This is a genomic window from Polyangium sp. 15x6, from assembly GCF_029960785.1.
Lineage (GTDB): Bacteria > Myxococcota_A > Polyangia > Polyangiales > Polyangiaceae > Polyangium.
Genome location: NZ_JASBQE010000002.1, coordinates 171412 through 354465 on the forward strand (window position 1 = coordinate 171412; position 183054 = coordinate 354465).

A 183054-nucleotide genomic window follows, 5' to 3' on the forward strand; every position below is an offset into this window, starting at 1 on the left:
ATTGAGCGTCGACCCGCTGGAGAACGTCGTCGTCGACCCACTGGAAAACGTTGCTGCGCCGGCGAAGGTCGTGGTGGAGCCCGACGAATGCGTGCAAGCGGCGCCGCTCTGGTAGGTATGGTTGGAGAGGTTCGCGTGGGTGAGCGAGGCCCCGCCCTCGACCAACGCGCCCGCCCCCGGACGCAGATCGAGCACTCCGGACTCGATGATCAGGCCGGAGTTGCACGTCACCGAGTCATTGTGCGTGACAGGGTCGTTCGTCGTGAGCGTCCCGTTCGTGGTGACGGCACCGTTCGTCGTGACCGTGTTGTTCGTCGTGAGCGCCCCCGTGACCGTGGTCGCGCCGTTCAGGACCGCGGCACCATTGATCGTCAGGGCTCCGAGCGTTGTCGCTCCAGCGACCGAGAGGGTCCCGCCGAAGCTTACCGGGCTCGTTGCGTCCGTGGTGAGGCTCGCGCCCGAGAGGAGGTTGATCGAGTTGCCGGCGCCGGAGATGTTGAGCGACCCGCCCGAGATCGTGAGAAATCCGCCGGTCGCGATCGTGATCCCGCCGCCGCCCTGAAAGGTGATCGACCCCTCGACCGTGTCGCCCGTCTTGTCGACCGCGTTCGCATGGTCGATGTCGAGCGCGTTCATCTGCGCTGACGTGAGCTTTTCGTTGACGGACCAGTTGCCTGGCTTGATTCGCGTGAAGCTCATACTGCCTCAGATGTCGAAGCGCTGATTGTCGAGGTTGAAGTCCTCGTCCAAGTAAAATCCGGCACCGTTCACGCCGTCTCTAACCCAATCGAATGCGACCCACGCGGCGAAAAGGTTGTCCGCGTCCTCGTAGATTCGGCCTGCCGTCGCGTAGAACTCCTCCTCGCTCATCGAATCGGGCTTCGCGAGGAGGATGGCGACGTAGGCGACCGTCGAGTAGTACGGCGACAGTTGAGGATCGATCGTGTCGCCGTCGAGGAGAACGATCCCGCCATCGATGGTGCCGCCCCCAGGACAGTAGGCCGTGGCCTCCAAAGGACTTGTGAAAACAAGTCCTTGGTAGACATCGCCGAGAATCGTCGTGAGGTAGTCGTTGACGACCTGATAATTGCCGCCCTTGCCGATGAGGGAGAGCTTCGCGGCGACCCTTCGACGACGGTCTTGCAGGTCATCGAATCGGCTTGGCGTGATGCCGAGGATTGCCTCCCACCTCGGCAAAAAGTCGGTCATCTTCTCGGGAAGCCATTGGTTCGCGAGCTTCTGCGTCGCGCCGAATAGCTCCCACAGGACGCGGGCCGTCGCGTGGTTCTCGACCCACTTGACCGTCCCTTTGATGACGGCGAGGCTCGTCCCCTCGGCTTCCGCAACCGCGTTCTGTATGGCCTCCAGGTCGGTCTGGGACGCCGCCCCGAACTTCATCGGGAACGGGTTGAAGCCGCCGAGACCGGCCATCAGTAGACCCTCGTGAGGATATTCGAGCCCGCGAAATCAGACGCGGCCCCCGCGGCGTCGAAGAGGTACGCATCGACGATGTTCGGCGCGACCTTCACCACCTGGACGGTCCCGAACGTCGAGGAAAGCATGCAGCCGGTGCCGTAGCGGAAGTTCCAGTATTGGGTTTGCGCGAGGAAGTCCGTGACGCTCGCGCTGAACGTCATCCTCCAATGCCCCGTCGCCTGCTTGGAGAACGTCGGGTAGTAGGACGAGGAGTTCCCGACCACGCTGTCGAACGTGACGACCGTGCCGTCGGTCCCGTCGTTCGTCCAGATGACGACCGCGCGAGCGCAAATGCGGGTCATGGCTGCAACGTCGGCCCGAACCTGATTGCTGGCGAGTGCCGGGAGGTCCGTCGTCGGGTCGACGACCTCCGTGTAGTCCTGGAGGACGCCGCCGAATGTCGACAGATCATCGATTGCGGGGAGGGTCATGCATCCTCACTGCGGGTAAAACGCGAGCTGCCCAGGAACGGCGATGAACGGGGCGAGCTGATACCCGGGGTTGACCGGCACGGTTGCGGGCGACGTGAGGAAGCCGGCGTCGAAGACCTCTTCCCCCGACTCGTAGAGCGCCCTCAAGAAGTACGAGTCGACCTGAGACGGCCACGAAAATTCCTTCTGCGGTTTGCGGTACGCCCGCGGAAGCAGGCCGGGAATCGTGGTCTTCTCCGCGGGACCCATCGACGAGAAGGCGCTCAGCACGGCCGCGACATAGACATCCATGCGCTCCGCATCTGGGAAGACCCAGTCGCCGACCTGAATCGAGGTGTTCGTCGCGTCGTTGAGGAAGAAACCCGTGTCGACCACGACGCGATAGGGAGAGCCACCGCCAAACACCTGCGTGATCTTTGCCCTGTAGAATTTGAAATTCGCTGGGCTCACGTAGCAAATCTGCTGACCCACGATCGGAGCCGCGTCCGCCGCGACGAAGAAATCGACGGATGAGTTGGTCGCCGTCACGGGGGCGGGGCCGCCGCTCTTCGTGGGCCACGGCGTACCGTCGAGCCATCCCCCACCGGGGCCCGGCGGCGACGCCTTGCGGCTCGAAGGCAGCGAGAGCGTAAACGCGACGCTCACGACGTAGGAATCGGCCGAGGTGACGACGATGTCCGCGTATTCGGGATGCGCGCCGATGACGGCCGGCTTCACGGCCGTCTCGACAACGTCGCTCGGAACAGTCCGGCTCTTGTTCGTTGCCGTCGGCGCTCCCACGACAACGACGTGCATCGTGCTCGGCCCGTAGACGGCCGGGTACGTGAAGCCCTTCTGGACGAACGTGGACGAGTTCTCGGCCGTCAGGTTGACCTGGGACCAATTGCCGCCGCCGGGCGGGTTTCGGTAGTAGTCGAGCAGGCGCGCCCGAAGGCCCTCGATGGTCTCCTGGTCGACGCCGCCGAGAAGGCCCCCAGACGCCACGAGAGCGACGGCAGACACGAAGGGAGGGGCAGAGGACCACCGGAGGGTCGTCCCCTCGGGAAGGTTCGTCCTCGCGCCCGTGTCGACGGCCCTGATGGGGACCAGCTCCCCCGAGGCGTACGCGCCGCCTACGAGGACCTCGTAGCTGAGCCCGGCCGGGTCGAGGAGCTGCGCCCCTCCGGGGATGGCCACGGGGACCGTCACCGACGTCTGGAGGACCAAAAAGCCTTGCGACGGACCGGCTGGCCGGAGGTCCAACCCCACAATCTTCGCGAGGCGGATGAGGTCATCGTCGAGCGCGCTGTCCGGGAGCTGGGCATTCGCTTTGATGCTGACGAGGTTGTAGATCTCCTCGCCGAAGGCTCCGAGCGCGTCCCCGCGGATGTAGTCGAGCGACCCCTCGGAAACGTTGGGGTTCGCGATCCCGAGGTTGATGAGCCCGTTCTTGACCGTCCGCGTGTAGTCCCCGCGGATTTGCTCGCGGGTCTTGACGACAAACTCTTTGGGGTCAGCCATTCGGGCTAAACCTCGTGGTGTTCGTCTCGCCGTTGGTCAGGTTCTTCCACACGACGAGGATCGAGATGGCTGTGACCTTCACGCGCTCGACGTCGATTCGCTCGACGGAGATGAGGCGACGGAGCACGAGGTCTTTCAGAGCCTCGTTCACGGCGTCGCGGACCTTCTGCGCCGTCGTCTCGGAGATGACGCGGAACTTGAACGCAAAGCCCAGGTTCTTGACGACCGAGCTACCCCGGAGCGTGCGGAGCGCGAGATAGACTTGCTGCGCCACCGACTCCATCCCGCGGTGCATCCCCGTCTGGGGGTCGCGAACGAGGTCACCGGTCACCGTGTCAATGGCTGCGGCGTTCTGCTGGACTCGCTGGTCGTCGAGGTAGAGCTGGCCGGCGCTCGAATTCAGGCCGTACGCCTCCCCGACCCCTGCTCCCGTGCTTCCAGCAGAGCAGGCGCCGAGTCCGAGGTAAGGCATTGCGTCAGAGTCCGGGGCAGGTAGGGGTCGGCGGAGCGATGGTCGGCAGCGACGGCAGCCCCGGGACGGGAATCGTCACCGGAGGAACCGAGAAGCTCAGGGACGGCAACCCGGGGAGCCCCATAGAGGTTGTTGGCACCGCGAGGTCGAAACCAGCCAGACCGGGCACGCTCGGAATCGGGATGCTCACCGGGGGAACCGAGAAGCTCGGGGAAGGCAGCCCAGGGATTCCTATAGGTGATGTGGACACCCCAATCGCGAAACCCAGCGGAAGCGAGTATCCCGGGACGGGGATGGTCACCGGCGGAAGCGAAAATGCCGGGAAATCGCACGCGCCCATGGTGTTCAGGTCGCCGCGAAGACGCTCGTGGACGGGACCTGAGCCACGTTTCCCGAGAGGCTTGCGACGGCCGTGAGGGCAGCCGTCAGCGTGGCGAGCGTGGGCCCTGGAATGGTGACGACGCCCGTGCCGAGAGCCCCGGCCAGGGCCGCAAATGCCGCCTGGTAGGCCGCGAGGAGAGCGACGAGCTGCGTGGCGAGAGCGACGGGGTTCGTCGCGTTCGCCCCGATGGAGACGTTCGCCGCGTTGAGGGCCAGGCTTTGGCCGATGAGCGTGGTGTTACCCGACGCGCCGAGCTGAAGGTCGGAGTTCGAGACGAGCTTGATGCCGTCGCTGTCGATGCTCACCGCTCCGTGCTGCCCCGCGGAGACGATGATCTTCCCCTCGCTCGAAATCTGGATCAGCACGGGGGCACCGCTCGACGTGTTCCCCTGCTGGACGAGGATGGTCGTCGTGGCCGTCTCGCCGTTGTCCTTGAGCAGGATTCGGCTCGTCCCCTGCCCTTCGGGACCCGCGGCGTAAACGCACGTCTCGCCGTTCGCCAGCGTGCCGTAGATGTTCGTGACCCGGAGGTCACGCGAGGCGTAGCAGACGTCGCGGTCCGCCTCTTCCAGGGAGAGCACCTGGCAGGCCGGCTTGCCGGGCTCGGCCCGGCTTGGAATCGAGGCAAAGCCAACGTGCTGCCACCATTCGGCGTTGTCGCACGTCACCTCGCCGTTGACCGAATCGCCGAGCTGCACGGAGAGGGCACCGTTCGTGGGATTGCGTGCGGCTCCGAGGACGTCGCCCCCGACGTCGCCGTAGCTCGCGAGGCTCTTTGCAGGCATGTCACACCCCGAGCTGTAGCGTGTACGGTTTGATGAGCTTGAGCTGCGTCAGCGTCCCCTCGGACCTGGACTTGATGAACGTCCGCTCGACACACCAGAGGGGCTCGTGGATCCCCAGGTAGTCGTCGTCGACGTCCACGAGGACATTCATCGCCCACGGGTATCGGCCGTCGTACGTGTGACCCATGACCGTGTAGGTCGCGACGAGGTAATCCTTCTGCTTCATCGCGAGCTGCCTGCGGCAGAAAGCCGCGAGCTGGTCGATGGTCTTCGACTCGTCGTCCTTGACGAACATCGGCTTCTGCGTGAAAACCGAGACGATGCGGTCCTCCTTCGGGACAAGCTCTTGCCGAATCGGCAGGACCCGCACGCCGGGATACCGCGCGATGATGTTCGCGGCCGATTTCACCGGCTGCCCCGCCGAGTTGACGGCGACGAGTTCGTTCACCGCGATGACCTTGAGCTTCGTCTTCCCAAGGTCGGCCCCGCTCGAATGGCCCACCGCGACGATGCACGAGGGCTGAATCTCCGCGTTGATGGTCGACTCGCCATCGATGACGTTGTTCGCGGCCCCGCCGAACTGCCGGATGACCTTGTGAATCGGGGACGTCGAGAAGTCCGGGGCGTCGACGATGACGCCGCTCCCATCGGCCGCTGCCCAACAGTGCAGGCCGAGCCGCGAGAGAATCCGGTCGATGAGCTGATACGCTCCCTCGCCAATCCTGGGCTTCAGTTGGTCGAGCGGTAGCGTCTTGAGATCGGGCCGGTTCCGCGAGATCACCTGCGTCACCGTGCTCGTGCTGAACTGAACCTCGGCGCTCTTGCCGTCCGAGGAGACAACGCGGCTCGTCGCCTCCTTGACGGTGAACGTCTGCGTTTGGGCCTTGCCCCGGCCCTTGGGGTATCCGGTGACGATGTTGTAGTTCTTGTCGTCGCCGACGTAGATCGTCGAGATGCCGAACTGCCCCAAGATGCTGTAGAGGAAATCAGCGACCGTCTGGTTGCTCGTGATCTTGATCTTCGGGTCGATGCTCGCCGAGACGACGGGCCCGAGGATGTCACGCCCGCTGATCTGGTACGTCGTGCCGCCGCCCCGGTTCTGAGACTTCCGGACGCGCTCGATGTACCCGGTACTCTGGAGGCGATCGTTGATGGCGATCTCGATCTTGGCGCCTGCGATGAATATCTGGTTGTAGAGCGTGGGGTCGTTCGTCGAGAGGGTGAAATCGAATGCCGCCGTCGGGGAGACGAAATCCTCCCGAATCGTGCATTTGTCCCACGTCTTGATCTCGAAGGACAGGCCCTCGACCCGAAGGACCGCGGTGTCCAGTTCGGATTGACCGTCACGCAAAGCCATGGGTCACGACCTCGGGTAATACTTGACGAGCGTGTAGGCGGGGATCACGGGACGCGCGCGTGGCAATGTGGGGTTCAGCTCCAGCAGCTCGGCCACCGTGTTCTTGAGCTGGATCGAGAGCGCGACGAGCATCGCCGGCCTCTCCAAGATGTACGTGGCGACGTCCCTGTTCGTGTTCGCGAGGAGCTTCGAGCGAATCTCACGAAGAGACGTCGCGAGGTTCTGGCAGTTCTGCCAGATGCGGGCAGCTCCGGCCCCGAGCGGCCCGAGGTTCGTCGTCGTCCCCGTCGTCGCGTCGGTCACGACGACGCTCGACGCTCGGTTGATGCTGTTCGAGAGCCTTTGGAGCTTCCCGATCCCAGCGTCGATCTTCGCGATGGCCCGCTGCCCCTGGAGGGTCGTGGAATCGACGACGGCCGTGAGGCTGTCGACGAGCTCGCTGAAGCTCTGCTCCTCGTCCTGGGGCGCGAAGACCTCGGGAGAGGGCGAGAGCGTCCCGAGCTGCGCGTCGAGGTCAGCGGCCGTAGCCTTCGCGAACGACCTCTCCGACGGCGTGAACGCTGGCGTCTCGGCGTCATCGTTCGTCTCCACAAACGACATGTCGACGAAGACGCCGCCCCGGATCTCCGGGTCGAGCACGACGTCCCACGTGGCCGGCTTGCAGCGGACAGGCCCGTAGATGGGATGCACGAGCGTCCCCGTGGTGCGGTCCATCCATGCATCGCGGATGCGCAAGAACGTCGCGGGGAAGAGGTCGTCCCACGTCTCGTTCTTGCCCCTCGCAATGGTCCCCGCGATGAAGACGCCGCGAACCTTGTAGACGAAGGGAGCGCGGCCCGTGCCTTCGACGAACGCACCGTCCCTGTCCGCTCGCTTGTGCTGGGGTGCGTCTTGCTGTCCGCTCTCCTGAATGCTCGCGATGGGGAACGGGATATCCCGCCACGAGCACTCCTGGAGGGTCGAAAGGATATCGCTCATGTCACCTCTCCGTCAGCGGCTTGTTCCGCGCGACGTCGACGCCAGCTTCGGCCAGTTTCTCGAACACGATTCCAAGCGTCTTTCCCTTGGCCGATAGCTGGTCCATCTGATCGCTCAGCGCCTTGAGCTTCGGGTCTGTCGGGGCCTGGCCCTGTGCTGGAGCCGCAGCATTCGCAGGGGTGGCGAGCGTGGAGAGCACGGGGAAAGGGACCCCCGGGGCCGCGGTGGGAATCTCGGCCTTGGCCTGCTCCGCCTTCTTCGGCTCCTCGACGGGCTTGCCGGAAAGTGACATCCCAGGCTGGAAGGGAATCGCCGCTTCCGAAGCCTTCTTCTCTTCGTTGAGCTTCGACTGCGGGGTGAACTCGAATTGGCCCGTCTCGAAGTTCATGCGATACTCGCCGCGAGCCTGCCCCGTCGAGTCCGTGTCGACGTCCGTCTCGTCGCCGAAGAGGCCGGCGAGGAAGTTCGCGAGCTTGACCATGACCTTCGCCAGGGTCACGAGCGCATCGCCGAATTGAGGCGCGATCTCCGTGAATTTAGACACGAACTTGTCGACCTCGGGCATGATGACGAGGAGACGGTCCTTCAGCTTGGCAATCGTGGCGTTCCACTTCTCGCCCGACGTCTGGAGAACCTTGCGTTCGTTCTCGCGTTCGGACTCGATGCTCGTCCGCGCCTTCATGAACGAACGGATGAGGTCTTCGACTGCCTTGGCGCCTTCGGCCCCGCCGCCCTTCTCGTTCAAGGTCGGTAGGTACGCCTTGACGAGCTTCGAGGCCGGGTCGGAGAGGCCGAGGGCTCCTATCTTCTTCGCGTCGCCCTTCGTCTCTTTCAGAATGCCGGCGATGAGGCTCCCGACGTCCCCAATCTGACCCTCGGCATTGAGGTACTTCTTCGAGCCGACCATCTTCTGGCTCGACACCTCGTTGATGAGGTTGCCGATGCCGGTCGCGAGTTCGTCCGTCGAGCCGAAGCCCTTCCTTGCCGTCTGGAGGAGCGCGCCCATGCTCGCCATCCGGACGTCGGTGTTGCCTGCCAGGAAGGCGGCAGGGGCCGTCAAACGGCCGCCCAGGCGTGCGGCTTCCTTGAGGGGGACGGAGCCCTTGTCGCCCTGCGCGAGCTGCGTGAGGAGCAGGTTGTTGATGTCCGCCGTCGTGGCGTTGGGGTCGAAGTTCTTGAGAGTCGCGGCGAACTCCGCCAGCTCCTCCGTGTTCGCCCCACGGGCCTTGGCCAGCGTGCCGATGGTGTCGAGAACCTCGAAGGCTTGCTTGGGGTCGCCCGTGAGGTCGATGAACTTCTCCGCCGCGCCGAGGAGCTGGTCGGACGCCATGTTGTGCTTCAGGGCCGCCGCTCGGGTCTTGTCCTGAATGTCCTTGGCGCTGATCGCCCCGCCGCTCGCGTTCGAGATTTGCTGCGACTTCGTCTCCAGCTCGAACGCGGGCTTGATGACGTCCGAGATGAGAAAGCCACCGAATTGCTTGAGCGCATCCGTCGCGAGGTCGAGCCCGCTCTTGAAGAGGCCGATGGCAGCGCCGACGAGCCCCGCCTTCGCCGCGAGACTCCCGAGGTTCCCTCCGAGCCCTCCCGTACCCCCGGAGCCGAGGAACGAACCACCGCCGGACGCCTGGCTGACCGTTGGTCCTGATGTAGCGCGCCGGGTGTCCTGTCGCCCGAGGGTCCGATTGAGTTCTTGCTCCTTCGCCAGGTAGGACTTGAGGAGCTTCTCTCGCTCGGCGAACTCGGCACGAACGGCCTTGATTCGCCCCTTGAACAGGTTCCCGCCCGATTTGCCCGCCACCTGGTCGAGGCGGACCATGGCTTCCGTGACGTCACGGAGGGCCGCTTTGACCTCATCGACACCCTTGTGTCGAAGGGCAATCGTAATCGGGTCCACGGGCTACTCTCCCCTGTTCAAACGGTCGTGATGCCGTTTTCGGGCTGCGTACCAGGCGAGGAGTTGGCCTTCCGTGAGGCGTGCAATTGGGAGGCCATATACACGAGCAGGGTCGTCAGTTGCACCGACGACAGCAAATCTAAAGGGTAGGCGTTCCCTCCCTCGGCGAGCATTTCAACCCACGCGTCCATCTCCTCCTGGGACATGTTCGACACGATGGGGCCCAGCTCGCTCTGAACCCTCATGTAATGGTTCATGAGGACGGCGACCTCGTCGGTCGTCAGCCGTTGTCCGATGGCCTCCCGCGACGGGAAGAACGCCTTCTCCACGTCGTCGACCTTGCGACAGGCGCGGAAGAGAATTTCGGTCGAGGCTCGCGAGCTGAAGAGGTTCGCGTACCCTTCCGACTTCTCGTTGACCATGGGGATTTCCCCCACGTTGTCCTTGAAGGTCTTCCGGACGTACTTCTCCGCCGAGATGTTCGCGGCCGTCACCTCTTCCTGCGTCAGGACGACCATGGCGATATCCCCGAGAGACTCGCCATCCTCATTGAACCGAGGGAAAGGAACGACCCGATGCGGCCGAGGGAGGGCCGTGATTTGCTCCCACAGATCGTACGGCTTGATGTCCTTGGGAGGCATGCCCATTGAAGTCTCACCCCTTCTACGCAAAAGGGCCGGACAGGTAGACCATTGCCCACCCATCCGGCCCTCGGTTGGCCCTCACGGGCCGGCTGTCACTGCCAGTCGGACGGGCCGCCGCGGAAGTTGAACTCCAGCTTGGCCTCGGAATCGACTGCGTGTGAGAAGTTGTCGTCGATGATCGAGCCCTTCACCGTCAGCGTTCGACCCGCTGCGAAGATCGTCACCTCGACGATGTCCAGCAGGTTGATGTACTGGCCGGGATTCAGCTCGAAGTCGGCGCTGGGGACTGCGTTCGAGACCGTGATTTCGGTCATGGGGCTGCCGGGGCTCTCGCCCGCATACCCCTTGGCGACCGTCTTCACGGGCTGGGAGCCCGACGTGCGCTTGATGGTGACGCTCGCCTCTTCCGAGAGGACCGACGAGTTCACGTACACGACGGCCTTCGTGTATTGTTGAAGGTTTGCCATGGTCTACTCGCCTTTCCTCACGCCACCTGGTCGACGCGGAATGCCACCTGGTCGAGGATGTCGACCGGCTGAAGCGGGATCTTCGCGCTCATTCGCGTCTTGTTCGCGCTGTCCCGGAGAACGAGCGTCTGCGACTTGATGGTCGAGACGTTCTGGAGGAGGTCATCCTCCCCGTAATCGTCGCTCAGGCGATCGACGAGCGCCTTGACGATGCGCGGCGTGGCCACGTTCGGGCCCGGCGTGGGCTCGTTCTTCTTCGGGTCGTCGCCGATGATCTTGCCGCGGAGCTGGGTCGCCGCCTTCGCGATGAGGTCGTCGGCGAATCTGTCGCAGATCGTGACCTTGTGCGAATCACGGATGCGGTAGTCGACGATCGAGCCGTTCTTGTACCGAGTCGTGACCCTCTTGACGAGGTACGTCTTCCCGCTCGTCCTGACCCCGATGGGCGTCACGCCGGCATTGAGGGCCGCGTATACCTGCGAGCGGGTCGGAGCCGTGCCCGATAGCGGCGCCTTGATGCGCCACTGGTCCGAATCGGCGTCGCCGTAGAAATCGAAGTTGAGCCTCGGCGGGAAGGGCGCCTCCTCCAGGGCGTAGACGGCCGCGTTGTGGGCGGAAAGCTCGCAGGGCGGCATGTCGCTGTTCTGGAGCCAGACCATTTCGGCCCGGGCCCCGTTCAGCGCGTCCACGATGGTGATGGTGTTCGCCAGCGTATCGACGGACGCCGCGACCATCCGCTGGCGAATCCCGTTCACCGGGAGCGCCTGCGTGTTGATTTGCGTCAGGAGCGCAGAGAGCTGGGTCGAGTCGCTCGCAGCCGGGGCGATGTAGTAGAACCGGCGGGCCACGATGGTCGTGAGGACCGTCGAGATGTCGTCCGAGACCGTGCCACCCGTGACGAGGGTCGAGGTCGTCGGAGTGACGCCGACACCCGAGCCGGAAAACGGGATGACCTTCGCGAAGTACCGCACAAAATTCGCGCGGAGCCCCTTCTGCTTCGAGGTCAAGGTGATGACGCCCGCGAGGTTCGAGGCCGTGACGGGCCAGTGGGTCTTCGCGTTGATTTGCGTCACCGCCGACGTGGCGATGGTCGTGGCGCTGTCCCCAGTCACGAACCCGACGTCTACGAACTCGTCGGCAATGAAGATGCGGAGCGTCCCCGCCGACGTGGCCGGACCCGTGACCGTGATGGTCCCCGTCGCGGCCGTGGCGGAATCACCCTCGGCGACGGCGATGACGTAGAGGGGCGTCGTCGTGTTGACCTGGAGGAAGCGCCGAACTTGACGGTGAAGCTCGGAGCCCGCGCCGAAGAGCGTGATGGCATCCTGCTCGGAGGTCATCGAGACGGCGGTATCGGGACCGTAGAGCGTGTTGGTCGAGCCCGCGCCCGTGGAGAGAAGGTTGCCGATGAGCAGGGCGTAGTATTGCCCCGTGCCGAGAGACGCCTCGCCCTGGGCGAAAGCCACCTCGACATACTCGCCGGGGACCGGGTCGTTCGCGGCCAAACCCGTGAGGACGATGTCTGCCATTTGTTTCTACTCCCAAGGAAGGTAAGCGAAGCGAATCAGGAAGCCTTGCCGGGCCTCTCGTCCTCTGCCGGTTCGAGATTGCCCGCCTGAAGCTCTTGCAGGTATTCGAGGCGGTACGGGACCTCGATGGCTTGCTCCGTCGGCACCCACCCGCCGTTCGGCCCCGCCTTCGGGTCGTGACGCCGTCCGATGAACCGGAGAACGCCTTGCTCGATGGCCTCGTAATCGGGCACGAGGACCGCGCCCACCGCCTTCACCTTGAGCTTCTTCACGTCAAATCCTCTTGGAACTCCGCAACGGGGAGTTCTTCGGCCGGCGTGCCGTTCGCGACGTCGACCTCTCCGTCGAGCCGCTCGAACACGAGCAATCCGGGGTTGAGCTGTTCGCGCTCTTCGACCTGGAACGTCATCTCCAAGGTCGGAAACACGAGGTCGGTGCGCGGGTTGACCAGATGGCCGAATTGGTAGGAGTCCGGCGCAATCGAGGCGATTCCGCCATCCCCAACGACGAGCGCGCCGTCCTGGTAGCTCGGGTCGTACCCCTGCTGGGTCCGGTCATTGAGGACCCTCAAGACGGCCCATTGGAACGGCGCCATCGAGAGCATCTGGGCCGCCGTGAGGGTCGGGAGCGCGTAGAGGAGCTTCCACTCCGTCTTCAGGCGATACCAGGCGACCGTCTTGTCCCGGATGTCCCCGCGGACCCTGTAGAGCGCGAGCAACGGGAACCGGTACTGCGCCTCTTGGAGGTAGAGCGCGGGGTCGTACGTGACCGCCTCGGCGACGAGCTTCCCCGCGAGGTCCGAGAGCCCGATTTGCGCCACGAGCGCGTCCCAGTACGCCCCCAGATGGAGGTTCAGGACTGCCCGGAAGTAATCGAGGGCCGTGGCGAGCGCAGGGTCGAGAACGGTCTTGGCCGGCAGGACGGGCGACGCGGGAACCGGGAACGATACCGCGCCAACCTTGAATTGGTCGTAGTCGGCCATCTATAGGGTATGCGGTACAGCGAATCGCGAAAACACGCGGTTCACCGCCACAGCCGTCGAAGGGAGCGAGCGACGACGCTCACCGACTTCTGCATGTACTCCCCAGCGGGTGCCATGAAGGGACGTGCTGCCGCAGGACCGACACGACGACGGAAGACGGTCTCGCCGTTGATGACGAACCGTAGGGCCTTGCCCTTGGCCACGACGGGCCCGCGGCCGTGCTCGACCCAATGGGCGTACTCTGCACCGGCCACGAGGGAGACTTTCGGCCCCGTTCGCTCGACGTCGATGCTCTTCTCCAGAGCGCCACTCTTCCGCGGGACGAGGCGCTTTGCCTCCATCGCGCCGAGCTTGGCGAGGTCCTCCAGGCCGTCGGCCACGGCATCGTCGAGCCCGTTGATGATGCGGTCGAGGTCGGCGATGGCGTCCTTGGCGTCGACCGTGATCATGGGTCGCGCGTCGAGGTCTTCCGGACCGTGAAGTAGTAGGACCAGTTGCGGTCCGTCTCCTGCGCGATCTTCTTGAACCAGGCGCCATCCTCGATTCCGGGGCCCGTAATCCGGTAGTAGACCGAGCGTGGGGTCGTCACCACGGGAGGATTGAAATCCTCGACCATGAGACCGCCGACGATGAAGGGCGGAAAGGCGCCGGTGAAGCTCGGCGTGAAGGGGCCGACGCGGTAGTCGATGTCCTCCCACGTGCCGCCGCTCGCGACGACGTCCTCCTGCTTGACGCGTCGAACCTTCACGGGCCGCCCCTGAATCTCCAGGGGGTAGTCGGTCACCGTCTTGGTCCCGTCGCCGACCGTGTCTCCCGACCAGTCGACGATGCGCATCACGACGTCGTATCGTCGAAATCCGAGGTCGGCGAGAAGCACCCGCGCGCCCTCGAAGATGGGCTTGCAATCGTCGACCAGGCTCATGGGCTCACATGTTCATGAGGAAGCCGAAGCCGTTCGACATCCCGTTCGTCTGCGACCATTGGTCGCCCACGTACCCACCCTTGCCGAACACGTTGCTCGCGATGGGCACCCCCATGAAGCTCGACAGGGCGGAGACGAGCATGCGGCCGTAGTCCGAGACGCTGTTGAGCGACGAGCTGCTGTACGTGCCCTCCCCGCTCGAATCACCGAACTCGATACGGTCGTCCGCGCTCTCCACGGCTTTGAGGCCCGCGTTCTGGAGCGCCTTGTCGATTTGCGCCGGGTCACCAGCATTCGCGCCCATCACGTTCGCGAGGAGCGACAGGAGCAGCTCGACCTTGGCTTGGGATTCGGGCCGTCCGCCGACAACCTCGATGGCGTTTTCGAGCCTCGGGTTCGCGTATCGGTAGACGTCCGGATACCCGAGGTAGAACCGGATGTCCGTCTTCTGAGCTTCGCTGAACGCCATGGGACCTCAAGAAGGGGGACGAGAGAGCCGCCGGGGGAGGAGCGGCTCTCTCGTCCCGAGGGAATCAGGGGGAGACGAGCTCGATGGCCTCGGAGACGAACGCTGCCGCGAAGTGCGCGTTCAGCTTCGTCTTGATGGCGTTCGCGAGGGTTTGCGTGGAGGCAAGGTCCGTCGCGTCCGCGGTCGCCACCGTGTTCGTCGAGTCGGCCACGGGGTGGCTCGACGTCATGGCGCAGTGCAGGTTGTACTTCGCCTTGAGATCGTTCACCGCCGTGATGCACGACGCGAGGTCCGTCGGCGTGGGGGCCGTCAGGGCGTTCGTGGAATCGGCAGCCATGTGCGCCCCCACTCCCGACGTCGCGGAGCAGGCAGAGGCGATGTGCGCCGTGTAGGCCGCCTGAAGTGCCGTGATCAGAGCGATCGACGTTGCGAGGTTGGTCGCGTTCGCCGTCGAGACGGCCGTGGACGCCGAAGCGTGGAAGACGAGCCCGGCCCGAAGGCGGAGCATGTCGAGGCGCAGCTTGTTGAGCTGCGAGACGACCGCGTCCGCCTTGAGCCCCGTCAGTTTTCGGACAGTGGCCATGGCTCTTCCTCGCTATCAGGCGATGTCGACGTTCTTGCGGACGCCACACGCGTTCGGACGACGAACGGCGAGCTGCACGTACGTCTTCATCTGCGCCTTGTCGGAGTCGCCGGTCTTGGCCAGCATCTCCATGCGGAGGCCGAGCGGGATGTCCTCGAACCCGTCGCTCATCCCCATGTCCATGACCTCGTCGTTCATGCCGAGGACGGGCGCCGCGAGGGGCAGGTATTCGATCTCGACGAACTCGGAGTTCACGTAGAAGATCGTCGACTCCGTCGCGTCCTTGTCCTCGATGAAGACGCACCCGTCGAACTTGATGGCGCCGACGCCGCCTTCGAGCTGGACTTGCCCCTTCGCCGTGACGACGCGGTCCGTCGAGTACATGTAGAACTTCTGCGGGTCGAAGAGCGACCCGAGCTTGTTCAGCACGAAGGGCGAGCAGAATGCCACGTCGGGACGCGAGCCGCTGTTCGTGTAGATGGTCGCGAGGTCCGTGCGAATCTGGTCGAACGTGAGCGCCGTGGCGGAGCCGGGGTCGGCCACGTAGGGCTGCCAGTATTCGTTGCCGGAGACCGTGCGGTCGATGGTCGCGTACGTGTTGTTCGTGAGGCCGATGGCCTGACCGAGCCCGACGAACTTGTTCGCCGCGTTGCCCGAGTAAAGCTCCTGGTTCATGAGGTCGGCGAGGGCCATCACGCCGTTCATCATGTTCCGGCGCCACAGGTCGATGTTGCCCGCGGGCGTGCGGCTCGTACGAGAGGCCGCCTGGGCAAGGCCCGAGACGTGGAAGTTCGAGCGGTACTGACCCCACGTGAGGATGGCCTGGTCCTGCCCGTCGGAGCCGAAGTTCGAAGCGTCCGCGCCCTCGGCGAAGGACTCGGCCAGAGCGCCGGACTTCTCCGCTGCCCACGCCACGTTCTTCCCCTCGCCCGGGACGGCGCGAAGGGTCGAAAGCAGGACAGACCGGCGGTTGATCTGTCGAACGATGTCGCCCTTGAAGTTCTGCGCGAGAATCAGCAGGGCAAGGGTCTGCGTCACGTCTGCCATTGCGACGTCCTTTCAGTCGAAAGCTAAGAAAGCGTTGGGAGGCTCAGAGACGGAGGCCGAGCTTCGTCAGCATCATCTCCGTCTTGGCCAGGGGGTCGATTTCGCCGGATTCGCTCGACGTGCGAGCCGGGGCCTTTACCCCGTAGTTCGGCTTCTTGGCCGCATTGCTGCGGGGGTTCGGAGGCGGGGCGAACATCGACCCCTCTCGCGACTTGAGCCACTCGGACAGACCCTCATCGAGGTCCATTTCCCCGTCCTCGTGGAGGAACGCGACGGAGCCGTCCCGCTTGAGCGAGATGCGGCCGTCGTGCTTCAGAACCTTGAGGACCGTATCGAGAGCCTCGGGCCGGACCTTGTCGGCGAGCTTGGCCTTGAGTTCGGCGTACGCTTCCTTCTCCCGCGCCTTCTGCTTCTCGCTCTTGAGCTGGTCCTTGAGGGCGGACAGCTCCTTGCGGAGATCGTCGTCGGGCTTGGGGTCGGATTCGTCGGCCTTCTTGGGCGCGCTCTGCTGGAGTCCTGCGAGCTTCTCGGCGAGGGACGTCTCGATGGTCTCGGAGAGCTTGCCGAGGTGGCGCTTCAGATGGGCGCTCACCGCGGAGTTCACGAGGTTCGCGAGCTTCTTGTCGTCCGCCGAGGGCTCGTTGCCCTGGGTGCTATCCGCCGAGGTATCGGTCTCGGGTCCGTTCGCCATGGTCAAACCTCCGCATCATCGAACGGCGTGTTCGATGGGGATGTGCGGCTCTTCGAGCCGTTGTCCTGCTCGTCCTCCGGCCCTTGATTGGGCTCGGGCGCAGCAGGGGAGTTTTTCTCGTCGGGCGCTGACTCGATTTCCCGCCGGATGTCGTCCTTGGTCTTCTGCTGGACGTCCATCGGGAGAAGGGCCTCGGCGACCCGGTAATTGAGTTCCTTGTGGAACGTCGGGGAGGGAATCCCAAGGGCCTTCGCCGCCTGGGCATTGGCCACCAAGGTCGTCGCGTCGACGACGTTGAATTGGGACATGCCCTCGATGCTGAACTTGGTATCGACGTCCCCGCGGGCGTCGGAGAGAAGCTCGAACGTCCTCTCGATGGCCTCTTTCACGAGGGTCGCGTACCCACGCAGGCAAATCTCTTGAGCCGAGCTGTCGGCCATCTTCGATAGGCCCGAGCGACCAAGCGCCGACGCGTTGTTGTCGACGCTCATCGCCATCTGCTGCGAGACCCGATAAATCTCGTCCTTCTGCGAGGAGATTTCGTCGCGGAGGACGGTCATCGAGGAGCCGGCAGGTTCGGCGAACTCGAACGAGTCGTCCTGCCCAAGCAGGATGCCGAAGCCCGCGCCAAGCTGGGGCGGGTGCTGGGCGTCCTTCAGCTTGAAGACGCCCATCGCGTACGCGCTTCGCCGCAACGACCACCCAAGGGCCGCGGACAAGCGAAAGTGCTCGACCTGTGCATCGGCCGCCCTGTCGAGGAGCCACAAGCCCTCCGGCATTCGCAGAGAGAGAATCGGCACCCTCGGGAAGCCGTGAGGGTACGACGCGACGAGAGGGACCTCCGTGTCCCCCTTGGGGCGCTTCTTGGGGTCGTAGCGCAGCTCGTAGACCTCGACGCCCTCCGCGTCGTAGATGGTCCACGTGTCGATGCAGAGCGTCTCCGCGGCCGGCGACGGGCGGAAGAACCGATGGGAGAACGTCTTGACCCACGCGTAGTCGCCCGTCGTGGGGTCGCACTCCCAATCGTGGACCGCATCGGCATCGACGGGACACAGGCGAGCCCGGTCGAGCCCGCGAGCGACCCACTCGTCACGCGTGACGGGCTCGGGGCCTCCGTCCATCGGGAACTCCGCGACCCAGTACGAGACGCCCTTCACGAGCGCCTGCGTGAACCGGCTCTTGAAGAACGTCGTGAGGTCGGTCCCCTGGGTGTCGATATCCTCCTTGAGGAGCGCGTAGTAGTCGTCGAGTTCGACTTGCTCTTCGCCTCGCGTCGCCCGGATGGCGTAGGGAGCGGAAAAGAGCTGGCTCGCGTAGAAATCGATGATGGGCCCGACGTAGCTCCGGTAGCTCGCGTCCCGCTGCCGAATCGCGTAGACCTGGGGAGTCTCGTATTCGTTCTTGGGGAGGAACACCCCAATCAGGTCGCGAAATAGACGTCCCCCCTGGTAGAGCGCCTGGTACTTCCGGAACAGCTCCACATCGCAGAGGGGATGCCTCTGCTGTAGGATTTTCAGCAGCACGTCTATAGGGGTTGCTGTAGGTCAGTCGCGAAACGCCGCGGAATGACGCTTAGAAATTGATGACGCCGCGGGCCGACTGGCCCATCAAGAGGTCGTGGCAGGCCCAGACGAACGCGTCGAGACGGTCGGGAGACACAGGGTCATCGGGGGTCCACGTCGTGAGCTGCTTTTCGAGCTTCGCGAACTCGCCGACGAACTTCACGCGCCCCTTCTGCGTCATGGCCGAGATGGGCATCGCGCGCTGGGCCTTGTCCTTCTGCGCGTGCAGGTCCTTGAGCTTCGGGTTCTTGCCCGTGTCTTGAGCGACCCTGCGAATGATCGTTCGGACGAGTTCCCCGCCGAAGTTGGCCTCGTACACGAGCGTCGCCCCGTACTTGGCGGATGCATCGATGGCAATACGAGCCCACTCATCGGGAGACGCTCGCTTGGAGAGGTCCTCCAGGATGTAGACGTTCGAGTCGAGCCCGAGGCCGGCGACGATGATGCCGCACTCGCAAGCCGAGTCCCTGGCCGAGCCGCTGGGGTCGACCGCAACCACGACCTTGGCGAGAGGTATGTTCGCCGTGGCGGTAGCGACGACCGTCTGGCTGGGGTTCGCCTTGACCAGTCCTTTGATTCGGTTGTCGGCGACCCATCGGAACTTGAAGAGCGCGCCGGAGTCGTCGAGCCGAAGCTTGCCATTTAGCTCCTGCTCGCCAAGGTCCGTGTCCTCGTAGATGCTCGCGAGCGTGTCGAGCGTCCCGGGGGCGAGGTTCGCGGCGTTCTCCCGCGAGGTGCCGAACGTGACGACGGTCCGCTCGTTCTCCAGGAGGTTGATCTTCAGAAGGCTCGTCTTGGGGGTCGTCGTGAATATGGCTTGGGGGTTCGACCCGAGACGATGACCGGGGACGAAGAGGAGCCAGACGTCTTCGAGATACTTGAACGCGGCGACCTCATCGAGCCACGCAAAGTCGTGCTGCGGGCCGCGGAGCCGCTCGGGCTCCTCCCCCGTGTACAGGTGGGCCTCGGCCACAACCTTGCTGCCCTTCTCGAAGTAGACGACGCTGTCGTTCCGCACGAAGCGTGGCTGAATGGCGCTTTGAGGAGGGAAGATCGACAGGAGGCCGCTCTCCCCTCGGAGCATCGTCTGAATGACGTCCCGGTACGTCGGCGCTATCAGGGCGATGCGCTTCGAGAGGCCGCTCTCGACGCGGAAGCGAACGTACTCCGCCGCCGTGCGGGTCTTCCCGAACCCACGGCCGGCGAGGAGGGCCCAGTATTTCCAGCCCAGGGCATGGGGGATGATGCGGTTCGGGGGCGGGAGCTGGTTCGGGCGGGCCCAGAGGCGCCACAGGTACGGGAGGGCGAGCTTCTCGTCGGGGGAGAGGCTTGCGTAGAAGCGGCGTAGCTTCGTCCTGTCCTTCTTGAGCGTGTCGATTTTGGAGACGCCCGGCGGCTGCCAGACGTGGTCAGGGACGAAGTAGTCGCTCAAGCCGTGGGGTCGGGGGACGAATCCTTGTCCTTCTCGTCGGGCGTATCGAGTTCGAGCTTTGCTTCGAGGTCCGTCATCAACTGGGCGAACTTCTCACCGTCCGGAGACGCTGCGATGGCAGCCGCCTTGACGAGGATCTTGGTCGCCTCGCTCTGGAGCATGGAGAGCCACCGCCACGTGCGGAGCTTGTCGCGCTCGAAGTCGGGGATCTTGTTCCACACCTTCGCCCGCTCAGACCGATACCAGTCGATGTCTCGGGCGAGCTTGCGGAGTTCACGCGCGTAGATCGAGCCGAGTTCTTCTTCCCTCTCGACGGGCGCACCTTGAAGACGCTCGATGTGCTGTTCGAGCGTCCCACGCTCGATGTAACAGCCGGCGTCCACGAGGTATTGTCGGACCTCCTCGAACGGGAGGTTCTTTTCGAGGACCATGTCCGACACGACAGGGAGGAGACTGTCGGGGATGCGCGTGTCTTTTCGGGGTCTACCGCGGGGCATGGGGGTCGTCTTTCAGACGGGCGGGATTGCCGGTGGGGAGTTGGGGGATTTGCGGTCCTCGTAGTAGGCGAGGAACAGGGCCGTCCCAGCCGGGACCTCATCGTCGGCGGGGATGGCGCGGATCATGAGGGTTTCGATCTGCCCCGCTGCGATGAGCTTGTAGACGCCCGCGAAGCATCCGAGGATTGCCCCGACGCCCGGGCGCCACTTGGTCTCATCGAAGCTCACCGACGCGGTTTCGCCGACGTCCGGTTGCGTGAAACCACCCGTCGTGATGGCGATCTGCGTCGAACCAGGCGGGATGCGGATCATCGCCAGAGCAGGTAGAAGTCGCTCAAATTCGACGTTTCGAGCACCGTGGTGATCGCGCAGTCAGGCCAGTAGTAGCCGGGGGATACGTCGTACGTGACGGTCGTCCCGAGAGGCTGAACGATGGCGATGCTCGTTCCGGCATTGATGAAGAATCCGCATGCCGGATAGCCGTAGCCGGGGATCTCCGCGAGGCAGTCGATGCCGCCCGATGGCACCTCGAAGTAGCGCTTGCTGCCCCGAATAGGAGCCGTGATGACGGGTGAGTTCGGCGTGGTGGACACGCTGACGGGCCAGGCAAGCTCCCCCGGCTCTCCCTGGTCGACGGTACCGCCGCCCCCGCCTCCCTCGACGGCGACCTTGAGGACGCCCTCCTCCGTGCATTGCGGACTCCGCCACTGCCCATCGATCATGGCGGGGTAGGACGACTTGTACTGAACCTGCATGTCGGGCTCCCTATGAAGGATTGGGGAGCCCGAATCGCGAAAACCGCCGAAATCAGGCGACGGCTCTCTCCAGGCGAGCGAGCCGGGACTCTAGCTGGTGAATCCTGGCCTTGAGGGCGCGAATCTCCTCACTGTAAGGCTCCGCGGCGATGTCCGGTAGGACGAGCGCGAGCGCATGGGGGTCGTAGTACCACTTCTTGCGCCCGACCTTGTGCAGGATTTGCACCCCATGCTCGTCCTGCAACCGCTTCAAGAAGATGCGGATGCGATCACGTGCCTTGTGGTTGTACTTGCCGTCCTCGTCCTGCTTCTCCGTCCCCGCAGGGGCAAGCTCCCACAGCTCAGCCAACCGAAGCTGATTCACCGGACCCCTCCTGCTCGATGTACCTGCAGAGCGTGGCGGCGTATCTCTCGTGCACCTCTCCGCGGACGCGCTCGATGACCTTGTGATGCGTTCCGATGTATCTGTGGAGCTGGTCGAGGTTCTGCGTCGGAAGCAGGGGCGCGCTCTTCGCGAAGGGGATGGCCCCGATGCCCGACCCGAAGAGCCCTTCGAGGCTCTTGTCGTACTGCCTCTCCCGGAAGAACGCGTCGAGGAAGAGCCTGTCCTGGGGCGGGAGCCGGACGAACCTCGCGTGAATCTTCCGGGCCTTGCTCGTGGCCCGGAAGATTTGGTCCTGCGTGCGCTTGCGGTCGAGAGCCGCGACGAGCTGGTCCTCCGCGGACCACCACTCGTCGATGGGGGCCTTCCGGTTCTTGGGCGTCTCGGGGCCTCCAGCGCCCATCATGTGCCCGATGAAGGCGCCGAAGTTCGAGGAGATGCCCATCTCGCTCTCGGCCTGCCCATACAGCCAGACCAGATCCTCATGGGCGGCGCGCAGCTCCTTCGGGACGTCGGGCGTCAGAGGTCGTGTCTGGTACGGTAGGCTCACTTCACCCTCCCCTCTTCCCTTGCCTGTGCCGCGAGATACCGGATGTACGCCATCCCCTTTGGCGTCGGTGCCTTCTGGCCGCCGACCCACAGCCGCACGGTGCATTCGTCGGGCGTCAGCTCCTCCCCGTCGTGCTCCAGGAGATGGGCACGGAGCATCATGCCGTCGATCTGATGCTCCCTCGCGAGGTTGTACGCTTCGACGGACGCGTCCTCCCCCGTGACGAAGGGGAGCGCGAACGGGAGCAGGAACCAGTTGTGTTCGAGGATTCGACGCCGGATCGACGGGTGCATCCGCTTCGTGGCGCCCGTGACTCGCCACATGGTCGGCGGGAACCCTGGCGCGAACTTGGCGAGGAACACCGCCTCGGGACGCCTCGCCTTGGCGACGGCGAATTTCCTGACCTGGTAATCCCCCTCCATCGTCTGGGGGAACGGGTCGTCGATATGAGCGGGGGCCTTGCTGGCAGACTTCATGTGCTCTTTACGTAGAGCACATAATAGCAACGTTATCGCAGCTTTGCGGCGATTGAGCGGGCCTTTTTGCGGCTGGCGTGCAGTTTTTGGCGTACCCGGTTCGCATTCGAGTCCATCTCTCGCGGTTCTTCCCCTGCCGCACGCTGGAGGAGCATGTCGAAATGCGTGGGACGCATCCGCCTATCGAGTCGTCGAAGGTAGTCCCGGGCTTCCAGCCAGGGAGAAGGGTCGACCCCAGCAAGCTCCTCGACGTCACGATGCACGAAGAGGGCAGCGTCCCGTTTGGCCTCGCGGGCGAACCAGTAGGCCCGTCTAGCAGCGACGAGCTTCACCCATGCTCGAAGATGCCCGCGACCCTCCTGGCCGGGAGGGGCACGGATGCGCCCCTCGGCAAACGCTCGCAAGAGGGCGAGGATGACTTCCTGTCCGAGATCGTCCGCGAAATCACGGGGTACCCCAAGAAGACAAAGCACGACCTTGGCCGCACGCAGGAGCGCCGGCAATTGCCGCTCTATCTCTTTGGGGAGCCCGGCCTTATCGCCGGGCGGGCTCACGTCATCCGCCTTTGGGTGTGGATGTTCGAGAGCGTTCGGGGTAGATCGTTCATCGGCTGATGCTCCGGTTCCAAGGGGTTGTCGGCCTTCCGCCCGGAGAGGGCCTAAGCTCTCCGGGCGGTTTTCGTTTGTCCCCGCGTGTGACGAGGACGAACCGGCCAGACTGGATGGGATCACCGTCCGATCGTCAAGAGTCTTGTTTCCGACCCTCAAAAGTCTTGTCTCCGACCCCCAAGAACGGCAGGATTCACCTCGGAGCGGTCGAGATGGCCAGGGAGTAGCTGGTCATGACGATTCGCAAGGCAAACCGACGGGGACAACCCGTCCTGATCGTTGACATTCACTACCGGCGCAAAGACGGCTCCCAAGGCCGCTACCGAAAGGACGCTCATGTCCAGACGATGGCGGGCGCGAGAGCCGAAGAAAGACGTCTCCTCGCGCTCATAGCGACCTATGGCGAGCCCACCGAGCCCCGTGTCGAGGTCGTCGTGGCACCAGCCCCAGCCATCACCTTCGAGGAGGCCGTGGGCCTGTTCCGCAGCGGCAAGGCCGTCACAAGGCTCAAGCCGAGTACGAGGAAGGGCTACGAGGAGATCCTGGAGACGCGCCTCCTCCCACGGTTCGGCGAGACGCCCATCGACAAGCTGACAGGGTCGGACGTCGAAGGGCTCGACGCCGTGCTCGTGGACGAGGGGTGCTCCCCCTCGCGACGGCGGAACGTGCTCATCGTCATCCGCTCGGTCCTACGGGCCGCTGTGGAGGCCAAGAAGCTCTCCGCCCTGCCCGACCTTCCCCCGCTCCCCAAGACGGGCAAGAAGGTTCTCCGCTGCCTCACGGCGGAGCAGGTCGAGGCCATCCTCGGCAAGGCCAAGGGCGGGGGCCGCGTGGCTCTTGCCCTGGCAGCCTACGCGGGGCTCCGAGCCGGCGAGGTTCGCGCCCTCCGATGGGAGGACGTCGACCTCGACGGCGGCTTCCTCGTCGTCCGCTTCTCGCACTCGAAGGGTGAAGTCTCGACCCCGAAGTCGGGACACCAGAGAGAGGTCCCACTGGCCGCGAGGCTGGCGGAGCTGCTGCGAGAGGTCAGAGGCGAGGGCCTGGGGCTCGTGACCGTCTCCTCCCGCAAGGAGGCGTGGGGCGAGTGGGGCCTCACGCAGCTCTTCAAGAGGGCCGCCAAGAAGGTCGGCATCGTGGGCTTCCGCTTCCACGACCTCCGGCACTTCTTCGTCACCGAGTTGTTCCGGCGAGGCGGGTCGGCTCCGGCCGTCCAAGCCCTCGCGGGACACGAGCACTTGTCAACGACCTCGCGGTACGCCCACGTCGCGCGGGCCGACCTCCGGGCAACCGTCGGTCTCCTCGCTCGGTCACGGTAACAGTTCGGTAACAAGCTCTTGACAAGCGCAAAAAACCCGCAAATTCAGCCGAAAACGCCTCGTACCTCCACGGGCTTTTAACCCGTAGGTCCAGGGTTCGAGTCCCTGTCGACCCACCACCAATTCCTCAACGATCCCGCTTCGTAAGGGCCCTCCTAGGAGGGCCCTTCGTCCATCTCCCCCATGCCGTCGCCAGGGCCCTCGCGGGCCTCGCGTAGGCAACAGGTGACAAACGGACGACGGCCGTCATCACGAAGCCTGACGAGCCTGAGCGCTCCCCTTTCCCCCTGACCATCGGTCCTGCACAGCGTCGCGCTCGTCGAGGAGAGCGAGCTCGATGCCGTCGTCGAGCGGATGGCCCACATGAGCGCCGACAAACCCGCGCGAATGTACGAGCGGGTGTCCGCCTCCAGGAACCTGCCCATGGAGAAGCCTCGTCCGCGCAGGAGCCACTGTCCGTAGCCAACGGTTTGTCCGCTCTTGCGGTTTGGCGCGGAACATGCGACCACGGTCGCGATGTCCTCCGTGCGTCCGCCTCCCCCGCGGACGAACGACGCCGCGAAGGGCATCCGGCATCGCTCTTGGTTCCCGCACCGCGCTGGGCCGAAGCTTCGCGAGAAGGACTGCAATGAGTGAGTATCAGTATTATGAATTTCAAGCCATCGACAGGTCTCTCACCGAAAAGGAGATGGCCGAGCTCCGTTCGTACTCGACGCGCGCCAGCATCACGCCGACGAGCTTCGTCAACCATTACGAGTGGGGCAACTTCAAGGGCGACGAGGACGCGTGGATGTTCCGCTATTTCGACGCGTTCCTGTATCTCGCGAACTGGGGCACGCACGTGTTCAAAGTACGCCTGCCTTCGCAGTTCCTCGACCTCGCCGATGTGCGTCCGTATTGCTCGAGAAACAGCCTGACGGCGCGCAAGAGCAAAGACCAGATCGTCCTCACCTTCACCTCGCAGGACGACGAGGGAGAAGATTGGGACAGCGGCGAGGGTATTCTATCTTCTCTCATCACGATTCGCGCGGAGCTCGCCCGCGGCGATCGGAGGGCGCTCTACCTCGGCTGGCTGCTCGCCGTGCAAGCCGACGAGCTCGACGACGACGAGCCGGAGCCGCCCGCGCCGCCAGGGCTTGGGCAGCTCAGCGCTTCGCTCGAGGCGTTGGTCGAGTTCCTGCGTATCGACCCGGATCTGCTTCGTGCTGCCGCGGAACCGAGCCTGACGGCCCCGCAACGGCGAACCATCGGCGAGATTCGCCGCATCGCCGAGAGGCACGCCGCGGAGCGAAGGCAGAACGCCGAACGAAAAGCGGCTGCCGAGGCGCTCCGAAAGCAGCGACAAGCGGCACGCAGGCGGGCGAAGCATCTGGATGCGCTCGTCGGCAAGGAAAAGAAGCTCTGGTTGGAGGTCGAGACGCTCGTCGCTGGCAAGAACTACGTTGCAGCGGTGGAGGTCCTCGTGGACCTGCGTGATCTTGCCGCAAGATCGGGAGCGGGCAACTTCGAAACGTTGCTGCAGTCTTTTCGGAACCGGCATGCGCGCAAGGCAATACTCATGGCTCGGATCTCCAAGGCCGGCCTGTAGAGCGTGGTTCTTCGGCTCCCTGCCTGCGTGCGACGAGGGTTCCTCGGTTCGCCCGTTGTGGCAGCATCATTCGCTACGCAGCGTCCTGGTGGTCTTGTATTTCTGGCTTCCCAGGACGGAGCGGTACGCTGCATGCATGAACCCAAACGAACTCCTACTTTGGCAGGTACGAGTATCCGACGCGTGAGCCACGAGGCTCGGAAGCCAGAACTTCTCTCCCGCCGTATGTTCGGGTATCCTCCCTCGGCCCCGTGTCCTCCTCTCCCTTCCTCCGAATCCCCTCCTCGTCCTGGCTCGCGAGCAACCCCCTCGCCTTCGCGGTCCCCGACCTCTACCCGGTGAGCCGCGGCCATACCCTCGTCATCCCGCGCCGGCTCATTGCAACCTGGTTCGAGGCGACCGCCGAGGAACGCGTGGCCATCTTCGACCTCGTCGACGACGTCAAGCGCAAGCTCGACGCGGAGCTACATCCGGATGGTTACAACATCGGCATCAATGCGGGCGAGGCCGCAGGCCAGACCGTCATGCACCTGCACGTGCACGTCATTCCGCGGTATCGCGGCGACATCGACGATCCACGTGGCGGTGTGCGGCACGTCATCCCGGGCAAAGGCAACTATCTCGAAAACCGGCCACCTCCCCTCGCCGAGGGCGGCAAGGTCGATCCTTTTCTGTTGCACCTCGACCCCCTCTTTCGCCGCGCGACCGACATCGCCATTCTCGCTGCCTTCGTCCAGCAAAGCGGCGTCAGCCTGCTTCAGGCCCACGTCGCTGGCGCACTCTCTCGCGGCGCACGCGTCCGCGTCGTCACGGGCGATTACCTCAACATCACCCAGAGCGAGGCCCTGGCGAAGCTCCGCGACTGGATGGATGCCTGGGAGGCGCGCATCGCTCCCGATGGCTCGTCCCCCGGGGCCTTCGAGGCTCGTGTCGTCGAGACGGCACGCCTCCCCGAGGGGGTCCGGTCCTTCCACCCCAAGTCCTGGCGATTCGAGGGACCCGATTTCGGAACGGCGTTCGTCGGCTCGAGCAATCTCTCGCACGCCGCGCTGCACACCGGTGTCGAGTGGAACCTTCGCGTGGACCGCCATCGCGATCGAGCGGCATATCAAGCGATCCTCGATGCCTACGAGCGATGGTGGACAGCGGCCGTTCCGCTCACGGCCGATTGGATTGCGGACTATACGCGGCGCGCCCGAGAGGCGCCCGTCGTCGCATTACCTCCCGGCGAGGAAGACGACGAGTCGAAGGCGCCGCCGCTCGAGCCGCATCCCGTCCAGCGGGAAGCCCTGGCGGCCCTCGCGCAATCGCGTGCCGAGGGGCGCAATCGTGCGCTTTGTGTCCTCGCCACGGGCCTCGGCAAGACGTGGCTCGCGGCGTTCGATGTCACGGCTTTTGCCGAAAAACACGGCAACCGCCCCCGCGTCCTTCTTCTCGCCCATCGAGAAGAGCTGCTCCTGCAAGCCGCTGCCACATTTCGTCGGCAGCTGCGGGACGCGCGGGTGCGTTTCGGGTGGTTCGTCGGTGACCGGAGCGACCTCGGAGGCGACATCCTCTTCGCCTCGGTGCAGAAGCTCTCTCGCCCCGAGCATCTCGCGCGCCTCACGCCCGACGCTTTCGACTACGTGATCGTCGACGAGGTCCACCACGGCACGGCCCCCAGCTACCGCAGCATCATCGACCGGCTGAACCCCCGCTTTCTCCTCGGACTCACGGCCACCCCGGAGCGAGCCGACGGCGCCGACGTGGCGGGGCTCTTCGACGACCACGTCGCCTACCAGGCGGATCTCGGTATCGGTATCCAGAGAAAGCTCCTCGTGCCCTTCACCTACTTCGGGTTGAAGGACGACACGGATTACGAAAACGTTCCCTTCCGCAATCGCCGCTTCGCTCCCGAAGCTCTGGAGCAGGCCATCGACACGGATGCTCGACTCCAGCGGATGTTCCGCGCCTGGCAGGAGCATCCGGGCCAGCGCACGCTCGTCTTCTGCGGATCCATTCGCCACGCCGATCATGCCAGCGGGTTCCTCACGAAGCAGGGCATTCGCGCGGCAGCTGTGCATTCGGGCCCGACCTCGGCTGCGCGCGACAGCGCCATTGCAGCGCTGGTCGACGGGACGCTCGATGCGCTCTGCACCGTGGATCTCTTCAACGAAGGTATCGACATTCCGACCATCGATCGCGTCGTGATGCTCCGCCCGACGGAGTCACCCGTCGTGTTCCTCCAGCAGCTCGGTCGCGGGCTCCGGTTCGCAGACGGGAAAACGCGCCTCGTCGTCCTGGATTTCGTGGGCAATCACCGCGTCTTCCTGGAGCGCGTGCGTACGCTGCTCTCCCTCGGCCCCGAGCCCACGAGCCTGCGTGACTTCCTGGAGAGCAACCAGGCCGCGAGAATGGCGCCCGGGTGTACCATCGACCTCGAGCTCGAGGCCAAGGATCTGCTTGCGAAACTGCTCCCGCCGCAGGGTGGGAGCCCCGCGGAGCAGGCGTACCGCGATCTTCGCGAGGTCCGCGGAGAAAGGCCGCTCGCGGGCGAGCTCTACCGCATGGGCTACAGCCTCAAGAGGCTGCGCGACGCCCACGGGGGCTTTTTTGATTTCGTGGCCGCCATGGGCGACCTCGACGAGATGGAGAAACGTGTCCTCGACGTGGCTGGCGAGTTTCTCCGCGAGCTCGAGATCACCGCCATGAGCAAGTGTTACAAGATGGTGACCCTGGAGGCATTGCTCGAAGCCGACGCGCTTCGAGACGGCCTCCCCGTCTTCGACCTCGCGCAAAGAAGCCACGCCATCATGGCACGGTCCCCGGAGCTTCTGCGTGACCTTTCGGGCGTGGCGGATTTTCCCGACGTGCATGCTCCGGACGTGCACCGGTTCGCCACGTACTGGCGGATCAACCCGATCGCCGCATGGACGAGCGGGCCAGGGAAGCGATTCTTCGCGCAGGAAGGTGATCGCTTCGTCTCGCGCATCCCCTGCCCTCCCGGCGGCGAAAAGTCGCTTTCGTCGATGGTGCGTGAGCTCGTCGACTACCGGCTCGCGATGTACCGCGCGAGGCAAACCGAAAACGTCGCCGGCGTGTCGTTCTCGGCGAAGGTCCTCTGGAACAAGCGGGACCCCATTCTGAAATTGCCGACGCACAAAGATCGAGAGGAGCTCCCTCGTGGCGAAACGACCGTGCGCCTCCCGGACGGCACCCTGTGGCTCTTCCGCTTCATGAAGGAGTATTGCAACGTCGCCCGTCCCGTGGGTTCGCACGGCAACGAGCTGCCCGATCTCCTGCGGCGCTGGTTCGGCCTCGCGGCGGGGCGACCCGGCACGAACTTCCGCGTTCGTTTCTCTCGTTCTCCCAGTGGACTCTGGGTCGAGCCGGACGAGCCACGCGCCGAAACCGATACCGTTCGGGGCCTCCTCCTCACGTTCCCGACCCTCCGCGCAGCCGCAGGATCGACGCGGGATCCAATCGCGCTCGCGCCGGAAGGAGAGCAGGTCCGGCTGCCGACGAAGGCGCGTGGGGAAGGATTGTTCGCCGTGCGCGCAACCGGTGATTCCATGAATGGCGGCAAGGAGCCCATCCGAGACGGGGATTGGCTCGTGATGCGATTCGCACGGAGCGCGTCCCGCAACGCCATCGAGGGCAAAATCGCACTGGTCGAGGTGCCGGATTCTCATCTCGGCGCGAGTTATCTGGTCAAGCGCATCGTCCGGGATGGCAAGCGGTGGATCTTGCGCTCGGAGAACCCGGCACACGCTTCGATCGAAGCGGCGGCGGAGATCGTGCCCATTGCCACGCTCGTGGAGGTGGTGAAGCCCGAGGCGATCGGACCCGAGGTCGGCGCGAACATCGAGGCCCCAAAGCTCGCGGAAGCGTTCGGCCTCCCGGAGCCCCCGCGAACCGGTCGGGTCGACGGGCATCTCTTCCTGCTCGTCGAAGAGAAAGGCAGGCTCGTGGCGCCCGACCGGATCCGATTCCCCGGCATCGAGCCGCGGCCCGGCGAAACGGCGTTCGTGCTGACGCGAGCGGACGGCACCCAGCCATGGCGTCATGCAGGCGTGGCACGGTTCGTCGAAGACGATGGGGCATGGGCGTGTGGGGGAATCGATCATCCGACGTTTCGCGCGCTCGGGGAAGGTCGTGAGGCTTCTCGTACGCTACCTCGATCCATCGAGGATCGGGCCCGTCGTCTCGTCGAAGCTCTGCTCCGCGAGAAGGGATCCGGATCCATCGTCGAGCGGGACGGGAAGCGACTCCGGCTCGTGGGGCCTGCAAAACGCGGCGGCGTGCGTATCGACGGCGGGCCCGGTGGATTCGAGGAGCGAACCGTCTCGCTCACGGATATCGGCTGGGTGCTCGTCGCGCTCTCCGAGGTGAACGAGGATCCGCGCCTGCTACAGGAGGAGCTCGTTCACCACGTACGATATCTGGAAGGCACACCGAAGGGCTCAACGCGTTACATCGATACGGGCTGGGCCATGCTGCTCGTGAAAGAAGCGTTCGCCGCGAAAGCGTAATCTCTCGAGCGTCTCGGGCCAACAAGCACATGATGCTGCCACGCTGGCACTCACCATGACCGGCCCTGACAACATGGCGCCCGCCTCCTCCCTCGGCTCCCTTCCTCCTTGCTGAAATACGCCGCCTTGGCATCCCATCCCCCGCGGCACGGCGGTTGCAACCACCGAGCGCATGATTGCCAAGGCCCCCGATCGTGTCGATCAGCTCCAGGGCGTCCTCCTCGGCGCCGCCGTGGGTGATTCGCTCGGTTTGCCGCGGGAGGGCCTATCGCCCCAGCGGGCAGCACGAATGTATGGCTCTCGCCCGCTCGAGCACCGATTCCTGCTCGGCCGCGGCATGGCCAGCGACGACACGGAGCATGCATGTTTGACCGCGCAGGCGCTCCTCGCGGCGCCCGGGGAAGAGGACCGCTTCGCGCGAGCGCTCGCGTGGCGCCTGCGGGGCTGGCTCGCCGCAATGCCAGCCGCCGTCGGGTGGGCGACGCTCCGCTCCATCGTCAAATTGTGGCTCGGCTTCTCGCCTCACGCGAGCGGAGTCTTTTCGGCGGGTAATGGCCCCGCGATGCGCGCGCCCGTGATCGGAGCATGCCTCGCGGATGACCACGAGCGAATCGAAAGAATGATACGTGCATCGACGCGAATGACCCATACGGATCCGCGAGCCGAAGAGGGGGCGCTTGCCATCGCCCTGGCAGCGGCTCACGGCGTGCGAGGTGGACCCCTCGGCGTCTCGCCCGGCGCCCTCCTCGACGAAATCGGGCAGCGTACGCGAGGCGAAGAGCTCCGGCGAGCGCTCGATCAAGTCGGCGAGCACCTCGCGCGCGGCACGACGGCTGCCGAATTCGCGCGAGCTCTCGGTTTTACGCGAGGCGTGAGCGGCTACATGCTCCACACGGTCCCCGCGGCGCTCTTCTGCTGGCTCTCGAGCCCCGGTGACGTCGAGCGCTCCGTGGAGGAGGTGATTCTGCTCGGCGGCGACGCGGATAGCACGGGCGCCATCGTGGGAGCGCTCTCCGGGGCCACGGCCGGAGCGAGCGCGATTCCGATCGCGTGGCTCGAGGGGCTCACGGATTTTCCTCGCTCGACGGCGTGGATGATGCAGCTCGGCGCGCGGCTCGCAGAGAGCTTCGGCGCGACGCGAACCGAAGGAGCGGGCCCCGGTCCGCTACCGCTGTTCTGGCCGGCAATCCCGATCCGGAACATGCTTTTTCTAGCCGTGGCGCTCGCGCACGGATTCCGGCGGATGCTGCCGCCTTATTGAACCCGCGCCCTGGCAGGGATACGCGCGTAGCCCTGAGCCTCTGATGGTCCTGAGCATGGGGTACAGACCGGCTACCTGGGTAACAGGGTAGACCGGGAGCCTGGGTGACAGTTAGTTGCCCCACGGTCGACAGGTCTGACGAGACCTGGGCATGCCCTGGAGGGAGAGCCGTGTCGTGGATGAGCGCATGCGCTTCATCGTGGCCGTCGCCGATGGTGACGAGTCGTTTACAGAGCTTTGTCGACGCTTCGAGATCAGCCGAAAGACTGGGTACAAGTGGGTCGAGCGATATGAGCAGTTCGGGCCCGCAGGGCTTGAGGACAAACTGTGCAACCGGGGCTTCGATCACGGACTCCACGCGTTCGATCTCGAACTCCACGCCTTCGATCTCGAACTCCACGCCTTCGATCACGGACTCCACGCCTTCGATCTCGAACTCCACGCCTTCGATCTCGAACTCCACGCCTTCGATCTCGAACTCCACGCCTTCGATCTCGAACTCCACGCCTTCGATCTCGAACTCCACGCATTCGATCACGGACACCCGCGCCTTCGATCTCGGACTCCACGCGTTCGATCTCGAACTCCACGCCTTCGATCACGGACTCCACGCCTTCGATCACGGACTCCGCGCCTTCGATCACGGACTCCACGCGTTCGATCTCGAACTCCGCGCGTTCGATCTCGAACTCCGCGCCTTCGATCACGGACACCTGCGCCTTCGATCACGGACACCCGCGCCTTCGATCACGGACACCCGCGCCTTCGATCTCGAGGAGCGCGCCCTGCGTGCTCCCGGCGTGGGGCCACATGGTTGTTCTCTCCGAGCGCCAGATCCTCTAGGCTGAAATCTTACACACTTTGGGAGGCGCCATGGTCATCCCGCTCGATCTGGTCCGCGCTGTACGTGAACATCGCCTCGTCCCCTTCGTGGGCGCGGGCGTGAGCTCAGGTGTCAAGCGAGGCCTCTTCCCCACGTGGGGCAAGCTCCTCGAGATGATGGCCGCCGAGCTCGAAGCGCAGGCGAACCACGCCGAGGGCCAGGAAGTCCGCCGCCTCATGAAAGCCGAGGACTACCTCGGCGCGGCGGAGCGCGGGCTGCGGCATCTCAAAGCCTATCGCTTCAACCGCTTCTTGCGCGGCGTCTTTCGCAAGCGGCGGCCTGCCGACCTCGATCTCTCCGTCGTCGAGGCGCTCTGGAGCCTGCGTCCGCCCCTCGTGATCACCACGAACTACGACGACGTCCTGCGCTGGGCCGGTCCCGCGGACGCGGAGATGCTGGGGAACGACCAGGAAGACGAGCTCGCGCTGCTCCCGGAGGCGAGCGCCGAGTGGCCTTTCGTCTGGCATCTGCACGGGACCATCCAGCGCCTCTCGACGCTGATCCTCGCGGGATCGGATTACAAGTCCCTCTATGGCGGCGACGGGGAGCGCGCCCGGAGGTACGAGGCCGCGCTCTTCCAGCTCAACGCGCAGCTCGCCAATCGCCCCTTCCTGTACGTGGGCTTCAGCCTGAGCGACCCTTACGTGCTCCAGCAGATCGCCGACGTCCTCAAGATCTCGAAAGGCAAGGGAGCGCCGAGCTTCGCGCTCATGAAGAAGGGCCAAGGCGACGCGTCCGCGCTCTGGTTCAACTACAACATCCAGCTCATCGAATACGAGGATCATGGCCCGCCGCTCGCGGCGATGCTCCGGGAGATCAGCCGCCTTTCGTTCGACGCGCAGGCCACTTCGGCGTCGCTCGTCGCCGAGGGCACGACGAAGCTCGCTCGGGAATCGGCGCCGTTCGTCCCACGTCCTCAGCTCGAGGCCGAGATCACCCGCGCGCTCCGCGGCAGTCGCAGGCTCCTTTTGCTCGCGCCTCGCAAGGGAGGGGCACGGACGCTCGCGCGCACGATTGCCGAAAAGGAGTTCGGGGAACGCGTGACGTGGCTCCTGCCGCCCAACGTCCCGAGCTGCACCGAAGCCGAGTATTTCGCGAGCTTGTCGGGTGATCCCTCGGTGAACGGCTTCCTCAAGCTCGAGCAATGGCTCTCGGAGCGCGCGCGGGCGCTCGGCGGGGAGCACCTCGTCGTGGTGCGGCACGACGGGGGGCCGATCGAGCATTTGATGACCCTCGGCAATGCGCTGCGTCGACTCGTGGAGAACCCGGGGCGCGGCGTGGGGGCCGCGCGATTCTACGTCCTCGTCGCGGGAGAATCCGCCTGCGCATCGCTACGGCTGGACACGGCGACGCTCTCGCTCTTTTCGGGCGCGCCCTCGCGGCACGTGCCGCCGCTCTCCGTGGACGAGGTGCGCGCGCTGCTCGGACAACGTGGCGTGGACGTGGGGTTCGCGGAGGGCGTGCACGCGGCGACGGGGGGTTTGCCCGGGCTCGTGCAGGAGGCGCTCGGGGGGGAAGGGTCGCTCGAGCGCGAGGCGCTGACGCAGAGGCTCGCGCGGAGCCCGTCGGTGCGCGGCATTTTGCGTACGCGGCTCGCGGAGGATGACCGGGCGAACCGGAGCCCGGCGCGGCATGCGCGCACGGTCCTGCAAAACCTGCTCGCGGACAAGGGGGCGCGCAGGCTCGACGATACGGACGACGATTTGAAGTATCCGGAGGTGCGCCTCTATTACGACGGGCTCGTGGTGAGCGCGGAGGGCAGCGGAGAGACGGTCTTCCGGTGCGAGGCGGTGCGGATCGCGGCGGAGCGGACATTCACGCTGGAGCAGGGGGCCGTGTGAGGCGGTGGGGGGCAGCGCTCGCGATGTGCGCGGCCACGACATGGGGCCACGCGGCGCGGGCGGAGAAGGCGGCCGACGACGCACAGGAGCTCGTGCCCGGCGGCGAGCCGGCGTCGGTGCTCGAGGGGGTGGATTGGCTGCCCTTCTGGAGCAACAGTGTCGTCGCTTGGAGCCCGGACGGGCGCATGCTGGCGACGGCGCAGGGATTCGACGTCCACACGATCCGTCTGTGGGACCTCGCGACCGGACGAGAAGTGAGGCGCTGGAGCGTGCAGGGCAGCGGCGCCGTCGAGCGGCTGGAATGGAGGCCCGACGGTCACACCCTCGTCCTGACGTCGGCCAAGGGGAATGCGATCGCCTGGGACAAGGACACGGGCATGAGCTCGGAAATCGAGGTCCCGGCCCCCAACGTCGCGGCCGCCGAACGCTTGAAAGACGTCCGCGTCGACGTATCCCTCGATGGGAAGAAGACGACGACCCTCCAGGTGATCGCGTTCGACGGAGGCAACCTGTACGCGACGGAGGCTCTGGAGGACAAGACCCTCATCGTCGGCCATGACGACAACGTCGTCCTTCGTTCGATTCCCTCGGTGGGCCAACCCGTTCAGTTCGATCCGACGGGCCGTACGATCCTCATTGGCACCACGATCTGGGACATCCCTTCGGGTTCGGTCCAGACCCGGCTGCGCACGAGGCCGCTCGGCGCGGAGCTCGCGTTCCTCGGAAATGGCGATCGCCTCGCCGTGGGTCAATCCGATGGGACGGTATGGCTCTGGGACATGGACCGGGGCATTCCGACCCGCATCCTCCCCGGGGATGGGTATCAGGTCTTCGACATCGAGGATCTCACGCGGTTCGCCAAATGCTCCACGTGCATCGCCGTGAGTTATTACAACGGGGTCATCCGCGTCCTCGACACCACGACGGGCCGTGATGTCTTCGAGCCGGTTCGCGGGGATGGGACGTCGCGGCTGCACTTCGAGCCGCGCTCCATGGAGCTCGTGGCGGAGAATGGGTACCAGGTGAATGTATGGGCCCCTGGCGCAGCTCCCTCCACGATCGACATGGGCCAGGGTTTCCCGGTGTTCCTCGCCTCTGCGTTGTCCCCACGCGCGCCGGTCCTCGCGGTCAGGCAGGCGGAATCGGGACACATCACGCTCTGGGGTATCTCCTCGCGCCAGAAAAAGACGACGCTCCTCACGGAAAACTCCGGCTCGGCGCTGGCCTGGAGCCCTGACGGCCGTACGCTCGAGGTCGGCTACGCCGGGATCTCCCGCATCGAGCGGTGGGACGCGGAGGCGGGCCAGAAGCTCTCGACGCTCGAAACGGACGCGCCCGTCGTGGCGCTTGCATTCCACGCAGATGGCCGGCTCCTCGCGGGAGGTTGCCAGAACGGAGCCATCGAAGTCTGGTCCGCCGCTCCGGGCCCCACGGTATGGAAGGAGCAAGTCCATCGGGCCGCCATCCATTCGATGGCATTCCACCCGACCAAGCACCTCCTTGCGTCGTCCGGGGATGGCCTTGTCGCCGCACACGACGTGAGCACCGCTCGGTCCGAGAAGCGTATTTTCCTTGGCGGCCCGACCGGGTGGGTCGGCGTGGACGAACGGGGCCTGGTGCATCGCCGCGATCCCGGCGGATTCGTTCAGCGGCTGGACAAGGACGGCACCTTGCACCCCGTCTTGCCTCCCATGACGGCCCCTTCTTCCCTGAGCATCAGCCAATGGCAGGTCAAAGGCGAGCCCGGGGACGGCCCCGATGCGATCGGAGAGAAGAGCAGCGCGACCAGCGTCCTCGAGGTCGTCGTCGAGAACAACGGCGCAGGCCCTGCGTACTGGGTGACACTCGAAATGGTGGACACGCGCAAGGGCCTCATGCTGCTCGATCCGCCGACGATCCCGCGCCTCGAGCCGAGGACGTCGGCGACGCTGCACGCGAGAATGTCCTGGAGCGCCCCGAATGCAGGCGAGACGCCATCGGCGCCGATTCGCTTCCACATCAAGGACGCCCTCGGCACGTCCCTGCCCTTCTCGACGAACGTCAATGTTCGCGCACCGCGCCTCGTGTACGAGGCCCTCGACGTTTCCGGCGACACGGTCCGATTCACCTTGTCGAACGAGGGGAACCAGATAAGCGGTCCGCTCACCATCGAAGCGTCCTTCATCGACGGCCAAAGAAAGGAATCCGCGCAGCGCCCGGGGGTCCCGAGCATCCCTGGTGGAGACTCGGTCGAGATCAGCTTCGCCATTCCCACGGGCATGGGGCGAGACCAGCCTTTCACCCTCGAGCTCTCGGCGAAAACCGACGTGGCGAGCCACTGGCCCCGTCATCCCCGGCGCACATGGTCGAGCCGATTCGACAATCTCCGCCCTTCCCTCCCCATCGCCCTTTACGGCGCCATCGGCCTCGGCGCCCTCCTCCTCGCCGCCGCGGTCATGTACGCCCGCATCTACAAGAATCCGCTCGTCGTCCGGGCGACCCTGGAGCCCATGTCTCTCCAGCGGTATCCCCTTGGCGAGATCGCGAACGTCGACCGCGCGCTCTTGCGCGCCAAGCGCCGCGACCCCGCGCTGACCGCCGCGGGCATCTCCAAGGAGCGCTGGAGAAACGCGATGTTGGCCGCCCAATCCGGGGACGGCGCGCTCGCGGGCTTCTCCGACGCCGTGGGCGCGGTCCTCGGTGATTGCCTCGACGATCTTCCCGAAAACGTCTCCGCGCGGACCCTCAAGCTCCCGCCGCTCGTCCTACGTTTCGCCCAGGAGACGGCGCTCGTCGCGATCACGGGCGGCGATCTCGAAGAAGGCGCCACACGCAAGCTCGCGGCGGCCGTACATCAGGGCGGTCGCGGCCCACGGCAAGCGCTCGCGCTCGATTTCACGAAATCGCAACGCATGGCCGACGCCCTGCGCGAGCTGCCCGGCGTGCGGTTCGTCGTGCTCTCCGCGGATCGATTGCGCGACCTCCTCCTCGCCGAGCGCCCGAGCGCCGTCCTCGAACAATCGCTCCGCGAGCAGCTCGAGGTCGCCGACCTCTCGCCCTACCAGACCGCGTCCGGCGTCGAGCAAGACGCGCTCTTCTTCGGGCGCGAGCGCGAGATCCGCACCATCGCCGATCGGTCGCTCCGGAACTTCATCCTCGTCGGCGCGCGGCAGATGGGCAAATCCGCCCTCCTCCAGGCGCTGAACCGCCGCCTCAAGGCGCGCGAGGACGTCGACGTCCATTACATCACGCTCGCGGGCAGTGATCTCGTCCATCACATTCGCGACCACTTCGATCCAGGCGTCGAGCCCATCGAGGCGACTCCCAGCGCCTTCGCCAAGGTCGCAGCGGGCACGAAGGACAGGCCGCGCCTCTTCCTGCTCGACGAGGCCGACCAGTTCGTCGCAGAGGACACGCGACGTGATCACGCCATCACGCAGGTCATGCGCAAACTCGCGCAGGACGGCCTCGCCCATTTCGTCCTCGCGGGCTTCTGGGATCTCTACGCGGCCACCTGGCTCGACGCCAAGCACCCGCTGCTCAACTTCGCCGAGCTCATCCGCCTCGGCCCGCTCGACGACACCGCGGCGACCGATCTCGCGACGAAGCCCATGGCCTCGCTGGGCCTCCGCTGGGACAGCCCCGAGACGGTCGCCTCGCTCGTGCGTGGCGCGGGCTATCGAGCGAACCTCATCGTGCTCGCGTGCAAGGCGCTGATCGAGTCCCTCGACGTATCGACACGCGTGCTCACGGCCGAGCGGCTCGCGGGCGTCGTGCGGAGCAACAAGGATTTACGCGAGCAGCTCCGGGTCCTGCGCAAGAACATCTACGCGCCGCTGCATCGAGCCATCGTGTACCAGGCACTCCTCCTCGAGGAGCCGACGCGCGACGGGCTCCTCGCGGCGCTGCGGGAGCGTGGCTTCGAGGTATCACGCGTCTCCTTCGATCAGGCCCTCGAACTCCTGGAGCTCGCTTACGTCATCGTGGTGGATCCGGAAGGGAGGGTTGATTTTCCCGTGCCCTGGGTCCGCGCGCAGCTCGTACGCGACGGGCGCCCCGAGGACCTGCTCGAGGAGGAGATGGAGGAGCATCGGAAGCTCGGGTAGCGCGCCGCTCCCGAAGGACCTGCGGGCGAATCACACGCCGCGGAGCAGGCGTCGCGCGGCCCGGGGCCGAGCTCTCCCCTGTTCGCGTTCTGCTTTCTCGTCTCGATGGGCAGAAGAAGGCGCCATCCGCGACGACGGCGAACACCTCTGTTCGCATTTTTCCGTCTCGGTTGACCGGCCGAACGGGTTCCGCTCATCCTCTGCGCGCCGAGAGAAGACCACCGTAACGTAAGGAGATGCCGAGCATGGAATCGAAGAGCCGGATGATCGCTTTTTTCCCCGCAGCCCTGGCGCTTGCACTGACTGGTTTCGTGGTTGGCTGTAGCAAGTCGGAGCCGGCTTCGGGTTCGGGGGCGCCCACCGCGTCCGCGGCCGGCGCGTCGGCTCCGGCGAGCAACGCCTGCGACGTCGCTGCCTTCGAGAAGGAGCAAGACGAGAAGGGCCGCCAGAGCCACACGCCGAGGAAGCTCTCCGGCTGCAAGTTCGAGTCGTATACCCCGGGCACCAAGACGGCGAGGTTCGCGGGCAATGGCAAGATGAAGCTGTCCTGCGTGAACATCCCCAAGCCGGAGATGGAGGTCGGCGACCTCGCGGACATCGAAGGCAAAGAGGACAGCGCCGGTTTCGTCACCCTCTACAACTGTGTCGTGACGAAGAAGTGACGTACCGCCGAAGGCCGCGCAGCGCCCGGAGGACCGAGGCGCCACGCGGCCTTCTCGATGGGGGGATGCGCAGGGGCGGGTCGGCGGATCCCCGGCAAGCACGCCGCTCGGCGCGTGGTAATGTCGCGGCATGAAGATCGCCGTCCTCGGGCCTGGTGGAATCGGCAGCACGTTCGCATTCGAGCTCGCGCGGGCGGGGCACGAGGTGACCGTGGTCGCGCGTGGCAAGCGCCTCGAACAGCTGCAACGGGACCAGGCCATCGTGACCGTGTCGGGGGAGCGCGCCGCGGTTCGCGTCAGCGCGGCGCTCGACACGACGACGGAATGGGATCTGGTGCTCGTGACGGTCCTCGTCTCGCAGGTGGACGCGGTGCTGCCCGCGCTCGCGGCAAGCGCGGCGAAAACCGTGATGTTCATGTTCAATACCTTCGAGCCGCTCGGCCGTCTCCGCGATGCCGTCGGCTCGTCACGTTTCGCATTTGGCTTCCCGGCGATCCTGGCGACCCTCGACGAGGGCAAGCTCAGTTCCGAGATCGTCACGCGAGGCCTCCTGACCACGGTGACGGATGCGGCCTGGGCCAAGGTATTCACGGACGCCGGCATTCCCGCCGTCGTCCACGCGGACATGGAGAGCTGGCTGCGGACCCACGCGGCCCTGGTCGTGCCCGTGATGATCGCCAGCGTCACGGCGCACGCGCGCGGCGCAGGCGTGTCGTGGAGCGAAGCGACGCGCCTGGCGCGCGCCATGGACGAGGGGTTTCACCTGGTACGCCTGCTCGGGAACACGCTCACGCCAGCCCCCGTGGCCATGGTGAGCCGCTTGCCGATCCCCGTGCTCGCCTCGTTGTTATGGACGATCAGCAGGCTCGACCCGGTCCGCAAAACGGGCGCCGCAGGCTACGGCGAGCCACGCACGCTGATCGACGCGATGGCCGCCGCAGCCCCCGGTGAGATACCCGCGCTGCTCGCGATCCGGCCCTGAGCACGCCGGCCGACATCCGTGCTTCCCGCTTGACGCGGCCGCGACTCCGATCCTTCCATCCCGCGATGGAACGACCTGCAGGTTCACGCAAACTCGCGATCGCTGGATGGGTGCTCTCGGGGCTCGTCGCGCTCTTCATGGGCGGCGTCAGCGCGGCTGGCAAATTCATCCAGCCACCGCCGCCGGCCGTCCTCGAAGGGGCGCAGCATCTCGGGCTCCCCATCGAAAAGTACCCGGCCATCGGCATCGTCGAGGTCGCCTGCGTGATCCTGTTCCTGATCCCGCGCACGGCGTTCGTCGGGGCCATCCTCGTCGCGGCCTACCTCGGCGGGGCCACCGCGATCCACGTCCGCGTCAGCGATCCGTGGGTCCTCCCGCCCCTCTTCGGCGTGCTCGCGTGGGTGGGCTACGGCCTGCGTCGGCCCGACGTCATTCGCACCGCATTCGCGGCGCCTGCGAAAACATCCAATTGAAGGAGCGTGCGAGGCGGCACGGGGAATGCGCCGCCTCGCGCCGTGGGGGGAGCGCTACTGGCTTCCGGGCAGATTCACGTCGTCTTCGTCCGCCTGCAAGAGGCCACGACGTCCGCCGGCGAAGAGGACGTCGTCGCCGTCGACGAGCAGGTTGGGCTGCGGCTCCGGCCAGTATTCGGAGAACGTGCCTTGCGGGATGTAGAAGAAGCTCAGCGCCTTCAGGTGATTGGGCTTGGCGGCCACGGTGAGCACGCCGCCGGGGACGTTGAAGAAGAGATTGTCCCCTTGGGCTCCGTCGAGCTCCATCCATGATTGAATGAGGGATTGCGCGCGCACGTTGTACCCGCGCACGCCGGAGCCCGGAGCCGGCTTCAAGAGCGCGACCTTGATCCTCGCGTCCCACGGCTGCCCCAGGGGCATCGGCCAATAAGGCTTCCAGACGAGGCCGTGCGTCACGGTGGGCCGGCCGTCCTCGTCCGCGACGACGGAATGCACCGCGCGGCCGGGGAATCGCTGATAATTCTTCAGCTCGGCGAGGCCGTCGTCGAGCTCCACCCGGGCCACGGCCGACTCCAGGAACGCGTCGCCCCAGACCGGATCGCGCGTGATGAGTTCGTCATCGTCGACCCCGACGACCTGCCCGGGCACGTTGATCTTCGATACGACCGGCTGCCCCGGCTGCCCGAGGTCGATCTTCTCGACGAAATATCTCGCGTGCGGCCGGGGATCGCCCGGCTTCGTGGCCGGCGTCTTCGTCGTGATGTAGAGGTTCTCGCCGTCCGAGAACCTGCCGACGTATTCTTCGTCGGCTCCGAACGTGATGGTCGGACGCACCGCGGGATGCGCCGGATCCGAGAGATCGAGCACACCGACGCGGGCATTCCGCAACTCGCGATACGCGGTCCCCTGCTCGCAGTAGCCGTTGATGTACGGCTGCGCCGTCTCGAAATCGGCGAGCACGCAGGTGGGGTCGGCGCCGACGTGGTCGGTGCATTGCGCGAAGCCACCGTCGCAGGCGAATTGACCCGTGCCGAGGGGCGCCTGGCAATGCATGCGGCCCGTCAAGTAAGTGCAGCCCTCCTCGCCGTAACAATCCGTGTACTGGTCGATCGGGTAATACCAGCAACTATCGACGTCGCCGACGGTCGTGTACGTCGCGTCAGGGGGGATGGCCACGAAGCTGAGCGACGCGTGCGTCGCGTAAATGCCCGGCTCCCAGTTCCCGGGGAAAGGCAGCCCGGTGGCCACGAAATCGCCCAGCGACTTCGGGTGCAGCGGATTGGAAAGGTCGATGGTGGTGATCGTGTACTCTTGCCAGTTCGAGATCCGCACCGCGGTCAAGAGATGGCCGACCTTGTAATAATACGCGTTCGGCGGCACCTCGATACTCGCGAGCGTCTTCGCGTATTGCGCGTCTCCCGATCGGGAGATGACCTCGACACGCGCCTTCACGGTGGGCTTCGACCAGTAGGTCGTGTCCTCCGGGTTCTGCACGCGCACCCGGTAATTGCCATAGCGGTAGATGCCGACGTAATTCGGCGCGAGGAAGAGATGCCCACGCGTCGTGGGGTTGTCGACGTCGCTGCGGTCGTACAGGCCGAACTCGGTCGCGGTCAGGCCCGCGGCGCCGGTGCCCGAGGTCGGGAACCCGCGGAGCATGCGGCTGTTCAGCGGGAGGAGCCCGCGTCGCGTGACCGTGCTGCCCGAGAACGTGAAGAGCTGCACGCCGGCGGTATAGGGGACGTTGCCCCAGTCGCCGCTGTTATACGCCACGAGCGCGAGCCCCGTCTCGGTCTCGCCGCTCGGCGCCTGCACGTTCACCGCGTTCTCGAGCACGGCGAACGCGCGCGTATTGGCTGCGAGCTCCGCTTCCCCCTGCCAGTTGGTGGTGGCCGGCTCCACGGCGGCGCGCGCGAGCAGCGGATTGGAGCTATTCGTGTCGTAGAGGCTGACCGCGACATGGTAATACCAATTGCCGGTCCGACCGGCGCTGACCAGGCGGCTGCCCCCGAAGACCGAGCGGAAATGGTCCTCCAGGCCTGGCTGGGACGACGCCCCGAGCGCCGCCACGTGCCCCGCCGCGTCGACGGAGAACGCGTGAAGGGTGCCATTCTCCCCGAGCGTGGTCGAGATGTACGCCTTGTCGTCGGTGAAGAACGCGCCGTGAATGGCCTGGCCGGGCGCGAAGTCCGTCTGCTCGATCAGCGTGGGGTTTCCCGGCCCCGAAGCGTTCCACGTCTGCAGGTGCACGCCCTGCGTCTCGCTGTCGAATTGCGGCCCTGAAAACACGCGGAGCATCGAGCCGCGCAGATCCACCTGGGCCTCGTTGAGAAGCATATCCGGCGTGACGACCTTGCCGCGCAAACTCAGCGTGCCGCCCGACCCGATGTCGATGATGCTGACGTGATTCGTCGGATCGTGGAAGACCCTCGCGTTGTGCACCGCGACGAGCGCGCCGCTCTGGAGCGCGAGGCCCCGCAGGTAACCGGGGAAGCCGACGGTGCTCGTGAGGGAGAGCCCGTTGCTCGTCAGAGCGAATCGCTTGATGTAGGTCTGGTGTCGCCCCTCGGAGTACCCGGTCCCCGGAACGGGGAACCAGCCGTACTCGGTGGTGCCCACGTAGAGCACGCCCCCATTCGCGCCGCTCTCGAAGCGGCTGGCCCTGACGTTGCCCGAGAGCGTGGTCCGCGAGAGGACCTCGGGGTGCTCCCGATCGCTGATGTCGACCTCCAGAATGGCCGCGTTCGTGCTGCCCTGCATGGCGATTCGCGCCGGATCGGGTCGATAATCGTGCCCGCCGTCCAGGAGCACGAGCGCGCGATCGCCGCTCACGTGCATCTCGACCACGCTCCCCGCAATCGGCAGGCGACCCACGATGCGCGGGTCGTCCGGGTCGTGCACGTCGATGACTTGCAGGCCGCGCCAGCGGTTCAGGGCGAGCACGTACCCGTCGCCGAGCACCTCGTAGATGTCGCCCTGCGCGTTCGTCGTGCTCGGCGCATCGAGCGCACCCGCGCCCTTTGCCGCGAAGTCCTGCTCCTCTTCCTCTTCTTCCTCCTCTTCTTCCTCTTCGCCCCACGGCCAGACGTATGGAAGCGGCTCGCCGGAAAGGAAGGACGTCGGCCCCTGGATCGCCTCCGTGGCCTCGGCCGTCTCCGTTTCTTCCGAAGGTTTCTGCGTGCTGGTCGTGCATCCCTGCCCGACCAGAAGAAGCAGCGCGGCCGAATACCGCGCAACGCGCGCGACTCGGCCGTCTTGCGTGAAGGTCCTCATGTTCGTGGTCTCCTGTCTCCGCCCATCCCATGGAATGAAGGGGCGATGGACCCACCATGACATCGACATCACGGAGAGCTGTCAACACGCACCACTCGGAGAGCAAGTCTCCGCCACCTCCGCCGGCGAGGTCGGCAATCGGAGCCGTTCCGACCATCCGGTGTCCCTGAAAAAGCATTACCTCGAACGGACCCGTTGACCCATTTCCGCCCTTCGTACTAGGATTTCGTTCCGCGTGCCAACCACACCCGCGGGATCCATTGCGGTTCAAACGAAAAGCCGCGTCGATCCCGGCGAGAATCCGCCCGATTCCACAGCAGCGCTGCCGCTCGCACGCGCGCCCGAGCGCAGCCCCAAGGAACACGATGCGACGCAACAGGATCTTTTCCTTGTCGTTCGCCCTCGTCCTCGCCACCTCCACCGCCGCCGCTGCGGTGAAGGAACCGGACGGGAGCACGGTGCCCAAGGCCTCCGCCGACCCGATACAGCTCAGCACCTTCTTCGCGAACCAGGGCGAGCCGATCGACTGGCAAGTGGATGCCGCCGCCACGCCCAACACCTTCTCGCCGCTGTGTGGCTTCACGGCCACCTTCATGCTGCACGGGGCCGATTGCCCCCTGGATTTCGCCTGGTACAACGAGACCGGTCTGCCGCCCACCGCGGCCGACCTCCACGTCATCATTCCGGGCGGCGCCCCCGTGGGGACGTCGTTCAGCGGCACGGACATCAAGAACGATCCGGGCTACAAGGGCGGCCTCGTCGGGTTCGCCCTGGTGGGCAATCCGAACCAGTTCTGCACCCAGACCCATTATTCCAATCCAGCCTGGAACCAGGTCTGCACCGGCTGCAATCCGGCGGCGCCCTGGATCACGGCGCTGATCTACCCCTCGAAGAAGGCGGCCAACGCCTTCTACATCGGCTTCGAGGACGGCTCGACCAGCGCGTTCTCCTTCAACAACGACGGCGATTTCAATGACGCCGTCTACTTCGTCACCGGCGTCACCTGCGCGGGCGGTGGGCAACCCTGCGACACCGGCAAGCCCGGTATCTGCGCCTCGGGCATCACCCAGTGCACGGCGGCGGGCACGACTTGCCAGGAGCTCTCGCCGGCCGTGCCGGAGAAGTGCAACGGGTTCGATGACGATTGCAACGGCACGGCGGACGAGGGCGACCTCTGCCAGGATGGCTACGTCTGCGACAAGGGCACCTGCGTGGAGGCATGCTCCGGCGGCGAGTTCGATTGTACGACCGGCCTCGTGTGCAACAGCGGCGGGTTTTGCGTCGAGCCGGCCTGCAAGGAGGTGACCTGTCCGGCAGGCAAGGTATGCGTCGGCGGCATCTGCAAGGGGCCCTGCGACGGCGTCGTTTGCCCGTACGCCCAGGTCTGCCGCGTGGGCACGTGCGTCGATCCGTGCGCGGGGGTGACCTGTGGCGACAATCAGGTCTGCGACGCCGGTGTTTGCGTGGCCAAATGCGAGTGCCTGCCCTGCGTCGCGGGGAAGGCGTGCGACATCGATAGCGGCCTCTGCCTCGATCCGACGTGCCTCGGCGTGATCTGCGCCGAGGGCGCGCATTGCGAGGCCGGCGCCTGCGTCGATAGCTGCATGGGCACGAACTGCCCCGCTGGCCAGGCGTGCCAGCTTGGTCAATGCAAGGAGGTGCAGGGAGGCGTCGGGGGTGCGGGGGGCTCGACCGGCGCGAGCTTCGAGGTCGGCGGCGGCCCAGGCCACGGCGGCAGCGGGGGCACCAGCGCGACGGGAGGCGGCACGGGCGCCACGGGCCAGGGCGGCAGCGGCGACAGCGGCAGCAAGAGCAACTGCGGCTGCCGCATGGTGGGGGACGTCGGCGGCCGTGAGATCGCATTCGCGGGTATCGCCCTGGTCCTCGCGGCGGCGAGGCGGCGGACGGCGAGGAAAGGAGACCGGTCATGCTGACGCAATGGAAGATGGCCTCGGGTTTGGTGATGGCGGCGGCGCTCGGCGGCTGCGCGGCAGGCGTGGCGCGTGATGGCGGAGAGGGCGGCGCAGGTGATGAGCTGCCGAGCTGCCTCACGGTCACATGCGACGAGCACGCGACCTGCGCCGACGCGGATGCCGGGCCGGTCTGCACCTGCAACGAGGGATTCACGGGCGACGGCGAGACGTGCACCGACATCGACGAGTGCACGAACGGCAGCGCCACGTGCGATTCCCATGCGGCGTGCGAGAACACGCCTGGCGCGTACACGTGCACGTGCAAAACCGGCTATTTCGGTGACGGCAAGACGTGCATCGAGCTCGATGAGTGCCAGCAGGCCGCGTCATGTGATCCCAACGCCAACTGCCAGAACACGAACGGGTCGTATACCTGCACCTGCAAGCCCGGGTTTTCAGGCGACGGCAAGACGTGCACCGACATCGACGAGTGCCAGCTCGGAATGACGGCGTGCGACCCGCACGCCACGTGCACGAACATCCCAGGCGGGTATGCATGCAAGTGCGACCCGGGCTATGTCGGCAATGGCAAGACGTGCACGCACGCCGACGAGTGCGTGGATGGCGGGGGGTGCGACCCGAACGCCACGTGCGAGAACACGCCTGACGCGCATACGTGCACGTGCAACGAGGGCTACACGGGGGATGGCGTCACCTGCGACGACATCGACGAGTGCCAGCTCGGCATGACGGACTGCGACGTGAACGCGGACTGCCAGAACACGCCCGGCGCGTACAGCTGCGCGTGCAAGAGCGGCTATGTCGGCAATGGCCTCACGTGCACGCCCGTCGGCATGGGCGCCCCGGGAGAGGTGGCGATCGAGGCCGGCGCCGGGCTGACCGCGTCGACCGCGGTCACCTTGTATCTCCTGCCGCCTGGCAATCATCTCGACAACCCCGGCGCCGAGGCCGGGGACCTCTCGGAATGGCAGATCCTGGCGGACGGAGGCAGCGGCTGGGCGAGCACCACGAGCGCGTACCTGTTCGGTCAGAGCGCATTCATCACGTCGTACTCGCTTTGCAAGCGCAGCCAGGTCCTGGATCTGACGATGCTCGGCTTCTCGCAGGCGGATCTCGACGCGGCGCCTCCCATCACCGTCGGGGAATGGTTCCAGGGCTTTGGGCCGAACTACGGTGACTCCTACTATTTCAAGGTGGAGCTCCGGGCGGCCGATGACACGGTCCTCGCCTCCTTCAATCCGGGCGGGACGATGTCCACCGCGAGTAACGCCTGGCAGAGCGTGGCGCAGACGTTCACCGGCTACGGGCCGGGGCTCCGCTACGTGTACGTGGAAGACGGAGGGCACGACACGGAGTTCTGGCTCGGCCAGTACGGCGCGGTGATGGACGGCGCCAGCGTGGTGGTGGGCGACGTGCAGGTGCGCTTCTCGAATGACAACATGAACTGGAGCGCGTGGCAGGCATTCACCCCCACCGCGACCTGGATGCTCGAACCCGGCAGCGGCACGAAGACCGTTTACGTCGAATTCGCGGACGCGAAAGGCACGGTCTGGCCCCCGGTGAGCGACACGATCATGCTGCAGTAGGGCTCGTCTCGCTTCGCTGGGGCTTTGCCCCAGACCCCACCAGGGGCTGTCCGCCCCTGGACCCGGACCAGCGCAAGCGCTGGACTCGGGGTCGATGAACTACGCTCCGCGCAGTTCATCGAACGAGCCGAATCAAGACCGGCGATCGATAGTAGCGCTGCTGGTTCAGTGTGAAACGCTCCTCCACGGTCTTGCCACCGGCCTGCTGGAAAAACTGCGCGAAGCGCAGTTTTTCCACCTGAGGTCCAGGGCTTGCCCTGGTTCGGGTCGAGGGGCGAACAGCCCCCGCGGGGCCCGGGGCAGCGCCCCGGCGAAGCGGTCCCAGATGACAGTGTGGAGACGCGGGAATTCGAGCCTGGTCGTCCTCGCTCGACGAGATCGAGATGATCACATGGGGGACGTCGTGCGGCGCAACCCGCTCGACAGCGCCGCGGCTGTAGACGAAGATCTCCACGTGGAACGTGATATCCCGCCGCCCCGCCGGAAACCAGCCATGAAAACGTCGCGGCTGTCCCTCCTCGTCGTCCTGGGACTCGCGAGTTGCGCGGCCCCGCCCGTGGATCCGCCCGTCGACGCGCCCTCGAACCTGGCCTCTTCATGCCCGACGAACGAGATCACGTTCACGCAGGAGACGGGATGCATGAACGACGGCTCGGTCGAATTTTGCTTGCCGGCGGGCCATGAGGCGCTCGTCGCGCGGGTCCGGGAGATCGCGCCGACGATCGAGGCGGGTTCGTCGCGCGGCCGCGCGGGGTGCAATGTGCCGGCCGAGACGCTGTATTTCTTCCCGACGGGCGAGGCCGAGTGCGCGGCGCGCCATGGGGCGCTCGTGGATGCAGCGTGGGACAAGATCTGCCGGATCGCGGCGCTGCCGGAGGTCCGGAAGATCGTGCCGACGTGGTACGAGTGAGGCGGCGGCGCGGACGTGCCACCCGAGGCCCACCTGGTTGCGGTTCTCCGGTTGGTTCCCCGGTTTCCACTCAGGCGCGCTCACGCTCGCTCGACAGCCGCTTCACGTCATTGAGGTCGGCCAGCAGGGCCCAGGCGTGGAATCGTGGCAGCGAGCACCGCGGAACGTTCGGCAACCACGGCGAAGGTCTGCGCTCATTTCGACGAACGTACGCGCGATCGGGGCGGACGAGCCTAGCCGATAGTTCGGTCCCTCCACGCGGCGTTCTGATAGGCTCCCCGGACGCTTGCTTCGGAGGGAGATCGTGAGGAGAGCCTCTGCCGTTCCTATGGCGTTGGTCTGGTTGTGCGCCGGCGCGTACGCGTGCTCCGAGGTCGACGTGGAGCCTCCCACGTCGTCCTCCACCAGCTCGAACTCGTCCGCCAGTGGAAGCAGCAGCAGCGGCGCCGGTGGCAGCGGCGGCAGTGGCGGCGCGCCATGCATCCCCGTCGACGATCACGACCCGTGCACCGATGACCTCTGCGATATGGGCGGCCCCGTGCACCAGCCGAAGGCCGACGGCACCGCGTGCGTCATCGCCGGCGGCTGTATCGTCGGCGGCACCTGCCAGGCGGGTACCTGCATCGGAGGCAGCCCGATCACCTGCGACATGGGCCAAACGTGCGTCGCCGGCGCCTGCGTCGGTCCCCTGTGCGCCGGGACGATCGGGCTCCCAGGCATACCCTACATCCCGGTGGGCGACATGCCATCGGCCATTGCATCGGCAGATCTCGATGGCGACGGGCGATTGGACCTCATCGTCGCGAACGAGCTCGACGGTACCGTGAGCGTGCTCGAAAACATCGGGAACGGCAAATTCGCCCCTCCCGTCGACCTCCCGAGCGGCCCGAGCCCCTCCGCGGTCGTCGCGGCCGATCTGGACGGCGACGGCAAACTCGACCTCGCCGTCGCGAACCGCGACGGCAACACCGTGAGCGTGCTCGAAAACCTCGGGGGCGGCGCCTTCGCCCCGCCGCTCACGCACGCCGCGGGCCTGAGTCCGAGCGGGGTCGCCGTGGCGGACCTCGACGACGACGGCATGCCCGATCTCGCCGTCTCGAACAGCGACAGCAGCAGCGTGGGTGTCCTCTTGAATCTGGGCGGCGGCGCCTTCGCGCCCATGATGGCGTACAGCGTGATGGGGTACCCGAGCTCGGTCGCGGTCGCAGATCTCGACAGCGACGGCAAACCCGATCTCGCCGTCGCGTCGCGCTACGTCCTCGCGGGCGGCAACGTGAGCGTGCTCCGCAACCAGGGCGGCGGCTCTTTCGGCGCGGCGGTCGAGCAATACACGGGCGTCGGGCCTACGTCGGTCGTCGCCGCGGACCTCGACGACGACGGCCGGCTCGACCTCGCCATCGGCAATGCCGACACCGGCTGGAGCAGCAACCTGAGCGTGCTCGAGAACGAGGGCAACGGCACCTTCGCCTCGCCGACCGTGTACCCCACGCTCGATTTTGTCCACGAGGTGGCAGCGGCAGACCTCGACGGCGACGGGAAGATCGATCTCGCCGCTGCGATCGGAGACGCCAGCGCGGGCGTGTTCATGAACCAGGGCAACGGCACCTTCGCCGCACCCGTCCGCTACGGCACGGGCAGGGTCCCGGAAGCGGTCGCGGTCGGGGACCTCGACGGCGACGGCAAGCCTGATCTCGCCGTCGCGAGCGCCCTGAGCGACAGCGTGAGCGTGCTGCGGAACCAGGGAGGCGGTGTGTTCGGCCGGCGGTACCCCGTGGGCAACCTCCCCACCGCGATCGCGGTGGCGGATCTGAACGGCGATGCCCTGCCCGATCTCGCCGTCACGCGCGACACCGGCAGCGGCGTCGGCGTCCTGTTTCATCAGGCCGACGGGAGTTACGCCGAGCCCGTCGATTACGCCACGATCGAAAAGCCCCACGCCATCGTCGCCGCGGACCTGAACGACGACGGCGCGCCCGATCTCGCTGTCGGGAGCTACGGCGCCGGCGGCGTCGACGTGCTGCTGAACGACGGGAATGGCGCCCTTGTGCCCCCGATCAACCACCCGGTGGGCGAGGGTGTGAGGTCAATCGTCGCCGCGGACCTCGACGGCGACGGCAAACGCGATCTCGTCGTCGCCACCCAGTTCAGCAAGAAGGTGAGCGTGCTCCTCAACCAGGGGAACGGCGCCTTCGCCGCTGCCGTCGACCACGACACGGGCATGGTCCCGGTCTCGGTCGCGGCGGCGGACGTGAGCGGCGACGGCAAACCCGATCTCGCGGTCGCGAATGCGGTCGGCGACGTGAGCGTGTTCTTCAACCGGGGCGACGGCACGTTCCACCCCCCTGTCCACCACGCCGCGGGAGGGGACCCGGTCTCGGTGGTCCTCGCGGATCTGAATGGCGACGGCAAGCTCGATCTCGCGGTCTTGAACTACAGCGTGGCCATCGCGAGCGTGCACTTCAACGAGGGGAACGGATCCTTCGCACCCGCCGCCGAATACGCGACGGACGTGACCGCGCACTCGCTCGCCGCAGCCGACCTGAATGGCGACGGCATGCCCGAGCTGCTCTATACCCACGGCGAAGGCGTCGGCGTGCTCGTCAACGATGGCAGCGGTGGCTTCGCCCCTCCCGTCACGTACGGCGCAGGCATCACGCCCGGCGCTCTCGAGGTCGCGGACATGAACGACGATGGTAAGCCGGACGTCGTCGTTCTCAATGCCCACAGCGACGACGTGAGCGTGCTTCTCGGCGCCTGCATCCCGTGAACGATCCTCAGCTGAGCACGGGTCTCATGTCGAAGCCGCTGCGCTGGGGCGTTGCCCCAGGCCCCACCAGGGGTTGTCCACCCCTGGACCCGGACCAGCGCAAGCGCTGGACCCGGGGTCGATGAACTGCGCGATGCGCAGTTCATCGAACGGGACGAGGTGAGACCGGCGAGCGCCCCTGCCCATCAAGACAGCCGCACTGACCTTTCGATAGGCAACGCGGTCCCACCGGTCCGTTGGAAGAACTGCGCGGAGCGCAGTTCTTCCACCCTCGGTCCAGGCCGTGCCTGGTCCGGGTCGAGGGGCGGATAGCCCCCGCGGGGTCCGGGGCAGAGCCCCGGCGAGCGCGCGGTCAGCGGTATGGCCCCCGCTGCTTGATTTCCATCGCGGCCACTGCCTCGGCCATGCACTCGCGGACGTGGGCGTCACGCGCGCCGTGGGCGAGGCGTCTCAGTGCAGGCAGCGCCGCCGCCGCCCCGTGCTGCTGGAGCGCCAGTGCGGCTGCGCATTGCACGTTGGGATCTGCGTCGTCGAGTGCGGCGATCAGCGCGTCGAGGGTCGCCTGGCCGAGAGGGGTGAGCTTGCCCAGCGCTTCCGCGGCCTGCCAGCGGGCGCGACCATTTCGGCGATCGCCGAGTTCGTCGAGCAGCACCGCGACCACCTCGCGCGAGCCGATGCCGAGATCGCCGAGCGCCAGAATGGCCATCGGGAAGACGAAATCGTACGGGGCGCGTCGCTTCTGGCGCTGGCGGATCGTCTTCATGAGCACCGGCAAGGCCGCTGGATCGCCGATCTTGCCCAGCGCCCAAATGGCGGCCTCGGTGCGCTTCTCCGCCTCCGTGAAAGCGTCGGCTTCGGTCACGGCTTCGATCAGCGCCGGCACCGCCGCCTCGGCGCCCTGACCGACGCGGCCCAGCGCGCGAGCAACGGAGCTGAACGGGTACGCTTCGGCGGCCTCGCAACGTTGCAGCAATGCGAGCAACACCGGCACGGCGGGCGCGGCATCGGGGCCGAACGGCTCGAGCGCGTGGAGGACGGCATAGATCCTATCGCTGCGGACATCGTGCCGTGCGAGGTGCGTGGCGAGCACCGGCACGACGCGGTCTGGCCATGCGCCGAGTATCCCGAGGGCGTTGACAGCCGCGAGCTGCGACGCCGTGTCGTGCGGGGGCCGATCCTTGGCGCGTCGGATGAGGAGGCGCACGTAACGCACTGCGCGCGCGGTATCGATCGCGTGCAGGGCCCAAAGCGCGCGGGCCGCGAGCATCCCGTCGGGAGCGACGGCCGCCCGGCGGAGCGCTGGCACGGCGGCCGACGCCGCGGGGCCGATCTTTCCCAGTGCATCGGCGGCGTAGACGCGCACTGCGGTGTGGTCCAGCAAATCGACCAGCACGGGGACGATCCGGTCGGCGTCCGAACCCCAGTCGCGCAGCGCTTCGACCACGGTCGCCAGCCGCTCGTCGTTTGCGTGAGGCCCGCGCGCATATTGGGCTGCCGCCCCCAGCAGCACGGAGAGCCCGTCCGGGCACGCACGCAACCCGTTCACCAGCGTGACCACCGGCGAAATCAGGATGTCGTCATCGGGTCTGATATCCTCGAGGAACGCGAGCCATTTCTGTGCGCACGGAGAGGGCGGCGGTTCGAGCGTGAGCACCGGGGTGATCGTACGACGGTTCTATCTTCGTGACCACGAGTACCGCACACCGCGACGATGGCTTCGAGTAGGTCGAGGGCCGTTGCACAGGGTCGTGACCCGCGTGGACGCGACCGGAAGGCGCGCTAACACGACCTCGGAGGCGCGCCCACGCGATTCGGAGAGGCATCGACACGACAAAAAGTCGCGTGCACACGACCTCGGAGGCGCCTGCACGCGACCTGGAGACCTGTCCACACGACAAAAGGTCGCCTGCACACGCTCCAAAGGCGTGAGCTAACAAACGGGAGGCCCGTGGACGCGACCCGAAGGCGTGTCGACGCGACAAAAAGTCGTGTGCACACGACCCCGAAGGTGTGCGCGAGCAACCCAAAGGCGCGTGCGCACAACCCGGAGCTTCCTTGATGGGACGTGTTCCGGTACGGTCGGGCTGGATCGGGAGAGGGTGACGATGGGGAGCAAGGGGTTCGAGATGGCGCGGATACTATGCCGCCGGGCAGCGGAGAGCGGGCGGGACAGCCTCGAGCTGCGTCACCTGGAGCTGACCGAACTGCCCTCGGAGATCCTCGGGTGCTCGTCTCTTCGCTTCCTGGCCCTGTCCGACAACAGACTGACCACGTTTCCCCCAGAGATCTATTCCCTCGTCGGACTGGAACGCCTCGATCTGAGCAACAACCCCCTCCGCGAGCTCCCCGATGCGATCACGGCGTTGCAGAACCTGCTGCGGCTCAACATCGAGTACACGTGCATCTCGACCCTCCCCCAATCCCTGCGAGACCTTCGCCGGCTCACGACTCTCCGGGTCGGCAGTGGTATGCTGCAAGATCTGTCAGTCGTGCAGAAGCTGGAACAGTTGCGGGTGTTCGGGTGCCTGGGACTCGCGACGGGCGCCACGTTGCCCGATCTGCAAGCCTTGGAATCCCTCGAAGATCTATCTCTGAATGACGTCGAATTGGCAAGGATTCCGCCGTGGGTGTTCCGGCTCCAGCGTCTCATCGCCCTCCGGCTCACTCGCAACGACTTGCGCGTGGTGCCCCCGGCCATCGCGGCCCTCGTAAACCTGAGGGAACTGGAGCTACAACGTAACGATCTCGACGATCTCCCCGTGGAAATCGGATCACTTCCGAGCTTGGCGGAGATGCGCGTCGACGGCTGCCCCCTCTCCCGCCTCCCCCCGGAGATCGTGACGCAGGGCTCGAACGCCATCCTTGCCTACCTGCGCGATCAGGCTCGAAGCGGCACCCGCCAATGGATCTCCAAGCTCCTCGTCGTCGGCCAGGGCGGCGTCGGAAAGACCTCCCTCCTGCGCGCCCTCCGTGACGAGATCTTCGACCCGAACGAATTGACGACCCACGGCATCGCCGTACGCCCGCTGAAGATCGTGCACCCGACCGAGGACGGCGTGACCATGGATCTTTCCGCGTGGGATTTCGGCGGCCAGGAGATCTACCACGCCACGCACCAGTTCTTTCTCACCAATCGCTCCCTCTTCCTCCTCGTCTGGAACGCCCGCCACGGCCACGAGCAGGGCCGGCTCTATTACTGGCTCGATACGATTCACGCCCGCGCCCCCGAGTCTCCCATTCTCATCATCGCCACCCACATCGACGAGCGCTCCGCCGATCTGCCCCTCGCCGACATCCGCAAGCGATACCCGCAGATCGTCAGCCATCACGTCGTCAGCAACAAGACAGCCGATGGCATCGAAGACCTGCGTGAAGCCATCCGCGCCGAGGCGGCCAAGCTCCCCTTGATGGGCGAACGCTGGCCGAAGACGTGGCTCGACGCGGCGAACGCCATCCGCGCCCGCGCAAAGACGGAGACCCACATCACCCCGCAAAAACTCTGGGCGACGATGAAGCAGAGCGGCGTGGCCGACGACCGCCACAAAATCCTCGCCACCTGGCTGCACGAGCTCGGCGACATCCTTTTCTTTCAGGACAAGCGCGAGCTCGACGACATCGTCCTGCTCGATCCCCAGTGGGCCACGAAGGCCATCAGCCGCGTCCTCGAATGCGAAGAGGTCATCGAGCATCGCGGCGTCTTCACCCGCGCGCAGATGAACGAGATCTGGTCCGACGTCGATTCGTATCTGCGGACTCATCTCCTTCGCCTGATGGAGGAGTTCGACCTCTCCTACCGGACGATGGACGACAACGACGTCAGCATCGTCGTCGAGCGCCTCTCCCACGACGCGCCGGCCGACTTGCTGCCCCGCTTCGACGCCCTCCGCGAGCAGCGCGAGATCAGGATGCTCTTCCAGCTCGACGGGAGCTTGCCGGCTGGGATCCCAACCTGGTTCATCGCGCGGGAGCACCGGTTCACCACGCGCACCCATTATCGCCACGGCGCGCTCTTCACGGACGACACGAAGCAGCACCTCGCCTTGATCCAGGCGTTCCCCGAGCAACGTAATCTCCTGCTCACCGTCCGGGGGCCGCGCCCGGACGCGTTTTTCACGTTGCTGCGCGACGGCCTGGAGTTCACGCTGGCGCGTTTCCGGGGCCTTAAGATCGAGCGATTCATCCCCTGCCCCGGGCACGATGGATTGCCCTGCACCCACGAGTTCAAGTTCGAGCAACTCCAGAAAGCCCTCGAAAAGAAACGCTCGCACATTCAATGCCCCGTGGCCTTTGGGGGCGACGTCGAAAGCCCGGACGTGGACATCCGCGAGATGCTCTTCGGCCTGACCGCCTCGACGGTCGACGACGTACAACGCAAGCTGGAGGTGATCAGCGCAAAGCAGGACGAGCACCTGATACACATCCGCGCCCTGACCGAGATCGTCCAACGCGAATTCCTTCGGGTATTCCAGGCCATGCAGCGCCACGAGGAGACGCATTGCCCCTCGCTCTTCGTGCTCCGGCCCGATCAGGGCGAGGCCTGGAAGCAAAGACTCCTCGGGCAGACCGTGGAGTTGCACCTCGTCTGCGAGGCGCCCGGGGAAGCGCACCTGACGGATGATACCGGGCGATACAAGACGCAGTTCTCGCCGACGTGGCTCGGGACCATCGCGCCTCACGTCGAGAAGGTGAGCTCGGTCCTGAAATACGCGGCACCGCTCATCGGTGCAGCCGCTGGATTCGCCCCTGAGCCCTACCAGAAGATGTTCGCGAACGACATCAAGCTCATGCAGGAGCTCGTGAAGAAGCTCCCGGAGATCGAGGGCGAGGAAGACGACTCCCTCTCGCTCCGCGATCGCCACGGGGAAGAGAGCCTGGAGCGGGCCTCTGGCGCGACCCTCCGGATCGTGCGCAGCCTGCTCGACGAGCTGGATCCACGGAAAGCCTGGGGCGGCCTGCGCAAGATCCTCACCCCCGAGGGCCATTACCTCTGGCTTTGCGACAAGCACGCGGCCGCGTATCGGGTCTGATACCGTCGCCCAAATCGACGCGTGGGGACGGACGAACGCCGCGGAAGACCGCGGCTCGGACCATCGACACGTCCTCTGCGCGTCCAGTACGCTGCATCGCGCGTAGGTACGGTGGGAGGGGTCCCAGGATGCGTATCCTGTCGGCGGGGGAGCTTGTCGCCGGACGGTTCGAGGTCGAGCGCCTCGTCGCGCGGGGCGGAATGGGCACCGTCTACCGGGCGATCGACCGCTCGGAGGGCGCGGAGGTGGCGCTCAAGCTGATTGCGCTGCCGACGGACGACAAGGACACGCTGTCGCGCTTCGAGCGCGAAGCGGCGATGCTCGCGCGGGTGAAACACCCTCGCGTCGTGCGTTACGTGGCGCGCGGACGCTTCGACGCCGGGCACGCGTATCTCGTGATGCAATGGCTCGACGGCGAGGACCTGCACAGCGTCCTCCAGCGAGGTCCGCTCGCGACGGAGGACACGCTCGCCGTGCTCGCGTGCGCGGCGGAGGCGCTCGCGGCCGTGCACGCCGAGGGGATCGTGCACCGCGACGTGAAGCCCGCGAATCTGCTCCTGCGCGGCGGGGCGAGCGCGGACGTGGTGCTGCTCGATTTCGGCATCGCGCGGCCGCTCCGAGCGACGAAGCCGATCACGGTCACGGGCACGCTCGTGGGAACGCCGCAATACATGGCCCCCGAGCAGCTCGCCGACGGCGGGAGAATCGTGCCGGCGACGGACGTGTTTTCCCTCGGGTGCATCTTCTACGAATGCCTCACGGGGCGGCCCGCCTTCGACGCCGAGCACGTCGCGGGCGTGCTCGCGCGCATTCTTTACGACGATCCCGCCCCGGTGCGCGCCGTGCGCCCCGCCATCCCGCAAGAATGGGAGGACCTTCTCCTTCGAATGCTGAGCCGGAACGCCGAGCGGCGTCCGCGAGATGGCGCGGCCCTGCGAACCCTCGTCTCCGCGTTGCCCGCGGTCACGGCGGAGGAACACCTGCCCGTATCGCTGCGCGGCCCCGCGGCGCCCTTGGAGGCGGGCGAGCAGACGCTCGTGACGCTCGTGCTCGTGACGTTCGGCCCTCCGGAGCGCGGCGATCCGGGCGAGGCTCCGGCGACGGAGGCGGGCCGCGTGGAGGCGGCGCGGCGGGCGCTGCCGCTCCTCCGGTTCGACCTGGAGGAGCTCGCGGAGGGCTCGATCCTCGCGTCCATCGCGTCACGCGGAATGGTCACGGACCAGGCGCGCATCGCCGCGCGTGGCGCGCTCTCGCTGCGCGAGCTCTGGCCCGACGCGCGGATCGGCGTGGTGACGGGCCGCGCCTCGACGAGGCGGACGAGACGCATGGGCGAGGCCGTCGATCGAGCCATGAAGCTGCTCGAAGACCCGAGCCACGCGGCGGAGGAGGGCGTCTGGCTCGACACGGTCACGGCCGCGCTGCTCGATACACGATTCGTCACCCGGAACAAGGACCATGGGACGCTCTTGCTCGCGGAGCGCCGGGAAGAGGGCGCCGGGCGATTGCTGCTCGGCAAACCGACGCCGTGCGTGGGGCGCGAGGTCGAGCTGATGGAGCTCGAAGGTCTGCTCGGGCGGGCGATCGAGGACGGTGAGCCGCAGGGAATGCTCTTGCTCGGGCCGCCGGGGACGGGCAAATCGCGGCTCTTCGGCGAGCTCGCGCGCCGGATTCGCGCGGCGCACCCCGAGGTGTTGCTCCTCGTGGGCCATGGGGATCCGCTGACGGCGGGCTCGCCGTACGGGCTCTTGCGGGACGCATTGCGAAGATATGCGGGGCTCGACGCGATCGAGGATCCCGAGCGCGCGCGAGAGGTGGTGATCGATCGGCTCTGCGCGCACGTGGAGGCGGGGCATCGGCGGCGCGTGGGCGAGTTCCTCGGCGAGCTCTGCGGCGTCCCCTTCCCTGCCGAGACGAGCGCGCCGCTGCTCGCCGCGCGAAACGACGCGCAGGTGATGGAGGAGCAGATCGGACGAGCCTTCCTCGCGTGGATGGCGTCCGCGTGCGCGGCGCGGCCCGTGACGCTGGTCCTCGAGGATCTGCACTGGGGCGACGCGCTGACGGTGAAGCTCGTGCGGAGCATGCTGCGCAGTGACGGCGAGATGCCCCTGTTCGTGTTTTGCCTCGGCCGGCCCGAGACGCGCGAGCTCTTGCCGACGATGGCCACCTCGCGGATGCACCAGATGTCGCTGCGCCCGCTCGGACGGCGGGCGATCGAGCGGCTCGTCAAGAGCGTGCTCGGCGATGCCATCCGCCCCGAGACGGTCGAGCACATCGAAAAACTCTCCGAGGGCAATGCGTTGTTCCTGGAGGAGCTCATCCGGGCCGCGGCGGAAGGCAAGATGAGCGAGGCGCCGGAGACGGTCGTGGCCATGCTCCAGGCGCGTTTGTCGAAGCTGTCGTCGCCGGAGCGGCGGCTCCTGCGCGCGGCGAGCGTCGTGGGGGAGACGTTCTGGGTGGGCGCGGTACGTCGAATCGTCGCGGCGTGGGGGGCGCGCGACGACGTGGACGGGTGGCTCGCGCGGCTCGTGGAGGAGGAGCTCGTCGAGCGGCACAAGGAGAGCCGATTTCCACGGGAAATCCAGATGGGCTTCCGGCACGCGCTCGTGAAGGACGCGGCGTACGGGCTCTTGACGGAGGCGGATCGGAAAGCCGCGCATCTCGCGGCGGGGGCGTGGCTCGAAGGCGCCGGCGAGGCCGATGCAATGGCGCTCGCGGGGCACGCGGAGGAAGGCGGAGACCTCGCGCGGGCGGCGCGGTTTTACGCGAACGCGGCCGCGGAGTCGCTCGCGCGGAACGATCTCCGGGAGGCGGCACAACGCGCGGCGAAGGGGCTCGGATGCGGGGCGGAAGGCATTCTCCGCGGGGAGCTCCTCGCGGTCCTCGCCGTGGCGAGATTCGGCCTGGGGGTGTGGCCCGAATCGACTTCACCCGGGCTCGAAGCGCTCTCGATCCTGCCGAAAGGGAGCACCTGGTGGTGCCGGACGGCGGAGCGGATGATCCACGCCTTGCCGCAGATGGGCGCCACCGAGCCTTTTTTCGAGCTCGCGGAGGACGTTTGTCGGGTCGAGCCTCTTCCCGACGCGCTCCCCGCATTCGTCTGCGCGACTGGCAATTTGCTCTACATCGCCACGGCGCTTTTTCCGGTCACGCTCGTCGAGGTACGTCGCAAGACCCTCGCGCGCCTCAGGCAGCTCCCGGCGCTCGACGAACCCCGGGCGCGCGGCCTCGCGCTCATGTGGCAGGCGTGCGCCGCGATGTACGTGGAGCCTTGCCTGGAGCAGAACCGAGCGCTCGCCGCCCAGGGCGTGGAGGTGCTCGCGGAGGGGAACGTTTTCCACGACCTCTGCATGGCGCACGTCCTCCACGGCATCGCGGCGCGGGAGATGGGCGACAAGGACGCCGCCGAGGCGTCCACGCGCCGGGCGCTTTCGATCGCCGAGCGGATCCAGGACGGGTATCAGATCGCGAACGCGGTGTTTTACCTGAGCGAGACCTTGCTCGAATGGAGCGGACCGTCGCGCCTGGACGAGAGCGAGGCGTTCGCGCGGAGGGCGCTCGATGCTCACGTGGGGGCGTTCTACGAAGCTGCCAGCTTTCGTGTCCTCGCGGAAATCGCGCTCTCTCGGGGCGAGGCGTCGCTCGCCGAGGCGCACGCGCGGCGGGCCGTCACGGCCGTGGGCGACACGGGAGGCTTGCTCGTGTACTGGCACGAAGGCACGCACCTGCGCACGCTCCTCGCCTGCGGCCGCGTGGACGAGGCCCTCGCGACCGTGGAAAAGCGCCTGCCATCGTTTCTCGCGCTCGACGGGTCCGGCTATTTCGACGTGCCGTTCCGCCTCGCCGTCGCCGAGACATTCTTCGCCGCCGGAGACCCCGCGGCCGGCAGGGACGCCCTCCGCGAGACGCGGAGGCAGATCGAGCTTCGCGCCGAGAACATCCACGACGTCACGAGCCGCTCGCGTTACCTCGAAAAGAAGGATAACCTTCGCGCCTTCGCGCTCGCCCGCGAGTGGAGTCGAAAATGAGCGGTCACCTCTTCATCTTGCACGGCGATCTCACGCTGCTCTCCTGTGACGCGTGGCTCGTGCCCTGCGACATCGACGCGATGCCCTCGCGGAGCTGGACACGTTCGTTCAGCCATCTCCAGGGTCGATCCTTGCGCTGGGCCACGCCGACGGAGGAATGGCGGCGCGGAAAGCAGCGCGTGCTCAAGGTGGTCGAATGGGAAGACCACCTGCCGCGCCCGTGGGTCGGCAACGTCGGGGCCGTCCCGAGCACGGACGTCTCCTGGTTCGTCGCGGGCGCCGAGGAGTTCATCGAGCGCGTGACGGACGACCTCCGCGCGCACGGGACGCCTCCACGCAATGGGCGGGCCAAGCATCTGCTCGCGCTGCCGGTCATCGGCACGAGGTACGGCGGCAAGCGGCACTGGACCGGGGACGTCGTGCGCGCGCTCGTCCCGGTCCTGCAGCGGCTTGCCATTGCGAAGGACGTGGACATCGCGCTCGTGAGCAACGACGAGCTCACGTACGCATCCGCGCAGGCGCAACGCGGGGCGGATCCCTCGTCCTGGCCCGATCTCGACGAGCACTTGTGGCGCACGGGGGAGAGCCTCGCGCACGTCGCCGCGAACGGCGATCTCGTGCTCTTCATCGGCGCGGGCGTGAGCAAGAATGCCGGCCTGCCGGATTGGGGCGGCTTGCTGCGGGATCTCGCCCGGGACGCCGGGATGAACGAGGCGGAGCTCGGCGCCTTGAAGGAGCTCGGCGCGCTCGATCAGGCCCGCGCGATCGAGCTGCGCATGGAGACGAGCATGCAGCCGCAGGCGAGCAAGCGCATCCTGGGGGAGCGAATCGCGGATGCATTCGCCCGTGTCCACGGGTATGCCCTGTCGCATGCGCTGCTCGCCGCGCTCCCCGCGCGCGAGGTCATCACGACGAACTACGATACGCTGTTCGAACGCGCCTCGCAGGCGGCCGGGATGACGGTCTCGGTGCTGCCCCACGAGCCCCAATCCGGGGCATCACGGTGGGTGCTCAAGATGCACGGGTGCGTCACGGATCCCGACAACATCGTCCTGACGCGCGAGGATTACATGCGATACGACCTCCGCCGGCAGGCGCTCGCGGGGATCGTGCAGGCGCTGCTCCTGATGCGCCACATGCTGTTCATTGGTTTCTCCTTGCGTGACGACAATTTTCACCGGATCGCGGACGCCGTCCGGCGCGCGCGTGTGCCCGCGAAGGCGGACGCGCCTTCGCCCGTCGGTCGATTCGGCACGGCGCTCTCGCTGTTCTGGTCGCCGCTCGAGCAAAGCCTCTGGGGCAACGATCTCGACTGGGTGAACATGCAATCGACGCCGCCCCCGGCCGGACGAAATGAGGAGAGCGACAAGGCCTGGGCCGAGGCGGCGCGGCGGCTGGAGCTCTTCCTCGACAGCTTGCTCGCGCGGACGGGGACCACGGCGTATCTCCTGCACCCGCGCTTCGAGGGCGCGTTGAGTGACACCGAGCGCGGGCTCGCCGACAAGCTGCAGCGATTCCTCGACGAGGTCGATCGGGACCCGAGCGTGAAATCGGCACCGGCGTGGAAACACCTGGAGGCGCTCTTGCACCGGCTCGGATGGCCGCGGACGCCCTGACGAAACGATCCATGACGGAAGCTTTCTGCAAGCTCATCGCCGCGCCGCCGTGGGTGATCCGGGTCGTCTTCGACTTTTCGAGGCACCTGCTCCTGCTCGGGGCCCTGGTCGTGGTCCTCGGGATGCTCTTTTACGATCTCGGGCGAGCCTTTGGCCTGCCGTACCTGTTCCGCGGACAATCCCGCAAGGCCCAGTTCGCCATCGGGCTCGCCATGGCGCTGCTCACGAGCGAGCTCTTTTACGTGAGTTATCTGGTCTCGCCGGACGAGCTGCATCGTTGTCGCGGGCACGGCATTCCCCTCGACGTCCTGAATTACCTCGGCGCGCTCTGGGGCGTCGTGGCGATGATCGTCGTCGCGTCCGTCGTTTCTCGCGTCCTGTACAAAAGAAACGGGGTCCCCTGGAGGGACCCCAAGCGGATCCTCGAACGTCTCGGGACGTCCGTGTACACGCTGCTGGGAACGGAGATCGGCATCGTCCTCACGCTGGCATTCGTCTTCGGCGGGACGAACGGCGCGCTCCTTTCGCGTGTTCAGAGCTTCGGCGAGCGCATCCGGCCGTGCATCCACGGCATCGGCCATTGTCTATCGGAGGACTTTCGAGCGGACGCGCCCCGGGAGATGCTGCACGAGCACGTGTACGCGGCGGCGTTCTTCGCGCTCCTCGGCGTGATGTACGCCGTGGCGAGTTGCTTCCGGGCGAGGAAGATTCCCGCGGCCGCGGGGCTCTGCGTCCTGCTCGCGCTGCTCGGCGCGATCGATGGCTTTTTCGTGTACTGGCTCGAAAAGTGGCACTCCGTGCTGCTCGTCGGCGGGGCCGTCCTGGCCCTTTACGTGCTCGGCCGGAAACGATATCGGGCGAGGTTCGCCGATTTGAAGGATGCCTATTCGGCCATCGAACAGGAGCCTTGTCAGCGCGGGTGCAAGGCGGCCGGCCATACGCACCTCGCGGACTACGAGGCGACCGGCGCGAACGGCTCGGGCCTTTTGCCGCGATCCATGGTCGAGTTCCGATGGACGGACGAGAACGGCCGGAAACGGCCGCTCGTGCTGGTCTGCACGAGCGGCGGCGGGATCCGCGCGGCGGTCTGGACCGCGGCCGTCCTGCGCGAGCTCGAAAGACAGCTCGATCAGTCGGAGCGTCGAGAATTCCCTTATCACGTCCGCATGATCAGCGGCGCCTCCGGTGGGATGGTGGGCGCGTCGTACTGGGTGGCGACTCTCGAGGGCCCGGCGGTCACGGCTGGTTCGTCCGAGTATCACAAAGAATCGACGCCGGGAGAAGCCGCCCCGGAGGCCGAGGGCTCGGACTGGCTCGTCGCCAACGTGGCCAAGGAGTGCCTGTCACGCGTGGCCGCGGCGCTCGTGTTCAGCGAGTTGCCCGCGCGTATCTGGGCGTGGACGAAGCCGTCGTCGAGCCGGGAGCTCTACGACCGGGGCACGGCGCTCGAAAACGCGTTCGTGGAGAACATGCCGTCCCTCGGCACGAAGCTCTCCCTGCTCGGGCCCGGCGAAGTGGCCGGGTGGCGTCCCTCGCTCGTCTGGAGCCCGATGCTCGTCGAGGATGGGAAACGGCTGCTGATCTCGAATCTCTGCCTCGACGCGCTCCTCGTGCAGCACGGGCCGGCGATCGGAGAGGAGGGCCAGCATGTCGTGTACGCGCGCTCCGGGTACGAGCTCGGGCGGCTTTTTCCGGTGCAATCGAGGGACACCTTGCGCCTCGCGACGGCGGCCCGCATGAGCGCCTCCTTCCCGTTCGTGTCCCCCGCGGCCGCCCTGCCGACCGTGCCCCGCAGGCGCGTCGTGGACGCGGGCTACTGGGACAACTATGGCGTGAACCTCGCGTGTGGTTGGCTGGACGAACTGCTCCGAACGGACTGGATCGAGCAGAACGTGAGCGGCATCCTGCTCGTGCAGATCCGCGACGGCATCGAGCGGCCGGAGCCCGCCGGCGATGATTTCGGCGACCGGATCGCGCGGGCCCTCGAAGGCATGACGTCGCCCGTTTCGGCGGTGCTCTCGGCGCGGGAGAGCGTGATGCGCTTCCGCAACGACGAGCAGGTGGAGGCCGTGGCCCGGCGTTTCCACCTCGACAAAAGGTTCGGGGGGAGTTTTTTCCAGCAGGTGACGTTCGAGTTTTCGGGCGACGCGGCCCTGAGCTGGTACCTGACGCCCGAGGAGCGAAAGGGTCTCGAGGACGCGGCGAAAACGACCGTCGGCGCGGAGGCCTCCGCGATCCGGGCGTGGTGGGACGAGCGAGCGAACGCCGCGTCGCAGGCCTCGTGACGGAGCTTCATTGCGTGCGCGTTCGTAGCCGATGGACGATCAGCCTGAATGGATTCATTTTCGCGATCTGATTCGGGTCCTTCGTCGCCGCGGCCTCGTCGATCCTCCGCTGGAGCTCTGCAGCAATGGCGAGGTCTCCCTTGGGGGAATGCCGATCGATCACCTGCCCTGCGATGAAACTCGCGGCGGCATTCTTGATCAGCGGCAGGAGCTCGACGAGCTTCGCCCGCACCTCCGGCCCGCCCAGGACGCCGACCATGTACGCGCTCTTCATGCCGATCATCTGGCGGTCACCGGTGTGCGAGCCTGGATCCCGCAGCTTGCCGAAATAACAGTCGAGCGCGTCGCCGCACTCCTTCAGGAGGTCCTTGGTCATCGTGTATTCCCTCTCGTAGGCCGCGCCGAACCTGGCTGGCTTGCCGTCGAGGCCTCGGACCCTCAGGTTGTAGAGCTTGTCGACCTCGGGGATCTGCGAGGCTTTCATGAGTTTCATGACCGTGACCAGCGTGGCGGCGCGTACCGATTCGAGGTCGGCTTCGTCGCCCCTCGCGGCGAGCGCGGTCTTCACCATCCAGGGCACGAGCTCCGCGTCGAAGAGATACTCCATCGTCGCGAGGAGCTCGTCACGCGCGCCCACGCCAGGCGGGATCGTCATCGTGATCGGGGTCTTCTCGAAGACGCGCTGCACCGCTTCGCGGCTCGCATTCGAGATGGGCAACTTGAGCAGCTCGCGGGCGATCACGACTTTGGCGACGTCGTCGGCCTTGGCGATCGTCTCGATCATCGGCTGAATGGCCTCCTCGCGGCCGATGCTACCGAGGATCAGCGCGACCGGCGCGACGTGCGCCGTGTTCGCCTCCTTCTTGACGACGCTCGATACCACACCGTCCTCGCCCGTGTTCGCCTTCAACAATTCTACCTTCGCGTACTCCACGAGGCCGGCGTTTTCGCTCCGGAGAACCTTCACGGTCGGCTCGATCGCGGGTTTGCCGATCTTGATGAGCGCGTAGATCGCCGTCACCTGCACGTCTGCCTTCACCGGCGAGAGCACGATCTTGATGAGCGGCTCGATCGCGTTCACGCTCCCGAGCCTGCCAAGGATCTCGGCGCAGGTGATCTGCCAATAGAGCTCGTCCTTCAGGACCGTGATGTCTCTCCGATCGGCGATCGGTCTGCCGATCATCGAGATGCACGGAGACTCCCACGAGGGATGCGAGAAACCGAGCAACGCGTCGTGGACGTCACGCGTGATGAGCGACGCCCTGGGCTTCGAATGGCGGAGCTTCGTGAACGCCTCGAAGAGTGGGCCCGCCGCGCCCTGCACCTTCATCTCCGCGACGGCGCGCGCCGCGACGCGCACGTCTTCCTCGCTGGTATCGGGCTCGTAGTCCTTCAGCACCTCGACGAGGCAGGGCGCGCCACGAGGATCGCGGACCTCCGCGAGGAGCCGGACGACCTTCGAACGCATCTTCTCGTCGAGATCACCGTTCACGCAGATACGCGACATCGGCGAGGCGATCAGGTCGAGCAGCGGCTTGACGTTCGGACCGTTCCTGTCCTTGCCGTCCTTCGTCATCGCGTCTTCGAAGAACTGGGCGAGGCGGTGCACGGCGAGGTCACGCGCGGCCGGGTCCGCGAGCTTCTCGACCTGGACCCGCGGGTCATTGGCGTCGCTGTCGGGCGCGGACGCCACGGAAGGCGCGACGACGAGCAGAGATGGGGCCGGAGGGGCCGGAGGGGCCGGAGATGCGCAGCCCGCCGCCGCGACGAGCGCGCCGAGCAGCACGGGAAAGAAGGTCGACGCGAGGTTCGTGGCTTGGCTCGGCATATGCCGGGCAGACTAACGTGGGGGGCTCGCGATGACAATCGTGCCTGTCACCGCGAGCCCGCCTCTCATGCAGATATCGTCCATCGCGCCCCATCGGGACCATCCTCGATCTCGATACCCGCCGCCGCGAGGCCCGCGCGGAGCGCGTCGGCCCGTGCATACTCGCGCCCGGCGCGGTGGCGCGCCCGCTCCGCGAGGAGCAATGCAATCACCCGGTCGAAGCGCTCTGCATCCGGCGCGTCGCGCTCCTCCGGCAGGAGCCCGAGCACGCCCTCGCCGAGCGACGATACGAGTTCGAGCGCGTGGAGGATCGTGCCCTGCGGCACGGGCCCCGCGAGCGCGGCCTGGAGATCGCGGGCCAGCACGAAGAGGGTCGCGAGGGCGGCGGGCGTGTCGAAATCGTCGTCCATGGCTGCCTCGAAGGCGGCGCGCGCCGCGGCGAGGCGCGCTTCGAGCGCCTCGGCATGGCCAGGAGGCCCTCCTCCCGCGCGCCGCGCGAGCTCGCGCCGGAGGTCCCGCAGACGACGAAGGCCCGAGGTCGCCGCGTGCAACGTCTCCGCCGACACCTCGGCCGTGGCCCGGTAATGGCTCTGCACGAAGAGAAACCGCAGGAGGAGCGGATCATGCTTCGCGTAAAAGTCCTCGAGCGTGGTGAAATTGCCCTTCGAGCGGGACATCTTCTCCCCGTTCACGGTGAGCATGTTCCCGTGCATCCAGAGCCGCGCGAAGCGCCGGCCCGCGCCCTCGGCCTGGGCGATCTCGGCCTCGTGGTGCGGGAACTGCAAATCGAGCCCGCCCGCGTGGATGTCGAAGCCCTCGCCGAGGTATTGCAAGCCCATCGCCGAGCATTCGAGGTGCCAGCCTGGAAACCCCTCTCCCCAGGGCGATTTCCAGCGCTGCACGTGGGAGGGTTCGGCCTTCTTCCACATCGCGAAATCACGCGGATCGGACTTGTTCCCGCGCACGAGATCCCGCGTCCCGATGGCGAGCTCGTCGATCACCCGTCGCGAGAGCTTTCCATAACCGGGAAACGCCGCGACACGGAAATACACCGACCCGTCCGCCACATACGCGAGGCCGCGCGCAAGGAGCTCCTCGATGAGCTCGATCTGCTGCGGGATGTGGCCGCTCGCGCGCGGCGTGACGTCCGGCCTCCGCACGTTGAGCCGGCCCATCTCGTCGAAGTACTTCCAGAAATACCGATCCGCGATCTCCATCGGCTCGACGCGCTCGAGCGCCGCGCGTTCGGCGATTCGATCGCGGCCCTCGTCGAGCGCATCCTCGGTGATATGACCGACGTCGGTGACGTTCGACACGAAGCGCACGCGGTGGCCGCGGTATTCGATCCACCGCCGGACGACGTCGAATGCAACGGCGGTCTTCGCATTGCCGAGGTGCGCATCGCCGTACACGGTGGGGCCGCACAGGTACATGCCGACGCGCTGCTGCGCGTCCGGAAAAGCCGCTTGTTTCTGTCGCGAGAGCGTATCGAAAATCTGGATCGCCATGGGACATCCTCCTCTGGTCATCGACGTACGAAACCAAAGCGGCAGCGCCCCGCGCGCGCATCACGCCGAAATGGCCCGCATGCATGCGCCCCTTCGGCGCGCGTGCCTCGGCGGTTTGCCCTCGTGCGGCGCTCCCGCGGCCACGAGGGCGCAGAGGCGCGCCGGATCCACGGGCGGTCGTCCGCCAGCGCGGCGGCGCGCGCGTGCCTCTCGTAGGCCTATCTTTCAGGAACGCTCTTCAGCGACGACAACAGCAGCCATCGCAACGCAGTGCGAGGGCAGCGAGGGGGTACGTGCGCCGAGAGCTTCGCATGAGAAGCCTACGTTACCGCGGAACCGCGGTCGAGGCAAGCCTCGCGTGCGATCGGGCGGACCCGACGCCCTTCCACGATCATCGGCACCTGGCCCCGCGGCCCCAGCGTGATGCCCCGTTGCACGTGCTCGATCGGCTCCGCGCTCGCGAGCCGCAGGTGATATTCACGCAAGAGGACGGCGAGCACGACCTTCATTTCCACCATCGCCAGCGTCGCCCCCAGGCAGCGACGGGATCCCCCGCCGAACGGGATGAACTCGAACGGGGAAAAATCACGCTCCAAAAAGCGCGTGGGGCGGAATCGCTCGGGCTCGGGATAAAGATCATCACGCCCGTGCACGAGGAGCGGAGATGGGACGAGCGGCTCGCCCGGGGGAATGGTGTAATCGAGGAGGGCAAACGGCTTTCGGGGCACGCGCCCGACGTTGGCCACGGGCGGCACGATGCGCAGCGTCTCCAGGCAGACGGCATCCAGGTAGGGCAAGCCGAGGAGTTTTTCGGGAGGCGCCTCGGGCCCGAGGCCGTCGATCTCGGCGAGCACCCGCGCGAGCGTGTCGGGCTCGCGGTGGAGCCAATAAAAAGCCCAGGCCAGGGTGACGGCCGTGGTCTCGTGGCCCGCGAAGAGCAGGGCGCGGAGTTGATCGAGGATCTCCTGAGCGCTGAGCCCCTCGCCTCCTTCGTAGCGCGCTTTCAGCATGAGCCCGAGGACGTCGGATCGGTCTTCGCCCGAGGCGCGCAAGGCCCGAATGTCCTCGGACAAGAGCGCGTCGAGCGCCGCTGTGGCCCGGAGCATACGCGCCCAGGGGCCGAATCCGCCGAACGGGCGCCGGATCGCCGGCATGATGAGGATGAGCGGATTCATCGCGTGAATGAGATCGAGCACGGCCGCGCGTACGTCGCGGATCCGCGCCTCGCCCTTCACGCCGAACACCACGCGGATGACCACGTCGAGCGTGATGGATTGCATGGCCTCCAGCATCGAGAAGGGCTGGCACGGCGTCCACTGCGAGGCCGCCTCCCGCGCGACCTCGGCCACGACGGAGGCGTACGATTTCGCGGCGGCGGGCGCGAACGGAGGCGTGAGCAGCTTGCGATCCCGGCGATGGCGCGGTCCGGTCGAGACCACGACCGATGTCCGCCCGAAGATGGGCTCGGTCACGTCGACCCCGAACGGCTCGAACGTCTCGGGATCGGCCGTGTAAATGGCGCGGATCGCCGCGGGATTGCCAATGAACGTCAGGGGCCCGTTGAAGGTGCGGACGCGAAAGGGATCCCCATGCCGCGCGGCGAGGCGGCGAATGACGAGGGCCGGGGACCCGAAGGTGCACCGGAGCGTGTCGATCAGGCCGAGGTGCTCGGGTCCGGGCGGCAGCGTATTCATCCAAATCCCCTCCCGGCGAGGCATAACCGGACCGGGAGGCGGTGTCAATCGGAGTAAGCTTCGAAACCAGGGAGCGGATCGTAATCCTCGTCCGGCTCGTCCTCCGCGCCCTCCGGCCACGCCGCCTCGGGGGGCTCGTCGGCGAGCAGTCCGTCGAAAGGCCCCGGCAGCGGTGCTTCGTCGTCCTCTTCCTCGGCGAGAATCTCGTCGAGATCCGCGATGGTCCCGTCGGCCTCGTATTGCGCCCACGCCTCGGGGTGCTCCGCGCGGAGGAGCGCTTCGAGCGCCGGGACCTTCACCCGCTGAATGGGCTGCCCGTCGGTGCTGCTGCGGGGCCGAAACCGCAATTCACGCCTCTCGTAGACCGTGAGCTCCACCGGAAAGACGTCCGCGACGTGATGGTGAACGTATTCGCGGATCTGGCCGAATTTGAAGATGCTCACCCGCTCCTGTTCGAAGCTCCACCCGAGGCCCGCGAGGTGGCGCTCGAACGCGTCCTCGTCGTCGGTGAAGACCTGGATGTCGATGTCGCTGCCGCGGCGGATGTGCCCCGTGCTTACCGATCCGATGAGGCGCGGCTCGAATGGGCCGAGGGCGCGCATCACGCGGAGGGCGACGACACGCATGGCGAAGAGCCGGCGCGTGCGCCGCTCGCCCTCGGCGAGCTCGGCCATGGCGAGCAGCGCGTCGCGAATCTCGCCGTTCGAGGGCAAGTCCTGAGGCCGATACCGCAGGTTTTTCCCGCCCGCACGGCCGAGCAGGCGCCTTCCCGCCATCCGTTTGGCCGTGAAGTATTGCTTGACGCCCTCCTCGTACATGAGGCGCGCGGCTTCCGCAGCGATCCTGCCGCGGAGCCCTCCGGTTCGTTCGCTGCTCATGACGGGAAAGGACGCGCCACGAGCGGCGCGAGGGCGTCGCGGAGCTTGCGGAGCGCGCCGCCGACGGTGCGGCCGCCGCGCCCGGCGCCATAGATGCGTTTTTGCACGACCTGCTGCGTGACGCCGAGGCGGCGCGCGATCTCGCCCTGGGACAGGCCTTCGAAAAAATACGCCTCGACGACCTCGCGCTGTTTGTCCGTCAAGACCGTTGCGACGGCGTCGCGCACGGCGTCGTGGAGGCGGAGGCGCGCCTCGGTGACCTCGTCGTCGTGGTAGAGGTGACGAGACGCGTCGATGTGTTCGAGGCTCGCGACCAGGCGGGCGCGGTGCCTCTTGCCGTCAGAACAGCTCCTTTCGTGGGTCATGGATGGGGGCGGGCTCGCCGCCGGGGTCGAGGAGGGAGAGATCTGCGCCGTCGAGGAGAATCGACAGCGCGTCTTCGGGTGACATCACGGTGGCGTGTGGGGAGCGACCGAGGACGTCCCAGCGGCGCAGGCGCTGGAGGTCGGCGAGCGCGGCGGTCCCGCGCAGGCGGCGTTTGGTGGGCCCAGGGTCGTGCAAAAGGTCGAGGTGGTGGCGCACGAGCCAGACGATGCGGGGCGAGACGAGGCCGTCGAGCAGATCGGCGCCCAGCGCGTCGTGGTCAGGCGAGGATATCGCCTTTCCCACGTCGTGCAAGAGCGCCGCGGCCCAGAGCGCGCGGTCGGGACACGCTGCGCGCGCGAGATCGAAGACCTGGAGGGAATGGTAGAGGGCGCAGCCCTCGGGGTGATACGCAGGGTTCTGGCGTATTCCGTCGAGGGCGAGCAGCAGAGGGAGGAGCTCGTCGTACATCACCGGGGCGCGGCGCTGGTGATCACGCCGCTCACCCACGGGGCACGTTCACACCCACCGGCGATGATTTTCGTAGACCGCGTCACGCCACTTGACGAGACGAGCATACCGCTCCGCGAGGTCCGGGTTGCTCCAGCCCGCGCGACCGCCGGGGCCCGTGGGCATGAACCGCTTGTCGACCGGGCTCACGACCTGGAGCACGAGCGCCATCGCGATGTCCGCATACGAAAATGTGTCGCCGAGCAGATACTTCTGCCCCTCGGCGAGCGCCTTGTCGAGCGTCTCGAGCCCCTCCTCGGCCACCGCGCGGTGAGTCGACGCGCCCTCGCGCATTCGATACTTCGCGACGAAGAGCTGCATGGCGCCGCGGCCGATCGGCATGAGCAGCGGCACGATCGCCTTCGGGGTCCCGCGCGGCAGGGCGGCCTGTCCGAACGTCGGATCGTCGACGAACTTGAGCATCATCATGGCCCGGAGCGCCGCGAGCGTCGTCTCGCTGCGGCGGTTCCAGGTCTCGATCTCGGCCTCCCGGCCCGCCGGGAAGAGCTTCGGCCCCGCGCCGACGGCGTCGGCATGGCGGGCGATGTCGAACGAATCGGTGAGAAGGACGCCGCGATCGTCGAGGATCGGGACGGTGACGCGCCCCGTCGGTTTGCGAAGAAGGATGCGGAGCCGGAGCTCGCCCGCGAAGGGGTAGTGCTCGACTTCCTCGTACGAGATGCGGTGATGGTCGAGCGCCCAGCGGGCCTTCTCGGACCAGGGGGAGAAGGAGATGCTGTAGAGCCGGGTCTTTTGTTTTTGCATTGGGACTCCGAGGATCCTACAAGTTGGGCGAGTCGTCGAGCGAACGAATTGCGCTTGCGGCAAAACGACGCAGCCCGAGGCCCGGTACGAACCGACCCACGCGGAGACAGTATTCGGCGTATCGCTCGCCGTGTGTCCGGTGGAGGTAAGGTTCCTCGACGACACGCACCTGGAGCTCCACGGCCACGAAGAGGCAGATCAAGGAGACGAGCGAGAGCACGTTCGGCAGGATCAACGCGAGCCCCGTCCCCGTGACGAGCATGCACGAGAAGATGGGGTTTCGAACGATCCGGAAGGGCCCGTCGCTCACGAGCTCCGTACGCTCCGCTTCCCGGACGCCGATGCGCCACGACTTCCCCATCGCGACCTGCGAGGCATACGTGGCCAGCGTCCCGGCGACGGCCAGCGCGACGGCGCACGCAAACGCCCACGGCGGGAGCGCCACGAGGCTCCGCACGACGCCCGCGAGCTCGAGCACCGGCGCGAGCGCCCCGAGGACGAGGGCCAGCACGAAGAGCACGCCTCCGAACCACGAGGCCGAGCCGATCCTGCCGGAAATGCCCTGGAAGCCGGTCGATCCGGTCGCGCGGATGTGCTGCACGGTCCGGAGCCCGAAGGCGACGGTCATATAAACGACGAATAGAACCAGAGCGACGAACGCGGGCTGCATGGGCGGACCTAGGCTTGGGGCTCCATCGCCGGAACGTCAAGCCAAATGACATTGACAGTCCCCTCCCCTTCTTGTTTCTTTTCCTCATGCACCCCACCCCTGCGCCCGCGAGCGAAGGCTCCTTCGTCCTCACAGGCCTCACGTCCCGCGGGGGACTATCGAACTGGGTCTTTTTCTTTTTCCCCGCGGAGATCGTGCAGTGTGACCTCGGCATCATGCCCGCCGTGAAGGCGGGCGCCGTGGCGGGGATTCGCGCGAATCTCGAGATCGTCGGCGAGATCGGCGAGACGGCGTATGGTCCAGGGCAGCCGAAGGGCGGGTCGGTCGAGGCGTGGTGCGACGAGCTCGTGGGCAAAGCCAAACGTGTCGAGCGGCTGCCTTGCGAGCGCGTCCGGGGCATACGCCTGCATCTCACGGCCATGGCGCACGAGCTGTATGTCACCGCGGACGAGGACAAACCACGGACGTTCGGCCTCATGAACCGGAGCGAGGCCGAGGCGGTCCGCGGCTTGCTCGAGGCCCGGTTCGGGCCGCGGTTCGTCGTGACGAAGTCTGCCGTGTTTGCCTTCTTCGAGCGGCACGCGCCGTTCCTGATGCGGTGAGCACATTTTCCGCATTGACGTCGGGTGCGGGTCATGGTTTGACCACGAACCATTCTCCAAGGGAGGTAGGGATGAAGGTCGAACCGAACAAAGAGCATCTCTGGCTGCAAAAGCTCGTGGGCGAGTGGACGTACGAGCACGACGCGGAGATGGAGCCGGGCAAGATCCAGAAGTTCACCGGGACCGAGGTCGTGCGTCCGATGGGCGATCTCTGGGTGCTCTGCGAGGCGCGCGGCGCGATGCCCGGCGGAGCCAACCACTACATGATGTGGACGTTTGGCTACGATCCGAGCCAGAAGGCATTCGTGGGGACGTTCATCGGCTCGATGGCGCCATATATGTGGGTCTATCACGGCTCGCTGGACGCGGCGGAGAAGGTGCTGACGCTCGACACCGAGGGCCCGGATTTCTCGGCGGAGGGCAGGATGGCCAAGTACAAGGACATCATCGAGATCAAGAGCGCCGACGAGCGCGTGCTCAGATCGGAGATGCAGGGCCAGGACGGGAAGTGGACCGAGATCATGCAGCAGAACTATCGGCGGAAGAAGTGAGCCGAGGGGACGATTGCGCGATCGTCCCTTACCTGCCCCTGCGCGCTCTGGTATCGTCCGACGCGCCGTGATGTTTCGTTCTTCGCATGTCGGATTTGTCGGACTGATCTGGCTGCCCCTCGCCGCGTGCAAGCCCCAAGCCACGAGCCACGACGAGCAGGCCGTCACGACGAGCTCCGCGGCCTCGACGGCCAGCGCGGTCGCGCCTTCGCCGAGCGCCGCGTCTTCCGCGCCGTCCGCGGCCGCGACCGCGGAGGGCACGGCGGCCCCGTACTTGCCGCCGCCCGAGGCTTCCGCCGCCGAAGCGCCGCCCGAGGCGCCACGCAAGGCGATTGGCACGTTCGACGACTGGGTGAAGGGGTATCAGGGGATCGGCGCGCCCGAGGCCGACAAGAAGCCGCCGCGGCTCGGGCTCGTCAAGGATCTCGGCCTTTCGTCGGGTCGCCTCGCGTTCACGCGCTCGGGTGATGTGTTCACGTATGATTTCGCCAAGGGCGCGGAAGCGCAGCTCACGCGGGAGGCGCAGCGCAACGTGTATCCCGTGTTCCTCGGGGACGGTCGTCGGATTGCATTTCTCAGCAACCGAGACGGGATGGCCTGGCGCGTGTTCCTGATGAACGCGGACGGCGCGGAGCAGCGGCCGATCACCCGCAAATTCGCGACCTGGTACAACGCCGGGTCGTGGTTCGCGATCACGCGGGACGGCAGCCACGTCGCGTACATCGCGGCGTCGAGCGGGCCTCCGGAGGGACCGCCGGAGGAGCTCCACCTCGTCGACGTGGCGAGCGGCGAGGATCATCGCGTGGGCGAGCCGGATTTCATCAATTATCCCGCGTTCTCGCCGAAAGGCGACACGCTCTGCGTCGTCGCGGGAGGACATGACGCGGAGCACCTCGTCTCGGTAGACGTCGCCACGCGGCGGGCCCAGCGCTTGCCGGACGCCGGCAATCACATGTTCAGCGGCGCCCGGTGGCTCGGCGAGCGATTGCTGTTCTCGGCGAGCCCGACGAGCTCGTACTGCTGCCGGCAATCCGCGCTCTACACGACGACGCCCGACGGCACCAGCATTCGCGGGTTCGGCTCGTTCTGGTTCGGAGGCTCGCTGTACCCGGAGGTTTCTCCGAAAGGAACGAAGCTCGCCGTCGCGTGGTCCGTGCGCCAGGGTGCGAACGGTGCCGATTATCGAAACGAGATCTCCCTGGTCGACGCGAGCGGCAATCTCGGGCGCGCGCTCACCGACGCCTTCCCGCGGCCATTTTACAGCGCGTTCAATCCTGCGTGGGCGCCCGACGATCACCACCTCGCGTTCACGCTGTCGTTATGCCCGTACGTGGGCTGCGAGCCGACGATCCGGAGCGTCGTCGTGGTCGACACCCGGGACACGAAGGCCGTCCCCGCGTTCGTCGCGTACGGCGGGAACGCCTCCTGGAGCCCCGTTCCCTGAGGTATGGCGCATGGCCGGCGAGACGCTCTCGTTTCCGCGCATTTACATCCTCCGCGCCTCGGAAGCACCACGCGCGCTCGTCTTCGTCACGCATCGCCAGAAGTGCTGGTCGCTCCACCTCTGGGACCTCGACACCCACCACGTCGAGCCCGGGGCCGTGTTCTTCGGGACGCTCTACCCGCGGCGATGCGCGCTCTCGCCGGACGGACGATATCTGCTTTATTTCGCGATGAAAGCGCCGGGCGATCCCGATTGGCCCTGGCAATTCAGCGGCCTTTCACGCGCCCCATGGCTCACCTGCCTGCTCGCCTGGCGCGAGGCGGGGACCTGGACGCGGGGCATGTGGTTCTCCTCCCCCGCCTCGGGTCGCCCGGACATCCCCGCGCGCCATGACTTGCATCACGGTGCCGACGTGGCGGATCGGTGCCCGTGGAACATCGAGAATATCCATGCGGCCCAGCTCGCGGCCGAACGGCGGATCGGGTTTGTCGAAGCCGATGATTCACCACCGCGGGATCCACGCGACATCTGGGACCAGCATCGCCAGGCGGTGCTCCAGAAGCGGCGCCCGGGCGGCGGCGGGCGCGAGGTGCTGCGTGTCGTGCAGGGTGGCTTCGACCAGGACGAGGGGCGGGTCGAGCGATATCGCAACCATTATGGTCTCGTCGGGAACGACGGGCGGGAGATCCCGCTTTCGAACCACGTATGGCTCGATTGGCTCGATCGAGATCACCTCTACGGCGCGAACCTGGACGGGCGGCTCGTGGTGTGTGCGCTGCGCGGAGGTGAGCTCGTCGAGACGTGGTCGCACGAATTCGAGCGACTGCCCCGGCGGAAGCCCGCGCCGGAATGGGCGCGGCACTTCTGACCGTCAATCCCAGCGGTCGAGCTTGTACACGACGCGCATGCCGCCCTTCGAGGTCACGCGGAAGTCGAGGTTCCAGGTCGATCCCTTCACCAGGCTGAGCCCGCAGGCCTCGGCCGTGTCTTTGCCCTCGACGACCGCGCTCTGCGCGTACGCCTCCATCGTGGCGCGAATCTCGTGGTATTCGCTCCGCAGATAGCTCGGGAAAAACCCGGCGCCCTGCTTGTAGTCGCGATCCCGCGCGTCCTCGAGGATGAAGATCACGCCCGCGCCGTGATGCGTGAGGACCTTCGTCGGGTTCCACATCCACGGCTGCAAGGCGATCGCCGTCACCGGGTGGTAGACGTTGGGCTTCAGGTTCCAGCGCGCGGGCGGCGAGCCATTCGCGTACACGTACGAGCTGACCCGGTTTCGGCGGTCCTCGAAGTCCCATTGCAGGATCGGCGGCGCGTCCGCGCGCTTGGCCGTGACCATCGCGATGTACGACTGGTTCGCCGCCGGGACGAAAAACTCGATGCGCTCCGCCTCGGGGAGGACCGTCCGCGCGAATTTCTCCCAGGTCATCGTGACGGGCGGGACGTCGACGTCGACCGCGACTTTCGAGGCAGGCTTCAGGTGATCGAAAACGCCGGGCTTTTGCCCCTGCGGCTTGGCGTGTTTCGGGATCCACAAGGTCTCGATGTCGTCGAGCCGGGCGAAGCGCCGCTCCAGCGCGCCGGCGCTCTTCAGCGCTTCCACGATCTTCTCGGCGCGCGCGAGGTTACCGACCGTCGGCGCCGCCTGCGGGCGCTGGTACTGGAGCGGGTGCATCTTCGCGGCGAACCGGCTCTTGACCTCCGCGAACGGCATGCCGGCCGCGAGGTCTTCGAGCAAGGTGCCGATCATGCTGCTGCGCACGTGGCAGAAGCCGGCCGGCGCGCGGGCGACCGCGAGCCAGGTGAGGTTTTCCCGCGCGCGGGCGTTTTTCGTGGCGGCGCGCGTCTCGTGCAGATCGAGCAGCCATTTCGCCACGCCGAGGACGGCCTCCGAGCGATACAGCGACTCGGTAGAGAGCAGCTTGCGCGCCTGCTTGACGATGTCGATCGGGAACGCTTCGAGCGCTCGAAGGAGCGTCTCGTGATCGTGGCGCTTCTCCGCCATGATCTGCGCGTTCGTCTTGATCAAGGTGGGCTTGTGGAGGAGGTCCTTCGAAGGCGTGATCGCGATGTGCTCCCACGCGCCCGTCCGAGGCGTGCCCCACACTTTCTCGCCCGACAGGAAAACGCCGTCGATGGGCGCCTCGGCCACGGCCTTCGCGAGCGCACGGATCGCGCTCGTGTAGGGCTCGGGCGTGGTCTCCGGGTCCCAGAGCGCAGGCCGCGCCTTGCCAGCAGAATCGACGACCACGAGGCCGCCGTACCGCTCGACGAAGCGCCGGCAAGCAGAACATGTGTTGACCTGTCGTAGCTCGGTCGGGACCGCGTCGAGGAAGACCTGGTAAAGCGAAGGCGTACGCGTCGTGAACAAGCTCGGTTTGTCTTTGGTGAGTTTTCCGAAGCGCGCGCGGATCGAGGCGAGCAGCTCGTCGTAGTGGTCCTCGATCGGAAGGGCCTGAGCCGTCGGGGGCGAAGGAAGATCGGGCATGGTCGCGTTCCTGATGACACCGCGGCGCTCCGCCGATTGCAAGAGGAGAGCACCCAGGCCGCTCGAAAGCGGCCGGCCGGTTGACGCTGCCCCGAAGGCCGCCTACCGTCGCGGTTCATGCGGTGGCCGCTCCTTTTTGCGCTCTTCCTCGTCGGCTGCGGGCCCTCCCCCGCCGTCTCCGGGGCCGAATCGTACGCAGGGTCGATGCCCGCCTCGGGGCGCGTGATGCTGCACGGCGTGACCGTGGCCCCCTGCAAACTCGGCGGCGAAGTCTGGGACGGCGTGGGGCAAATCGAGCCGAGCCAGATCGACCTCCTCGGCAATCTCCTGCGCGGGCGCGTGCCCTACGTGGAAATCGCCAAGGCCCTCGCCGCCCCCGCGAACGAGGCACTCGACAAACCCGACGTGAAAGGGCGCGCAAAGATCGTCGGGCCCCTGGAAAGCGCACCCGTGCGGCTCAACGGTCAAGCCGATACCTTCACCCCACAATTCCAGGGGCCGCCGACGTTCGAGAACGTGGCCTTCGACGGGAGCACACGGCTCGCCATCGAGCTGCTCGACGACGACATGGTCGACGACGACCCCATTGGCTCGTTCCAGCTCGGCCCCGACGAAATGCTAGAGGCATTCCGCGCCGGAAACGTGCACCAAATCCGCGTCGATTCGCAAACGAACGGGCAAGTGCTCTTCGCCGCGATTTCCGTTCTGGCTGACTGAACGCGGGGCTTTGCCCCGCACCCCAGCAGGGGGCTGTCCGCCCCCTGCACCCCGGACCAGGCACGGCCTGGACCGAGGGCCGAGAAACCGCGCGATGCGCGGTTTCTCGGACGGGACAGGGGCAAGACCACGAGCGGCGTTGCCAAACATCAGCCTCGGGCAGACACGTCGGCGCTGCGGTTTTGCCTGGCAACGTCGTCGCCGGTCTTGCCTCGGCCTGTTCGATGAACTGCGCATCGCGCAGTTCATCGACCCCGGGTCCAGCGCTTGCGCTGGTCCGGGTCCAGGGGCGGACAGCCCCTGGTCGGGGTCCGGGGTGAAACCCCGGCGCGACGCCGTGGAATCAAAGCGCCGCCGCGAACTCGCGGCCGAACTCCAGGGGGGATGGGCGTTCGGCTGGATCCCGCGTGGTGGCGGCCCGCAGGAGCTTGGCGATGGACGCGGGGAAGACGCGGAGGCGCTCGGCATCGTCGAAGGGATCGAGCCTCATGTGCGCGAGGATGCGGTCGCGGCCTGTCAGCTCGTCGAAAAAGGAGCGGCCCGTGGTCACGTTGTAAATCGTCCCGGCGAGCGCGTAGACGTCCGAGCGCGGGTCGAGCTCCACGGGATCCAGCACCTGCTCCGGCGCGATGTAGCCGGGTGTGCCTGCCACGAAGCGGCCTCCGACCTCGGGCGGGACGCGGATGGCCCGCACCATGCCGAAATCGATCACCACCGTCGAGAGCGGGGGCACGCGCCCGGGATCGCGGTGTTTCTCCGGGTCGAACCGCTCCCCGCCGGCGAGCGGCAGACGCAGCCACAGGTTTGCCGGCTTGATGTCGCGATGCACGAGACCCGCGCCGTGCAGCGCTGCGAGCCCCGCGCACGCGTCGAGGACCACCTGCCGGAGCTCGAAGAGCGTCATCGGACGCGCCGACGCGTATTGCTTGAGATCCGCGCCGATGAGGTATTCGAGCACGAGGAACGGCGCGCCCTCCGAGACGCCGCGATCGATGATGTTCGCCACGTTCGGGTGATAGAGACCGGCGAGCGCATTGGCCTCCTCGACGAACGACGCGAGGATGCCGGCGCGCTCGGTCTCGTTGGCGCTGACGAGCGCGTCCGCCTTGGGGATCTTGAGCACGAAGAGGCGATCGGCTCCGGGCTTGCGCACGAGCCAAACCGAACCGATCCCGCCTTCGCCGAGCGGCTTGACCAGCTCGTAACCCTCGATGAGCTTGGGCTCCTTTTTCTTCGAGGTCGGCGGCGGCGGCGGCGTCCTGCGGATCGCACCGCGCACCGCGCCTTCGAGGAGCGCGGACGCGACGGGGCCGAGCGAGGCGAACCACACGTCGAGCATGCCGAGCTCCCGCGCGCGGATGGCGCGGGCGACGAGCGCGGCCACGCGGGGCGCGTTCTGCGTCGTGCGCGGCGGGAGCGAGTCCTCGTCGTCCTCGTTTGCCGCGTGCAGCGCCTTCACGGGATCCGCGAGCGCCGCCTGCAATCGATCCCCCGCGAGGACCAGCTTGATGCAGCGGATCTCGAGATCGGGCTTCGGACCCGCGGCCTCGTTGAAGTCTTCGAGCGCCATCGCCAGCTTCGTGAGCGCGCAGGAGAGCTCCGTGTCCTCGGCGTGCAGCGCGACGAGCGCCTCCTCGGCCTGGAACGCCCAGCCCGCGTCGCTCTCGGCCGACGAGACGGCCGTGCGCAGCGCCTCGGCCTGCTCGCAGCAGCGCGCGAGCGCGCTCGGCGCCATCATCGGCAGCGAGGTCGCGAGCTGACGCAGCATCGCGGGCCGATCGATGACGAGCGCCCACCACGCGGCGAACGGACCGAGCCAGCGGACGTCGTCGACCTCGCCGAGCGCCGTGCCCCGCGTCGTGTCCACGAGCCGCCAGAGCAGCGCCGAGAGCGCGTTCTTCAGAGCGGGCGGGAACTCCCGCGAGCCGCTGCCGAGCCCCTCCAGCTTGCGCAGCCAGAGACACGTGTCGTGCGCGGTCGGACCGCGGCCCGGGCCGAGCTCGTCGTCCTCGCCGCAAGCGTCGAGCGCGTATCCGCCGAGACGAACCGCCACGACCTCGAGCGCGAGATCCTCGTGCACGTCCGTCTTCTCGCCGCGCCGACGCTCCGCGACGAGATCGAGGATCTCCGCGGGCGAACGGGCCAGGGTCTTCCACGTCTCCTCGAGCTCGGGCTCGTCCACGGGGACGCCCGTGGGCCGCGTGGCGAGCAGCGGCCGCCAGAGGCGCACCGCGAACGCCCGCGCCGAGGATTCGAGCGCGTTCAGCGCGGCCGCGCGCTGCCGGAGCCGACCCCACCCGAGCGCGATGCGGCGCGCTTCATGGAACGTCGCCGCGAGCGAGGAGGCGAACCGCGCCGCGCGCGCGTCCGCTTCCTCGTCGTCGTACTGCGCGGCGAGGCGCATCAGGTTCTCCAAACCGAGCTCGAGGTCGAGCGGATCCCGCTCGGCTCGGTCGATGACGTCCGTCACCGCGATGACCTCGATCCACCGGCGCGTCTCGTCGATCGACGCCGCGCGCACGTACCGCGCCTTCTCTCGGAGCGCGCGGAGCGTGGTCTCGATCTCGGGCTCCTCCACGCCACGACGGAAGAGCGTCGCGAGCCCACGCGCGAGCGCGCGCGCGGCGATCGCGCCCCCGTCGCCTTCGAGCACCCGCCTCGCGAGGCGATCCCAGAGCGTCTTGCGCTCGAAGAACAGGTACGGCGTCGCCGCGGCGACCGCGGCGAGCACCCACGCCTCTTCCTCGCGCGAGTCGAGGATGGCCACGAGCTGGCTCGCGAGAAACGCGAGCCGCTCGGCCGGCAGCGAGGCGAACGCGGTCGTCGCGCGTTGCCGGAGGACCACCGATTCACCGAAGACCCAGTCGAGCAGCGTGCCCTGGAGCTCCTCCATCACGCCCGTGAGGCGCCCGAGCGCGCGCGCCGCGTGCACCCAGACGAGCGGCTCCGGGTGCAGGAGCAAGGGCTGCAGCACCTGGAGCGTGCGGCCGATGAGCTCGGGATCGGCCGTCCGGGGCATGCCACGCACGCTGATTTCGAGGCATCGCGCGGCGAGGACGCGTCCACGGAGCGCGCCGTGTGCGGGCCCGCGGATCATGAGCTCGAACGTCTCGGGTGATCCCCAGAGCCAGGGCCCGAGCTCGGGGACCTCCAGCGCGCTCGCGCCGGCCTCCCAGATCAGGATCTCCAGCCGCGCGCGCACCTCGGTGTTCTCCGCCGACGCGAGCGCTTCCCCATCGCCGAGCAGCGGTGCACACGAGAGCGCGTCGAGCAGCGGCCCTTCGACGACCCGCGCGCGTGCGGCCTCGACGATCCGATCGCGGCCGATCGTCTCGGCGAGCGCCACGAGGATCGGGGCCATGCGCACGTCGCGCCGGAACGCGCTCGCCGCGCAGAACGAGAGCAGCACCTCGCCGGCCGGCTCGCCGTAGAGCGCGGCGAGCGCGGCGATCTCCTCGGCCGAACGCGCGAGCTCCGGGAGCTCGCGCCGGAGGAGCTGCGCGGCGGCGCGCGCGTCCTGGGGCAACGCGCGTCGATCGGCCTCGCTCTCGCCGCCCGCGCGGAAGTGCGCGCGCACCGCCTCTTCGAGATCGGGGTTCGTCGCGTGGAGGCGCGTCAGGGTCGAGAGCGCGATCTGGATGTCTTCGGAGAGCATCAGCGGCCGGGAGAATACTTCCACGGCGTTCCGTTCAAAATACCCACGGCTTGGCAGGGTCGAACTTTGATGGCAAAACGTTGCCCTCCGATGATCGAGCCGAAAAGAAGCATCTACTCCACCCGGCTCCGCACGGGGGTCGCTGGCCTCGATACGGTCCTCCTCGGCGGGCTCTTCCAGGGACACATCTATCTCGTCATGGGACGGCCGGGCGCGGGCAAGACGATCCTGGGCAACCAGATCTGCTTCCACCACGCGTCGCAAGGCGGCCGGACGCTCTACGTCACGCTCCTGTCCGAGGCGCACGAGGCGCTGCTCGCGCAGATGCACGGGATGCAGTTCTTCGATCCGACGCTCATCGGCACGGGGATCGTGTACCTCAACGGCTACGCGGCGCTGCGCGACGGGGGCCTCGAGGCCCTGCTCAAGATGCTGCGCGACGGGATCCGCTCGCAGGGCGCCACGCTGCTCGTCATCGACGGCATGGTCATGGCCGAGCTCGCCGCGATCCCGAACGTCACCGCCTACAAGCGATTCATCCAGGATCTACAGACCTGGATCGGCCTCATGGGCGTCACGGTCGTGCTCCTGACGAGCTCGGATCCCAACAACGGGGTCCGCGCCGAGCACACGATGGTCGACGGAATCGTGGAGCTGCGCTGCCGGACGGCCGGGGCCCGAGCGCTGCGGGAGCTCAACGTGGCAAAGCTCCGCGGATCGAGCTTCCTCGAGGGTTGTCACACCTATCTCATCTCCAGCGAGGGCCTCGTCGTGTATCCGCGGTTCGAGGCGCTCTTCGGTTCACGCCGCACCGGAGCCCAGTCCGAGCAGCGCATCACGATTGGCATCGAGGCGCTCGACGAGCTGCTCGGCGGCGGCGTGTTCGAGGGCTCGACAACGCTGCTCCTCGGCCCCACCGGATCGGGAAAGACCGTGCTCGGCATGCATTTCCTCCACGCCGGTGTACGCGCGGGCGAACCTGCGCTCTGCTTCGGTTTTTTCGAAAACCCGGCCGCAATCCGCGCAAAAATGGCGCGCTTCGGGATGACCACGGAGGACACCACGGGCCCCGGTCTGCTCGTCGAATGGCAGCCGTCGGCGGAGCTCCTGCTGGACGCGGTCGGGCACCGGCTCCTCGAGCTCGTGCGGACGCACGGCGTGCGCCGCCTCTTCGTCGACGGCCTCGCGGGGCTCAGGCGCGCGACCACGAATCCGGATCGCGTGCCCTCGTTTTTCTCGGTCCTCGTGGAAGAGCTCGCCGCGCTCGGCGTCACCACGATCCTCACGGACGAGACGCACGACATCTTCAGCGGCGACGTCTCCATCCCCGCCCAGGCCGCCTCGGCGTTTTGCCACAACATCCTGACGCTGCGCCAGGTGCAGGTCGAGGCGCAGATCCTGAGGCTGCTCGCCCTCACGAAGACGCGCGACAGCGCGCACGCGCGCGGGCTCTACGAATTCGAGGTTTCGCCGACCGGTATCGTGATCGGTCCGTCGTTCGAGCTCACGCAGGGCGCCGCGAAGGGCATCCCGGCGCGCGGAACGGAGCTGCCCCAGGTCCCACGGCCACGAGCACGAAAGGAAACCAAGCGCAAGTGACGCCGGGCGGAGCCGCTGGCCGATGAAAACCATCCTCCTCGTCGACGACGAGCTCGCGATCGTCGATACGATCGCGGAGGTCCTCGTCTGGGAGGGCTATCGTGTCGTCACGGCCGCCAACGGCAAAGAAGGGCTCGCGCTCGTCGCGAGCGAGCGCCCCGATCTCGTACTCGTCGATTTCATGATGCCGGTGATGGACGGCGTGCAGATGCTCCGCGCCCTGCGCGCCGATCCGACGTATGTGGCGCTGCCCGTCGTCCTGATCACGGCCGCGCCGAGGGCATTGCCGCCGGACGTCCGGGCGAGCACGCCCGTCCTGGCCAAGCCCTTCGACGTTCAATCGCTCCTGCGTATCATTCAAAGCCAGATCGACCCGTAGCGGGCTCACGCGGCAAGGAAAGCACGAATGTGGCGCCCTCGGCGGGCCGGCTCGTGACCGTCACCGTGCCGTTCATGGCCGTGGCGACCTGCTTGACGATCCAGAGGCCCAGGCCGAACCCGGCGAGGTGCGTCGTCGTGTGGACGCGCTCGAACCGGTGGAAGATCCGCGCCTGATCCTCGATCGAGATCCCCACGCCGTGATCCTTCACGGTGATCCGCGCCGAGGTCTCGAGCCCCTCCACTTCCACGTGCACGGGCTGGCCCGCGCCGTATTTCATGGCATTCGACAGGAGGTTGTGGATCACGAGCTCGAGGAGGGGTCGATCCCACGTTCCGAGGACCTTGCCATGGCTCGAAAAGGTGCACGGGCAGCGGGCCCAGGCGAGCTCGTCGCGCGCGGCGGCGACGACGTCGGCGACGAGCGAGGAGAGATCGAGCGGCTCGGGCCGGACCTCGATGCGGCCGGCCTGGAGGCGCGAGGCGTCGAGGAGCGTGCGCACGAGCTTCGTCATGCGATTCGAGCTGCCTTTGGCCTTCTCCAGGTGGCTCAGCACCCACGCCTGCGGGACCTCGTCGGCGGCGCCGCGGATCCGCGCGTGGAGGAGCTCCAGGCAGATGTGCAGGGCCTGCAGCGGGGTGCGGAGCTCGTGCGAGACGGTATTCAGCACGCTCTCGACGCGCTGCTCGGCCTGGAGCGCGTCCGCCCGCGCGGCTTCGAGCTCGCGCGCGAGGCGGGCGCGCTCCTCTTCGAGGATCCTCCGCTCGGCGCGCAGGCGCGTGACTTCATCGGACAGGGGCCCCTCGGAGGAGGACCCTTCCCGGGGTGTGTCGTCCGAAACGAGAGGCGACGACGGGAGCGCGGAGCGTGGAGACGGAACCATGCGTGGGTGAACCACCGATATCCCGGAGCCCTGGACGCATCAAACACGGCCTGGGTCGGTGGCTGGATGAATTTCACGTACGGAAATACATGCACCCGGGTGTGCACACGCAAACCGGCTCACGTTCTTGAGCCTACCCAAGAAAAAATACCATCCGACCTGGTGAGCGTGTCCACTTCACGGCCGTATGCGGCAGAGCTCGATGAATTCGGCCTTGTGCTCGGGCTCCGTCGTGGACCAGGTCATTCGCACGCGGGGCCGCCCGAAACCTTCCCACCATGCGTGGTGCTCGCAATCGATCCCGCGCTCGCCGTGAAAATGCTCGTTCAGCGGGCCTTCGCCCGGGAGCACGAGGGCCATCTGCTGCCCGTCGTCCGATCGGACGTACACGGGGCCGCTGCATTCGTTGCAGCACACCTCCGGGATGCAGAGGAGCCTCGTGCACCCCCTGCTCTGATGGAGGACCCCTTCGATGCGCTGGGCGCCCTCCGGTACATCCTTCGGCTCGCACCAGGGCAGCGCCTCGCGAAACGCCACGCCCTCGCGCCGCGCCGCCTCGATCCGCGGCTCCGCCCGCGCCCGCGCTTCCTCTTCGGAGGTCGTGCTCGCGCACCCCACGAGCCCCAGCGCCCCCACGCAGAGGACGATCCCGTACGCCGTGTTCCGGATCATGCGTAGCCAGGATAACGCGGCTACGTCCGTTTTCCTAGTCCGTCACCTCGGTCGATGCCACCCCCAAGGCGCCTGAGGAGGCGCTTCGCCGGGGCTCTGCCCCGGGCCCCGCGGGGGCTGTTCGCCCCTCGACCCGAACCAGGGCAAGCCCTGGACTCGGGGTGGAAGAACTGCGCTCCGCGCAGTTCTTCCAACGGGCCCGTTGGACCGCGCTGCCAGTTGAAAGGGCAGCGCGGCTGTCTTGATGGACAGGGTCGTCGCTGGTCTTGCCTCGGCCTGTTCGAAGAACTGCGCATCGCGCAGTTCTTCGACCAAAGGTCCAGCGCTTGCGCTGGTCCGGGTCCAGGGGCGGATAGCCCCGGTGGGGCCTGGGGCAACGCCCCAGCGCAGCGGCTTCGACATGAAACCCATGCTCAGCCCAAGACGCGCGGGGGCGAGCGCGTCTCACGCGGAGGCCACGGTCCGGCGCTTTCGCCGCGTGGGCACGATGGAGGAGCGGCACATGCAGAGGGATGCATCGAAATCGGGCGCGAGACGCGGCATGACGATCGGGACGGCGCTGCTCGCGGCGCTCGCGCTCACGGGGTGCGGCGCGAGCGTCGCCACGGCCCCCGTGACCCCCGAACAAAACCCCCTCCCCCCGCGCTCCTCGAACGAACCTGCATCCCCCACGACGGCCCTCCGATTCCGCGACGGCCTGCTCGCGCTCGCCCGACAGGATGCCACGCAGAAACGAGACGAGGCGAGTTGCAGAGCCACCGCGGCGCATTTCACGGCCGCCGCCGACAGCCGTGAGAGCGCCACGATCCGGGCACGCGCCCATTACAACGCGGGCGTGGCCTACCAGCGATGCAAGCTCGATCGCGAGGCGCGGGAGCAATTCACGAAGGCGCTCGCGGCGGAGCCCACGTTCCACCGCGCGCGGGCCGAGCTCGCGCTCCTGGATTTCGCGACGTCGGGCGGGAAGAACTTCGACGCGGCGATCGCCGAGCTGACGCGGGCCGCCGTCGTCGACGCGCAGTTCAAGGATGCGACCTCGCTCGTGCACCTCGGCGTGCTGCACCTGAAACGCGGACGCGAGACGCCCGACGCGGACGGGCTCACCGATTCGCAACGCGCGAAGAAATACGCGCAGAGCGCGCTCGCGGTCGATGATCGCGCCTTGCCGGCGTACAACCTCCTCGCGCTCATTCACCTCGGGACGGCCCAACGCAAAGCCGAGGCGTCGCGGACGCGCGGCCCGCTCGACAACAAGAAGATCGACACGCAGGTGCTCGAGCTCGCGGCGCTCGTATGCTCGCAGGCCATTCGCAAGGATCCGCGGTATGCCCCGATTCACAACACGGCTGGCATGATCCAGGTCGAGCTCGGGGATTTCACGGCGGCCGTGCGTTCGTTCGACGAGGCGCGGAGGCTCGATCCCTCGTTCTTCGAGGCGCACATGAATTTCGCCGCCGTGAACCTGCGCTTCCGCGGTTTTTCCCCGGCCGAGCGGGCCTACCGCGCGGCGCTCGCCTTGCGGCCGGACGATTACGACGCGCGCATCGGGCTCGCTCATGCGCTCCGCGGCCAGATCGACGACGGCAACATGAAGCAAAAGGTCGCCGAGGTCCGGAGCGAGCTCGCGAAGGCGAAGCAAAGCGCGCCCGAGCGGCCCGAGGCCTATTACAACGAGGGCATCCTGACGCAGGAATATGCGGAGATCGCGGGCTCAGAGCAGCCTGGGATCGCGTCACGCAAGGCCAAGGACCTCTTCGGCGTCTTCCTCCAGAAAGCCGGGACCGATCCGACCTACGCGGACGCGGCGCGGCGCGCGCGCGAGCGAATCGAGGAGATCGAGCAGATCGAAGGCTTCATGGGGCAGGATCTGAGCATGACGGCGGCCGAGCGAAAGGCCGCGGACGCCGAGCGAAAGAATCGAATGGCCGAGGAGGAGGCGCGCGCGGGGGAGGAGGAAGCGCCGAAGCCTGCGACGAACCCGTGAGGAATCAGCCGGCGCGGAAGAGCACGCGATCGTAAAGCGGCTCCTCCTCGACGTCCATCCAATCGATGTCGTGCACCACGGCGTGCGCGAGGATGCAGAGCCCGAGCAGCGGCAATCCGTCGTCCTCGTCGTCCTGCTCGCGAAAATACATGACGAACCCCGTCCCGTCCTCGCGGGCAGGCTCGTCCTCCTCCGGATCGAAGGCGATCATCGCCTCCACGTCGAAGCCTTGTATTTCGTCTATGCTGAGTGCGCCCCCCTCGGGCAAGCGCTCGTTCAAGAATGCCAGCATGGCGTCCCAGTCGTCTTGCATCAGCCGATAGACGACGTTCGCGTGGACCTCGATCTCGACGGGCGTGCGCGCCTCGAAATGGGAACGGAGCAGGCCCACGTGGCGCTTCGTTTCGGTCGCGAAGAGCGTCTCCAAAAGCTCGTCGGGACTCGTGTCGACGCTGTCCGCCTCGTAAAATCCACGGTCCGGGTCCTCGTCGAGCCCGAGCAAACGCTCGAGGCGCTCGAGGTACACCGTCTCGCTCCCGCCGTCCTGGAAGGTGATCTCGTAGCGATCGACCACGAAAAGGAGCGTGCCCGCCCGCGCGACCTTCGCGAGGAGCTCGGGGGGACGCGAAGGCCCGACGGAGCGGCGCGCGAACGCAAAATCCTCCGGCCCGGTGAGCTGTACGGCCATGATGAAGGCCTCCCGCGCGAAGAGGAGCCGAGGACGTCCCCGCTGTCAAGCGCGGGCCTTTTTCACGCCGGGTCGATACGAACGGGCCCACGTTCTTGACGCCCGGTGAAAACCAGCGGATGCTCCAAAGACCGCGCAATACGAGCCCAAGGCCCCGATGAGCACGACCATTCGCCCCGTTCGCAGCGACAATCCCGGTGGGGGCTCGGAGCTCTCCGTGGAGGAGCAAAAAGAACGGCTGCGCGGCGAGAACAAGGTCTGGCACATCGGCCGCACCGGCCGCGACGACAACGATCCGATGGCCGGCATGAACGGGAGCAAGGTCGATCTGACGCGCGTGCTGCGGGGCCGCAGGTTGCGCGGCGACCGTTAGCGATAACCACCTTCCCGGGCCGCCGCCGCGGCTTCCGTGAGGCGCGCCGCGAGGACGTCGGCGTCGAGGCCGGCCTCGTGCTCGGTCAGGATGAACGTCTCCCCTTCCCGCGTCGTCGCGACCCAGGGGAGCTCGTCACCGCCCACCACGTCATCGCGGCTCCGCACGAGCACGAACACGCCACGCCCGTCGAGATCCCGCGCGAGGGCCACGCCACGCAGGATCGACGTGGGGACGTTGACGTCGCGGCCACGGACCCGCAGCGAGATGTAATCGGCGGAGATGTTTTCGAGGCGAATGGGCTGGTCATGCCGGACGTCCGCGACGACGCCCTTGTCGTGCACGAATCCCACCGCCGCGCCGGCCACGCCGGCGCCGAAGAGCGTGAACCCGAGGACCACGAGCTCCGAGCCGAGCGCGCCCACGGCGATCGCCCAGACCAGGGCCACGAGGACCAGGACGAACGCAAGGACGCGGATCCCCGCGCCGAGCCGGATCCGCCGCACGGTGCCGGTCTCCTCGATGGAGAGGCCCAGCATCACGAGCCCGAGGCCCACGACGGGCAGGCCCGGCGGGGAGAACATGAACGACAAGAACCCGCCCCGAGCCGCGGCAAACGCCGTCGCCGCGAGCCCGAAGGAGGAAAACGCGTACGAGAGAGCGCGCCCCTGGGAGACGAGGAAAAAACGACGCACGGCGGGCGCGAAGGTACCACGACGGAGCCGCGTGGCGCGCTGGAATCAGCCTGGTTTGCCCTCGTCCGCGGGGCCCGCGTTGCGGAGCAGCCGGATCGCCCAGAACGAGAGCGCGAGCAGCACGACCGCGAGGCCCGCGCCGAGCGCCGTCCGATGCCGCTCCGTGAATGGCAGCGCCGCCGCGCGATCCGCTTCTCCGAAACGAGGGTTTGGCAGGACAGGTCCCATCTTCGCTTCACGCGGCGCCTCGGCCCGATCGGTACGATCGAGGATCGCCGCGAGATCGTAATACGGCGCGGCGGCGGTCCGATCGCCCACGTAGAGCCGGTGCTCGCCGGGCGTCGCGGCGCGAAAGACGATCTCTCGCGCGCGCACCTCGCCGCGCGCGCCGCGGATCACGAGCGGCGGCGAATCTTCGTCGTGGATCACGAGGCGGAAATACCGCTTGCGTGTCTCGTCGATCGGGAGCCGCATCGACTCCAGCACGACGCCCGGCCGCGGCGTGATCCGATAAAGCACGCCGCCGCCCACGGCCGGCCAGACTTCGCGGAAGCTCGTCGCCGTGACGTCCACGCGGCGGCGCAGCTCGGTCGTCCCCACGTCGAGCGTGATCGCCTGGATCGGAACGCCCTCCGCGCCCGCGTCGAGCGTGACGATCGTGGAGCGCTCCGCCTCGTCGCGCCGGATCTCCTCGATGCCGAGCGATACCTCGGAGAACACATTCGCGCCGTCGTTCGCGGACGGGCAGCGGAACGAACCCCCCACGATCGAGAGCCGCCCGCCGGCCTCGTCCGCGTCCGCGGGCAGGAGCGTCACGCGCACGAGCCGCGCTTCGGACTTCGGGTACGGGATCTCCATGTGCTGGACCGTGCCGCGCTCATGCCGGATCCGGTACACGTACGGCCCCTCCGCGACCACGCCGAGCGCCTCGCGGCTATCGCCCGTCTCGACGCGCACGCGCCGGAGAAACGTCTCGCCGGTGACATCGAGCAAGAGCCGACAATGCTGCGACGACGCGGGCAGCCGGAACGTCGCCACCGCGGCGCCGCTCTGCAGCCACGCGGGATCCAGAAGCTCGCCGGGTACGTACGGCGCGAGCCGATGAACCGGGATCTCCCACACGACCCGAGGTACCTCGCGGCCGGCTCCGTCCACGAGACGCACGTCCGCGAAGAGCTCGGCGGACGTGCTCGCGCGATAGAGCGCGTCGTCCACGGCGAGCCGATGATCCCCGGCGGCGTCGATGCCCGTCACGGCGCGCATCGACGCGTACTTGCCGACCGGGAGGAGCCGTGGCGCGAGCTCCTCTGCGTCCGCGCGCGAGGCGACGAGCAGGATCACGAGCGCGGAGCCGCCCGTGCGCATCAGCGCGATGAGGCGATCGCTGAAGCGCGCGTAGAGAAAGCCGCCGGCGACGAGGAGCGCGCCGACGCCCGTGAGCAGGAGGATCTGGTAGATGCGCTCGACGCTCCAGACGTCCCAGACCGCGAGCTTGGCGACGGCGAGGAAAAACAAGGCGAGCCCCAGGTATCGATGAAGCGCGCTGCGGGCCGCGAAGCCGAGCGCGAGCAGCGCCGCGGCCGCGACCGAGAGCACGAGCGTGGTCGTCATGGCGAGCCTGCCCTCTTGGGACTCCAGCATCGCCGTGAGGCGCGCGGCAAAGGCCGCCCACTCGGGCGCGTCGAGCGGCACGGGCGGAGGCGCGGGGAGCGTGGTCACGAAAGTGCGCACCTCCAGCACGGCGAGCGTGATCCAGAGCGCATGGCCACCGATCGCGGCGATCCCCGCGGCGACGTCGAGCGACGCTCGCGCCTCATCCTTGGCGGCGTCAGCACGCTTCGCGCCCGCTGCAAGCAAGTACGCCGCGACGAGCAGCGAGACGCTCGTGCCCGCAAGGCCCGTCGCGCGCGGGCTCCGGAGGAGCGGCACGGAGAGGACCCCTTCCCTGCCCTGCGTCGCGAGGAACCGCTCCACGAGCGCGTGCGTGCCCCACACGTCGAGTGCGACGAGACGAACGAAGGTCGCCGCGAACAGGAGCGACGCGACCACGAGCCACCCCCACTCGCGTGAGCGTGCCGCGATCGCCGCCGCGACGCAGCCGAGCGCAGCCCAGAGCACGGTGATCGTGGCGCCCTCGAGCCCGAACGCGATAGCCGCCGCGAAGAGCCCGAGGGCGAGCCCCGCGAGCATGGACAGGTGCACGCTCGCCTCGGGCCTTCGGCGCATGATCACCGCGGCGAGCGCGAGATCCGCGGCGCCCGCGGCCGCCGTGAAGAGCGCGCGGAACGTCGGCACCTCGTCGCTCGTCGACGCGAGCGCGGCCGCGACGAACGCGAGCGTGGCGAGCGCCCCTGCCAGAACGGAGCTCCAGCGGACGGGCTCGGCGGTGCGGAGCGCGGCGAGCCCGACGGCCACGAGGTGCACGATCCCGAAGACCACGAGCGCGCCGAGGAACGCGGGGGACAAGGGATGTTCGGGCACCGCCTCTCGGACGAACCCTGCGGCGATCGCGATCACGAGCGACGTGAAGCCCACGGCGGCGAGGTGCAGCGCGCCGAGGCGAGCCCGCAGCGCGAGCGCGGCGGCGGCGGCGCTCCCGATCGAGGCGAGCACGACGAAGATCGCGGGCTTCTCGGGCAAGAGCTGCGCTGAGGCGAGCACGACGAAGAGCCCCGCGGCGACGCTGCCCGCGATCGCGGCGCCGGCCGGCAGCGGATCACGGCGAAGGACCTTGCGCACGAAGCCCGCGACGTAGACGGCCGTCCACCCGCCGAAGAGCGAGACGAGCCCGAGCCTTTGATCCGCGGGGACATCGTGGCTCACGACGAGGAAGACCACGAACGCCGCGGCCATGGGCACGGCGAGCAGCTCGGTCGCGCCGAGCGCGCCGAGGAGCGCGATCGCCGCGATCCCGAGCCCGATCGCGAGGACGGAGAGCACCCACACGTGATCGTGGAGCAACATCGCCGCCCCCGCGTGCGAGAGCGTGAGCGCGGCGAGCGCGAAGAGCCTGGCATCGCGCTTTCGCGGCGTACGGCGGTCGAGGTAGAGCGCGACGGCCGACCACTGCGCGGAGGCGAGTCCGACGAAGACGAGCGGCGCGAGACGCGCGGTCAGGCTGTGATAGGGCCCGAGGCGCGCTTCCGGCGGCACATCGCTCCACGCGGGCGCGGAGCCGTGGATGTCGAAGTATTTTACGTACCAGCCGAGGAAGAGCGCGGCCGATCCCGGCACGACGAGCGCGGGTACGAGGCGGAAGCCGCCGCGCAGCGCGACCCCGAGGGCCATGGATCCGAGGAGGAGCAGGTAGCCGAAGAGCGGCGCGGGTCGGTCCTGTCCGGTCGAGAGCACGACGGGGTTGGCGAGACCAGCGACGAGGACGAGGACGAGCAGCGACTCGGCGCGATGGCGGAGCGAGAGCCCGGCGCCGAGCGCGAGCACGAGGGCCACGGCGCCGAACGCCGCGGCCGGCGGGGCGAGCTTGTAGAGCGCGACGCTCGCCCAGAGCGACGCGACGAGCGTGGCGAGGCCGATGCCGGAGAGGGCGTGCACGAAGGCCGGGCGGGTCTTCGGCCGCAAGAGCTCCGCGGCGGCGAGGAGCACGACGCCGAGGACGGCGCCGAGGACGACGCGGCCGGTAGGCCCGATCCAGGCGTTGTCGACGGCGTACTTGAAGAAGAACAGGGCGCCGAGGAGGAAGGCCGCCGCGCCGACGCGCGTGAGCCACGTGAGGCCGAGTTGTTCTTCGAGGGAGGGCGCGGGCTCCGTGGGCGGCGCGGAGGCGGGAGCGGCGGCGGCTTCCCGCGAGGCGTCCGTCAGCTCTGACGGGTGGGCGGCGGCTTCCCGCGAGGCGTCCGTCAGCTCTGACGGGTGGGCTGCGGCTTCCCGCGAAGCATCCGTCAGTCCTGACGGGTGGGCTGCGGCTTCCCGCGAGGCATCCGTCAGCTCTGACGGGTGGGCTGCGGCTTCCCGCGAGGCATCCGTCACCGCTGACGGGTGGGCTGCGGCTTCCCGCGAGGCATCCGTCACCGCTGACGGGCGGGCCGCGACCACGTGACCGACCGCTTCTGCCCGCGCGATCCGCCACTCCAGCTCCGCGACACGCGCCTCTCGCGCGTCGAGCCTCTCTTCGAGGTCCTTCACGCGCGCCTTCGCCTGCATGGCCAGGAGCACCGCGATGATCGGTGTGGCCAGGAACAACCCCACCAAGCCCAGGCCGAGCAGGACGAGGAGCGCCTCCATGAAATGTCCCTACCACGCCCCCGGCGCGCGCGGGTCCACGGTCACCTTCACACGCGCTTCATGAGCCTCCGCTTGGATCCCGGAGGCTCCCGGGTCAGAATCCCCGTTCGCGCATGCGCCCTGGGGACATCATCGGTGAGCGCTTCCGTGTCGAGCGCCTGGCCGGCGTGGGCGGCATGGGTGAGGTGTATCGCGCCGAGGATCTCCAGACCGGACACGTCGTCGCCGTGAAGCTCCTCCGCGCGTCGGAGCAGTCGAACGCCGAACGGCTCGCGCAAGAAGCCCGCGTGCTCGAGACCCTCGGGCACCCGCACATCGTGCGCTACGTCGACCACGGCGTCGCCGACACGGGCGCCCCCTGGCTCGCCATGGAGTGGCTCGAAGGCGAGAGCCTCGCCGCGCGCCTCGGACGCAAAGGCCTGCGCCTCGAAGAGTGCATCACCCTCGCCGTGCGGGTCGCCGACGCCCTCGCCACGGCCCACGCGCGCGGCGTCGTGCACCGCGACATCAAGCCGAGCAACCTCTTCCTCGAGCGCGGCGAGATCGATCGCGTAAAAGTGCTCGACTTCGGCGTGGCGCGAGACCGAGGACGCGGCCGCTTGACCCTCACCGGGACCATCGTGGGCACGCCGGGGTACATGGCGCCCGAGCAAGCGCGCGCCGACAAGGCCGGCGTCGACGCGCGCGCGGACGTGTTTTCCCTGGGCGCCGTGCTCTTCGAGTGCCTCACCGGGCAGTCTGCGTTCGACGGCGAGCACGCCTTCGCGATCCTGGCGAGCCTCCTGCTCACCGAGGCCCCACGCGTGCGTGACCTCCGCCCCGACGTGCCCGAGGCCCTCGACGAGCTCGTGGCCCGGATGCTCGCGAAGGACGTGCAGAGCCGGCCTCCCGACGCAGGCGCGGTCGCGCGCGCGCTGCTCTCGCTCGGGCCCATGGAGGGGAGCGCCACGGTCGTCCACGCGACGTCGGCGGAGGTCATCACCGACAGCGAACGGCAGCTGCTCAGCATCGTCGCCGCGCTGCCGCCCTCGCTGCCCGACGGCAAGGAAGCGCCGTCGCGGTTCTTGCCGCGCGACCGCATCGCGGCCATCGAGCACGAGATCGCGCCGCTCGGCGCCCGCGTGGAGGAGATCGAAGGCGGCGCGCTGCTCGTCGGCCTCGTCGGTCGCGGCAACCCCACCGATCAAGCCGCCCGCGCGGCCCGCGCCGCGCTCCGCCTGCGCGCCCTCGCCCCCGAGGCCCGCATCGTGCTCGTCACCGGGCGCGAGGAGACCTCGCAAGGGCTCGCGCTCGGCTCGGTCTCGAAGCGCGCCGCCGCGCTGCTCGATCTCGGCGAGGAGGCCGGCGCCGTGCGGATCGACGCCTCGACGCAGGCCCTGCTCGACGTGCGCTTCGACGTGAGCGCAGGCGCGGACGGCATCTTCCTCCGCGGCGAGCGCGAGGTCGGCTCGGGCACGCGCACGCTGCTCGGCAAGCCGAGCCCCTACCTCGGACGCGAGCGCGAGCTGCGCAGCGTGCGCGACTTCCTCGAAGAGGGCCTCGACGAAGGCAAGCCGCGCGTCGCCCTCGTGCTCGGCCTGCCCGGCATGGGCAAGTCGCGCCTGCGGCACGAGCTCGTCGAGCAGCTCCGCCGCGGCGCCGTGGAGCCCGCGATCGCCATCGGCCGCGGCGATCCGATCGGCGCGGGCTCGGCCTTCTCCATCCTCGGCTCCGCCATCCGCACGATGGCCCAGATCGGCATCGGCGAGCCCGCCGCGTCGCGCAGGCACAAGCTCGAAGCGCTCGTCGCGACGTACCTCGCCGGCGACGATCTCCCCCGCGTCACGGCGTTCCTCGGCGAGATGGTCGGCGCCCCCGCCAGCGACGAGCGCCCCGACCTCCGCGCCGCGCGCCAGAACGCGGCGCTCATGGCCGATCGCATCCGCGAGGCGTGGCTCGACTTCGTGGAGGCGCTCTCGGTCGTGCGCCCGTTCGTCGTCGTCCTCGAAGATCTGCACTGGGGCGATCGCGCCTCGATCAAGCTCGTCGACGCGGCGCTCGCGATGCAGGGCGAGCGCCGCTTCGCCGTGCTCGCGCTCGCGAGGCCGGAGCTCCACGATCTCTTCCCGAAGATCTGGGCCGACCGGGAGCTGCTCGAGGTGCGCCTCGGCGAGCTCGGGCGCCGCGCCGCCGAGCGACTCGTCCAGCATTTTTTGGGGGAGATCCTCTCCGAGGAGGAGATCCAGCGCCTCGTCGATCGCGCCTCGGGCAACGCCTTCTACCTCGAAGAGCTCATCCGCGCCGTGGCCGAGGGCCGCGGCAGCGATCTGCCCGAGACCGTGCTCGGCATGGTCGAGGCTCGCCTCATGTCGCTCGAACCCGAGGCGCGGCGCGTCCTGCGCGCGGCCAGCGTCTTCGGCCAGTCGTTCTGGTGGGGCGGCGTCGCCGCGCTCATCGGCGACGCGTCTCTGCCGAACGGCCGCGTCGGCCTGCTCGATCGCCTCTGCGAGCGCGAGCTCATCGTGCGCCGCCGCGAGAGCCGTTTCCTCGGCGAGGAGGAGTATGCCTTCCGCCACGCGCTCGTGCGCGAGGGCTCGTACGCGATGCTCACCGAGCGTGATCGCCGCCGTGGCCACGCGCTCGCCGCCGAGTGGCTGCTCGCGTCGGGCGAGACGGATCCGACGATCCTGGCCGATCACTTCGAGAGCTCCGGCGACAAGGAGCGCTCGGCCGAGTTCTTCGCGGCCGCGGCCGAGCTCGCGCTCTCGGCCGGGGATTTCTCCGCGGCCGTGAGCTTCACGGAGCGTGGCCTCGTGGCGAGCCCGCGCGCGGACGTCGTGGCTGAGCTCCGCGCGATCCGCGCCGACGCGTGGAACTGGACGAGCTCCTCCGCGACGGCCTACGAGGCGGCCATGGAGGCGCTCGAGAGCGCGAGGCCCGGCTCCAAGGAGTACGCCCGCGCGCTCGGGGCCGCCCTGGGCAGCGCCTTGCTCCTGCGCAAGAAGGACACCCTCGCCTCGCTCATGGACGAGCTCTACCGCATCGAGCCCGTCGAGGACGCCGTCCCCGCGATCTCGTTCGCCTACAGCTCCGCCGTCATCTCGCAGCTCGTCATGGGCCAGCGCGCCATGGCCGAGCGCTTCTTGCACCGCATGGAGCAGGTCTTCAGCCCCTACTTCGCCCGCGATCCGTCCGTCGCCGGCCGCTGCGGCTACGCACGCGGCTACTGGCACAGGGTCGCCGAGCAGGATCCGTTCACCGCGCTCGGCATCGAGCGCGAGGCCATCGCGAACTTCATGGTCTCGGACGATCGCCGCTTCTTGCCGCTGCTCCGCGCCCACGTGGGCCTCGACCTCGTCCTGCTCGGCGCATACGACGAGGCCGAACGCGAGTTCGATCTCGCCCTCGCGGCCGCGCCGGCCGACAGCGTCTCCGCGCTCCTCGCCGGCTGCTTTCGCGCCGCGCTCTTGCTCGAACGCGGCCGGCTCGAAGAGGCCATCACGCTCGGCACGGCCGTCGCGGACGCGGCCGCCGCGCACAGCGAGGGCGTGATCGGCGTGAGCGTGCAGTACTTCGTCCTCGAAGCGCACCTGCGTCGCGGCGACCTCGACGCGGTTCGGCGTCTCCTCACGGCTGTCGCGCCCATCGTCGAGATCCTCCCGCTCGGGCAGATCTGGTCGCTCGCGGGCCACGCCGCGGTCGAGCTCGCCGAGGGCCGCCCCGAGAGCGCCCTCGAGCTCAACCGAAGTGCGCTCGCGAGGACGGCCGAGATCGGCATGAAACACACGAGCGCCCACGCGCGCATCCTGCTCACGCGGGCCGAGGCGCTCTGGGCCGCCGGCAAGCACGGCGAGGCCCGCGAAGCGATCGAAGACGCCCGCGCCGAGCTCCTTTCCCGCGCCGCGCGCATCCCGGATCCGGCGTACGCTCGCACCTTCCTCGAGGCCGTCCCGCTGCACACGCGGCTCCTCGACCTCTGGAAGGCGTGGTGCGACGTCTAGAAACGGCGCTCGCATTGCGTCCGCACCGGCGCTCGGTACCTTCGTGGTATGCGCCGAAATCTCTTACCCCTTCCCCTTGCTTTTGCCCTCGTCTCTCTCGCCTCGCCGGCCGCGCGCGCCGATGAACCACCGGGCTGGGTGCCCAGCGACACCGCCGAGGATCTCCCGCCGCCGCCGCCTGCGCCGCCGCCCCCGCGCCCGGGGCCCACGACATACACGGTCGAGCAGAGGGAGCTCCCCGAAGGTCCGACGAAAATGGCGAGCCCGGCAGCGTTTTATGTGGGGACGATTCTCGCCGGCGTGGGCCTGCTCGGCATCGTCACGGGGCTCGTGATCCGGGCGGATCTCCCGGAGACCGAATGCACCAACTGCCCCGCCGCCGAAAAACGTTCTGCCTCGCTCGGCCTGCTCATCGGCGGCGGCCTCGGCATGTTGATCGGCATCCCGATCGCCGCGGTCGGCGGGCGAAAGGTGCCGGATGAACCGTCGTGGGCGCGCCCGAAGGTGTTCATCTCTCCGCGCGGCGGCGCGCTGCAGTGGACGTTCTGAACGTCGCGCCGCCCTCCGATTGGTGAATTCGTCCCGACGTCTCCGCCGCATCTCGAAATGCGCTTGCAACCGGGACGTCGCTCCGGGGACGAACCCCAAATGCCCGAAAATGCCCGTCTCTTCGGGACGTCGCGGCTGGATGGGGTGTGCATGCCGTACCCATGCTCGGCGACGGAACCCTGCTCGCATGCAATGCATGCACGGCGGCAATCGCCTCACCCAGAATTTCCCGTCCGTCTGTCGATTTCCTGGTGTCCTGATCGACCACGCTACCCGGCATGCCGCGTGCACCGCGGGGGTGGGCGACCTAGACGCTTTGCCTGGTTGTCGAAAGGCTCTCACGTGTTTCAAGCCACGCAGGAACAAGGGATTCGATACGACATTGGTTCGAGCCGGATGTGCTTCGAGCCGCCGAACACATGCTTCGTGACGTATGTCGGGGACCTCGATGCCGACGTCGTCGCGCGGATGAACGCGGCGCTCGAGGAGACGGTGCGACATCGAAAGCATGTCGATTTGCTCGTGGATCTGTCTCGTACGGGACAGGTGACGGAGCTCGTCCGGCGCCACGCCGTTGGCGGCATGCTGGCCCTGAACCCGCGGGCCACCGCCGTGTTCGGCGCCGACTTCCATCTCCGCGTGGTCGTCTCGATGATCACGAAGGCCATTCGATTGCTCCACGTGGGTCTGCGTGGCCAGATCAAGTTCTTCGAGCACGAAATGGACGCGCGCGCCTGGCTCGCAGAGGTCAAACGTAAAGAGCTGATGCAGCGCAGCGCTTGAGCGCTTTTCAAGGGAGCGGTCATGCTTGCAGCCAAGGAACGGCCCGACGAGATCATCACGGTTTGCCCTGCCAGAGAGATCACGGCGCCACGCGCGCCCGACCTCGCGCTCGGGATCCCGCGCCACTGGTGGCCGGATCCGCTCGTGAACGTGCACGCAGCGCGGATCGAAGACGAGACGCTCGCGTGGTTCCGCGAGCTCGGCTTCGGCGAGCGCTCGATCTGGATCGTCCGCACCTTCGCGCCGGCCGATTACGCCGGGATGCCGTTCCCGCTCGCGGAGCCGCGCGAGCTCTTGCTCCTCGCCAAGTACCTCTCGCTCTGGCTGCTCTGGGACGACGTCGACGTCGAGGGCCGCGAGCGCACCTTCCCCTTCCGCGGCCCGGCCGTCCTCGAGCCGAGCGCCTCCGGCGTCACGACCCTCTTCGGCGCCACGTGGTCGGCTCTGCTCCGCGAGCTCGCCGAGACGATGAGCCCCGGCTGGATGGAGACCCTCTGCGAGGGCATGGACACCTGGAGCACGGCGGCGCTGAAAGAAGCGCGCACCTCGAAGCAGCGCCGCGCGGGGCTCGCCCGCGTCTCGTACGAAGAGGCCCTCCGCTCGCGCATCGACACCATCGGAATGGCCGCGACGGGCTACCTCCTCGAATACGCGCGCGGCATCGAGCTCCCGCCCGACTTCCACGCGCACGAGACCGCGATCGCCTTGAAGACCCTCTCCGGCAAGATTGTCGGCCTCGGCAACGACATCTGGAGCCTCGGCAAGGACTGGGCTTCGGGCTACGTCAACGTCATCCTCGCGCTCCGCGAGGAGCACGGGCTCTCCATGATGGAGGCCGTGCGCCACATCATCCGCGATCACGACGAGGCCATCACCGAGTTCGACCGCCTCTCGCGCGCGCTCCCGAGCTTCGGCCCGAGCTGGGACGCGCACATCGCGACGTGGGTGCAGGACCTCCGGCATGCCTCCCTCGGCTTCACGCTCTGGGAGTCGCGCGCCCCGCGTTACGCTGCGTTCAAAATGCTCGTGAATGGCACGCCGATCGATCCCTCGTTCATCGTGCCCACGTCGCTCGCCCCGCGCGCCGCCGCGGCGACCGCGTCCGCCTACGCTCCGCACCCTTGACGCCCCTTCGTCGCTGACATCACGTGCGTCGCGCGATGCCTGCGACCTCCACGTCCACGAACCCCCTCGTCAGCGATCGATTCGTCGACTTCCTCCTCTTCGAGGTGCTCGACCTCGAAGGCTTGCTCGCCCTCCCCGATTTCGCCGAGCACACGCGCGAGACCGTGGGCATCTACCTCGGCACGGCGCGCAGGCTCGCGCGCGAGCTCCTCTTCCCGGCCTACAAGCCGATGGACGAGGCCCCGCCGCGCCTCGAAAAGGGCCGCGTGAGCGTCCACCGCGCCATGCACGACATCTATCCGCGCCTCGTCGAGCTCGGCGTCCTCTCGGCCACGCGCCCACCCGAGGCGTATGGCCAGAGGCTCCCGCTCACCGTCGCCACCCTCGCCACGAGTTATCTCATGGCGGCGAACCTCTCGGCGTACGGCTATCTCGGCCTCACCACGGGCGCGGCGCGCCTCCTCGAATCCTTCGGATCGGACGAGCTCAAGGAGCGCTTCATGGGCCCCCTTTATCGGGGCGAGTGGACCGGCACCATGGCCCTCACCGAGCCCCAGGCCGGCAGCAGCTTGAGCGACGTCGAGACCCGCGCCACGCCCGCGGAGGGCGGCCATTACCTCATCAAGGGCTCGAAGATTTTCATCTCGGGCGGCGATCACGACCTCACCGAGAACATCGTCCACTTGACGCTCGCCCGCATCGACGGCGCGCCGCCCGGCATCAAAGGCGTCAGCCTCTTCGCGATCCCCAAGCTCCGCTCCGAGCGGGGCGCGCTCGTCCCGAACGACGTCGAGGTCGCGGGCGTGATCCACAAGATCGGCTGGCGCGGTCTGCCGAGCCTCGCGCTCAATTTCGGCGAGGCCGGCGATTGCCACGGATATCTCGTCGGCGAGCCTCACCGCGGCATTTCGTACATGTTCCAGATGATGAACGAGGCCCGGCTCATGGTCGGCATGAATGGCGCCGCCACGGCTTCGGTCGCGTTCCACGAGTCGCTCGAATACGCCAAGACCCGTCCGCAGGGCCGCAAGCTCGGCGACAAGGACCCGCGCGCGCCGCAGATCCCCATCATCGAGCACGCCGACGTCCGCCGCATGCTCCTCCGCCAGAAGGCCATCACGTGGGGCAGCCTCGCCCTCCTCGGCCTCACCGCGCGCCTCTCCGACCTCGCCGAGCATGCCCAGGAAGAACCCTCCCGCGCGCGCGCCGCCATGCTCCTCGACCTGCTCACGCCCATCGCCAAGAGCTTCCCGGCCGAGCGTGGCTTCGAGGCCAACGCGCTCGCCGTGCAGGTCCTCGGCGGTTATGGCTACACGAGCGAGTACCTGCCCGAGGCGTGGCTCCGCGATCAGAAGCTCAACAGCATCCACGAGGGCACGACGGGCATCCAGTCGCTCGACCTCCTCGGCCGCAAGGTCACGGCCGCGGGCGGCGCGGCGTTCTGCGCGCTGCTCGAAGAGATCGCGGCCACCTGCGACGGCGCGCGGGACGCGGGCGTGACCCCCGATCTCGTCCAGCGCGTCGAGGGCGCGGCGATGGCCATGCGGCAGGTCACGCTCCACCTCGGCGCCCTCGGCGCGCAAGGCGACGTCCGAGGCATGCTCCTGCACAGCGCCGATTACCTCGACCTCGCCTCCACCATGGTCATCGGCTGGACGTGGCTCCGCCTCGCGGCCACCGCGCAAAAAAGCCACGCGGCTCGACCGCAGGATCACGATTTCTACGAGGGCATCACCTCGGCGGCCCAGTACTGGATTCGCACCGAGCTCCCGCGCGTCGGCTACCTCGCGCAGCTCTGCCGCTCCGGCGAAGATTCATACGCACGCGTACGACCGGAGTGGTTCTGACGCGCAAGAATCCGACGACGACGGTGCGTGATCCCGCGGCCGTCCGCGGGGCCTCGGGTGAGCCCGCGATCTTGTCTGGATCACGCGGTCCATGGTAGTGTCCGCGGCAGTGCCGCGGAGTGCGGCGCGAAGGCCGACGGTGCCATGGAACTCAGACGAATCATCCTTGCTTCAGTCGCCCTCCTCGCCGCGATGGCTCCTCGGGTCGCGAGCGCCGAGCCGGTCACGATCCCAGAAGGCGTGTCGGACCCACTCGACGGCTCTGGAACGGGCCTCTGCGCGGCCTCGGCGATCGCGACGAGCGTCCAGGAGTTCGGCGGTTTCGCCAACTACACGGGCGACGTCAATGCGTTCATCGAGGCCCACGCCGTCGATCGCACGGAGCACGTCATCCGCACGCTGCTCGACCTGTCCAACAACAACGCCGCGAACCAGGCGCTGAGCTACGGCGACTTCATCGACATCGCGCTCGATCAGGGCTGCAAGACCGGCGGCTGCGACTTCTTCGTGAACGACACCTCGACGAGGTTCGGCAGCCGCATGCGTGGCTACCTCAACGTCCCGACGAATTGGGTCAACCAGCCCATTCACTTCGGGTTTTACTCGGATGACGCCGTCAGCCTCACCATCTACGACAGGAACAAGGGCGTCTACAACGTCGTCACGCGCCCGCCCGAGCTCGGCGCGGCCACCTGGCGTTTGACGAACCAGGTCACCTTCCAGAAAGCCGGCCTCTACCCGATCGAGATCCTCTACGTCCAGCTCACCGAACACGCCGCGCTCGAGATGTCCTACTTCGTCGGGGATTTCGTGGACTTCGAGCGAGAAGCGAACGTTCCGCCGATCACCAAGCTGAACGATTTGGGCTTCACGCCCTTCCCCTCGACCGCGTTTTTCCAGACGCTGAGCGGCAGCCCCTCGTACCCCGACCTCGGCGTCTGCAAGCAGTGCAGGCGCGAGTTCGCCGACCAGGGAGGCAACAACGGCTGCGAACCGGGGCAATACTGCAACTCGGCCGCGCTCTGCGCCCCCTGCGACACGGACAAGCTCTGCGGCCCGAGCTGCTCGCCCTGCGGCAGCGATACGCCCTACTGCGTGAACATCAACGGCACCCTCCAGTGCGGCGCCTGCCAGACCGACGAGGACTGCGCGAACGGCTTCACCTGCAACCCCGACACGAAGACTTGCGACGAGTGCAACGACAGCTCCGACTGCCCCAAGGGCGCGGCGTGCGTCGAGAACAAGTGTGAGCCTTGCTCGACGAGCGCCGAGTGCGCCGGCGCCTCCTGCAACTGCTGTCCGGACGGCGCGAACGGCCAGCAGATGAAGTGCGCCCCGCTCGAGCCGAACGGCGACCCGAGCTGCGTCGAGTGCACGACCGACGCCGAGTGCGGCGGCGGCATCTGCAACCTCTCCGTCGGCCGCTGCCAGGGCACGCTCCCCGAGAACAACATGCCGACGTGTTGCGGCGACGGCTGCGTCAACTGCACCGCGCTCGAGACCATCGTCGTCAACGGCACGGCCCAGCCGCGGTATCCCTTCTGCTTGCCCGGCCCCGTCGGCACCGCGTGCGCCGAGTGCCGTCACGACATGGATTGCGGCGAAGGCGCCTTCTGCTTGAGCGGCACCTGCACCCCCTGCACCCGCGACAAACGGTGCGGCATGCGCTGCGACAGCTGCGGCGGCGACACGCCCTTCTGCTACGGCCAGAACGCGGCCGTCGCGGCGTGCGTGCGCTGCGTCGAGGACTCGCAATGCGGCGAGGGCTCGAGCTGCGACACGACGACCCACACCTGCTCGGTCACCGCGGGCTGCATGATCACGTGCGCCGCCGACACGCCTCATTGCAACGGCGATAGCTGCGTCGCTTGTTACGCCGACTCGCACTGCCCCTGCGGCGGCACCTGCAACCTCTCCACGAACACGTGCACGCCCTCGTGCAAGACCAATGTCGACTGCCTCGGCAGCGACCACTGCCGCTGGAACGAGGCCGAGACGGCGAAGGAGTGCGCGCTCGGCCCCATGCCCGACGGCGTCGATTGCGGTGGTACGCTGGCCACGATATGCTCCGCAAGGCCCGGCCGACACGGCGGTGGCGCGCCCGGAGCCGCATTGCTCGTCCTCTCCGTCCTTGGCCTGCTCGGCCGCCGCCGCCTCCGTTCCATCTCCCGAGGTGAGCCGTGAAGCGATCCATCTCATTCTTGCTCTCGCTCGCGACGCTCGCCGCGGCGCCTCTCGCCGCAGAAGCCGCCGAGGAAGGCCGCTTCGACGCGCAGACCTTCCGCCCCTCCGCGGCGCCGCGCGATCTCGTGATGATCCAGAAGTCCGAGGTCGTCGGGCACCTCTCGCCGACGTTCGGCATCTACACGGACATCGGCCTCGATCCGCTCGCCGTCGCGGCGATCACGACGGGCCAGGAGATCCGCGCCGTCGGCGCGCGCCTCCAGGTCACGGGCCTCGCGGGCATCGGCTTCTTCGACGTCTTCGACATCACGATGGCGATGCCGTTCGTCGCCTGGCAGATGTCCGACAACCTGAGACCGCTCGGCACCGAGGGTGAGATCTCGCCGAGCGCGCTCGGCGATCTTCGTTTCAACACCAAGATTGCGATCCCGTATCTGAACCGCAAAGCCCAGATCAAAGAGGGCTTCGGCATGGCGGTCACGGGCAACTTGAACCTGCCCACGGGCGATCAGGACGCGTTCGCCGGCGACGGCGCCGTCTCCGGCGGCATGGGCCTCGTCGCGGATTACCGCTTCAACTTCGGCCTGCTCGTCACGGCAAACACCGGCATCTGGTTCCGGCCCGACCGACAGTTTGCCGGGACGAAGGTCGGCGACATGGCGAACTTCGGCATCGGCGCGGAGATGTACGTCGTGCAGCGCTGGGGTTGGTCCGTGCTCGGCGGCGTGTACGGCTCTGTCTCGCTCGTGAAGTTCCCCGACAGCCCCTCGCAGGTCCCGGCCGAGGCGCTCATGGCGATGCGCTGGCAGTGGGCGAGCGGCTTCGGGCTCACGGTCGGCGGCACGTTCGGCGCGAACTGCGGGTTCGGCGCGCCCGTCTTCCGCGCGTTCGCGGGCCTCACGTGGCAGCCTTCGAAGTCGCGCGAGCAGCAGGAGATCGATCGCCTGAAGCAGATCGACAGCGCGGATCCCGATCACGACGGTCTGATCGAAGAGTTTGATCATTGCCCCGAGCTGCCCGGCGTCCCGCAGAACATGGGCTGCCCGGACTCGGACTCCGACAAGGACGGCGTCCCCGATCGCGACGACAAGTGCCCGATGATCGCGGGCGGCCGGGGCGGTTGTCCCGGCGCGTACGTCAAGAACGACGAGATCGTCATCCTCGATCAGGTCCACTTCGCGACGGACAAGGACATCATCCTCGACGATTCGAAGAAGGTGCTCGACGCGGTCGTCACGGTCCTCAGGGACAACCCCGAGATCCGCTCGGTCGAGATCGAGGGCCACACGGACGCGCGCGCGGGCGACGTGTACAACCACAACCTCTCGCAGCGCCGCGTCGAGAGCGTCCGGGAGTACATGATCCAGAAGGGGATCGATCCCTCGCGCGTCACGGCGAAGGGGTACGGTCACACCAAACCCATCTACGACGACTCGCAGTGCCTCGGGAAGGACGAGGAGCTCACGGAAGACTGCAAGTTCATGACCGCGACGAACCGCCGCGTCGTCTTCCGCATCAAGGGCCAGGGCAGCGCGCCCGGCGCGGCCGTGGGCGGCGGCGACACGGTCCTCTCGCCGGGCGACAAGCAGCTCGACGGAGAGGGCGTGATCAACGGCAACGGCGTGCTGAATGGCGGCAGCACCTTGCCGAGCGGCGGCATTCTGCCGAAGGGGAACGGCGTGCTCGACAAGAAGGATCCGACCCTTCCTGGCAGCACCCTCCCGCGCTCCGGCGAGCAACTGCAGCCCGAGACGCCGAAGGAGGAAGGCGCGGACAAACCGGCCGAGGACAAACCCGCTGAAGGCAAGGACAAACCCAAGCCCGGCGCCGCGCCCGCGCCCACCACGCCGAAGCCCGGCGCCGCGCCTGCGCCCGCCGCGCCGAAGCCCGGTGCCGCACCCGCGCCCGCGAAGCCCACCGCGCCGCGCTGATCCCCGAGGCCTCGCTCCGACGAACGGAGCGAGGCCCGCGCCTCCCCCGCCCTCCCCTACATCCTCACGCATCGCGCGCCGCGTCCCCGCGGCCGCCGCGATTTTCTTTGGTGCACAAACGAAACGAGGCCGCGGGCGATCCTCCCTCGTGGAGGACTCGCGCGCGACCTCGTCTCGAAACGCCTCGCGGCGGGCTACTTCTTCGTCGTGGTCTTCGTCGTGGTCTTCGTCTTCGTCGTCGACGTCGTCGCCGTCGTGGGCGTGGGCGCCGGCGTGGTCGTCGCCGCGGCCGTGGGCGTGGGCGGCGTGGTCGCGGCCGCGGTCGGCGGCGCCGTCGGCGACTTGACCTCGGCCGACGTGTTCAGCGGCGTCGCCTCCTTCGGCGGGTTCGGATCCGCAGCCGGCACTGGCTCGGCGCCCTTGTCCTCCGAGGAATGAGCGCCGAGATCGAGCGGCTTGGACGAGACGCCTTCGCGCCGGATCCAGACAATCGCCGTCCCCGTGGCGACCTTGCCGTACGAGGCGTCGGGCAGGCGAATCTCCTCCTCGATCGCCTCGATCACGGCGTCGCCGCCGGCCATGCACGCGGCCTTGCGGAGCGACCGCAGGCGCTCGGGCTCGGTGCGCGCCCCGGGCTCGCTTTGCACCGGCTCCAGGCGGTGGAACTCCCTGTCGGGCTGGGTCTTGCCCGCGAAGATGGGCATGTCCGTGCAGAACTCGCCGGACGGTGTGCGCATGTCCTGGAAACGCGGAGGAGCCGCGCAGGCGACAAAGATCGCGGCCGTCGCGGCCGAGAAGAGAACGACACGTTGCATGGCTATTTCCTTACCAGTTTCTATGCACGTCGTGCAAACGTCGCGTCGAGGCAAAAGACACGGCGTGAACGTCCGTCCGAGGTCGGACGGTTTTCCGGCTGGCCTGCGCCCGCCCATGGGGTAGAGAAGGCGCCCCCGAACGAGGACGCGCCATGACCATGCCTGCCCCGGCCGAGCTCCCCCGCGACACGATCCAGGTCCTCCTGCTCGAGAACATCCACCCGAGCGCCACGGAGACCTTCCACGCCTTCGCCGAGGGGCGCACCTACGCCATCACCCGGAAGAGCAGCGCGCTCAAGGAAGACGAGCTCATCGCGGCCCTGCCGGGCGTGCAGCTCCTCGGCATCCGCAGCAAGACCCGGATCACGGCCCGTGTCCTCGAGAACGCGCGCGACCTGCTCTCCGTCGGCTGCTTCTGCATCGGCACGAACCAGGTCGACCTCGTCGCCGCCAACGCCCGCGGCGTCCCCGTCTTCAACGCGCCGTTCAGCAACACGCGCAGCGTCGCCGAGCTCATGATCGGCGAGATCATCGTCCTCGCCCGCCAGCTCGGCGACCGCTCGCGCGAGGTGCACGCCGGCGTGTGGAAGAAGGTCGCCGCGCAATGCTACGAGGTCCGCGGCAAGGTCCTCGGCATCATCGGCTACGGGCACATCGGCCGTCAGCTCGGCGTGCTCGCGGAGGCCGTCGGCATGCGCGTGCTCTACCACGACATCGCCGCGCGCCTGCCGATGGGCAACAACCGCTCGGTCCCCTCGCTCGCGGCTCTGCTCGCCGAGTCCGACTTCGTCTCGCTGCACGTCCCCGAGACCCCGGAGACGCGCAACATGATCGGCGCGGCCGAGCTCGCGAAGATGCGCAAGGGCAGCTACCTCCTCAACGCGAGCCGCGGCACCGTCGTGGACATCGCGGCGCTCGTCGCGTCGCTCGAGAGCGGGCACCTCGCAGGGGCGGCGATCGACGTCTACCCGGAGGAGCCCGAGTCGAACACGGACCAGTTCAAGACCGATCTCCAGAGCCTTTCGAACGTCCTGCTCACGCCGCACATCGGCGGCTCGACGGAGGAGGCGCAGGAGGCCATCGGGCGCGAGGTCGCAGCGGTGCTCGGCAAATTCGCGGCGATGGGGGCGACGACGGGCTCGGTGAACTTCCCGCAGGTCGAGCTGCCGCCGGTGAAGGGCACGCACCGCATCCTGAACGTGCACAGGAACGAGCCCGGCGTGCTCCGCGACGTGAACCGCGTCGTCGCCGATCTCAACGCAAACATCGACAGCCAGTTCCTCGCAACCGAGGGCGCGATTGGTTACCTCATCATGGACCTCGAGCAGGACGTCTCCGCCGAGGTGAGCCGCCGCATCCAGGCCTTGCCCTCGAACATCCGGACGCGCGTCGTGTATTGAACCGTGGAGCCGGGGCGCCGCCCCGGACCCCGGCAGGGGCTATCCGCCCCTGCACCCGGACCAGGCACGGCCTGGACCGAGGGGGGAAGAACTGCGCGATGCGCAGTTCTTCCCACGGGCCCGTGAGACCGCGCTGCCGATCGAAATGGCAGCGCGGCTGTCTTCGTTGGCAGAGTCGTAGCTGGTCTTGCCACGGCCTGGTCGATGAACTGCGCATCGCGCAGTTCATCGACCCCGGGTCCAGCGCTTGCGCTGGTCCGGGTCCAGGGGCGGACAGCCCCGGTGGGGCCTGGGGCAAAGCCCCAGCGAATCGGCCTCCAGACGAGACGCTAAAACACCTTCCCTGGATTCATGATCCCCTGCGGATCGAGCACCCGCTTGATCGCGCGCATGATCTCGATCTCGGTCCCTGATCGCGAATAGCCGAGGTAATCCTTCTTGAGGAGCCCGATCCCGTGCTCTGCCGAGATGGAGCCTCGATATTTCCGGACGAGCTCGAACATCGTGTGATCTGCCTCGTGCGTGCGCGCGAGGAACGCTGCTTTCTCCATCGCGTCGGGCTTCATCACGTTCACGTGCAGGTTTCCGTCGCCGATGTGCCCGAACAGCGCGATCTCCCAGCCGGGATAACGCGCATCGAACACGCTCTCGAGCTCCGCGCAGAAGCCTTCGAGCTCCTGGATTGGCAGGGCGATGTCGTTCTTGTGGGGCATCCCCGTCGCGCTCAGACTCTCGCTGATCCCCTCGCGCAGCGCCCAGATCGCGGCTGCCTCGCCGGCGTGTTGCGCGAGCGTCCCGTCCGTCACCACGCCGCGCTCGAACAGCGACCCGATCCACGCTTCGAGCGCCTCCGGCTCGGCCCGCTCCACCTCGAGCAGCACGTAATACTCGCTCGGCGCCGCGAGCGGCTCGCGCACGCTCCGGTGCCGCCGCACGCGCGCCATGCACTTTTCCGTGAAAAACTCGTATGCCGTGATCACGAACGGCCCCGTCCGCGCCTCCTTGAACAGCGCGAGCACACCCGCGAGGTTTGGCACGGCGAACAGGAGCACGTCGAGCTTGCCTGGCAGCCGCGTCAGCTTCAGCGTCGCCTCCGTGATGATTCCGAGCGTCCCCTCGCTCCCGATGAAGAGCTGCCGCAGATCGATCCCCGTGTTGTTCTTCTCCAGCGCGCCGCCGAGCTCGAGCACCTCGCCGCTCGCGAGCACCACCTCGAGCCCGAGCACCCACTGCCGCGTCAGCCCGTAGCGGATCACCTTCACGCCGCCCGCGTTCGTCGCGATGTTCCCGCCCACCTGGCTCGACCCCTTCGACGCGAAATCCACCGGCCAGGTCAAACCATGCTCGCCCACGTGCCGGTGCACCTCCTCCGTCACCGCGCCGGCTTGCACGCGCACCGTCGCGCCGAGCACGTCCACCGGGCTCATCCGCCGCATGCGCGACAGCGACACCACCACCTCGCCATGCGCCGCCACCGCGCCCGCTGCGAGCCCCGTCCGCCCGCCCGAGGGCACGATCGGCACTTGAAACGCCGTACAAAGCTCGAGCAGACGCGACACCTCGTTCGTCGTGCGAGGCAACGCCACGGCTGCGGGACGCGGCTCGTGCACCTTCGTCCAGTCGCGCCCGAAGGTGGCCAGGTCGGAAGGGTCGACCGAGAGAAAATCGGCTGGGAAATCGCGGGTGACGGCGGCGAGGAACCCTTCGGGCAGAGCGGTCATGGTCGGTCGATACAGTGCCCGCGTCCTCCCTGCAACCGGCAAGCGCCGCTTGACGTGGTGGGCCCCACGGCTACCACGAGCCCGATGAGTCGCTGGATCGAGCGTACCCGCCTGGAAGACGCCTCCACCGTGCTCCGGCGCGCCCTCGCCGAGGGCTTCTTCCGCGAGGGCACGCCTGCCGCCCTCTTCCACGACCTCGGCCGCGTCCGCGCGCGCTTTGTCGAGCTCGAAGCGCGTTTCCCCGCGGGCACGCTGCACGCCGTCGCGATCAAGGCGAACCCCGTCGTCGAGATCCTCCGCGCGCTCGTCTCTGCAGGCGCGGGCCTCGAAGCCGCCTCCTTCGAGGAAGTCCGCCTCGCGATCGCGGCTGGCTGCCCGGCATCGCGCATCGTCTTCGACTCCCCCGCGAAGACCCGCGACGAGATCGCCTCGGCCCTCGCGCTCGGCGTCCATCTCAACGTCGACAATTTCGACGAACTCGATCGGGTCGCGTTGGCGCTTGGAACCACCCGGCCGCCGCCCATCGGCCTCCGCGTCAATCCCCAGGTCGGCGGCGGCTCGATCGCGCTCACCAGCGTCGCCACGCGCTCCTCCAAGTTCGGCGTCCCGATCGAACGTCGGGACGAGATCCTCGCCGCGTTCGAGACGCACCCGTTCCTGTCCGCGCTGCACGTGCACGTGGGCTCGCAGGGCATGCCGCTCGAAACGCTCGTCGAGGGCGTCGCTCGGGTCCATTCGCTCCGCGAGGACATCGAGCGCCGCGTCGGCGCGGGCCGCATCCGCACCTTCGATCTCGGCGGCGGCCTGCCCGTCGCCTATCGCCCGGGCGACGTCGCGATCCCGCTCTCCGCCTATGTCGACGCATTAAAAGCAAGGATTCCTGGGCTCTTTGCCGGCGATCTCGGGCTCGTGACGGAGTTTGGCCGGGCGATCCATGCGACGGCCGGCTGGGCGGCGAGCCGCGTCGAATACGTCAAGCAGGCCGGCGACGAGCGCCTCGCCGTCATCCACCTCGGCGCCGATCTCCTGGCCCGCCGCGCCTATCGCCCGGACGAATGGTACCACGAGATCGCGCTCCTCGACGCGGACGGTCGACCCAAGGCCGGCCCGACGGAGCCCGTCACCATCGTCGGCCCGCTTTGCTTCTCGGGCGACGTCCTCGCCAAGGGCCTCGCCCTCCCCCGCGTCGATCCGGGCGATTTCGTCGTCATCCACGACGTCGGCGCCTACACGCTCGGCATGTGGTCGCGCCATTGCAGCCGCGGCCTGCCGCTCGTGCTCGGGTATGACGGAGATTCGCTCTCCGTCCTGAAGAACCGCGAGACGCCGGACGACGTCGTTGCGTTCTGGAGCCGCTGAAACCTCTATCGACGCGTTCCCTGCGGAATCCTGTGGGGCCGGTGCTCCTGCTTCACCCACAGCCGGAGGCGCGGCGCGCCTTCGGGGTCCTCCTCCACGATCTCGTAATCGGGCGGCATCTTCCCGCCGAACCCCTGGTACGTCACGACCCGCATTCCGGGCGGCGCCGCTTCCAGCGCGGCCTCGATCCGCGCCACGTCCTCCTGGAACCGCTCCAGCGAGAGCGGCACATCGCCGTCCATCTGCCACGACGGCGCGACCAGGTTCTCCTCGAACGGGTTGTAAAAATAGAGCGCGTCGAAATACGAGAAATCGATGTCCTCGATCGTCCCGTGCACGAGCCGCGCGTTCCTCGCGCCCACGGCGGCGAGCACCTCGCGACCCACGTCCACGAGCGCCCGCCTGTGCTCGATGCCCACGAAAATGCTCTCCGTCACGAGCGCGCCGACGAGGCAGAATTTCCCCACGCCCGCGCCCACGTCGAGCACGCGCGCCCGCCCCTCCGGCGCGCAGAGCTTGGCCGCGTGCACCGCGACGGAGACGGGCGTCCAGAACCGTGACGAGAGCTCGCGAATATCCGCGGGATACAGGGCGTCGAGCGCCTCGTCGGTCACCGGCGCGCCTTCGCGGAGCGCCTCGATCGTTTCCCACTGGGACGCAGAAAGCACGAGGGTGCCTGGACGGTGGTGCGGGAGAACGGCGCGCATGCGCGGTTCATCGGACGCGTGATCCGCGAACGGGAGCCCTCCGAAGAGACGCTCCCGGCCGTTTCACCGGATGATGAGCTCTTGAATCCGTCCGCGCCCCGCGGCCTTGCAGTTGATGGCGCGCGACGCCCCCACGGCGGCGAGCTCGAAGCCGTCCCCGTAGAGCGAATACACCTCGGGCGCGGACGAATTCGACAGGAGCACGCGCACGCCGCGCTCCTTGAGGTCGCGCGCCACGTCGCGGAGCCTCTGCTGCTCGCGCATCCCGAACCCGCCGCTCGTGTAGGACGTGAAGCTCGACGACGCCGACAGCGGCACGTAGGGCGGATCGAAATACACGAAATCCCCCGGCCGCGCCCGCGCGGCGACGTCCTCGAACGAGGCGACGCGGATCGAGGCGTGCTTCAGGGCCCGCGAGCAGGCGCGCAGGTTCTCCGCGTCGCAGATCGTGGGGTTCTGGTAATCGCCGAACGGCACGTTGTACTGGTTTTGCCGGTTCACCCGGTAGAGCCCGTTGAACCCCGTGCGGTTCAGGTAAATGAACCAGGCGGCCACCTCCACGTCGGTCTTCGTGTCGATGTCGCTCGAGCGCATCTTCATGAAGAAATCGCGATCGTGGGGATAGGACGCGAGCAGATCGATGACGTCCTCGACGGCGTCGCGCACGCCGATGTACGTGCGCACGAGCCGCTCGTTCGTATCGCTGAGCTCGGCGCGCTCGGGCATGAGGTGGAAGAAGAGCGCGCCGCCCCCGACGAAGGGCTCGTGGTACGTATTGAAGCGCGACGGAATGCGCGGATCGAGCTCGTGGAGGAGCTGCCGTTTTCCGCCCACCCACTTGATGAAGGGTTTCGCCGTCCCCGGCTCGATTTCACGAATGTCCGGACGCGGCTTTCCACGGGCCTTGAGGGGCCCGGGACGGACGGACGGAAGGGGAACTGCGGCCGGGGTGGGGAGCGTTCGAATCGCGCGCTCGAGCATGTGGATACCCCAGCAATTACAATGGGGGATCGAGCTCGGCAAAACTTTCGATCGAAGAAGTTCCGGACAGATTCTATCGCTGAAAACTTGTCCGGAATTCGCCTGCTGAAAACTTGTCCCTGAACAGTTGATCGGGCATCACGGGTTCAGGGCTTCGGAATGCGCAGCGTCTTCGATATCATCGCGCTCCCGCTCACCACGAACAGCAAAACGATCGGATGCAGCTCCCACGGCCCGAGCTCGATCGCCCCGCCCGGCAGCGCCGCGCCGATGCGCCCGTTCGCCGCGAGCGCGCCGAAGAGCGCCACGAGCACGAGGCTCGTCGGGATCGGCGTCCCCTCGTAATACTTCACCTTCCCGCCCTCGTCGGCGAGCTGGCTCGCCGTCGCGTTGTACCGCGCGAGCCGGCTGATGCCGCAGGCCACGAAATACACGAGCGCGATCGCGTCCCAGCCCCCGCGCATCCCGAGCCCGAACGCGAGCGCGGCCGGGGCCACGCCGAACGAGACGAGATCCGCGAGCGAGTCGAGCTCTTGCCCGAGCATCGACACCTCGCGCCGCGCCCGCGCCACACGCCCGTCGAGGAAATCGCAGAACAGCGCGACCGGGAGCAGGCCGAACGCGAGCCGGAGGAACGTCACGTCGCCCGAGGCCACGTACTTCATCGTCGCCAGCATCGACCCGGTGCCGGCGAATCCATTGCCGAGGGTCAAGAAATCCGCGACCTGAAAGTCACGGATCATCGAGAAGCGGCGGCGTCGGGGCTTCTTCATGGCAGCGCTGGCATCCATGGCACAATGTGGGCACGCGGCCAAGATCCACAGCACGGCCGCCCCTCGACGCCTTGACATCCCGCGCGGTTCCATCGGACCCTCGACGCCCTGGACGACGCCCGCCCGTCGAGGCGTTCCCGCTCGCCATGGCCCCCAAAACCCCGCGCCTGCTCCCCCGCCTCGCCCCACTCCTCGCCCTCCTCCTCGCCGCCGCGTGCGACCCGCCCAAGCACGAACCCGCCGCCTCCGCGGCCCCGTCCGCCTCCGCATCCACGCGCGCCTCCGCCCCCGCCTCCGCATCCGCCGTCGTCCCTGCCTCCGCCCCCGTCGCTCCTGCGTACGGCCCCTTCGGTGAGCTCGTACGCTCCCTCTCCGAGCCGGGGGGCGACTTCATCTCGGACAACCTCATCTCGAACGAGACGTCGTATCTCCAGACCGCCGACGCGCTCGCGGCGCGGCCCGCGGGGGGCGTCTACATCGGCGTCGGGCCCGAGCAGAATTTTACGTATCTCGCGCTCACCCGCCCGCGCCTCGCGTTCATCGTCGACATCCGCCGCGACAACCTCCTCCAGCACCTTTATTATCGATTTCTCTTCGAGGAGGCCGAGAGCCGCTCCCATTTCCTCGCGCTGCTCGTCGGCCGGCCCTACGACGCAGCCACGGCCCCGCCCGCGAACGCCGACGTCGACGCCGTCCTGAAGCACGCCGAGGCGAAGGCCCCCGATCCGAAGCTCTTCGCCACGACCGTCGATCGGGCCATGAAGCGCATGCAGGAGGTCTACGGCGTCACGCTCACGGACAAGGACAAGCGCTCGCTCGCGCAGATGACGCAGGTGTTCTTCGACAAACAGCTCGACCTCCGGTTCGAGCTCAAAGAAAACTCCGGTCGCAAATACCCCTCGCTACGCGAGCTCCTCGGCGCGGCAGATCCTGCGGGCAAGAAGCGCGGATTCCTCGCGACGGACGAGGCCTTCCGGTTCGTCCAGGCGATGGAGCGCGAGGGCCGCGTCGTCCCCGTCGTCGGCGATTTCACAGGCGACGGCGCATTCCCCGCCATCGCCGCATTCCTCCAGAAAAACGATCTCCGCGTGAGCACGTTTTACGTATCGAACGTCGAGCAATACCTGCTCGAACCGCCGACCTGGACCAAATGGATCCGCAACGTCGCCGCGCTCCCGCGCACGGACGACGCGCTCTTCCTGCGGTGCTACCTCGACCAGGGCAAGAAGCACCCGAAGCAGATGGAAGGCCACCGCACGGCCACCGTCCTCGCGAAGATCGCCGATTTCGTCACGCGCGAGGAGAAGACCCCCACGCGATCGTGGTTCAAGATCGCAACCGAGGGCAACCTCGACTGAATCGGGTCTCATCGCGAGCCGCTGCGCCGGGGCGCTGCCCCGGACCCCGCGGGGGCTGTCCGCCCCTCGACCCGGACCAGCGCAAGCGCTGGACCTTTTGTGGAAGAACTGCGCGATGCGCAGTTCTTCCAGCAGGCCGGTGGCAAGACCAGGAACGTGCAGGCGGGGTGGTGGTTGGTCTTGGCCTGACCCGTTCGAGGAACTGCGCATCGCGCAGTTCCTCGACCCCGAGTCCAGCGCTTGCGCTGGTCCGGGTCCAGGGGTGGACAACCCCTGGTCGGGGTCCGGGGTGAAACCCCGGCGCTACGCCATCAACGCCCCAGCGCGAGACCGCTCTTGTTGCGTGGCTCGGCCGCCCCTGCCCACACGCCGCCCGGCGCCCGCACGATTGACGGCGCGTCTGCGATTGCGCCCCACGCTTCGAACTCGTGCCCGCGCGCGCCGAGTGCTCGCAACACGTCTTCTGGCACCCCGCCTTCCTCCATGAAAATTTGATCTGGCAGATGCTGGTGATGCACGCGCGGCGCGCCTACCGCTGCGGTTGCGCCCATTCCGTGATCGAGCACGTTCGTGATCACTGCGAGTGCTGCCGAGATGATCGTCGGCCCGCCGGCTGCGCCCGTCACGATTCGCACGGCGCCGTCTGGCGCGACCACGATCGTCGGCGTCATCGACGAGAGCATCCGCTTGCCTGGCGCGACTGCGTTCGCCTCTCCCTGCACGAGGCCGAAGACGTTTGGCTTTCCGGGCTCGGTCGCGAAATCGTCCATCTCGTTGTTCAAGAGAAATCCGCCGCCTCGCACGACCACGGCTGCGCCGAGTGACGTGTTGATCGTCGTCGTCAGCGCCACGGCTGCGCCGCTTCGATCCACGATCGAGAAATGGGTCGTGTGTTTTTTCTCGTTCGCGCCTCCGCGCCCGGACCCGACCTCGGATGAAGGCGTCGCGCGGGCCGGATCGATCGACGCGCGCGCCGCCTTGATCGCCTCGGCCGAGAGGAATTCGCTCGTGGGAATTGGCACGAATGCGGGATCCCCGAGGAAATGGTTTCTCTTTGCGAATGCTCGGCGGGACGTCTCCACCGTCACGTGCAGCGCCTCGGGCGAAAGAAATCCCATCTTCCCCAGATCGTACCCCTCGAGCACGCCGAGCATGAACGCGAGCACGAGCCCGCCCGACGAGGGCGGCGGCATTGCGAAGACCTTGTGCCCGCGATAGGCCATCTCGACCGGCGTCCGCCAAACTGGCCGATATGCCGCGAGATCCTCCGCCGTCACGATCCCCCCGCCCGCCTTCATTTCCTCGACGAGCAGTTTTGCCGTCTCGCCCTCGTAAAACCCGGGCGCCCCGCGCTCCGCGATACGCGATAGTACCCGCGCGAGATCCGGGTTCTTCAGGACCGCCCCCACGGCGAGCGGCTTTCCTCCGGGCAAAAACATCGCCGCCGAAACCGGAAACCGCGCGAGATCCTCCGCGCGATCCCGGATGATCTCGGCGAGCCCCTCGTCCACGACGAACCCCTCCTCGGCGAGCCGGATTGCGGGCGCCAAAAGCTCCTTCCACGGGAGTTTTCCATGCGCACGATGCGCCTCCCAAAGCCCGGCCACCGCGCCTGGCACCCCGGCGGCGAGGTGACCGACGAGCGACGCGTCCTTTTTCCCGAAGAACATCTCCCGCGTCGCCTTGGCCGGCGCGGTCTCGCGGAAATCGAGCGCGCGCGCCTCCCCCTTCTCCGGCCGCACGACCATGAATCCCCCGCCGCCGACATTTCCCGCCTGCGGAAATACCACGGCGAGCGCGAACGCCACGCCCACCGCCGCGTCGACCGCATTCCCGCCCTTCTCGAGGATCGCCACGCCCACACGCGTCGCATCCGCCGCGTCGCTCGTGACCATGCCGTCCCGCCCCGACGCGGGCGCGGCCTTCAGATCGAAGCGCCACGTCGCGGGTACGCGCGCGAGCGCGGGCAGCGCGGCGGGCGAAGACGCGGCCGCCGGCACCTCCGGGGGCTTCGCGCTCTCGCCGCACGAGGCGACGAGGAGCGACGAGACGACGAACGTTGCACGAACGAGGAGCCGGCGCGCGGCAGCGTGGGCGTTCACGGGCGCTTCATACCACGCGTGACGCGAAGGCTCGCATCCATCGTGAGAACATCTTCATGCCGCCGCGCGACTCGCGTAAGGATGGACGGAAACCGCGGAGGTCCACCATGCGATCTTTCTTTTCGGCCATCGCCCTCGTCACGCTCACCTGCACCACGCTCCTCGCCGCCTGCGGAGGCAATGAAGGCGAGAATGGAAGTGGTGGCAACACCGGCAGCGGCAGTGGCGGCAGCGGCGGAAGCGGCGGCAGTGGCGGAAGCGGTGGCGGCGGCAGCGGCGGAAGCGGCGGCGGCAGCGCCTCGGCCGTCTGCGACCCGCCGAACCAGCTCGCCGACGTCTCCAAACCCGCTGCCGTCGTCGGCACAGGGACGGCCGCGAGCTGCACCGAAGCGGCGCTCGACGCGGCGCTCGCGAACGGCGGCGTCGTCGTCTTCGATTGCGGCCCCGATCCCGTCACCATCACGCTCGGCACGGCAAAGACGATCAAAGCCGACACCGTCGTCGACGGCGGCGGCCGGGTCACCTTGAGCGGCGGCAAGAAGACCCGCATTTTCGAGATGGACACGAAAAACTTCGAGGCCACGAGCCCGACCCTCACCGTGCAGCGCCTCACGCTCCGGGACGGCAAAGCCTCGGGCACGACCATTCCCCTCGGCACCGACACCGACGGCGGCGGCGGCGCCATCTACCACGTCGGCGGCAACGTCAACGTCGTCGACTGCGTTTTTCTGGACAACGAGGCCGCCCTGGAGGGCCCCGACGTCGCGGGCGGCGCCATTTACAGCATCGGCCTGGGCACGCTCACCGTGAGCGGCAGCCACTTCTCGGGCAACCGCGCCGCGAACGGCGGGGCCATCGGCGCGCTCGGCGCGGCCATCGTCCTCGCGAACAGCACGATCGAGGGCAACCAGGCCACGGGCTATGGCGCCAATTACATCGATCCGAATGGCCAGCAGGCCGGACGCGGCGGCAATGGCGGCGCGATCAGCATGGATGGCAAGGGCCGCACGCTCTCGCTCTGCGGCGTGATCGTGAAGAACAACCAGGGCCGCGCCTTCGGCGGCGCGCTCTTCCGCACGGGGTACGAAACCGAGCCGACGACGATCGATCGCTCGACGTTCGACGGCAACTCCATCGAGGATCACGAAGGCGCCGAGGGAATGTCGAGCAGCGCCGGAGGCCTCTACATCCAGGGCACGCACGTCACCCTGACCGCGTCGACCATCTCGAACAACCAATCCGAGGGCTTCGCCGGCCTCTGGATCCTCGGCCACGGCGCGACCCCCGCGATCGCGGACCTCACGAACGTCACCATCACCGGCAACAAGACCTACCCCCGCGCCGATTTCACCACGCGCGGCATCGGCGGCGGCCTCATCATCGGCGACAATACCACCGGCAAGCTGACGAACTGCACGATCGCCGGAAACGCCGCGCAGTTCGCCTCGGGCATCTCCAACGTCACGAAGCTCGAGATCCTCAATACCATCATCAGCAACGACGCGGACAACGAGTACACGCCCCTCAATTGCACCGGCAACGCCTACGCCCAGCCGCCCGGCACCGGGCAAAACAACCTCCAGTGGCCGAACGGCAAGAAAGACGACATGGATTGCACGCCCGGCATCACCCGCGCCGACCCGCTCCTCGGCGACCTCGCCGACAATGGCGGCCCGACGCGGACGATCGCTCCGCAGGCCGGGAGCCCGGCGATCGGCGCGGGCGCAGGTTGCCCGGCCACCGATCAGCGGGGCAAACCCCGTAATCCGGCCCAGTGCACGCTCGGCGCGTACGAACCCTGATGCATTGCAATCGGGTCCCGGGACGGCTCGGCATCACGTCATCAGCGTGCCCTGGACCAAAGTGGTCGGGAGCCTGAAGCAGAACCGGCTCCCCTTCGGCGTGTTGTCCTCGATCCAGCTCGCCCCGCCGTGCGCCTCGACGGCCAGTTTGCAGAACGAGAGCCCGAGCCCCCAACCGCTGCGGCCATTGCCTTCGAGCCGCACGTACCGGTCGAAAATGCGTTCGCGCATCTCGACCGGGACCCCGGGGCCCTCGTCGCAGACGGCGACCGTCACCCACGCGGCGTCCGCGCGCGCCTCGATGCGCACCGTGCTCCTCGTGGGACTGTACCGAAGGGCATTGTCGACGAAGTTATGCAGCGTGCGCCCGAGGAGATCCCGATCGGCCCGAAGCGCGCCCGCGGGCACGTCACAAGACAGCTCGATGGTCTGCTCGTGTTTCTCGGCGATGGGCAAGACGACGTCACGGATCTCGGCGAGCAACCCACAAAGCTCGACATCGGCGTATCGCGGCACGAGCCTGCCGTCCTGGCTCTGGGCGATGTCGAGCACGTTGGCCGCCGTGCGGATGATTCTCTCCGCGGAGGAGAACACGGCGCTCCAGCGGCGCCGCTCGGCGGGGTTCAGGTCGGCGCTCCGTAGCTGTACTGCCGCCGCGAGCGCGATCGCGGCGGCGGGGCTCTTGAGATCGTGCACGACGAGCGCGCTCAGCTCCTCCTTCTGCCGCTGAAGCTCGAGGAGCGCCGCGTGCTCCGCGGCGAGCTCGCGGCTCCTCGCTTCGAGCTCGCGCGTCCGGTCCTGGACGCGCTTCTCCAGCTCGGCGTAGACCTCGACATTCTCCACCGCCACCGAGGTGCTATCGGCGAGCGCCTGCAGGTGCGCGAGCTCGCACGGCGTCGCGTGGTGCCGAGACGCCCAGTAATTACCGATCGCGCCGATGGGCGCCTTCGTCCGGATGGGCACCATGCACAGGCTCTGCACGAACGTCGGCCGATAAGCGTCCACAGGAATGCGGGGATCATCATAGATGTCCTCGACTGCGACGGCCTCGCGGTGGATCATCGCCCAGCCGCTGATGCACGCGGACATCGGGAATCGCCGGCCTTTCCAGAGCGGGGCGATGGCGTTCTCCTCCGCGTAGTAGCAGAGGTCGCCGTCGCGCAGGACGAACGTCGCTCCGTCGGCGCCGGTGAGCTCCCTCGCCGCCTTCCGGACGATCTCCATGATCGTCGGCATATCGCGGGCGAGCGATAAATCCTGGACGATACCGACGAGGGCCCCTGGGTAAGGGGCGAGGTCCTCCGTCGGAGGACATTCCCCATAGCGCGCGGGCTCTGCCCGACTGCAAATGGCAGCCGTCATCGTCGATTTGATACTGCACGGCCACCATGGTGACAAGCTCGCTCCTGGGCACGCCATTCGATTGTGACCCCAACCCGGTCCACCCGCCGCGCGGAGCGCGGTCGCGTGCCACCGGAACGGGCCAAGCCGCTCGGACGTGGGCGCTCGGTATCCTCACTTCCGAATCACGACCCACGTCCCCGGCTCGCTCGGTCGCGCGTCCGCGCTCGACCAGCCCTCGGGGACGGGCGGGTCGGTCCAGGCGAACACGATCGACGCGTCTTCGGGCGACAGGTTGATGCAGCCGCCGCTCTTCGGCGTGCCGAAATCCTCGTGCCAGTACGCCGCGTGAATCGCGAAGGGATTGCGGAAGTATTGCACCCACGGCACGTCCGCGATCCAGAACGACGACGGATCCGCCGTCGCCTCGTCCGTGAGCTGCGCCGCCCGGTATTTCACGGCAATGCGATAACTCCCGAGCGGCGTGAACGCCCCGCGGACGAGCTCCTCCGTGGTCGCCTTCGGCGACGCCGTCACCCCGCCCGCGCCCGGCGACATCAGCGTCGAATACACCGCGCGGCGCCCCTCGAACAGCGTCATCGTCCCGCGCGAGAGCGACACGTCGATCCATTTCTCGTCGGCCCCCACCATCCGGGGCCACTCGTCCGGCTCGGCGACGACCGAAATGTCCCGCGCCCGCGCATACGTCGGCCCGGGCTCGAGCGTCTCCCAGAAGAGATCCCCGTCGTGCGTGATCGATTTCCCCGACAACCGCACGGACGTGCGCGGCGCCCAGCTCTCGCCCGTCACGACGAACGCGCCGCTCTCCTCCCGCTTGTACTTCGTCCGTGCCGCCTTGCGGAACCAGCCGATCGGTAATGGATTCGAGCTGCCGACGGCGACGCCGCGGAACGCGCTCGGGCGGAAGCGGCGCATGCGATCGGCGGGGACGAGGGTCAGATCGGGCGAGAGCAGGAACGTGCGTCCCTCGACGTCGAAGGCATGCGCGAAGGAAAGCATGGATCCATGCGGGATCTCCTTGCGCACGAGGCCGCCGCGCCGTCCCGCGGGCACGGGCGCTTCCTTTCCGCCGAGCAGAAACTCGGGAATGGGATCACGCGCCGGAGTGGGCGTGAGCTCGGCGAGATCCTCGTGCCCATCCATCGAGCGGCGGACCCGGGCGAGATCCGCCACGGGCCGCAGGCGTCGCTCGGTCCGGGCTTGCTCGCTCGACGTGGGGATCCGGCCGTACATTGGCGCCCGCGTGGAAAACGCGTAGTCGTAGGGCCGCGAGCCATCACGCGGGGCGGCGAGCGCGAGCGCGCGGAAGCGTGGATCGTCGAGGTTCCGGGTGATGGTCTCGTCCTCGCAGATGAAGCCGCGAGGCGCGACGGGGTAAAAGCGGCCGCTCTTGCAGCCGCCGAGCTGCGAGGGCGGCACCTCCACGGGCTCGTCGCTCTGGAGGATGACCGTCGTCCCCGGACGAACGTCGCCGATCCGGCGCTTTCGCGAGCGATCCTGGTAGATGAAGGTGGTGTAGCCGATGGAGCCGAGGCGGGGCGGCTCGACGTCCGTGTCCGCTACCGCTGCGGCGACCGCTGCCGCGTCCGCTCCTGCATCCGCTGCTGCTGCCGCGTCCGCGTCCGCTCCTGCCTCTGCGCCCGCGTCGGGCACGGCCTCGGCCTTCGGGCCGCCGCAACCGGCCGCGAGCGCGCAGAGGAGCGGGAGGACGGGCCGGGTCAATGCGAGGCGAGGATCTCCGAGATGCTCGAGAACCGGCTCGGCCGACGCGTGCCGTAGTGCAGGAGCGAGCCGCCCGCCGTCATCCACGACTCGTCGAAGCGGCCGTCGGGCGACTGGATCCGCACGAGGTGATCGCCGTTGTCGAACGCCCAGTGCCGCCCGTGCGGATCGAAGTGATCGATGAGCGCGCCCTGGCGCGTGCGGATGTGGAACTGATCCGACGGGATGTCCCACGTCCGGTCCACGACGAACTCGTAGATCTGCCAGATGTTGCCCGAGGGCAAGACGCCCCAGTCGACGTTCAGGCCCGCGTCGTTCGGCAGGCCGAAGACACGGTAGTCGCCGAAGCGCCGCGCCGCGTCCCAGAGATCGCCGTTGCGGCTCGAGTCGTGGTGCAGCGTGATCATCGACTTGCGCACCAGGCCGAAACCCTTCGTGTCCGTGTAGTCGTCGTACGTGCGCCGGAAGATGTGCTCGCAGAGCTGATCGGCGCCCGCCGAGAAGCCCACCGTGAGCAGGCCCCGCGCCTTGCGCTCGTGCAGGATCCGCCCGAACTTGCCGGGCTCGCCGCTCCAGCGCGCCCCGAGATCCTTGTAGCGGTGCAGGCCCGTCACGCTGTGCCCGCCGCCGAGGATCACGACCTCCGACGACCACAGGTAATGCCAGAACGTCTCGACGTCCTCGGCGCCGAGCCCGCTGTTCCAGTAGAAAGGCAGGTACTCGAGGCCGAACCGATCGTAGAAGCTGAAGAAGTAGCGGAAGTTGCCCCAGGCGAACTCCTGACGTTCGTACTCGCTCCCGTTCTGCGGGGTCTCGGACATCGGGAGGAACAGGATCCGCCGGTTGTTCTCGCCGCGCAGCGCTCGCTGCACGATGAAGTGATCGTGGATCAGGTCGGATCGGTCGTGCGAGCTGTAGACGAGCGAGGTGCCTTTCATGGTCGGGGCAGAGTAGAGTCCCGGAAGGCGCTGTTCGTCAAGGCGATCGTGAAGGACCGCGATCAGTCGACGAAGAGCATCAAGGAGAGTGCGGAGAGACGCTCCGCATCGCTCCACGAGGCGAACCCGTGGCCGACCTGGAGCTCCACCTCCTCCGGCTGCCAGCGCCCGTCACAACGCTTCTTCCCCACGTACACCTGTCCGCGTCGCCCGAGGTCGAGCTCACAACGGTCGAGCACCACGTGCGCGCGCTCGTCGCTCATCGCGACCTCGACGTTCCTGCCGTAGACGAGCCCACGCGCCGTGGTCACCCGCGGCTCGCGCGTGACCGTGAGCTCGAACGGGAGCGACGACGCGAACCCGCTCACGCGATCCCCCTCGACGCGCATGTCGACGAGCCGCCCGTAGACTTTCCCGCGGAGCGCGTGATCGTCCGGATCGGTGTAGCGGCCGAGGTTCACGTCGAGCCCGAGCACGCCGCCCGGGTCCACCTGGCCGCCGATCACCTCGCGTCCTTGGCTGAAGACCGCGAAGCGATTGAAATCCCGGGGTTCGTCGTAAAGCTCCTCTTGCGAGGGGAAGTTCGGCGGAGCCGCACACCCCAGAGGAACCACGAGCGCGAAGAGAGAAAACAGCCACGTTCGCACGAGCACCTCCCTCGACGGAAAACCACTCGACGCTCGGGGTTCCGCTCGGGCAAGCCGAGCTGCACCCCGAACCCCGGCGAGTGTGCCACGGGTTCGGGCCCTTGAAAACCCTCGTGACGCGTGAGCATCATGCGCGCCGATGAACCTCTCGCGCACCTCCTCGCTCGCCGTCCTCCCCGTGCTCCTCGCCGCCTGCGCCGGCGCGCCGCCGGCCCCGGAAGGAGGCGGCGACATCCCCCCGCCCCCGCCCGCAAAGACGACGGAGGCCGCCGAAGCCAAGCCCGACGTATCCGCGCCAAAGCCCGCGTTCCCCTACCCCGCGACACGGAAAATCGACGCGTCGGACACGTTCTTCGGCGTCAAGGTCGCCGATCCTTACCGGTGGCTCGAGGACGAACGTTCGCCCGAGGTTCAAGCGTGGGTGAAGGCGCAGGACGACCTCGCGCGCGCCGAGCTCGCGAAGCTGCCGAAGCGAGAGGCGTTCGCCGAGAAGCTCCGCGCGCTCTCGTACCTCGAATCGATGAGCCCGCCGATCCAGCGCGGGAAACGTTCGTTCTGGTCGCACAAGCCCGCGGACAAGGAGAAGAAGACGATCTACTGGCGCGAGGGTGAGAAGGGCGAGCAGAAGGTCTTGATCGACGTCGCCTCGCTCAGCGCCGATGGATCGACCTCGCTCGGCGCGTGGGTCCCCTCGTACGACGGCAAATGGGTCGCGTACGTCGTGCACCCGAACAACGCGGACGCGGGCCAGATGCGCCTGCGCGACGTCACGACGGGCAAGGACAGCGCGATCGACACGATCCCGGGCGCCGAGTACGCCTACCCGCTCTGGACCCCGAAGAGCGACGGTTTTTACTACGTCTCGGTCCCCGTCGACCCGAAGATCCCGGCCTCCGAGCTGCCCGGCTACTCCGAGGTGCGCTTCCATGAGCTCGGCAAGAAGGCGGACACGGACACGCTCGTGCTGCCGAAGAACGGCGATCCCGAGACGGAGCTCGAAGCGCGGCTCTCGCGGGACGGTCATTTCCTCGTGGTGAACGTGCTGCACGGCGGCAACGTGAACGGCATCAAGTTCCTCGACCTGCGCAAGAAGGGCGCGGCGTGGGTCGATCTCGTGAAGGGTTACGAGGGCTCGATGAGCGCCTTCGCCCACAAGGACGTGATTTACCTCCGCACCACGGAGGGCTCGCCGCGCGGTCGCGTGTTCGCCGTCGACCCGGCCAAACCGGCGCGCGATCAGTGGAAGGTGATCGTGCCCGAGTCGAAGGACGCGGTGCTCGAAGCGGCGGAGATCGTCGGCGGGCACCTGGCGCTCACGTACCTGCGCAAGGCGTCGAGCGAGATCGAGGTGTGGACGACGGCGGGCAAGAAGGTGCACGCGATCAAGATGCCGGGGCTCGGCACGACGAGCGGTCTCTTCGGCGAGCCGGACGAGGATCGCGCCCACTACGTGTTCACGTCGTTCACGTACCCGACGTCGATCTTCGAGGCGAGCGTCAAGTCGGGCGAGAGCAAGCTCTGGTACGCGCTCAAGGCGCCGGTCGATCCGGCTCCGTACGCGATCGAGCAGGTCTTCTACCCGTCGAAGGACGGCACGCAGGTGTCGATGTTCGTCGTCCGGAAGAAGGACGCCCCGAAGAACGGGACGACGCCGTTCCTGCTGACGGGCTACGGCGGCTTCAACATCAGCAAGACGCCGGCGTTCTCGCCGATGTACTACACGTGGCTGGAGAATGGCGGCGGCCTTGCCGTGCCGAATCTGCGTGGCGGCGCGGAGTACGGCGAGGAATGGCACCGCGGCGGGATGCTGACGAAGAAGCAGAACGTGTTCGACGATTTCATCGCCGCAGCCGAGTGGCTGGTGAAGGAGAAGCTGACGTCGACGGATCGGCTGGTCGCGTACGGCGGCTCGAACGGCGGGCTACTCGTGGGCGCGGTGGCGAATCAGCGGCCGGATCTGTTCAGCGCGGTGCTCTGCGCGGTGCCAGTGCTCGACATGATCCGGTATCCGCTGTTCGGCGACGGGAAGACGTGGGTCGCCGAGTACGGATCCCCCAAGGAGGAGGCGCTGTTCAAGGCGCTGTTCGCGTATTCGCCGTATCACAACGTGAAGCCAGGGACGAAGTACCCGGCGTTCCTGATGCTGTCGGCGGACGCGGATGATCGCGTGCATCCGCTGCACGCGTGGAAGACGACGGCGGCATTGCAAGCGGCGCAGGCGGGCAATCAGCCGGTGTTGATGCGCGTGGAGAAGCACGCGGGTCACGGGGGTGCCGATATGGTGAAGAGCCGCGTGGAGCAGGGGGTCGATATGCTCGCGTTTGCATTCGGGCACGTCGCGCACTGAGGGAGCGGCGGCGCTTCGCCGGGGCTCTGCCCCGGACCCCGGCAGGGGCTATCCGCCCCTGCACCCGGACCAGGCACGGCCTGGACCGAGGGTGGAAGAACTGCGCGATGCGCAGTTCTTCCAGCGAGTCGGTTGGCACGTCAGCGGTCCCGTTGGCGGTACCCGCGCGCGATTGACGCGTCAGCCGCCCTCCACGGCCAAACCCGCTCGAGCTTTTACGCGTCATTCCCGCCGCCCGAGCGTTGGCCCGGGTCCTGCTGATGCTGCCTCCGACACCGGAGGCACACGATGAAGACTGCGCATACCTTGGGCAAAGCGATGATGACGACGGGCCGATGGACGGCTGCAGGGCTCTGTTTGGCCGGCCTCGCGCCGGCGATGCTGGGTTGCGCGCCCGTGGACGAGATGGTCGTCGAGGAGTGGGAGGAGGTCGAGGCGAGCGGCGGCTCCGACGTCGTGGACGACGAGGAGAACGTCGCCGAGGCGACGGAGGCGCTCACCTCGCTGGGTTTCTCGACGTTCTTCGGAGGAACGGGAAGCATCTGGGGCGGCACGCCGGCGGTGGACCCGGCGGGGAACGTGTACGTGGCGGGCACGACGACGATCAGCGGTACCACCAACATCGATATCTTTGTCGCCAAATACAACGCCAGCGGCGCGCTCTTGTGGACGGCGACATTCGGCGGCCCCGGCAATGAGGATGTCCGGGATATGGTGGTGGACAGCGCGGGATGCGTGTACGTGCTCGCGAAGACCAATTCGTACGGCTCGACGCAGACGATCCTCGTCGCGAAGCTCAATGCCGCGGGCAATGCGCTCGCCTACTACAGCAGGTTTGGCGGCAGCGGTGAAGACCGGCCGTACGGACTCGCCGTGGATCCCGCTGGAAATGCTTACGTGACAGGTAGTACGCTTTCGGTCGATTTTCCTGTGACGCCCGGGGCAATGCAGCAAACGCGCCGCGGGGACATGGATGCATTCGTCACGAAGCTGAATGTGTCGGGCTCGAGCCTCGTGTACTCGACGTACCTCGGAGGTAGTGGCTCCGAGGACGCCATGGACATCGCCGTCGATGCGGCCGGTTATGCATACATCGTCGGGCGCACGGATCCTCCGCCGAACGGCGTCGGGCTCCCCTTCCCGACGACGCCCGGCGCATATCAGAGGATCTACGGTAACCCCTCGTATGATTCGGATGTTTTCGTCACCGAGCTGATCCCGAGCGGGTCGGCGCCTTATTATTCGACCCTGCTCGGAGGCAGCACGACCGACGCCGGGTACGGAATCGCGGTGGACAGCGCTTACAATGCATACGTGGTTGGGATTTCGAGGTCCACCAACTTCCCCACGACGCCGGGCGCGTTCCGTCGCGTCAAGAGCGGACCTGCCGATGAATTCGACGTATTCGTGACGAAGATCAACGAGCCTGGCAGCGCCATTTCGTACTCCACCTGGGTGGGGAGCGGCCAGAGCGGGTACGACCTCCCCCGCATCGCCGTGAGCAGCAGCGGAAGGGCGTACGTCACGGGGATGACGGTCTCGCCCAGCTTCCCGGTGACGGCGAATGCGCTTCAGAAGTCTTACGGCGGCTCTACCGACGGATTCTTGATGGAGCTGAATGTTTCGGGATCGGCGGCAGCGTACGCGACGTATTTGGGCGGGAGCGGCACCGATTATTCGTTCGGCGTCGCCGTCGATGGTCATGGAAGCGCCGTCGTGGCTGGTTGGACGAGTTCCGCGAATTTCCCCGTCCATCACGCCGCGCAGCCGACCAACTCCGGCTGGGGCGGCTTTCTCACGAAGATCCTAGGCCCCTGACGCTCCAACGAAACGCCCCAGCGCAGCGGCTTCGACCTCAGGCGGGGTTCGGGGCGCTGGGCTCCGTGCTGGTCTCGGCGTTCGTCTCGAGGCGGGCTTGCTTGTTCTTGCGGCGCGTCTCGGCGGCCTTTTTCGCGTACTGGGCGCGGTACGTCAGGGTCTTGTTGAAGGCGGCCTGCACGGACGGGTCGCCGTGCTGAATGGTGGCGTCGAGGAAACCGCCGATGCGGCTGATGTCGGACTCACGCGCGTCCTCGTAGTAGATCTCGCTCTCCTCGAGGACCTCGGCGAGCTTGAGGACATCCTTCTTGAGCGCTCGGATCTCCTCGAGCGTGACGGTCTTGTCGACGAGCTTCTCCCAGATCCCGGCGTGAATGCCGAGGGTCTCGCCGTACTGCGGGAGGGCCTTCGAAAGTTCGTCGAAGACCTCCGGAAAACCGGGCTTCTGGCGCCGCGCGCCCGAAAGCGTGCCATTGGCGACGTCCACGAGCTTCGGACGGATGCTGGTCACGTCGATGATGGTGGGGCCCATATAGGGAGCAATCTTGTCGTTCACGAAAACCTCCATGGCCGCACCCTCATGGAAGGAGCGGGCGTCTTGGGGTGAGGGCCGCAAGATAAGCAGGGGCCGAATGCTGTCATCGGCGGAATCTTGCTCTGTGGGCGGCCGCGCGGAGTGTGAGCACGCGCGAGGGGGGGCACGTCCTCGCGAACAGAGAGGGTGAACAGGCGCGGTGGGTCGCTCGTGCTCGCGCGCGATGAGCATGAGCACGCCTGGGGAGGCGCACGTCTTCGTGCGCGATGCGCGTGAGCACGCCCGGGGAGGCGCACGTCTTCGTGCGCGATGCGCGTGAGCACGCCCGGAGGGGCGCACGTCTTCGTGCGCGATGCGCGTGAGCACGCCCGGGGAGGCGCACGAGCTCGTCCCCAGAGAGGGAGAGGACGACCGGGGAGGCGCACGTCCTCACGCGCGACGAGCGTGATCACGCCCGGAGGGGCGCACGTCCTCGCGAACGGAGCAGGGTGAGGACGCCCGGGGGGCGCATGTACTCGTGCGCGATGAGCGAGAGTACGCCCAGAGGGGCGCACGCCCTCGTGGACGAAGCAGGATGAGGACGCGCGAGGGGAAGGGCCAGGACGCGGTTTGCGATGGCGTGGACGACGCGGTTGCCGAGGGCGCGGAGGCGACGGATCCGCACGTGCCCGGTTGCGGAGGGCTACGACGTGGCGCGGGACCTCGCGTCGCCGCGCCCCATGACCCAGCTCGGATCTAGCGCTTGGATTGGCGCCGCCGCGCCCATGGCTCGGGTCCCGCGAGCGCCCCCTCCCATCAAGACAGCCGCGCTGCCCTTTCGACTGGCAACGCGGCCCGTTGGAAGAACTGCGCGGAGCGCAGTTCTTCCACCTTCGGTCCAGGCCGTGCCTGGTCCGGGTCGAGGGGCGGATAGCCCCCGCGGGGTCCGGGGCAGAGCCCCGGCGCGGCGGCCCCAGCCCAAGAAGAGACCAATGCCCTCCTCGTACCCGCCCATGGTCCACCCCCTCTGTCAATATGGTGTCTGGGTTTCACGTGGCAACGGCTCGGGCACGAACACGGTCGCCACGCGGTAGGTCCTTGCGGCGTCGGGCAGGCTCGCCAATGAAATGAGCGAGGGGCATTTCGCGGCGACGCTACGAGCGCCCGATGTGTTTGACCTGGAGGTATGACCATGGGCCGTAAAAAACCCGAGGATGCGGGCGGGACCGAGGCGCGCCGCGCCCTTTCCGCCGAGGCGCCGTTCACGCTCACGTTGCTCGACGTTGGGGAACAACCCTACGGCGATGCAGTGCTCTGCCGCTTCGGCGACACCTCTATCATGATCGACGGGGCCCACCCCGCCAATCACCGGCGGAAAGACGGACACCGCTCGATTCAGGAGCAGATCAAGCCGCTCCTGCCGCAGCGAGGTCGCGCATCCGTGGTGACCCTTCTCATCGTCTCTCATGCGCATCAGGATCACATCGGGTGCCTGCCGCGGCTCGTGCGCGACGGGCACCTCGTCGCCGAATGGGCGCTCGTGGCGCATCCGGAGCTCGGCTGGGGCAACGTGGGCAGGGAACGCGCGGCGCCGGAGGTATCGCCCTCCGCGCTCCGGATCGCGGCGGCCCTGCGCGAGGAGCCGCAAGAGTTCGACGACGCCGGCGAGGAGAGCGCGTTCCTCGAAGAGGCGCAGCGCATGGACGACGAGTACCGCGAGATGCTGAATACGCTGGCCCGCAAAGGAACGCGGGTCATTCCGTTTTTGGGGAGCGACGACCCCGCGGTCCGGCCGCTCGTGGAGGCGCTCGCGCGCGGCGGGGTTTCCCTGAAGCTCCTCGGCCCGACCCGAAAACACGTCGCCGCCTGCGCGGAGGGCATCTCCGGGGGTCTGGAGACGATGAGCGTCGAAATCGAGAAAGTGCTCGCGGCCGAGAGCACCGGGAGCCCCGACGAGGAGACCGACGAGGCCAAAGAGGCGCGTGAGCTCGAGGTTTACCGCAGGTTCGCCTCGCGTTTCGCCTCCGAGGACGAGGAGGCCGGGGAGGTCGAGGAGGCGGGAATTCCCCGCGTATCGAAGTTCGTGAACCTCCAGAGCTCGGTGCTGACCTTCGCATATCAAGGCAAGAAGCTCCTGTTCACCGGGGATATGCAGCTCGCGGATCCGCAAACCACGGACCCCACGGTGCTCGCTGGGATGAAGAAGATCCTCGGGGCCATCCGGAAGGACGCTCCCTACGACTTCGTGAAGCTGTCGCATCACGGGAGCGACAACGGAATCAGCGCAGAGCTCCTCGAGCTCATGGGGAATCCCCGATTGCTCGGCATATGCGCCGGCGAAAAGAGCAAGCGGCACCCGAACGCGAGGACGATCGATCTCATGAAGAAGACACGCGCCAAGCGCGACCTGCGCTGGGCGCGGACCGACAAGAACGGGCTCACGACGATCCGCTTCGACGAGGGCGAGCCGGCCGTGGACGTGTCCTGCGGTCGCATCAACGACGCGAGCCCGCCGAGAGGCGCGAGACGATCGGAAACGGCGGACATGGCCGAGGCGGACATGGCCGAGGCGGATATGGACGAGGCGGATATGGACGAGGCAGACATGGACGAGGCGGACATGGACGAGACAGAATCGCGCGCACGTGGAAAGCCGGTCGCTTCCGGGCCGTGCGTCGGGTCTGCCCCGGAGAACGGGGACGAGACCACCGTCGAATCTGCCGAGGAGCGAGGGGAGGAGAGCAACGTCGCTCCCTTGGAGGGAGTCCTGGAGTTCGTACCTGGGTATCGGCGCGCCAGCGGGGTCGCCGCCGAGGTCCAGCCCGGGCTCGAAACGGGCGCTGCGCCCTCCGACCCTGTCCTGCGCCCCGCCAGGCACACGGGGGAGGAAGCCGCGGTCGCGATCGAGGCCGCGTCCGAGCCGGAGACCATGTTCGACCCAGCCTACCTGGCCCCCATCACGGCGACCGAGACCATCATCGGCGGCGTCGACGATCGGCGGCTCATCACCCCGACGACGGCGCTGCCCTGGCGCGCGATCTGCTCGTTGCGCATGACCAGCGCAGATGGAAAGCGTTTCATCGGCACGGGCTGGCTCATCAATCCGCGTACCGTCGTCACGGCGGGGCATTGCGTCTATTCCCACGCCTTCGGGGGCTTCATGAAATCCGTGGAGGTCACCCCGGCGCTCGATTCCGACGCGAGGCCGTTCGGCTCGGTGGTGGGGAAGAAGTTCCGCGCCGCGGAGGGGTGGATCAAGGACAAGTCGTCGGAGTACGATTACGGCGTCATCCTGCTCGACGAGCCCATCAGGCTCGAAAGTGGCTTCTTCGTGCCCATGCCGGCGTCGAACACGGAGCTCGAGGGCGTCCTCGCGAACATCGCGGGGTACCCTTCGGATCGAGAGCTCGGCCGGCGCCTCTTCTTCCACGCGCGAAAGCTCCAGAACATCGGGACGCGGCGGGTCCAGTACGACATCGATACGTTCGGCGGTCAGAGCGGCAGCCCGGTGTGGGTCACGCTCCGGAATGGGAAGCGCATCGTGGCGGCGATCCACACGAACGGCACCACGCCCAGCGTGAAGTTCAACTCGGGGACGCGGATCACCGCCGAAGTGCTCCGCAACCTGACGAAATGGGCAGCGGAGGCGGGGGCGGAGACGCCGAATCCGCGGAGGCGACGCGCGCCGCGCAGAGAAGAGGCGCCCGCGACGGAGAGCGCAGGGGAACGGCCGCGGGAGCGTACGGCGACGATGCTCAGGGGCCGGGTCATCGACCGGCAACGACGCCCCATCGCTGGCGCGACCGTCGCGATCAGCACAGGCGACGCGCCCTATCCCGAGGTCGCCGCGATCTCGGCGGAGGACGGCTCCTTCACGCTGCCGATCACGAGGTCGGGGCGTTACGGGGTGGAGGCATTTTCGCCGCGAGGCAGAGGCGCCACCACGACCACCGTCGCAGGGGACGAGACGAGCAACGCGACCATCATGCTCGACTCGGAGAGAGAGGACACGACGAACGAAACCGTGGCAGCGCCGCCGAAAGCTCCGCTGCATGGGATGTCACTCCCGGGGACCGGCATGAAACGCGGCGTCAAGAGCGCGGCCGTGACGCAGCTCCAGAATGCGCTGGTGAAGCTCGGCCACATGACGAAGGCCCAGGTGAATGCAGACCGGGGCACGTTCGGCGAGCGAACCGAGGCGGCGCTGAAGAAGTTCCAGGCCAAACACGGCGTGCCAGCCACGGGCACCTACGGCCCGAGGACGCGCGCGGCCTTCGCCAAGCTCGGCGCGAAGGTGGCCAAAGCGTCCAAGCCCAGCCGCCCAGCGCGCGGCGGCGTATAGCTCGCTGAGCTGGGGCCGCCGCGCCGGGGCGCCGCCCCGGACCCCGCGGGGGCTGTTCGCCCCTCGACCCGAACCAGGGCAAGCCCTGGACCTCAGGTGGAAGAACTGCGCTCCGCGCAGTTCTTCCAACGGGCCCGTTGAGCCGCGTTGCCAGTCGAAAGGGCAGCGCGGCTGTTTCGGTTGGCAGGATCGTCGCCGGTCTTGACTCGGCCTGTTCGATGAACTGCGCATCGCGCAGTTCATCGACCCCGGGTCCAGCGCTTGCGCTGGTCCGGGTCCAGGGGCGGATAGCCCCGGTGGGGCCTGGGGCAACGCCCCAGCGCGGCGGCTCCCAGATGAGACCAATGCTCAGACGAAGGCGCGCCCTCCCCGGGTATGGGGGGGCGCGCCTTCGTGTGCGCGGGCTTCAGGCTCAGCGGATCTGCCGCCCGAAGGCCCAGACGAGGCCGACAATCACGCTCGTCCACCCCACGAACGGGACGGCCTTCGAGGCGACCTTGGCCACCGCCTTGGCGGCAGCCTTGGCGCCGACCCGCTTCGCGAGTGCCTTCCGGAACTTGCTCGAGCGCATCGCGTTCAGGACCTTCTTCAAGGGCTTCTTGGCTTTCGCGAAGCGCCTCCCCTTGAGGTGACCGAGTAGCGCCTGCCAGTTCTTCTTGTCCGCCGCCTCCACCGCAAAGATGATTGCGGTGACCATGCCCGGTTCGATGCCGAGCGCGGAGACGAGCTTCGCGGCCACGATTGTCACCAGGCTCTTGGGCGGGACCCCAGCCTCGGCCGTTGCGCCCTCCTGGGCAGCTTCGGTGGCGGCGGCCTCGTTCGCGAGGAAAGCCTCGAAGGTGGGGAAAGAAAAGTCAGGGGCCACCTCATCTTCGCCCTCGCCGGCCTCGGCGGCGGCCACGTGGCTCCCGGCGCGGGCGGCGGCCTCCTTGGCCAGCTGGTTGATCTCCGCGCAATGCGCGAAGATCGCCTTGACAATCGTCTCGCTCGGCACCGATTTGCCAGGCATGAGCTTCTCGAGGTCGGCGACCCGCGTTTTCAGCACGAGTTCGAGGCCCTCCAGCTCGCTCCGCTCGAGCACCTCGGTCACGAACTCATACGCCGCTTCCGCCGTGGACTCGGTTTTTTTTGATTGCTTTGCTGCCATGACCTTCCCTCCTCCGTGTATCGCGCGCTATGCGTCCCCTTCTTTCGGACCCATCATGGTTCGCGGTCTTCGGGGCCGACAAACCAGCTTCATGGCATTTCGTTGGGTTCCCGGTGCGGCCCGTCAATCCGTGCGGGGCCACCCCGCAGACAACGTCTCACCGTATTGCGGGCGACCTTCAGCTCTCGCGCGATCCGCTCGGCACCCGAGTCGCGGGCCGCCAGATCGCGGATCTGCCGGATGATCTCCGGCTCCACGATATCCCACACCTCCGCGACCGGAGGTGTCTTCTCCCAGCGTTTGTCCCCCTGTCCATTTTGCGATGGATGGCGAGGTCCTCGCTTGCGCGTCTTTTGAATGAAACTAAATATCGTTCGAGGCGGGTCGAGAAACAAGGGGACGAAATTCAGAGAAGGGGAATTCTCATGAACAGGAATCGTCGTCGAGCCGTGGCCACCGAGGGAAGCCGCGTGACCGGCGGTGACGAGATTTCCCGGAGCGAGGACGGGCCCAGGCCGTGTGCCCCTGCGACCGAGACGGGCACCAGGAAGCCCACGAGCCTGATCGAGTACGTGCCAGGGTACCAGCGGCCAAGGGGGGAGGCCGCCGCGCCCATGTCACGCCTGCCCGGGAGGCGCGTGGAGGAGACGCCTGACAGGTTTCTCGTGCCCGAGCGGTTCGCGCGGGAGGGGGCCATGCTTTTGCGGGAGCCGACGGTCACGCCGGCGCCGACGTTCACGATGGAGCCGGAGAATGGGGGCGCCGGGACCGTCATCCACGCAGTACCGGTCGCCCTATTCGGCGACGATGATCGGGTCCTGGTCTCCCCGACCGACGTGGAGCCGTTTCGAGCCATCTGCGCGCTGCGGCTCACCGGCACCAATGGCGCCCCGACCATCGGTACGGGGTGGCTCATCGATTCGCGCACCGTCATCACGGCGGGGCATTGCGTGTACGACTGCCAGAAGATGGGCGGATGGGCGGTCTCCGCGGAGGTGATCCCGGCGCTCGATGCGAGCCGGCGGCCCTTCGGCTCCGTCAGAGCGACCCGGTTCCGAACGGTGTCGGCGTGGCTCATGCGCCGCTTCCGGGAGTACGATTACGGCGCGATCCTCCTCGACGAGCCCGTCCAGCTCGAAGAAGGCTTCTTCGTGCCCGAGGCGCTCTCGGATGCGGCGCTCACGGGCATCCTCGCCAATATCGCGGGATATCCGGAGAATCGCGAGAATGCCACCCGCATTTTCTTCCACGCGCGGGAGCTGCGGGACACCTCCGCCCGTCTCGTCCAGTACGACATCGACACGTATGGCGGGCAGAGCGGCGCCCCGGTATGGGTTACGCGGCCGGACGGGAGGCGCACCGTGGTCGGGATCCACACGAGCGGCCCCGATTGGCCCATCCGCTGGAACTTCGGGGTGCGCATCACGGCCGAGGTGCTCGAGAACCTGCGGCGGTGGTCGGAGGAGGCGGCGACGCCCCGGCGGCGCAGGTTACCGGCCCCCACCCGGGGAGCCTCGGCTCCCGCGAGCTCGGCGGAGAGCGCGACGCTCGAGGCCGGGACGACGACCAGGGAGATCACGGGCAAGGTGGTCGACGCGGCAATGCGCCCGCTCGCCGACGTCACGGTCACGATCTCCAGCCAGGGCGCTCCCACGATTGCCACGACCTCGACGGAGGACGGCTCGTTTTCGTTGCCGATGGCAAAACCCGGGCGTCATGCGCTGAAAGCGTTCTCCAGCCGGGGGGCGAGCACCAAGACCGTGACGAGCGAGCAAGAGGGCCCTGTCACGCTGGTGATCGAATCGCAGCCCGAGGCCCCGACGGGCGGCACCGAGGCGGGCGTGGTGAAGCCCGCCGCCGCGCCCGTGAAGAAGCCCGCGAAGAAGCCTGCGGTGCGGGCCGGGGTCACGCTGGCCGAGCTCAGGGCCATCATGCCTCGACTCCCTGTCGGGCGGGCCCGCGCGTGCTTGCCACACCTCAACAAGGCCATGAAGGAGGCGGCCATCACCACGAAGAAGCGGATCGCCGCGTTCCTCGCGCAACTGGCGCACGAGAGTGGGGAGCTCCGCCATTTCGAGGAGCTCGGCACCGGCAAGTCTTACGAGGGGCGCAAGGATCTCGGAAACGTCCGCCCCGGCGACGGCCCCCGCTTCAAGGGCCGTGGCCCGATCCAGATCACGGGCCGCAGCAATTACCGCGCCGCGGGCAAGGCGCTCGGCATCGACCTGGAGAAAAACCCGAAATGCGCAGCCCGCCTCGACGTGGGATTCCGCATTGCAGGGTGGTTCTGGAAGAGCCGCAAGCTGAACGCGCTCGCGGACCGGGGCGACTTCAAGAAGATCACGTACCGGATCAACGGCGGATACAGGGGGCTCGCGCGCCGGAGGGTATACTACCAGCGCGCCCTGCGCGTCCTCGGCTGATCGGGGGCAAACCGCAAGCGGGGGGGAGACTGCCACGCCGAAGCGTCGGAGCGCGGCCTGTACTGCGGCGAGCTCGCGCGGCTTCGGACGAGTGGGCCTCATCGGACAGCGCCTTTGGCCATCGAGATCAGCCGTCTCTACCCGTTGTCGTTTTTCTTTGCTCGGCTCGTGCACCGAGGGTGAAATGCCTGACGGTGACGCCGCCGACGGCTCGTCGTCACCGCCCGGGCGAACCTCCCCCGAGCCGCTCGCCTAGCCATGACGACAGCCACTCCATCTCGCCGCGCCTCGACTCGGCGAGATATCGACAAACCGCCACCACGTCCGGCTCCGTCGCGCTCTCGGCGCACGCCTCCGCCTCGGCCAGCATGCTCGCGTGAGCATTCAAGATTCCCTGGAGCATGTCCCGCTCGCTGCCGTCACCTCGCGCGATCGGGGTCGCCGGTATCGCGGCGCCCCCGAACGTGTCCTGGGGCAGCACCGGCAGCGTCGTCCCGGGGTGCCCGCGACGTGGATGACGCTCGGGGGGATCACCGGGCAACGCTGGGAGCGTCGCGCCAGGGATCCCGACGCCTGGGGTCCCACGAGGTGGCGGCGACAGGATCACGCCGCTATCGTCATTGCCATTGCCCGCGCCATTGCCAGGCAGGCGCTCTCCACGCTCCCCCGCTCCGGCTGAGCGCCCCATGACGGCTCCTGGCGGTACGTCCGGCCGCCTGGTCCCTGGCGACCGCGGAGGCAGCTCGCTCCCATCCTCCTCGCCGCAGGCCCCGAGCGCGACGAGCGCGACGAGCCCAACCGCGATGCCCCACCCTCTCCGCGCCATGCTCCACCCCCGCGGCGTGCCGTGCACGGCGGATACCAGCGCGTGTCCTGTTCGCCCCGCTCGCCCTCGCCGGTCTTGACCCGGCCTGCTCGATGAACTGCGCATCGCGCAGTTCATCGACCCCGAGTCCAGCGCTTGCGCTGGTCCGGGTCCAGGGGCGGACAGCCCCGGTGGGGCCTGGGGCAACGCCCCAGCGCAGCGCCCCTAGATGCCCCCATGCTCCGTCTAGAACTAGACGACGGCCCCCGCCCGCTGGAGGAGCCGATCGCGCATCTTGAACACCTCGTTCGCCGCGATCATGTCGCCGCCCTCGCGAAACGCCTCGGCGGCGCGCTCGTAAAAGACCGCGGCCTCGCGCGGCAAGAAGACGCTGCGGGACGACGTCGCCGCATCCATCAGCTTTCGACCTGCCATGCACGGTTCGCCTGCGCCGCGCCACTGCTCGGCCACGAGGGCTGGGTCGGCGCCCAGCGATTCGAGCGCCACCGCCAGCCGGCGGCGCAGCAGCGCCTCGACGGGGCGCGGGAGCGTCGCGAGGACGGTCTCCCCGATGAGATCGTGGCTGAAGCCCATGCCATGCACGACGTGCGCGGCCGTGAGCTCTGCCCAGCAAGCGGCGGTCGCCGCGGCGCTGGCCTCGAGCGCGGCCGACGCGCTCGCGAGCGTGAAGTTCGAGCCGAGCAGCGCGAGCACGCGCGCCATCTGCAACGCCGGCTCCGACAAGCGCGAGAGCGTGCCTTCGAGAATCACGCCGATGCGGCCGGGGGGCATGCGCGCGACTTCGGCGCGCGAGAGCGTGCCCGACGCGATCACGTGCTTCACGGTCTCGAGGACGAAGAGCGGATTGCCGCCCGCGTAGCTCGCGATCGCGTCGGCCATGTCGGCGATGCCGGGCACGTCGAGGCTCCCGAGCAGCTGCCGCACGCCGGCCGGCGGGAGCGGATCGAGCTCGATGTGGATCCCCAGGCCAAACGCCACGCCCTCGCGGATGGCCGCCATGATCGCCTCGGGCAATTCGCCCGCGCGATAGCAGAGGACGGCGCGAAGCTTCACCGTCGGGTCCTGGAACAACTGCTCCATCACGTACTGCCCGGCCTCCGCCGTCGCGGCGTCCACGAACTGGATATCGTCGAAGCCGAACGCGTCGTAACCTTCGCGCGCTGCGAGGCGATGCGCTTCGACCTTGGCCTGGAGCATGCGTAACTTGTCCGCCTCGCTCTCCATCGGCCCCGGCGCCTGCCCCAGCGCCGGCACGATCCGCGCGAGCTCGGCGCGCGCCCAGGGAGCGAGCTTCGCCGCGTCGATCTTCACCATCATCTCGCTGTACACACGTGCGTGCGTCCCGTAGGGCACGGCGCGGTCGCCGGGGCGGGCCGTGAAGAAGAACGGCCTCGCCACTGCGTTGAGGAAATCGTGCATGAGCCGGCTCTTGCCGATGCCGGGCGGGCCGCCGATGATGATGGCTTGGCCGGCGGCCCAAGCCGCCTCCATCCGCGCCCACACCTCCTCGCGGCCCACGAGCTCCGGAGGCCGGAGCACGGAGAGGGGGATCGCTCTCGCCGGCGACGCGGACCTCGGCCCCCGTTGCTCGGCGGATCGCGCGATCTCGCGGGCGAGCTCGGTCGTGGCGCGCGAAGGCTCGATGCCGAGGTCCCGCCCGAGCATCGTGCGCAGGCGCTGGAAGGCCGCGAGCGCTTCGCCACGATCTCCCGCGGCATAGAGCAGGCGCATCCGCTGCCGGTGCGCGTCCTCCGAACACGGTTCGAGCTCCACGGCGCGCGCCGCGAGCGCGAGCGCGTCGGCCAGACGACCGCTTCGCTCGTGCTCGTCGATCGCGGCGGTGATCGCTTGACGTCGCGCGGCGTCCACGTTCGCTCGCGCGCTGTGCAGCCACTCGTCGAACAGCGATGCGTCGTCGAACTCGAGCTGACCGAGCAGCCGGCCCAAAGGCAGCTCGGCGGCGCGCGCCGCGAGCTCCGTGCGGCGCGCGCCTCGCAGCGCGCTCACGTCCGCGTCCACGGAGGCTGCCAGAGCCAGCGGATCGGCGCCGCTCACGAGCACGTCGCCGGTCGCCATCTTCAGCCGCCGGAGGAGTTGCCGCAGGTTGGCCCGCGCCGTCGCCTCGGGCGAGTCGGACCACAACAGCCCGGCGAGCCTCGACTTCGGCGTCTCCCCCTCGACCGCCAGGTAGGCAAGGAGCCCGAACGCCTTCTTTTCGAGCCTCACCGGGCCGTTGGGGCCGACGAGTCGGACCTCGCCCAGCACGAAGAGACGCCAATCGATGATCACTTTTGTGGAACTGCCCTGAGAGTGCACGTGGCGCTGTCACCTGGGATGCCTCCAGCGCGTCGCGACGGGAGGCGGGGGCGATTTAAGGATGCGGTGCCGAGTCTAGCCCCACCTTTCGTCAGGCCGCCACCATCGAGCAGCAACCCGCGATACAAGTCGGTGTCGGGCGAGTTGCTCGCGGTCACGCTGCGCGCTTCCGTGAGGGACCGAGCCATCGGCGCGAAAGCGCGACGGAAATCTGCTCGCCTCCCCCTGTCACGCTTCAGTCACGCCCCCGGTCCCAAGCTCCCGTTCGACTTGGCCCGCCGAGACCTCCGACGTCGCGGCGCATGGCCTCACGGGGAGCTTGCACGTATGAAACCGCACATCGATTCCAAGCGTTCCTTCTCGGTGCTCTCGGCCATCTTCGGGACGGCTCGCAAATCGGTCGCGCCTTCGGATGGCATCGTGGGCGGGGATCCGCTGCGCGCAGCGGGATCCCTCGGCTCGATGTCTCCCCCTCCCCGGAGAGGCTCGCACCGGGGCGCGCTCGGCGTCGTGGCGGCCTTGGTCGTGGGGGGGCTTGTCGCCGCCGCGTGTGGCGCCGCGCCCGAAGACGCTCCGCTCGAAGACGAAAACGTCGACTCGTACAGCGCTGCCGCCACCTGCGAGACTTGCGAACCACCCCCCGAGGATCCCCCCCCGACCTGCACTATCTCGTGTGCGGGCAAGCCGTGCGGGGCAGCCAACGGCTGCGGCGGCAAGTGCGGCACCGGCTCCTGCCCGGCGGGCACGACCTGCGGCGGCGGCGGCGTGTACGCCCAGTGTGGGTGTACGCCCCAGTGTTCGGGCAAGGCGTGCGGGGCGCCCGACGGCTGCGGCGGCGCGTGCACCGTCGGCACGTGTCCCTATGGGCAGGGGTGCGGCGCGGCGGGCGTGCCGGGCCAGTGTTGGACGCTGCCGGTGGGGCAGGGGGTCGAGTGCTTCGTGTTCAACGATGGCTACACCAACGTGGCCGGGCCGACGCAGGCGCTCACCTTCAAAGACGACGAGGGCCTGGTGTGCATGCCCGACGGCACCCCGGGCGGCACCTGCCGCAAGTGGTTCGGCCGCTGCCGCACCACCGACCCGAGCCACACGCCGGTGCTCTTCTCGGTCTTCAACGACGGCAGGGCCGACATGTCGGGCCCGTCGGATGCGGTGTACGTGCCGTCGCACCACAGGGCGTGCGTGCCCGACGGCTCCCCGGGCGGCTTCTGCCGCGAATGGTTCGGCGCCGCGAAGCTGCCTGACGGGCGTCCGGTCGAGTGCAAGCTGTTCGATGACGGCGGCGCGCAGAAGACGAAATACACGGACGACGATATGTTCGTGAACGGCCTTCCGGAGGTGTCCTTCGAAAACGGCACGCGTCGCAAATGGTTCGGCGAGTGCATGGTGGCCGGCTGCGGCGACGGCGTGTGCAACAACGGCGAGACGTCGTGGACCTGCTCCGACTGCACATGCGGCGATGGGGTCTGCAACGGCAGCGAGAGGTGTAGCACGTGTTCGAAGGACTGCGGCTCGTGCTGCGGCAACGGCGTTTGCGACAACAACGAGACGTGCAGCTCGTGCTCGCAAGATTGTGGCTCGTGCTGCGGCAACGGCGTCTGCGACAACAACGAGACGTGCAGCTCGTGCTCGAAAGACTGCGGCGAGTGCCCCCCGCAGACGTGCTCGGGGCAGACGGCCGGGTCGCAGTCGCAGTACTTCTCCGTGGGTATCGAAAACTACTACGGCTGCCTGCTCGGGAGCGCCGTGTACTTGGCCAACTCGCTGAGCGAGGCCATGCAATGCGGGCAGGCGGCCTACCCCGGCTACACCATCGCCACGGGCACGGTCGGCACGTACGTCTATCACACCGGCACGGTCAACGGCTGCGCCGACGTCACGTTCGCCGCGCTGTCGCCGTCGAAGGCGGCCACGTGCGCGAACGCGAATGGCTACCCGTACGCAGGCGCCTGCCCCTGAAGCGCCGGTAGGACGCCCGCAGTGACTTGTGGGGGAGCCGAGGCCACCGCGACCTCGGCCTTCCCCACTCCGTTCGTAAATCGACAGAATGAGGTGCCTCTCATGTGGAAACTAGCTTCTCGAACGTCTTGGTTGGCCTTCACCCTCCTTGCGACGGTCCATTGCGGCCCGGGGAATGAGACCCCCCCCGGCGGCACCGGCGGTACCGGCGGCACCGGCGGCGGGAGCGGCGGCATGGGAGGCACCGGCGGTACCGGTGGCACCGGCAGCACCAGCAGCACCGGAGGCACCGGCGGCACCGGCGGCGGTGAATGCGTGACCAGCGACAAGGCCATTCGGTTCGGCAAGCTCGTCAATCCCGAGGATGGCTCGGTCATCGACAACGCGATCGTCGTGACCCACGAAGATCGGATCAGCTACGTCGGCACGGATGAAAAGCAGATTCCGTGCGGAGCCAGCGTCATCGACTGGACGGCGTACACCGGGCTCCCCGGGCTCGTCGATTCACATGTCCACTTCTCCTACCAGACAGACCAGGAGCCGGGCACGTTCCCCTGGAGCCGCGTGACCTGGCTGGTCAACAATGACCCCTACAAGTACCTGGAGCTGGCCCGCGGCGCCGCTCTGGCGACGCTCAAGACCGGCGTCACCACCGCGATCGACAAGGGAGGCCGCGACTTTCTCCTGATGAACCTGCGCGACGAGATCAAAGCCGGCAAGACGCCGGGACCGCGTGTGTTCACCGCGATGGGCGGGATCAGCAATTACAAGTACCCGAACTCGGTCCCCGCCCAGGAATTGAAGGCCTGGGTGCAGTTGCTGGTGCTGCGCGGCGCCGATATCGTGAAAGTGTGGGCCGACAAGTGCACCGACCAGACGCTGGAGTGCTCGCCGACGTTCACGTTCGACGAGCTCAAGCTGCTGGTCGACACGGCACACGAGGAGGGTTTGCCCATCGCGATCCACGCGTACCACCAGGACACGGCCAAGCTCGCCATCATGGCCGGCCCGGACTCGATCGAGCACCCGGAGGGCCTCGACACGGTGGACTGCGGCAACATGATCGACAGAGGGACGATCTACGTGCCGACCATCGATCACAACCGGTATTACAAGGACAACCTCGCGTTCTTCGGCTACGCCCCCGATCTGGAGCAGAAGTTCGAGGCGTACATCCAGGACAACCTCGCGAGCGCGACCCAGGCGCACCTGGTCGGCGTGAAGATCGCGATGGGCTCGGACGCCGTGTTCACCGGATTCGGTGAAAATACGAAGGAGCTTGCCTGGCTCGTGCAAGCCGGCATGACCCCGCTCGAGGCGATCCGCGCCGCCACCATCCATGGAGCCGAGAGCATCGGCGCGCAGAACGATATCGGAAAGGTCGCGGTGGGCTATTACGCCGACATCATCGCGGTCGAGGGCGACCCTCTGGCGGACATCAACGTCGTCATCAACGGGGTCCGCAAGGTGATGATGGGCGGGCGGGTCGCGGAGTTCTAACGAGGCCCGCTCACGCCTCGTCTCCTCGGGACACGCCGCTCTCGCTCCCGCACATCCTCCCTCACCTCCAGGCCAATGGCCTCCTCGGCGCGTCCGACGTCGGCACGCTCGCGCGTGCGGCTTCGCGCGCACTCCGGCGGCCGATCGATCGCCTCCTATTGCCGTCCTCCTGATCCGCGAGCGGCTCGAGGGAGGGCCGCTCCGCTTTTGCTCGCCGGATCCAGGACGACAGACCCCCTGACCGGCAGCGGCGGCAGCAGCAGCAGCCGTTTACGTATCAGCGCAGGAGCTGAAACGTGACCAGGATCTTCGCCCTCACCGTGACGTGCCCTGGTACAATCGAGCCGACGCCGAGATCGGGTTCGCCAGGTTCGGTGATGGCGACTTGAGCGAGCTGCTGGCCCGCCCACGCCGGCGGTACCGCCGACTCTGCCACCACGAAGGGTTGACCGATTCGCTGACCGAGCTTCGCCGCGAGCGCCCGCGCCTTGTCTTGGGCTGCCTTGATGGCGAGCGCCCGCGCTTCATCCCGATGCTTCTTGAGTTCCGTCGTCGCGAAGTTGACAGCGTCGACGCGGTTCACGCCCGCCTCGAGCGCGCCGAGCAGCAAACGCTCGATCTTCCGCATGTCCCGAAGCGTCACGGTGATGGTGGTGTGCGCGGCGTACCCGACGACGTTGGTTCGATCGTAGTCTTGGTAGAGCGGCTCCACGCTGATGTAATCGGTTCGCACATCCTTCGCGTCGATGCCGAGGCTCCCGACGAGCGAGAGGACCCGCGCGACCCGCTCGTCATTTTGCCGCTTCGCGACGAGGAGCTGCGCGTCTCGTGTGTCGACGCCGAACGTCGCGAATGCCTCGTCGGGCGCGACGTTCACCTCCGCGTCGCCCGAGACGCTGATCGTACGTAGCCCGGCCGTGGGTGCCTTGTTCGCAGGGAGCTGCGGCTCGGCGCGCCCGGGCTGGAAGCAGAGAGAGCGGCGCCGACGGCGAGCGCCGCGAGCAGGGGAATACGCTTCATGGTTCCTCCCAATCCCACCACGCGCGGTTCCGGCGCGGTGTGGCAGGATGGAATGCACGTCGCGGGTCACGGCACGGAACTGGCACGGCCAGCGTTTTTACCATTCGCCAGCGAGGACGACGCACGAAGGAGGAGCATCCTGCATGGCCCGAAAGATCATGATTGCATCGCTCATTGCCGCTTCGCTCGGCAATTCCACGGTCGCGCAGGCCGCAGAGGAGGAGTTCCTGTGCACGCTCGAGGCGCGGTCTTCGGTCACGGCCACGGTGCTCGACGCGGAGGGCGTCCCCGTATCCGACGCGGTGGTCAGGTATTCGGTCAATGACGAGCCTGCCAGGGATTGCGTGTCGTTCACGGTCGGCGAGTATGTCTGCGGCTGGGAGACCTCGGGACAGTTCGTCATCACCGCGACGCGCGGCGCCGAGGCGGCGACAACGGCGCTCTTCGTGTGGTGGGAAGGGTGCCACGTACGGAGCGAGCGCGTGACGCTGCGACTTTCCGAGATGCCGGCAGGCCGGAGCCCGTAGGGCGACCGAACCGAGCGGCTGCAGCCGACGCCCATGGACGTTGGCCGCTCGGAAGGTGTAAAATCCCGTGCCGCTCGTGGGAGGATCCGATGTCCGAGTTCCGACGCATGAACGCACCGACCTGTTCGAGGTGGCTCGGACTCATCGCGTGTCTCGCCGCCTGCGCCCCATCCGCGTCGCCGCCGCAGACGGAGCCCGCGCCGAAGCCAACCGCCGCACCAACGTCCGACGAAACCACCGGCGCGCCCCCGCTCCCGACCTACCCAAACCCAGCCGGCGAGGTCTTGCTTTACGATTTCACCCCCGACGACGCATTGCGCTGGAAAGAGCCGCCTCGCGCCGAGTTCGACGAGCTCGTGAAGCGTTTCCCCCACCCGCATGCAGCCAAGGACTCGCGCTGCGGTCCGGACTCCCCTTCGACGCCCCCGGAACAGCAGGCGAAAGGCATCCTCTTGCCGCACATCACGACCGTGCGCGGCGCGTTCACGCGACCGCGCTCCACGCAATCGGCGTATTTGATCGAGTATTGCTCCACGGGCAACGGTCAGCCGCACACGGTACGTCTGCTCGTCTTGCAGGACGATAGCGTCGAGCTCGACCTCGAGCTCGCGGGCGACTTGCACATCGGAGAGGTCCAGCACGCGGTGGACGTCGACGGAGACGGCCGCGACGAGGTCGTGCTCACGAGCTCCCTCTATCGCCAGCGCGAAGGGCAGTCGGTCACGGGCGCGGTGCTCTACCGCCTCGGCCCGGGCGCGCCGGGGGTCATCGGGAAATGGACGGCCGTCGAGCATTGCTACATCGGCCACGACGACATGCTGGCGCACCGGATCTACTATCGAATGAAGCACGATGTGCTCTCGTTCCGGGACGAGACCATCAAAAAGCATTGCTACTACCCGCCCCCGCCCCCGCCTCGCTGAGCATTGGTCTCATCTGGGAGGCGCTGCGCTGGGGCGTCGCCCCAGGCCCCACCGGGGCTATCCGCCCCTGGACCCGGACCAGCGCAAGCGCTGGACCCAGGGTCGATGAACTGCGCGATGCGCAGTTCATCGAACAGGCCGAGTCGAGACCGGCGAGCGCCCCTGCCCATCGATTGCCAACGGGCCCGCTTGGAAGAACTGCGCGGAGCGCAGTTCTTCCACCCTCGGTCCAGGCCGTGCCTGGTCCGGGTCGAGGGGCGGATAGCCCCCGCGGGGTCCGGGGCAGCGCCCCGGCGAAGCGCCTCCCAGACGCGAGCACCGGACTGCCTTGCATCGCTCACCCGACATGCGGTACTTGTGTTCGCGTGGGGGCACTCCCGTTTCGCTCGCCAATCTCCTCTCTTCCTCGGATGCCTCGTCTTCGCGGGGGTGCGCTGACGAGCCCGAGGTCCCTCCGCGCTGGCGGCACGGCGCCCGGAAGCTCATTCGCCCCATGAATGGAGACACTGTTAGATGAACGAGATCATCAAGAAGTACCTGGATATCGGCGTCCAGCTCGTCGTCGATGTCGGCGCGAAAATCATCGGGGCCATCGTCCTGTGGATCGTGGGCCGGGTGCTGATACGCACCGTCCTTCGCTTGCTCGATCGAACGGCGAAGATGCGCAAGATCGACGAAACGCTCTCGCGCTACCTCAATTCCGTGGCGAGCGTCCTGCTCAACATCCTCCTCATCATCACGGTCCTCGGTGTCTTCGGCGTCCAGACCTTCACCTTCGCCGGTATCCTGGCGGCGGCCGGGGTCGCCATCGGGCTCGCGTGGTCGGGCCTGCTCGCCAACCTGGCCGCGGGTGTCTTCATGATCGTGCTGCGCCCCTTCAAGGCAGGCGACGTGGTCACCATCTGCGGGGTGATGGGAATCGTGCACTCGATCGGCCTCTTCGTCACGGCGATCGATACCTTCGGTAATGAGCGTGTCTTCATCGGGAACAACAAGATCTTCGGCGAGATCATCACGAACCATTCCGAGAACCCGATCGCGCGCCTGGACATCAAGGTTCAGCTCCCCCACGGCGCCGACGTGCGCAAGGTCATCGCTGTCCTGGAGGAGAAGCTGCCGAAGGCGGACCACGCGGTCAGCGACCCGGCGCCGTTCATCGAGATGACGGGCGTGAACCTCGCGGGCCCGACGCTGGTCGCGCATTCCTATGTCGACAGCAAGAAATACCCCTGGGCGCTCCACGCCGCGAACGTCGTCGTCTATGACGAGATCGGCAAACTCGGCTATCCGATCCCGGCGCAAGAGGTGGTGATCCGCGGAGAGCGCGTGCGGCTCGCGACGGGCAAAGGCGACGACGTCGGCGCGCTCGTGCAGGCATGAATCGCCATGAGGCGCGTCGGCTCAGTCGATGTCGCTGAGGTGTCAGCGTCGACGGCGGCGAAGAAGAAGGCCGACGCCGAAGAGCGCGAGCCATCCGGCATTGCCCGACGAGCGCGTGTCGACCGAGCATTGCCCGCCACCGCCACCGGGAGGCGTATCCGCGCCGCCGCTGCCGCCTGCGCCGCCGCTGCCGCCTGCGCCGCCGCTGCCGCCTGCACCACCTGCGCCGCCAGTTCCGCCGGCACCGCCCGCACCACCTACGCTGCCTGCGCCGCCGGCACCGCCAATACCGCCAGCACCGCCAGCACCACCTGAACCGCCAGCACCGCCAGCACCGCCAGCACCACCTGCGCCGCCAGCTCCGCTGCCATCCACGCACACGCCGCCGGTGCAATCGCCGCTCGCGCATTCATCGCCGATGACACATGCCGCGCCGAGCGCGGCATTGCCGAGCGGATAGAGTTCCACGCTCGCCACGCTCGGGTCGGAGAAGAGGACGCTCGTCTGTCCGCCTGCCACGAGCAGACCGTGCCCCGGCACGAACGTGGCCGTGTGTCGCCAGCGCTGCCCTGCCATGGGCGGCAACGACGTCCATGTCCCGGTCACGGGCTCATACACCTCCACGGACGTGAGCGCCGCGCCGCCACCGCTGCCGACGCCGCCGGTGACGATCACGCGCCCGCTCGGCAGCGCCGTCATCGTATGCCCCCACCTCGCCTCGTTCATGGGCCCGACCTCGACCCACGTATTCGCGGCCGGGTCATAGACCTCTGCCGTCGCCGTGCTCGGAAGACCTCCCGCGACGAGCACCTGGCCGTCCGGCAAGAGCGCGGCCTTGTGCCGCTCGCGGGCCGTGTGCATGGGCGAGACGAGGGTCCACGTATCGATCGTGGCATCGTACACCTCGGCCTCGATCAGGGGTTTCTGAATGTCGTCGCCTTCGTCACTCGGGGCCCACGCCCACCCGCCTGCGACGAGCACGAGCCCGGAAGGCAACGTCGTCGCCGTATGGCCGGCGCGGCCTTGATTCAGGCTCCGAGCGAGGAGCGTTTGACCCATGCGATCATAACGGAGCGAATCACCGAACGTATCGAAGTCGGCAAATCCGCCCGTGAGCAGCACATCGCCGTCCGGGAGCACGCTGAGCGTCGGGTCGGTGCGAAAGTTCCCCGCGAGCAGGGGTTCCTCCGTCCAGGTATCGCTCACGGGGTCGTACGTGTGGGCCTGCTCGATGTCGCGGAGCAGCCACAGGCCATCCGGGAGCAGGGCCGCTGTCACGAAAAGCATCGCAGGCGCGGGGTTTCGCGGCGTCCACGTCCCGGTGGCCAGATCGAGCGCCTCGAACAAGGTGCCATCCCCCGGCTCCGGGCGCCCGCCCGCGGCGACCACGCCAATCCCCGGGAAGAACTCCGCCGCATGCCCGCGGCGTATCACGCCCATGTCCGGCAGGCCCTGCCAGAGCGCCGAGGCGGGCCCCTCGGGCGGCGCAGCGAGCGCAGCGGACGAAACGAGCGAAAGGCAAAGCGGCGCGATGCTGGCAATGAAGCGTTTACGAAGGTGCATGGCTCTCCCCATGTGTGTCGAGATACGCCCCCCTTGCTGGTACGACGAGCAGCCACCGTGCATGGGCCGGGTGAGGGCGTCAACATGCGAGCAAGCAAAAGCGGTAGCTTCCCCCTTGCCTTCCCCGAAAATCCCTGCTGCTCTCGCCGCCCATGCCTGGCCGCACCTTCGCCATCGGCGACATTCACGGCGACATCGACGCGCTCCTGCGCCTCCTCGGAGCCCTGCCCCCGCTCGACACGACCGACACGCTCGTCTTCGTCGGCGATTACCTCGATCGAGGCCCCTGCTCGGCCGACGTCGTCGCCCTGCTCCGCGCCCTCCCCTCGCAGACGCCCGCCAAGGTCGTCACCTTGCGCGGCAATCACGAGGACGGCTGGCTCCGCGTCATCGAGCGCGGCTGGCCGGAATTCGTCATTCCCACGCCGAACGGCTGCCTCGCCACGCTGCGCTCCTTCCTCGGCAGACCGCCGCCCGTCGAGGGCGAGGGTATGGCCGACGACGAGGTCGAGCCGATCTTCAAAGGCACGTTCTTCCCGCCGGACGTCGTCGAATGGATGCGGGCGCTCCCGTACTGGTACGAGGACGAGCACGCGATTTACGTGCACGCGGCCCTGCCGAAGGGACCGAACGGCTTCGAGCACCCTTCCACCACGCAAAAGAAGCTGGCGATGCTCTGGTGCCGCGACGACGACTTCGTGCGCGAGTACCGCGGCAAGCTCGTCATTTTCGGGCACACGGCCACGAAATACCTCCCGCCCGAGCTCTCCGACTACACGCCGGAGGACAAGGAGGACGTGTGGGTCGGCCCCTGCGTGATCGGGATCGACACGCGCTGCGGCAAGGGCGGTTATTTGACGTGCGTGGAGCTGCCGTCCGGGCAGGTGTACGAGTCGCGCTGAATCAGGGCGCGCCGGCGATCTGCTCCCAGGCGTCGCACTGGGCTTTGCGGACGCCCTCGCCGCTCGAAATGGGCGAATCGAGCACGATGTGCGTGTCCTTCTGGGCGTCGTATTGCGGCCAGGGCGCGGCGCCGCTCCCGTTCGGATCCCCCGTCGCGCCGAAGCGGCCCCAGTAGCCCATCATCGCGTCGGCGAGCGAGAGATCCTCGGCCACCGGCGAATACAGCGGGATGTCCGTGAGCGTGCGGAAGACGTAGAGCAGCTCGACCGCGTGCGCCGCCGGGTTCTCGCCTTGCGCCGTCTTCGCCCGTCGCGTGAAGAAATATCGGTATACCGGCTCACTCTGGCTCCCCGCGACGGCGCGCGCGATGCTCCGGTTCGGGCAGTTGAAGCGAAGATCCGAATACAGCGCGACGAGCGCGTCCTGGGGCGTGGGGTAATCGCCGACTGGGTACGCGTCGAGGACCTGGGGCGCGAGCGGGCCGAACGATTGCGTGACGACGTTCTCGTATTGCTGCGGCGTGGAGACCTGAATGGCCATTCCTTTCGCGAGCTCGTCGCCGTTCGTCCCGATCACGAGCGGCACGCGGTTGTGCTCGCCGGCGGAGAACGTGGCCAGCGTCGCCTTGGGCAGGACGAACCCGTCGATGACGGGGCCGTACTTGGAGGCATCGGAGCCGATCGAAACGTTTCCGATCCCGACCGAGCCCGGCAGCTCCGTGAGCAGCTCCGCCGCGGTCTTGCCGCGCAAGCAGGCGAGTTTGTCCGCAGCGCTCCCGCAGGACGATTCCGCGACGCGCTCGCTCATCGCCGCCTCGGCGTCCTCTTTCGGCGTCGAGGTCGTGCCCCCGCTCTCGGCGAGCGCCGCGGAGAAGAGCCCCTTCGCGAGCGGCGAGGCCATGAGCGTGAGTGTGTCGAGCGCGCCCGCGGATTCGCCGAACAGAAGGACCCGCCCGGGATCCCCGCCGAACGCGGCGATGTTCTTCTGGACCCATTTCAGCGCGGCGATCTGATCCTGGAGGCCATAATTGCCGGACGCGGCGTTCGGCGACTCCGCGGCGAGCTCGGGCAAGGCGAGGAAGCCGAGGGCGCCGAGGCGATAGTTGATCGTCACGACCACGGCCTTCTGCGACGCGGCGAGGTCCTGGCCATCGTAGATCGGGGCGCCGCCGGGGAGGGTCTCGCTGCTGGCCCCCTGGATGTTGCCGCCGCCGTGCACGAAGAAAAGGACCGGCAAGGGCGCGCCATCGGCCGTGACGTCGGGGGCCCAGACGTTGAGGGAGAGGCAATCCTCGTCGCCGATGGGCTCCTTGGTCTTGTCGTCGATCTGCGGGCATTTCGCGCCGAACGCGCTCGCGTCCCGCACGTCGTCCCAGCAGGCGGCGAGCTCGGGTGGTTTCCAGCGCAGATCTCCCGTGGGCGGCGCGGCGTAGGGAATGCCGCGGTAAACCCAGGTCGCGCCTTCCTGTTGGCCGCGGACGAGGCCGCTGTCGGTGGCGACGATCCCAGGCTCCGAGGGAGTTTCCACCACGCAACGAGCAGATCCACCGCCGCTGCCGCCGCTGCCGCCGCTGCCGCCGCTGCCGCCGCTGCCGCCGCTGCCGCCGCTGCCGCCGCTGCCGCCGCTGCCGCCGCTGCAAGCGACGAGGGCGGCCGCGAGCGGGACGAGGCGGGCCCAGGTCGAAGGTCGTTTGCCAATGTTCATCGTGGCTTCCTCCTTTCTCACGGCGCGGCCTGGCATTCCGAGCTGACCGCCGGCAGCCCCCAGTGCCAGTTCGGGAGCTGGACCCGCGGGTAATACGCGGCGAACACGAAGCACATCTCGCTCGACGTGTCCTCGCCGAAGGTCACGTTCGAATTGCCCGGGTTTTGCCAGACGCAACGCGTGGTGATCGTGTCGCCCGGGCTGATGGTGGTCTTCACCGCGTCCCAGTATTGATCGTCGAAGCTCCACGGCTCGCGGTGCGTCAGCTCCACGGGCGCGCCGCCGCTGCTCTTCGTGTGCTCGGCCGAGATGATCGTGCCGAGCTTGTGCATGTGCGGGCCGATCGCGAAGGTGTTGAGCTTCGGGAAGCCCGCCGGGACCGTGAGGTCGCAGCTGAGGTCGAGGCCGTCGTGCGCCGGGATGTTGATCTTCGTCGTGCCGAACGCGAGGATGTCCGCGTCGTTCGGGCGCAGGGCCGTCGTCGTGCACAGGTCGAACCCGCTCCGATCGGTCTGGCCGTCGAGCTGCACCAAGTTCGAGTAGTGCATCTGGATCATGTAATGGCCCGTGCCCTCGAGCGGCAGGCCCGCCTCGGTCGGCAAGACGAGCGCCTGCGCGCCGGGCGCCCACACGCTCACCAGGCGCCCGCCCCCCGAATCGCCCGCGCCGCACGCCTTCGGCGTCGTGTCGTAGGCCGAGGGCACCTCGTACAAGAGCATGTGATGGACGATGATGTCGTTGTCGACGGCCGGCGCGATCGTCGTGATGTGCCGCTTCGATTGCACGACGGCGTCGGCGCCGAAGCATACGTACGCGTCTTCCGTGAGCTTCGGCATCGTCCACGCGGTCTTCGGCCGGAGCAAGACATCGGGCGTGCACGAGACGCCCGATCCGCCGCCTCCGCCCGCGCCGCCCGTGCCCGAGCACGAATCGCCCGAAGCCCCGGGCGCGCCGGCGGCGATCCACGCGTCGAGCACGCCTTGCGAGGCCGGATCGAGCAGGCCCTTCGGCGGCATGGGCCGGGCCGCGTCGTGGACCCGCTCGCTCACGAGCTCGTAGACTTTCCTCGAAGGATCACTCTGCGCGCCCACGTGGAAATCCGCCGCCGTCACGAGGGCCATCGGCGCGCCGTACTTGGGCGGGGACGAGTGGCAGATCTGGCAGTCTTTGGCCACGACCTCGGCCACGTCGCAAGGCAAGTCCGGGCCGCTGCCCGCCCCGCCGCTCCCGCCGCCGCTCCCGCCCGCGCCGCTCCCGCCTCCGCCCGTCGTCGCCGCGCCGCCGCCGCAGGCCCAGAGCAGGATCGGAATGAGGACAACGCCCGCTCGCAATCGTGTGTTCGTCATAGGTGCTCCGTTCTCGAGCCCCATGAGACACCAGAGACGGCCCGATCGTAAAGTGCGCAAAAAACCTTCGCCGGTGTATCATCCGCCCGCCCGGGCGAGGCGCCGGGCGAAGGGTGTGAGGGCGATGGCGAACTTCTATCGGGACAACGAGGATCTCCGCTTCTACGTCGAGCGCTGGATCGACTGGGAGCCCATCACGCGCGCCACGGAGCACGACTTCCGGAGCGAAGGCGGGCCGCAGAACCTCGGCGAGGCCCTCGAGCTCTACCGCGACATCCTCGACATGCTCGGCACCTTCGCCGCCGAGGAGATCGCGCCGCACGCGGTGCAGCTCGACCGGGAGGGCGTGATCTTCCGGGACGGCGAGGCCTCGTTCCCGCCGCGGCTCGCGTCGATCTTCGAGAAGCTCCGCGGCATGGAGCTGCACGGCCTGTGCCTGCCGCGTGAGCTCGGCGGTTCGAACGCGCCGGCGATGCTTTATTTCATCGGCACGGAGCTCTTCGGACGCGCGGACGTCTCGGTGATGGCGCACCACGGCTTCCACGGCGGCATCGCGCTGGCGATGCTGATGTTCTCGATGCGCGAGGGCACGAGCGAGATCGATCCGGAGACGGGCAGGATCCTCCGGACGCGCTTCCGCCCGTACATCGACGAGATCGTCCGCGGCGAGGCCTGGGGCTGCATGGATATCACCGAGCCCGACGCCGGCAGCGACATGGCCAAGCTCCGCACGCGCGCCGAGCAGGATGCCGCGGGGAACTGGTTCGTCACGGGGCAGAAGATCTTCATCACCTCGGGCCACGGGAAATACCATTTCGTCATCGCGCGGACCGAGGAGCCGAAGGACGAATCCGATCCGTTCGCGGGCCTCGGCGGCCTGTCGATGTTCCTCGTCCCGACGTACGAGGACCTCCCGGACGGCACACGACGGCGGATCGTGACGATCGATCGCGTCGAGGAGAAACTCGGCCATCACGCGTCCGTGACCGCGGCGCTCTCGTTCGACCGCGCCCCCGCGCACCTCATCGGGAAACGCGGCGACGGGTTCCAGTACATGCTCACGATGATGAACAACGCCCGCATCGGCGTGGGCTTCGAGACGATCGGCCTCTGCGAGGCGGCGCTCTCGCTCGCGCGCGGGTATGCGGCCGAGCGGCGCTCCATGGGCAAACCCATCGATCGGCACGAGATGATCGCCGATTACCTCGACGAGATGCACACGGACATCCAGGGCATCCGCGCGCTCGCGATGCACGGCGCCCAGCACGAGGAGCTCTCGCAGAAGAAATCCTTGCGCCTTCAATTCGGCCGGCTCCCGGAGATCGAGCGCGCCCGGCTGGAGCGCGAGATCGCGAAACACAAGCGCGAGGCGCGGCGCGTGACGCCCCTGGTGAAGTACCTCGGCGCGGAGAAGTCCGTGGAGATGGCGCGGCGGGCGGTGCAGATCCACGGCGGCGTGGGGTACACGAAGGATTACGGCGCGGAGAAGCTCCTGCGCGACGCGACCGTGATGCCCATCTACGAGGGCACGAGCCAGATCCAGTCGCTCATGGCGATGAAGGACGCGCTCTCCGGCATCCTGAAGCGCCCGTCCGCATTCCTCCGCCGCGGCGCCGAGGCGAGGCTGCGGAGCGTGTCCGCGCGGGATCCGCTGGAGCGCAAGCTCGGGCGGATCCAGGCGCTCTCGCACGCCGCGCAGCAGCACCTCGTCGTGCGGACGGCGGGCGACAAACTCGGGGAGGCGCTGCGATCGCCGGCCCGGTCCTGGTCGACGAAGCTCCTCGGGAGCTGGGATCCAAAGCGTGATTTTTCCTATGCGATGCTGCACGCCGAGCGGCTCACGCGCCTGCTCGCCGACGAGGCGATCGGCGAATTGCTGTTCGCGCAGGCAGCGAAGCACCCCGATCGGCGCGAGGTCCTTGCGCGGCACCTCGAGCGCGCCGAGCTCCGCGCGCGGCACCTCGCGGCCGCCATCACGACCACCGGAGATCGCCTGCTCGCCTCGTTATCCGGGACGGACGAGGCAACCCCGGCCGAGTCGGCAAAAGCCGCGGGATGAAAAAAAAGGCGCGCGTGTTCATCCTCGCCCTGCTCGCGATCGTCGGGCTCACGCTCTTCGCGATCGCGCTCACCCGGGCGAACGTGGGCCTCTCCGGCCCGCACACGACACGCGCGTCCTCCGCGTCCCTCGACAAACCGCTCGAAGCCGCGATCGAATTCAAGCTGCGCGAGGCGCGGCTCGCCACGGTGAAGGACGCGATCGAGCTCTCCCTGCGCATGACCGGCGCGCGGCTGCATTTCGGTCTCGGGCACCCGACGCGGCTCTCGTTCGGGGCGGACGAGCGCGAAGCCAACTGCATCGAGTACGCGCACCTCTTCGCGCGAATCTTCGACATGGCCGCGGCGCGCTCGAAGCTCCACGCGCGGGCGTACGTCGTGCACAGCGCGCGCGCCGAGGTGTTCGAAAAAGTCGTGCCGCTGCCGGGGCTCCGGGACCACGACTGGGTCGTGATCGAGGACGACACACCCGGTGAAAAAAAACAGTGGTTCGTGGACCCCGCGTTCGAGGACGCCTGGCTCGGCTGGGACTTGACGCACAATGTCAAAGGAGACGTGAAGGGCGCACGATGACGAGTCCCTGACGGTGCGTGCTCGCGGCGCTCCGGGATTGACGCGAGCCTGGACAATCGGGTAGCGATAAAGAATGGTCGCCCCAAGCCCCGAAACTCCTTCGCTCCTCGACCAACCGCCTCCGAACGCGCCGGCCGACGGCGCCCTCGCCTCCCTCGAGGGAGAAGAGCCCGCGCTCGCCGCGGGCCCCACGAGCCGCCGCAACTTCCTCGCCGGCAGCATCGCCACGGCCGCCGCCATCGTCGGAGGCGATGCCCTCGCCTTCGGCAGCGACGGCGATCCGGTGTTCCGGATCCACCCGGCCATCGGGATCGCCCGCGTCGGCAATGCCGATCCCGACACATTCTTCATCGGCCCCGAGATCCCAGGCCAACCGCCGCTCGGCAGCGCCCCCGGCACCGCCGTGCCGCCCTACAAAGTCGACGGCAAGATCAAGCCTCAAGCCGTCCGGTTCCGCATTTTCGAGTATCGCTGGATCAACGGTACGTTGACGCTGATCCGCGAAGTCACGCTCGGCACGCCCGGCGTCATCGACATCACGTGGACCGCGCACCTCGCCAACAAGAAGGCGTCGTTCCACAAGTTCTACGGCATGGCCGGCGAAAAAGGTCCGCCGGCGCCGCTGCGGAATGCATCGGTCGCGGATCGGCGCTCGCTCGAGATCGACTTCGGTCCGCGCTCGATCGGCGGCTCCTCCGAGGGCCCCGTGAGGTTCCGCCCGGGCAGCAGCGACGACCCCTCCCAGGAGTCGTGCCCGCTCGACGCGAACGGTGAACCCGTCATCAAATACCTCGGCCAGCTCCGGACCGACGTCGAGGGGCGGCTCATCGTGATCGGCGGCAAGGGCCGCGCCGCCTACAACACGGCCGAGCCCCCGCCGCTGCCCTCGTACGCGAACAACGACGGCTGGTTCGACGACGTCTCCGACGGTCCGGTGACGGCCGTGGTCACGATTCAAGACGGCAATGGCGGCGTGCGGCAGATCCCGGTCGACCCGGCCGGCGGAGCGTGGGTGCTCGTCGGTCCGCCCGATTTCGCGCCGAACGTCACGAGCGCGGTCACGCTCTACGATCTGCTCTACGACATGGCGGTGCGGGAGCTGCCGATCCCGATCGACAACGCGCTCTACGCTCCGGGTGGCCCGCTCGCCCGGCTGCGGCAGCTCGCGGCCGATTTCCAGCCCCTCGGCGCCGTGGAGTTCCCCGACTTCCTGCCCGATTTCACCACCGAGATCCGGCCGATCTTCTCGCGCGGCGGCGGCTATCGCTGGGTCATCAAGTCGGCCGGCGACACGTCCCACGCGCCGCTCTTCGGCCCGAACGTGGGTGATCCCTCCCCGCAATACGCAGCGATGCGGAAGGACCTGTTCGGTGCAATGCGCGAGCCGAACGGGGCGCCGAACGCCAAGGGAAAGGGGACGATGCCGATCCTGCTCGGCGACGATCCCTACAACAACCAGGCGCCCAAGTACGAGCAATGGCTGACCGTCACGCGCACGCAGTTCGGGCTCTTGCGCAACTGGGCGAACGGGCAGTTCGTCCCGGGCCCGACGGCGGTCACGCCACAAGGAATCACGGCGCACGGGCTGGATCGCGCGCAACTCGAGTCGGCCTCGGGCGGCGCGTTTTTCCCGGGCATCGAGGTGAGCTGGCAGATCCGCAATGCCGCGCTGTTCACCGAGCCATTCCGGATCGACCACCAGGCGACGAGCGCCTACTGGGGCGAGGACGGGCCCATCGGCCCGGGGCACTTCTCGCGGCAGCTCGCGCTCCCCTGGCACGCCGATTTCACCGATTGCGCCGCCGAGGGCCCGAAGGGCTGGTGGCCGTCCATCAGGCCAGACCACGTCATCACGACGCCCGGATCCACGACGCGCGAAGACTGGGCCCGCCCGACCCACAAGTTCGCCTCCGGCAAAAAGCAGGTCCAGCACGAGGACATGGTCGAGGAATGGTACAAGTTCGGCTTCATCGTGCGGCAGCCAGACAATACCCAGATCGAAACCGAGCGCGCGCCGCACATCCCCTGAGGTGGTGCTCTGAAGCGTAGCGCCGGGGTTTCACCCCGGACCCGAGCAGGGGCTGTCCGCCCCTGCACCCGGACCAGGCACGGCCTGGACCGAAGGCCGAGAAACCGCGCGATGCGCGGTTTCTCGGACGGGCCCGTGGCAAGACCACGAACCACGTTGCCAACCAGACGGCAGCAGATACGTCGGCCCCGCCGTCTTGGCTGGCCAGCTCGTCGCCGGTCTTGACTCGGCCTGTTCGATGAACTGCGCATCGCGCAGTTCATCGACCCCGGGTCCAGTGCTTGCGCTGGTCCGGGTGCAGGGGCGGACAGCCCCTGCTCGGGTCCGGGGTGAAACCCCGGCGCTACGCCCCTGCCAGCCCGTGCGTTCGCCTGGACGCACGACGCGGGCCATGTGCGTTTGCTGCGGATCGCATTACGTTCGTCACCCGGACGCGGGATACGAGCGAGAGGATGAACCGAGCGATCGGCGATTCCGTACCTGGGGGAATGCACATCCATGGGGAGGACCATGTGCCCGCCGGGCGGGCGGGTGCGACCGCTGCGCTACCTTGCGAGGAGCCTCGCGGGGGTGGTCCTGGACGCGTATTTTTCCGATAGCCGGAAGCGACGCGCCGAGCGGGAGTTGCGCGAGGAGATCCGGATCAACGAGACGCTCCAGCGCATCGGCACCACCCTCGCGGCCGAGCTCGACCTCGACAAGCTCGTGCAGAAGCTGACGGACGAGGCGACTGCGCTGACGGATGCGCAGTTCGGCGCGTTTTTTTATACGGACCGGAGCGACGCCGGAGAGAACCTGACGCTCTACACGCTCTCCGGCGCTGCGCGCGAAACCTTCGAGCGCTTCCCCCTGCCCCACAGGACCTCGCTGTTCGGACCGACCCTGCGGGGCGAGCACGTGGTCCGCCTCGACGACGTGTACGCGGATCCTCGCTACGGGAAGAGACCACCGTATCAGGGGATGCCGGAGAATCATCTGCCGATCCGCAGCTATCTCGCGGTCCCGGTCGTATCGCGCTGCGGGAGGGTGCTCGGGGCCCTCCTCTTCGGCCATGCCGAGCCGGGCGTGTTCACGGAGCGGGACGAGCGGATCGTCGTCGGCATCGCCGGACAAGCGGCCACTGCGATCGACAACGCTCGGCTCTACAAGACCTCGCAGGATGCGCGCCGGCAAGCCGAGGAGGCGCATCGGCAGGCCGAGGAGGCGCGCGCGCAGGCCGAGGAGGCGCGGAGACAGGCCGAGGAGGCGAGCCGCCTGAGGGACGAGTTCTTGAGTTTGGTCTCGCATGAGCTGCGCACGCCGATCACGGCGATCTTGGGCTGGGCACAGGTCCTCGCGACGCGCGAGTCCGACGCGGACACGCGCGCCCGCGCGCTCGGCGCGATCGACAGAAACGTCCGCGCGCAGATGCGGATCATCGACGATCTGCTCGACGTCTCGCGCATCATCACCGGAAAGCTCGGCCTCGCGCAGCGGCTCATGGATCTCTGCGACGTCGTCCGCGAGGTGCTCGACGTCGTCCGCCCCGCGGCGCGGGCCAAGGGCATCGAGCTCCGCATCATGCCCGCGACCCCTTCCATCCCGGTGTTCGGCGATCCCGACAGGCTCAGGCAGGTCCTCTGGAACCTGCTCGCGAACGCCATCAAATTCACGCCGCGGGGCGGCCGCGTCGAGGTGGAGATCACCCGCGACGAGGGGCTCGTCCACATGATCGTGCGGGACACCGGCAAGGGCATCAGCGCCTCGTTTCTCCCGTACGTGTTCGATCGGTTCCGCCAAGCGGATAGCTCCGCCTCCCGGCCGCAGGGTGGGCTCGGGCTCGGCCTCGCCATCGTGCGCCACCTCGTGGAGATGCACGGCGGCACCGTGAAAGCCGAGAGCGCGGGCAGCGATCACGGGGCCACGTTCACGGTCACGCTTCCCCTTCCCTCGGAGGCGCGCGAGGTCTGCCGCGATGGCGAGTCGAAGACAGGCGACTATCGCGGCGAAGGTTCGCCGAGGTATGCTGCCGCCGTGGAACACGTACCGAGGAGAACCTGATGAGCCGCCATCTCGACGCGGATCCGGAGTGCAAGAGGGGAGACGGCGGGATCGATCTCGTGATCGAAGGACGCCCGCGTGATCTCGGGGGTTTCGTCGTGCGGCGGGTGCTCCCGTCGCCGATGCGGCGGCTCGTGGGGCCGTTCATCTTCTTCGATCACATGGGCCCCGTCGATTTTGCGCCGGGCGAAGGGATCGGCGTGCGGCCGCATCCGCACATCGCGCTCGCGACGATCACGTACCTCCTCGAAGGCGTGTTCGTGCACCGCGACAGCCTCGGCTCCGAGCAGCCGATCCGGCCGGGGGACGTGAACTGGATGGTCGCGGGGCGTGGCGTGGTGCACTCGGAGCGCACGTCGCCCGAGGTGAAGGCGAGCGGCGGGCGGATGCACGGGATCCAGACCTGGGTCGCGCTGCCGCAGAAGGACGAGGAGATCGAGCCGCGCTTCGAGCATCACCCGCGGAGCACGATCCCGATCGTGAACCTCCCCGGCGCGGAGATCCACGTCATCGCCGGGACCGCGTACGGCGCGAAGGCCCCGACGGGCGTCCTCTCGCCGACGCTGTACGTGCACGCTCGACTCGAGGCGGACGCGACGTTGCAGGTCACCGACGAGCACGAAGAGCGCGCCGTGTACGTGGTCGACGGCAGCATCACGTGCGGCGGCAAGACGTTCACGGAGGGCGCGATGATCGTGCTCCGTCCGGGCGCGGAGGTGAGCATCCGGGCGATCGAAGCGACGAACGTGATGCTCGTCGGCGGCGCGAAGATCGACGGGGAGCGGCACATCTTCTGGAACTTCGTGTCGAGCTCGAAGGAGCGCCTCGAACGAGCGAAGGCCGACTGGCGCGAGCAACGTTTCCCGAAGATCCCGGGCGACGACGTCGAGTTCATCCCGCTGCCCGAATGAGCCTCAGGCGCTCCACCACGAGCCTCACGTATGATCTCGCGTGGGCCTCGGCGCGCCTCGGGGTCGCGTTTCTGCCGGCGATCCTGTTTCCCTCGTGGATCACCTGGACGCTCACGGTGCTGCTCGTCCTCGGCGTGGTCTTCTTGATCGTCGCCGCGTTCGCGTATGCGTACGTCGCTGCGTGCCCGGGGTGCGGCGGGACCGTGCAGGGTTTGTCGCTGAAGATCGATTGCGTGGGGCACCAGTGCGACCATTGCAAGCGGTTCGTCGAGGTCGACGGCGGTCGCCTCGTGCTCACCCCGCCGGATCGAGCGAGCGACGTGCCTTCGTTCGGCGTGCTCTTGCGGGGATCGCCGGGCGAGCTGCCGGCGATCTGCTGCACCTGCGGCGCCCCGTCGACGCGGACGCGGGCGCTCGCGGTGGCGGGGGTTTCGCTCGACATACCCCATTGCGATAGTCACGATCCTTCCGCGCGGCTGCGGAAGACGGCGGGGCGCGTGCGGCTCGAGGCCGCCTCGCTCCGCTTCGCGCAGGCCCTCGGCGAGCGGGACGGGCTCGACATCGTCGGCAGCGGACCGTACAGCGATGCGCCGGCGCGTGTCCCCTGGATCTCGGCCCTCGCGGGGATTGCGCTCACGGGGCTCGGGTTCGTGATCGTGCGGCAGGAGCTGCCTTCCAAGCAGCTCCTCGCCGGGGTCGCCGCGGGCGCCGGCGCGTTCGTGCTCATGCATTTCGTCGTGGGCGCCGGATTTCTGGTCCGCAGGCGGCTCGTCCGGGATTGAGGCGCTCGCTCAGAGGCCAAAAAGCTCCTGCAGGTACACACCCCCCTGCCCCGAGCCGGCGTGCGTGAAGAACAGGCGGCCCGTGTTGAAGTTGCCTCCCTCGGCGACCCACTCGGCCGCGTGCGCAGAGAGGCGCGCGATGGGCTCGCTCGGGAAGGAGAACGGCGTGCGCGAGCGATACACGAACGTGGCGTCCCAGGCCGTCGGGTAGCTCGTCACCGTCAGGTAAAACCATCCGTTTCGTTCGAACACGAACGGTGACTCGGTATGGCCGCTGTCGTGCCGGATCGTGTCCGGACCCAGCGTCAAGGCCATTCTCGGCTCGCTCCACGTCGCGAGGTCGAGCGACGTTCGGTACGCGACGCCGCTCAGGCGGTGGTCCTTCGAGGCGCAGCGCGTGTAATAGACGACCCAGAGATCCGCGAATCGAACGAGCATGGGATCGCGGGCGACGCAGAAATCCTCGAAGAGCGTCCCTCCGGCGCGCGCAAAACGCATCCCGTCGGTGGAGCGCGCGATGCGGAATCGCGTGCGGTCCATGTCGCTCGCGCCCACATGGTACATCATGACCACGCTTCCGTCGTGATCACGGGCGAGGTGGGGAGCCCAGATCCAGGGCTCGTCGGCCTGTGCCTTTAGCGTGAAGCGCTGGGGCGCGATCGAAAAACTCGGCGCGGAGGCCTCGTACCAGCGCGCGGGCCCGGGGCCGTCGGCGAGGGCGTGGACGAACGCGCGCTCGTCGAGGCCATGGTAGGGCTCCTCGTGGAAGATGCCCGTGAGCAACCATCGCCCATCGGCGAGCTCGATCAACGAGTGGTCGTTGACATAATGGCGTCCCTCGGGCAGCGACCCGGTATCCAGGATTTTTACGCTTTGCCCCTGGGAAAGCGTGGGCAATCCGGACTCCGTGAAATACCGCAGGCGGTAGCTGCTCTCGCTGAAACGCGCGGGGGAATCGGTCCCGTCGATCTCGAGGGCGGACTCCTTTCCGGCCGCGCATGCCCCGGGAGGAAGCTCGATCCAGAGCGCGTCCTCGGCGAGCGCGCGCTCCCGGTTTTGCTGGGATTCGAAGAAGCCGCCGACGTCTTTTCCGTCGAGCCGCACGCGCGCCTCCTGCGGACCGCGGGTTTGCGCGTATGCGCGGACGAGCAAGAGCGCGCGAGCGTCTTCGGACGGGCAACGCAAGAGAATCTTCGTCACACCGCGGCGCTCCCGCACCGGGAACGTATGGACGGGCGCTTCACGCTCGGCGTCGACGGCCGACGTTCGAAGACGCGGAGACCGTACCCGCGCAACCTGCTCTCCGATCGCGCGAATCCCGGAGAACACGTAGGCGAGCCCGAGCGAACGCACGCGCAGCGGCGTGTAGGCGCCCGTCGGGCCCACCTCGAAGCCGAAGCGCATCCCGGAGCGGCTCACGATGGGGTCGGGCACGTGCAGCCGATAGAGGGAATGCTCGAATTTCGCGTGTTTCCATTCGTCCTCCGGATCGGTGACGATGAACCGGAGCTGGCCGCTCAGCGGATTCGCGTGGGCCCCGAGGAAGTACCAGCCGCCATTGTAGTAGTCCTCGGTGCCGGTCCCGTGCTGCACCGGGTAGCGCATTCCGTCGGTCCGGATCATCTCGTCGCCCTCCAGGTACCGTCGATCGCCGCGGAGGCCCTCGTCGAGGTTCTCCAGGAGCCCCACGAACTGGAGGGGTTCGTCGCTCTGGAACATGGTCATGGTGGTCTCACGCCCGGGCGCTTCCTGATCGCGATATTGCGCGGCGAGCCGCACGCCGGGGCGGCCCTCCGCGAGATCCGTGGCGACCTTGATTTCCTCGATCGGATCCTTCCCCGCCGTTTCGATCGTGAGCGCCTCCCCTTCCCCGAGCGGAATGGGCAGGCGCGTCGCGACCCGCCCGACGACGCCCATGTTCCACGCCGCGTGGAGCGCGCTCCGGAACGTGACCCACCCTTGGTCGATCGCGTCCCTCTTGCCGGCGAGGCCAAAAAAGAAGGACGCGGGCACGGGGGGCTGCTCCCCGATGCGCACCCGGAGATCCCCGAGGCGCGCGGCTGGGAGCTCGACGAAGAGCCGGGAGATCGTGGTCGGCCCGGTGGCGAGAATGCGGGTCGCACCGGGTCCGAGCGTGGCTCCGGGGCCAAACGTTGGCGGGTGTTCCGTCCAGTCCTCGCGGAGGAACCGGGAGAGCGCCTCGGCGTCCGGGCCCGCCGCGGATCCGGGCCCCTCGCGGTAGGTGATCTGATGATAAAGGGGGACGCCGCGATACCGCACCTTGGCCTCGCGGGAATACGCGAACGGCACATAACTCGTGTATGCGCCGGAGCTCGCGTCGACGCCGAGGACGAGCGGGGCCCGGTAGGGGCCGCGTCCCTCGAAGAAATCGCGGGGGTCTCCACGAAACGTGGTCTGGCCATCGACCTCGATCCAGAGCTCCTGGCCGTCTTTTTCGAGCTCCTTGCGCGGCGCCGTGATCCAGATCCGGGTGATCCTCCCCTCCCCGCGCGCATGAAAAAGAACCCGAAACTCCCCCTCGACGGCCACGCCCGCGCGGAATCCATCGTCGTTTCCCCCCGCGGGATCGTGCGTGGTCACGCTCCTCGTGATCCACCCCGGATGAAAGGTGAGGAGCTCGGAGAGGACCGGGGAGATGGGCAAAGAAGCCGCATGCGGGGCGATTGCAAGGGCCGCGCCGAGGAGGTGCTGGAGGGGCATGCGGCAAACCTAATGTGGTCCCCGCTGGAATGGTGCCGGGCGCCTTGCTCGTCGCGTCCACGAACGTGTATGCTGCGCCGATGACGGAGACCGGTCAGGGGGAAGCCGAACCGACGAAAACGAATACGATGGAGCTCGCGCCCGCCACCGCCGTGGAGCGCGTCGTGTCTCTCGACGTGTTACGCGGCTTCGCGCTCTACGGCGTGCTCCTCGCGAACACCGTGCCCTGGTTCAGCGCCACCGCGTTCATGCCACGCGAGGTGGCCCTCGCGCAGTCGAGCACCATCGACAGGGTGTTCCTCTTCCTGCTCGGGCTCTTCGTCGACGGGAAGGCCATGGCGCTCCTGACCATGCTCTTTGGTCTCGGGTTTGCCGTGCAGCTCCAGCGCGCCGAGGCGCTTGGGCGCAGCGTGGTGCCGCTGCACGTCCGCAGGCTCGCGGCGATGGCGCTCATCGGCGTCTCGCACGTGCTCCTGCTCTGGTGGGGCGATATCCTGTGGGGGTATGCGATCGCCGGCTTCGGGCTTCTCTTGTTCCGTCGCGTGCGCGGCTGGAAGCTCATCGCGTGGGGCCTCTTTTTCACGCTCGTCCCGATGTTCGTCTTCTGGATTCCCCCCGTCTTCAAGGCCCTCCGGGCCTATACGCCGACGCCGCCCGATTTCATGGCGTTCCGGGCGGAGCTTTATGCGGCGATCACGGGGACCGATCGCCGCGTGCTCACCGTGATGCAGGTGAAGCAGGCCTACTATCACGTGGGCTTCATCTGGGTCTGGTATTTCGTATGGCTCGTCGGACGATATCTGCTCGGCGCCTGGGCCGGCACGACGAGGATTTTTCAGGAGGCCGAGGCGCGCCTCCCGTTCTTCCGCAAGCTCCTCGGCTGGGGCCTCGGGCTCGGCCTCCTCGGCTCCGCGATCCAGCCCGTGCGCATGCAGCTCCAGCGCAATGGCATCGTGATGCCGGAGTGGGTCGGGCTCGCGATCATCATTCCGCACGAGCTCGGCGTCGTGCTGCTCGCGGCCGGGTACGCAGCGGCGGTGGTCCTCTTGATGCAGCGCCCCTCGTTTCGCCGCGCCCTCCTGATCTTCGCGCCGGTCGGCCGGATGCCGCTCTCGACCTACCTCGGCCAGAGCCTCGCGAGCACGTTCGTCTTTTATGGCTGGGGGCTCGGGCTCGCGGGCCGGCTCCACGTGTGGTATGCGCTCCCGATCACGCTCGGCATTTTCACGCTGCAGGTGATCTTCGCGCACGCGTGGCTCGCGCGTTACCGCTTCGGGCCGATGGAGTGGATCTGGCGCTCGATGGCCTACGGTCGAATGCAGCCGCTCCGATTACCGGCGCGGCAGGAGGAGCTCGCGTAGACGCGCGTCCCGCAAGAAGAGCCCGCCCCAGATGAATGCGGCGACGTAGACCGGAAACAGGACGTGGCTGAACAGCGGATTGCCGACGCGCACGTGCGTCGCGATCGCGCCGCCGAGATACCCCGTCAGCAAGATCGCCCCGAGAAACGACGTCCGCGGAATCACGTACGTCACGACGCACGTGAGGAGGAGCGTCCCGAGGGTGCGGGCCAGATCCGGAGGAAAGCCGAGCTGATCGTGCGCCGCGAGCACCTCCGGCGGCGCCATCAACTTGATCGCCGCATCGAAGAGCAGGAACGCCACCGCGAGGCCGCTGAGGATACGCCCGGACCAGGACGTCTTCGTCGACACGGGTTCCATCGGGCGCTCGGATGCAAGAACATTCGTCACCATCGTCGTTCCTCCTCTGGATCGGCTGGAAGGCCGTTTCCGGTTCGGCGGCCCGGTCCCCCGCGCCGTCGACACACCCCATGGACCGGCCGACCCCGTAAAACTCATCGGTCCCCCCGAACGATTTTTTACGCGCGCCGATTCGGCAAACTCCACCGATCGTGAGGAGGGCGGTTCGGATGTCGTGCGGGCGGGCATCCCGGCTCACCTCGCCCTGTGTGGAGCCGCTGACCAACCGTCGAGCAAGTTTGAGCCGTACCTGGCCCAGGCGTATGATTGCCCGTCCGAGCATCCCTCATGCACCACGCATCTGCACCGCTCCCTCTCGTCGGGCCCGGGGCGCCCCGCGCGTCCGTGTCCGAGGTCCTGGCCGCGTTCCTCGCGCGCCTCGGCGTGGAGGTCGGCTACGGGCTCGGCGGCGGCTCCATCGTCCCGTTCTGCCACGCGCTCGCGCGGAGCCGGGTGCGCGTCCTGCACTGCCGCCACGAGTCCGGCGCGGCGTTCGCGGCGCTCGAAGAGAGCCTCGCCCAGGATCGCCCGACCGTGGTGTTCGCGACGGCCGGCCCCGGGATCACGAATGCGATCACGGGGCTCGCCGCCGCGCGCATCGAGGGCGCGAAGGTCGTGCTCGTCTCCGGCGGCACTTCGCCCTCGCAGCGCGATCGCGGGGCCGCCCAGGAGACGACCGCAAGAACCCTCCCCGCGGGCCTGCTCTCCGACGGCCCCATCTTCCACTACGCGACGACCCTGGAGCATCCCTCCCAGTTGTCGGTCGTCCTCCGACGGCTGGCCGTCGGTGCGCGTGCCGTGGAGGGGTTCGTCGCGCACATCCATTTGCCGTTGAGCGTGCAAGAGGCGCTCTTCGAAGGCCCGGACCTCTTCGACACGCAGGCGCTGCCCGGCCCGGCTCCCTCCGCCGAGGCGCTCGATGCCGTGACGAAGATCCTCACGGAAGAGCCCTGCGCGCTCTGGGTGGGCTTCGGCGCGAGGAAGGCCGTTTCGCGGGTACGCGCTCTCGCCGAGCGATGCTCGATGCCCGTGATGTGCTCGCCGCGCGCCAAGGGCATTTTCCCCGAGGATCACCCGCTCTTCGTCGGGACCACGGGTGTCGGGAGCCACGCGCGGGTCGCGTCGTGCCTCCAGGCGGCGGGCATCCGGCGCACGCTCGTCCTCGGCACGCGGCTCTGGGAATGCACGTCGTTCTGGCGGCAGGACCTCGTGCCGCCGCGTGGCTTCATTCATGTGGACGTCAATCCCGCGGTGTTCGGCGCGGCCTATCCCTCGGCCGAGACGCTCGGCGTGCAGGCGGAGATCGGCGCGTTTCTCTCCGCGCTGCTCCCGCGCCTTTTGGCGCGTCCGGGAGCGCCGCCCGCCCTGCCTCGATTGCCGCGGACGGCGCCGCTCGATCCGCTCGAGGAAGGGGCGGTCCGGCCGCGTTTCCTTTTCGAGGCGGTGCAGCGCGTCGTGGTCGAATCGTCCGACGCGGCCGTGCTCACGGAGGCGGGCAGCGCATTCGTGTGGGGCAACCACGTGCTCCGGTTCCAGGAGCCGGGGCGATATCGCTCGGGGTTGCATTTCGGATCGATGGGCCACGCGACGACGGGCGTCGTCGGAGCCGCACGCGCGCGGGGCAAGGCGGCGGTCGCGCTCGTGGGCGACGGATCGATGCTCATGCTGGAGGAGGTGAGCACGGCCGTGCGATACGGTATCCCGGCGGTCTGGGTGGTGCTGAACGATCGTCAATACGGTATCGTCGAGCACGGCATGCGCGCGTCGGGGTACGATCCAGTGGAGACCACGCTGCCCGATACGGATTTTTCGCTCGTCGCAAGGGGACTCGGGGCGCTCGGCGCGAGGGTCGAGCGGGAGGGAGAGCTCGAAGCGGCGCTGGGGGAGGCGCTCGCGGCGGGAAAACCCTTCGTGGTGGACGTCCGGGTGGATCCGGAGGAACGACCGCCCATCACGAGCCGTGTTCGAAGCCTGGAGGCGCAAACCGCCAAGGAGAGCTTTTCCCCATGAGTACCTCCGCAGGGATGCGATCCCTCGCCATCACGTTCCCCGGTGGCCTGAAGACGAACGATTACTGGCGCCGCCACTACCCCGAGATGCTCGGCGCGGCCGTGGAAAAACGAAACGTGTGGGCCGCGCCCGAGGAGCCGCGCGAGGCGCCGGACGCGTTCGACGCCGAAATGGCGAAATACCTCGACGACCCGTTCCGCGGCGCAAAGGAGCGGCGCGTGCTCCTGCCGCACGAGAATGCGCTGGAGCTCGAGACGCGCGCCGCGACGATGGCCCTCACGGCGGCGAAGATCGCGCGCTCGGACGTGGATCTCGTCATCGCGTGCTCGCTTTTTCACGACGTGATGGGGATCGGCCACGCCACGTTCCTCGCCGGCGAGCTCGGGCTCACCTCGGCCGCGTGGAACCTCGAGACCGCGTGTTCGGGGGCGTTCGCCGTCTTCGAGACCGCGTGTGCGCTCGTGCGCGCCGGGCAATACCGGAACGTGCTCGGCGTCGTCTCGTGCACGTATTCGCGATCCGTCGAGGAGCACGATACGATGTCGTGGTTCTCCGGCGACGGCGCCGGGGCGTTCGTGGTCTCGGAGGTGCCCGAAGGCGAAGGGCTCGTCGCTTCGGCGATGCTGCACAGCGCCGAGACGTGCAAGGCCTTCCTGCTCGACGTCGTCGACGATCCGAAGCGCGGCAAGCAGGTGGTGCGGCTCCGCTCGGATCGGAGCGCGAGCAAGGTCCTGCGCCAGGTCTCCGAGCCGTATCTGCGAAAAACGGCGGACATGGCGCTCCAGAAAGCGGGGCTCCGGATGTCGGACGTCGACTGGCTCGTCGTGAACACCCCGACCGCGTGGTATGCCTCGTTTTGCGCGCGTGTCCTCGATTTCGATCGGTCGCGCACCATCGACACGTTCCCGCGGTATGCGAACTGCGGCCCCGCGCTGATGCCCGTGAACCTGTACACGGCCGCGGCCGAGCTGCCGATCCGGCGCGGGGATCTCGTCTTGCTCCACACCGTCGGCAGCGCGTCGAGCTCGGGCTCGGCCCTCGTTCGCTGGGGCGACGTGGCGCTCGGCCCCGCGCCGGGTCTGCCCATCGAGGTTTTGTAGGACCGCCGAAGGTACCCCCGCAAACGCCTCGAACGCGGCGCTTTTCCGCGGACGTTTCTCCTGCTAGCGTTCCGAGCTGTGGAGATCGTCTACGACCAACCTGCCGTGGCCATGGGGTGGCGTCCACCCGTGCTCGTCGTGCTGTGGAAGCAGGCGCCGACGCTGCAGGCGGCCGTCCAGGTGAACGAGCGCGGCTCGAAAATCATGTCGGCGCACCCGGGCGGGAGCATCTTCGTCGTGATCACCAGCGCCGACCACGGCGCCCCCGAGCGCGCCGCGGCGAACGCGCTCGGTCAGGCGACCCGCGCGCTCGAGAAGCACATCCTGGCGCACGCGTTCATCATCGAGGGCCAGGGCCTCAAGGCCGGCGCGATCCGCGCGACCGTGAAGACGTTGCAGTCGCTCACGCGCGTGATCTTTCCGTGGACGATCGCGTCGACCACGGAGGAGGGCATTCTGTGGGTGGCGCGCAAGGCGAAGTTCCTCAGCGAGGAAGAGGCGCAGGTGATCCTCGCCGACGTCAAGGCCATGAAAGCGGCCGCGGCGAAGGGCTGAACGAGGCAGTTGCGCCAATCCGTTGACGCTCCGCTGTGGGGCGGGTAGCGACGAGGACGAAGCCAATGCCCCCGAGCGACAGTTCCCCCCCGAAATCGTGAAGGCGCTCGGCCCGAGGGCCTGACGAAAGCTAAGCCGCGCCGCGCTCGCTCGGAATGCCGAGCTTGTTCGATCGCGCGGCCTCGAGCGATATCGTGAGCTGCTCCTCCAGCGCGTCGAAGATCGTCTCGACCATGCCAATGGCCACGTCGCGCTCGGCCGTGGTGATGCGCTCGCTCGTGATGAAGGCCTGACGCGGGAGTCGCTCGCCGCCTGCCGCGTGCGCAACGTCATGCCGGTCGCAGAGATAATCGAGCCGGATTCCTCGCTCCTTCTCCACCACCTCCGCGAGCCTCTTCATGTTCTCGAAGAACGCGTGGCCGCTCGCCTCCAGGGCCGCGACGAACCAGAACAGCATCGCCGGATCGCGGTGGCCCATGGCGAGCTTCGCGAACGTCGCGAGGTTTTTCCGGTGCGCCTCGACCTGCGGATCGAGGAACAGGAACTTCAACGTGTCCTTCGCCTTCCAGCCGAGGACCTCATCCATCCCGAGCGCCTGCCAGTCGTGCAGGAAGAGCGCGCTGTGCGTCTCGAGGTCGTCACACCACTCGTTGATGCGCCGCTCCTTCGGCGTGCTCGGCTCGGGATAACGAACCGCGTATCGGTTCAGATCGCGGTAGCCCATGATGTCGGGCACCCAGAGCGGGAGGAAACGCATGAGCTTTTCCCGGGGCGAGACGCTCGTCTCGTCGCGCAGCCACGCATAGAAGGGATGGCGCGCCGCCTGCGCTTTGCGCTCCTCGATGACACGAAGGACGTCCTCGTGATAAAGCGCCATGGGCTGCTCGAGCTCGACCTCGCGCGAAGGCCGCTCCCGCGGCTCGGTTTCCGCGCGGGGCGCGATGGCCTCCTCGCGCGGCCTTCGCGGCAGCCGGCCCGGCTGCATGTACGTGCGCCCGTACTCGAGGAAGCAATCGTGGACCTCTTCGAAGAGGTCGAACATGCGGTTCGCCAATCGCATCGCCAGCGGCCGCTGCCGATCGTCGAGGACCTCGTCGTCGAAGACGCCTTTGGATCCCCAGACGAACCCCGGCTCCCGATCGAGGTGGTGATTGCCGTAGTAGATGTACCGGAGCCCCGTCTTCGCCTCGATCTCGCTCGTGACCTTCGCCATGTGGTGGAAAAACGCGTTCCCCGCGGCCTCGCCGGCCTCCGAGTGCGCGAAGCGGACGAGCGGATCGCCCGCGTCCTCGACGTCGAGCCGGCCGAACTCCAGGACGAAATAACGAAATCGCTCGTTCTCCTTCGAGAGGAAGAGCCACCAGAGCATGTCGCTCGCGCGGAAGCCGAGGCGCTCGTCGAGCTTCATCTTGCTCCAGTCCTCGAGGAAGAGCCGCGAGTGCGTCTCGTCCTCGCGCGTGCCGCCGTTCAGCGCCTCCTCGAAGCGGTTGCGAGGCTTCGGGAAGCGGATGAAATACCGGCTCGCGTCGCGGAAGTTCATCACGAACACGGTCATGATGGGCGCGATCAGGACCTTGTCCTCGAGCGGAACCGCGTCGGAATGCAGCCAATCGAAGAACGGGTGCGACAGGATGCGCTCCCACCGCGCCGCCTTGAGCTTCATGAACTCCTTCATTGTAGGCCTCCTTTGCCTTGGGTCCGATCGAGCGAGTCTATCACGAGCAGAAATCGAAGGAGGCCCCCGAAACGGCCAGCCGAAAGAGTTAGGAGCGCTGCCCCACATCGGCGAGCGTGATCTGCCCTTGCCTCGCGGCTCGCCTTCCGCCTATTCTCCCTCGCCCCCGCCGTCTGGAGAAACCCTGTGTCCCTGCTCATCGATCCGGAGATCGCCGCCCGCGTCGACCGCCTGGAGCTCCCCTTCAACGCCTACGGCGTCGATCCCTACGGCGCCTCGAAGCAGCACCTCGCTCGGCTGTTCACGCTCCTTCGGTTCCTCTACCGCCATTACTTCAGCGTCGGCGTCGAGGGCATCGAGCACGTCCCGGCCCGCGGCCGCGCCATGCTCGTCGGCAACCACTCGGGCGGGATCGCGATCGACGGCGCCATGGTGATCACGTCCTGCTTCTTCGAGCTCGAGCCCCCCCGGCTCGCCCAGGGCATGGCCGAGAAGTTCATGGCCCAAACGCCCTTCATGGGGCTTCTGGCCACGCGTAGCGGGCAGCTCACCGGCCTCGTCGAGACGGCCGAGCACCTGCTCCACGACGAGCGCCTGCTCATGATCTTCCCCGAGGGAGCCCGCGGCACGGCGAAGCTTTATCCCGAGCGCAACACGCTCGTCCATTTCGGATCGGGCTTCATGCGCCTCGCCATGAAGACGCGGACGCCCATCATTCCGTTCGGGTTCGTCGGCGGCGGCGAGGCCATTCCCACGATCGCGAATTCGTATGCCCTTGGAAAATTGCTCGGCGCGCCCTACGTCCCGATCACGCCCTGGGGCGTCGCGCTCCCGGCGCCGGTGCGGCTCGAGCTCACGTATTCCGCGCCCATGAACTTCGATGGGACGGGGACCGAGGAGGACGAGGTCATCGAGGGGTACGTGGAGCAGGTGAAGCAGAGGATCGCCGGCCTCATCGAGGTGGGCCGAGAGCGGCGGCGCAAGGCGCTCGCCTGGTCGCGCGACGCGGAGGACGAGGCCCGGATCGAGGGTGAGACGGGCGGCACGAAGGAGGAGCAGCGATGAGGGTTCTCATTCCCGGAATCGGGGGCGTGCTCGGTCAGCGCGTCGCGCGCCGCCTGCTCGAGCAGGGGCACGAGGTCATCGGAATCGATCGCCGGCCATGGCCCGACGCGCCGCCCGGAATCGAGCTCCACAACGTGGACATCCGCAAGCGCGCGGCCGAGGACGTCTTCCGCAAGCGGCGGCCGCAGGCGGTCATTCACATGGCCACCGTCACGCACCTCGTCGAGAAGACCGCCGAGCGCTACAAGATCAACCTCGGCGGCACACGCGCCGTCTTCGAGCATTGCCGCGACTGGGGCGTCGAGCACGCGATCTTCGTCGGACGACACACCTATTACGGCGCGGCCGCCGATTCGCCGCTTTATCACAAGGAAGAGGATCCGCCGATGGCGGTGACCACCTTCCCGGAGCTCTCCGACCTCGTCGCGGCCGATCTCTATGCGTGCACGGCGCTCTGGCGGCTGCCGAACCTGTGCACGACGGTCCTCCGAATGGTGTACACGCTCGGGCCCACGGGGCACGGGACGCTCGCCACGTTCCTGCGCGGGCGGCACGTGCCCATGGTGTTGGGCTTCGATCCGCTCTTTCATTTCATGCACGAGGAGGACGTCACGACGGCGATCTGCCTCGCGCTGGAGAAGCGGGTGCAGGGCGTCTACAACGTCGCGGGGCCGCAGCCGGTGCCGCTCTCCGTGGTCGTTCGCGGGACCGGGCGGGCGCCCATTCCACTCCCCGAGTTCGCCTTCCGCGCCGCGCTCGGCCGCTTCGGTTTGCCTCGCCTGCCTCCGGGCGCGCTCGCGCACATCATGTATCCGGTCGTCGTCGACAGCGAGGCGTTCCGCGCGGCCACGGGGTTCGTCCACCAGGTGGACGAGGTCCGGGCGATGGAAGAATATCGGAACGCATTCCCCGTGCGGGGATAGTGCGGGAATCAAAAAAACGCGGGGCGCGCCCGCTCTTCGGGAGCGCGCCCCGCGGAAAAACCTTTCACTGGCACTTGCCGCCGAGACACTTGCCGCTCAGGCATTCGATGCCCATCGTGCACGCCTGATCGGCGACGTTCTTGCAGGCGCCCTTGCCGTCGCAAACCGAGGTGCCGCCGCCGCACGTGCGGTCCTCGTGGGTCTCGTTCTCCGGGACGTAGGCGCAGATGCCCACGGAGCCTTCGAGATCACAGCGGACACACGCGGCGCCACACGCCTCGTTGCAGCACACGCCGCCCGAGCAGAAGCCGGTCGCGCAATCGCCTTCCTTTCCACAGGCGAGGCCCTGGGTGCACGGACCGCAGGAGCCGCCGCCGCAGTCGACGTCGGTCTCGTGGCCATTGCGGATGCCGTCGCTGCAGCTCACGCACGTGCCCATGACGCAGGACTGGCCCGCGGCCGCGTCGCATTGCGGTCCACACGTGCTGCGCGCGCCCGGGAGCACCTCCTCACAGGTCCAGCAGAGCTCGACCTCGCACGCGCTATCGCAGCCGTCGCCCGGCGCCGAATTGCCATCGTCGCACGCTTCCTTGCCCTGGCGGACGCCGTCCCCGCAGCGCGACTCGAGCGCGCTGACGCCCAGGTCGCGCCCCGACGGCACGAGATCCTCGAGGAATTCGCCCTCGATCATGCAGCCGTAGCCGGAAAGTGCGCAAGCCACGATCCACAAAAAATCACGTTCAACTCGTTTACGCGCCATGACGACATACCCCCGAAAAAGTCAGAACCGGATGTACGCCTCGGTCAGAAGAGAACCTGGACGCCGAGGAGCCCGCCCTGGAAGAGCACCACCGCCTGGGGCGCGGGCCCCTTCTTTGCCGTCGACACGTCGTCTTCGACGTTGATGGCATAAAGGGCCGTCCCGAAGCCCGCGACGCCGGCGCCGATGAACGACAGGATCGAGGCGTTCGCGAGGAATGCCATGTCGCGCTGCATGTCATTGAAACCGCCGGGGCAGCTCCGGCAGGGATCGGACCGGAGCCGCTCGCTCTCCGCGTCGATCGTCGCCGCCGCGGCGCCAAGGCCAATGCCGAACGAGGCGAAGAGCACGGTCGCCGCGACGCCGCCCTCGATGACCTCCTCGGCGCCCCTGTCGGGCGTGATGGGCGGCGGCACCGAGACCTCCCAGGGCTCGCGGCAGAGGCCGTTCGCCGAATGGCAGAGCCCGCCCGCGAGGACCACGAGCGATAGAATGCCCCGCACGACCACGCGCCCCAGACCCCTCGCGTTCTCACGAGAATGCATCGTTCCCCCCATGACGCCCAATCTCTAGCACCCGCCGGGGGGCCGTACGAGCCAATGCTCGCGGCGCGGCGCGCTCGCACGGCCTACGTCCGGCGCGCCAGGGGATTTCGTATGTCGAGAAAAACTGCCGTTCAGCGTTCTTCGGGGTCGAAGAGCGCGCCGGGGTTCATGATTCCGGCAGGGTCGACGGCGCGCTTGGCGGCACGGAGCGCGGCCTCGAATGGCTCGGGTCGCTCGTCGCGAAAGTAGGGGCGGTGCACGCGGCCGACGGCGTGGTGGTGGGTGATGGTGCCGCCCGACGCGAGGATCGCGCGGCTCGCGGCGTCCTTGATGGCCGCCCACGTCTCGAGCTCGTGACCTTCGAGCGCGGGGCCGAGGAACGTGTAATACGGCGCGGGTCCGTCCGGATACACGTGGGTGAAACGTCGCGCGAGAACGCCGCCGCCCAGAGCGCGCTGCAGGGCCGGGAGCACGGCTTCGTGCACGGCGAAGTCGAGCTCCTCGAATTTGTCCCACGTACACGCCGTCTCGAACGTGTCCGCGAGGACGCCGAGGGAGACGAGCGCGCTCTGCAGGTACGGCGCGCGGAAAAACGATTGCTTGTACGTCGCCTGCGCTCGTGCCCCCTCGCCGCGATCCTCGCGCAGCACCGGTCCTTCGGGACAAACGCCACCCGCCTCGGTCGTGATTTCGAGGGCCCGGTTCATCGAGGGCCCGAGCGGATGATCCGCCGATTCGAAGGCGAGGAGCAGCACGGCCCCGCCGTCGACGAAGACGCCGCCGATCAGGGCGTCCGTTCGATCGAGCAATCGGCAATTCGAGGGGTAGAGGCCCGATTGCGCGAGCATGCGGCACGCTTTGACGCCGTCCGCGAAGTGCGGGAACGTCACGCTCGCCGAGGCCCGGTACCGGGGCCGCGCCTGCAAGCGCACCCAGGCTTCCGTGATGACGCCGAGGATCCCCTCGGAGCCGAGCGCGAGCCGATCCGGGCTCGGCCCCGCGCCCGAAGCCGGGAGCCTGCGGCTCGCCCAGGTGCCGGCGGGTGTGATCATCCGGACGGAGGAGACGAGGTCGTCGATGTGGGTGTAGAGCGTCGCAAAGTGGCCGCCGGCGCGCGTGGCGATCCAGCCGCCGAGGGTCGAGAATTCGAAGCTCTGCGGGAAATGGCGCAGCGTGAGGCCGTGCGGGGCGAGCTGCTCTTCGAGGACGGGGCCGGTCGCGCCGGCCTGAATGCGCGCCGATCGCGAGACGGGCTCGATTTCGAGGACCCGATCGAGCCTCCGCATGTCGAGCGAGACCACGCCGCGCGGGCGATCCCCGACGTTCGCCTCGACGCCCCCGACCACGCTCGTGCCGCCGCCATACGGGATGACGGCGATGCCCTCGGCCGCGCAATGGGCGAGCAAGCGCTCGATGTCCTCCTCGGACCGAGGAAAGCTCACCCAATCGGGGGCGACCGAGAAATCACCGCGGTAGGCCCGGACGATGTCGCGATACCCCTTGCCGTACGTGTGGAGGATGCGGTCCTTCGGCGCGGCGGAGGAAATCGGAGCCAAGGCAGCGGGCGGCGCGACGCGCGGAGGCGGGAGGCGCGCCGATTCGAGGGAGGGCAAGGGCCGCGGGGAAAACTCCCGGCCGAGCAAAGCGCCGACCTGCATGGCGAGCGCCTGCCGGCCCGATTCGTCCGGAAAAGCGTCCGCGTATCCCCACGCCCAGAAGCTCCGCTCACGCTCGCTCATCGCTCTTCGGCTCCTCCGCGCCCAGCGCGGGCTTGATGCTCGGCGGACCCACGGGCGGCTCGGCCGGCGCGTCCGCAGGCGCGCTCGAATCGAGGAGCATGGCCATCCAGCGCGTCTTGTCGCTGCCTTCGAGGAGGATACGCGCCACCATCGTGAGGGGAACGGAGAGGAACATGCCCGCCGGTCCCCAGAGCCAGCCCCAGAACAGGAGGGAGAGAAACACCACGGTCGCCGACAATCCGAGCCTGCGGCCCATCCAAGCAGGTTCGAGGATGTTGCCGAGCACCGTGTGCACCACGAGAAACCCCGCCGAGACGGCCAGCGCCCGCCCCGGGCCATGCGAGAGGAGCGCGAAGAAGACGGGCGGCGCCCCAGCGATGATCGCGCCGACATTGGGGATGTAGTTCAAAAGGAACGCGACGAGGCCCCAGAGCAGCGCGAAATCCACGCCGAGGACATAGACGATGAGGCCCGCGAGGAGGCCGACCGCGATGCTGATGACGGTCTTGATGAAGAGGTAGTTCTGCACATCGCCGACGATCCCCGGGAAGAGGCCCACGTAGCCGCCGCGCTCGCCCGCGAGGGCCCGGAGCTTGCGCGAGAACGTGCGCGACTCGAAGAGCATGAAGCCGAGGATGAGCAGGACGATGAAGATGTTCGAGACGAGCCCCGCCAGATCACGGATCATCCCAGCGCCAAACGAGAGCATGGTGCCAGGCGAGATCATCTGGGTGATGGCCCCCCGAGGGACATGGACGTTGTGTCCGCGCAGCCAAGTCGTGAGCTCCACGGCGATGATGTCGATCCGAGCCTGGTAACGAGGCACGGCCTCACCGAACTCGGTCGCCGAGCCCGCAACGACGGACGCACCCGCGCTGAGGACGGCAATGTTCGCGAGGAGGACGAGCGTGGCAGCAACCGGCTCGGGGACACATCGCTTCTCGAGCCACGCGAGCGGCGGAGCGCTGACGACGGCAAGCAAGAGCGCCATCATGAACGGCACGAGCACGCTCGCAGCCGCATGGAGGGCCGCGACGATGACCACGAAGGCAGCAATCTGCAGGAGAACGTCAGAGCGAGACGGGACGCGCTTGTCCAAGGCGGAGGCCATCCTAGCCGGCCAAGCCGCCTCGCGCACCCCCCCCGTAGCGTAGCGCCGCGCCGGGGTTTCACCCCGGACCCCGACCAGGGGTTGTCCACCCCTGGACCCGGACCAGCGCAAGCGCTGGACTCGGGGTCGATGAACTGCGCGATGCGCAGTTCATCGAACGGGCCAGGTCAAGACCGGCGACGGGCTGCCCGTCGAGACCGCAGCGTTGACGTGTCTGCTCGCGCTGCTGTCTCAGCAGGCAACGCGGTTCGTGGTCTTGTCACGGGCCCGTCGGATGAACCGCGCATCGCGCGGTTCATCCGCCCTCGGTCCAGGCCGTGCCTGGTCCGGGGTGCAGGGGGCGGACAGCCCCCTGCTGGGGTGCGGGGCAACGCCCCGCTCCGCGCCGCTCCGCGCTCTCAGGGGCAGGCGCAATGCACCTGGGCTGTGCCGACGCAGAAGACGTCCCACGCCGACTTGCAGCACGTCTTGTCGATCACGCAAACGGTGTTCACGCAAGGGTCGCAGAGCGGATCGAGTTTGTCTCCGGGCGTGCATGGGTCGTGCGCGCAGAGCGGCGGGCCTGCGCTGCATCCCTCGTCCACCTGACCGTTGCAGTCGTTGTCCACGAGATCGTCGCAGACCTCGGCTTGCGGGGAGACCGAGGGCATGCATGCGAGCGCGCCTGCGGCGCACACGACGAACCCTGCCGCGCAGGGGCCGAACTCGCCGGTGTTGCACGATCCGCCGCTGCCTGGGCTGCCCTCGTCCGTCTCGCCGTCGCAGTCGTTGTCGAGACCGTCGCAGACCTCGTCCGTGGGCGCGATCGTCGCCGAACAGAACGGCTTGCCGCCGTCGCAGCCTGAAACGCCCTCCATGCAAGCGCCGAGGAGACCCGTATTGCAGGGGCTGCCGAGGTCTGCGACGTCCTCGTCGGTCTCGCCGTCGCAGTCGTCGTCGATCCCGTTGCAGACCTCGGGGGCACCACACGCGCTGCCGCCGCTTCCGCCTCCGCCGCCGTTTCCGCTCAGGCTCTCGCTACCGCCTCCGCTTCCGCCTCCGCCGCCGCTCCCTCCGCTTCCGCCTCCGCTGCCGATGAGGTTTTCGACCACGACTTCCGGTGTCGTTCCTCTCGCGCAACCGGAGGCTCCCACGAGGAGCCCCACCGCAATCATCGCCGCCCATCCCACGAGAACCTGCTCGCTCATCACGCTACCTCCCCAAGTCGGGCGGAAAGCCGCCGTCGGCTGCCCGCGCCAAGTCATGCGACCCTCTACGATGCTTCGAAGCTCGTAGCGGGGGTCACCAAAGGGAATTCGTGAAGAGACCTTCGAGAGTCGCGGACGGAATTTGACCATCGACGCGCGCCTCGAATAGGTGCGCCGCGCCCCTCGTGGGCCTTCCCGCGCCTTCGTCCCGCGTGTACAACGAGACATGCTTCGAAACGAAATTGGCTCGGTGGGGCGATGGGGGCGTGTTCTGGGCGTGATCGGCGCCCTTACTTTGCTTGCGGCCTGCGGGTCGGGCAATGGGGAGACCGGGAGCGGGGGCAACGGCGCCGGCGGCAGTGGTGCCTCCGGCGGCAGCGGCGGTAGCGGTGGCGGGGGCATCGGCGGTAGCGGTGGCGGGGGCATCGGCGGCAGCGGCGGCGGGGGCGTCGGCGGCAGCGGCGGCTCCGGCGGGTCGGGCACGCCGTCCGGCCTCTTCGAGGCGCCGAATCCCTGGAACAAGGACGTCTCGGCCCTGCCGAAGAACGCCGAGTCGGACACGATCACGGGCTGGCTCGAGAGCAATGGCGGCTGGGGCGCGGGCGCGTTCCGGATCGATTTCAGCATCGAGCTGCTCCAGGCGGATGCGAACACCGAGATGCGCACGTTCCAGACCACGGACGATTTCTACAATCCGGATTGCGAGCACGTCCCCTTCCCCGTCCCCGCGGGCGGCGCGATCGAGGGCGAGCAGGGCTACGAGTGCGTCAACGACGGCGATTGCCACCTGCTCGTCGTGCACCAGCCGACGAAGACGCTTTATGAAATGTGGCGGGCGAACATCGTGGGCAACACGTTCTACGGCGGCTGCGCCGTGACGTGGAACCTGACGAAGTCGTACCCGCCGAACCTGCGCGGCGAGGGCTGCACCTCCGCGGATGCGGGCGGCTTCCCCATCTCGGCGATGTTGTTCTCGGCGGACGAGGTGGCGGCGGGGTCGATCGACCACGCGATCCGGTTCATCCTGCCGAACGCGCGCATTCGCGACAACGTGTACGTGCATCCGGGCACGCACAGCACGGGCCCGACGTCCGGCGGCCCGAACGCGCCGCCCTACGGCGTGCGCTTCCGGCTGCGCGCGGATTACCCGCTCGACACGCTGCCGTCCGAGGGCGCGCGCGTCATCGCGCGGGGGCTGCAGAAGTACGGCATGTTCCTGGCCGACGCGGGCAACATCGCGCTCACGGCGCAGAGCGATCGGTTCACGACCCACAAATGGGACGAGGTCGGCGTGGACTCCTACGCGCTCGCGGACATCCAGCCCTCGGACTTCGAGGTCGTCGACATGGGCGACCCGATTCAGTGGAGCGGGGACTGCGTGCTGAACCCGAAGTGAAGGATGGGATCGAGCGCGCGGGCGTCCTCCGGAGCTCCCGCGCGCCCCGATCCCCCGACGAAAGTCGGCTCGAGAAGCCAAGAGGTACGTTCGTCGTCAAAGCATCTCGGGGAAGCCGCGGAAGTACGCCTCGAAATGCAAGACGAACGGGTACGTCTGGAGCTCGTAACGAAAGCCCTGGATGGGCGCGATCGGGACGTCCATCGGCAGGTCCCCCGCGCAGCCATGGGTGAAGATCCAGGTCTCGATGGCTTGCCCCGTCGGGGCGTCCCGCCGCGCGACGCGCTCGAGCCGCGCTCCGGACCAAGCGACGTCGGTGATGAACTTCTGCGTGCCCTGATCGAAGACGTCCCACGTGCGCCGGACGAGCCGCCCCGCCTCGTACTCGAAGTCGACCGACTGGTCGAGCACGCCGTCCCCTTTCGTATCGTACTCGATGCGCGCGATGAGCCCGCCTTCGTTCCAGAAGACGCGATCGACGTAATCGATCTGGCCGTCGCCGTCGGCGTCGAAATCACGCCGCGAGACGTGCCCCGCCGCGAGGTCGTCATAGAAAAAATCCTCCGTAACGATCTGCTCGCCGTTCATGTACACGCTCTCGGCCTTCACGAGCCACTGGCCCGCCGCGTAGGACTGGCGAAAGACGTATTCTTCCGTGCCATCGCCATCGCTGTCCCGGCCCACTTCGAGGACGAACGGCTCGCCGTCGAGATACCGGTACCGCGCGACGCTGGAGAGGGCCCCGTCCTTCCAGAACTCGTCTCGCTCGGGTTTGCCCGCGGCGTCGAAGAAGAAGCGTGATTCGCTGTGCGTGTCGCCCTCGGGTTTCGAGGCGACGTAGGTGATGCGCACGACGCGATCCTCGTCGTCCCATTCCCAGGTCATCTCGCGATGAGGAGCGCCGAGGCGGTCATCCTCGACCGTCTGCGCGACGCGGCGGCCTTTCGCGTCGTAGTCACGCTTCACGAGGAAGAGTTGCTTACCGTCCGCCGTCCGCTCGACGTACTGGAGGATGCGGCCGCCTTCGTCGTAATGGTAGACCGCGCTCATACGAGCGTCGTCGTCGAGCCGGTAGTCGATCCGGTTCGTGCAGACCGCCCCGGGGACCTCGTCGTCCTCCACGCCCTCCACGGGCGCATCCGTGGCGGCGGGGCCGCCGCAGCCGAGCAAGGCAAGCGCTATCGGGGAGAGAGCGAGCATGCGAGGGGGGAGCATCCCCCGAGGGTACACGCCGAAGCGCCCGGAAGGTTCAGCCTTCGAGCACTTCGAACCGGATGCCCGCAGCCTGGAGCCGCTCGATCAACGGGTCGCCCATGCCCGCGGCCGGAGTCACGACGCCGACGTGCGGCGGGAGGCGGTCTCGATCGAAGGCCAGACAAAGCGCGCTCTCCGCGATCATTTTCGAGGTCTCGCCATAGCCGGGATCCCCGCCGCTCACCCGCGTGAGCACGCGGCGGCTCGAGCTCTGGCCGCGGAACGTCACCTGGAACCAGCTTCGCGCGCGCTTTTCTGCGCTCGGGCCTTCGCCGGAGGGGCGGAGCTTCGAGAGCAGCTTGCGCGCTGGGCCGATCTGCGAGAGCCCGACGACCGCGCCCATCCCGAGCGTGATGCCCGCGAGCGCCAGGGGGGACGAAAAGACGAGGTTGTGGCCGTATCGGAAATCGGGGCCGTACACGTCGAGCGCGCGGGCGCTGCGCAGGACGATTTGCGGATCGATCGACGGCATGGGGCAAGCCCAGCCGCCGAGCTCGGGCTCCTTGCGCACGCGCGGGCGGAGCTCCTCGACGACACGGCCGCCGGGCAGCGGCTCCTTGGCCCAGGGGCGCGCCTTGCTGGCGAAGCCCGCGCCGCCCATTTCGTTGAGCGCCGATTGCCACGTGCCGCCCGAGAACGAGCCCATCGTGCGGACGAATCCTTCGAGCGTGATGGGCTCGCCCTTGGGGAGCTTCTGCACCGTGAAGAGCGCGCCGAGGTCGTGCGGGATGCTGTCGAAGCCGCAGCAGTTCACGATACGAACGCCCGCCTTGCGAGCGTCCTCGTGGTGCCGCTCGATCAGGCGGTTGACGAAGCTCGGCTCGCCCGTCAGGTCGACGTAATCGGCGCCCTCGCGGATGCAGGCCTCGACGAGCGGCTCGCCGTAAAGGGCATAAGGCCCCACGGTGGTGAGCACGACCCGCGCCGAGCGGGCCATGCGCGCGAGCGAGGCGGCGTCGTCGGAGCTCGCCTCGAGGAGCGAGGGACGCGGAGCGTCGGCCAGGACGGACGTGATCTCGCGCAGGACACCTTCGAGCTTCTGGGCGCTGCGGCCGGCGAGGGCCCAGCGGAGGGGCGTTTTCCTCGACGTCTCGGCGAGGTAATGGGCGACGAGGCGGCCGGTGAAGCCGGTCGCGCCGAAGAGGACCACGTCGTATTCGCGCTCGGTCGTCATGGGTGGCTCGATACCACGGCGAGCCCTCGGGCAGGAAGCGCCGTGCTACTCTCTGCCCTCATGAGCATCGAGCAGGCCGGAAAGCTCATCGCCGAGGCGCGGTCGGCTCTGTTCATCACGGGCGCGGGTATCTCCGCGGCGTCGGGGATCCCGACCTACCGCGGCGTGGGCGGGCTCTACGGCGATCGCGTGACCGACGAGGGCATGCGCATCGAAGAGGCGCTCTCCGGCCCGGTGTTCCGTCGCTCGCCGGAGCTCACGTGGAAGTACATCCACCAGATCGAGCAGGCCTGCCGCGGCGCCGCGCCGAACGCCGCGCACCGGGTGCTCGCGCGCATCGAGGAGCGTCTTTCGCGGAGCTGGGTGCTCACGCAGAACGTCGACGGCTTCCACCGCGCCGCCGGCTCGCGCAACGTGATCGACATCCACGGCGACATCCACCGGCTGCTCTGCACGAGCTGCACATTCACCGAGGTCGTCGAGGACTACGCGCATCTCGACCCCTGCCCTCGCTGCACCGAGTGCGAAAAAGTGCTGCGGCCCGACGTCGTGCTCTTCGGCGAGATGCTCCCGCGCGCGAAGATCGAGCGGCTGCAGCGCGAGCTCGAGCGTGGCTTCGACGTGCTCGTCTCGGTGGGCACGTCGAGCCTCTTCCCGTACATCGCCGAGCCCATGATCGAAGCGGCGAGGCGCGGCGTGCCCACGATCGAGGTGAACCCCGAGCCGACGGTCGTCTCGCACGCAGTCGCGCTGCGGTTGCCGATGGGCGCCGTGGAGGCGCTCGAAGGCATCTGGCGCGTCGTCGAGAGCAAGCCGGCCCGCGCGTGATCGGGCTCGCCTGAGGCGCCTCCGCATCGGCCTCCTGTCCTCGATCGAGGACAGGGCCCCTCAGCCTCCTCGTGCATCCTAAACGCCAAACTGCTGGCACATCGGTTGCCTTGCGCGCCGCGCTCGCCAAGAATCGCGCGAGTCTTTGGGCACCGTCTTCCGGTGCCGCGCTTGTGAGGAGAAGAGATGAGGAACGTGAAGCAGATTCTGGTCGCTCTGGGGCTCGTGGCGTTCTTGGCCGGCTGCAGCGACGGCGGTAACGAGAACACGGGCGGCGCGGGCGGCGACGGCGGCGCGGGCGGCAGCGGCGGTGCGGGTGGCGCGGGTGGCGCAGGCGGCGCGGGTGGCAGCGGCGGCGGCGCAGATCTGGAGGCCCTTTACAAGGCCGCCGTCGTCGATGCCTCGGTCCCGGAGGCGGACGAGATCTCCGACAAGCTGACGGAGATCCGGCCGGACAACGCCGAGCTCGTGCTCGACGCGAACGGCCGGGTGAAGATGGTCACCTGGACCTCGTATACGGGCTACGACGCGCTCGTCGGCATGGAGACGACCCTCCCCGTGGAAGTGTGGGTCAGTGCGGCGCCCAAGCTCGCGGAGTTCTGCAAGGCGACGGGTCTCAAGGGCGCCGAGCTCGACCTGCGGCTGGAGCAACTCCTCGGTCTGCCGCCCGGCAACGGCAAGACCCGCGTCGTGGAGCTCTGGGTCCCGATGAGCGGCATGTTCCGCCCCTCGCCCGATCTCGAGATCGACGACAACGTCGCCCAGCTCGACTTCCCCGCCGGCACGCCGCAAACGCACATCGACTGGATCACGAACCTGCGAATGACCTCGTACGGAGACCCCGGATATCCCTGGACGCAGCTCGGCTACACATACGACTGGGTCCCCGGCGGGACCGAAGTCGGCCTGAGCGAGTTCGTCATCAGCAAGGGAACGATGGTCGCCGTGGCCGCAGTGACGGGCCAGGAAGAGTACTGCGCGCAGTAGTCACAGGGGAGGCGCCTCGCTGGGGCGTTGCCCCAGGCCCCACCAGGGGCTGTCCGCCCCTGGACCCGGACCAGCGCAAGCGCTGGACCCGGGGTCGATGAACTGCGCGATGCGCAGTTCATCGAACAGGCCGAGGCAAGACC

At 67.8% G+C, this 183054-nt stretch carries 138 protein-coding genes and 1 pseudogene (1 of these 139 only partly in view); 65 read left to right on the top strand and 74 right to left on the bottom strand.

Annotation, left to right across the window (positions count from 1 at the left end; genetic code table 11):
- The 28 genes from QHF83_RS02240 to QHF83_RS02375 all read right to left on the bottom strand — a co-directional run.
- Nucleotides 1–699: the 5' portion of a hypothetical protein gene (locus QHF83_RS02240; RefSeq protein WP_282416073.1), read on the bottom strand. Its footprint begins 543 nt before the window's first position; only the first 699 of its 1242 coding nucleotides appear in the window; it begins with the start codon at nucleotides 697–699; its stop codon lies off the left edge, out of view.
- A 6-nt stretch (nucleotides 700–705) separates the two neighbouring features.
- Entirely contained in the window at nucleotides 706–1431 is a 726-nt protein-coding gene (locus QHF83_RS02245; protein ID WP_282416074.1) for a putative phage tail protein, read from the bottom strand.
- On the bottom strand, nucleotides 1431–1907 hold the full coding sequence (locus tag QHF83_RS02250) for a hypothetical protein (RefSeq protein ID WP_282416075.1): 477 nt from the start codon (nucleotides 1905–1907) through the stop codon (nucleotides 1431–1433). Before QHF83_RS02250 ends, QHF83_RS02245 begins: the two co-directional genes overlap by 1 nt.
- 6 nt (nucleotides 1908–1913) lie before the next feature.
- On the bottom strand, nucleotides 1914–3407 hold the full coding sequence (locus QHF83_RS02255; protein ID WP_282416076.1) for a baseplate J/gp47 family protein: 1494 nt from the start codon (nucleotides 3405–3407) through the stop codon (nucleotides 1914–1916).
- Nucleotides 3400–3879 carry a hypothetical protein gene (locus QHF83_RS02260; RefSeq protein WP_282416077.1) on the bottom strand — a complete coding sequence of 160 codons (480 nt, stop codon included), beginning with the start codon at nucleotides 3877–3879 and terminating at the stop codon, nucleotides 3400–3402. Before QHF83_RS02260 ends, QHF83_RS02255 begins: the two co-directional genes overlap by 8 nt.
- A 345-nt stretch (nucleotides 3880–4224) precedes the next feature.
- Nucleotides 4225–5046, bottom strand: a complete 822-nt coding sequence (locus QHF83_RS02265) for a hypothetical protein (RefSeq protein WP_282416078.1) — start codon at nucleotides 5044–5046, stop codon at nucleotides 4225–4227.
- A gap of 1 nt (nucleotide 5047) precedes the next feature.
- Nucleotides 5048–6403: a phage baseplate assembly protein gene (locus QHF83_RS02270; RefSeq protein ID WP_282416079.1), complete on the bottom strand. Its 1356-nt coding sequence runs from the start codon at nucleotides 6401–6403 to the stop codon at nucleotides 5048–5050.
- A gap of 3 nt (nucleotides 6404–6406) precedes the next feature.
- The gene (locus tag QHF83_RS02275) at nucleotides 6407–7381 is read right to left on the bottom strand and encodes a DNA circularization N-terminal domain-containing protein (RefSeq protein ID WP_282416080.1); all 975 of its coding nucleotides are present in this window, start codon (nucleotides 7379–7381) and stop codon (nucleotides 6407–6409) included.
- Nucleotide 7382: 1 nt separating this feature from the next.
- The gene (locus QHF83_RS02280) at nucleotides 7383–9197 is read right to left on the bottom strand and encodes a hypothetical protein (protein ID WP_282416081.1); all 1815 of its coding nucleotides are present in this window, start codon (nucleotides 9195–9197) and stop codon (nucleotides 7383–7385) included.
- A 95-nt stretch (nucleotides 9198–9292) separates the two neighbouring features.
- Complete coding sequence (locus QHF83_RS02285) at nucleotides 9293–9922, bottom strand: hypothetical protein (protein WP_282416082.1); 630 nt, start codon at nucleotides 9920–9922, stop codon at nucleotides 9293–9295.
- 89 nt (nucleotides 9923–10011) lie between these two features.
- Nucleotides 10012–10386, bottom strand: a complete 375-nt coding sequence (locus tag QHF83_RS02290) for a hypothetical protein (protein WP_282416083.1) — start codon at nucleotides 10384–10386, stop codon at nucleotides 10012–10014.
- A 17-nt stretch (nucleotides 10387–10403) separates the two neighbouring features.
- The gene (locus QHF83_RS02295; protein WP_282416084.1) at nucleotides 10404–11915 is read right to left on the bottom strand and encodes a hypothetical protein; all 1512 of its coding nucleotides are present in this window, start codon (nucleotides 11913–11915) and stop codon (nucleotides 10404–10406) included.
- A 35-nt stretch (nucleotides 11916–11950) separates the two neighbouring features.
- Nucleotides 11951–12187 (bottom strand): hypothetical protein, encoded by a 237-nt coding sequence (locus QHF83_RS02300; RefSeq protein WP_282416085.1) that lies wholly within the window; start codon nucleotides 12185–12187, stop codon nucleotides 11951–11953.
- The gene (locus QHF83_RS02305) at nucleotides 12184–12897 is read right to left on the bottom strand and encodes a hypothetical protein (protein WP_282416086.1); all 714 of its coding nucleotides are present in this window, start codon (nucleotides 12895–12897) and stop codon (nucleotides 12184–12186) included. Before QHF83_RS02305 ends, QHF83_RS02300 begins: the two co-directional genes overlap by 4 nt.
- A 41-nt stretch (nucleotides 12898–12938) precedes the next feature.
- Nucleotides 12939–13346, bottom strand: a complete 408-nt coding sequence (locus QHF83_RS02310; protein WP_282416087.1) for an HK97 gp10 family phage protein — start codon at nucleotides 13344–13346, stop codon at nucleotides 12939–12941.
- Nucleotides 13343–13819 carry a hypothetical protein gene (locus tag QHF83_RS02315; protein WP_282416088.1) on the bottom strand — a complete coding sequence of 159 codons (477 nt, stop codon included), beginning with the start codon at nucleotides 13817–13819 and terminating at the stop codon, nucleotides 13343–13345. Before QHF83_RS02315 ends, QHF83_RS02310 begins: the two co-directional genes overlap by 4 nt.
- Nucleotides 13820–13823: 4 nt before the next feature.
- Nucleotides 13824–14288 (bottom strand): hypothetical protein, encoded by a 465-nt coding sequence (locus tag QHF83_RS02320; RefSeq protein ID WP_282416089.1) that lies wholly within the window; start codon nucleotides 14286–14288, stop codon nucleotides 13824–13826.
- 64 nt (nucleotides 14289–14352) lie between these two features.
- Nucleotides 14353–14871: a hypothetical protein gene (locus tag QHF83_RS02325; RefSeq protein WP_282416090.1), complete on the bottom strand. Its 519-nt coding sequence runs from the start codon at nucleotides 14869–14871 to the stop codon at nucleotides 14353–14355.
- Nucleotides 14872–14886: 15 nt separating this feature from the next.
- On the bottom strand, nucleotides 14887–15918 hold the full coding sequence (locus QHF83_RS02330; protein WP_282416091.1) for a phage major capsid protein: 1032 nt from the start codon (nucleotides 15916–15918) through the stop codon (nucleotides 14887–14889).
- Nucleotides 15919–15961: 43 nt separating this feature from the next.
- Complete coding sequence (locus QHF83_RS02335; protein WP_282416092.1) at nucleotides 15962–16609, bottom strand: hypothetical protein; 648 nt, start codon at nucleotides 16607–16609, stop codon at nucleotides 15962–15964.
- 2 nt (nucleotides 16610–16611) lie between these two features.
- Nucleotides 16612–18090, bottom strand: coding sequence for a hypothetical protein (locus QHF83_RS02340; protein ID WP_282416093.1), 1479 nt, complete (start codon nucleotides 18088–18090; stop codon nucleotides 16612–16614).
- A 91-nt stretch (nucleotides 18091–18181) separates the two neighbouring features.
- Nucleotides 18182–19603 carry a terminase family protein gene (locus tag QHF83_RS02345; protein ID WP_282416094.1) on the bottom strand — a complete coding sequence of 474 codons (1422 nt, stop codon included), beginning with the start codon at nucleotides 19601–19603 and terminating at the stop codon, nucleotides 18182–18184.
- Nucleotides 19600–20043 carry a hypothetical protein gene (locus tag QHF83_RS02350; RefSeq protein WP_282416095.1) on the bottom strand — a complete coding sequence of 148 codons (444 nt, stop codon included), beginning with the start codon at nucleotides 20041–20043 and terminating at the stop codon, nucleotides 19600–19602. Before QHF83_RS02350 ends, QHF83_RS02345 begins: the two co-directional genes overlap by 4 nt.
- A gap of 69 nt (nucleotides 20044–20112) precedes the next feature.
- The gene (locus QHF83_RS02355) at nucleotides 20113–20412 is read right to left on the bottom strand and encodes a hypothetical protein (protein ID WP_282416096.1); all 300 of its coding nucleotides are present in this window, start codon (nucleotides 20410–20412) and stop codon (nucleotides 20113–20115) included.
- The gene (locus QHF83_RS02360) at nucleotides 20409–20855 is read right to left on the bottom strand and encodes a hypothetical protein (RefSeq protein ID WP_282416097.1); all 447 of its coding nucleotides are present in this window, start codon (nucleotides 20853–20855) and stop codon (nucleotides 20409–20411) included. The genes QHF83_RS02355 and QHF83_RS02360 overlap by 4 nt, the downstream gene beginning before the upstream one ends.
- 52 nt (nucleotides 20856–20907) lie before the next feature.
- Nucleotides 20908–21204, bottom strand: a complete 297-nt coding sequence (locus tag QHF83_RS02365; RefSeq protein WP_282416098.1) for a hypothetical protein — start codon at nucleotides 21202–21204, stop codon at nucleotides 20908–20910.
- On the bottom strand, nucleotides 21197–21787 hold the full coding sequence (locus tag QHF83_RS02370) for a hypothetical protein (protein WP_282416099.1): 591 nt from the start codon (nucleotides 21785–21787) through the stop codon (nucleotides 21197–21199). Before QHF83_RS02370 ends, QHF83_RS02365 begins: the two co-directional genes overlap by 8 nt.
- Entirely contained in the window at nucleotides 21784–22263 is a 480-nt protein-coding gene (locus QHF83_RS02375) for a hypothetical protein (RefSeq protein ID WP_282416100.1), read from the bottom strand. The genes QHF83_RS02370 and QHF83_RS02375 overlap by 4 nt, the downstream gene beginning before the upstream one ends.
- 161 nt (nucleotides 22264–22424) lie before the next feature.
- Between QHF83_RS02375 and QHF83_RS02380 the strand changes: the two genes are divergently transcribed.
- The 12 genes and pseudogenes from QHF83_RS02380 (at nucleotide 22425) to QHF83_RS02435 (ending at nucleotide 40473) form a co-directional block, all read left to right on the top strand.
- The gene (locus QHF83_RS02380) at nucleotides 22425–22877 is read left to right on the top strand and encodes a hypothetical protein (protein WP_282416101.1); all 453 of its coding nucleotides are present in this window, start codon (nucleotides 22425–22427) and stop codon (nucleotides 22875–22877) included.
- 227 nt (nucleotides 22878–23104) lie between these two features.
- Nucleotides 23105–24187 (top strand): tyrosine-type recombinase/integrase, encoded by a 1083-nt coding sequence (locus QHF83_RS02385; protein ID WP_282416102.1) that lies wholly within the window; start codon nucleotides 23105–23107, stop codon nucleotides 24185–24187.
- Between the two features lie 628 nt (nucleotides 24188–24815).
- Complete coding sequence (locus QHF83_RS02390) at nucleotides 24816–25775, top strand: hypothetical protein (RefSeq protein WP_282416103.1); 960 nt, start codon at nucleotides 24816–24818, stop codon at nucleotides 25773–25775.
- A gap of 251 nt (nucleotides 25776–26026) precedes the next feature.
- Nucleotides 26027–30286: a DEAD/DEAH box helicase family protein gene (locus QHF83_RS02395; protein WP_282416104.1), complete on the top strand. Its 4260-nt coding sequence runs from the start codon at nucleotides 26027–26029 to the stop codon at nucleotides 30284–30286.
- 172 nt (nucleotides 30287–30458) lie between these two features.
- Entirely contained in the window at nucleotides 30459–31547 is a 1089-nt protein-coding gene (locus tag QHF83_RS02400; protein WP_282416105.1) for an ADP-ribosylglycohydrolase family protein, read from the top strand.
- A gap of 187 nt (nucleotides 31548–31734) precedes the next feature.
- A pseudogene (locus tag QHF83_RS02405) lies at nucleotides 31735–31869 on the top strand (helix-turn-helix domain-containing protein); the annotation flags it as partial.
- A complete protein-coding gene (locus tag QHF83_RS02410) occupies nucleotides 31838–32395 on the top strand; it encodes a hypothetical protein (protein ID WP_282416209.1) in 558 nt (185 codons plus the stop codon). The pseudogene QHF83_RS02405 and the gene QHF83_RS02410, both read left to right, overlap by 32 nt.
- 25 nt (nucleotides 32396–32420) lie before the next feature.
- Complete coding sequence (locus QHF83_RS02415) at nucleotides 32421–34271, top strand: SIR2 family protein (RefSeq protein WP_282416106.1); 1851 nt, start codon at nucleotides 32421–32423, stop codon at nucleotides 34269–34271.
- Entirely contained in the window at nucleotides 34268–38356 is a 4089-nt protein-coding gene (locus QHF83_RS02420; RefSeq protein ID WP_282416107.1) for a hypothetical protein, read from the top strand. The genes QHF83_RS02415 and QHF83_RS02420 overlap by 4 nt, the downstream gene beginning before the upstream one ends.
- 245 nt (nucleotides 38357–38601) lie before the next feature.
- A complete protein-coding gene (locus QHF83_RS02425; protein WP_282416108.1) occupies nucleotides 38602–39018 on the top strand; it encodes a hypothetical protein in 417 nt (138 codons plus the stop codon).
- Nucleotides 39019–39148: 130 nt separating this feature from the next.
- On the top strand, nucleotides 39149–40000 hold the full coding sequence (locus QHF83_RS02430; RefSeq protein ID WP_282416109.1) for a 2-dehydropantoate 2-reductase N-terminal domain-containing protein: 852 nt from the start codon (nucleotides 39149–39151) through the stop codon (nucleotides 39998–40000).
- A gap of 65 nt (nucleotides 40001–40065) precedes the next feature.
- The gene (locus QHF83_RS02435; RefSeq protein WP_282416110.1) at nucleotides 40066–40473 is read left to right on the top strand and encodes a DoxX family protein; all 408 of its coding nucleotides are present in this window, start codon (nucleotides 40066–40068) and stop codon (nucleotides 40471–40473) included.
- 54 nt (nucleotides 40474–40527) lie between these two features.
- Here the strand turns inward: QHF83_RS02435 and QHF83_RS02440 are convergent, their stop codons facing one another.
- Nucleotides 40528–43746 (bottom strand): beta-propeller domain-containing protein, encoded by a 3219-nt coding sequence (locus QHF83_RS02440; RefSeq protein ID WP_282416111.1) that lies wholly within the window; start codon nucleotides 43744–43746, stop codon nucleotides 40528–40530.
- 365 nt (nucleotides 43747–44111) lie between these two features.
- On the opposite strand from QHF83_RS02440, the gene QHF83_RS02445 reads away from it, so the two are divergent.
- Nucleotides 44112–45680, top strand: coding sequence for a hypothetical protein (locus tag QHF83_RS02445; RefSeq protein ID WP_282416112.1), 1569 nt, complete (start codon nucleotides 44112–44114; stop codon nucleotides 45678–45680).
- Complete coding sequence (locus tag QHF83_RS02450; protein WP_282416113.1) at nucleotides 45674–47266, top strand: EGF domain-containing protein; 1593 nt, start codon at nucleotides 45674–45676, stop codon at nucleotides 47264–47266. The genes QHF83_RS02445 and QHF83_RS02450 overlap by 7 nt, the downstream gene beginning before the upstream one ends.
- Nucleotides 47267–47381: 115 nt before the next feature.
- Here the strand turns inward: QHF83_RS02450 and QHF83_RS02455 are convergent, their stop codons facing one another.
- Nucleotides 47382–47720 (bottom strand): hypothetical protein, encoded by a 339-nt coding sequence (locus QHF83_RS02455; protein ID WP_282416114.1) that lies wholly within the window; start codon nucleotides 47718–47720, stop codon nucleotides 47382–47384.
- Nucleotides 47721–47759: 39 nt separating this feature from the next.
- Here QHF83_RS02455 and QHF83_RS02460 point away from each other — a divergent pair, with 39 nt between their 5' ends.
- Together QHF83_RS02460 and QHF83_RS02465 are read left to right on the top strand one after the other, a co-directional pair.
- Nucleotides 47760–48176: a hypothetical protein gene (locus QHF83_RS02460; RefSeq protein ID WP_282416115.1), complete on the top strand. Its 417-nt coding sequence runs from the start codon at nucleotides 47760–47762 to the stop codon at nucleotides 48174–48176.
- A 304-nt stretch (nucleotides 48177–48480) separates the two neighbouring features.
- Nucleotides 48481–50943, top strand: coding sequence for a VCBS repeat-containing protein (locus tag QHF83_RS02465; RefSeq protein WP_282416116.1), 2463 nt, complete (start codon nucleotides 48481–48483; stop codon nucleotides 50941–50943).
- Nucleotides 50944–51295: 352 nt separating this feature from the next.
- Here QHF83_RS02465 and QHF83_RS02470 read toward each other — a convergent pair whose 3' ends face one another.
- The gene (locus QHF83_RS02470; RefSeq protein WP_282416117.1) at nucleotides 51296–52597 is read right to left on the bottom strand and encodes a HEAT repeat domain-containing protein; all 1302 of its coding nucleotides are present in this window, start codon (nucleotides 52595–52597) and stop codon (nucleotides 51296–51298) included.
- A gap of 451 nt (nucleotides 52598–53048) precedes the next feature.
- On the opposite strand from QHF83_RS02470, the gene QHF83_RS02475 reads away from it, so the two are divergent.
- From QHF83_RS02475 to QHF83_RS02490, 4 genes are all read left to right on the top strand, one after another.
- On the top strand, nucleotides 53049–55970 hold the full coding sequence (locus tag QHF83_RS02475; protein WP_282416118.1) for a COR domain-containing protein: 2922 nt from the start codon (nucleotides 53049–53051) through the stop codon (nucleotides 55968–55970).
- A gap of 128 nt (nucleotides 55971–56098) precedes the next feature.
- Nucleotides 56099–59995 carry a serine/threonine-protein kinase gene (locus QHF83_RS02480; protein WP_282416119.1) on the top strand — a complete coding sequence of 1299 codons (3897 nt, stop codon included), beginning with the start codon at nucleotides 56099–56101 and terminating at the stop codon, nucleotides 59993–59995.
- Complete coding sequence (locus QHF83_RS02485) at nucleotides 59992–61611, top strand: SIR2 family protein (protein WP_282416120.1); 1620 nt, start codon at nucleotides 59992–59994, stop codon at nucleotides 61609–61611. The genes QHF83_RS02480 and QHF83_RS02485 overlap by 4 nt, the downstream gene beginning before the upstream one ends.
- Nucleotides 61612–61622: 11 nt before the next feature.
- Nucleotides 61623–63896, top strand: coding sequence for a patatin-like phospholipase family protein (locus tag QHF83_RS02490; protein ID WP_282416121.1), 2274 nt, complete (start codon nucleotides 61623–61625; stop codon nucleotides 63894–63896).
- Nucleotides 63897–63903: 7 nt separating this feature from the next.
- On the opposite strand, the gene QHF83_RS02495 is transcribed toward QHF83_RS02490, so the two are convergent.
- From QHF83_RS02495 to QHF83_RS02530, 8 genes are all read right to left on the bottom strand, one after another.
- Complete coding sequence (locus QHF83_RS02495; RefSeq protein ID WP_282416122.1) at nucleotides 63904–65724, bottom strand: HEAT repeat domain-containing protein; 1821 nt, start codon at nucleotides 65722–65724, stop codon at nucleotides 63904–63906.
- A 65-nt stretch (nucleotides 65725–65789) separates the two neighbouring features.
- Nucleotides 65790–67232, bottom strand: a complete 1443-nt coding sequence (gene cysS, locus QHF83_RS02500) for a cysteine--tRNA ligase (RefSeq protein WP_282416123.1) — start codon at nucleotides 67230–67232, stop codon at nucleotides 65790–65792.
- Nucleotides 67233–67552: 320 nt separating this feature from the next.
- The gene (locus QHF83_RS02505; RefSeq protein WP_282416124.1) at nucleotides 67553–68926 is read right to left on the bottom strand and encodes a cytochrome P450; all 1374 of its coding nucleotides are present in this window, start codon (nucleotides 68924–68926) and stop codon (nucleotides 67553–67555) included.
- A 44-nt stretch (nucleotides 68927–68970) separates the two neighbouring features.
- The gene (locus QHF83_RS02510; RefSeq protein ID WP_282416125.1) at nucleotides 68971–69804 is read right to left on the bottom strand and encodes a nucleotide-binding enzyme; all 834 of its coding nucleotides are present in this window, start codon (nucleotides 69802–69804) and stop codon (nucleotides 68971–68973) included.
- Nucleotides 69801–70169 (bottom strand): sigma-70 family RNA polymerase sigma factor, encoded by a 369-nt coding sequence (locus QHF83_RS02515; protein ID WP_282416126.1) that lies wholly within the window; start codon nucleotides 70167–70169, stop codon nucleotides 69801–69803. Before QHF83_RS02515 ends, QHF83_RS02510 begins: the two co-directional genes overlap by 4 nt.
- Complete coding sequence (locus tag QHF83_RS02520) at nucleotides 70144–70677, bottom strand: HD domain-containing protein (RefSeq protein ID WP_282416127.1); 534 nt, start codon at nucleotides 70675–70677, stop codon at nucleotides 70144–70146. Before QHF83_RS02520 ends, QHF83_RS02515 begins: the two co-directional genes overlap by 26 nt.
- A 9-nt stretch (nucleotides 70678–70686) precedes the next feature.
- On the bottom strand, nucleotides 70687–71442 hold the full coding sequence (locus QHF83_RS02525) for a glutathione S-transferase family protein (protein ID WP_282416128.1): 756 nt from the start codon (nucleotides 71440–71442) through the stop codon (nucleotides 70687–70689).
- A gap of 16 nt (nucleotides 71443–71458) precedes the next feature.
- Nucleotides 71459–72112 (bottom strand): isoprenylcysteine carboxylmethyltransferase family protein, encoded by a 654-nt coding sequence (locus QHF83_RS02530; protein ID WP_282416129.1) that lies wholly within the window; start codon nucleotides 72110–72112, stop codon nucleotides 71459–71461.
- 86 nt (nucleotides 72113–72198) lie between these two features.
- Here QHF83_RS02530 and QHF83_RS02535 point away from each other — a divergent pair, with 86 nt between their 5' ends.
- The 4 genes from QHF83_RS02535 (at nucleotide 72199) to QHF83_RS02550 (ending at nucleotide 75577) form a co-directional block, all read left to right on the top strand.
- Complete coding sequence (locus tag QHF83_RS02535; RefSeq protein WP_282416130.1) at nucleotides 72199–72714, top strand: hypothetical protein; 516 nt, start codon at nucleotides 72199–72201, stop codon at nucleotides 72712–72714.
- A 71-nt stretch (nucleotides 72715–72785) separates the two neighbouring features.
- Nucleotides 72786–73265 carry a DUF1579 domain-containing protein gene (locus QHF83_RS02540; RefSeq protein ID WP_282416131.1) on the top strand — a complete coding sequence of 160 codons (480 nt, stop codon included), beginning with the start codon at nucleotides 72786–72788 and terminating at the stop codon, nucleotides 73263–73265.
- A 67-nt stretch (nucleotides 73266–73332) separates the two neighbouring features.
- A complete protein-coding gene (locus QHF83_RS02545; RefSeq protein ID WP_282416132.1) occupies nucleotides 73333–74709 on the top strand; it encodes a hypothetical protein in 1377 nt (458 codons plus the stop codon).
- Nucleotides 74710–74719: 10 nt separating this feature from the next.
- Nucleotides 74720–75577: a hypothetical protein gene (locus QHF83_RS02550; protein ID WP_282416133.1), complete on the top strand. Its 858-nt coding sequence runs from the start codon at nucleotides 74720–74722 to the stop codon at nucleotides 75575–75577.
- Between the two features lie 3 nt (nucleotides 75578–75580).
- Here QHF83_RS02550 and QHF83_RS02555 read toward each other — a convergent pair whose 3' ends face one another.
- Complete coding sequence (locus tag QHF83_RS02555) at nucleotides 75581–77197, bottom strand: hypothetical protein (protein ID WP_282416134.1); 1617 nt, start codon at nucleotides 77195–77197, stop codon at nucleotides 75581–75583.
- A gap of 117 nt (nucleotides 77198–77314) precedes the next feature.
- On the opposite strand from QHF83_RS02555, the gene QHF83_RS02560 reads away from it, so the two are divergent.
- The gene (locus QHF83_RS02560) at nucleotides 77315–77914 is read left to right on the top strand and encodes a hypothetical protein (protein ID WP_282416135.1); all 600 of its coding nucleotides are present in this window, start codon (nucleotides 77315–77317) and stop codon (nucleotides 77912–77914) included.
- A 343-nt stretch (nucleotides 77915–78257) separates the two neighbouring features.
- On the opposite strand, the gene QHF83_RS02565 is transcribed toward QHF83_RS02560, so the two are convergent.
- Entirely contained in the window at nucleotides 78258–81569 is a 3312-nt protein-coding gene (locus QHF83_RS02565) for a serine/threonine-protein kinase (RefSeq protein ID WP_282416136.1), read from the bottom strand.
- Nucleotides 81570–81659: 90 nt separating this feature from the next.
- Between QHF83_RS02565 and QHF83_RS02570 the strand changes: the two genes are divergently transcribed.
- Nucleotides 81660–83168, top strand: a complete 1509-nt coding sequence (locus QHF83_RS02570) for an ATPase domain-containing protein (RefSeq protein WP_282416137.1) — start codon at nucleotides 81660–81662, stop codon at nucleotides 83166–83168.
- A gap of 22 nt (nucleotides 83169–83190) precedes the next feature.
- On the top strand, nucleotides 83191–83547 hold the full coding sequence (locus tag QHF83_RS02575) for a response regulator (RefSeq protein ID WP_282416138.1): 357 nt from the start codon (nucleotides 83191–83193) through the stop codon (nucleotides 83545–83547).
- Here the strand turns inward: QHF83_RS02575 and QHF83_RS02580 are convergent.
- The gene (locus QHF83_RS02580; RefSeq protein ID WP_282416139.1) at nucleotides 83522–84430 is read right to left on the bottom strand and encodes a HAMP domain-containing sensor histidine kinase; all 909 of its coding nucleotides are present in this window, start codon (nucleotides 84428–84430) and stop codon (nucleotides 83522–83524) included. The two genes, QHF83_RS02575 and QHF83_RS02580, sit on opposite strands and share 26 nt — an antisense overlap.
- A gap of 177 nt (nucleotides 84431–84607) precedes the next feature.
- Nucleotides 84608–85102 (bottom strand): hypothetical protein, encoded by a 495-nt coding sequence (locus tag QHF83_RS02585; protein WP_282416140.1) that lies wholly within the window; start codon nucleotides 85100–85102, stop codon nucleotides 84608–84610.
- A 502-nt stretch (nucleotides 85103–85604) separates the two neighbouring features.
- Between QHF83_RS02585 and QHF83_RS02590 the strand changes: the two genes are divergently transcribed.
- Nucleotides 85605–87086, top strand: a complete 1482-nt coding sequence (locus tag QHF83_RS02590) for a hypothetical protein (protein ID WP_282416141.1) — start codon at nucleotides 85605–85607, stop codon at nucleotides 87084–87086.
- A gap of 4 nt (nucleotides 87087–87090) precedes the next feature.
- Here QHF83_RS02590 and QHF83_RS02595 read toward each other — a convergent pair whose 3' ends face one another.
- Complete coding sequence (locus QHF83_RS02595) at nucleotides 87091–87774, bottom strand: hypothetical protein (protein WP_282416142.1); 684 nt, start codon at nucleotides 87772–87774, stop codon at nucleotides 87091–87093.
- Nucleotides 87775–87931: 157 nt separating this feature from the next.
- Between QHF83_RS02595 and QHF83_RS02600 the strand changes: the two genes are divergently transcribed.
- Nucleotides 87932–88147, top strand: a complete 216-nt coding sequence (locus QHF83_RS02600) for a hypothetical protein (RefSeq protein WP_282416143.1) — start codon at nucleotides 87932–87934, stop codon at nucleotides 88145–88147.
- Here QHF83_RS02600 and QHF83_RS02605 read toward each other — a convergent pair.
- Both QHF83_RS02605 and QHF83_RS02610 read right to left on the bottom strand, forming a co-directional pair.
- Entirely contained in the window at nucleotides 88144–88842 is a 699-nt protein-coding gene (locus QHF83_RS02605) for a hypothetical protein (protein WP_282416144.1), read from the bottom strand. The two genes, QHF83_RS02600 and QHF83_RS02605, sit on opposite strands and share 4 nt — an antisense overlap.
- A 45-nt stretch (nucleotides 88843–88887) precedes the next feature.
- Nucleotides 88888–93084: a DUF2339 domain-containing protein gene (locus tag QHF83_RS02610; RefSeq protein ID WP_282416145.1), complete on the bottom strand. Its 4197-nt coding sequence runs from the start codon at nucleotides 93082–93084 to the stop codon at nucleotides 88888–88890.
- Nucleotides 93085–93197: 113 nt separating this feature from the next.
- On the opposite strand from QHF83_RS02610, the gene QHF83_RS02615 reads away from it, so the two are divergent.
- The 7 genes from QHF83_RS02615 (at nucleotide 93198) to QHF83_RS02645 (ending at nucleotide 105483) form a co-directional block, all read left to right on the top strand.
- On the top strand, nucleotides 93198–97064 hold the full coding sequence (locus tag QHF83_RS02615) for a serine/threonine-protein kinase (RefSeq protein WP_282416146.1): 3867 nt from the start codon (nucleotides 93198–93200) through the stop codon (nucleotides 97062–97064).
- Between the two features lie 48 nt (nucleotides 97065–97112).
- Complete coding sequence (locus QHF83_RS02620) at nucleotides 97113–97613, top strand: hypothetical protein (RefSeq protein ID WP_282416147.1); 501 nt, start codon at nucleotides 97113–97115, stop codon at nucleotides 97611–97613.
- A gap of 342 nt (nucleotides 97614–97955) precedes the next feature.
- Complete coding sequence (locus QHF83_RS02625; RefSeq protein ID WP_282416148.1) at nucleotides 97956–98396, top strand: STAS/SEC14 domain-containing protein; 441 nt, start codon at nucleotides 97956–97958, stop codon at nucleotides 98394–98396.
- Nucleotides 98397–98417: 21 nt separating this feature from the next.
- Nucleotides 98418–99521 carry a terpene synthase family protein gene (locus QHF83_RS02630; RefSeq protein WP_282416149.1) on the top strand — a complete coding sequence of 368 codons (1104 nt, stop codon included), beginning with the start codon at nucleotides 98418–98420 and terminating at the stop codon, nucleotides 99519–99521.
- A gap of 35 nt (nucleotides 99522–99556) precedes the next feature.
- On the top strand, nucleotides 99557–101368 hold the full coding sequence (locus tag QHF83_RS02635) for an acyl-CoA dehydrogenase (RefSeq protein WP_282416150.1): 1812 nt from the start codon (nucleotides 99557–99559) through the stop codon (nucleotides 101366–101368).
- Between the two features lie 192 nt (nucleotides 101369–101560).
- Complete coding sequence (gene traA, locus QHF83_RS02640) at nucleotides 101561–103552, top strand: outer membrane exchange protein TraA family protein (protein WP_282416151.1); 1992 nt, start codon at nucleotides 101561–101563, stop codon at nucleotides 103550–103552.
- Nucleotides 103549–105483 carry an OmpA family protein gene (locus QHF83_RS02645; protein WP_282416152.1) on the top strand — a complete coding sequence of 645 codons (1935 nt, stop codon included), beginning with the start codon at nucleotides 103549–103551 and terminating at the stop codon, nucleotides 105481–105483. The genes traA and QHF83_RS02645 overlap by 4 nt, the downstream gene beginning before the upstream one ends.
- A gap of 194 nt (nucleotides 105484–105677) precedes the next feature.
- Here the strand turns inward: QHF83_RS02645 and QHF83_RS02650 are convergent, their stop codons facing one another.
- Complete coding sequence (locus QHF83_RS02650) at nucleotides 105678–106298, bottom strand: hypothetical protein (protein WP_282416153.1); 621 nt, start codon at nucleotides 106296–106298, stop codon at nucleotides 105678–105680.
- Nucleotides 106299–106456: 158 nt separating this feature from the next.
- Between QHF83_RS02650 and serA the strand changes: the two genes are divergently transcribed.
- On the top strand, nucleotides 106457–107698 hold the full coding sequence (gene serA / locus QHF83_RS02655; RefSeq protein WP_348980421.1) for a phosphoglycerate dehydrogenase: 1242 nt from the start codon (nucleotides 106457–106459) through the stop codon (nucleotides 107696–107698).
- A 329-nt stretch (nucleotides 107699–108027) separates the two neighbouring features.
- Here serA and QHF83_RS02660 read toward each other — a convergent pair whose 3' ends face one another.
- Nucleotides 108028–109419, bottom strand: coding sequence for an FAD-binding oxidoreductase (locus tag QHF83_RS02660; RefSeq protein ID WP_282416155.1), 1392 nt, complete (start codon nucleotides 109417–109419; stop codon nucleotides 108028–108030).
- Between the two features lie 84 nt (nucleotides 109420–109503).
- Here QHF83_RS02660 and QHF83_RS02665 point away from each other — a divergent pair, with 84 nt between their 5' ends.
- Nucleotides 109504–110778, top strand: a complete 1275-nt coding sequence (locus QHF83_RS02665; protein ID WP_282416156.1) for a diaminopimelate decarboxylase — start codon at nucleotides 109504–109506, stop codon at nucleotides 110776–110778.
- Nucleotides 110779–110783: 5 nt separating this feature from the next.
- Here the strand turns inward: QHF83_RS02665 and QHF83_RS02670 are convergent, their stop codons facing one another.
- The 3 genes from QHF83_RS02670 to QHF83_RS02680 form a co-directional block, all read right to left on the bottom strand.
- Nucleotides 110784–111485, bottom strand: coding sequence for a class I SAM-dependent methyltransferase (locus QHF83_RS02670; protein ID WP_282416157.1), 702 nt, complete (start codon nucleotides 111483–111485; stop codon nucleotides 110784–110786).
- Nucleotides 111486–111548: 63 nt separating this feature from the next.
- A complete protein-coding gene (locus QHF83_RS02675) occupies nucleotides 111549–112466 on the bottom strand; it encodes a DNA adenine methylase (RefSeq protein ID WP_282416158.1) in 918 nt (305 codons plus the stop codon).
- A 146-nt stretch (nucleotides 112467–112612) separates the two neighbouring features.
- The gene (locus tag QHF83_RS02680; RefSeq protein ID WP_282416159.1) at nucleotides 112613–113239 is read right to left on the bottom strand and encodes a CDP-alcohol phosphatidyltransferase family protein; all 627 of its coding nucleotides are present in this window, start codon (nucleotides 113237–113239) and stop codon (nucleotides 112613–112615) included.
- 146 nt (nucleotides 113240–113385) lie between these two features.
- Between QHF83_RS02680 and QHF83_RS02685 the strand changes: the two genes are divergently transcribed.
- Nucleotides 113386–114597: a hypothetical protein gene (locus tag QHF83_RS02685; RefSeq protein ID WP_282416160.1), complete on the top strand. Its 1212-nt coding sequence runs from the start codon at nucleotides 113386–113388 to the stop codon at nucleotides 114595–114597.
- A 311-nt stretch (nucleotides 114598–114908) separates the two neighbouring features.
- On the opposite strand, the gene ggt is transcribed toward QHF83_RS02685, so the two are convergent.
- The gene (ggt, locus tag QHF83_RS02690; protein ID WP_282416161.1) at nucleotides 114909–116699 is read right to left on the bottom strand and encodes a gamma-glutamyltransferase; all 1791 of its coding nucleotides are present in this window, start codon (nucleotides 116697–116699) and stop codon (nucleotides 114909–114911) included.
- A gap of 107 nt (nucleotides 116700–116806) precedes the next feature.
- On the opposite strand from ggt, the gene QHF83_RS02695 reads away from it, so the two are divergent.
- Nucleotides 116807–118501 (top strand): choice-of-anchor Q domain-containing protein, encoded by a 1695-nt coding sequence (locus tag QHF83_RS02695; RefSeq protein ID WP_282416162.1) that lies wholly within the window; start codon nucleotides 116807–116809, stop codon nucleotides 118499–118501.
- Nucleotides 118502–118534: 33 nt separating this feature from the next.
- On the opposite strand, the gene QHF83_RS02700 is transcribed toward QHF83_RS02695, so the two are convergent.
- The 4 genes from QHF83_RS02700 to QHF83_RS02715 all read right to left on the bottom strand — a co-directional run bounded on the left by QHF83_RS02700 (nucleotide 118535) and on the right by QHF83_RS02715 (nucleotide 123170).
- Complete coding sequence (locus tag QHF83_RS02700; RefSeq protein ID WP_348980422.1) at nucleotides 118535–119767, bottom strand: ATP-binding protein; 1233 nt, start codon at nucleotides 119765–119767, stop codon at nucleotides 118535–118537.
- A 249-nt stretch (nucleotides 119768–120016) separates the two neighbouring features.
- Complete coding sequence (locus tag QHF83_RS02705; protein ID WP_282416164.1) at nucleotides 120017–121585, bottom strand: L,D-transpeptidase; 1569 nt, start codon at nucleotides 121583–121585, stop codon at nucleotides 120017–120019.
- Nucleotides 121582–122523 carry a hypothetical protein gene (locus tag QHF83_RS02710; protein ID WP_282416165.1) on the bottom strand — a complete coding sequence of 314 codons (942 nt, stop codon included), beginning with the start codon at nucleotides 122521–122523 and terminating at the stop codon, nucleotides 121582–121584. The genes QHF83_RS02705 and QHF83_RS02710 overlap by 4 nt, the downstream gene beginning before the upstream one ends.
- Before the next feature lie 62 nt (nucleotides 122524–122585).
- Nucleotides 122586–123170, bottom strand: coding sequence for a hypothetical protein (locus tag QHF83_RS02715; protein ID WP_282416166.1), 585 nt, complete (start codon nucleotides 123168–123170; stop codon nucleotides 122586–122588).
- A gap of 139 nt (nucleotides 123171–123309) precedes the next feature.
- On the opposite strand from QHF83_RS02715, the gene QHF83_RS02720 reads away from it, so the two are divergent.
- Both QHF83_RS02720 and QHF83_RS02725 read left to right on the top strand, forming a co-directional pair.
- Entirely contained in the window at nucleotides 123310–125517 is a 2208-nt protein-coding gene (locus QHF83_RS02720; RefSeq protein WP_282416167.1) for a prolyl oligopeptidase family serine peptidase, read from the top strand.
- Between the two features lie 288 nt (nucleotides 125518–125805).
- Nucleotides 125806–127335, top strand: coding sequence for an SBBP repeat-containing protein (locus QHF83_RS02725; RefSeq protein WP_282416168.1), 1530 nt, complete (start codon nucleotides 125806–125808; stop codon nucleotides 127333–127335).
- Between the two features lie 37 nt (nucleotides 127336–127372).
- Here QHF83_RS02725 and QHF83_RS02730 read toward each other — a convergent pair whose 3' ends face one another.
- Entirely contained in the window at nucleotides 127373–127891 is a 519-nt protein-coding gene (locus QHF83_RS02730; protein WP_282416169.1) for a hypothetical protein, read from the bottom strand.
- Between the two features lie 1150 nt (nucleotides 127892–129041).
- Here QHF83_RS02730 and QHF83_RS02735 point away from each other — a divergent pair.
- Nucleotides 129042–132191, top strand: a complete 3150-nt coding sequence (locus tag QHF83_RS02735) for a peptidoglycan-binding protein (protein WP_282416170.1) — start codon at nucleotides 129042–129044, stop codon at nucleotides 132189–132191.
- 412 nt (nucleotides 132192–132603) lie between these two features.
- Here QHF83_RS02735 and QHF83_RS02740 read toward each other — a convergent pair whose 3' ends face one another.
- Entirely contained in the window at nucleotides 132604–133281 is a 678-nt protein-coding gene (locus QHF83_RS02740) for a hypothetical protein (protein ID WP_282416171.1), read from the bottom strand.
- A gap of 482 nt (nucleotides 133282–133763) precedes the next feature.
- On the opposite strand from QHF83_RS02740, the gene QHF83_RS02745 reads away from it, so the two are divergent.
- Entirely contained in the window at nucleotides 133764–135761 is a 1998-nt protein-coding gene (locus tag QHF83_RS02745; RefSeq protein ID WP_282416172.1) for a glycoside hydrolase family 19 protein, read from the top strand.
- Nucleotides 135762–135978: 217 nt separating this feature from the next.
- Here QHF83_RS02745 and QHF83_RS02750 read toward each other — a convergent pair whose 3' ends face one another.
- Together QHF83_RS02750 and QHF83_RS02755 are read right to left on the bottom strand one after the other, a co-directional pair.
- Nucleotides 135979–136449: a hypothetical protein gene (locus QHF83_RS02750; protein WP_282416173.1), complete on the bottom strand. Its 471-nt coding sequence runs from the start codon at nucleotides 136447–136449 to the stop codon at nucleotides 135979–135981.
- 369 nt (nucleotides 136450–136818) lie between these two features.
- Nucleotides 136819–138876 (bottom strand): BTAD domain-containing putative transcriptional regulator, encoded by a 2058-nt coding sequence (locus QHF83_RS02755; protein ID WP_282416174.1) that lies wholly within the window; start codon nucleotides 138874–138876, stop codon nucleotides 136819–136821.
- A gap of 354 nt (nucleotides 138877–139230) precedes the next feature.
- Here QHF83_RS02755 and QHF83_RS02760 point away from each other — a divergent pair, with 354 nt between their 5' ends.
- Together QHF83_RS02760 and QHF83_RS02765 are read left to right on the top strand one after the other, a co-directional pair.
- The gene (locus QHF83_RS02760) at nucleotides 139231–140862 is read left to right on the top strand and encodes a hypothetical protein (RefSeq protein WP_282416175.1); all 1632 of its coding nucleotides are present in this window, start codon (nucleotides 139231–139233) and stop codon (nucleotides 140860–140862) included.
- Between the two features lie 132 nt (nucleotides 140863–140994).
- Nucleotides 140995–142362 (top strand): amidohydrolase family protein, encoded by a 1368-nt coding sequence (locus tag QHF83_RS02765; RefSeq protein WP_282416176.1) that lies wholly within the window; start codon nucleotides 140995–140997, stop codon nucleotides 142360–142362.
- Nucleotides 142363–142639: 277 nt separating this feature from the next.
- Here the strand turns inward: QHF83_RS02765 and QHF83_RS02770 are convergent, their stop codons facing one another.
- On the bottom strand, nucleotides 142640–143452 hold the full coding sequence (locus tag QHF83_RS02770) for an SIMPL domain-containing protein (RefSeq protein WP_348980419.1): 813 nt from the start codon (nucleotides 143450–143452) through the stop codon (nucleotides 142640–142642).
- Nucleotides 143453–143525: 73 nt separating this feature from the next.
- On the opposite strand from QHF83_RS02770, the gene QHF83_RS02775 reads away from it, so the two are divergent.
- From QHF83_RS02775 to QHF83_RS02785, 3 genes are all read left to right on the top strand, one after another.
- The gene (locus tag QHF83_RS02775) at nucleotides 143526–143909 is read left to right on the top strand and encodes a hypothetical protein (RefSeq protein WP_282416177.1); all 384 of its coding nucleotides are present in this window, start codon (nucleotides 143526–143528) and stop codon (nucleotides 143907–143909) included.
- A gap of 89 nt (nucleotides 143910–143998) precedes the next feature.
- On the top strand, nucleotides 143999–144832 hold the full coding sequence (locus QHF83_RS02780; RefSeq protein ID WP_282416178.1) for a hypothetical protein: 834 nt from the start codon (nucleotides 143999–144001) through the stop codon (nucleotides 144830–144832).
- A gap of 513 nt (nucleotides 144833–145345) precedes the next feature.
- On the top strand, nucleotides 145346–146212 hold the full coding sequence (locus QHF83_RS02785; protein ID WP_282416179.1) for a mechanosensitive ion channel family protein: 867 nt from the start codon (nucleotides 145346–145348) through the stop codon (nucleotides 146210–146212).
- Nucleotides 146213–146254: 42 nt separating this feature from the next.
- On the opposite strand, the gene QHF83_RS02790 is transcribed toward QHF83_RS02785, so the two are convergent.
- On the bottom strand, nucleotides 146255–147775 hold the full coding sequence (locus tag QHF83_RS02790; RefSeq protein ID WP_282416180.1) for a kelch repeat-containing protein: 1521 nt from the start codon (nucleotides 147773–147775) through the stop codon (nucleotides 146255–146257).
- Between the two features lie 152 nt (nucleotides 147776–147927).
- On the opposite strand from QHF83_RS02790, the gene QHF83_RS02795 reads away from it, so the two are divergent.
- Nucleotides 147928–148677 carry a metallophosphoesterase family protein gene (locus QHF83_RS02795; RefSeq protein ID WP_282416181.1) on the top strand — a complete coding sequence of 250 codons (750 nt, stop codon included), beginning with the start codon at nucleotides 147928–147930 and terminating at the stop codon, nucleotides 148675–148677.
- Between the two features lies 1 nt (nucleotide 148678).
- Here the strand turns inward: QHF83_RS02795 and QHF83_RS02800 are convergent, their stop codons facing one another.
- Nucleotides 148679–150382 (bottom strand): carboxylesterase family protein, encoded by a 1704-nt coding sequence (locus QHF83_RS02800; RefSeq protein ID WP_282416182.1) that lies wholly within the window; start codon nucleotides 150380–150382, stop codon nucleotides 148679–148681.
- A 17-nt stretch (nucleotides 150383–150399) separates the two neighbouring features.
- Nucleotides 150400–151728 carry a peptidylglycine alpha-amidating monooxygenase gene (locus QHF83_RS02805; protein WP_282416183.1) on the bottom strand — a complete coding sequence of 443 codons (1329 nt, stop codon included), beginning with the start codon at nucleotides 151726–151728 and terminating at the stop codon, nucleotides 150400–150402.
- Nucleotides 151729–151852: 124 nt separating this feature from the next.
- Between QHF83_RS02805 and QHF83_RS02810 the strand changes: the two genes are divergently transcribed.
- The 6 genes from QHF83_RS02810 to QHF83_RS02835 all read left to right on the top strand — a co-directional run bounded on the left by QHF83_RS02810 (nucleotide 151853) and on the right by QHF83_RS02835 (nucleotide 160121).
- Nucleotides 151853–153787, top strand: a complete 1935-nt coding sequence (locus QHF83_RS02810; protein WP_282416184.1) for an acyl-CoA dehydrogenase family protein — start codon at nucleotides 151853–151855, stop codon at nucleotides 153785–153787.
- Complete coding sequence (locus QHF83_RS02815; protein ID WP_282416185.1) at nucleotides 153784–154359, top strand: hypothetical protein; 576 nt, start codon at nucleotides 153784–153786, stop codon at nucleotides 154357–154359. Before QHF83_RS02810 ends, QHF83_RS02815 begins: the two co-directional genes overlap by 4 nt.
- Nucleotides 154360–154432: 73 nt before the next feature.
- Nucleotides 154433–156388 (top strand): LodA/GoxA family CTQ-dependent oxidase, encoded by a 1956-nt coding sequence (locus QHF83_RS02820; RefSeq protein WP_282416186.1) that lies wholly within the window; start codon nucleotides 154433–154435, stop codon nucleotides 156386–156388.
- A gap of 570 nt (nucleotides 156389–156958) precedes the next feature.
- Nucleotides 156959–158428, top strand: a complete 1470-nt coding sequence (locus QHF83_RS02825) for a GAF domain-containing sensor histidine kinase (protein WP_282416187.1) — start codon at nucleotides 156959–156961, stop codon at nucleotides 158426–158428.
- Nucleotides 158428–159339, top strand: a complete 912-nt coding sequence (locus tag QHF83_RS02830) for a pirin family protein (protein WP_282416188.1) — start codon at nucleotides 158428–158430, stop codon at nucleotides 159337–159339. The genes QHF83_RS02825 and QHF83_RS02830 overlap by 1 nt, the downstream gene beginning before the upstream one ends.
- Nucleotides 159336–160121 (top strand): hypothetical protein, encoded by a 786-nt coding sequence (locus tag QHF83_RS02835; protein ID WP_282416189.1) that lies wholly within the window; start codon nucleotides 159336–159338, stop codon nucleotides 160119–160121. The genes QHF83_RS02830 and QHF83_RS02835 overlap by 4 nt, the downstream gene beginning before the upstream one ends.
- Before the next feature lie 9 nt (nucleotides 160122–160130).
- Here QHF83_RS02835 and QHF83_RS02840 read toward each other — a convergent pair whose 3' ends face one another.
- Nucleotides 160131–162842, bottom strand: coding sequence for a DUF2961 domain-containing protein (locus tag QHF83_RS02840; protein ID WP_282416190.1), 2712 nt, complete (start codon nucleotides 162840–162842; stop codon nucleotides 160131–160133).
- An 80-nt stretch (nucleotides 162843–162922) separates the two neighbouring features.
- Between QHF83_RS02840 and QHF83_RS02845 the strand changes: the two genes are divergently transcribed.
- Nucleotides 162923–164203: a DUF418 domain-containing protein gene (locus QHF83_RS02845; protein WP_282416191.1), complete on the top strand. Its 1281-nt coding sequence runs from the start codon at nucleotides 162923–162925 to the stop codon at nucleotides 164201–164203.
- Here QHF83_RS02845 and QHF83_RS02850 read toward each other — a convergent pair.
- Nucleotides 164174–164596, bottom strand: coding sequence for a DoxX family protein (locus QHF83_RS02850; protein ID WP_282416192.1), 423 nt, complete (start codon nucleotides 164594–164596; stop codon nucleotides 164174–164176). The two genes, QHF83_RS02845 and QHF83_RS02850, sit on opposite strands and share 30 nt — an antisense overlap.
- Nucleotides 164597–164890: 294 nt before the next feature.
- On the opposite strand from QHF83_RS02850, the gene QHF83_RS02855 reads away from it, so the two are divergent.
- The 3 genes from QHF83_RS02855 to QHF83_RS02865 all read left to right on the top strand — a co-directional run bounded on the left by QHF83_RS02855 (nucleotide 164891) and on the right by QHF83_RS02865 (nucleotide 168267).
- Nucleotides 164891–166612, top strand: a complete 1722-nt coding sequence (locus tag QHF83_RS02855) for a thiamine pyrophosphate-dependent enzyme (protein ID WP_282416193.1) — start codon at nucleotides 164891–164893, stop codon at nucleotides 166610–166612.
- Entirely contained in the window at nucleotides 166609–167712 is a 1104-nt protein-coding gene (locus tag QHF83_RS02860; protein WP_282416194.1) for a 3-oxoacyl-[acyl-carrier-protein] synthase III C-terminal domain-containing protein, read from the top strand. The genes QHF83_RS02855 and QHF83_RS02860 overlap by 4 nt, the downstream gene beginning before the upstream one ends.
- 78 nt (nucleotides 167713–167790) lie before the next feature.
- Nucleotides 167791–168267, top strand: a complete 477-nt coding sequence (locus tag QHF83_RS02865; RefSeq protein ID WP_281311213.1) for a hypothetical protein — start codon at nucleotides 167791–167793, stop codon at nucleotides 168265–168267.
- 130 nt (nucleotides 168268–168397) lie between these two features.
- Here the strand turns inward: QHF83_RS02865 and QHF83_RS02870 are convergent, their stop codons facing one another.
- Entirely contained in the window at nucleotides 168398–169942 is a 1545-nt protein-coding gene (locus QHF83_RS02870) for a hypothetical protein (protein WP_282416195.1), read from the bottom strand.
- Nucleotides 169943–170128: 186 nt separating this feature from the next.
- Here QHF83_RS02870 and QHF83_RS02875 point away from each other — a divergent pair, with 186 nt between their 5' ends.
- Together QHF83_RS02875 and QHF83_RS02880 are read left to right on the top strand one after the other, a co-directional pair.
- The gene (locus tag QHF83_RS02875; RefSeq protein ID WP_282416196.1) at nucleotides 170129–171007 is read left to right on the top strand and encodes a lysophospholipid acyltransferase family protein; all 879 of its coding nucleotides are present in this window, start codon (nucleotides 170129–170131) and stop codon (nucleotides 171005–171007) included.
- Nucleotides 171004–171930, top strand: a complete 927-nt coding sequence (locus tag QHF83_RS02880) for an SDR family oxidoreductase (RefSeq protein ID WP_282416197.1) — start codon at nucleotides 171004–171006, stop codon at nucleotides 171928–171930. The genes QHF83_RS02875 and QHF83_RS02880 overlap by 4 nt, the downstream gene beginning before the upstream one ends.
- A 64-nt stretch (nucleotides 171931–171994) precedes the next feature.
- Here the strand turns inward: QHF83_RS02880 and QHF83_RS02885 are convergent, their stop codons facing one another.
- The 5 genes from QHF83_RS02885 to QHF83_RS02905 form a co-directional block, all read right to left on the bottom strand.
- Nucleotides 171995–172651, bottom strand: a complete 657-nt coding sequence (locus tag QHF83_RS02885; RefSeq protein WP_282416198.1) for a DUF4215 domain-containing protein — start codon at nucleotides 172649–172651, stop codon at nucleotides 171995–171997.
- Nucleotides 172652–172734: 83 nt separating this feature from the next.
- Complete coding sequence (locus QHF83_RS02890; protein ID WP_282416199.1) at nucleotides 172735–173235, bottom strand: hypothetical protein; 501 nt, start codon at nucleotides 173233–173235, stop codon at nucleotides 172735–172737.
- A 131-nt stretch (nucleotides 173236–173366) separates the two neighbouring features.
- A complete protein-coding gene (locus QHF83_RS02895) occupies nucleotides 173367–174974 on the bottom strand; it encodes an FAD-binding oxidoreductase (RefSeq protein ID WP_282416200.1) in 1608 nt (535 codons plus the stop codon).
- Complete coding sequence (locus QHF83_RS02900) at nucleotides 174961–176073, bottom strand: AI-2E family transporter (protein WP_282416201.1); 1113 nt, start codon at nucleotides 176071–176073, stop codon at nucleotides 174961–174963. The genes QHF83_RS02895 and QHF83_RS02900 overlap by 14 nt, the downstream gene beginning before the upstream one ends.
- 410 nt (nucleotides 176074–176483) lie before the next feature.
- The gene (locus tag QHF83_RS02905) at nucleotides 176484–177272 is read right to left on the bottom strand and encodes a MopE-related protein (RefSeq protein WP_282416202.1); all 789 of its coding nucleotides are present in this window, start codon (nucleotides 177270–177272) and stop codon (nucleotides 176484–176486) included.
- A 226-nt stretch (nucleotides 177273–177498) separates the two neighbouring features.
- On the opposite strand from QHF83_RS02905, the gene QHF83_RS02910 reads away from it, so the two are divergent.
- On the top strand, nucleotides 177499–178668 hold the full coding sequence (locus QHF83_RS02910) for a hypothetical protein (protein ID WP_282416203.1): 1170 nt from the start codon (nucleotides 177499–177501) through the stop codon (nucleotides 178666–178668).
- Between the two features lie 96 nt (nucleotides 178669–178764).
- Here the strand turns inward: QHF83_RS02910 and QHF83_RS02915 are convergent, their stop codons facing one another.
- Nucleotides 178765–179868 (bottom strand): hypothetical protein, encoded by a 1104-nt coding sequence (locus tag QHF83_RS02915; protein WP_282416204.1) that lies wholly within the window; start codon nucleotides 179866–179868, stop codon nucleotides 178765–178767.
- Between the two features lie 49 nt (nucleotides 179869–179917).
- Nucleotides 179918–181096, bottom strand: coding sequence for a saccharopine dehydrogenase NADP-binding domain-containing protein (locus tag QHF83_RS02920; protein WP_282416205.1), 1179 nt, complete (start codon nucleotides 181094–181096; stop codon nucleotides 179918–179920).
- A gap of 60 nt (nucleotides 181097–181156) precedes the next feature.
- Between QHF83_RS02920 and QHF83_RS02925 the strand changes: the two genes are divergently transcribed.
- Both QHF83_RS02925 and QHF83_RS02930 read left to right on the top strand, forming a co-directional pair.
- Entirely contained in the window at nucleotides 181157–181924 is a 768-nt protein-coding gene (locus tag QHF83_RS02925) for an NAD-dependent deacylase (protein ID WP_282416206.1), read from the top strand.
- A 195-nt stretch (nucleotides 181925–182119) separates the two neighbouring features.
- Entirely contained in the window at nucleotides 182120–182911 is a 792-nt protein-coding gene (locus tag QHF83_RS02930; RefSeq protein WP_282416207.1) for a membrane lipoprotein lipid attachment site-containing protein, read from the top strand.
- Nucleotides 182912–183054: the final 143 nt, after the last annotated feature.

Bases quoted from the DNA above. Each gene is read 5' to 3' on its own strand.
- QHF83_RS02590 (WP_282416141.1), top strand. From the start codon at position 85,605: ATGCAGAGGGATGCATCGAAATCGGGCGCGAGACGCGGCATGACGATC.
- QHF83_RS02620 (WP_282416147.1), top strand. From the start codon at position 97,113: ATGCGCCGAAATCTCTTACCCCTTCCCCTTGCTTTTGCCCTCGTCTCT.
- QHF83_RS02335 (WP_282416092.1), bottom strand. From the start codon at position 16,609: ATGGCGAACGGACCCGAGACCGATACCTCGGCGGATAGCACCCAGGGC.
- QHF83_RS02390 (WP_282416103.1), top strand. From the start codon at position 24,816: ATGAGTGAGTATCAGTATTATGAATTTCAAGCCATCGACAGGTCTCTC.
- QHF83_RS02915 (WP_282416204.1), bottom strand. From the start codon at position 179,868: ATGCTCGCTCTCTCCCCGATAGCGCTTGCCTTGCTCGGCTGCGGCGGC.
- QHF83_RS02890 (WP_282416199.1), bottom strand. From the start codon at position 173,235: ATGCATTCTCGTGAGAACGCGAGGGGTCTGGGGCGCGTGGTCGTGCGG.
- QHF83_RS02790 (WP_282416180.1), bottom strand. From the start codon at position 147,775: ATGCACCTTCGTAAACGCTTCATTGCCAGCATCGCGCCGCTTTGCCTT.
- QHF83_RS02675 (WP_282416158.1), bottom strand. From the start codon at position 112,466: ATGCTCGAGCGCGCGATTCGAACGCTCCCCACCCCGGCCGCAGTTCCC.
- QHF83_RS02815 (WP_282416185.1), top strand. From the start codon at position 153,784: ATGAAAAAAAAGGCGCGCGTGTTCATCCTCGCCCTGCTCGCGATCGTC.
- QHF83_RS02330 (WP_282416091.1), bottom strand. From the start codon at position 15,918: ATGGCAGACGTGACGCAGACCCTTGCCCTGCTGATTCTCGCGCAGAAC.
- QHF83_RS02305 (WP_282416086.1), bottom strand. From the start codon at position 12,897: ATGGCCGACTACGACCAATTCAAGGTTGGCGCGGTATCGTTCCCGGTT.
- QHF83_RS02525 (WP_282416128.1), bottom strand. From the start codon at position 71,442: ATGCAAAAACAAAAGACCCGGCTCTACAGCATCTCCTTCTCCCCCTGG.
- QHF83_RS02630 (WP_282416149.1), top strand. From the start codon at position 98,418: ATGCTTGCAGCCAAGGAACGGCCCGACGAGATCATCACGGTTTGCCCT.
- QHF83_RS02680 (WP_282416159.1), bottom strand. From the start codon at position 113,239: ATGAAGAAGCCCCGACGCCGCCGCTTCTCGATGATCCGTGACTTTCAG.
- QHF83_RS02290 (WP_282416083.1), bottom strand. From the start codon at position 10,386: ATGGCAAACCTTCAACAATACACGAAGGCCGTCGTGTACGTGAACTCG.
- QHF83_RS02435 (WP_282416110.1), top strand. From the start codon at position 40,066: ATGGAACGACCTGCAGGTTCACGCAAACTCGCGATCGCTGGATGGGTG.
- serA (WP_348980421.1), top strand. From the start codon at position 106,457: ATGCCTGCCCCGGCCGAGCTCCCCCGCGACACGATCCAGGTCCTCCTG.
- QHF83_RS02785 (WP_282416179.1), top strand. From the start codon at position 145,346: ATGAACGAGATCATCAAGAAGTACCTGGATATCGGCGTCCAGCTCGTC.
- QHF83_RS02295 (WP_282416084.1), bottom strand. From the start codon at position 11,915: ATGGCAGACATCGTCCTCACGGGTTTGGCCGCGAACGACCCGGTCCCC.
- QHF83_RS02505 (WP_282416124.1), bottom strand. From the start codon at position 68,926: ATGAATACGCTGCCGCCCGGACCCGAGCACCTCGGCCTGATCGACACG.
- QHF83_RS02270 (WP_282416079.1), bottom strand. From the start codon at position 6,403: ATGGCTTTGCGTGACGGTCAATCCGAACTGGACACCGCGGTCCTTCGG.
- QHF83_RS02400 (WP_282416105.1), top strand. From the start codon at position 30,459: ATGATTGCCAAGGCCCCCGATCGTGTCGATCAGCTCCAGGGCGTCCTC.
- QHF83_RS02360 (WP_282416097.1), bottom strand. From the start codon at position 20,855: ATGCAGGTTCAGTACAAGTCGTCCTACCCCGCCATGATCGATGGGCAG.
- QHF83_RS02565 (WP_282416136.1), bottom strand. From the start codon at position 81,569: ATGCTCTCCGAAGACATCCAGATCGCGCTCTCGACCCTGACGCGCCTC.
- QHF83_RS02480 (WP_282416119.1), top strand. From the start codon at position 56,099: ATGCGTATCCTGTCGGCGGGGGAGCTTGTCGCCGGACGGTTCGAGGTC.
- QHF83_RS02450 (WP_282416113.1), top strand. From the start codon at position 45,674: ATGCTGACGCAATGGAAGATGGCCTCGGGTTTGGTGATGGCGGCGGCG.
- QHF83_RS02835 (WP_282416189.1), top strand. From the start codon at position 159,336: ATGAGCCTCAGGCGCTCCACCACGAGCCTCACGTATGATCTCGCGTGG.
- QHF83_RS02650 (WP_282416153.1), bottom strand. From the start codon at position 106,298: ATGCAACGTGTCGTTCTCTTCTCGGCCGCGACGGCCGCGATCTTTGTC.
- QHF83_RS02315 (WP_282416088.1), bottom strand. From the start codon at position 13,819: ATGAGCCTGGTCGACGATTGCAAGCCCATCTTCGAGGGCGCGCGGGTG.
- QHF83_RS02260 (WP_282416077.1), bottom strand. From the start codon at position 3,879: ATGCCTTACCTCGGACTCGGCGCCTGCTCTGCTGGAAGCACGGGAGCA.
- QHF83_RS02850 (WP_282416192.1), bottom strand. From the start codon at position 164,596: ATGGTGACGAATGTTCTTGCATCCGAGCGCCCGATGGAACCCGTGTCG.
- QHF83_RS02375 (WP_282416100.1), bottom strand. From the start codon at position 22,263: ATGAAGTCTGCCAGCAAGGCCCCCGCTCATATCGACGACCCGTTCCCC.
- QHF83_RS02535 (WP_282416130.1), top strand. From the start codon at position 72,199: ATGCACCCCACCCCTGCGCCCGCGAGCGAAGGCTCCTTCGTCCTCACA.
- QHF83_RS02495 (WP_282416122.1), bottom strand. From the start codon at position 65,724: ATGCCGAGCCAAGCCACGAACCTCGCGTCGACCTTCTTTCCCGTGCTG.
- QHF83_RS02870 (WP_282416195.1), bottom strand. From the start codon at position 169,942: ATGAAGGAGTTCATGAAGCTCAAGGCGGCGCGGTGGGAGCGCATCCTG.
- QHF83_RS02750 (WP_282416173.1), bottom strand. From the start codon at position 136,449: ATGGGGCGCTCAGCCGGAGCGGGGGAGCGTGGAGAGCGCCTGCCTGGC.
- QHF83_RS02920 (WP_282416205.1), bottom strand. From the start codon at position 181,096: ATGACGACCGAGCGCGAATACGACGTGGTCCTCTTCGGCGCGACCGGC.
- QHF83_RS02895 (WP_282416200.1), bottom strand. From the start codon at position 174,974: ATGAGCGAGCGTGAGCGGAGCTTCTGGGCGTGGGGATACGCGGACGCT.
- QHF83_RS02555 (WP_282416134.1), bottom strand. From the start codon at position 77,197: ATGCCCGATCTTCCTTCGCCCCCGACGGCTCAGGCCCTTCCGATCGAG.
- QHF83_RS02560 (WP_282416135.1), top strand. From the start codon at position 77,315: ATGCGGTGGCCGCTCCTTTTTGCGCTCTTCCTCGTCGGCTGCGGGCCC.
- QHF83_RS02665 (WP_282416156.1), top strand. From the start codon at position 109,504: ATGAGTCGCTGGATCGAGCGTACCCGCCTGGAAGACGCCTCCACCGTG.
- QHF83_RS02615 (WP_282416146.1), top strand. From the start codon at position 93,198: ATGCGCCCTGGGGACATCATCGGTGAGCGCTTCCGTGTCGAGCGCCTG.
- QHF83_RS02810 (WP_282416184.1), top strand. From the start codon at position 151,853: ATGGCGAACTTCTATCGGGACAACGAGGATCTCCGCTTCTACGTCGAG.
- QHF83_RS02425 (WP_282416108.1), top strand. From the start codon at position 38,602: ATGGAATCGAAGAGCCGGATGATCGCTTTTTTCCCCGCAGCCCTGGCG.
- QHF83_RS02325 (WP_282416090.1), bottom strand. From the start codon at position 14,871: ATGGCCACTGTCCGAAAACTGACGGGGCTCAAGGCGGACGCGGTCGTC.
- QHF83_RS02250 (WP_282416075.1), bottom strand. From the start codon at position 1,907: ATGACCCTCCCCGCAATCGATGATCTGTCGACATTCGGCGGCGTCCTC.
- QHF83_RS02580 (WP_282416139.1), bottom strand. From the start codon at position 84,430: ATGGTTCCGTCTCCACGCTCCGCGCTCCCGTCGTCGCCTCTCGTTTCG.
- QHF83_RS02540 (WP_282416131.1), top strand. From the start codon at position 72,786: ATGAAGGTCGAACCGAACAAAGAGCATCTCTGGCTGCAAAAGCTCGTG.
- QHF83_RS02795 (WP_282416181.1), top strand. From the start codon at position 147,928: ATGCCTGGCCGCACCTTCGCCATCGGCGACATTCACGGCGACATCGAC.
- QHF83_RS02570 (WP_282416137.1), top strand. From the start codon at position 81,660: ATGATCGAGCCGAAAAGAAGCATCTACTCCACCCGGCTCCGCACGGGG.
- QHF83_RS02670 (WP_282416157.1), bottom strand. From the start codon at position 111,485: ATGCGCGCCGTTCTCCCGCACCACCGTCCAGGCACCCTCGTGCTTTCT.
- QHF83_RS02845 (WP_282416191.1), top strand. From the start codon at position 162,923: ATGACGGAGACCGGTCAGGGGGAAGCCGAACCGACGAAAACGAATACG.
- QHF83_RS02440 (WP_282416111.1), bottom strand. From the start codon at position 43,746: ATGAGGACCTTCACGCAAGACGGCCGAGTCGCGCGCGTTGCGCGGTAT.
- QHF83_RS02710 (WP_282416165.1), bottom strand. From the start codon at position 122,523: ATGAAAGGCACCTCGCTCGTCTACAGCTCGCACGACCGATCCGACCTG.
- QHF83_RS02380 (WP_282416101.1), top strand. From the start codon at position 22,425: ATGCGTGGGACGCATCCGCCTATCGAGTCGTCGAAGGTAGTCCCGGGC.
- QHF83_RS02245 (WP_282416074.1), bottom strand. From the start codon at position 1,431: ATGGCCGGTCTCGGCGGCTTCAACCCGTTCCCGATGAAGTTCGGGGCG.
- QHF83_RS02410 (WP_282416209.1), top strand. From the start codon at position 31,838: ATGAGCAGTTCGGGCCCGCAGGGCTTGAGGACAAACTGTGCAACCGGG.
- QHF83_RS02635 (WP_282416150.1), top strand. From the start codon at position 99,557: ATGCCTGCGACCTCCACGTCCACGAACCCCCTCGTCAGCGATCGATTC.
- QHF83_RS02860 (WP_282416194.1), top strand. From the start codon at position 166,609: ATGAGTACCTCCGCAGGGATGCGATCCCTCGCCATCACGTTCCCCGGT.
- QHF83_RS02905 (WP_282416202.1), bottom strand. From the start codon at position 177,272: ATGAGCGAGCAGGTTCTCGTGGGATGGGCGGCGATGATTGCGGTGGGG.
- QHF83_RS02530 (WP_282416129.1), bottom strand. From the start codon at position 72,112: ATGCAGCCCGCGTTCGTCGCTCTGGTTCTATTCGTCGTTTATATGACC.
- QHF83_RS02745 (WP_282416172.1), top strand. From the start codon at position 133,764: ATGAACAGGAATCGTCGTCGAGCCGTGGCCACCGAGGGAAGCCGCGTG.
- QHF83_RS02820 (WP_282416186.1), top strand. From the start codon at position 154,433: ATGGTCGCCCCAAGCCCCGAAACTCCTTCGCTCCTCGACCAACCGCCT.
- QHF83_RS02805 (WP_282416183.1), bottom strand. From the start codon at position 151,728: ATGACGAACACACGATTGCGAGCGGGCGTTGTCCTCATTCCGATCCTG.
- QHF83_RS02310 (WP_282416087.1), bottom strand. From the start codon at position 13,346: ATGATCACGGTCGACGCCAAGGACGCCATCGCCGACCTCGACCGCATC.
- QHF83_RS02840 (WP_282416190.1), bottom strand. From the start codon at position 162,842: ATGCCCCTCCAGCACCTCCTCGGCGCGGCCCTTGCAATCGCCCCGCAT.
- QHF83_RS02830 (WP_282416188.1), top strand. From the start codon at position 158,428: ATGAGCCGCCATCTCGACGCGGATCCGGAGTGCAAGAGGGGAGACGGC.
- QHF83_RS02510 (WP_282416125.1), bottom strand. From the start codon at position 69,804: ATGAGCAGCGAACGAACCGGAGGGCTCCGCGGCAGGATCGCTGCGGAA.
- QHF83_RS02725 (WP_282416168.1), top strand. From the start codon at position 125,806: ATGAAGACTGCGCATACCTTGGGCAAAGCGATGATGACGACGGGCCGA.
- QHF83_RS02780 (WP_282416178.1), top strand. From the start codon at position 143,999: ATGTCCGAGTTCCGACGCATGAACGCACCGACCTGTTCGAGGTGGCTC.
- QHF83_RS02255 (WP_282416076.1), bottom strand. From the start codon at position 3,407: ATGGCTGACCCCAAAGAGTTTGTCGTCAAGACCCGCGAGCAAATCCGC.
- QHF83_RS02855 (WP_282416193.1), top strand. From the start codon at position 164,891: ATGCACCACGCATCTGCACCGCTCCCTCTCGTCGGGCCCGGGGCGCCC.
- QHF83_RS02595 (WP_282416142.1), bottom strand. From the start codon at position 87,774: ATGGCCGTACAGCTCACCGGGCCGGAGGATTTTGCGTTCGCGCGCCGC.
- cysS (WP_282416123.1), bottom strand. From the start codon at position 67,232: ATGGCGATCCAGATTTTCGATACGCTCTCGCGACAGAAACAAGCGGCT.
- QHF83_RS02695 (WP_282416162.1), top strand. From the start codon at position 116,807: ATGCGATCTTTCTTTTCGGCCATCGCCCTCGTCACGCTCACCTGCACC.
- QHF83_RS02445 (WP_282416112.1), top strand. From the start codon at position 44,112: ATGCGACGCAACAGGATCTTTTCCTTGTCGTTCGCCCTCGTCCTCGCC.
- QHF83_RS02385 (WP_282416102.1), top strand. From the start codon at position 23,105: ATGACGATTCGCAAGGCAAACCGACGGGGACAACCCGTCCTGATCGTT.
- QHF83_RS02600 (WP_282416143.1), top strand. From the start codon at position 87,932: ATGAGCACGACCATTCGCCCCGTTCGCAGCGACAATCCCGGTGGGGGC.
- QHF83_RS02800 (WP_282416182.1), bottom strand. From the start codon at position 150,382: ATGAACATTGGCAAACGACCTTCGACCTGGGCCCGCCTCGTCCCGCTC.
- QHF83_RS02610 (WP_282416145.1), bottom strand. From the start codon at position 93,084: ATGGAGGCGCTCCTCGTCCTGCTCGGCCTGGGCTTGGTGGGGTTGTTC.
- traA (WP_282416151.1), top strand. From the start codon at position 101,561: ATGGCTCCTCGGGTCGCGAGCGCCGAGCCGGTCACGATCCCAGAAGGC.
- QHF83_RS02430 (WP_282416109.1), top strand. From the start codon at position 39,149: ATGAAGATCGCCGTCCTCGGGCCTGGTGGAATCGGCAGCACGTTCGCA.
- QHF83_RS02550 (WP_282416133.1), top strand. From the start codon at position 74,720: ATGGCCGGCGAGACGCTCTCGTTTCCGCGCATTTACATCCTCCGCGCC.
- QHF83_RS02415 (WP_282416106.1), top strand. From the start codon at position 32,421: ATGGTCATCCCGCTCGATCTGGTCCGCGCTGTACGTGAACATCGCCTC.
- QHF83_RS02475 (WP_282416118.1), top strand. From the start codon at position 53,049: ATGGGGAGCAAGGGGTTCGAGATGGCGCGGATACTATGCCGCCGGGCA.
- QHF83_RS02760 (WP_282416175.1), top strand. From the start codon at position 139,231: ATGAAACCGCACATCGATTCCAAGCGTTCCTTCTCGGTGCTCTCGGCC.
- QHF83_RS02320 (WP_282416089.1), bottom strand. From the start codon at position 14,288: ATGGCGTTCAGCGAAGCTCAGAAGACGGACATCCGGTTCTACCTCGGG.
- QHF83_RS02460 (WP_282416115.1), top strand. From the start codon at position 47,760: ATGAAAACGTCGCGGCTGTCCCTCCTCGTCGTCCTGGGACTCGCGAGT.
- QHF83_RS02490 (WP_282416121.1), top strand. From the start codon at position 61,623: ATGACGGAAGCTTTCTGCAAGCTCATCGCCGCGCCGCCGTGGGTGATC.
- QHF83_RS02925 (WP_282416206.1), top strand. From the start codon at position 181,157: ATGAGCATCGAGCAGGCCGGAAAGCTCATCGCCGAGGCGCGGTCGGCT.
- QHF83_RS02515 (WP_282416126.1), bottom strand. From the start codon at position 70,169: ATGACCCACGAAAGGAGCTGTTCTGACGGCAAGAGGCACCGCGCCCGC.
- QHF83_RS02575 (WP_282416138.1), top strand. From the start codon at position 83,191: ATGAAAACCATCCTCCTCGTCGACGACGAGCTCGCGATCGTCGATACG.
- QHF83_RS02280 (WP_282416081.1), bottom strand. From the start codon at position 9,197: ATGGTCCGCCTCGACCAGGTGGCGGGCAAATCGGGCGGGAACCTGTTC.
- QHF83_RS02275 (WP_282416080.1), bottom strand. From the start codon at position 7,381: ATGAGCGATATCCTTTCGACCCTCCAGGAGTGCTCGTGGCGGGATATC.
- QHF83_RS02910 (WP_282416203.1), top strand. From the start codon at position 177,499: ATGCTTCGAAACGAAATTGGCTCGGTGGGGCGATGGGGGCGTGTTCTG.
- QHF83_RS02660 (WP_282416155.1), bottom strand. From the start codon at position 109,419: ATGACCGCTCTGCCCGAAGGGTTCCTCGCCGCCGTCACCCGCGATTTC.
- QHF83_RS02485 (WP_282416120.1), top strand. From the start codon at position 59,992: ATGAGCGGTCACCTCTTCATCTTGCACGGCGATCTCACGCTGCTCTCC.
- QHF83_RS02685 (WP_282416160.1), top strand. From the start codon at position 113,386: ATGGCCCCCAAAACCCCGCGCCTGCTCCCCCGCCTCGCCCCACTCCTC.
- QHF83_RS02775 (WP_282416177.1), top strand. From the start codon at position 143,526: ATGGCCCGAAAGATCATGATTGCATCGCTCATTGCCGCTTCGCTCGGC.
- QHF83_RS02585 (WP_282416140.1), bottom strand. From the start codon at position 85,102: ATGATCCGGAACACGGCGTACGGGATCGTCCTCTGCGTGGGGGCGCTG.
- QHF83_RS02355 (WP_282416096.1), bottom strand. From the start codon at position 20,412: ATGATCCGCATCCCGCCTGGTTCGACGCAGATCGCCATCACGACGGGT.
- QHF83_RS02880 (WP_282416197.1), top strand. From the start codon at position 171,004: ATGAGGGTTCTCATTCCCGGAATCGGGGGCGTGCTCGGTCAGCGCGTC.
- QHF83_RS02285 (WP_282416082.1), bottom strand. From the start codon at position 9,922: ATGGGCATGCCTCCCAAGGACATCAAGCCGTACGATCTGTGGGAGCAA.
- QHF83_RS02735 (WP_282416170.1), top strand. From the start codon at position 129,042: ATGGGCCGTAAAAAACCCGAGGATGCGGGCGGGACCGAGGCGCGCCGC.
- QHF83_RS02720 (WP_282416167.1), top strand. From the start codon at position 123,310: ATGAACCTCTCGCGCACCTCCTCGCTCGCCGTCCTCCCCGTGCTCCTC.
- QHF83_RS02265 (WP_282416078.1), bottom strand. From the start codon at position 5,046: ATGCCTGCAAAGAGCCTCGCGAGCTACGGCGACGTCGGGGGCGACGTC.